Annotated in this window: 184 protein-coding genes and 9 pseudogenes (1 of these 193 cut by a window edge); 107 read left to right on the top strand and 86 right to left on the bottom strand. The window is 56.7% G+C overall.

Going from position 1 to position 230,686, the window contains the following annotated elements:
• Positions 1-192: 192 nt before the first annotated feature.
• Complete coding sequence (locus tag ACR0IM_RS08145) at positions 193-438, top strand: hypothetical protein (protein WP_480681454.1); 246 nt, start codon at positions 193-195, stop codon at positions 436-438.
• 260 nt (positions 439-698) lie between these two features.
• Here the strand turns inward: ACR0IM_RS08145 and ACR0IM_RS08150 are convergent, their stop codons facing one another.
• On the bottom strand, positions 699-1,862 hold the full coding sequence (locus ACR0IM_RS08150) for an ATP-binding protein (protein WP_480643116.1): 1,164 nt from the start codon (positions 1,860-1,862) through the stop codon (positions 699-701).
• 786 nt (positions 1,863-2,648) lie between these two features.
• Here ACR0IM_RS08150 and ACR0IM_RS08155 point away from each other — a divergent pair.
• A complete protein-coding gene (locus tag ACR0IM_RS08155) occupies positions 2,649-4,955 on the top strand; it encodes a Tex family protein (protein ID WP_480681455.1) in 2,307 nt (768 codons plus the stop codon).
• A 38-nt stretch (positions 4,956-4,993) separates the two neighbouring features.
• Here the strand turns inward: ACR0IM_RS08155 and ACR0IM_RS08160 are convergent, their stop codons facing one another.
• Complete coding sequence (locus ACR0IM_RS08160) at positions 4,994-6,253, bottom strand: replication initiation protein (protein ID WP_480681456.1); 1,260 nt, start codon at positions 6,251-6,253, stop codon at positions 4,994-4,996.
• 581 nt (positions 6,254-6,834) lie between these two features.
• Between ACR0IM_RS08160 and ACR0IM_RS08165 the strand changes: the two genes are divergently transcribed.
• From ACR0IM_RS08165 to ACR0IM_RS08175, 3 genes and pseudogenes are all read left to right on the top strand, one after another.
• Positions 6,835-8,220: an AAA family ATPase gene (locus tag ACR0IM_RS08165; RefSeq protein ID WP_480681457.1), complete on the top strand. Its 1,386-nt coding sequence runs from the start codon at positions 6,835-6,837 to the stop codon at positions 8,218-8,220.
• Entirely contained in the window at positions 8,213-9,298 is a 1,086-nt protein-coding gene (locus tag ACR0IM_RS08170; RefSeq protein ID WP_480681458.1) for a ParB/RepB/Spo0J family partition protein, read from the top strand. Before ACR0IM_RS08165 ends, ACR0IM_RS08170 begins: the two co-directional genes overlap by 8 nt.
• 265 nt (positions 9,299-9,563) lie before the next feature.
• A pseudogene (locus ACR0IM_RS08175) lies at positions 9,564-9,728 on the top strand (IS6 family transposase); the annotation flags it as partial.
• Between the two features lie 56 nt (positions 9,729-9,784).
• Here ACR0IM_RS08175 and ACR0IM_RS08180 read toward each other — a convergent pair.
• From ACR0IM_RS08180 to ACR0IM_RS08205, 6 genes and pseudogenes are all read right to left on the bottom strand, one after another.
• Positions 9,785-9,934, bottom strand: a pseudogene (locus ACR0IM_RS08180) (NAD(P)H-dependent oxidoreductase); the annotation flags it as partial.
• 228 nt (positions 9,935-10,162) lie between these two features.
• On the bottom strand, positions 10,163-11,014 hold the full coding sequence (locus ACR0IM_RS08185; RefSeq protein WP_480681459.1) for a 2OG-Fe(II) oxygenase family protein: 852 nt from the start codon (positions 11,012-11,014) through the stop codon (positions 10,163-10,165).
• Between the two features lie 202 nt (positions 11,015-11,216).
• Positions 11,217-11,624, bottom strand: coding sequence for a nuclear transport factor 2 family protein (locus tag ACR0IM_RS08190; RefSeq protein ID WP_480595470.1), 408 nt, complete (start codon positions 11,622-11,624; stop codon positions 11,217-11,219).
• On the bottom strand, positions 11,624-12,469 hold the full coding sequence (locus tag ACR0IM_RS08195; RefSeq protein ID WP_480681461.1) for an enoyl-CoA hydratase/isomerase family protein: 846 nt from the start codon (positions 12,467-12,469) through the stop codon (positions 11,624-11,626). Before ACR0IM_RS08195 ends, ACR0IM_RS08190 begins: the two co-directional genes overlap by 1 nt.
• Positions 12,470-12,674: 205 nt before the next feature.
• Positions 12,675-13,976, bottom strand: a complete 1,302-nt coding sequence (locus ACR0IM_RS08200) for an adenylate/guanylate cyclase domain-containing protein (RefSeq protein ID WP_480681462.1) — start codon at positions 13,974-13,976, stop codon at positions 12,675-12,677.
• A gap of 106 nt (positions 13,977-14,082) precedes the next feature.
• Positions 14,083-15,069, bottom strand: coding sequence for a zinc-dependent alcohol dehydrogenase family protein (locus tag ACR0IM_RS08205; protein WP_480681463.1), 987 nt, complete (start codon positions 15,067-15,069; stop codon positions 14,083-14,085).
• 324 nt (positions 15,070-15,393) lie between these two features.
• Here ACR0IM_RS08205 and ACR0IM_RS08210 point away from each other — a divergent pair, with 324 nt between their 5' ends.
• From ACR0IM_RS08210 to lpdA, 11 genes are all read left to right on the top strand, one after another.
• On the top strand, positions 15,394-16,380 hold the full coding sequence (locus ACR0IM_RS08210; protein ID WP_480595465.1) for a thiamine pyrophosphate-dependent dehydrogenase E1 component subunit alpha: 987 nt from the start codon (positions 15,394-15,396) through the stop codon (positions 16,378-16,380).
• A 16-nt stretch (positions 16,381-16,396) separates the two neighbouring features.
• Positions 16,397-17,416, top strand: coding sequence for an alpha-ketoacid dehydrogenase subunit beta (locus ACR0IM_RS08215; RefSeq protein ID WP_480681464.1), 1,020 nt, complete (start codon positions 16,397-16,399; stop codon positions 17,414-17,416).
• Between the two features lie 71 nt (positions 17,417-17,487).
• Positions 17,488-17,721 carry a biotin/lipoyl-containing protein gene (locus ACR0IM_RS08220; RefSeq protein ID WP_480595463.1) on the top strand — a complete coding sequence of 78 codons (234 nt, stop codon included), beginning with the start codon at positions 17,488-17,490 and terminating at the stop codon, positions 17,719-17,721.
• On the top strand, positions 17,718-18,398 hold the full coding sequence (locus ACR0IM_RS08225) for a 2-oxo acid dehydrogenase subunit E2 (protein ID WP_480643102.1): 681 nt from the start codon (positions 17,718-17,720) through the stop codon (positions 18,396-18,398). The genes ACR0IM_RS08220 and ACR0IM_RS08225 overlap by 4 nt, the downstream gene beginning before the upstream one ends.
• The gene (locus tag ACR0IM_RS08230) at positions 18,395-19,105 is read left to right on the top strand and encodes a lipoyl protein ligase domain-containing protein (RefSeq protein ID WP_480681465.1); all 711 of its coding nucleotides are present in this window, start codon (positions 18,395-18,397) and stop codon (positions 19,103-19,105) included. Before ACR0IM_RS08225 ends, ACR0IM_RS08230 begins: the two co-directional genes overlap by 4 nt.
• A gap of 52 nt (positions 19,106-19,157) precedes the next feature.
• On the top strand, positions 19,158-19,520 hold the full coding sequence (locus tag ACR0IM_RS08235; protein WP_480595459.1) for a putative quinol monooxygenase: 363 nt from the start codon (positions 19,158-19,160) through the stop codon (positions 19,518-19,520).
• Between the two features lie 97 nt (positions 19,521-19,617).
• The gene (locus ACR0IM_RS08240) at positions 19,618-20,211 is read left to right on the top strand and encodes a hypothetical protein (protein WP_480681466.1); all 594 of its coding nucleotides are present in this window, start codon (positions 19,618-19,620) and stop codon (positions 20,209-20,211) included.
• Positions 20,212-20,230: 19 nt separating this feature from the next.
• Positions 20,231-21,811, top strand: coding sequence for a GMC family oxidoreductase (locus ACR0IM_RS08245; RefSeq protein ID WP_480681467.1), 1,581 nt, complete (start codon positions 20,231-20,233; stop codon positions 21,809-21,811).
• A gap of 123 nt (positions 21,812-21,934) precedes the next feature.
• Complete coding sequence (locus ACR0IM_RS08250) at positions 21,935-22,528, top strand: VOC family protein (RefSeq protein ID WP_480595456.1); 594 nt, start codon at positions 21,935-21,937, stop codon at positions 22,526-22,528.
• Between the two features lie 135 nt (positions 22,529-22,663).
• Positions 22,664-23,872 carry a HupE/UreJ family protein gene (locus tag ACR0IM_RS08255; RefSeq protein ID WP_480681468.1) on the top strand — a complete coding sequence of 403 codons (1,209 nt, stop codon included), beginning with the start codon at positions 22,664-22,666 and terminating at the stop codon, positions 23,870-23,872.
• A gap of 23 nt (positions 23,873-23,895) precedes the next feature.
• The gene (gene lpdA, locus ACR0IM_RS08260; RefSeq protein ID WP_480681470.1) at positions 23,896-25,290 is read left to right on the top strand and encodes a dihydrolipoyl dehydrogenase; all 1,395 of its coding nucleotides are present in this window, start codon (positions 23,896-23,898) and stop codon (positions 25,288-25,290) included.
• A 51-nt stretch (positions 25,291-25,341) separates the two neighbouring features.
• Here the strand turns inward: lpdA and ACR0IM_RS08265 are convergent, their stop codons facing one another.
• From ACR0IM_RS08265 to ACR0IM_RS08275, 3 genes are all read right to left on the bottom strand, one after another.
• On the bottom strand, positions 25,342-27,225 hold the full coding sequence (locus ACR0IM_RS08265; RefSeq protein ID WP_480681471.1) for a sigma-54-dependent Fis family transcriptional regulator: 1,884 nt from the start codon (positions 27,223-27,225) through the stop codon (positions 25,342-25,344).
• 91 nt (positions 27,226-27,316) lie between these two features.
• Positions 27,317-28,105, bottom strand: a complete 789-nt coding sequence (locus ACR0IM_RS08270) for an SDR family NAD(P)-dependent oxidoreductase (RefSeq protein WP_480681472.1) — start codon at positions 28,103-28,105, stop codon at positions 27,317-27,319.
• A gap of 139 nt (positions 28,106-28,244) precedes the next feature.
• Positions 28,245-29,024, bottom strand: coding sequence for a CmcJ/NvfI family oxidoreductase (locus tag ACR0IM_RS08275; RefSeq protein ID WP_480681474.1), 780 nt, complete (start codon positions 29,022-29,024; stop codon positions 28,245-28,247).
• Between the two features lie 158 nt (positions 29,025-29,182).
• Here ACR0IM_RS08275 and ACR0IM_RS08280 point away from each other — a divergent pair, with 158 nt between their 5' ends.
• Complete coding sequence (locus ACR0IM_RS08280; RefSeq protein ID WP_480595447.1) at positions 29,183-30,091, top strand: LysR family transcriptional regulator; 909 nt, start codon at positions 29,183-29,185, stop codon at positions 30,089-30,091.
• Between the two features lie 206 nt (positions 30,092-30,297).
• The gene (locus ACR0IM_RS08285) at positions 30,298-32,184 is read left to right on the top strand and encodes an NAD-dependent malic enzyme (RefSeq protein WP_480681475.1); all 1,887 of its coding nucleotides are present in this window, start codon (positions 30,298-30,300) and stop codon (positions 32,182-32,184) included.
• Positions 32,185-32,295: 111 nt separating this feature from the next.
• Here the strand turns inward: ACR0IM_RS08285 and ACR0IM_RS08290 are convergent, their stop codons facing one another.
• Positions 32,296-33,537 (bottom strand): YbfB/YjiJ family MFS transporter, encoded by a 1,242-nt coding sequence (locus ACR0IM_RS08290; RefSeq protein ID WP_480643086.1) that lies wholly within the window; start codon positions 33,535-33,537, stop codon positions 32,296-32,298.
• Between the two features lie 371 nt (positions 33,538-33,908).
• Entirely contained in the window at positions 33,909-35,468 is a 1,560-nt protein-coding gene (locus ACR0IM_RS08295) for a class I adenylate-forming enzyme family protein (protein WP_480681476.1), read from the bottom strand.
• A gap of 337 nt (positions 35,469-35,805) precedes the next feature.
• Here ACR0IM_RS08295 and ACR0IM_RS08300 point away from each other — a divergent pair, with 337 nt between their 5' ends.
• On the top strand, positions 35,806-36,057 hold the full coding sequence (locus tag ACR0IM_RS08300; protein ID WP_480656776.1) for a WGR domain-containing protein: 252 nt from the start codon (positions 35,806-35,808) through the stop codon (positions 36,055-36,057).
• Positions 36,058-36,083: 26 nt separating this feature from the next.
• Here the strand turns inward: ACR0IM_RS08300 and ACR0IM_RS08305 are convergent, their stop codons facing one another.
• From ACR0IM_RS08305 to ACR0IM_RS08315, 3 genes are all read right to left on the bottom strand, one after another.
• The gene (locus ACR0IM_RS08305) at positions 36,084-36,776 is read right to left on the bottom strand and encodes a glutathione S-transferase (RefSeq protein ID WP_480681809.1); all 693 of its coding nucleotides are present in this window, start codon (positions 36,774-36,776) and stop codon (positions 36,084-36,086) included.
• Between the two features lie 50 nt (positions 36,777-36,826).
• Positions 36,827-37,255 carry an HAD hydrolase-like protein gene (locus tag ACR0IM_RS08310; protein ID WP_480681477.1) on the bottom strand — a complete coding sequence of 143 codons (429 nt, stop codon included), beginning with the start codon at positions 37,253-37,255 and terminating at the stop codon, positions 36,827-36,829.
• Positions 37,256-37,439: 184 nt separating this feature from the next.
• Positions 37,440-37,637, bottom strand: coding sequence for a hypothetical protein (locus ACR0IM_RS08315; RefSeq protein WP_480595441.1), 198 nt, complete (start codon positions 37,635-37,637; stop codon positions 37,440-37,442).
• Between the two features lie 523 nt (positions 37,638-38,160).
• Here ACR0IM_RS08315 and ACR0IM_RS08320 point away from each other — a divergent pair.
• Complete coding sequence (locus ACR0IM_RS08320) at positions 38,161-38,364, top strand: hypothetical protein (RefSeq protein WP_480681478.1); 204 nt, start codon at positions 38,161-38,163, stop codon at positions 38,362-38,364.
• A gap of 201 nt (positions 38,365-38,565) precedes the next feature.
• On the opposite strand, the gene ACR0IM_RS08325 is transcribed toward ACR0IM_RS08320, so the two are convergent.
• Entirely contained in the window at positions 38,566-39,678 is a 1,113-nt protein-coding gene (locus ACR0IM_RS08325; RefSeq protein WP_480643080.1) for a hypothetical protein, read from the bottom strand.
• 198 nt (positions 39,679-39,876) lie between these two features.
• Here ACR0IM_RS08325 and ACR0IM_RS08330 point away from each other — a divergent pair, with 198 nt between their 5' ends.
• From ACR0IM_RS08330 to ACR0IM_RS08340, 3 genes are all read left to right on the top strand, one after another.
• On the top strand, positions 39,877-40,506 hold the full coding sequence (locus ACR0IM_RS08330; protein ID WP_480643079.1) for a PepSY domain-containing protein: 630 nt from the start codon (positions 39,877-39,879) through the stop codon (positions 40,504-40,506).
• Positions 40,507-40,543: 37 nt separating this feature from the next.
• The gene (locus ACR0IM_RS08335) at positions 40,544-41,203 is read left to right on the top strand and encodes a response regulator transcription factor (protein WP_480681479.1); all 660 of its coding nucleotides are present in this window, start codon (positions 40,544-40,546) and stop codon (positions 41,201-41,203) included.
• Between the two features lie 188 nt (positions 41,204-41,391).
• Positions 41,392-42,531, top strand: coding sequence for an ATP-binding protein (locus ACR0IM_RS08340; RefSeq protein ID WP_480681480.1), 1,140 nt, complete (start codon positions 41,392-41,394; stop codon positions 42,529-42,531).
• Positions 42,532-43,042: 511 nt separating this feature from the next.
• Here ACR0IM_RS08340 and ACR0IM_RS08345 read toward each other — a convergent pair.
• Entirely contained in the window at positions 43,043-45,070 is a 2,028-nt protein-coding gene (locus tag ACR0IM_RS08345) for an oxidoreductase (RefSeq protein WP_480681482.1), read from the bottom strand.
• A gap of 265 nt (positions 45,071-45,335) precedes the next feature.
• Positions 45,336-46,283, bottom strand: coding sequence for a DMT family transporter (locus tag ACR0IM_RS08350; protein ID WP_480681483.1), 948 nt, complete (start codon positions 46,281-46,283; stop codon positions 45,336-45,338).
• Positions 46,284-46,828: 545 nt separating this feature from the next.
• On the opposite strand from ACR0IM_RS08350, the pseudogene ACR0IM_RS08355 reads away from it, so the two are divergent.
• Positions 46,829-47,151, top strand: a pseudogene (locus ACR0IM_RS08355) (transposase); the annotation flags it as partial.
• 264 nt (positions 47,152-47,415) lie between these two features.
• Positions 47,416-48,261, top strand: a complete 846-nt coding sequence (locus tag ACR0IM_RS08360) for an MBL fold metallo-hydrolase (protein WP_480681484.1) — start codon at positions 47,416-47,418, stop codon at positions 48,259-48,261.
• A 135-nt stretch (positions 48,262-48,396) separates the two neighbouring features.
• Here the strand turns inward: ACR0IM_RS08360 and ACR0IM_RS08365 are convergent, their stop codons facing one another.
• The 3 genes from ACR0IM_RS08365 to ACR0IM_RS08375 form a co-directional block, all read right to left on the bottom strand.
• Entirely contained in the window at positions 48,397-50,121 is a 1,725-nt protein-coding gene (locus ACR0IM_RS08365; protein ID WP_480681485.1) for a caspase family protein, read from the bottom strand.
• Between the two features lie 440 nt (positions 50,122-50,561).
• Positions 50,562-50,825 carry a YdeI/OmpD-associated family protein gene (locus ACR0IM_RS08370; protein WP_480681486.1) on the bottom strand — a complete coding sequence of 88 codons (264 nt, stop codon included), beginning with the start codon at positions 50,823-50,825 and terminating at the stop codon, positions 50,562-50,564.
• A gap of 299 nt (positions 50,826-51,124) precedes the next feature.
• Positions 51,125-51,355 (bottom strand): winged helix-turn-helix transcriptional regulator, encoded by a 231-nt coding sequence (locus tag ACR0IM_RS08375; protein ID WP_480681487.1) that lies wholly within the window; start codon positions 51,353-51,355, stop codon positions 51,125-51,127.
• A gap of 48 nt (positions 51,356-51,403) precedes the next feature.
• Between ACR0IM_RS08375 and ACR0IM_RS08380 the strand changes: the two genes are divergently transcribed.
• The 7 genes from ACR0IM_RS08380 (at position 51,404) to ACR0IM_RS08410 (ending at position 60,142) form a co-directional block, all read left to right on the top strand.
• Entirely contained in the window at positions 51,404-51,541 is a 138-nt protein-coding gene (locus ACR0IM_RS08380; protein ID WP_480643072.1) for a hypothetical protein, read from the top strand.
• Between the two features lie 39 nt (positions 51,542-51,580).
• Complete coding sequence (locus ACR0IM_RS08385; protein ID WP_480681489.1) at positions 51,581-53,296, top strand: adenylate/guanylate cyclase domain-containing protein; 1,716 nt, start codon at positions 51,581-51,583, stop codon at positions 53,294-53,296.
• A 529-nt stretch (positions 53,297-53,825) separates the two neighbouring features.
• The gene (locus tag ACR0IM_RS08390) at positions 53,826-55,556 is read left to right on the top strand and encodes a sensor histidine kinase (RefSeq protein WP_480681490.1); all 1,731 of its coding nucleotides are present in this window, start codon (positions 53,826-53,828) and stop codon (positions 55,554-55,556) included.
• Positions 55,553-56,893, top strand: a complete 1,341-nt coding sequence (locus ACR0IM_RS08395) for a sigma-54-dependent transcriptional regulator (protein WP_480595429.1) — start codon at positions 55,553-55,555, stop codon at positions 56,891-56,893. The genes ACR0IM_RS08390 and ACR0IM_RS08395 overlap by 4 nt, the downstream gene beginning before the upstream one ends.
• A gap of 125 nt (positions 56,894-57,018) precedes the next feature.
• Entirely contained in the window at positions 57,019-58,029 is a 1,011-nt protein-coding gene (gene dctP, locus ACR0IM_RS08400; RefSeq protein WP_480681492.1) for a TRAP transporter substrate-binding protein DctP, read from the top strand.
• A gap of 68 nt (positions 58,030-58,097) precedes the next feature.
• Positions 58,098-58,730: a TRAP transporter small permease subunit gene (locus tag ACR0IM_RS08405; protein WP_480643067.1), complete on the top strand. Its 633-nt coding sequence runs from the start codon at positions 58,098-58,100 to the stop codon at positions 58,728-58,730.
• An 11-nt stretch (positions 58,731-58,741) separates the two neighbouring features.
• On the top strand, positions 58,742-60,142 hold the full coding sequence (locus tag ACR0IM_RS08410; RefSeq protein WP_480595426.1) for a TRAP transporter large permease: 1,401 nt from the start codon (positions 58,742-58,744) through the stop codon (positions 60,140-60,142).
• Between the two features lie 420 nt (positions 60,143-60,562).
• On the opposite strand, the gene ACR0IM_RS08415 is transcribed toward ACR0IM_RS08410, so the two are convergent.
• From ACR0IM_RS08415 to rsgA, 6 genes are all read right to left on the bottom strand, one after another.
• Positions 60,563-61,320 (bottom strand): IS5 family transposase gene (locus ACR0IM_RS08415; protein ID WP_480681493.1). Its coding sequence is split into 2 segments (ribosomal slippage): positions 60,563-60,999 and positions 60,999-61,320, totalling 759 coding nucleotides; the frame shifts between segments, so codons are not numbered across the junction.
• A 226-nt stretch (positions 61,321-61,546) separates the two neighbouring features.
• Positions 61,547-61,789 carry a hypothetical protein gene (locus ACR0IM_RS08420; RefSeq protein ID WP_480681495.1) on the bottom strand — a complete coding sequence of 81 codons (243 nt, stop codon included), beginning with the start codon at positions 61,787-61,789 and terminating at the stop codon, positions 61,547-61,549.
• Positions 61,790-61,839: 50 nt separating this feature from the next.
• Entirely contained in the window at positions 61,840-61,980 is a 141-nt protein-coding gene (locus ACR0IM_RS08425) for a hypothetical protein (protein ID WP_480595424.1), read from the bottom strand.
• A gap of 204 nt (positions 61,981-62,184) precedes the next feature.
• Entirely contained in the window at positions 62,185-62,379 is a 195-nt protein-coding gene (locus ACR0IM_RS08430) for a hypothetical protein (RefSeq protein WP_480681496.1), read from the bottom strand.
• A gap of 467 nt (positions 62,380-62,846) precedes the next feature.
• On the bottom strand, positions 62,847-63,614 hold the full coding sequence (locus ACR0IM_RS08435; RefSeq protein WP_480595422.1) for a VOC family protein: 768 nt from the start codon (positions 63,612-63,614) through the stop codon (positions 62,847-62,849).
• Positions 63,615-63,618: 4 nt separating this feature from the next.
• Positions 63,619-64,701, bottom strand: coding sequence for a ribosome small subunit-dependent GTPase A (rsgA, locus tag ACR0IM_RS08440; protein WP_480595421.1), 1,083 nt, complete (start codon positions 64,699-64,701; stop codon positions 63,619-63,621).
• Positions 64,702-65,450: 749 nt separating this feature from the next.
• Here rsgA and ACR0IM_RS08445 point away from each other — a divergent pair.
• Positions 65,451-66,680 carry an adenylate/guanylate cyclase domain-containing protein gene (locus ACR0IM_RS08445; RefSeq protein ID WP_480643059.1) on the top strand — a complete coding sequence of 410 codons (1,230 nt, stop codon included), beginning with the start codon at positions 65,451-65,453 and terminating at the stop codon, positions 66,678-66,680.
• Positions 66,681-67,108: 428 nt separating this feature from the next.
• Here the strand turns inward: ACR0IM_RS08445 and ACR0IM_RS08450 are convergent, their stop codons facing one another.
• Positions 67,109-68,476, bottom strand: coding sequence for a hypothetical protein (locus tag ACR0IM_RS08450; RefSeq protein WP_480681498.1), 1,368 nt, complete (start codon positions 68,474-68,476; stop codon positions 67,109-67,111).
• Between the two features lie 296 nt (positions 68,477-68,772).
• On the opposite strand from ACR0IM_RS08450, the gene ACR0IM_RS08455 reads away from it, so the two are divergent.
• Complete coding sequence (locus ACR0IM_RS08455) at positions 68,773-68,946, top strand: hypothetical protein (RefSeq protein WP_480597105.1); 174 nt, start codon at positions 68,773-68,775, stop codon at positions 68,944-68,946.
• A 26-nt stretch (positions 68,947-68,972) separates the two neighbouring features.
• Here ACR0IM_RS08455 and ACR0IM_RS08460 read toward each other — a convergent pair.
• A pseudogene (locus ACR0IM_RS08460) lies at positions 68,973-69,431 on the bottom strand (IS6 family transposase); the annotation flags it as partial.
• A 484-nt stretch (positions 69,432-69,915) separates the two neighbouring features.
• On the opposite strand from ACR0IM_RS08460, the gene ACR0IM_RS08465 reads away from it, so the two are divergent.
• Complete coding sequence (locus tag ACR0IM_RS08465) at positions 69,916-71,454, top strand: TrkH family potassium uptake protein (protein ID WP_480681500.1); 1,539 nt, start codon at positions 69,916-69,918, stop codon at positions 71,452-71,454.
• 383 nt (positions 71,455-71,837) lie between these two features.
• Here ACR0IM_RS08465 and ACR0IM_RS08470 read toward each other — a convergent pair whose 3' ends face one another.
• The 7 genes from ACR0IM_RS08470 to ACR0IM_RS08500 form a co-directional block, all read right to left on the bottom strand.
• On the bottom strand, positions 71,838-72,158 hold the full coding sequence (locus ACR0IM_RS08470) for a hypothetical protein (RefSeq protein WP_480681501.1): 321 nt from the start codon (positions 72,156-72,158) through the stop codon (positions 71,838-71,840).
• 102 nt (positions 72,159-72,260) lie between these two features.
• Positions 72,261-73,631 carry a sensor histidine kinase gene (locus tag ACR0IM_RS08475; RefSeq protein WP_480681503.1) on the bottom strand — a complete coding sequence of 457 codons (1,371 nt, stop codon included), beginning with the start codon at positions 73,629-73,631 and terminating at the stop codon, positions 72,261-72,263.
• Positions 73,618-74,295: a response regulator gene (locus ACR0IM_RS08480; protein WP_480597115.1), complete on the bottom strand. Its 678-nt coding sequence runs from the start codon at positions 74,293-74,295 to the stop codon at positions 73,618-73,620. The genes ACR0IM_RS08475 and ACR0IM_RS08480 overlap by 14 nt, the downstream gene beginning before the upstream one ends.
• Positions 74,296-74,408: 113 nt before the next feature.
• A complete protein-coding gene (locus ACR0IM_RS08485; protein WP_480681504.1) occupies positions 74,409-74,936 on the bottom strand; it encodes a roadblock/LC7 domain-containing protein in 528 nt (175 codons plus the stop codon).
• Positions 74,937-75,773: 837 nt separating this feature from the next.
• Positions 75,774-77,276, bottom strand: coding sequence for an ABC transporter transmembrane domain-containing protein (locus tag ACR0IM_RS08490; RefSeq protein ID WP_480681505.1), 1,503 nt, complete (start codon positions 77,274-77,276; stop codon positions 75,774-75,776).
• Positions 77,273-78,319, bottom strand: coding sequence for a P-loop NTPase family protein (locus ACR0IM_RS08495; RefSeq protein ID WP_480641716.1), 1,047 nt, complete (start codon positions 78,317-78,319; stop codon positions 77,273-77,275). Before ACR0IM_RS08495 ends, ACR0IM_RS08490 begins: the two co-directional genes overlap by 4 nt.
• Positions 78,320-78,345: 26 nt before the next feature.
• Complete coding sequence (locus tag ACR0IM_RS08500) at positions 78,346-79,161, bottom strand: alpha/beta fold hydrolase (RefSeq protein WP_480641715.1); 816 nt, start codon at positions 79,159-79,161, stop codon at positions 78,346-78,348.
• 207 nt (positions 79,162-79,368) lie between these two features.
• On the opposite strand from ACR0IM_RS08500, the gene ACR0IM_RS08505 reads away from it, so the two are divergent.
• Positions 79,369-79,875, top strand: coding sequence for an RNA polymerase sigma factor (locus tag ACR0IM_RS08505; RefSeq protein ID WP_480641714.1), 507 nt, complete (start codon positions 79,369-79,371; stop codon positions 79,873-79,875).
• Positions 79,872-80,615 carry an anti-sigma factor family protein gene (locus tag ACR0IM_RS08510; protein WP_480681507.1) on the top strand — a complete coding sequence of 248 codons (744 nt, stop codon included), beginning with the start codon at positions 79,872-79,874 and terminating at the stop codon, positions 80,613-80,615. Before ACR0IM_RS08505 ends, ACR0IM_RS08510 begins: the two co-directional genes overlap by 4 nt.
• Here ACR0IM_RS08510 and ACR0IM_RS08515 read toward each other — a convergent pair.
• Positions 80,612-82,072 (bottom strand): S8 family serine peptidase, encoded by a 1,461-nt coding sequence (locus ACR0IM_RS08515; protein WP_480681508.1) that lies wholly within the window; start codon positions 82,070-82,072, stop codon positions 80,612-80,614. The genes ACR0IM_RS08510 and ACR0IM_RS08515 overlap by 4 nt on opposite strands.
• A gap of 181 nt (positions 82,073-82,253) precedes the next feature.
• On the opposite strand from ACR0IM_RS08515, the pseudogene ACR0IM_RS08520 reads away from it, so the two are divergent.
• From ACR0IM_RS08520 to ACR0IM_RS08530, 3 pseudogenes are all read left to right on the top strand, one after another.
• Positions 82,254-82,367 (top strand): annotated as a pseudogene (locus ACR0IM_RS08520) (IS6 family transposase); the annotation flags it as partial.
• Between the two features lie 164 nt (positions 82,368-82,531).
• A pseudogene (locus tag ACR0IM_RS08525) lies at positions 82,532-83,208 on the top strand (IS6 family transposase).
• Positions 83,209-83,397: 189 nt separating this feature from the next.
• Positions 83,398-84,078 (top strand): annotated as a pseudogene (locus ACR0IM_RS08530) (IS6 family transposase).
• A 46-nt stretch (positions 84,079-84,124) separates the two neighbouring features.
• Here ACR0IM_RS08530 and ACR0IM_RS08535 read toward each other — a convergent pair.
• Positions 84,125-84,835, bottom strand: coding sequence for a GntR family transcriptional regulator (locus ACR0IM_RS08535; RefSeq protein WP_480681509.1), 711 nt, complete (start codon positions 84,833-84,835; stop codon positions 84,125-84,127).
• Positions 84,836-85,063: 228 nt separating this feature from the next.
• Here ACR0IM_RS08535 and ACR0IM_RS08540 point away from each other — a divergent pair, with 228 nt between their 5' ends.
• The 7 genes from ACR0IM_RS08540 (at position 85,064) to ACR0IM_RS08570 (ending at position 91,126) form a co-directional block, all read left to right on the top strand.
• Positions 85,064-86,251, top strand: coding sequence for an ABC transporter substrate-binding protein (locus tag ACR0IM_RS08540; RefSeq protein ID WP_480681510.1), 1,188 nt, complete (start codon positions 85,064-85,066; stop codon positions 86,249-86,251).
• Positions 86,252-86,349: 98 nt separating this feature from the next.
• Complete coding sequence (locus ACR0IM_RS08545) at positions 86,350-87,219, top strand: branched-chain amino acid ABC transporter permease (RefSeq protein ID WP_209599121.1); 870 nt, start codon at positions 86,350-86,352, stop codon at positions 87,217-87,219.
• 19 nt (positions 87,220-87,238) lie between these two features.
• Positions 87,239-88,210, top strand: coding sequence for a branched-chain amino acid ABC transporter permease (locus ACR0IM_RS08550; RefSeq protein ID WP_480681810.1), 972 nt, complete (start codon positions 87,239-87,241; stop codon positions 88,208-88,210).
• Entirely contained in the window at positions 88,207-88,989 is a 783-nt protein-coding gene (locus tag ACR0IM_RS08555) for an ABC transporter ATP-binding protein (protein WP_480681511.1), read from the top strand. The genes ACR0IM_RS08550 and ACR0IM_RS08555 overlap by 4 nt, the downstream gene beginning before the upstream one ends.
• 3 nt (positions 88,990-88,992) lie before the next feature.
• Positions 88,993-89,715 (top strand): ABC transporter ATP-binding protein, encoded by a 723-nt coding sequence (locus tag ACR0IM_RS08560; protein WP_480681513.1) that lies wholly within the window; start codon positions 88,993-88,995, stop codon positions 89,713-89,715.
• Positions 89,716-89,722: 7 nt separating this feature from the next.
• Positions 89,723-90,400: an aspartate/glutamate racemase family protein gene (locus tag ACR0IM_RS08565; protein WP_480681515.1), complete on the top strand. Its 678-nt coding sequence runs from the start codon at positions 89,723-89,725 to the stop codon at positions 90,398-90,400.
• 405 nt (positions 90,401-90,805) lie between these two features.
• Positions 90,806-91,126 carry a hypothetical protein gene (locus ACR0IM_RS08570; protein WP_480681516.1) on the top strand — a complete coding sequence of 107 codons (321 nt, stop codon included), beginning with the start codon at positions 90,806-90,808 and terminating at the stop codon, positions 91,124-91,126.
• Positions 91,127-91,362: 236 nt separating this feature from the next.
• Here the strand turns inward: ACR0IM_RS08570 and ACR0IM_RS08575 are convergent, their stop codons facing one another.
• The 7 genes from ACR0IM_RS08575 to ACR0IM_RS08605 form a co-directional block, all read right to left on the bottom strand.
• Positions 91,363-91,887, bottom strand: coding sequence for a flavodoxin domain-containing protein (locus tag ACR0IM_RS08575; protein ID WP_480681518.1), 525 nt, complete (start codon positions 91,885-91,887; stop codon positions 91,363-91,365).
• 570 nt (positions 91,888-92,457) lie between these two features.
• The gene (locus ACR0IM_RS08580) at positions 92,458-92,778 is read right to left on the bottom strand and encodes an FAD-binding protein (RefSeq protein WP_480641703.1); all 321 of its coding nucleotides are present in this window, start codon (positions 92,776-92,778) and stop codon (positions 92,458-92,460) included.
• 19 nt (positions 92,779-92,797) lie between these two features.
• Positions 92,798-94,468, bottom strand: coding sequence for a thiamine pyrophosphate-binding protein (locus ACR0IM_RS08585; protein WP_480641702.1), 1,671 nt, complete (start codon positions 94,466-94,468; stop codon positions 92,798-92,800).
• A 4-nt stretch (positions 94,469-94,472) separates the two neighbouring features.
• Positions 94,473-96,884, bottom strand: a complete 2,412-nt coding sequence (locus ACR0IM_RS08590; protein ID WP_480681519.1) for a GcvT family protein — start codon at positions 96,882-96,884, stop codon at positions 94,473-94,475.
• Positions 96,881-99,280 (bottom strand): GcvT family protein, encoded by a 2,400-nt coding sequence (locus tag ACR0IM_RS08595; protein ID WP_480681520.1) that lies wholly within the window; start codon positions 99,278-99,280, stop codon positions 96,881-96,883. The genes ACR0IM_RS08590 and ACR0IM_RS08595 overlap by 4 nt, the downstream gene beginning before the upstream one ends.
• Entirely contained in the window at positions 99,277-100,566 is a 1,290-nt protein-coding gene (locus ACR0IM_RS08600) for an aspartate aminotransferase family protein (protein WP_480681521.1), read from the bottom strand. The genes ACR0IM_RS08595 and ACR0IM_RS08600 overlap by 4 nt, the downstream gene beginning before the upstream one ends.
• The gene (locus ACR0IM_RS08605; RefSeq protein ID WP_480681522.1) at positions 100,563-102,107 is read right to left on the bottom strand and encodes a trimethylamine methyltransferase family protein; all 1,545 of its coding nucleotides are present in this window, start codon (positions 102,105-102,107) and stop codon (positions 100,563-100,565) included. Before ACR0IM_RS08605 ends, ACR0IM_RS08600 begins: the two co-directional genes overlap by 4 nt.
• Positions 102,108-102,215: 108 nt before the next feature.
• Here ACR0IM_RS08605 and ACR0IM_RS08610 point away from each other — a divergent pair, with 108 nt between their 5' ends.
• The 3 genes from ACR0IM_RS08610 to ACR0IM_RS08620 all read left to right on the top strand — a co-directional run bounded on the left by ACR0IM_RS08610 (position 102,216) and on the right by ACR0IM_RS08620 (position 104,780).
• A complete protein-coding gene (locus tag ACR0IM_RS08610) occupies positions 102,216-103,106 on the top strand; it encodes a LysR family transcriptional regulator (RefSeq protein ID WP_480641697.1) in 891 nt (296 codons plus the stop codon).
• A gap of 367 nt (positions 103,107-103,473) precedes the next feature.
• Entirely contained in the window at positions 103,474-103,647 is a 174-nt protein-coding gene (locus ACR0IM_RS08615) for a hypothetical protein (protein WP_480641696.1), read from the top strand.
• Between the two features lie 434 nt (positions 103,648-104,081).
• The gene (locus ACR0IM_RS08620; RefSeq protein WP_480596890.1) at positions 104,082-104,780 is read left to right on the top strand and encodes a hypothetical protein; all 699 of its coding nucleotides are present in this window, start codon (positions 104,082-104,084) and stop codon (positions 104,778-104,780) included.
• Between the two features lie 173 nt (positions 104,781-104,953).
• Here ACR0IM_RS08620 and ACR0IM_RS08625 read toward each other — a convergent pair whose 3' ends face one another.
• The gene (locus tag ACR0IM_RS08625; protein WP_480681523.1) at positions 104,954-105,292 is read right to left on the bottom strand and encodes a DDE-type integrase/transposase/recombinase; all 339 of its coding nucleotides are present in this window, start codon (positions 105,290-105,292) and stop codon (positions 104,954-104,956) included.
• Positions 105,293-105,752: 460 nt separating this feature from the next.
• Positions 105,753-106,640, bottom strand: coding sequence for a LysR substrate-binding domain-containing protein (locus ACR0IM_RS08630; protein ID WP_480641694.1), 888 nt, complete (start codon positions 106,638-106,640; stop codon positions 105,753-105,755).
• Between the two features lie 101 nt (positions 106,641-106,741).
• On the opposite strand from ACR0IM_RS08630, the gene ACR0IM_RS08635 reads away from it, so the two are divergent.
• The 5 genes from ACR0IM_RS08635 (at position 106,742) to ACR0IM_RS08655 (ending at position 113,912) form a co-directional block, all read left to right on the top strand.
• Positions 106,742-108,310 (top strand): trimethylamine methyltransferase family protein, encoded by a 1,569-nt coding sequence (locus ACR0IM_RS08635; RefSeq protein ID WP_480681524.1) that lies wholly within the window; start codon positions 106,742-106,744, stop codon positions 108,308-108,310.
• A 12-nt stretch (positions 108,311-108,322) separates the two neighbouring features.
• Complete coding sequence (locus ACR0IM_RS08640; RefSeq protein ID WP_480681525.1) at positions 108,323-109,414, top strand: aminomethyl transferase family protein; 1,092 nt, start codon at positions 108,323-108,325, stop codon at positions 109,412-109,414.
• A 598-nt stretch (positions 109,415-110,012) separates the two neighbouring features.
• Positions 110,013-111,935: a DUF3604 domain-containing protein gene (locus ACR0IM_RS08645; RefSeq protein WP_480681526.1), complete on the top strand. Its 1,923-nt coding sequence runs from the start codon at positions 110,013-110,015 to the stop codon at positions 111,933-111,935.
• A gap of 169 nt (positions 111,936-112,104) precedes the next feature.
• A complete protein-coding gene (locus tag ACR0IM_RS08650; protein WP_480681527.1) occupies positions 112,105-112,926 on the top strand; it encodes a peptidyl-prolyl cis-trans isomerase in 822 nt (273 codons plus the stop codon).
• Positions 112,923-113,912, top strand: a complete 990-nt coding sequence (locus ACR0IM_RS08655; RefSeq protein WP_480681528.1) for a HupE/UreJ family protein — start codon at positions 112,923-112,925, stop codon at positions 113,910-113,912. Before ACR0IM_RS08650 ends, ACR0IM_RS08655 begins: the two co-directional genes overlap by 4 nt.
• Positions 113,913-114,549: 637 nt before the next feature.
• On the opposite strand, the gene ACR0IM_RS08660 is transcribed toward ACR0IM_RS08655, so the two are convergent.
• From ACR0IM_RS08660 to ACR0IM_RS08680, 5 genes are all read right to left on the bottom strand, one after another.
• Positions 114,550-116,010: a hypothetical protein gene (locus tag ACR0IM_RS08660; protein WP_480681529.1), complete on the bottom strand. Its 1,461-nt coding sequence runs from the start codon at positions 116,008-116,010 to the stop codon at positions 114,550-114,552.
• Positions 116,011-116,017: 7 nt separating this feature from the next.
• Complete coding sequence (locus ACR0IM_RS08665; RefSeq protein WP_480681530.1) at positions 116,018-117,064, bottom strand: caspase family protein; 1,047 nt, start codon at positions 117,062-117,064, stop codon at positions 116,018-116,020.
• A gap of 14 nt (positions 117,065-117,078) precedes the next feature.
• Positions 117,079-119,328, bottom strand: a complete 2,250-nt coding sequence (locus ACR0IM_RS08670) for a GDSL-type esterase/lipase family protein (protein WP_480681532.1) — start codon at positions 119,326-119,328, stop codon at positions 117,079-117,081.
• Between the two features lie 9 nt (positions 119,329-119,337).
• Complete coding sequence (locus ACR0IM_RS08675; protein WP_480681533.1) at positions 119,338-120,879, bottom strand: peroxidase family protein; 1,542 nt, start codon at positions 120,877-120,879, stop codon at positions 119,338-119,340.
• Between the two features lie 299 nt (positions 120,880-121,178).
• Complete coding sequence (locus tag ACR0IM_RS08680; protein ID WP_480596765.1) at positions 121,179-122,198, bottom strand: hypothetical protein; 1,020 nt, start codon at positions 122,196-122,198, stop codon at positions 121,179-121,181.
• A gap of 428 nt (positions 122,199-122,626) precedes the next feature.
• On the opposite strand from ACR0IM_RS08680, the gene ACR0IM_RS08685 reads away from it, so the two are divergent.
• The 10 genes and pseudogenes from ACR0IM_RS08685 (at position 122,627) to ACR0IM_RS08730 (ending at position 148,180) form a co-directional block, all read left to right on the top strand.
• Complete coding sequence (locus ACR0IM_RS08685; RefSeq protein WP_480681534.1) at positions 122,627-122,968, top strand: hypothetical protein; 342 nt, start codon at positions 122,627-122,629, stop codon at positions 122,966-122,968.
• 396 nt (positions 122,969-123,364) lie between these two features.
• Complete coding sequence (locus ACR0IM_RS08690; protein ID WP_480681535.1) at positions 123,365-123,895, top strand: hypothetical protein; 531 nt, start codon at positions 123,365-123,367, stop codon at positions 123,893-123,895.
• A 941-nt stretch (positions 123,896-124,836) separates the two neighbouring features.
• Positions 124,837-126,567: a thiamine pyrophosphate-binding protein gene (locus tag ACR0IM_RS08695; RefSeq protein WP_480681536.1), complete on the top strand. Its 1,731-nt coding sequence runs from the start codon at positions 124,837-124,839 to the stop codon at positions 126,565-126,567.
• 14 nt (positions 126,568-126,581) lie between these two features.
• The gene (locus ACR0IM_RS08700) at positions 126,582-129,407 is read left to right on the top strand and encodes a peroxidase family protein (RefSeq protein ID WP_480681537.1); all 2,826 of its coding nucleotides are present in this window, start codon (positions 126,582-126,584) and stop codon (positions 129,405-129,407) included.
• A 3-nt stretch (positions 129,408-129,410) separates the two neighbouring features.
• Positions 129,411-130,787: a hypothetical protein gene (locus ACR0IM_RS08705; protein ID WP_480681538.1), complete on the top strand. Its 1,377-nt coding sequence runs from the start codon at positions 129,411-129,413 to the stop codon at positions 130,785-130,787.
• Between the two features lie 424 nt (positions 130,788-131,211).
• Complete coding sequence (locus tag ACR0IM_RS08710; RefSeq protein WP_480681539.1) at positions 131,212-132,612, top strand: selenium-binding protein SBP56-related protein; 1,401 nt, start codon at positions 131,212-131,214, stop codon at positions 132,610-132,612.
• Between the two features lie 3 nt (positions 132,613-132,615).
• Entirely contained in the window at positions 132,616-133,275 is a 660-nt protein-coding gene (locus ACR0IM_RS08715; protein WP_480596750.1) for a hypothetical protein, read from the top strand.
• A gap of 449 nt (positions 133,276-133,724) precedes the next feature.
• Positions 133,725-133,832 (top strand): annotated as a pseudogene (locus tag ACR0IM_RS08720) (IS6 family transposase); the annotation flags it as partial.
• 536 nt (positions 133,833-134,368) lie between these two features.
• Positions 134,369-147,682, top strand: coding sequence for a hypothetical protein (locus ACR0IM_RS08725; RefSeq protein WP_480681540.1), 13,314 nt, complete (start codon positions 134,369-134,371; stop codon positions 147,680-147,682).
• Positions 147,683-147,700: 18 nt separating this feature from the next.
• The gene (locus ACR0IM_RS08730; protein WP_480681541.1) at positions 147,701-148,180 is read left to right on the top strand and encodes an invasion associated locus B family protein; all 480 of its coding nucleotides are present in this window, start codon (positions 147,701-147,703) and stop codon (positions 148,178-148,180) included.
• Between the two features lie 256 nt (positions 148,181-148,436).
• On the opposite strand, the gene ACR0IM_RS08735 is transcribed toward ACR0IM_RS08730, so the two are convergent.
• The gene (locus ACR0IM_RS08735) at positions 148,437-149,213 is read right to left on the bottom strand and encodes a FadR/GntR family transcriptional regulator (RefSeq protein WP_480681542.1); all 777 of its coding nucleotides are present in this window, start codon (positions 149,211-149,213) and stop codon (positions 148,437-148,439) included.
• 334 nt (positions 149,214-149,547) lie between these two features.
• Between ACR0IM_RS08735 and ACR0IM_RS08740 the strand changes: the two genes are divergently transcribed.
• The 4 genes from ACR0IM_RS08740 (at position 149,548) to dld (ending at position 155,655) form a co-directional block, all read left to right on the top strand.
• Positions 149,548-150,597 (top strand): TRAP transporter substrate-binding protein, encoded by a 1,050-nt coding sequence (locus tag ACR0IM_RS08740; RefSeq protein ID WP_480591591.1) that lies wholly within the window; start codon positions 149,548-149,550, stop codon positions 150,595-150,597.
• Positions 150,598-150,708: 111 nt separating this feature from the next.
• Positions 150,709-152,778 (top strand): TRAP transporter large permease subunit, encoded by a 2,070-nt coding sequence (locus ACR0IM_RS08745; protein ID WP_480681544.1) that lies wholly within the window; start codon positions 150,709-150,711, stop codon positions 152,776-152,778.
• 12 nt (positions 152,779-152,790) lie between these two features.
• A complete protein-coding gene (locus ACR0IM_RS08750; protein WP_480681545.1) occupies positions 152,791-153,942 on the top strand; it encodes an alpha-hydroxy acid oxidase in 1,152 nt (383 codons plus the stop codon).
• 18 nt (positions 153,943-153,960) lie between these two features.
• Positions 153,961-155,655, top strand: a complete 1,695-nt coding sequence (gene dld, locus ACR0IM_RS08755) for a D-lactate dehydrogenase (protein WP_480681546.1) — start codon at positions 153,961-153,963, stop codon at positions 155,653-155,655.
• Here dld and ACR0IM_RS08760 read toward each other — a convergent pair.
• Entirely contained in the window at positions 155,652-156,674 is a 1,023-nt protein-coding gene (locus ACR0IM_RS08760) for a LacI family DNA-binding transcriptional regulator (protein ID WP_480641671.1), read from the bottom strand. The two genes, dld and ACR0IM_RS08760, sit on opposite strands and share 4 nt — an antisense overlap.
• Positions 156,675-156,778: 104 nt before the next feature.
• Here ACR0IM_RS08760 and ACR0IM_RS08765 point away from each other — a divergent pair, with 104 nt between their 5' ends.
• From ACR0IM_RS08765 to ACR0IM_RS08780, 4 genes are all read left to right on the top strand, one after another.
• Entirely contained in the window at positions 156,779-159,100 is a 2,322-nt protein-coding gene (locus tag ACR0IM_RS08765) for a DUF1989 domain-containing protein (protein WP_480681547.1), read from the top strand.
• Between the two features lie 34 nt (positions 159,101-159,134).
• On the top strand, positions 159,135-160,103 hold the full coding sequence (locus ACR0IM_RS08770; RefSeq protein ID WP_480591574.1) for an ABC transporter substrate-binding protein: 969 nt from the start codon (positions 159,135-159,137) through the stop codon (positions 160,101-160,103).
• Positions 160,104-160,166: 63 nt separating this feature from the next.
• Positions 160,167-161,216 carry a quaternary amine ABC transporter ATP-binding protein gene (locus ACR0IM_RS08775; RefSeq protein ID WP_480591571.1) on the top strand — a complete coding sequence of 350 codons (1,050 nt, stop codon included), beginning with the start codon at positions 160,167-160,169 and terminating at the stop codon, positions 161,214-161,216.
• A gap of 10 nt (positions 161,217-161,226) precedes the next feature.
• On the top strand, positions 161,227-162,744 hold the full coding sequence (locus ACR0IM_RS08780; protein WP_480681548.1) for an ABC transporter permease: 1,518 nt from the start codon (positions 161,227-161,229) through the stop codon (positions 162,742-162,744).
• Between the two features lie 75 nt (positions 162,745-162,819).
• Here the strand turns inward: ACR0IM_RS08780 and ACR0IM_RS08785 are convergent, their stop codons facing one another.
• From ACR0IM_RS08785 to ACR0IM_RS08800, 4 genes and pseudogenes are all read right to left on the bottom strand, one after another.
• Complete coding sequence (locus ACR0IM_RS08785) at positions 162,820-163,119, bottom strand: hypothetical protein (protein WP_480641668.1); 300 nt, start codon at positions 163,117-163,119, stop codon at positions 162,820-162,822.
• Between the two features lie 6 nt (positions 163,120-163,125).
• Complete coding sequence (locus ACR0IM_RS08790) at positions 163,126-163,317, bottom strand: hypothetical protein (protein ID WP_480591562.1); 192 nt, start codon at positions 163,315-163,317, stop codon at positions 163,126-163,128.
• A 36-nt stretch (positions 163,318-163,353) separates the two neighbouring features.
• A pseudogene (locus ACR0IM_RS08795) lies at positions 163,354-164,078 on the bottom strand (cupin domain-containing protein).
• 152 nt (positions 164,079-164,230) lie between these two features.
• Positions 164,231-165,118, bottom strand: coding sequence for a LysR family transcriptional regulator (locus ACR0IM_RS08800; RefSeq protein ID WP_480681549.1), 888 nt, complete (start codon positions 165,116-165,118; stop codon positions 164,231-164,233).
• A gap of 126 nt (positions 165,119-165,244) precedes the next feature.
• Here ACR0IM_RS08800 and ACR0IM_RS08805 point away from each other — a divergent pair, with 126 nt between their 5' ends.
• The 14 genes from ACR0IM_RS08805 (at position 165,245) to ACR0IM_RS08870 (ending at position 179,236) form a co-directional block, all read left to right on the top strand.
• The gene (locus ACR0IM_RS08805) at positions 165,245-165,868 is read left to right on the top strand and encodes a glutathione S-transferase family protein (protein WP_480681551.1); all 624 of its coding nucleotides are present in this window, start codon (positions 165,245-165,247) and stop codon (positions 165,866-165,868) included.
• A gap of 60 nt (positions 165,869-165,928) precedes the next feature.
• Positions 165,929-167,986 (top strand): FAD-binding oxidoreductase, encoded by a 2,058-nt coding sequence (locus ACR0IM_RS08810; RefSeq protein ID WP_480681552.1) that lies wholly within the window; start codon positions 165,929-165,931, stop codon positions 167,984-167,986.
• A gap of 87 nt (positions 167,987-168,073) precedes the next feature.
• Positions 168,074-169,153, top strand: a complete 1,080-nt coding sequence (cysK, locus tag ACR0IM_RS08815) for a cysteine synthase A (protein WP_480681554.1) — start codon at positions 168,074-168,076, stop codon at positions 169,151-169,153.
• Between the two features lie 112 nt (positions 169,154-169,265).
• A complete protein-coding gene (locus ACR0IM_RS08820) occupies positions 169,266-171,572 on the top strand; it encodes a fatty acid cis/trans isomerase (protein WP_480681556.1) in 2,307 nt (768 codons plus the stop codon).
• 92 nt (positions 171,573-171,664) lie between these two features.
• Entirely contained in the window at positions 171,665-172,333 is a 669-nt protein-coding gene (gene trhA, locus ACR0IM_RS08825) for a PAQR family membrane homeostasis protein TrhA (protein ID WP_480681557.1), read from the top strand.
• Positions 172,334-172,657: 324 nt separating this feature from the next.
• A complete protein-coding gene (locus ACR0IM_RS08830; protein ID WP_480681558.1) occupies positions 172,658-172,858 on the top strand; it encodes a hypothetical protein in 201 nt (66 codons plus the stop codon).
• A 61-nt stretch (positions 172,859-172,919) separates the two neighbouring features.
• Positions 172,920-173,207 carry a hypothetical protein gene (locus tag ACR0IM_RS08835; protein WP_480681559.1) on the top strand — a complete coding sequence of 96 codons (288 nt, stop codon included), beginning with the start codon at positions 172,920-172,922 and terminating at the stop codon, positions 173,205-173,207.
• 296 nt (positions 173,208-173,503) lie between these two features.
• Positions 173,504-173,917: a hypothetical protein gene (locus ACR0IM_RS08840; RefSeq protein WP_480681560.1), complete on the top strand. Its 414-nt coding sequence runs from the start codon at positions 173,504-173,506 to the stop codon at positions 173,915-173,917.
• Positions 173,854-174,834, top strand: coding sequence for a biotin synthase BioB (bioB, locus tag ACR0IM_RS08845; RefSeq protein WP_480641661.1), 981 nt, complete (start codon positions 173,854-173,856; stop codon positions 174,832-174,834). Before ACR0IM_RS08840 ends, bioB begins: the two co-directional genes overlap by 64 nt.
• Positions 174,831-175,964 carry an 8-amino-7-oxononanoate synthase gene (locus tag ACR0IM_RS08850; RefSeq protein ID WP_480591527.1) on the top strand — a complete coding sequence of 378 codons (1,134 nt, stop codon included), beginning with the start codon at positions 174,831-174,833 and terminating at the stop codon, positions 175,962-175,964. The genes bioB and ACR0IM_RS08850 overlap by 4 nt, the downstream gene beginning before the upstream one ends.
• Complete coding sequence (bioD, locus tag ACR0IM_RS08855) at positions 175,961-176,581, top strand: dethiobiotin synthase (protein ID WP_480641659.1); 621 nt, start codon at positions 175,961-175,963, stop codon at positions 176,579-176,581. Before ACR0IM_RS08850 ends, bioD begins: the two co-directional genes overlap by 4 nt.
• Complete coding sequence (gene bioA, locus ACR0IM_RS08860) at positions 176,578-177,864, top strand: adenosylmethionine--8-amino-7-oxononanoate transaminase (protein ID WP_480681561.1); 1,287 nt, start codon at positions 176,578-176,580, stop codon at positions 177,862-177,864. Before bioD ends, bioA begins: the two co-directional genes overlap by 4 nt.
• Positions 177,861-178,481, top strand: a complete 621-nt coding sequence (locus ACR0IM_RS08865; RefSeq protein WP_480681563.1) for a pimeloyl-ACP methyl esterase BioG family protein — start codon at positions 177,861-177,863, stop codon at positions 178,479-178,481. Before bioA ends, ACR0IM_RS08865 begins: the two co-directional genes overlap by 4 nt.
• Positions 178,478-179,236: a methyltransferase domain-containing protein gene (locus ACR0IM_RS08870; RefSeq protein ID WP_480681564.1), complete on the top strand. Its 759-nt coding sequence runs from the start codon at positions 178,478-178,480 to the stop codon at positions 179,234-179,236. The genes ACR0IM_RS08865 and ACR0IM_RS08870 overlap by 4 nt, the downstream gene beginning before the upstream one ends.
• A 6-nt stretch (positions 179,237-179,242) precedes the next feature.
• On the opposite strand, the gene ACR0IM_RS08875 is transcribed toward ACR0IM_RS08870, so the two are convergent.
• Positions 179,243-179,851, bottom strand: a complete 609-nt coding sequence (locus tag ACR0IM_RS08875; protein WP_480681565.1) for a GntR family transcriptional regulator — start codon at positions 179,849-179,851, stop codon at positions 179,243-179,245.
• A 210-nt stretch (positions 179,852-180,061) separates the two neighbouring features.
• Here ACR0IM_RS08875 and ACR0IM_RS08880 point away from each other — a divergent pair, with 210 nt between their 5' ends.
• Positions 180,062-181,303: an acyl-CoA dehydrogenase family protein gene (locus ACR0IM_RS08880; RefSeq protein ID WP_480681566.1), complete on the top strand. Its 1,242-nt coding sequence runs from the start codon at positions 180,062-180,064 to the stop codon at positions 181,301-181,303.
• Positions 181,304-181,307: 4 nt separating this feature from the next.
• On the opposite strand, the gene ACR0IM_RS08885 is transcribed toward ACR0IM_RS08880, so the two are convergent.
• From ACR0IM_RS08885 to ACR0IM_RS08895, 3 genes are all read right to left on the bottom strand, one after another.
• A complete protein-coding gene (locus ACR0IM_RS08885) occupies positions 181,308-182,087 on the bottom strand; it encodes a carnitinyl-CoA dehydratase (protein WP_480681567.1) in 780 nt (259 codons plus the stop codon).
• Between the two features lie 3 nt (positions 182,088-182,090).
• Complete coding sequence (locus ACR0IM_RS08890) at positions 182,091-184,106, bottom strand: acetate--CoA ligase family protein (protein ID WP_480641652.1); 2,016 nt, start codon at positions 184,104-184,106, stop codon at positions 182,091-182,093.
• A gap of 103 nt (positions 184,107-184,209) precedes the next feature.
• The gene (locus tag ACR0IM_RS08895) at positions 184,210-185,370 is read right to left on the bottom strand and encodes an acyl-CoA dehydrogenase family protein (protein WP_480681568.1); all 1,161 of its coding nucleotides are present in this window, start codon (positions 185,368-185,370) and stop codon (positions 184,210-184,212) included.
• A gap of 98 nt (positions 185,371-185,468) precedes the next feature.
• Between ACR0IM_RS08895 and ACR0IM_RS08900 the strand changes: the two genes are divergently transcribed.
• Together ACR0IM_RS08900 and ACR0IM_RS08905 are read left to right on the top strand one after the other, a co-directional pair.
• Positions 185,469-186,386: a GlxA family transcriptional regulator gene (locus ACR0IM_RS08900; RefSeq protein WP_480681569.1), complete on the top strand. Its 918-nt coding sequence runs from the start codon at positions 185,469-185,471 to the stop codon at positions 186,384-186,386.
• A 100-nt stretch (positions 186,387-186,486) separates the two neighbouring features.
• A complete protein-coding gene (locus tag ACR0IM_RS08905) occupies positions 186,487-187,521 on the top strand; it encodes an NADP-dependent oxidoreductase (RefSeq protein WP_480641649.1) in 1,035 nt (344 codons plus the stop codon).
• A gap of 67 nt (positions 187,522-187,588) precedes the next feature.
• Here ACR0IM_RS08905 and ACR0IM_RS08910 read toward each other — a convergent pair whose 3' ends face one another.
• The 8 genes from ACR0IM_RS08910 to napF are packed head-to-tail and all read right to left on the bottom strand — an operon-like array spanning position 187,589 to position 194,094.
• Positions 187,589-187,846 (bottom strand): hypothetical protein, encoded by a 258-nt coding sequence (locus tag ACR0IM_RS08910; RefSeq protein ID WP_480591488.1) that lies wholly within the window; start codon positions 187,844-187,846, stop codon positions 187,589-187,591.
• A gap of 12 nt (positions 187,847-187,858) precedes the next feature.
• The gene (locus tag ACR0IM_RS08915; protein ID WP_480591485.1) at positions 187,859-188,560 is read right to left on the bottom strand and encodes a NapC/NirT family cytochrome c; all 702 of its coding nucleotides are present in this window, start codon (positions 188,558-188,560) and stop codon (positions 187,859-187,861) included.
• Positions 188,561-188,589: 29 nt separating this feature from the next.
• Entirely contained in the window at positions 188,590-189,027 is a 438-nt protein-coding gene (locus tag ACR0IM_RS08920; RefSeq protein ID WP_480591483.1) for a nitrate reductase cytochrome c-type subunit, read from the bottom strand.
• Between the two features lie 12 nt (positions 189,028-189,039).
• The gene (gene napH / locus ACR0IM_RS08925) at positions 189,040-189,957 is read right to left on the bottom strand and encodes a quinol dehydrogenase ferredoxin subunit NapH (RefSeq protein WP_480681570.1); all 918 of its coding nucleotides are present in this window, start codon (positions 189,955-189,957) and stop codon (positions 189,040-189,042) included.
• Positions 189,954-190,772, bottom strand: a complete 819-nt coding sequence (gene napG / locus ACR0IM_RS08930; RefSeq protein ID WP_480681572.1) for a ferredoxin-type protein NapG — start codon at positions 190,770-190,772, stop codon at positions 189,954-189,956. The genes napH and napG overlap by 4 nt, the downstream gene beginning before the upstream one ends.
• Positions 190,773-190,799: 27 nt before the next feature.
• Positions 190,800-193,292 (bottom strand): nitrate reductase catalytic subunit NapA, encoded by a 2,493-nt coding sequence (gene napA / locus ACR0IM_RS08935; protein ID WP_480681573.1) that lies wholly within the window; start codon positions 193,290-193,292, stop codon positions 190,800-190,802.
• The gene (locus ACR0IM_RS08940) at positions 193,289-193,582 is read right to left on the bottom strand and encodes a chaperone NapD (protein WP_170326570.1); all 294 of its coding nucleotides are present in this window, start codon (positions 193,580-193,582) and stop codon (positions 193,289-193,291) included. Before ACR0IM_RS08940 ends, napA begins: the two co-directional genes overlap by 4 nt.
• Complete coding sequence (gene napF, locus ACR0IM_RS08945; RefSeq protein ID WP_480641645.1) at positions 193,579-194,094, bottom strand: ferredoxin-type protein NapF; 516 nt, start codon at positions 194,092-194,094, stop codon at positions 193,579-193,581. Before napF ends, ACR0IM_RS08940 begins: the two co-directional genes overlap by 4 nt.
• A gap of 436 nt (positions 194,095-194,530) precedes the next feature.
• Here napF and ACR0IM_RS08950 point away from each other — a divergent pair, with 436 nt between their 5' ends.
• The 3 genes from ACR0IM_RS08950 to ACR0IM_RS08960 are packed head-to-tail and all read left to right on the top strand — an operon-like array spanning position 194,531 to position 199,507.
• On the top strand, positions 194,531-196,954 hold the full coding sequence (locus ACR0IM_RS08950; RefSeq protein WP_480681575.1) for a DUF3141 domain-containing protein: 2,424 nt from the start codon (positions 194,531-194,533) through the stop codon (positions 196,952-196,954).
• Positions 196,951-198,345 (top strand): bifunctional enoyl-CoA hydratase/phosphate acetyltransferase, encoded by a 1,395-nt coding sequence (locus tag ACR0IM_RS08955; RefSeq protein ID WP_480681576.1) that lies wholly within the window; start codon positions 196,951-196,953, stop codon positions 198,343-198,345. Before ACR0IM_RS08950 ends, ACR0IM_RS08955 begins: the two co-directional genes overlap by 4 nt.
• Positions 198,338-199,507, top strand: coding sequence for an acetate/propionate family kinase (locus ACR0IM_RS08960; RefSeq protein ID WP_480641642.1), 1,170 nt, complete (start codon positions 198,338-198,340; stop codon positions 199,505-199,507). Before ACR0IM_RS08955 ends, ACR0IM_RS08960 begins: the two co-directional genes overlap by 8 nt.
• 5 nt (positions 199,508-199,512) lie before the next feature.
• Here the strand turns inward: ACR0IM_RS08960 and ACR0IM_RS08965 are convergent, their stop codons facing one another.
• The 5 genes from ACR0IM_RS08965 to ACR0IM_RS08985 all read right to left on the bottom strand — a co-directional run bounded on the left by ACR0IM_RS08965 (position 199,513) and on the right by ACR0IM_RS08985 (position 204,100).
• A complete protein-coding gene (locus tag ACR0IM_RS08965; RefSeq protein WP_480681577.1) occupies positions 199,513-199,986 on the bottom strand; it encodes a hypothetical protein in 474 nt (157 codons plus the stop codon).
• A 10-nt stretch (positions 199,987-199,996) separates the two neighbouring features.
• Positions 199,997-200,254: a hypothetical protein gene (locus tag ACR0IM_RS08970; protein WP_480591456.1), complete on the bottom strand. Its 258-nt coding sequence runs from the start codon at positions 200,252-200,254 to the stop codon at positions 199,997-199,999.
• A 114-nt stretch (positions 200,255-200,368) separates the two neighbouring features.
• Positions 200,369-201,040, bottom strand: a complete 672-nt coding sequence (locus ACR0IM_RS08975; RefSeq protein ID WP_480681578.1) for a D-lyxose/D-mannose family sugar isomerase — start codon at positions 201,038-201,040, stop codon at positions 200,369-200,371.
• A gap of 16 nt (positions 201,041-201,056) precedes the next feature.
• A complete protein-coding gene (locus ACR0IM_RS08980) occupies positions 201,057-201,983 on the bottom strand; it encodes a carbohydrate kinase family protein (protein ID WP_480681579.1) in 927 nt (308 codons plus the stop codon).
• A gap of 38 nt (positions 201,984-202,021) precedes the next feature.
• Positions 202,022-204,100: a family 1 glycosylhydrolase gene (locus tag ACR0IM_RS08985; RefSeq protein WP_480681580.1), complete on the bottom strand. Its 2,079-nt coding sequence runs from the start codon at positions 204,098-204,100 to the stop codon at positions 202,022-202,024.
• 207 nt (positions 204,101-204,307) lie between these two features.
• On the opposite strand from ACR0IM_RS08985, the gene ACR0IM_RS08990 reads away from it, so the two are divergent.
• The 9 genes from ACR0IM_RS08990 (at position 204,308) to ACR0IM_RS09030 (ending at position 215,288) form a co-directional block, all read left to right on the top strand.
• On the top strand, positions 204,308-205,060 hold the full coding sequence (locus ACR0IM_RS08990) for a sugar phosphate isomerase/epimerase family protein (RefSeq protein ID WP_480641637.1): 753 nt from the start codon (positions 204,308-204,310) through the stop codon (positions 205,058-205,060).
• The gene (locus tag ACR0IM_RS08995; RefSeq protein ID WP_480681582.1) at positions 205,060-206,106 is read left to right on the top strand and encodes a LacI family DNA-binding transcriptional regulator; all 1,047 of its coding nucleotides are present in this window, start codon (positions 205,060-205,062) and stop codon (positions 206,104-206,106) included. Before ACR0IM_RS08990 ends, ACR0IM_RS08995 begins: the two co-directional genes overlap by 1 nt.
• 22 nt (positions 206,107-206,128) lie before the next feature.
• Complete coding sequence (locus ACR0IM_RS09000) at positions 206,129-206,878, top strand: basic amino acid ABC transporter substrate-binding protein (RefSeq protein WP_480681584.1); 750 nt, start codon at positions 206,129-206,131, stop codon at positions 206,876-206,878.
• Between the two features lie 65 nt (positions 206,879-206,943).
• Positions 206,944-208,587: an amino acid ABC transporter permease gene (locus tag ACR0IM_RS09005; RefSeq protein ID WP_480681585.1), complete on the top strand. Its 1,644-nt coding sequence runs from the start codon at positions 206,944-206,946 to the stop codon at positions 208,585-208,587.
• Positions 208,584-210,548, top strand: a complete 1,965-nt coding sequence (locus ACR0IM_RS09010) for a beta-galactosidase (protein ID WP_480681586.1) — start codon at positions 208,584-208,586, stop codon at positions 210,546-210,548. Before ACR0IM_RS09005 ends, ACR0IM_RS09010 begins: the two co-directional genes overlap by 4 nt.
• 148 nt (positions 210,549-210,696) lie before the next feature.
• The gene (locus ACR0IM_RS09015; protein WP_480681587.1) at positions 210,697-211,821 is read left to right on the top strand and encodes an extracellular solute-binding protein; all 1,125 of its coding nucleotides are present in this window, start codon (positions 210,697-210,699) and stop codon (positions 211,819-211,821) included.
• 117 nt (positions 211,822-211,938) lie between these two features.
• The gene (locus ACR0IM_RS09020) at positions 211,939-213,051 is read left to right on the top strand and encodes an ABC transporter ATP-binding protein (protein ID WP_480641633.1); all 1,113 of its coding nucleotides are present in this window, start codon (positions 211,939-211,941) and stop codon (positions 213,049-213,051) included.
• A 12-nt stretch (positions 213,052-213,063) separates the two neighbouring features.
• On the top strand, positions 213,064-213,984 hold the full coding sequence (locus ACR0IM_RS09025) for an ABC transporter permease (protein ID WP_480591420.1): 921 nt from the start codon (positions 213,064-213,066) through the stop codon (positions 213,982-213,984).
• Positions 213,981-215,288 carry an ABC transporter permease gene (locus tag ACR0IM_RS09030; protein ID WP_480591417.1) on the top strand — a complete coding sequence of 436 codons (1,308 nt, stop codon included), beginning with the start codon at positions 213,981-213,983 and terminating at the stop codon, positions 215,286-215,288. The genes ACR0IM_RS09025 and ACR0IM_RS09030 overlap by 4 nt, the downstream gene beginning before the upstream one ends.
• A 36-nt stretch (positions 215,289-215,324) precedes the next feature.
• On the opposite strand, the gene ACR0IM_RS09035 is transcribed toward ACR0IM_RS09030, so the two are convergent.
• The 10 genes from ACR0IM_RS09035 to ACR0IM_RS09080 all read right to left on the bottom strand — a co-directional run bounded on the left by ACR0IM_RS09035 (position 215,325) and on the right by ACR0IM_RS09080 (position 226,571).
• Positions 215,325-217,235, bottom strand: a complete 1,911-nt coding sequence (locus ACR0IM_RS09035; RefSeq protein WP_480681588.1) for a beta-galactosidase — start codon at positions 217,233-217,235, stop codon at positions 215,325-215,327.
• Positions 217,232-218,092: an SMP-30/gluconolactonase/LRE family protein gene (locus ACR0IM_RS09040; RefSeq protein ID WP_480681589.1), complete on the bottom strand. Its 861-nt coding sequence runs from the start codon at positions 218,090-218,092 to the stop codon at positions 217,232-217,234. Before ACR0IM_RS09040 ends, ACR0IM_RS09035 begins: the two co-directional genes overlap by 4 nt.
• Positions 218,089-218,694: a 2-dehydro-3-deoxy-6-phosphogalactonate aldolase gene (locus ACR0IM_RS09045; protein ID WP_480681590.1), complete on the bottom strand. Its 606-nt coding sequence runs from the start codon at positions 218,692-218,694 to the stop codon at positions 218,089-218,091. Before ACR0IM_RS09045 ends, ACR0IM_RS09040 begins: the two co-directional genes overlap by 4 nt.
• Positions 218,691-219,584 (bottom strand): 2-dehydro-3-deoxygalactonokinase, encoded by an 894-nt coding sequence (locus tag ACR0IM_RS09050; RefSeq protein WP_480681591.1) that lies wholly within the window; start codon positions 219,582-219,584, stop codon positions 218,691-218,693. The genes ACR0IM_RS09045 and ACR0IM_RS09050 overlap by 4 nt, the downstream gene beginning before the upstream one ends.
• Positions 219,585-219,588: 4 nt before the next feature.
• A complete protein-coding gene (locus ACR0IM_RS09055; RefSeq protein ID WP_480591402.1) occupies positions 219,589-220,356 on the bottom strand; it encodes an SDR family NAD(P)-dependent oxidoreductase in 768 nt (255 codons plus the stop codon).
• Positions 220,356-222,065, bottom strand: a complete 1,710-nt coding sequence (locus tag ACR0IM_RS09060) for an IlvD/Edd family dehydratase (protein WP_480641628.1) — start codon at positions 222,063-222,065, stop codon at positions 220,356-220,358. Before ACR0IM_RS09060 ends, ACR0IM_RS09055 begins: the two co-directional genes overlap by 1 nt.
• 13 nt (positions 222,066-222,078) lie before the next feature.
• Positions 222,079-223,419 (bottom strand): alpha-galactosidase, encoded by a 1,341-nt coding sequence (gene melA, locus ACR0IM_RS09065; RefSeq protein ID WP_480681592.1) that lies wholly within the window; start codon positions 223,417-223,419, stop codon positions 222,079-222,081.
• Positions 223,420-223,442: 23 nt separating this feature from the next.
• Positions 223,443-224,291, bottom strand: a complete 849-nt coding sequence (locus tag ACR0IM_RS09070; RefSeq protein WP_170389207.1) for a carbohydrate ABC transporter permease — start codon at positions 224,289-224,291, stop codon at positions 223,443-223,445.
• Between the two features lies 1 nt (position 224,292).
• Positions 224,293-225,216, bottom strand: a complete 924-nt coding sequence (locus ACR0IM_RS09075) for a carbohydrate ABC transporter permease (protein WP_480591393.1) — start codon at positions 225,214-225,216, stop codon at positions 224,293-224,295.
• Between the two features lie 95 nt (positions 225,217-225,311).
• A complete protein-coding gene (locus tag ACR0IM_RS09080) occupies positions 225,312-226,571 on the bottom strand; it encodes an ABC transporter substrate-binding protein (RefSeq protein ID WP_480591390.1) in 1,260 nt (419 codons plus the stop codon).
• Between the two features lie 140 nt (positions 226,572-226,711).
• Between ACR0IM_RS09080 and ACR0IM_RS09085 the strand changes: the two genes are divergently transcribed.
• The 5 genes from ACR0IM_RS09085 to ACR0IM_RS09105 all read left to right on the top strand — a co-directional run.
• On the top strand, positions 226,712-227,518 hold the full coding sequence (locus ACR0IM_RS09085; RefSeq protein WP_480681594.1) for an IclR family transcriptional regulator: 807 nt from the start codon (positions 226,712-226,714) through the stop codon (positions 227,516-227,518).
• Entirely contained in the window at positions 227,515-228,573 is a 1,059-nt protein-coding gene (locus tag ACR0IM_RS09090; RefSeq protein ID WP_480681595.1) for an ABC transporter ATP-binding protein, read from the top strand. The genes ACR0IM_RS09085 and ACR0IM_RS09090 overlap by 4 nt, the downstream gene beginning before the upstream one ends.
• A gap of 158 nt (positions 228,574-228,731) precedes the next feature.
• On the top strand, positions 228,732-229,691 hold the full coding sequence (locus tag ACR0IM_RS09095; protein WP_480681597.1) for a dihydrodipicolinate synthase family protein: 960 nt from the start codon (positions 228,732-228,734) through the stop codon (positions 229,689-229,691).
• A complete protein-coding gene (locus tag ACR0IM_RS09100) occupies positions 229,682-230,614 on the top strand; it encodes a 4-hydroxyproline epimerase (protein WP_480681598.1) in 933 nt (310 codons plus the stop codon). The genes ACR0IM_RS09095 and ACR0IM_RS09100 overlap by 10 nt, the downstream gene beginning before the upstream one ends.
• Positions 230,611-230,686 carry the start of an NAD(P)/FAD-dependent oxidoreductase gene (locus ACR0IM_RS09105; protein WP_480641622.1) on the top strand. The gene runs 1,163 nt beyond the window's last position, so 76 of the gene's 1,239 nt are visible here — the first part of the coding sequence; its start codon is at positions 230,611-230,613; its stop codon lies beyond the right edge, outside the window. Before ACR0IM_RS09100 ends, ACR0IM_RS09105 begins: the two co-directional genes overlap by 4 nt.

A 230,686-nucleotide genomic window follows, 5' to 3' on the forward strand; every position in this document is an offset into this window, starting at 1 on the left:
ATACCGTGTCGCGCTGAAAGACAAAGGCCAGCAGAACCGAACTTTGGTAGTAATGGTTTTTGAGAACCACAAGTGAAAAGCCTTGTTGTAACAAGGATTCTGTCACTCTGACCGCGGGTCTGACAGAGCGCATTTTAACAGAGCGGTGATGTTGCACGTAGTTTGGCATGGCTCTGTTACGGTTTTTTGAACATGACGCGCGTTATCAGCAACCGCATCGTACTTAAGCCGCCCTTTCCGGGAAATGACGAAATGGACCAACTCAGCCCCGAATTGACCATTGCGGATATTGTTGGCCACTTCGATACTTTCCAGTGTGGAAGCGATGGAGGTGAAGATTCTGTCGCAAAACTCTCTGAGGGCAGGATGGATGGCGAAGGCGGGTCGATTCTCCTGCCAATTGCGCGAACAGCTGAAACGGACGTAGTCCAAGCGTAAATTGACCTTTAGAGCCCAAGCCCACTCAAGTTGTACAACTGCTGAGTCACTATCCCACTCTACAGAACTGCGAGATTGATCTGACTGGATAAGAGTTCTGTTGTTCGACCCACTCTCTCCAATATTTCACGCGGCTCATGCAGCGAATTCACATTTCCCACCCTTCGTGACAGTTTTTCTTATTACAGCAAGGCTCTGCCTGAGGTAGACTGCTACCTCCAGTTTCAAACCTGCTACCATCGGTCCGGTCCCTCTCACGTCTATGCAGACGCCAGCCGCTCCATAGCGCTCATGAGAGGCATTGCCCGCACCCCTCCCCGCCCCGGCACCTCCTTGTCGTCTGCATAGACAAGGATACGTTCTGAGACGTCCAATTCTTCTGTCGCGATGTGAAACCCACGCGTTACCTTCGCCGATGTCGTCCGCTTGATCTCTAAAGCCCAGAGGGCGCCTCTGGGAAATTTCAACATCAGATCCACTTCAGCCCCTGCGGACGAGCGGTAGAAGCTTGCTTCTGTTCCGCGTGGTGCCGCTGCGATCAGGTTTTCGATGCAGAACCCCTCCCAACTTCCGCCGACAACCGGATGCCCAAGCAGGTCTTCCTGATTTTCGATCCCAAGTAGCGCATGGGCCAGCCCGGAATCGCGAATATAGACTTTGGGAGACTTGACCAAACGTTTTCCGGCATTGGAATGCCAGGGCGGTAAGCGACGCACCAGCATCAGGTCGACCAGCAAGTCGAGATAACGCGCAACGCTCTGGCCGGAGACACCCAGGTTTCCAGCGAGTTTTGCTGCATTGAGCAACCCACCTTGCTCATGGGCCAGCATTGTCCAGAACCGGCGCAATGTCTCCGCCGGAATGCGCAACCCAAAAGCCGGAACATCGCGTTCCAGATAGGTGCGGATGAAATCCTTGCGCCATGCCAGGCTGGTCCGGTCGTTCTTCGTCAGGAAGCTATCTGGAAACCCACCCCGTAACCAGAGCGCGGAGATTGCATCCGCTCCGGTTTCCGACAAGTTGAAAGGCGTCAGCTCGTGATAACTGACCCGTCCCGCCAGGGATTCTGCACTTTGGTGCAGAAGTGTGTTCGAGGCCGACCCAAGCAGCAGGAACTGTCCAGTCCGATGCCCTTGTCTCCGCCGCCGGTCGATTTGGCCGCGCAGGGCCTTGAACAGGCCGGGCATAAGTTGAACCTCATCGATCACCACCAGGCGTCCAACTTGTTCGTCGAGATAAAGGTCGGGCTCTTCGAGCACTTGGCGATCGGCAGATCTCTCCATATCAAGATAGACTGCATCGCGGCTTTCAGCTATGTCCTGCGCGAGCGTTGTCTTCCCAACTTGCCGCGGCCCAAGCAGGACTACGCCCGCCTGGTTCTCCAAAGAATCTTCAACTGATTTCCTGTCACCACGCTCGATCATACCTTGCATTTATTCCATACGATGGAAGATTTACAAGGATAATTTTGGAGAATATTGCGCTGCTTAACCCAGCGGCAGAAGCATCGTATCGCCTCGACCCGCTGGGCAATATAGCCAGGGACCATGAAACGTAATGCTGAGCCATGGGTGGATTTCATAGCATACCAAGTCTCGCCAAGTTGTAGTTGGTCTGCCATGGAGTCCATAAGTCGATCACAATGCGCCTGGTCCTTCGCAAAGCGCAATTCTGAGCACAATCGTGGAAAGCTACGTTCCATTTGATCAGGACAAACTTGAATCTGAAAGTGTTCTTCTTTCTTAACTATTGGTCTCAAAGAATCCTCTTTGTGCCCCTCAAATTTCTCGTACCGCCTCCTGTTATCTCGGAGATTTCCACAGAGATTTCAGACAAAGGTTCGCCGAATACGTTTGCGTCCGGTTTGCGGCGCAGCGCATTACGCACAGTGACCATCAAGTCTGAGATCGCGCTGTCGTCTGCAACGAGTTCCTTGAGGTGACCCGGAGCCGCCGAAACCTTGCCCCGGAGTACAGTAAGCTCGAGAACTCGATCCGCGTGTTTCTGAGCTTCCTGGACGAACTCAGCTTACCTTTCAGACAGTGGAAATAATGACTGCCCAGTTGGGGTGACCACCCTGCCCTGCCGATCCCGACAAGGATGCTCTAATTGGAGCCAATGAATCAAATTCGCTCCGGCGGCCTCCTTTCCCTTTTCCTCGCAAGCACTGCTGGCTAAGAAGGTCCGCCAGACATTTTCAGGAGGCCCCCTTGGACCGCATTGCCCGCACCATCGCCACCGAGATCAACGCCCGCCCCGAACAGGTGGGCGCAGCGGTGAAACTGCTGGACGAAGGAGCCACCGTCCCCTTTGTCGCCCGCTACCGCAAAGAGGCGACCGGCGGGCTAGACGATACCCAACTACGCACCTTGTCCGACCGCTTGACCTACCTGCGAGAGCTTGAAGCACGGCGCGAAACGATCCTTGGCTCGATCAAGGATCAAGGTAAGCTGACCGACGATCTGGCAAAATCCATCGCACGAGCCGATACCAAGGCGCAACTGGAAGACATCTATCTGCCTTACAAACCCAAGCGCCGCACCAAGGCGATGATTGCACGGGAAAACGGGCTGGAGCCGTTGGCCGATGCCATTCTGGCCGACCGGTCCTCCGACCCCGAAATTCTGGCCCAGGGCTACGTGACCGAGGCGGTGCCGACCACCAAAGACGCCCTGAACGGCGCGCGGGACATCATCACCGAGCGGCTGACCGAAAACGCCACCCTTCTGGGCGACCTGCGCGATTTCATGCAGCGCGAGGCCTTGCTGACCTCGAAAGTGATCGACGGTAAGGAGCAAGAAGGCGCCAAGTTCAGCGACTATTTCGGCCACACAGAGCTTTGGGCCAAAACTCCGTCGCACCGTGCGCTGGCGATGCTGCGGGCCTCGAAAGAAGGGATCGTGACGCTGGATATCGCGCCCGAACCCGAAGCGGGTGCGGCCCGCGCCGAATCCATCGTTGCCGCCCATCTGCATACACGCGGCGATGGCCCCGCCGATGTGTGGCTGCGCAAAGTGGCCGGATGGACTTGGCGGGTGAAATTGTCCCTATCGATGATGGTCGAGCTTATGGCGGACCTGCGCAGCCGCGCTCAGGACGATGCCATTCAGGTTTTCTCATGCAATCTCAAAGACTTGCTTTTTGCTGCACCGGCCGGAGCGCGGGCGACGCTGGGTCTGGACCCTGGCATCCGGACCGGCGTCAAGGCCGCCGTGGTGGATGCCACGGGCAAGGTGGTAGCGACCGACACGCTTTACCCGTTCCAGCCCAAAAACGATATGCGCGGCGCGCTGGGGACCATCCTGAACCTGATAGCGGTCCACAAGATTGAACTGGTCGCCATTGGCAACGGCACCGCCAGCCGCGAAACCGAGAAGTTGGTGGCCGACGCACTGAAGCTGTTGCCCAAAACCGTTAAAGCCCCCACCAAGGTAATTGTGTCCGAAGCCGGTGCGTCGGTCTATTCCGCCTCGGAACTGGCTGCACGCGAGTTTCCCGATCTCGACGTATCCTTACGCGGTGCCGTGTCCATTGCCCGAAGGTTACAGGACCCGCTGGCAGAGTTGGTCAAGATCGAACCCAAGTCGATTGGGGTCGGCCAATATCAACACGACGTGGACCAGCATCGGCTGTCACAATCCCTGGCCTCGGTGATCGAGGACGTGGTGAACGCGGTAGGTGTAGATCTAAATACAGCTTCGGCGCCCCTACTCTCTCATGTTTCAGGCCTGGGACCTGGCCTGGCCGAAGCGATTGTGCTTCACCGTGACCTGAATGGTGCGTTTCAATCCCGCAAGGAACTGCTAAAAGTGGCGCGTCTCGGCCCTCGCGCTTATGAGCAATGTGCGGGCTTTTTGCGCATCCGCGACGGCTCGGAACCGTTGGATGCCTCCTCGGTGCACCCCGAAGCCTACGACGTGGCACGCCGGGTTGTGTCGGCCTGCGGGCGCGACATTCGTCAGATCATGGGCCATGACGGCGCTTTGAAAGGTTTGCGGGCCGAGCAATTCGTCAACGATACTTTTGGTCTGCCAACCGTGCGGGACATCTTTACGGAACTTGAAAAACCCGGCCGCGATCCGCGCCCAAGTTTTGTCACCGCCTCGTTCACCGATGGCGTTGAAGACATCACTGATCTGAAACCGGGGATGGTATTGGAAGGTACCGTTACCAATGTCGCCGCCTTTGGCGCCTTCGTGGATATCGGCGTGCATCAGGACGGGTTGGTGCATGTCAGCCAACTGGCCGACAGGTTCGTCAAGGACCCGCATGAAGTGGTCAAAACCGGGCAGGTCGTCAAAGTCACCGTGGTCGAAGTGGATGTTCCCCGCAAACGGATCGGCCTGACGATGCGGAAGGATGGCGGTGCCTCGGCGCGCGAGGATCGGGCTAACCGTGGCCCGAAAAAGAGCCCTACCCGCACAGAAGCCAAAGGATCGCAACGCGCAAAGTATGAAGAAAATGCGCATAACAATGCGTTTGCAGATGCACTTAAGTCTGCGATGAAGAACCGTTGATAATCTGAGGGTCTGTGCGCAGTCCCACATCCTGACATTTAGGCGAATGCGTCCGGCTCAAGCTCTTCCCAGAAATCGAAGATGGCGTTGGCGTTCAATCCCGAACGCCAACCATGAGCGCGAAAATGTTCCCGGTCCAAGTCATTATCGAGCCCGGCCAGGAACAGCCGCTTATCCGCGTCCCTCTGTGTGGGGTTTCGCCGCGAAACCAGTTCTTCGACAATGGACAACTTGCGCGACCTCTCGGTCCGTTCCGCGGCGCGCGCCGCATAGGCTTGATCCTCCAGCGCCTTCTCGGCCTCGCGCGCACGCGCGGCTTCAACGGCTTCGGGGCTGGGTTCAACCGGAACTTCTTTTTCCGTTGGCTGGTAATCGTCACGCAAAGCCGCAGACAAATACCCCACCGTGGACTTCACATCGCCCTGTCCACTGACATAATCCAACTTCTGCTGCACGTAGTCCTCGCCATGTTCAGAGATCCATTGACGTGCAAGCCGGTCCGACACACCCTGCTTGCGCAGGGTCTTATAAACCTGCAGATTCCGGACACCATCGCTGTCGTCGATTTCGAACATCGCCTTTTGCGGGTTTCCTTTTATCAAAAACCGGATATCGGTGACCGTGCGCCCCTTTTTCTGAAACTCAGGCTCGATAAGAATGTCCGAGCTCTTGTTCACCTCCGCAACTGCAGGCTTGATGATCTTCGCATTGAGGTGCTTGAAGCTGCTGTAGTAGTCGCTGTTATCCACCCCCATAAGCTTGCGGAAAACATCCAGCGCCCACCACCCGGTCGACCCGGTTCGAACGAAACGATAGCAGTTCTCATATAGCGCCAGACCATGGCCCGAACTGAAATTTCTTTGGATCTGGACATTGATCAGCGCATAGATTTTAGGGTCGTACAATTTCTGAGCCAAAGCTGGCGAATAAGCATATTCGCATATCCCGTTTTTCAGCTTGGCGAAACTGAGCAGCGAGGACACTCCCCATTCCTGCCGCCCCTGTTCGTCCAGCATATCCCACTCGGCAACGGTCTCTGCCAGCGCCCGTAAACTGGCGCGCAGCGTATCGAAATCATTGGAATTGTAACCGACCATCATCGCTAGGGTTCGTGCGTCAATCGTATGCGTCGGCGCGGAGGTCAGAGCGTCATAGGCGTTCAACAATAGGACATTGGACAGCTTACGCTGCAGCAGCGTAAGCTTGCCGCTGATATGAATTGCGGCGACGTTTTTCTTGACCGTCTCCCGGCGTAAGGCACCGGAAAGCTGATCCATATCCAATTGTGTTTCCGGCATGATTCTGCCCGGCTGCTCGTTTTGATATTTCTGGCATGAAAAGTACCTGCGGATCAATTCATTTTGGGTACCCATATACAGGAGGAGAGGAATCCCGTATTCGGGTACCTTATGCCAATTTCACCCAAGTTATCCACAAAACTGGTATGCGCAATCTCTTCAAATGTTCTCTATCACTAAAATCGCAACAACAAGAAGACCGGGTTTAGTGTCTAAACTGGCTTAAATTTCAGGACCCTGCGAATCGGGTCTCTTCCTCCCGAGAACCGGCACCTTTCACCCTGTATATGGGTTCCTTTGAAACCGGAAGCGGGTACCTTTGGTCCTGTATTTAGGCACTCAAACTACCTTTACTATTTGTTTTATTTGGTGTTTTTTCTCACAAAGAATCTAAAACTTCTAAAAATAATAAACTCTTTGTTGGTCTTGTGTGCTCTTTTTTCATCTAGTTTCGCAACGAAACCGAGCATTGAGCTCGTATTCTGTGGAAAACCCGCTTTCAAAGGATAGCCTCGCCGCTAAATGTTCGCTATGTTGGGCAATATACGCCGGTAAGGCGAACATTATCTGAGGCATCGACAGTGAATAAAACTACGCAACCTCCTCTGCCGCCCTATTTGAATCTGGATCCCGAGCTTGCAGCGGAAAGGCTACCTGATCCTATCGGGACCTCACGATTCGCAAAAGCCGCTACATTTTGTACCAAAGGGCGCGAAGATTTGGCCCGTCGTGGATACGCCCCGGATGGCGAGAAACGGCTGCGCCGATTTTCGATTTGGGAGATCACCAAATATCTCATCCCGGTGGCTCCGGCCCATTTGCGCCGGGTTCTAAAAGCCAACCCGGACTTGCCCCAGGGAGAAGGCGAAGCCGGTTCGAAGTGGTTCACTCTTGAAGAAGTGCTTGCGCTGCGAAAACACTTCGCCGCAGAGGGGGTCAGTACCAAAGAATACTTGCCGTATCGGCCAGAAGGGCTACCGGCAAAAGTAGTTGCAGTTGCCAACTTCAAAGGAGGCGTTGGAAAGACTTCGACTGCCGCGCATCTGGCCATGTCTGCCGCGTTGGACGGGTACAAAGTGCTAGTTGTTGATCTGGATAGCCAGGGGTCGATGACCTCCATTCTGGGTGGGAAGATTGCGGATGAATGGCAAACTGTATTTCCTCTGATTGCCAAGGATTACGCGCGGGCCGTGCAGGAAGAAAACCGAGTACGGAATGCTGCAGGTCAGCCTGAAATACCTCTGGATGAGACCTTGCAGGAAGCATTGAACACCCTGCCCCGGGACGTAATTCAAAAGACGCATTGGCCCAACATCGATCTGATAGGCGCCCAGTTGAACCTCTACTGGGCTGAATTTCAGATCCCAGTGTGGCGTATGGGCCTGCGCAGTTGGCCGCTTTGGGACGGTTTGACCAACTTCCTAAATGACGAAGGCGTCTTGAACGATTATGACATCGTATTCCTCGATACGCCTCCTGCACTTGGGTACCTAACGATAAATGCCCTGGCCGCAGCTGACATTCTTTTGGTCCCCCTGGGAGCGTCATTCCTGGAATTTGATTCGACGGGCCGGTTCTTCGACATGCTCTATACGACCTTTGCAAGCATTGAGGATGGCGAAAACGCGGCCCAGAGGGCGGCAGGCTTGCCCGAACTCAAGTTCGAATGGGACGTGGTCAGGGCAATCATCACTCGGTTCGATGCCAGCCAACAGACCGACATGGCAAACGTGATTCAGGCGTATTTCGGTGATTTTATGAACGCCTACCGGCAGGACTATACAGCATTGGTTGGGCAAGCCGGAGAGCAGGTCAACGGCATATATGAAGCCGACTACAGGGATTTCAACCGGGACACCTACGTACGGGGTCGAGAGACCTTCGATCGCACATATGCCGAATTCAAGCAGGTTTTGATCGGCTGCTGGTGGCGCGATGCTCAGATGGGAGGAGAAGCAGATGGCTAAACGCAGAAGATTGACCGCTCCGGACACTTCGGAACTGGAGCAGCTTGAGGCCGGTTTCGCGGCGAAACCCTCTATCAGCCCGTTTGAGACAAAATCATCCACTCCTCCGATTGCGCAGGTTGCGGCTGAGGCCGCGACTTTGAACGGCATGACCGCCGTCACGGATCGCTTGGCGCTCGCGCAGGATCAAGGAGATGCAGCCCGTTGGCGAGACGCACAGGGTGCGGGTTTGGTTGCCGAACGGTTGCCGTTGGATCAGATTGACGCGGACTTCATTCGCCGAGACCGCATGGTCGAAGACGAAGATGCCATGGGCGAATTGTTGGAGTCGCTGCGAGTTCACGGTTTGCGCACTCCGATTGAAGTGACAAAGGATGGGGAAGGTTATGGACTGATTTCGGGGTTCCGACGTCTGAACGCTTTTCGACGCCTTTCTAAAACGGATCCGCGTTTTAACGACATTCCAGCATTTATCCGCGAGGCGGGTTCTGGTCAGAGCTCCTACGTGTCCATGGTTGAAGAGAACGAGCTCAGGGCAAATCTCAGCCCTTATGAGCGCGGCCGCATCGCGGTACTGGCTTCGGGGCAGGGGGTATTTGCGTCGACCGAAGCCGCCGTCGATGTCCTGTTTGCAGCAGCGTCCAAGGCAAAGCGATCCAAGGTTCGCAGCTTTGCGATGGTGCATGAAGCGTTGGGTGACCTGTTGCAACATCCGGTTGCTTTGTCTGAGAAGTCTGGCTTGAAACTGGCCTCGGCGTTGCGGGACGGGGCGCAAACCAAACTGCGTCAGGCATTGGCCGGGGCAGGGGATCTGGATCCGAAATCGGAATGGGCCTTACTGGAAGCCGCCCTGAAAACATCACCCGCTCAGGCCAAGGACAAGGCACGTGGGGGGCGTCCACAACAGGTACAGCGGCTGTCGCCTGTTGCCCTGCCTGGGGGAGGCGATGTCCTGGCTGAGGTTTCCATTGATGAGCTGCGCATTCGCATTCGCGGGAAGGATGTCTCAGCTGAAGACGCACAGGTCATCGTGGGTCAGCTTGTCGAATACCTCGAGGTGTTTAGCGGAGAAACCTGAGTTTAGATAAAAGTGACCGGAATTACAGCTGGGTACTCACTGATGCGCAAAATGCGCTAATTTAGCTCATAAAACCGAATTTGCGTTAAATAGCTGGTTTTGGGATTCGTCGTTTATGTGCTGGAGTGCATCCTAGATGGGGGTTCTGTTACAAAGTTATGGCTGTTGACGCGCTGGGGTTTAGCGCGTGGATGGCTTTCGGTCCCAACTAGTCGAAAGTCAGTTCGTGATCTCCTTCAAAGGCGCGTAATATCCCAAGGATGCGATCCTCTTTGCTGTGTTCTTCTACGTCCGATACGGTGTGTCGTACTGCGATCTTGAAGATACCATGTCCGAGCGTGACGCTGCGGTAGATCTCACGACGCTGAACCGTTGGGTGAAAAAACACGCTAGTGTGATCGCCGACGTAGCGCGAAGGCGTAAGGGACCGTATGCAAACCCGTGTTGCAGAACGAGTTCCCGCCACTCTTTCAGAAGGCTCGGCGTTGAGTGCCAATACAGTGGAAACTGAAACAGGATCACATCGTGATCCGGCAGGCGACGCTGCTCCTTCTCGAGATCTATGTCGTGGCGGGGGTATTCGGCGTACAGATCAACGAAGGTAATACCCGTGACGGCCTTTGCCGCTTTTGCCATGACCTAATTTGCCCGGCTATGGCGCTGCCCAGGATGGCCGAAGTACACGATCGTTCTGGACATCTTAGCCCCTTTTTCAGTTGTGGTTTCTGCAGGTGACACGATGTTAAGTCTGGATGTCGCGGCTCGTCAGTCGCACCGCAACCAAGCACAATTTTGTAACCTGGTGACGCTGTGCAGACTGGCGAGGCGCTTTTCTGCACCGGTGAAATTGATTCAACGGCTCTGTTAAAACGGTGCAAAACTGTCGGCTGAGGGCGCTGGCACAGTCCACCGCTGACGCGCGTCTATTTCCTTGTGCTCTGCCCATTGAGGTGGAATCCGACCGTTTTCACCGTACAGCCAGAGCACAAAGTTGTAGCGCTCGCCACTGGTGATCGGTTCGGACGCATGAGGGACACTACCGTGGTGTATCAAAGCAGTCCCCGGCTCAAATGTAAGCTTGCTGACTTGACGCGTTTGATTGTCAAAAAAGCTGACAGCTGACCCTGAAAAATCCTCGCCCGGCAGGTTCAGATTGATGTTCAGCGTCACAGCGGACGCATCAGTATGCGGGCGCAGCGAGGTATCTTTGTTTTCTTGCCAGCGAATGGAGAAACCAAAGGTCTGCGTGTCATAGCCGACAACGTCGGGGAACAGCAGGCGAGAAACAGGCCTCATATAACCGTCCATCAGCTCTTGATAAAACGCTTGGAAACTAGGGGCCGCAAGATACCCTTCCGAGCGCGGATCAAGAAGCGCACCGCCCCGGTTCAGCACGATCCCATAGGGAGGACGCAGCGGAATATCCGCGCGGGATACCTTTTCCAAGTAGTCCCTTAGAACAGCAAGTCGTTGTGGGTCGAAGAACTGTGTCGCGTAAACACCTGGAAAAACTTCTTTCCACAGGTCCCGAACTGCCGCCTCTTTGGTCGGGTCGTCCCATGCTTGCTCAACAGCTTCGCGCAATTGTGGATCAAAAAGGGACGGGTCAAGCACGTGCTTTCCTCCCTCTGCATTTTCCCAATCAGTCCAGGCGTCTTTGAATAAGTCACGGTTCTTAGTCCAGAATTGTTGAACAGAGGGTGCGCGTTGAAGCATCTCTTCTCGCGTAGGTCGCTCAATTGTACGAGCGCGGTCCAGTGAAGTGACTGACATAATTACATTAGTCTCCGTTTGTGGGAGGCTGCGCCGCCTTCAGCGCCGCAGCGTCAAGTGAAGCTATCCAAAAATCGCGGGCACCGGGTCCGCTGCCTAACGACGACTGGATATAGAAAGCGCCCGTCAGATGTGCTGACTTTGGTCAGACGTCGTCGATCAGGACCTGCTTCAGGTGCAGCGTGTCCATGTATTCGCGGATTGCAGTGATCTTTCCGTCCTTCAACGTCACCAAGAAATGGTAGAAGTTGTTGTAGACAGTTCCGTTCACTTTGGTCCCGTAGGACTCCATTTCCATCGCGACCCGATCACCCTCGACAGTCCAGCCTGTTGGCGTAAGCTGAAGGCCACTGGGCATTCTTTCACGCATCTTTTTGATAAGCTCGGCTATTCCTTCTCGATCCATCCGTGTATCCACAGGTGGGTTGCTTTTGAGGCCCATCGCTTGCCAAACGACTTCTGCGTCCAGCAAGGCCAGTGCCCCCTCCACATCGGTTTCAGAAAACCGCTCAAAAAAGCATTGAACGGTTTCTTTGTTCTGGGTGGCGGACATCAGTTGATGTCCTGAACCTTCATCACCAGTTCGCCCCAGTTGCGCTGGTTTTCGATGTCATGCTCCAGTCCCTGTTCATCTGCGATAGCAAAGCGTTTGACCGCAGGGGTTTTGCTGGTTGCCTGATACAGCCAATAGGCTTCGGCTTTCAGAGCTTCATCAATTGGCTTGTCGATGGATTCATAGACCATCTGTTTGCAGGCATTGATCGACTCCGCTGGGAATTGTGCAATGCGTTTGGCCAGCGCGTCGACAAATGGTCCAATCTCGTCAGGATCAAGCGCCTTGTTGATTGTGCCGAACCGTTCCGCGTCGTCCGCATCATAGTCCTGCGCACTGAGGATGATTTCCAGCGCCCGACCCAGACCGGTTTGACGGGCCATGCGTGATGCACCTCCGCCGCAGGGCAGGATGCCCATGCCGACCTCCATCTGCATAAACTTGAACTTACCGCGCGCAGCAAAGCGCATGTCCAGCGCCAGTGCCAGCTCGTGTCCGCCGCCTCGGGCGAAACCCTCCAGTTTTGCGATCGTCGCCTGCGGTACGCGGCTGATCCTTTCGCAGACGGCTTGCAGGTCCAGCAACTGGGCTTCATTGCGCGACACGGCCTCGGTCGACATGTCTTTCAAAAGTTCAGTGTCGTAGTGGCAGACCCAGATTTCCGGATTGGCGGATTCAAAGACCACAACCTTGACGTTGCGGTCCCTCTCCAGCCGCATCGCGAGGCTGTTCAGATCAGCCAGCATTTCCTGACCCTGGACATTTACGGAGCCGAAATCAAACGTGACGGTGGCGATCGCGTTCTCAACCTTCACGTTGAACGTGGTGAAGTTCTCATACTTCATTTGGGTTCCTCATTTCCTGTTTCGAACCGTTCGGACAAGAACGGTTTTGGAGGTTGGCGTTTCCTTAAGGGCGAAGCGGTTCTTGAGGAGCACCTCACCCGAAGCGCAATCTATTCGCTGGAACTGTTTTATAAATACGCCTAAATAGATTTCAGTTTTTAGTTTTCTTATATATTCAACTTGAAAATATGGTCATCACCAAGCTTCAAACCATTGAAGGCAATGAAAACAGTTGCTCTGGTTTGTTCATTCCTTTGAGGCATTGCGTACCCAGAGACTCAACCTCACCATCGAGAAGGCATGCGACCTCTGAAGAGAACAGCAGGTTCCGTTTCAGTATTTTACAGCACCCCTCAATTCGGCTTGCCACATTTACGGCCTCGCCAATGACGGTAAAATCCAATCGCTGCGCCGCACCGATGTTTCCAAAGAAGGTTTCACCCAAGTGCAAACCAATGCCCGCATGTAGCGGAGTCCAAGCCGTTTCACTACGCATGCGCTCGTTCAGTAAATCCAGCTCGGATAGCGCTTGTCGCGCGGCTTCAACAGCCGCTTGGGCGGCGCTTTGAGACGTTTCAAAAGAAGCAATTGGAAACACGGCGAGCATACCGTCACCAATAAATTTCAAGATGTCGCCGCCATGCTGATTTACAGCGTTTGCCATGGCTGTGAAGTAGTGATCGAGCACCTTTGCGACGGATTGGTTGTCCATGTTTTCCGAGAGCGTAGAAAAACCACGCATATCAGAGCTCCATACAACTGCCCTGATCGGAACGCCCGTTCCCCGCCGGATCGTCCCGCTTGCAACGCGCTCGCCTGCTTCCCATCCAAGATAGGTATGTGAGATGTTCTTCGTAATCCGCTCTGCGACGTGTCGATCTACATGCAAACCGAACAGCTTGATCAGGAGGGTCAAACTTTCCAGTTGTTCCCTTTCGAACCCGCCTCGCTGTCGCGTGGCCAGTGTGATGGCATTAAATCTGCCGCAGCTCGCAGACATCGGAAGCGCCACATATTCCAAGAAGCCCTCTTTAACGAGACTTTTCATGAGGGGGCTTGCCGCTTCGCCTTCATCGTTTTCAAGAGCCACCCGAACCATTCGGCCGTACTCCATCACGTTGAAAAGAGGGTTTTTTCTGTAACCGTCAGAAAAAAGGGCTTCCTCACCAATTTGGATCTCATCGCAAAACCCGTCGGTCGTGCTCCAGTTCCACGCATATCCAAAGGCTTGCGGGTGCAATGTTCCAACATTGAGACTCAGACGACCAACCCCCAACCCTGCCTGCGCCAACCGTTCCGCAAACTCTTTTGTGAGGTCGATGGTGTCCTTAGTCAGAACTGCTGCGTTCAACAGCCAATCCCTGACGTCTTCCGGGGTGCATTGTTGATTCAGGTTCAGGTCGAACCGGCTGCGCCTGAGCAGACTTACACCAGAAGCATATGTCCGCGGTGCAGGATCCAGAACCTTGAACCGAGCGTCAGCATTTTTTCGGCTCGCCGCATGCATCGCAAATTTGTTCCTTGGGTTCTCAAGCAGGGTTCAGAGAAAGAAAATCGAGCAGCGACGCATATCGAATGCGCGCTGCCCGACAGGGTGGTTTTGGTGCAGTGTTTTAGAGTTCGACAACGACCTTGCCGATGGCTTGTCCACTGGTCAGGCGATCATAGGCATCACCAACCTGTTCAAACTCGAAACGCTGGTCATCAAGCAGCGGCCTCAATGCGCCTGCGTCTACAATTTCGGCCAACTTGGCCAGGATCGCGCCATGCTCTTCGCGCTTGTGATCGTGGATCATCGGGATCAGCATGAAGATGATGTGCAGTGACAGACCTTTGAAATGTGCTGGAGTAAGGTCCAGTTCAACCATAGCAACGGTTGAGGCGATGTTGCCGTTCAGCGCTGCGGCCTCGAAGGAGTTGGTCATGTTTGGGCCGCCAACCGAGTCAAAGATGGTCTCGAAACCCGAACCGGCAGTGTGTTCCTCGACATAGTCTGCGATCTTCTCGTTCATGAAATCGATAGCCGTCGCGCCATAGCTTTCAATCACTTTGAGTTGCGACTCTCCGGTCCCCGTTGCAAAAACGTCTGCACCGAAATGCCTGGCAAGTTGCACGGCCAAATGACCGACCCCACCGGCGCCACCTTGCACCAGAACCTTCTGACCGGCCTGAGTGCCCGCGCGTGTCAGGCCCTCATAGGCAGTAATGCCGACCAGCGGGATCGCAGCAGCTTCTCGCATCGAAACTGACTTGGGTTTGTGTGCAATAAGGCGCGCATCAGCGACCATGTATTCCGCCAAGGCACCCTGCAGCTCTAGTAGGCCGCCAGCACATCCGTAAACCTCGTCGCCAACCTCGAAGCCAATCACGTCGTCCCCAACAGCCTCTACAGTTCCGGCAAAGTCCATACCCAGAACAGCGGGTAGTTCGGGCGAGAGTGGGAGATCCGTGCCCATTGCGCGGATCATAGTATCTACAGTGTTCACGCTGGTGGCAGCGACGCGCACGACAACATGGCCGGGTTTGGCAGTAGGCGTCTCAATCTCGGCGAGTTCGAACTTTGCGTTGTCGCCGTATTCAACAAGGGTCATTGCTTTCATTGGGCATCTCCGGATGGGTGTTTGACGGCTCATACGTAGATTGAACACCCATTGGGATAAATTGGCCCAAATCGGAGTTCAGTTTTCCGATTCTGAAAATAATCTGGAAGAATCTCCAATATCGGTTTTGGTAAGCAACCACATGCTGTGGTCGCGATAGCTTGAGGGCCATTGTCTCAAACTGTCTCAAACTGTCTCGCGGTGAGACAGTTAAGCAGTTGGGAGGGCTTAGAGCTAACGAGGTCCTTGCCGCATTCAGCGCTTCTCGCCAGCTTTCCCAACGAAACATGAGCGACAGCACGATCGCATGCTTGGGAGGAGCGCATGACACCAACTCGCGAAGAACAGCATTGGATGTATCGCAATATGGTCACGAGCCGCCGGTTCGAAGAAACCATTGCAGGCATCTATTTCGAAGGCAAAACGCCCGTATTTAATATGGCTAATGGGCCGATTCCTGGAGAAATGCATCTAAGTGACGGTCAGGAACCGGTCGCCGTCGGAGTATGTGCGCATCTCAATCCTGATGACGTCGTGACAGCGACGCATCGCCCCCACCATCAAGCGATCGCCAAGGGTGTCGACCTCGACAAAATGGCAGCGGAAATTTTTGGGAAAAAGACAGGCCTGTCCGGTGGACGCGGCGGCCACATGCACATCTTTGATGCCGACGTGAACTTTGCCTGCTCGGGGATCATCGCCCAAGGCATGGGGCCAGCTGTAGGCGCGGCTCTTTCCCGAAAGATGCAAAACAAACCGGGAGTTGCGGTCGCGTTTGTTGGAGAGGGTGCAGTTAACCAGGGTGGCTGGCATGAAGCCATGAACTTGGCCGCCGTTTGGAACCTGCCCTTTGTCTGCGTAATCGAGGACAACGCATGGGGCATCTCGGTTTCCAAAGAAGCCTCAACAGCGGTTACAAACAATGCGGACCGCGCTGCGGCTTACGGCATCCCCGGAAAACGCATCGAGGGGAATGATCCTTACGCGATCTATGAGGCAGCCGGAGAGGCCATAACGCGTGCACGGGCTGGCGAAGGCCCGACCCTTCTGGAAATTGAGACATATCGTCTGGCGGGACACTTCATGGGTGATGCCGAAGGGTATCGGCCAGAGGGCGAAAAGGACGCGCTTTTCGAAAAGGATCCTATTCCGAAGATGCGAGCCAAAATGCTTGCCGATGGAACAGCCACCGAAGCTGAGCTCGACGCAATCGAAGCCGAAAGCGCGGCACGCGTAGAGGCTGCAATCAAATTCGCCCGGGAAAGCGAAGAACCAGCACCTGAAGATGCGCTGATAGCGGTCTTTGCCTGAGCTGGAGGGAGGAAAAATGAACAAACCGAACGAAAGAAAGCTGACCATCGCCCGAGCTATGGCCGAGGCGATGCAGCAGGAAATGCAGATTGATCCCTCGGTCTTCGTGATGGGTGAAGACATCGGTGCGCTGGGTGGAGTTTACGGAAACACCCGAGGCCTCCTGGACGAGTTTGGCGCCGAACGGGTTCGTGATACTCCGATCTCAGAAACGGCCTTTATTGGCGCAGCAGTTGGTGCCGCACAAGACGGGATGCGACCGGTCGTAGAATTGATGTTCGTGGACTTCTTCGGCGTCTGCTTCGACGCGATCTACAATCTAATGGCCAAGAACATCTACTTCTCGGGCGGTAATTTCAAAGTGCCGATGGTGCTGATGACTTCGACCGGCGGCGGTTACTCGGACGCAGGTCAGCACTCGCAATGTGTCTACGGCACCTTTGCCCACTTACCTGGCATGAAAGTCGTGGCCCCTTCCAACGCCTATGACGCCAAAGGGCTGATGACGGCAGCAATGCGCGATGACAGCCCCGTGGTCTACATGTACCACAAGAGCCTTCAAGGCATGGGCTGGTTGGGCACTGAAGCCGGTGCAACCGTTCATGTTCCCGAAGAAAGCTACACCGTAGAAATCGGAAAGGCCAAAGTGGTCCGCGAGGGATCAGATGTCACTATTGTCAGCCTTGGCATGGGCGTTCACAACGCGTTGAAGGCCGCTGCCAAGCTGGAAGGGCAGGGCGTCAGCGCCGAAGTTGTGGATCTCGTCAGCCTTGTGCCGCTGGACCGCGAAACGATCCGCGCCTCGGTGGCCAAAACCGGCCGGCTGATCGTCGTTGACGAAGACTACATGAGTTATGGCGTCTCCGGTGAAATCATCGCGACAGTTACAGAGCATGACATCTCGGTGCTGAAAGCCGCACCCAGGCGGATCGCTTTCCCGGATGTGCCGATCCCGTTCTCTCGGGTCATGGAGCAACACTGTTTGCCGAACCCGGACAAGATCGTCGCAGCCTGGAACGACATGAAAGCCGCCTGATCCACACACCAGTGAAAAACATCAAGCACGGGGCAGCACATTGCGGCCCCGAACAAGGAAGGAGTGCCTAAATGGCAACTGATATCACTATCCCTTCGGATCTATGGGAAGAGGACGAGGAAACTGTCATCACAAGTTGGCTGGTCGATAATGGATCGACCGTCGAAGAAGGTGCCCTGATTGCCGAAATTATGACGGCCAAGGTTCAGTATGAAATCCTTGCCCCGGCATCCGGGACCGTAAGCATCAAAGAAGAGGCCGATGCTGTCGTCGCCAAAGGCGCCGTGATCGGATCGATAGAATGAGCGGCGAAGTGAAAACTGTCCCTCTCAAGGGTGTGCGCGGGATGATCGCTGATGCGATGGTGAAAAGCCTGCAGACAGCCGCCCAGCTGACGCATCAGGGCAGCGCCGACGCGACCGCTCTTTTGGCGGAAAAGACCCGATTGGCCGAGGCAGGAACGAAGGCTTCGGTCGAGGATCTTCTGATGTCAGCGGTTATCCGCGCTTTGAAAAAGAACCCGGACGCCAATGGCAGAGTAGAGGGAAAAGACGTCAAGCTTTCCAGCGCAGTTGATCTGTCGGTTGCGATTGCCTTGCCGGGCAATTTGTTGGTCGCACCAGCGATCTTTGGTGCGGGTGAGATGGATGTTTCTGAACTGAGGGCGGCACGACAAGACCTTGCCGTTCGGGCGAAGACCAACAAGCTCAGCGTTACAGAAATGACTGGCGGCACATTCACTGTCAGCAATCTTGGATTGACCAGGGTCGAGCACTTCACACCCATCATCAATGCCCCGCAAATCTGCATTCTGGGTATAGGGCGCCTTACTGACAGGGCGGTTCGAAGTGAAGATGGCGGTATCGAATTGCGTCCGCATGTAGGTCTGTCGTTAACTTTCGATCATCGCGCCCTCGACGGGGCCCCGGCGGGCGACCTTCTGACTTCGATCTGCGAAGAAATCGAAGGAATGGGCAAATGACCAGCCTTCTACGGCAGTTTTCAAGCCCGGCCGAGGGGTTGGCTTTTGAAGTCGAGCTTTTTGCCGCTCGGGAGTCTGCCGTGGGTCTATGGACCTGCCAGAACGATGCGCTGGTCTGTCCGGCCTCATTTCGCAACATCCCCGGTTTCAACAATGCCTTATCGCATTCGCTGACACGTGGTTGGCCCGTCTTCACTCGTCCAACCGGAGGGGGCGCTGTTCCGCAAGGGTCGGGGATCGTCAATTTGGCAATCGCTTTCACCGCACCGCGCGGTTTTGCGATCAATGATGGCTATAGGTTGATTACCGGCATCATTCGAGACGGGCTAGGTTCCACGGGGGTAAGGCTGGCCACAGGTCCCACGCCTGCAAGCTTCTGCGACGGCGATTGGAATCTTTCCCTTGGCGGCAAGAAGGTCGTGGGTACAGCGCAGCGCTGGAAGCCGCTTGGTGAAACCAGCATCCGAGTTTTGGCGCATGCTTTGATCCTGGCCACGGGCTCAGTTGAACCCGGCGCTCGAGCAGTGGGCGCCTTTAATGCCGACCTGGGGTTTGGCGCAGTCTCTTCTGCGGCTCACACAAGTCTCGAGCTTGCTACCGACAAGCCCGTTCGCCCCCCCAATACCATCGTTCAGGACCTGCACGCAGCTTCGGTGTCAGCGCTTCGGTCCATTCACAGCAAAGCGCATGCCTTTGTTGCGGCATGAGCAAAAACATGAGCCGCCAGCGGAAGGCGGTTTGCAAAAAAGGGAGGAAACAATGTCCAACGAAACGATCCACGTTCACCTGAAAGTTGGTGTGCCCTCAAAGAACGCCAGCAGTTTCGAAGACCTCATGGCCGAGCTCGTTGCGAGAACCCAAAACGAGCCGGGTACGCTGGTTTACGAATGGTATCGAACTGACGACGGTAACACCTGGCATATCATCGAAAGATATGCGGATGCCGCGAATGGCGATCTGCATGTGAAAGGGTTTGCCGAGAATTATGCAGGCCGGTTCTTCGAGTTGATCGACGGGTGCGAAGCCATCGTGTCGAATAATGCGACGCCATACATTCGCGGTATCCTGGAGGGCATCACGCCTCTCTACGTTTCTCAGAAAGGCGGGTTTCACCGCTTCTGATCCGCGCAGGATCAACTCGATGGAACCTCATCCAAACATCGTCAGGCCTCTTAGCAGGTCCGAAAGGGCGGGCTCAAAATCCAATATGGAGGAGAATATGGATTTCGAAACCAAGAATCCTGAAACACCAAAGGCGCAAAAAGATCGGCTTAATCGCCGAAGCTTTCTGGTCAAATCAATCTTGGCCGGGGCAAGTGCAACGGCGATTGTGGGGGCCGCGGGGAACGCCTTTGCCGCAACGCTGAACGAAGATCAGGCCATCACATTGCTGCAGATTGTTCAAGATATCTTCCCTCACCCGGATTTTCTACCGCTGAGCGTCTATCAGGATGTATTGACGGGTGTTCTGACCGAGGCGGATTCTTCGGAAGAAACCGCGAAACTTCTGTCTGACGGGTTGCAGGATCTCAATGCGCGATCTGCTGATCTCCATGGCGTGGCCTATGCAGATGTGGATGCCTACGTAAAACGCGAAGCGCTTCTGCGTATCATCCAGGACAGCGATTTTTTCCAGAAACTCCGATGGGCCACCTGGAGCGGTATCTACATCAATCCCGAAGCATGGCCGCAATTCGGCTATGAGGGCTCCTCCTGGGAACAAGGCGGCTATATCGGCCGTGGTTTCAGCGATGCGACCTGGATTCCGCCCGGCCCGACGCTTGAAGAGCGTTTGAAGGCTGTCGGCAGGTAAGAAAGCAGGAGGAAGCATAATGGCTACCCAATTTGACTTGGACGACGACAGCGTTGTCGTCATCATTGGTTCGGGTGCTGGCGGCGGAACGCTAGCCAATGAACTTGCGCAAAAAGGTATCTCTTCGGTTGTTCTGGAGGCCGGCGGCGTTTTCGGATTTGACGACATCGAAAACGATGAATGGGGCATGTTCCTCAAGCTGACCGATTTCGACAAACGATATTCGGGCGGCGGCTGGCACGGGGCTCAAAACCACCCGACATTGCCGAACTGGCTGGTTAAGGGTCTTGGCGGCTCGACGGTTCATTGGGCGGGTGTTTCGCTGCGCTTTTATGAGCACGAGTTCAAAATGCGCACCGTGAACGGCGATATTCAGAACGCCAATGTAGAAGACTGGCCAATCACATTGGAAGAGCTGGAGCCGTACTACGACCGCGCCGAAATCAAGATGGGCGTGACAGGCAAGGCGACCGGCATGCCGCATCTTCCCTGGAACAACGACTTCCGTGTTCTTGCCGAAGGGGCACGCCGTGTTGGCTATACGAAAATCCAGTCCGGACCGATGGCGATCAACTCAGAGGACTATGATGGTCGACCCGCTTGTCAACAAATCGGGTTCTGTATGCAGGGCTGCAAGATCGGTGCGAAATGGTCGACGGACATCACGGAAATTCCGGCCGCCGAGGAAACGGGCAAATGTGAAGTTCGCACCAATTGTATGGTGTTGAAGATCGAGCACGACGACGCCGGCAAAGCCACAGGTGTGGTTTATGCCGATAAAGACGGCAACCACCATGTTCAAAAGGCCCGTATCGTCGCGGTCGCCGGCAACTCGATTGAGACCCCGCGCCTGCTTTTGAACTCGGCATCGTCGATGTTCCCGGACGGGTTGGCCAACTCTTCCGGCCAGGTCGGCAAGAACTACATGGTCCACGTCAATGGTGGCGTCTACAGCGAAATGCCGGAACGTGTGCATATCCACCGTGGGACCCAGGTGGCCGGTATCGTTGCCGACGAAGTCCCCAACAATCCCGATCGTGGTTTCATTGGAGGGTACCACCTCGAGAAACTGACTCTTGGTCTTCCGGTTATGTCGCTCTTTCTGAAACGCGGGAACGGAGCCTGGGGCAAGGATCTGGCTGAAGCACTGGAGAAATATGACTATCTGTCCGGTGTGTACATTGTGGGTGAAGATCTGGCGCAAGAGCAGAACCGTATCACGCTGCATGACACTGAAAAAGATCAGCATGGTCTTCCGGTGCCTATCGTAAACCGCACGCCACATAACAACGACGAACGTATGCTGAAGCATGCTTATGGAGTGATGGATAAAATCCATGATGCCGTCGGCGCGAAGGTGACACACCATTTGGCCAAATACCCGGCAAGCCACAACATGGGCACAGCACGGATGCATGAGGACCCAGACAAGGGTGTCGTGAACAAATGGGGTCAGACCCACGATGTTCCGAACCTGTTCATATCTGACGGCAGTGTGTTCACCTCATCCGGCGCGGCCAACCCCACATTGACCATCGTCGCACTGGTCATTCGCCAGGCAGAGTACATCGCGCAAGAGATGAACGCTCAAAATATCTGACGCCACACGCGCCTCTCCCCGGTGCGGTCAGGCCATTGGGCCTGGCTGCATTGGGGGCAGTCGGTCTTGCGCAATAGCGGGGTTTGCTCGCCCTGAAACAGCATCAATCCATAGGAGGAGAATATGTTCAAGAAACTCAGTAAAATCGCCTGCGCCTCAACACTGGCACTTGGCCTGCCGCCAGTCGCGCTTGCCGAACTTCCAGGCATGCGCGGAACTCAACACATCGGGATCACCGTTCCGGACGTGGACGATGCCGTTGAATTCCTCGTCGATGTCCTTGGATGCGAGTCCTTTTTTTCCTTCGGTCCGTTTGGTCCGTTCGAAGATGACTGGATGACAGAAAACCTGAACGTCAATCCGCGCGCGGTCATCGATGTCATCACAATGGTACGCTGCGGCAACGGCCCAGCCTACGAAGTGTTCCAATACACCTCGCCGGATCAGAATCCCAACCCGCCAAAGAACAGCGACATCGGCGGCTATCACCTGGCGTTTTATGTCGACGACATGCAGGCTGCTGTACAGCACTTGCGTGACAACGGTGTGCGTGTACTTGCGGAACCCCACGACCTGCCCGGCATACCGTTGGAAGGCGAACAATGGGTGTACTTCATGTCGCCTTGGGGTGCGCAAATGGAACTCGTCAGTTTCCCCGACGATATAGCCTTCCACAAGGACCAGACAGCTCAGCGCTTCTGGGATCCGCGCGATTGACTTTCTGACCGACAATCCAAGGGTTCCGTTGCTTTACGTATCGGAGCCCCATTTTGAAGGCGATCAGCCATGGACAACCCCGTACGCACAGCGCGAAGCTATCTCGCAGCCTGGACACTCAGCTCCGTGGTCGCTTTGCTGACGCTGTTTGGTCTGCCGCAGGGCGCGAATGCGCATTTCAGCTATTCCGATCCGCGAATTATTCATATTGCTGGAGACGGCAGGGACCAGGTAATCGTGCTCATTCGGATGCCCGCTCCGTTGGCTCTGCTTCCGAACGACTGGCAAGGACAGAACGACACACGATTGCCTCCGTTTGGTGTCAGAAAAGGCGCTGATATCTATCTGGACACAGATGCGGTTGAGCGCGGCAAGTCAGAGCTCGAAGAAATACTCAGCCGGTCGTTGTCCATCTGGACTGATGGCCGTGAATCAGCGGTTCAGATTGAACAATTCCGGTTCTGGACAGATACCGCGCGGCCGTCATTTGGAACTCTCAAATCTGCAAAAGCAGCCTTTGAAGAGGCGGTTGAAATGGATCAGACTACTCTTCCGTATCTTGATCTCACCTTGGACGTCGCGATTTCTGTACCAGCAGGATCTCTCAACCAGGACCTGCGTCTTGTTTCAGAGCTTGGGGAAAACTTTCAGGTTATCGACAAGTTTGGCACCGTCGTAAAATTGCACCGCAATGATGGGACTGAAACCCAAGCAATGATCGGTGTTCTGGACACCTCATTCCCAGCAATATCAAACAAGTGGATCGTTATGCGTGATGCAGCCTTGATCGGCGCAGAACACATTTACTTTGGGCTTGATCATCTGGCCATTATCATCCTGATCGCCATCGCTGCACAAAGCTGGCGTCAAGCACTTGGGCTGGCTTCGGCCTTCACCATTGGACATATGATCACTCTTGCGGCTGGCCTCTATGGAATCGCGCCCGCAACAGTCTGGTTCATACCACTGGTGGAGTTTAGCATTGCGCTCTCGATTGTTGTCGCTGGCGCATTTATTTGCTTTCAGATCCGGCATCCGCTGGGTTGGTTGGCGCTGTTCGTCATTGGACTGGTCCATGGCTACGGGTTTGCCGCCTCTGCCTCTCAGGCGATGTTCGCGGGTCAGTTTGATTTCCTCGACCTGTTAGCATTCGCCTTTGGGTTGGAGGCCTGTCAATTCGCGATCTATGCCATGATCCTACCGGTCATCCTTCTGGCAGATCGCCTGTTCCCAATGGTGCACGACACGTGGCGCAGAGGTGTTGCTCTGCTCATCGCGGTGTTTGCCGCGTCGGCTACGTTCACTCGCTTTACCGAAACAGCAGATGCTTTTGGCCTGGTTTAGGCCGTTCATCACGGAGATCCAAAATGACTGATACCAAATTCGATATGGTCGTAATCGGAGCAGGACCAGGTGGTTATGTTGCTGCAATCCGTGCAGCCCAACTGGGGTTGGATGTCGTTTGTATCGAGCGTGAACACCTTGGTGGTATTTGTCTGAACTGGGGATGCATTCCCACAAAGGCACTTCTCCGCTCAAGCGAAGTGTTTCAGCTGGCGCAGAATGCAAAAGACTTCGGTTTGAAGATTGAAGACCCACAACACGATCTCGAAGCAATTGTCGCGCGGTCGCGGAGAGTTGCCAAACAACTTTCAAGTGGCGTTGGCTATTTGTTCAAGAAGAACAAGGTTCCGTTTATTATGGGTGAAGCGCGCCTGACCGGGAATGGCGAAGTTATTGTGAAATCCAGCGATGGAGAGCAGAAACTGCAATCGGACAATATCGTTCTGGCAACGGGCGCACGCGCAAGGGACCTTCCTGGGCTTGAAGCTGATGGGAAGCGCGTTTGGTCTTACAAACATGCTCTGCAGCCGCCGCATGAACCGAACAAGCTGCTGGTCATCGGTTCAGGCGCGATCGGTATCGAATTTGCCAGTTTTTACAACGCGATCGGAGCAGAAACGACCGTCGTAGAAGTAATGGAGCGTATTTTGCCTGCTGAAGACGCCGAGATTTCGACCTATGCCAGGAAGAGCTTCAGCAAACAGGGCATGGAATTCTTCGAGGGTTCGAAAGTTACGCAGCTTGAACGTCTCAGCGACCGAGTTGTCGCTCATATCGAAAAGGACGGCGAGGTCACGGTTCAGGAGTTTGACGCCGTGATTTCTGCTGTTGGCATCACTGGTAACGTTGAGAACCTTGGTCTCGAAGAGTTGGGTGTTGAGATCGATCGAAATCACATCGTCACAGACGAGTATTGCCGCACCAACATACCCGGGCTCTACGCTATTGGAGATGTCGCAGGGGCGCCCTGGCTTGCTCACAAGGCAAGTCACGAGGGTGTTATGGTCGCGGAACTCATCGCTGGACTTGAAGGTCACCCTGTAAAACCGGAGAGTATTGCAGGTTGTACGTATTGCCACCCTCAGATCGCGAGTGTTGGTATGACCGAAGCGCAAGCAATCGAAGCCGGTTTTGACATAAAAGTCGGGCGGTTTCCTTATCAGGGCAATGGCAAAGCTATTGCCTTGGGCGACGCGCAGGGGATGGTTAAAACCGTGTTTGATGCCAAGACCGAGCGACTTCTTGGCGCGCATATGGTCGGGGCCGAAGTGACAGAACTTATCCAAGGGTACGTTGTCGGGCAAAAGCTCAATGCAACAGGGTCAGATTTGATGGAAACTGTATTTCCGCACCCAACGCTTAGCGAAATGATGCATGAAAGCGCGCTCGACGCTTTCGGTAAAGTCATCCACAAATAGTTTCGCTCGACCGTTTGTCGGCAACATTATTTGTTGCCGACTATGCTCATGCTAACGGGGTCGCGCGATGCCATATTGTTTCATCTTTCGATGAATGGTTGCGCGACCCATGCCTATTTTACGCGCTGCTCTTGAGACGTTCCATCGAGCACCAATCAGCGCATCCTGAATGAGTGTCTGCTCATCATAGGTCGAATTTGACTGGTCGCAATAACTCTGTCTTGTCTCTATGACCCTGTGTGTTTCGGACACTGGTATAGTGCGTTCCAGCAAGTCCAGTCGTGAGATACGCCGACCGTCCCCTTCCATAAGCGCTTGCTGCAGGGCGTTTCTTAGCTCTCGGACATTGCCCGGCCAATCAGAACGGGAAATCGCACTTTTTGCTTCTTCTGTTATTTGAACTGCCTCTCCTGCCAGCTGTCGAGCAATCTCGCCAGCCAAGGCATCAACCCGTTCACGCTGTCGAAGAGGAGGAAGTTGAACAATCGTATTTGCCAGCAGGAAATAGAGATCATCACGGAATAACCCATCCTGGACGGCAGCGCGAAGCGGCTGACGGCATGTCGCGAAAATTCTGGGAGTCAGCTCTGAAATCTGCTCTTCAAGCAGGAACCCATCAGCTTCAAATTCACCCATCAGCACCCTGAGGCGAGCCTGCGCAAATTCTGGCAGCTCGTCGACGTTCTCAAAGACAAGTACGATATGTTCTTGGTCTGCAGCTCCAATTGAACCCGCAATACGCGTTTGTTCAAGCAACGTCTGGAAAAAAAGCTTGTCCTGCTCAGTTTCTCCCAGCGATGCGCAATCCACTGTCGTTACCCGGGTCGAATTGGACTTGTCGGCTTCAAGGATCGAAGCAATGAGGGCAGTTTTTCCGGTTCCGGATTCTCCTTCGATCAGGAACGGCAATCCCTTTCTGTAATATGCCAACGCCCTCGTACAAAGCGCTGCCATTCGATCGCTTCCAATTGAAAGCTGGCGCAACGAAGTGGCCATTCGGATGCGTTTCGGTCCTTGCGAAGCTATAGCCTTAGGGTTTCTCCATGAAACTGGAGAAATGCGCTTATCTCTCTTGGTCCGCGCCGAGAAATTTAGAACTGGCCCGTGCTTGGACCGAACACTCAATACTCTTTCGGGGACGGTTTCCATAGCCTTTGAATCAGTACCGAACACCAACTCAAAAGCCTTCCCTTTCAACGTCGCGGGCGTCTTGTCACCTACGAGGCGATGCGCTCCAGCAGTGGTGCCCAAGATGATGCCAGCTTCGTTCAAGGCAACAAGTTCATCCCGCTTCAGCAAGTCGCGCCCATCAGCTGAGGAAACAGAAATGATCAAATCATCTGCAAACTGCTTTTCGAATAGTATGCGCTGGATTCTGTCTGCTGCGGTGCCCAAAAGCTGAGACGCGAAGAGGTAATCTGATGAGTTATTGCGATCCAGCATAGCCAAGCTGATTGCACCGAGTGTGTGGTTTTCTGCGTCAAATAGAGGGGCAGCTGTGCAAGCGAATGGACGCAATGAAGAAAAGTAGTGGTTTCCTCCGTTAACAGTGAAGGCATCTCTCTCAGATAACGCCATGCTAACACCATTAGTTCCTGCAATGCGCTCATCCCAACAGGAGCCGACGGCGATGCCGTTTTCTTCAAAAACGGACCGGCCCTGGTCGGCGCCTTCCAGACGAACCGAAACTCCGTCGGTATCCGTGACAACAAGGCAATGACCAGCATTGGCAGCTATTTGAGCGAGTTGGCTGATTATCCCTTGGCGACCGCCGGAACGTTCTACCAATTCCTCTAACCGCGGAGCCACTTCAGATGATTGCAGGCGAAGGATAGGACGAGCTGCATCCCGAACAAGCTTGTATTTAAGCTCACAGCGCTCCCAAGACTCACTGATGGCATTCCCAAAGTGCAAGGAATTATCGGTTTTCACCATACGTCCTCCCCGTTCCACCAGCTTACAGCATTGAGCGCCAATTCAGCAAATAAAGGTCAATACTCTCGCAGTTTCCCACCCGCGCGAGAGCTTAATGCATGGCGGCGGCAACCTCGCGGATAGTTTTCATCACAGATTTTCTATGATCTTCATCCAATGCCGCTGCATGCGGTCGCGCCAACTGACCTGAATCGTTGTCGAAGTATTTGCCGGAAGCATCGGCAAACTCAGAATCCAGTGCGGCACGGCACAGGATGTCCGCGCCTATCCTCATATCATTTCCTGCGACGCCAAATCCCTCTTTCACCATCTTGGAAGCAAGCAGCGAGCCGGGGTTCACCGCGATGACAGACGGACCATTTGGTAGCGCTCTTGCCAGTTCCTGAGACCAGATGGTGATCGCCAGTTTGCTTTGGGCATAGGCCCCAAAGTCGTCCAGCGAACCATAACCAGCCATCGCCTTTGCATCGACCGGAGCTTGTGCCGCAGACGACAGGTTAACTATGCGGCCATCCTGCGGGATGATCGGCAGCAGTCGTTGCGTCAACACCCATGGCGCGAACGTATTGACCACAAAGCGAACGTCGAAGCCATCCGGCGTTCGCGTATTGGCTGTCTTGTAGACACCAGCATTGTTGATCAGGACATCTATGCGGTCGTGTCGGTCAAGAATCTCTGCCGATAACGCTTCGACATCACTTAGCTTTGAAAAGTCGGCGACAAAGCATTCAGTCTGTCCACCGACTTCCGTGGCCGCCACCTCAAGCTTAGCTCGGTTTCGGCCATGTAGCAGAATTCTATGTCCCAGTGCCGAGAGGGTTTTGGCAGTCAAAAGACCGAGGCCGTCGGTTGATCCGGTGATGAGAATTGTCTTGGACATGGTTCATTCCTTTGCTCACAAGTCAGGCTTCGGATGGTTGAGGACGGACTGCCCTTTGAAGTTAGTATTCATCTGACCTTTAATGGCCGAGCGAGTTTTAAGCTCGCATTAGGTGTTTGCCTGGCTTTTCGCTAACTTTTCAGAAGCGAACAACTGTTCTGCTCTCAAGGCTCTTTCGAATAGAATGGACACTTGGATCCTCAACCAAATCGACTGCACTGTGACCCACTGAAGGCAATCCTTGGTTGTCGTAGATATTGAACAGGACAATCTCATCCGGGATCATGCGTGATTGATAAACCCATTCATGTGCGTCACTCGCCGCCAGTCCCATGATGAGGCCACGCCGGTCTGGGTAAATCAGGTCAATCAGAATCCAATCTTCATTTGTGACGCTGGATGGGCGAACAAAACCAAGCGGTGCGCTATTGATCGGGTTTTCGACAGGGCGCCAGATATTGATGAAGGCATAATGCCCCGTGACCCATTCTGCAGCTTTGTCTGACCCGAGAATGTCTACCAGCCGCTTTTCCGCCCCTTCAGTGCTGTAGTCGCTATGAACATTCCGGGCAGGTTTGCGATCAGAGTCAGGGTCATCGACTCTTAATGTGTGGTCGAAAACAACGACCTCTTTGGCACCCAAATGCTGGGAAAGCACCTCGGTTAATTCGCGGTCATAAAGCTGTTGCCAATCGTTTCCATCTTCAAACGAAGTTACATTGCTAGGTGATGTGACAAACAAGACACCGTCTGTTTCGAAAGAAATTGTATCCTCGGACCCCCGAAGGTCTCGGAGTGGAATTTCCGTCGCAACAAGTTCTGGTGAGATCAGATTTCCCGCGACACCTCCGGCATCGATATGAAACGCCTGCCTCGACGTACTGTGGACGTGGTAATTGACGGTTGCAGTACCCGGCATAGTTTCCTCCTTATTTGCTTCAATTTCGGACCTCGATTTCGGAATCGAATTGCGTTCGCATCTCGCTCCGCTTTTGGCTTGCTTTAAAGATACGCATTGAAGAATGAATAAAAATAAGCCATCCAAAGATTGATAATTCGGATTTTGGATATAATGTGATGGATACAGAAAGCCTTCGCCTGTTTGTTCTTGCAGCTGAGAAACTCAACATTAGCGCAGCGGGGCGCGAACTCGGTTTTGCACCGGCTGTAGCAAGCGCCCGGCTTGCCAAGCTTGAACACACATTGCGTGCTGACTTGTTGCACCGTTCGACCCGAAAAGTTTCGTTATCATTGGAAGGCGCTGAATTTCTGCCCTACGCCCGGGAAATTCTGGCGCAGGAGAGTGCTGGCCGCGCCGCCTTGGGTCAGGGACAAACTCAGCCCACAGGAACACTGCGCTTTACCGCGCCCAGCACTTTTGCCCAGCTCTACATCGCGCCAATCCTGCCAGAATTCGTCCTGCAATACCCTGGGGTTAATCTCGACCTTCGTCTGTCCGACAGCCAATTCAACCTGATTGAGGGCAGCTATGATTTGGCCATTCGGAACTCAGCGCTCGAAGATACAAGCCTCAAAGGCCGCAAGCTCGCTGACGACAGTCGCGTACTCTGTGCCTCTCCTCGATATTTGGCCGAGCGTGGGACACCGACAGTGCCATCCGATCTGATGGACCATGACTTGATCGCATTCAGAGATCAGGAGCCGCGTCCTCTCACCAGTTCAGACGGTTCATCCGGAGAATTTGATCCCCGCGCGGCCCGCTGTCAGCTAACCTTTGACGATGGCCACAGCCAGAAAATCGCCACGGTTGCCGGAGCAGGTATTTCTATGAATTCGCTCTGGAGCGTCCACCGTGAACTGTCAGAAGGCAGTCTTGTTCAGGTCTTGCCAGATTATCGGGTGACCGACGCATCTGTGTTGTGGCTTGTCTATCCGAAAGCAAACGTCTTGTCCGCTAAGGTTCGTGTTTTCATGGATTTCCTGTTGGAACAGATTGGAAGGATGCCAAGTTGGGAAACGTCCTGAGTTTAGGCTTAATGTAGAAGTCCCTATTGATTGTCATGCTTTCGAAGATCATCAGAAAGTCTTCAACCTCGATTCCGAAGGAAGTTCTGAGAAACTGTTGCTTCTACATCTTTCGAACCGAAAGCCCCCAGAATGGCCGTGAAACAGATGTGGCGATGAAAAGAACACGACGAGTTCTTTGTGTGTATCTTGAGTTGGATTGACCCTTGGTTTTTGCCACGCGGCGAATGGCAACATCGGCGGGCGACGCCGCAGCATCTTTTGCATTAGGTCAATGGCAGCTTTGGGCCGAACACTTGAGCCAACCGTCGCGCAAGCATGCCTATCCAATACGGAAGGAAGCGTTCACGTGGCAAGCTCGTTGCATTTGTTCCCGTATAATGCTGACCTTGCCGAACAGATGCGTGCAACCTGTGTGCGCCGATCCGAAAGGACAGCCTATGGTCGATCCCGGTCCGGTAAATCTACAATACTTAACCAACCCGCTTTTGAACAAAGGTACTGCATTTTCTTTGGCGGAACGAGAAGAGCTTGGATTGTTGGGCCTTCTTCCACCGCACATCGAAACACTCGAAACCCAGGTAGACCGCGTCTATGCCGCCTTTAAACGTGAGGAGACATCGCTGGACAAGCATGTCTATCTGCGCGGTCTTCAGGATGACAACGAAGTTCTGTTTTACGCTCTTTTGGTGCGGCATCTGTCCGAGATGATGCCGATAATTTACACACCTGTTGTAGGTGACGCCTGCAAGCGTTTCAGTGAAATCTACGATCACCCACGCGGATTGATCATTTCGTACTCTGAGCGTGACCGGATTGATGGCATATTAGACAACGCCATTCTGCCATCCGTCGAAGCTATAGTCGTCACCGATGGAGAACGAATTTTGGGTTTGGGCGATCAAGGCGCGGGCGGCATGGGAATTCCGATTGGTAAACTCTCGCTTTATACTGCTGCTGGCGGAATTAGCCCGTCTGTGACACTCCCGGTGGTTTTGGATGCAGGCACCAACAATCAGGAGCGGTTGGAAGATCCCCTTTATATCGGCTGGCGGAATGAGCGCGTCAGTGGGGATGACTATTTCGATTTTGTCGATCTCTTCGTACAGGCTGTAAAGCGCAAATGGCCGGATGTGTTGCTGCAGTTCGAGGACTTTGCACAACAACATGCCGCACCATTGCTTGCGCGGTATCGAGATCAACTCTGTACATTCAATGATGATATTCAGGGCACGGCGGCGGTAACGGCAGGCACTTTGCTGGCTGCCTCAGATGTCACTGGCATTCAGCTAAAGGACGCCACTATTGCGTTTCTCGGCGCGGGTTCTGCAGGAGTGGGCATCGCTGAGCAACTGGTCCAACTCATGGTCCGTCAAGGATTACCCGAGACCGAAGCCCGCGAGCGCATATTCATGGTGGACCGGAACGGGCTGCTAACCGATGCGATGACAGGCCTTCTGCCGTTCCAAAAACAAATTGTCCAACCTCTTGCTAAAGTGGGGAGCTGGTCCGACGGTGAAATTTCACTTCTGGACGTGATAAATCGGGCCAAACCCAACATTTTGGTTGGTGTCAGTGGTCAGGCGGGCTTGTTTTCAGAGGAGATCATTCGTGCAATGGCAGCCCAGACTGATCATCCTGTCGTGTTGCCCCTTTCGAACCCGACATCGCGAATTGAAGCTGTGCCTGCGGATATTATCCACTGGTCAGATGGCCGTGCAATGGTCGCCACCGGCAGCCCGTTTGATCCCGTTGTCTGCAACGGTAAGACGCACCATGTCGCGCAGTGCAACAACTCGTACATTTTCCCAGGTATGGGGCTGGGTGTGCTGGCGGTGGGCGCGCGCCGCGTAACTGACGGGATGTTCATGGCCGCCGCCGAGGCTCTGGCCACATTATCGCCCGCAAAGTCCGATCGCACCGCCAGCTTGTTGCCGGACGTGGGGAACATTCGTCAGGTCAGCAAAGCAATCGCCTTTGCCGTTGGTCGACAGGCGCAGTTGGATGGGGTTGCGCCCGAAACCACAGAGGATGACTTGAAGGCGGCGATAGATGCGAAGTTCTGGATCCCGCACTATGGGGAGATTGCGTGAAGCCGAACCGCGTTGGAGTGGCCGGGGGGCTTCTGTTTGTTCATTCAGAATCCAATGAGGCTTTTGTTGGGAATGAAACGCAGCATCTGCGCGTGGTCCAGATTGCGACGGCTAAGCCGCCTCACGGCTGAGCGGCTTTTGCATCGCAGCACAAAGGGCACCTACCAGCAGGATCGCAGAGGCTACGATCAAACTGTCCCCTATTTCTCCGGTTATGTCCCCAATGACGCCGGCCCCGATCGGCCCCAGTGCCTGCGAGATTGCAAACATCACGGTAAAGAAGCTTATGGTTGCACCCCAATCCGGTTGTCCAACATTCTTGCGGACAAAGCTGGTTACAGCAGTAGGCGGCATAAACACTGACAGTCCGAACACTAGTGCCGACAAAATCAATCCATATCCGGTTGGAACCAGGATCGGCAGGGCTGAACCTAATGCGACTCCGCTTAGGATCAGCGCCAAAGGTACTCCGGATGAAAAGCGAGCCAGCACCCCGCGCCATACAAATGGAGACCCCATGATACTGAACCCAAGAACCATCCACGTTGCGGTGGTCAACAGGACACTGGATTGCTGCTCCTTCATCCAGACAGAGATAAAAGTGACGTAGACAATGTAACCCAGTCCAAACAACGCATACCCGCCGAGTTCACCCAGCATTCTGCGCACCGGTGGGATGGAAGGTAGTGCGGCGTCGTGTTCGGTTTCGTTCAATCTGGTTGCAGCCCAAATCGAGAGTGGGCAAATGACCAGGGCTGCCAACCCTACCCCGATCCATGCCCAGTCCCAATACTGTGGCCCGAATGCGTCCAACATACCGGGAAGGATTGCGCCACACAACGCGATACCCAATCCACCGCCACCGCCAAAATATAAGGCGATAGCCAATGCATTCCTTCGGGCGCTGTTCTGGAACAGCGATGCTGCCAGGACGCCGCCTGATACAAAAGAAAGAGCACCAAACAATCCCACCAATGTTCGGCAAGCAGTTTGAAACACGAGGTTCTCATCAAACCCGGTCGCCAAAAGACATAGTGCGGTCGCTAAAGTGCCGCTTGCAAACAACCGCGAAGGCGAAATATGCCGGATTAACAGAAGTGTTAGAATCGAACCTACTATGTAGCCAATCGAATTGGCCGTATTTAGCCAACCAGACTGAGTGAGACTCCAGCCAAGGCTACTTTTCATTGATGGCAGAATAAGGCCGTATGCAAAGCGACCAAAGGCGTTGGAAATGCTGACCCCGAGCGCGAGGCCCAGCAATATGAGCCATGGGTTGGTAGGTTTTCCCGCGGACATGGGTACCCTTTCCAGTTGAATGAACACCGTGCCCCAATGTGCTTTGTCGTGCAATCCTAGCCGATCCGCCCAGGCCCTTTGCTGTTCAAATCGGACAATCTGAGATTGAAATATGTTGTGGTGCAACTTCCGACCAATCTGTCCACGCGTCGTGGTTCCAATTGACTGGCACCTGTGCCAACACGGAAGGCGGCGCAAAAACGCTCCACACTTCGGGTCTGTGACAAAGAGCAGTTTTGAACGCTCTCAACGCTCACGCGAGCGGAGATCAGGGAGATACTGCATCGCACTCCAGATCGGCAAAGAGCCCGCAAGGAACGTACACAGTCGGACAGAATGGGCGACTCCCTCTGCTTGCCGCCTGTGGCCATCGCTTGAATCCCCATGGCAAGCCGTCCGACTCCTTGAGCCAACCGCCAAGCGCGTCACAGCACATGCGCAGCACCACTTTCTTCCGCCGCCAAGCGCTTCAACGCCATTCGGTCAAGCTTGCCGCCCATGGTCAACGGCAGAGCTTCCACTACCCGAACCACGTCCGGCGCCTTGTATCCAATCTGTTCTCTCGCAAAGTCGATAATCTCACCTGAGCGCACCAGCTTGGCGCCTTCGGTCAGGCTCACAAACCCCCAGACGTCTTCCCCGTGCATTTCGTCTCGCACTCCAACCACAACTGCTGCGGCAACGGCTGGATGTGCTGTCAACGCATCCTCCACTTCAGTCGGGCTGATATTCGATCCGTCATGTACGATGATCTGCTTTCGTCGCCCCCGGAACCAGAAATAACCGTCTTCGTCCCGCCGCATCAAATCGCCGGTGTCGAGCCAGCCATCCCGAAAAGCCGCCGCAGTAGCTTCCGGATTCTCCCAATACTCCGTCATCATGGTCGGGCTCTTTACCCAATGCCGCCCGTCTATACCCACGGGCACTTCCTCATCAGCTTCGTCGCGAAGCGCCGAGACATAGCCCGGATTATTCAACCCAACTGCACCGAGCTTTTCAGCGCCCCCGTGGGTGTTGGAATGCGACGTCCCCATTTCGGTCATCCCGTAAAACGCCCCAATCGGTACACCGGCTAATGCGCCGAACGCGTCGGCCAGCTTCTGAGAGGGCTTGTCTCCACCGGCCATCATCGTTTGTAGTGAGCGAAAGTCTTCGCGCTTCGCCCCGTGTCCTGTGAGTAGCGCCGCCAAAGGCGCAGGTAGGATCTGTGCCACCGTCGGCCGCGTCTGCCGCAAGAGCGCCAAGAGCTCGTCGGGTGTGAACCGCTGTGCAACATTCGTTGTAGCACCGGCCCAAAGCCCTGCAAACGTCAGTCGCAATCCTGCGGTATGCGAAATCCACGAGGCTGGTAGCACTACGTCCTCGGGACCTAGGCCCAGCCCTTGTGCATTGCTCGCTACCATATATCCCATACTGGCTTGGCTATGTGTCACGCCTTTGGGTTTTCCGGTGGTCCCAGAGGTAAAAAATATGAACGCTGGAACCTCGGCTCCAACTGTCGGCAGCGTCCCTTCGCCTTCTCCTGCCAGCAAATCCTCGAAGGCGAGCGCTCCGGTCAATTTGCCGCCATAGGAAATCACTCCAACAGGCAATTGCGCTACGCCAGGAACTACGGCCACATCCTCGGCCCGTTCGGCATGGGCGAATAGCGCCACCGGTTTCGCCAATCTTAATGCATAGTCAATTTCCGCGGCCGTGTAACGATAGTTGAGCGGCATCGCCACGAGACCCGCCCGCATACAAGCCAGGTAATGGATCACAAGTGCTGCCCGGTTCGGCATGATCGACGCCACTCTGTCTCCCGGGTTTAAGCCCAGGCTCAGATACCTCAGCGCAAGCCGTGTACAGGCGGTATCCAACTCGCGCCAGTTGAATTTCTCGTCCAATGCGTAAAGTGCAGTCGCCTCGGGATCCGCTGACAATCCCTGTCGAAACAGGTCCGTCAAATTCGCTGGTGCGGTCAGCGGTGGTCCGGATACCGGCATGTCCTTCTCCCAAAAATCCAAGCCGTTCTAAAGTCTACACCACGTCGCCTAGGCTAATAAGCCCCAGCCAATCGGCCCGATCCACCGGCACCATAGTGTGTCCTGATCATTTTAATGATTGGTCGCGCAATGAACGCAATCATAAACCTAGCGCCTGATCAAATAGTCTTACCGACACCGGTAGTTATTGGTGACCGACGGAAATGCGTGTTGAGCGAAAATTATCTCATCGGCAGGTAGAGTTGGTATTAGACTCCGGCAAAGCTCAGAATCCTTGCCTGCTAACCGATCTCCTAGGGTCACTAGACCGAAAGGCTGAATCAAAATACAAAAAGGTATGCATCTGACAGAAGCCACACCTGTCCATCTGATTCATGTGGACCCGGACGTCAACATGGCCCGGTTCTATGGAATAGAGTTGCAGCCGACGCTATTCGGAGAAGTTTCCGTTCTTCGCAGCTGGGGTCGTATTGGAACGAATGGGCAAGCCATGATGGTGACCTACAACGACGAAGGTCAGGCCGCTGAAGCGCTCCGTAAACTCGAAAAGCAGAAACGTCGTCGAGGATACGTTTCAGTGAGTGAGTAATTCCAGGCAACTCTGGGAAAAGTGGATTAGAAACTTCTGGAAGATAGTGGTTGTTGGCAAGGGACCGGCTCGCCATGTTGAACAGGGCCGCTAAACCAAAGTGGTGCGTCGCCTTCTACCCATGGCGAGTACTTGTTCATTACGTGCGAGAAAGCTTCGCTTATTAAGAAGCGATCCAGCCATGCGATCAAATTCGGCCATTCCTGTGCGTCAAACCACTGCCTGTCTATATGAGCGAACTGGCGGACAAAGGGCAGGAGTGCCAGATCCGCGAGGGTTGGGCGATTTCCGAACAGCCAAGTCCGCCCGGTCAACTGTTTGTCGAGGTTGATCAAGTAGCTTGCAGCTTCCTTTCGCTCTGCTGCATGGTCGATTTCCGGAAAGCGTGTGGCGTACTTAGTGTGATCCAATGCAGCCTTGAACGGGCCATCATTTTCCTTGATCAGATCCCACCCTTCCTGTGGCATGTCCAAAAGCCGCTGCGGGTCATTTTGTTCAAGAGCCCAGATCATGATATCCAAGCTTTCGTCAAAAACCTTATCCGGAAGGCGAAGTGCAGGAACGGTACCGGTTGCAGAGGTCTGCAAGAAGGCTTGCGGCTTGTCCCTTAGAAGAATTTCACGCAGCTCAACTTTGACACCCGAACTTGCCAACGCGAGGCGGGCCCTCATTGCATAAGGGCAGCGGCGAAAGGTCCATAAGATTGGGTGATGAGGCATAAGAGGATTTACCTGCAATCTGCCAGCTCGGTCAAACCCTTCCTCGACTGTCAGGTTGAAGCTTCCGCTTTCATGCCACCAGGTCCGACCAAGCGTTCCACCGTTTCGCAAATATCGGCCACCGTGGCCGTCGGTTTCGGTATAAACCGGGTCTCGTCGCCAATACGGAGTTTTCCTTTGCGCACCTGATACGCTTCTGCCAGTCCCGCAGCCAAGGCCCCAGCAATATCGCTTTCAGCATCGTCGTCGATCATAGCTGCCTGCGCAGGAGAGAATCCGGTAGTGGCAATCGCGGCTCTGAAGAACCCGGGATCTGGATTGCCCGGCAACTGAGCCCGGATGCAGGTAGCGTGTTCAAACGCTAAAACATAGCAGCCAGCATCAAGGTTCAGTTGCCCATCCTGATCCATAAAAATGCGGTTGTTAGCGAGGGCGACCAAGAGCGCTCCCTTCTGCAGCAATTGGTGTAAACTGTTCATATCTCCGCAGGAATATTCTTGAGCGGCATCGCCAACAATAACGGCGGGCCGCGCGAGCCGTTCGCCATTCCGGACCGGACCTACGTTCGCGCAGCAGCGGTGGTTCGGATTAGCCCATTCTTCCGATCTTTGCGGGACGGCCGAATGGCGGCAACTCGAGCTGGTCAACCTTGAGAGACGACACTTAGTTCAGAATGTCGGCTATTGCCCCTATCAGGTTCAGCACTTCGTGCGTCTCCCGGTTTACTTCGTAAACGTAGTCTCCGGCGCGCACATAGTATCCGTTTCGCCTCAGACCATATCGGACGGGGTTGTTGATACGCGCATATCCATCATAGATGTAGTCCCCAACCCGGTATCGTTTGACTTGGCCGGGTGGCACGCATGGGACTGCTTTCTTAGCCAAGCCGGGCGGGCACTGTCCGGTTTTGGATTTTGCGAGAACAGGCTGCAGTGTTGTATGCGCTGCGGCACTTTGTTTGGGCCCAAGAGGCTGCGAGACGAAACTGGCACTCGCAACCGATGCGGCTTGAATAGCGAATAACGTTGCCACAATTCCCAAGGTTGATTTCATCTCTGGTGCCTCGCTTAGCTTTGTGTCTTGATAATGCTTCTCGTCGGGAATTGACCAATCCCTGGGCAGAGACCTGCCTGCCGCTGACCAATTCTCTTGCGGCGCAGTGGATCACTCGGCACGGTGCTCTCAATAATCGACCTGCCAATCCGCCAAAGTTGATGGGTGCAAAACAAGAGGTGTTCGGCCAAAACCCTTTGTTTTTATTTCGTGAACAACATTAACCGAACGTGAACAGTGTATTCTCAATGTGTTCAACCATGCTGGGGCATAGTGGCCTGGTTATATTGAACGGAACGCAAGTTGTTTGGTTGACAACAAGGGGATTAGCATGATCAAGCCTACCTTTGTGACTGAAGACCGCAGCACGAACGCTGCGAAGCAGACCTCTGGCAAAAGTACCGAAGAGCGTCAGGCAACCAAGATGAATTCGAGCATTGGTCGCTTCCCTCCTATCGAAAATGCACTAACACAAATCATAAAAAACAAGCGGCTATCCGAGGCTCACCAAAACGTCAGTAGGCTTATCAGTTGACCCCCCCGGAACAATTCTCGATATTCGTCCTAAACATCGGAATTGTAACCTGAATCCCGTCCCAAACCTGGGGCGGGATTTCGTTTTGTCCAACATCGCGATCAGCGGATACCAATGCCGACACTTAAACACCCATGATGCCTCTGGCCCGACCGGGCGTCCGTAGGTGTGAAAGACCAAGAGCGGTCTAAACCCTTTCGGCTACAGTCCCAGAAGCGATTTGACCTGTTCTTCAACAGCGTCGGTGACAGGTTTGTTGGCCGCTGCTTCCAAGGCTTCACGCTCGGCCAAGTCTTGCTCTTCAACAAGTTCCGTCAGTTCCTCCACCTCTTCGACAGTTTCACTATAGTCGATGGTGGCCTGTCTCTCGTCGTTCAGATCCTGAGCTTCTTCGATCGAGTCGTCCAAAGCGGCTTGGGCCTCTTCAAGTTGCGCTTCGATCTCTGGATCTGTGCCGCCGGCGTCTTCCAGCGCCTGCTCGAGATCCTCAACGCGCTTCTGGTTTTCATGGACTTCGTTCAGGGCAACCTCCAGGTCTTCCTCGATCTCAGAAACGGTCCGTTCCGGTGGCTCCAGTCCGGTGAGTTCTTCCAACTGTTCCGCAAGTTCCTCGCGCAGCGGCTCGCCTGCCAACACGGTATCGCGATAATTTGCAATTCGACCGACGCGCGAATTGGGGGCTGCGTTTGCCAGTGCAGTCTCGCTGGCGTTGGCCGCGTTCAAGGCGCCCAGTTCAGACGGGTGAGCACCTAGCAGCGCAGCCATAGTGTTGCCTTTGGTCCGGACGGCGGGACGAATGGACTCCTCCAAAATCACGGTTTTCGACGGCTTGTGGTAGGTCCTCTGCTTTTGCCTGACACCATTCGTGGTCGCGCCTTTCTTGGAGGTGGCAACGGTTCTCGATTTACCTTTACCGCCGAAGATGTCCTTCAAGGAAAAACGGCCACCCTTACCCGAAGCAGAGCGTGAGGACTTGGACTTCGATTTGCCGGCATTTCGGTCACCACGGCTCTTGTCAGAACCGTTCTTTCCGCCTTTGTTGCCAACAGCGCTATGGTCGCCACGATCTCCTTTGGCAGAATTCCCTTTGCCGCCGCCGTTACCCTTTCCGCCGCCGTTGCCGTTGCTATCACCATTTCCGTTGTCGCCACCCTTGCCGTTTCCGCCACCGTTACCTTTTCCGCCGCCATTGCCATTGCCTTCCTTTGCAAAGGCAACGTCCGGCGCGGCGACGGTGGCTACGAAGGCTGTTGATCCCAGCAAGGCAATCGCGATTGTTGAGGCTTTTAGCAGTCCGCAGTTGGTGGTTTTCATATCAATCTCCCCAAGCCACACAGCAACACCCATCAGCACATTGATTTTGGTCGCTATGGTCGGCAGTTGGATTCGGGCTCGAATCATTGAAGGTCGTCACCATTTAGTCCTAGGTCGCTTGAACGCAGGGCTAACTGCCTGTTCATCATCGGTTCATGTCCGGCCATATAGTTTTGATCAAAGGTGTGTGAGGGTACTATGCAGACCAAAGCGCTTTTGCTGGTTGCAGCTTTGCTGACTGCCTTGTCCGGAGGGCAAGCGGCCGCAGGCGCACGTGAACTCAAACAGTCTGAACTGCGCAAGGCGACGCTGTCGGGCAGCGCGATCCGGTTGAAGCGCGTCATCAAAGGCGTGGAAAAGGCATTCGGTGGAACCCCTGTCGACGCCCGTGCATTCAAAACGGACACGGTCTACTACCGTATTCTGGTTAAAAAGCAGGGTGGTAAGATCATAAGCGTGATCGTGAATGCCGAAACCGGAACAGTGGTTCCGAACCGTTCAAGTGTCGGGCGCGAGATTTCCGAGGCCGCACGCTCCACTACAGCCAATTCCAACAGCAATAACGGTCAGAACGCCTCTGCTACCCGTGGGAACAGCGCAAGCGGAAGCAATGCAGGCGGCAACGGAAACGGCAATGGCGGTGGTAACGGCAACGGTGGTGGAAATGGCGGCGGTAACGGTGGTGGAAATGGCGGCGGTAACGGTGGTGGAAACGGCGGCGGCAATGGTGGCGGAAACGGCGGCGGAAACGGCGGCGGCAATGGTGGCGGAAACGGCGGCGGTAACGGCGGCGGTAACAGTGGTGGAAACGGTGGCGGCAAAAAATAGAGTGAAGCTGATGCCGGTTTGATTGTAGTCTCTGGATATGCGAATACTTCTTGCTGAAGACGAACCCCAGCTCTGCGAACAAATCAAGAAATTGCTGGGTGCCGAGGGTCGCGTTGTGGATGTGGCGAACAACGGTACCGATGCTCTGCATCTCGGGGCGACTGAGCCTTACGACATGATCATACTCGATATTGGTCTTCCCGAGCGTGACGGGATTTCTGTGTTGCGCGAATGGCGTAATGCGGGCGTCAAAACACCCGTGTTGATCTTGACCGCCAGAGATGGTTGGAGCGAACGTGTCGACGGCCTGGATGCGGGTGCGGATGACTACATGGCCAAGCCATTTCACATGCCCGAACTGGCCGCGCGGGTACGTGCGATCCTGCGGCGACAAAGTGGGCAAATGAATCCGGTGATAGAAATGGGCGATGTCTCGCTGGATACGCGGAACGGTCGGGTCAGTGTCAGGGGCATTCCGGTTGACCTGACGGCGCAAGAAATCGCGGTTCTTACCTATCTGGCGCACAACATCGGTCGCATGGTGTCACGGACAGAGTTGTCCGAACACATCTACGAATACGACGGTGACAGGGATTCCAACACGATTGCCGTATTCGTCACGCGTCTGCGCAAGAAACTGGGTTCCGATTTGATCACGACGGTCAGAGGACGCGGCTACATGATTGATCCTACCTGATGCTATCGCTGCGCCAGCGGGCCTTACTCGGTGGCATCGCCTCGGCTGCGTTGTCCGTGGGCGTAGGTACGCTGGTGGTATTTTCGTACATTAACACGCGCGTCCTGGATCAGTTCGACGGAGCGTTGCGGGACCGTCACACCCAGCTTGTCGTTGGCCTCAGCGCCACTACGGATGACCCCGAAACCTTGCGCGAGTTGTTGTTCGACCCGGCCTATAGCACGCCCTATTCAGGACGGTATTGGCAAGTATCGGACAGCAACGGGGTCGTCTATACCTCTGCCTCGCTTTTTGATGAAACGATTGCAGAACCTGCACGCGCCAGTGATGAGGCAGCCATTTGGAACACAACAGGCCCGGATAGTGAGGCCGTTCGCGGTGTCTTTCAGAAAATCACGTTCGAAGATGGAACAGAATGGGGCGTAACCGTCGCCGAAAGCAGGCTGGAATTGATCAGTGAACGCAGGGAGGCGCAAAGCAACTTGCTTCCGGTTTTTGGATTAGTCGGTTTGATTGGGGTGGCCAGTTCGCTTCTGCTTATGTCGGCCATTGTCGGCCCTCTCAGAAAGTTGCGCGCCGATGTGGCCCATCGCTGGGATCAGGGCGACGATCTGACGCCCGAAGATTATCCGGATGAGGTTTCCCCACTCGTTGAAGACCTTAATCAGTTGCTGCACAGAAATCGCGAGATTGTCTCCAGCTCCCGAAGGCAGGCAGCGGATCTGGCGCATGCCCTGAAAACACCGACGGCCATTCTACGCAACGAATTGACAGACCTGTCTCGAACCGGAGCACAAACAGAGCCAGCAGAAGAAGCCCTCAGCCGAATTGACGCCCAGCTTGGCCGTTCCCTCGCACGCATGCGCGCATCAATCACCGGAGAGTTGACGCATTCCCGAACAGACCTTTCGAATTCGGTCGAACGGTTGTGCAGATTGTTTTCCTCCATGGCAGAACGTGAAGGAAAAACGCTGACTTCGGATTGCGAGTCTGGATTGCGCGTTCGAATGGATCCCCAGGACATCGAAGAAGTGATCGGAAATCTTCTCGACAACGCCCTCAAGTGGAGCAGCACAAGATTTCAAATCACTTCACGACGTACCGACAGCGGTATCGAACTATGCGTTGAAGATGACGGGCCAGGAATCCCAGAAGACGCCCGACGAGAGGTTATGCGTTCCGGCCGTCGGCTGGATACCTCTGTAGAAGGAACAGGATTGGGGTTGTCTATTTCCGTTGATTTATTGAACGTCTATGGCGGCAAGCTGGAACTGAAAACATCGAAACGCTTGGGCGGTTTGGCGTGCCAAATCAAGATTGGCACATGAGAAAACCGCACTGTTCAGCACTGTCGGCGACCCAAGCGAAGCCCATTCTAAGTTCGCAACTCGGTGCCTGGATAGGCACCGGACTGCCACAAAGCGGTCGTGGCGGCCTGCACGGTGAAGCCTCGCTCCGTCCCGCGCCCACGTTGTCGGGTCAAGCTACGGCGGAAGTACGGTTTCTGTCGGAGCCAAATCGACGCCCTCGAACGGCAGGTTCGGTGACATACGCTGCATCGCAACGATAGGCGTGCGGCATGTGCGAAAAGTTGCTGCGGCAGCAAAGGCTGGAATTCGAAATACGGCAAAGTCCGCTCTGCGTGAGTTCAGCTGACCGCCCAATTCGTTCGCGCATCGAACGGCAGGTTTGACGGGTCGCGTCGCATCATCGGTTGACGAAACTCAATGATTGGTTGGGCCGCTCGAAACCTATGAGGGTCGGTGCTATCCTGTCATTTGCTGCACCAGAACTGCTAGTCAACTCCCTTGTTTTATCGGCGGAGGAGCATGGTTTCTTTCAGACCGGAGCACATACCCGCAAGGCATCGAGAATTGCAGCGTGCATATTCCGGCTTGTAACCGCATCACCAATGCGGGCCAGATAGAATTGACCGCTCGGATTGGTGTCAACGTATGGAAACGTCCCCCCAATGAGCGCCTTGTGTTCGATCTGTCCAAGGTTGCGCGAACTTGGCTTGAGGTCGAAATAAAGCTCGGCCATCGGGGACAGGCCATGTTCAACAACCACGTAATCAACGAGACATTCAGTGACATCCCCCGTCAACACGTGCCGCAAGCTGGCGCGAACCAAGTCACCTTCACGCGTCAGAGAGGTAAGTTCTTGCAGACAGGTGAAGGTAACTCCGTTGGAGACCAGATCGCGCAATGCAACGGCAGAGGTTGTTGGACCGAGGTCATGCAGAAGGGTCCGATCCGGGGTAACGAGATTGACGCTACACCCGGTGCTTGCCAGCATGTCGGCCGTGATGGCCGCAGGGTGGTCGCCGACCTCGTCGAACAACAGCACTTGGCCCGAGACGCGTGCTTCACCGGACAACACCTCCCAACTGGAGACCGCTAGGTCACCGCCGGGGATGGCTACGGTTTCGGGCCAGCCGCCTGTCGCGACCACCACAACATCGGGAGCTTCGGACAGCACGTCAACGGCTTCGGCATAGGTGTTCAAGCGGATATCGACCCCGAGCGTGCTCACTTCGGAAACCAACCAGTCAGCGACGCCCCAGACTTGTCTGCGCGTCATCCCCTTGGCGGCTAAAACCAACTGGCCGCCCAGCCGATCCGACGCCTCAAACAGCACGACTTCGTGACCGCGTAGGGCGCAGACCCGCGCGGCCTCCAGCCCGCCGGGCCCACCGCCAATGACAACCACTTTGTTGCGAGTGTCGCTGAGGGTGATGATATGAGGCAAGGTCCGCTCTCGCCCCGTGGCGGCATTGTGCCCACACACGGCAGGTTTTCCTTGATTGACCCGGTCCACGCAGTAACCCAGGCCAACACAGGGTCGGATGCGCTCTTCCTCCCCACGCGCGAGTTTATCCACCAAATAGGGATCGGCCATTTGTGCGCGGGTCATGCCCACCAGATCAACATAGCCGCCAGCGACAGCGTGGCGGGCCGTGGCAATATCCGCAATCCCCCCGGCGTGCAGGATCGGCAGATCAACAGCATCACGGATGCTGCCGGCCACGTTGACATGCGGGGCCGCAGGCAGGCCCATTGGGCGCACCCATTCAGCCAAGCCCAGATCATCAAAGGGTGCCCCGGCAAGGATGTTGAGAAGATCGACATGGCCGGAACGTTCCAACATCCGAGCGGCAGCTATGCAATCTTTGGTGCTCAGCCCTCCTTCGGTCAGTTCATCGCCGGTGATGCGCATCGACAGGATGAAATCGGGGCCGACTTTTGCGCGCACCGCGTCTAGCACTTGCAGGGTCAGGCGCATACGGTTCTCCAACGTCCCGCCATAGTTGTCTTCGCGCTGGTTGGTCAGTGGGGACAGGAACTGCCCCAGAAGGTGTGAGTGGGATAAAATTTCGATCCCGTCGAACCCGCCTTGCTGACAACGTTGCGCAGCAGCAGCGAAATCGCTGATCACGCGATCGACGTCTTCTTGTTCCATTGTTTTGGGAAAGGAGCGGTGAGCGCGTTCGCGGATACCAGACGGAGCCATAACCGGAAGCCAATGCCCATCATCCCAGGCTGTGCGTCGCCCCATATGAGTAATCTGGCACATGATAGCGGCGCCATGTTCGTGAACACCATCCGTCAGTTTCCGGAACCATGGGATGATACTGTCATCACCGGCATAAAGCTGGCCAAACACCGATGGGCTATCAGGGGCGATATTGGTCGACCCACCGACCATGGTCAGAGCAACCCCGCCTTTCGCCTTTTCCTCGTGATACAACCTGTAACGGTCCCGTGGATGGCCGTCTTCGGCAAAACTCGGTGCATGGGATGTGCTAACGATACGGTTGCGCAAAGCCAAGTGTTTCAATTTAAACGGATCAAGTAAGTTTGCCACTTTCGTATCCCTTCGGCCAAAGCTACTGTTTGAAAACCGCGCAAGGTCGGGCGCGCGGGTCAGATTCCAGGCATGATGAGGTTCGTTGTCGAAAGTATTTACTTGGGATGCAACGCGTGAGAAATCGCAGCTTCCGACATAGCTGCATGAAAAGACGACCCGACCACGAATCTCAAATGCGGAAAAATCGTTGAGCAGAGACCGAGACTTGGTAGGTGCCGCTGGATCCACGAAGGTCAGTTAAGAGGGGCGAGCGCGTGTAGTCTTAGATTGGAGGTGCTGCGCGCGCTGTGACCAACTGTCTGGCTGTGACCCTTTCGCGATGTATCATGTACAGTCCTGCACCGATGATGATGGCAATTCCAATTAGGCTGAGCGTGTTGGGGAAATCATTGAAAACAAGGTAACCAAACAGGGTCGCTACCGGTAGCTCAAAGTACTGCAATGGAGCCAATGTGGCGGAAGGCGCAAAGGAAAGTGCGTAGGTCATCATCAGGTGACTCACCGTCGCAAAAAAACCAGCGCCTAGAAGCCACAACAACGCGATGTCTGTCGGCCAAACGGGATCGAACAACTCGGAGCCAGAACCTTGCGCAACCACTAAGATTGGAATGCAAAACAGACTGGCAACCAGGCCAGTGTGGAATTGCAGAGCCACAGGATGCATTCGACGCGACAATCCCCGCGTTACAAGAATGTAGAAAGCAAAGGCAACTGCCGTACCAAGCGGGACTATTGCAACGGCACCGAAAGCCGCGAAACTGGGTTGGATGACGAACAATACACCAACAAACCCCACAAGAGCAGACCCGACACGACGAGGACCTACATCTTCCCCAAGATAAAACTTGCCGACCAACAAGACTATGAACGGGGCCACAAACACGATTGCCAGAGCGTCGGCAAGCGGCATCACCCGGATTGCCGCGATGAAACAAAAGGTCGCGAACAGCAAAAGTAGTGAACGGAATACGAGTGCCATCAATTCGCCTCGCGCCACTCGTAACGACAGTCCCATTATCCAGATAAACGGTGCCATCAACGCGCACTGAACTACAAAGCGAGCAGCCGTTATCTGCCCAACTGGAACACTGGCTGATGCGAGCTTCGCAGCTACATCCAACAAAGGAGCGGTCAGGCAAAATCCAAGCATCAGCGTAACGCCTGCAAGGATGCGATCCGTGGATTGAGGTGTGGAATCAGCAGGGGTCATGTCACCATATAGAAATGTCGCCAAATGTGTGTCTGTTCTCAATGCGACGCCAGGCAAAAGTTCCGAAATTCGCGAGTTTGGGTTGGGTTGGAAAGTGCCGCAGCAATGGGCAGGTGCGACGCGCCACACAGCAGCATCAGCTGCCTTGGTTCAAGGTCCGCTATGGGCCGTCTCAACCTGACGAAAAGTCAAATCCCCGCTGGTTTGAAGGTTGGCTGAGGGCTGGTACTAGCTGTAAGACAGTGTCTCTGAACGTCTACTTCAAGTTGTATCACTTTAACCAAAAAGTGGGAGCGTTCCATCTTTTCTGCAGGCCCAGTCTTTCAATTTTGGCCTTAGTCATCGCGACGGAGCTCAAGTGTCTATTTGAATTTCCTATTGTGCTCAGTTTGTGTGCAAGCTTTCCACCAGCGAACCCTGAACCAGCTCCTACCAACGCGCCCGGGTTACCGGAGAAAAATGTGCCAAGCGTAGGACCAGCGAACATAGAGAGCCTCCCCAACTGAACTGGTCCACCATTATGTTCAGGAAACGGAGGACCAAGGATGGCAAGCAAGCGACCAAAGCCCGCAGAGATTACCTCGAAGTTGCTGCAGGCTGAGGTTTTGATGGGGCAAGGTATGTCCCGTCTCGATGCGATCAGTCAGATCGGCGTTGTGGAACAGATCTGTTATCGCTGGCGAAAGAAATATGGCGGAATGGGCGTGGATCAGTTGAAAGAAATGAAGCGGCTTCAGAAAGAGATCGAACGATTGCGGCGAGCGGTTTCTGATCTGACGTTGGACAAACTGATCCTGACGGAAGCTGCAAAGGGAAACTACTGAACCCCGCTCGTCGTCGTGCCTGCATCGACCACATTCGCAGCGAAAGCCCGGTCTGACAGGCCGCAACGCAGCACCGAGATGACGTGGCCAACGGCTGGTATCGGCCGCTCTTGCGCCATTTCCGGCGGGGTTGCTCTCTGATGCTGCGATACGCACTACGTCCATCAGGTTGCACACATCCTCCGTTTGTTCGGAACAGTATTGTGTTCTTTTTAATGCTACCGATGCGATAGCCTTTGAGAATCTGATATGCAGAGCACCAAGTCAAAGGCGCGTGGCGTTCAGCAAAGTAAGAAAGGGTACCGGCCATGCTGTGTAAAGTGGGTGATGTTGAAGTCTGGCGTATTCTGGAAATCCATGCTCCATTTCTGACCACGGAAGAGCTGTTTCCCTCTGCGGGACCAGATGTTCGGGCCATTGTCGAAGCGCATGTACCCGGTGGCGTTTGCGCGCAATCCGGGCGTTTGATCTTGCCGATTCAGGGTTTTCTGCTGAAAACACCCGCACATAACATTCTGGTCGACGCTTGCGTCGGCAATGACAAAACACTCTCGCGGCGGCCCGACTGGCACAAGCGTTCAAGCCAGCGGTTTGTCGCAAGCCTCACGGCGGCGGGGCTGGATGTGGGGGATATCGACTACGTCCTGTGCACCCATCTGCACGCTGATCATGTGGGCTGGAACACACGGCTCGAGGACGGGCGCTGGGTTCCAACCTTTCCGAACGCGCGCTATCTGATGCCTGCGGCGGACGAGGCGTATCAGCGCAAGGACAACAGCGACCTTTATATCGAAAGCGTTCTGCCCGTCATCGAAGCCGGGCAGGCGGAACTGGTAGAGACCGGGCATATGCTGGGCGATCATGTCACCTTGATGCCCACGCCGGGTCATACACCTGGCCATGTCTCAGTCGAGATCACCAGCGGAGACAGGCGTGCCCTGATTACCGGCGATGCGATCCATACAACCGCCCAGTGCTGGCACCCGGAGTGGTACTTCAAATTTGACTCCGATGCTGAGATGGCCGTCACATCCCGTCGGAAACTGTTGGAAAGCGCCTCGGAAACAGGGTGCCTAGTGCTAGGGAACCATTTCGCATTGCCGTCTTTGGGTCGGGTGAAGGCGGACAAGGACGCGTTTCGCTGGGAGGACTAGCCCAGATTGTATTGCAATGTGCACGGATCCGTCGTCGGATGGAGGGTTTCGTGAAGTTTGATGCGCTGCGCCGCGGAGTCGCCTCATCTGACTGGAGGCCAGACGGCCAGTTACTAAGACGAATATGCGGTATCTTCACATGCCCGACGCTACGATGAACAACAACACAAATAGAACGACAAACAACAGACCAATATAACTACAGACGCGCATGAACTTGTCCCATGCTCTTAGTGACTTCCATGGTCTTTTTTTCGGCGTCTCGGAGGTTTGAGTTTCTGAAATGGACGTTTTGTTTTGGAAGGTGTCCTTTGTTTCACTTGCGCGCTGTTTTGCCGAGGAAATTACTTCGTTTGCACCAGACTTGAAATGTGCCCATTTCTTGCCGAATTTCACCGCATTTGAAGTTTCAGGCGGTGGCTGCTTCGCCTGCGTTCGCGGCGTAGAAGGTTTGTTCGCACTCAACCGTTCCCATTCATCGAAAAACAGTCCTGGTTTGAAATCGCCTTTTAAATGAGTTTCCAGTAGTCGAAAACGACGACGCTGCACCAGGTCCATTTGGTCGAGATTCAACTTCAACAACCCGGTCAGCCGGTCCGACTGGCTCACCGACAGAAGTCCTTCATGTTGCAAGTCGTTGACCTGCTTGCGAAGACGCCGAGCGAGATCACGATGTGGTTGCAACCCGGTTTTTCGCAGGGTGACGGCGCCACTGCCTGAAAAGTTGAATTTCTGCGGGCGCTGAAGGTGTTCGACCTGCATCATCTCTTCGAGGTAATCAAAAAGCTCGCGAGTATCGACTGTACCATCACCGTTTCGGTCAGCCGCACCTTTCAATCCGTCCAAGAGGTGCTTGGTGAACACACCATGGCTATAGCTTTTTGCTTCCCGAGCTACTTGCGTGCTGGTGGCCGAAGTCATCACCAAAGTGCGGCTGTTCGCTCCAAGCTCTATTTTAAGTTGTTCACTCAGCGCTGAGCGAGAAGCATCCTCTCCAGCTGCACCCGCGTAGCAGCAATCGAGTATTACCAATCGGAAACGAGCCGTTGCTTGCTCAACAACATCAAGCAGGTTGCTGTATTTCAAAGCTGTTGAATGGACAAGATCTGAGCGCGTATTAGCAAATGCCAAATGTAATTTCTGATTTCTTACTAAACCGTGACCTGCGTAATAAATCAGTAAAAGATCGCTACGCTGTGTTTCAGTGGTTATCCGTTCAATTGTCGTCAGCGCATCGGAATGGTTGCCTTGGGTTATCAGTTCGACATGATCAAATTGTTCGCCAGTCTCACCCTGTAGCAGATTGTGAAGCGCCGTAGCGTCGTTACGTGCGTAGCTCAGATCGTCCAACTCAGGGTCTTCGAAATTGTCCATTCCTACGACAATCGCAGTCTTTCGCGTTGTTTGATTGGAATCAGTTTGCTTCTGAGGGGGCTCGAAAAGTTCGATCGTCACGTCTGATTGATCAGTTTTTGCAACACCTTGAGATGAAGTCTGCGTGGTATCCGGGGCAAGTCTGGATAGAACGTCAAAAACCTCTTCCTCGCTGAAGTTTTTGGCGTCAAATACGATCTCTGTGCCGTCATCTGTACTCAATGCGAATGAAATTGATTTTTCTCGAACAATGTAAGCTTTCAAGATTTGGATTAACGACGACACCGCAGCAGACTGCGAAACTTCGATCCAGAGCTGCGGGTCAAGCAATAACTCAAATGCGCGCTCTCCTGGTGCGGGCTTGTGCTTCGCACGAGCAGATCTAATTCCGGCCGAATTGTTCAAGTCACGATCAAGCAGCGCCACAATTGTCGACAGCGCTTTATCGTCCAGTTCAGATGATTGTATATCCAGCTTAATAGCCATTGATAAATTACCCGACACAGCAAAAAATAGAGAACGATTGCCGTAACAGACTTAGGAATGATAACAGAAGTCTTGTTAGGTGTCCAAATAGCGACTGCGTGCAAAATTCCCGTCACAGCAAACAAAATGACGGCGCTATCCATTATGAGGCGCCTCTTCCGCTCGAAGAGCGGGTTCAGTCCTAACTTTCACACCCACGAGCTACAAAACAGTTCAAACAAACTGGAGCGCCAAATTCAGGCCTTGAATGGTGGATTTACAGCGCGACGTGTGAATGAGTACTGGTCTTGGTCTTACGATCGCAGCGAATAGTCGGAATGCCGACGCACCTGCAATGCCGTGGATAAATGCTTAATGACCGGAACAGGCCGCAACTTTGAGTGATCCTTGCAGACGCCCGGTATCTTCAGAAGTGATGCTGACGCTAGTTGCTGGCCCGGCTAGCGGTGATGGAGCTCAGATAGCGGATATCCGTTTAACGACCGCGGGCGCCATGCCATCTTCACATAGACGTCACCGGATTTCAGTTCATCCAGCATCTGATTGAGGCGTCTAAGTTTGGCATCGTCGCGCTTGGCTCGGTCGATCCAGCCGAGATAGTCATTGCGCTGGGACCATGGACGTTCGTTGTAGCGGTCCCGTAGATCGTGAGCTTCCATAGCTGCGCGGACAACCTCCAGAACTGGATTTGCTGAACGTTTCATCTTGTTCCTCACCTGAGTTTAATGAGCAGCTTATCTTAAGCTGATCGCGTTGGCCCGCAGGTTGAAAATCGTCCGCGGTGCAGGCATCAAAGCTGATTGGTTGCCGCGCCGTCGACCAAAGTCGGCTTTGGTGAAGCCGCATTGTGGCATTGGACAACGTGATCAATGACCGATCTGGGCCGTCCCTGTTGGCGCAACACCGTCCACCAAGTGAACTGCTGCGAACAATCTAACGTCTACAACGAGCCCTCAGTACCGGGTGCTGCACCAAGTTTGAATGGCCGGTAATGCGACCTAACTCATGCTTCTGCATCGAAGGTATCCCTTGAATGCTGAATCTGTTCATGGTTATCCCCAGCCCAATCAGCTAACGCCATCAACGATGGCAACAGGTCTTTCCCAAGGGCAGTGAGATCATATTGGACTTCGACTGGTGGACACGGCTCAACACCCAAGATCGAACAACCGTGTTTGGCTACCGCAACGAAATCGGCCGCTTTTGCACAATTCCGCTTTCCGATGATGTACAAAAATACGGGATCAATGGTAAATTCTGTCCCTGAGCTATGGAGTTTGATGTGGACCGCAAGCTCACCACCATTCTTGCCGCTGATGTAGTCAGTTACTCCCGACTGATGGGAGGGAACGAAGTTGGCACGCTTGAGGCTCTAAAGGCTCACCGGGCGGAGTTGATCGACCCAAAAACCGCGCAATAGGGCGGACGCATTATTAAGCTCATGGGGGATGGGATCCTGATGGAATTCCCCAGCGTGGTTGAGGCCGCCAAATGCGCCATCGAGGTGCGATGTGGGATGAATGCGCGCAATGCCGCCGTGGCCGAAGACAGAAGGATCTTGTTCCGCATCGGCATCAATATCGGCGACGTCATTGTCGAAGGCGATGACATCTACGGCGAAGGTGTCAATGTCGCGGCCCGGCTGGAAAGCCTTGCTGACCTCGGTGGCATTTGCGTGGGCCGCAACGTGCGCAATGAATTGCGGGGCAAGTTGGACGTCGATTTTGCCGATCTCGGCGAGGTTAAGGTCAAAAACATCACCCGTCCGATCAATGCGTTCAGCGTCACCTTCAACAAGAAGGCTGACGCGCTGGTTACCCCGGTTTTATCCGCCTCAGCTTCTACGAAACTGCATACCAGGTTCGTCGCAATGACGGTGGTGCTTGCTGTGGTTCTGTCGCTTGTCCTCGGGCTCGCCTATTGGCAAACTCTTCCGCCGGCAGAGGAGCAAATCGCCACCGTGCCCGGTGATGCGCAATCCCTGCCTTCGGTCATCGTGCTTCCTTTTGACGATCTGTCACTCGATGGCAGCCTCGGCTATTTCGCGGATGGCATGACCGAGGACATCACCACCGAGTTGGCCCGCTGGAAAGAACTGCGGGTGATCGCCCGCATTTTTGCGTTCCTCTACAAAGACAAGGCAGTCGATGTCCGAGAAATTGCTCAGGAAATGAACGTACGCTATGTGCTGGAAGGTAGCATTCGCCGCGCCGGGGACAAAATCCGCATTAATGCCCAACTCATCGACGGGAGGACCGGCAATCACGTCTGGGCCGATAAGTTCGACCAAAGCGGCACCGACGTGCTGGCGCTCCAGGATCAGATCACCAGTAAGCTTGCAGAATCACTTAGCGGCCATCATGGCACGATAAGAGCAGCGGAATATCTAGCGGCATGGGACAAATCCTCCGCCCATCTAGAGGAGTACGATTACTATCTGCGTGGCCACGATTTGTTCTTCAAGTACACGCCTCAATCGCATGCAAGAGCGCTTGAGATTTTTCAAGAAGGTCTGGTGAAGTTTCCGGACTCCGGCCTACTCAAGGTCATAATCGGTTGGATCCATATGATTGCGGGTCTGTTCGGCTGGGCAGACGATATCCCCGCCGAGTTCAAAAAAGCGGCGGCCTTGGCTGATGAGGGTCTTGCGGATGAGGCTCTGCCGCCCCAAGGTTTACGGTCCGGTCTCTGGTTGAAAGCATATGCAGATATCCATCACAGGTGGGACTGCGACGCGGCCCTACGCACAGCGAAAACGGTGGTCGACAAGTACCCGTTTGATCCCGAAAGCCTTATTTGGATGGGTGATGTTATCACGAATTGCGGCGAATTTGATCTGGCAAACAAATGGATTGAAGCAGGTTTCGACCGAAGCCCGCATCCCTTGCCAAACTATTACACCGTCCTGGGAATTTTGCGTTACCGGCAGGAGCGGTACGAAGAGGCGATTGCCGCTTTGAAAAACGCGTTGGATTTCGAGGTGGAGGTCTATTTTCTGGCCGCCTCCTACGCAGCACTGGGACAACTGGTCGAAGCGCACATCTATACTGCCAAACTTTCAGACAAATTTCCCCACGTCACGCCGGATTTCATCCGCGCGATGAATCCGGACATTGATCCAAACGTTGCGGAGTCCGTTATCGCCAATCTTGCCAAAGCCGGTTGGCCGGAATGAAGTCCCGCGAACGAACCTTCACATTTAAACCCCTTCAAGTCTCGATGAATGGAGAGCGGGCATTGTTGTCGATAAGGTTTATGACGGCTTTGTCTGCATCAGAGTTATCAGCGACCTACGGCTCGAATGACAGGTTTCGCAGCAATGGGGCCGGCGCACGAACGCCGCTGTGAATTCTATTTTCCACCGAGCGACAAACCAAAGCTATAGTCTGTTGCATGATCTGGTAGAAAGCGAGCAGATCAAAGATTTTGTGCTACCTTACCTTGGGTTGCAAGACCAAGGTCTTCTTCATAGGCCGTCTGGTCTCAATTCCCGCGATCAAGTGAATGACTACCCGACAGGTTTTGGGCCGACGTCTACTTGCGAAAAGCGAAAAGTTGTTTTGGCAGGTTCGTTCATTGCTTAGCTTCTCAAATTATTCGGTCATTCTTGTTTGGCCTGAACATCAAAATGTCGGATTAGAAGTCATGGGATGGACGGCTAAATCCTACTGTGATCCTATGTTGTCGCGGTTTATGGGCATTCAATGCGGTCAACTTCGTATATTGTAGGTATTTTGGTAGCCAGTGTCGCCAGCATTGGCCTTTATTTGGTTTCTTACCAATACTTCGTTTCGGCGGAACTTTCGAAAGCTCAGGGCCGACTCTCTCTCTACCAAAGCTCGGTGAACAGCGAACTAGAACGATTTTCCCACCTCACATATGTGCTGTCACAGGATTCCTTTGTAATTGGTACAGCCGAAGGAGACAGCACCGGAACTTTAAACCGGCGCCTCGAGGATTTTGCGGAGCAGGCGGGGCTGGATGCGATCTACCTGATGGACGAAGACGGGATCACGATTTCCGCATCGAACTACCGCGACACTGGGAGCTTTGTTGGCCAGAACTACGCTTTCCGCCCGTATTTCCAAAATGCCGTTTCTGGTAAACAGGGCCGCTTTTATGCCATCGGGGCAACGACTGGTCTGCCAGGATACTTCATCGCCAACGCAGTGCTTGACGACCAGGGAGCTTCAACTGGCGTCATAGCGATAAAGATCGATTTCTCTGATCTTCAGGATAGTTGGAAAAACTCGGGTGAACAGGTTCTTTTGGCCAATGAAGACGGTGTCGTTTTGCTTTCGTCGAATTTGGACTGGCAATATCGCGCGTTGACGCCGTTGTCAGAACCACAGCGAGAACGGATTCGGGATGCCAGGCAGTTTCCGGGGCAAGACTTAGATGCGTTGGATTGGGTTGAGTTACCGGGGGATCAGGCCAGAATTGCGGGGACGAAGCGCTTGCATCTTGCAGCTACGGATTTGCCACATGGCTGGTCGCTTCACTATTTTGCAAGTGACGATCAGGCCGTAGCGCGCAGTTGGCTTGTAACTGCAGTTTTTGTCCTTTTGGCGGGGCTCGCATTCGTCTTCTTCCAGATACAACGCGCAAGACGCGTAAGCGCGGCCTTGGCGCGGTCCGAACAGGAAGAAGCAAAGCTGCGCGAGGCGAATGAAAGGCTCGCCATTGAAATTGACGACCGCAAGACAGCCGAGCGGAGCCTCAAGCGCACCCAAGGCGAGTTGGAGCGCGCAAGCCGGCTGGCGGCTTTGGGGCAACTATCTGCGTCGGTCACGCATGAACTGGGCCAGCCCATCGCTGCGATGCGCAATCACCTGGTGGCAGAAGAGATCTCATCTTCCGGTGAGTCCAAGCTGCCGCAAAAAATCGGAAGCTTGGTTGACAGGATGGAAGGGATCACGCGCCAATTGCGGTTTTTTGCACGGTCAGAGAGTGAGGCGTTCGACGACGTAGACTTATGTACCTCGGTCAACGCCGCTTTGGCTCTGGTTGCGCCAAACATCGAGCAGGGTAAGGTGAAAACCTCAGTTGATGCGCCGACCGGTCCGGTCATTATCCGGGGCAGTGCCCTGCGGATCGAACAGGTCATCACTAATCTTTTACGCAATGCCATAGATGCAACGGACGGAGCGGATGCGCCTGAAATCCATATCGCTGTCATGGCTTCTGATGATGAGGCAGTGTTGGAAATTCAGGACAACGGTCATGGGTTGGGCGAGGCAACGCTGGCTGAATTGCAGGAGCCGTTTGTAACCACAAGGGAGAGCGGACGAGGTATGGGCTTGGGACTGGCCATTTCCACCAGCATTGTCAAAGATCACGATGGCACAATGACGGCCCGAGATCGTGATGGCGGTGGAACAATATTCCGTGTCACCTTCCCAATGGCCTCAATTACTGAAGAAACGAACGAATGACCCAACAGCAACCCTTCAAAGTTTTGGTCGTTGATGATGACAAGTCGATGCGACAGTCTCTTGTCGAGTTGCTCGAAGCTGCCGACTGGATTGTCAGCGCCTTGCCACGCGCGACCCAGGTGACGGAACATCTGACTAACGCCTCGCCCGATGTTATTCTGTCCGATGTGCGTATGCCCGGCATGTCGGGACTTGAATTGCTGGCCAGCCTGGACAGGCATGTGGCGCCTCCGGTGGTATTGATTTCGGCACATGGTGACATCCCGATGGCGGTTCAGGCCATACAGGACGGGGCGTATGGGTTCATCGAAAAGCCATATGAACCACGGCGATTGCTGACGGTGCTGAGGCACGCGGCTGAACAAAACCGAATGCGAAAAAGCAATGCCCGCCTTAAAGACCGGCTTTTCAAGCTGTCCGGGCTTGACCGCATCCTGCTGGGTCAAACAGACGCCATTACAGACTTGCGACAAGAAGTACTTGATCTTGCCGATACATGGGTTGCGGTTTTATTGCAGGGAGACACGGGCACCGGGAAGGAACTGGTTGCCCATGCTTTACATGATTTGGGCCGCTCGCCGGAGGCACCGTTTCTGGCGCTGAATTGCGCCGCGTTGTCGGCCGATACGTTTGAAGCGGAAATGTTCGGCGTCGCGGGTGAATCCGATGGAAGGCTTGTGGCGGCATCGGGCGGGACCTTGTTTCTGGACGAAATCTGTTCGTGCCCACCAGCGGCGCAGGCCAAGCTACTAAGGGTCATCGAAGATCAGCAGGTGCTGCCGGTGGGGGCTGTGTCGCCGGTGCCGGTAAGCTTCAGGGTCGTGTCAGCAACCAACGAAGACGTTGTGCAGGCGGCCGAGGAAGGCCGCCTGCGTCAGGACCTGTTGTTTCGATTGAATACTGTCGTCCTGTCCTTACCTCCGCTGCGACAAAGGCGGGATGATCTGGTTCTGTTGGCAACGCATTTCTTGAACGAATACGCGCAGGTTTATGAGATTGACGCGCCAGAACTCGATCAGGACGATTTGGCCGCTCTGCTTGCACATGACTGGCCCGGCAATGTGCGTGAATTGCGCCATGTCTGCGAGCGACGCATATTGGCCGCCCGGCGCGGGGGCGGTTCTCTTACTAAGGCGATCCAAAGTGATCATCACATCGACGATGTGCCAGATACGCTACGCGAAGCGGTTGCTGCTTTTGAACGCGAGCTTATTGGCAAAGCTATAAAGGCGCATAAAGGCCGAATGGATGCCGCAGCTGAGGCACTTGGAATTGGTCGCCGTACGCTCAATGAAAAGATCGTCAAACTTGGTCTGGATAAAGAGGCCTTGTTGTAAGCCAGAAACGTCCTGCGGAAATCCGCAGAGGACCCGAAGGATCGCCCGCGTTTTCCTTCATAGTCAGCCCTCTACGCATACTGAATACTCAGCACAAACAAATTGCGTGACTGGGAGGAGCCACTATGCGCAAACATCTGAACCGGGCGGCCATTGCTGCCCTCTCGCTAACCTTTGCATCCGAAGCACTGGCCGTTGAGTGGAACGTTTCCCTGTGGGGCAAGCGTCGCGCCTTTACCGAGCACGTCGAAAAACTGGCCGAATTGGTAAACGAAAAGACCAACGGTGAATTTACCCTGAATATCAGCTATGGCGGCCTGTCGAAGAACAAGGAAAACCTTGATGGTATTTCGATTGGCGCGTTTGAAATGGCCCAGTTCTGCGCTGGCTACCACCGCGACAAGAACCCCTCGATCACTGTCTTGGAACTGCCGTTTCTGGGCGTGACATCCCTTGAACAGGAAGTCGACCTGTCGATGGCCGTTTATCAACATCCGGCCGTTGTCGAGGATCTGGCCCGCTGGGACGCGACTCTGCTGATGCCTTCACCGCTGCCGCAGTACAACCTTGTTGGAGTAGGCGAAGCGCCAAAATCCCTAACCGATTTTGAAGGTCTGAGCGTACGGGCGACAGGTGGCATCGGCAAGGCGATGGAGACGGTTGGGGCAGTTCCGACCTCGATGTCTGCGTCAGAAGTGCGTCAGGCAATGGACAGCGGCATCGTCAAAGCGGTCAGCTTTGCGCCACACGCCCATATGTCCTTCGGCACCATTGAAAATGGCACGTGGTGGACGACAAACCTCAACCCCGGCACCGTCAACTGCCCTGTCGTGGTGAACACGCTGGCACTGGAAGATCTATCTGACGAACACCGCGAGGCTCTGCTGGGATCGGTGGAAGAGGCGCTGGATCACTACGTGAGCCATTACCAGACCAAAACGATGGAAGCGTGGGGCCCTGAGCTGGATAAACGCGGCATCGAACGGGTCACTTTCAGCGATGAAGAAATCGCAGCGTTCAAAAAAGCCGCTGCCGCACCCGCAGCCGAGGCCTGGATTACAGAAAACACCGAGCGTGGCCTGCCAGCACAAGAGCTCTATGACCTTGTGACTGGCAAGATCGCAAGCGGCAGCTAATCCACTCACTGCCCGGCGTCAGCTTAGCTGGCGTCGGGTTCTTTCTTCCCTGACAGCGGAGTAAAACGATGGCCGGGTCATCCCTGGTGCTGTCCGACGACAGCCGTCTCAGCATTCTCGATCAACGCCTCTACAAACTGGAAAGTATTCTGGCTCTGATCAGTGGTCTTGCGGTTTTCTCGCTGATGGTCATGGCCGTGGTCTCCGTCGGTGGCCGGAATATCGCCAATGCACCACTTCCTGGTTATGTGGACTGGATCGAGCAAGCCATGCCGCTGATCGCCTTTATGGGGATTTCTTATTCGCAGCGTGATGGCGGTCATATCCGAATGGACATGGTTGTTGGCGCGCTGAAAGGCCGGACGCTCTATATCGTTGAGTTCGTCACAACCGCTCTCATTCTGGCGCTGATCGTCTTGTTGATCTGGGGGAGCTGGGCACATTTCGCGCGCAGTTTTGACTTTGGTGCTCCACTCTGGAGCCGCGACAGCTCCATCGACATAGGTATCCCGCTGTGGCCTGCAAAGCTGTTGGCCCCCGTCGCCTTTAGCGTGCTTTGCCTAAGGCTTGTTCTGCAGCTCTGGGCCTACGGTCGCGCGATCTGTCATCCCGACCAGCCGCCTATTGCCGTCCCCTTAATAGCCGATGCCGCCACGCAGGCTGCAATGGAAGCCGAGCATGTCTCGGGCCACGACAACTGAGGTTAAATCTGATGGAACCCATTGATATTGGTTTGATCGTCTCGGGCGGAATGCTTGTTCTTGTGGTGTTGGGGATGCGCGTGGCCTTTGCCGCCGCGACCGCCGGCATGGTTGGTCTGATATGGATTTTTTGGGCCAAATTTGGGTACGATCCGGCGCGTTTCGGCAAGGCAGTGACCGTGGCCGTCAAAACAGCGGGGCAGGTGCCTCATTCAAAGATCTCAAGCCAGGCGCTGAGCCTTATCCCGACCTTCATCCTGATCGGCTATCTTGCCTACTACGCGGGCCTGACCAAGGCGCTATTCGAGGCTGCCAAGAGATGGCTCGCATGGGTTCCGGGCGGGCTGGCGGTTTCGACAGTCTTTGCGACTGCCGGGTTCGCCGCGGTATCCGGGGCCTCAGTTGCCACATCGGCTGTTTTCGCTCGCATCGCCATCCCAGAGATGCTGAAGATCGGTTACGACAAGCGCTTTGCTGCCGGTGTCGTCGCTGCAGGCGGTACGTTGGCCTCGCTCATCCCGCCTTCGGCCATTCTGGTCATCTACGCGATCATTGTGGAACAGGATGTTGGCAAACTGCTGTTGGCCGGATTCATCCCGGGCATGTTCTCAGCCGTGATCTACGGCTTGCTGATCATTGGCATGGCCGTTGTGATCAAAGGTTTCGGTCCCGCGGTCACAGGCTTTACGTGGAAAGAACGTTTCCTGTCGCTGCCGCCCGCACTGCCCATCGTGGTTGTCGTGGTGACCATCATCTTCTTTGTCTACAACCCGTTTGGAGGTGATGCGTGGGGCACACCGACCGAGGGCGGTGCCATCGGAGCCTTCGTGGTATTCCTGATGGCGTTGTACCAAGGCATGCGCTGGTCCGAACTCAAAGACGCGCTGTTGGAAACCGCCAAGCTGAGCGTCATGATCTTCACCATCATCTGGGGTGTTCTGGTCTATGTTCGCTTTCTGGGTTTTGCCGAACTGCCCAACGCGTTCTCCGACTGGATCACCTCGCTTGAAATGTCGCCGATGCTGATCCTGATCTGTATCCTTCTGGCTTATGCTGTTCTGGGCATGTTCATGGATGCGATCGGGATGTTGTTGCTGACCTTACCGGTTGTTTACCCTGCGGTCATGGCGTTGAACGGCGGCGAAGCCGTAAGTGCAGCAGAAAGCACCTTTGGGATGTCCGGCCCGATGTGCGCCATCTGGTTCGGAATTCTGGTCGTAAAAATGGCCGAGTTCTGTCTGATTACGCCACCGATCGGGTTGAATTGCTTTGTCGTGGCTGGTGTGCGCGATGACCTAAGCGTTCAGGATGTTTTTAAAGGTGTAACACCTTTCTTTCTGGCGGATGCTGCGACTATCGCGATGCTTGTTGCCTTCCCGGCAATCGTTCTATGGCTTCCCGGACAGGTTTGAACCATGTGGGATGGTTTTGGAGTGCGGTTTGCCGGTGCAGCTAAAGCCTGGATCAGTCAGCCGCGCTGCAGAATACGTGACACTTGTTCAATATCCGGTTTGGCCCGTTACGGTCGGGATGCCCGTTGGCGGTGTGTCCTCTGGGTCGGCAGGCAAAATCAAAGGTCCTGATCTTCGGTGTCATTTGGTCAAGAACTGACTTTCTTAGGCCGGGCGGCGGAAGATGGTCACAATCTGATATGACTGCAATTGGCGCGCAACCCTGATGGACGCGTCGCGCGGCACTGACTATCTTTCCCAGCCAGCCCGCAGTTTCACCCAACCGGTGCCTGTGCGGGTATGTTGCATTGCCTGCAAAACGTCGGAGAACGGGGTCGGTACGGAATAGGTCAACTCATCAACTCTTCCTAGGGTCGGGACTCATAGCCAGTAAATGACGAGGGCCGCGAGTGCGATGGCGGACAGGAAGGCCTTCGGATACCTGTCGTATCGCGTGGCCACACGCCGCCAGTCTTTGAGCCGTCCGAACATGATCTCGATGCGGTTTCGGCGTTTGTAGCGGCGCTTGTCGTATTTGACAGTTGTCTTGCGCTGCTTCCGACCTGGGATGCAGGCGCGTATCCCTTTGTCTTTCAACGCTTCTATGAACCAGTCGGCGTCATATCCTCGGTCGCCGAGCAACCAATCTACCTTTGGCACGCTGCAAAGCAGTGCCCGTGCGCCGATGTAATCGCTGAGCTGACCGGCGGTGACAAACAGGTTCAGCGGACGGCCTCTGCTTTCGCAGATGGCATGAAGCTTTGTGTTCATACCGCTCTTCGTTCGGCCGATCAGGCGTCCACGTCCCCCTTTTTCACCGCAAGACTGGACGCTGCGCGATGGGCTTTGAGATACGTGGCATCGATCATGACGGTCTTTTCCTCACCATGATCAGTGTCCAAGCCGGTGAGCATCGCGGCGAAGATGCCCTTATCGCTCCACCGCTTCCAACGATTGTAGAGCGTCTTGTGCGGGCCATACTCTTTGGGTGCATCACGCCATCGTAAGCCATTACGATTGATGAAGATAATGCCGCTCAACACGCGCTTGTCATCAACACGCGGTTTGCCGTGCGACTTGGGAAAGAAAGGTTCCAGACGCGCCATCTGCGCGTCACTCAACCAGAAAAGATCAGACATGTTCACCGCTCGTTTTCGAGCCGTGAATCATGCCGTCGCTCGGAAAACAATGGATCCTGAGCCTAGTCATGGCGATCCAGTGGTCAAGATTGTCTTTTTCCAGAAGCTGTTTTTGGCGCTTGTGACCTCTACCCAACCCGGCACGTCACGGATCGCAAATGTCGTTTGCGACGGGTCCGAAGCGCCTAGTGTTGGCAGCATCAATGGTAGGATAAAATACAGTGTTCTAAACATCATAGGTTCCTGAAAACCTGGCGCGGAGACATAAAAAACGGAACCAAAAGCCCGATTGTTGAAAATACAAAGGAAAGGGTTTGCCCCTTAAAAAAAGGGCATGTTCCAGGCAGACCACCCGCCCTGTGGCATAAGCCGCCGAGATCTCGGTCGAGACGTGGTGTTCAAGGATCACAAAATAGGCGAGCAACACGAAACAGAATGACAGGATCAGCCCCGCCCCGGCGTATTTCATTGGAAACGACGTGGCGTTTTCCCCTTTGCGCAGGACGCCCCGCGCACAGATCAGGAAAACGCGCTTATGATCGCGAAAACCGGGTTCAGCCGCAGGGTCAGGTTGCGGATGGCGCCCGGCCCCTGTTCACGGAATTCCCTGCTGACCGCCGTGGCGAAAGCTGAAAATTCCTTGATGCGTTGTTCATCCATGGGGATATCGATATCGGGATCGCGTAGCGGCAGGGGATTGCCCTCGATTATGTCCGTGATGCGTACTTCGAAAAATTGGTCATCCCAATTGCAGTAAGAGATCAACGTGCGATGGACGTCAAACTCGGTCGTATTGTGATCGGCGTTATAGGTGGCGAGCCCGCGTTTATCATCGAGATACTGGATTGAGTCTAGGCGCAGGATTCAAACCCCGGCAATGACGAATTGCATGGTCAGGATCATGTAAAACGATTTCGCCGGAAGCCGCCCACCACTGATAACGTCCCAAATGGTCGTTTTGTCCAGGTCACGTTTTTTCAGCGCCGCGATTGACGGGTGCGATTGCAATGCCATGTGCAGGATAGCCAATGCAGCTGCGACGATCAAAAACACGCCCATCGATATCGCTAATACCGTGAGTTTTGGAACCGTCGGTGAGACCAATTCAAAATCCCGGATCCAACCCCGGTTGGCAAAAAAACACCCATATGTGATTTAGATCACCAGTAAGCGGTTTTCGGTCATCCCAGGCGATAATTTGTCCGTTTCGATGATGGATGAAGATTTCAATATTTCTGACTATGAATTCAGCCTGCGATTGTTGCTGCCAAGTAGAAAGGTCAGCGAGCTGTGAGTTCAACCAACCCTAGATCTCGCACCCGCAGCGAACGGCCGGTTTGACCGGCCGCACTGCAGCATCCAGCAGTTCGGCTGAAGGTCCGAAATGGGCCGTACCCATCCGTACCAGTCGAATTTACTGATCAAATGACGCATTTGCTCCGATTGCGGCAGTGAGCACATAGTCACCGATCCTGCAGAGCGGGCAAATGCCCACTCTGAAGTTCTGATGAGGCCGGAGCATGTAGCTATGACGGGCTTGTCCGCTCGACGCTGAAAACGAACGCTGCGCCGTTTGGATCACGAAGGATGATGCTCCGGGATTGAGCGGCTCTGTTGTCATTTTCAAGTACAGGGTGCGCTCCATTGACTTCGGCCACACGGCAGGCATCTGAAATTGAAGCAACCTTGATACTCGGTACCCAAATTGAGTTTGAGCCTGTATGCCAAGCCGCGGCATGTTGGACGGCGACGGGATTGCCCGAAGGCTCGAGGATGCTGAGGCTCTCAATGTCTCTCTCTGGACGGACCTGCCATCCGAAGAGCTCGGCATAGAACGCTTCGGGGAAGTCACCCTTTTTGCTGACGTAGACTTCGGGGCCGAACTGTCGGAGTGGCACCGGGAATGCGTGCCGTGACAGCGAAACTCCCAGCAGCGCGCCGAGCGGATCGCGAACCAGTGCGCTGCGCCCGACGCCCGGCACGTCGAACGGATGTCGTACGATCTTTCCTCCTAGCTTGTTGGCGTTCGCCACCGCCGCATCCACGTCGGGGACTTCGATGTAAGCGATCCAGCCGCTTTGCTGCTTCGGCGGCGTCTCGGCAAATCCGGCACCGGCTTCGTCACCGGACAGGGCAAGGACGAAATCCTTCTCGCCGCCGCCCCATGCGAAGTCCGTCGCCCGCTCGACCTGGTAGGTCCAGTTGGCGATACGCTGGTAGAAGTCCATCGACCGTTTCCTGTCGGAAGTGAAGAGATCATGCCACACGATCTGACCGGCTTTTGACTGTGTCATCGCTCTATCTCCTGACATCTTTGAGTTTCTTGACGTCACGGACTATCTTGCCGAACGCTTTGTCCCGCGATCTGCGTTCGGCAAGGCTGGCGGAGTTGAAGGCGTTTTCCGCCAAGAGCTTGCGCCACCGGCCGAGGCGCATTGAATCGATGGTGCCGTTTTCTATGGCTTCCAAAACAGCGCAGCCTGGTTCCGTCTCGTGCCGACAGTCATTGAATCGGCAGCGCGCTGCCAGCTTGTGAATATCTGCAAATAGGTCATTGATCCCATCCGCCGCGTCGGTGAGCTGCAACTCCCGCATTCCGGGGGTGTCGAGGATCAAGCAGCCATTCGGCATTGAGTGAAGATGGCGTCGCGTCGTGGTGTGCCGACCCTTCGCGTCGTCCTCTCGAATGGACTGGGTCTCTATGGATTGGCCCTCGAGCAACGCATTGGTCAATGTCGATTTCCCAACGCCCGACGAGCCCAGGAATGCAACGGTTTTGCCGGGCAAGCACCACGGAGACAGACCTGTCCGAGGTGCGCTTCCGCGGGCGTCAAGTGCGATCACGTCGATCATGTCCGACACAGCGCGGGCCGAGTCGATATAGCCTTGCGGGTCCGTCACGAGGTCTGTCTTTGTCACGACGATGACGGGCGTGATCCGAGCCTCAAATGCAAGCGCGACGTAGCGTTCGAGCCGGGCCACATTGAAGTCCTGATTGCAGGACGTGACGATGAAGGCCGTGTCGATGTTGGCAGCAATGAGCTGTTCCTGCCGGTTCGTGCCGGGCGCGCGTCGCTTGATCAGGCTGGTGCGCTCAAGGGCTCGGCTGGATCGCGGGTGCACCGTATCCAGCATCAGCCAGTCCCCAACAGTTACATCGGGTCTGGGAGGAAGTGTCGTATCAACGGTGTCGCCGATGACGTGCAGCCCATTGCGATGCACTTCGACGACGCGAACGGGAGGAGCCGCGGTCAAATCGTCCACACCGATTTGTTGGGCGAAGAAGGGTTGCCAGCCGAGGGCCTGAATACGGCTGAGTTTGACGGGTGATCCGGCGTCGTGCGCGCGCGGTGGGAGGAAACTGGAATAATCCCGTGTCATAGGATGTCTGCTTTCATGTCTCTGGCACAAGCAGGGCTTGGGTGCCGATGGTTAGGAAAAGCATGCAAATCAACGTTCACCGTCAAAACAGTATGACGGAGCTGTTCTCAAACGTAGGATTTGCACCGAGAGGCACGCTGCCTCCCTTCCTTACCGGGACATGAAATCTCCATTTCGGACGCTCGTAATGTAGGGTGTGGTGACGCCCGATACAACCGCTCGGAACATATATACCGATCATTCTTACTATTGCCAAAGCAGCTACTACACGGGATGGGATTTTGGTCCGCTTTGTCCGCGATCAAAACATCTGCCACCGCCGCGTACGAGCGGTTGCAGCGAACGATGCCTATGCGGGTTGCAACCGCGGCATTGCAGCAGTGCGCTGGATGTCTCCTTTGGGTCGGCCTTGTAGTGCCGTCCAGACCTTAGTCAGGCAAAAGCAGCTGCATCCAGAATCTCGAATGAGCCCATTTCGACCGATGCTGCTGTGCGTGCGCACCGTGGCAATATCGGTGATCCTTACGTTTAGTTCGCGTACGCCTTGCGTATTCTAGACCCAATTGAGATGTCCCCGACGACGTGACCAAGTGGAAGGTTTGCCAGTGAGGCTTATCCTCGGCGACGCAAGTTTCGCGCAACGGCGACGGCATTCATTCATGCTGTCGCGCACGTTCACACTGTCTGCAAGCTTGACGTTCGTCTCATTCCGACACCCAATTATGATCGAAGGCATTGGAGGGGTCCGTATGAAATGGCGCCGAGTTCTTCCAACCATCCGCTTTGGCACCGAACGCTATCCAGAGAAGGTCGCGCGGCGGCTCCGCGTGGTGAACGCGACCGCATTTGCGCTCGTGGCGATTTCTTTGGGATTTGTCGTCGCCCATATGATTAACCCCAATCCCGGCCTGTGGCCGCCATCGCTCGTCCATCTCGGCGCCGCGCTCGGTTTTAGCGCTGTCCCGTTAATGCATCGGTGGGGGCCGTCGCTGGGAGCGTCCTTGCTTATCGCGGTCGGGTTGGCGGACATTTCCGGACTATGTCTGATCTTTGGAACTGGTTCGGGTTTGCACTTCTGGGCCCTGCTGGTTCCGGCGCTTCTCATTCCGTTTTACGGAGAGATACGCCTCCCAGTTGCAGTCGCACTGGTCGCGTTGGCCGCTACGGTCACGATCTTTCTGGAGGCCGTGGCGCCGGTGAACACAGGGCTGCGGCCACCGCACCAGGTTTTCGTTGCGAATTTCATTCCCTCTGTCGTACTGAGCTTTGCGATCCTGTTTGCGATCGTACTCTATGCGATGCGTCAGATCGCGCACGCCGAGGCGGCGGCTGAGCATGAGTTCGAGCGTTCCGAGGCATTGATCGCGAACATCCTACCTGTCAGTGTGACTGCACGTCTCAAGGAGAGTGGCGGCGAAGTAATTGCCGACCGATACGATCAGGCCTCTGTCCTTTTTGCCGACATGGGGGGCTTTACCGCGCGGGCAAGCGATACGGATCCGGAGGATCTCGTTCGATTCCTCAACGACGTCTTCAGCGATCTTGACACGCTCGTCGAGAAGCATGGCCTCGAGAAGATCAAAACCACCGGCGATGCTTACATGGTTGTGAGTGGCGTGCCCGAGCCGCGGCCAGACCAAGTTGAGGCACTCTCAGATCTCGCACTGGAGATGCGCGAAACGCTCGCTGACCTCGTTGATCCAAAAGGACGTGCGGTGCCGATTCGCATCGGTATCGCCAGCGGTCCGGTCGTCGCCGGAGTCGTAGGCAGGCAAAAGTTCTTCTACGACGTTTGGGGCGACGCAGTTAACATGGCGGCGCGAATGGAGCAAACCGGCGAGCCTGGGCAAATCCAGGTGACATCGGACGTTCATGAACGCCTCATGAACCGATACATCTTCGTCGAACGCGGTTTGATAGAAGTTCGAGGCAAAGGCATGATACGCACCTGGTTGCTGAGCGGGAGGAAGGGTGGATGAAAGGACAGGACGGGCGAACTACTCCAGCATCGGTTTTTGTCTAAAAGACCAAACTGTCTTTGTGTCCGTTCCAGGCACGGGGCCAAGTTAGCCCTAAGGACAACAATAGAGCTCTGGACCGGACTTTCGGGATATTGTGCTAACGGCTGGTTTTAACCCGCAAGCTGTAAGTTAGACCTTATCTCGATTTTGCGCGTGCAGCGAATGCCTTCTCTGACGGGCCGCACCGCAGCGAAATTGACCAGGATCGAAGGGCAGGAATGGGCCGTCCGCGTCGGCGTGCGATACCCATGGCTCAAAATCCTGCGTTCGCTGCGACGACGGCCCTTAGCCCAACAACGACATCCATTCACTGCACTAAAGGCACGGCTTTCGCTAAGCGGCAGCTTCGTCTGCCAAAGCGGTCATGCAACTGTCCTTGGTAGAAGTTAATCACCTTTCTCCGATTCCTTGATTTCCTTTGCAAATCTACCCGGCCATGGAACTGTGAATGAATCCCAGATATCCGCTTTGTTTTTCTGTTCCTTCATCTGTGCCATGACGAGCGTATCGCCATTGCTGCGTAGATTGATCAATCCATAGTGCGTGTCGGTGCTGGATACGGCACGGGCGAGCTCAGTGGAAAACAACAGTGGATGTGATCCTCTCGTATGTTTTGCAATAGCGCCGACAGCGTCAGCCATAGGGTGATCAAAAGACTTGTTATCTCCGGAAGAAAAGACATTTGCTTGAGGTATCGTTTTCTTCAGAAACTCGACGTGGAAATCTGAAGATCCATGATGGCATGCTTTGGCAACATCCACCCGAAACGGGTTGCTGCTGCCATAGTGTTTCATCAGATGTTGTTGAGCTGGGATGTTCAGATCGCCACCAAGAAGAATGGTGTGTTTGCCAAACTTGAGCTTTAGAACGATGGAATGACCATTCCGCGTGTGTGATGAGCTTGGCGCTGGATCGTCATCGGCGATGTCGTGGGCATCCGGGAATGCGACATACTCAACACTTCCCGACTTTCTCGTCGGTACTGGTCCCAGAACCTCAACGTAAAGCTTGTCGTCGTCGTTCCGGGTATAGCCTGGCAACTCCTCGTTTCTGATCGTGATGCGCTTTGCGTTTCCAAGACGACCGTCGTCTTTAGCGTCCAGAGCAGCCTGCCAGAACTTCCGGAAAGACGACATGAGATGACCGCCGTCGACAAGGTTTTTTGCCTGAGTAAGTGTGTCGAATGACTCTGTAACCGTAAGTCGGCACTCTCCATCTATGGTTCGATTTTTTAGCTTGCCGAGATCAAAATCCGTGCCAACCGGTAGATTGTCGTCATCATAGCGAATGATGCCATTGTGATAGATCGTTCCGACTTCAAATCTTTCATCCTTGAGAATTGGAGTCAGACCGTTGAAGTGATCGTAGTCGGGATGACTAACAACCATGGCTTTAATCAGTACCTTATCACCTGCCTTCAAGATGCGGCGGTAACGGTGTTTCATGAATTTGAAGAAATTGGCGTTGGGACCTCCATCCACCAACATGATCCCTTCGGGAGATTCAATGATAGCCCCATCGCCTTGGCCTACGTCCACAAAGAATGTTTTTAGTATCGGGGTATCACGTACATCTTTCTTGCGAACCCAGCCTCCGGGCCCCTTTCCAAGGGAGTCTACTTCAAGCCAATCACCGTCTGTGTCTGTAACTTCCAGAATCGATCCCATCAGCACATGGTTGACCTTTTTGGCGTTGCTCCTTGCCGATTTTCTTATGATGGTTTCCGGCTGATCCCCATAGACAAATGTAGGCATTATAATTTCCTCCCGAAGTATGCCATTGATTACTGCATGTTTTGCATCCCAAAATTATTTTCGCTCCGGTTTCCAATATACTACGGCTATGACAACTTGTCTTTTTATGCCCTTTATGGCGCATTGCGGCGCCGGTAGAGCAGAAACCACCCGCTCCATTTTCTGAGGGCTCGGATCAGCGGTTGCGCAGATGTGCCGGGTGGGTAGGGTGCGTCCAGCGAAGGAGGGACATTCAAGCCAACTAATGAACGAACAGGTGGCCAAGTGCCGCAAGAAACTTAACTAAGGAAATAATTATGAAGAGGCCAACGGGCATTCACCGTACAAAGCGCCCATTCGGTGTCGAAGATGACGTCTGGGTCGATGACAGCGGTATGGGGTACGACATTCCGGAATCTCGCTACCGGGCAAATCGTTATGAGCCACCAATTGAGAGTTTACCCTGGCATCCAGCAGAAGACGTCGAATGAACTTCAATTCATGCGCGGGTATTGCCAAATTGTAGGTTGATTTGACCATGGGCGAATAGAAACTTCTGAGCGTTTCGGGGCGACTTGAAACGCCCGGCAATCGTCTCCCGTTTTCGGGTCGGCCTGTGCGACACTTCGATGGCGTTGTTGAGGACTTTGTGCGCCCGTTGGTCCGAGTCCGGGGTCAAGACCTTTAACGGTCTGATTTAACTGCATAATTTGTCGGTTATTACAACGCGAGGTTGACCGTACTGAACAATCAGCCGGTTCAGAAATTGCTTTGCCGCTCTGGCACTTCGCTTGGGTTGCACAAGAATGTCCAAAACGTTGCCGTCCGCATCGATAGCCCGCCAAAACCAGTGCTTCACGCTGCGCTCGGCAAGCAGATCTTTGTCATCAGCTGTGCTCATGATGAACCGGTGATAGATCCAGACAGTGTAGGCAATAATTTCACGCGGGACGCGAAAGCCTTTTAGGTGAGGCATGGAAGCCGGTACGATCGCAACTTTCGGAACGTGTGCACCCTTGAATGAGATCGTCACGATTGGCTCCGGTCAAAACACGGGACGCCACTAGCACGAGATACTCGTCTCAGACAGAGATGCCGAAAGTTTGTGACAAAGCCCTGCGGTGGTCGCCATCACCGTCGCCATTGAAAGGTCCGGCCCGCGCACCAAAATGACCATAGCCTGGCCCATCGCCACGGTGCCCATTGGGTAGCTGCCATGTTTTGAATGCTGAGGGTCGTAAACATGGCAGCAACCACAACCGCAAAAACCAACAACAAACCGACCACGACACCGGAAACCATCGTCCCGGTGGATTACAGGCAGATGACGTACTAAAAATCAATTTGGACCAGTTAGATGAGGCCGCTCACAAGGGGCACTTGCTTTTCAGATTTTTGATGTTCGTGAAAAGCGCGAGAAAACTTGGCTCTTGCACACTCAGGTTACCCAAGTGCGGAGCGTGAACAGCGAACTGGTTTTCTGCCACCAATATAGCCAAACGTTTGAGATCAATACTGGTGCCGCATCAATATTGAACAAATCCTACATGTCGAAAGTCACACCAATTATCCACATTACCGCGCTTCTCGCCAGCTGCATGGGGTGCCTGATGATCATTTGCGGGCTCGTGGACCAACATTTTGAATTCTCGCCAATCAGTGCGCTGACCAAAAGCGGTCTGGCAATTGCGTCCACGGCATTGCTCCTCGCTATGACCACGTCGCGACCTGAAATTACCACTATAAACCGCAACCAAGCCTACGCGTTGACTGTAGTGGTTTGGGTCGCGCTTCCGATGTTTGGTGCAGTTCCCTTATTACTTGGCATACAGCAAGCTGGAATTACGGAAGCCTATTTCGAAGCGGTTTCCGGTATGACCACAACTGGTTCAACGGTGTTTCATAATCTTGAAGTCCTGCCACCCGGGATTTTGCTGTGGAGAGGTGTACTTCAATGGCTGGGCGGGCTTGGTATCGTCATCGTTGCAATGATATTCTTGCCGATTATGCGTGTCGGTGGCATGCAGTTTTTTTTGACGGAAGGGTTTGATACTCAGGGCAAATTGCTCCCACGTACGCTGGATATAGCTAGGTCGCTGCTGGCGATTTATGTCTGTTTCACTGCGACTTGTGCGGCTGTTTACGCCGCAATGGGAATGTCGGCACTGGACGCTGTCGTTCATGCCATGACAACGATTTCAACAGGCGGGTTCTCGACGACTGATCAATCCTTCATACGGTTTGAAGGAGCGCTGGAATATGTCTGCATCATTTTCATGGTTGCCGCCAGCTTACCGCTTATACGTTTCGTTCAATTGGCGAGGGGGAGCGCCCAACCTTTATTGAATGACCCTCAAGTTAGGGGTTACCTTCTGGCAATACTTGTCCTGGTCACAGTCTTAGTAGCTTTTCGGATGGCGACGAGTGACGAGCCGTTTTCTGTGATCGTTCGTGAGTCGCTGTTTAACGTAGTTTCGGTGATATCAGGCACTGGGTACGCTAGCGAGGATATCTCTCAATGGGGTAGTTTCGCTCTATCGCTCGTATTGGTCGCTGGATTTTTGGGAGGTTGTACCGGCTCTACAGCTTGCTCGGTCAAGATATTCCGGTGGCAGGTAAGCTTGGCGGCGATTGCGATCCGGATCAAGCGAGTGCGCTATCCGAACGTTGTTAGCCAGCCAATGTATGGCAGGAAGAAGCTCTCAAAAGATGTAGTCGAGTCTGTCGGGGCATTTATGACCCTCTTCGCGGCAACAGTGTGGTTCGTAGCCACTGCGCTTTCGTTAACCGGCCTGACAATCGAGACCTCCTTCACCTCTGCCTGGACCGCAGTGGCTAATATTGGTCCTGCTTTTGGTCCAAAGGTGGAAAGCTCAGGCTCACTCGAACACTTTAGTCGAGCCGCCAAGTGGATCATGATTTTCGGAATGATCGCAGGGCGTCTGGAATTGCTTTCATTGTATGTGCTTTTCACTCGACGATTTTGGGATCAATGGTAACGGGTTGATACATCAACCCGCGTCGCATTTGCTCACAGACCAATACAATGCATCGAAAGCCCAGTTTATCTGAGGTTTTGGTACAGCAGTAGGTAAATTCTGGTGGAATCGTAGCGCCCCCCTTTAGTGGGCTTTGACGTTTTAAGGGGGGCGCTACTTTGGCCGAGGAAGGCTTGCTTACGAGTGAGTGGCCCGCGTCTTCACGGAACCGATGACACCCTTTCGGAGGGGTACGAATGCTTCCTTGACCAAGTGTTTTGAGTTCTCTCGAACGATGTTTGCATTGTGAGCGGTTGAATTTTCACAGTGTTTTCACCCAGCTTACATTTTAGAAATTTTTCAACCTGTCTATCTCTCAATCCACGAGCAAGCCAATGTTGCGTCTAACTTTTTTCACAGTGTCCGTGATCTTCAGTGGCAGTCGCTCCATGGGTGGATAATTCATAGGTCATGGTTGGAAAATGGAGGGCCAACGTCCAGACTTCGTCGGGTTTGATATGGATGAAAGTCACCCCGTCAAGGCCGTGTGCAACGGAGGCCGGGCCTTCTGCGCCCTGAACAATCATGCGCGCTTCCGAGAGGTCTCCGTTCTGAAACACCTGAATCTCCTCTCCAGATACATCCGATGTGCATCTGAATTCAGTTTCTTCGGCAGTGGCCGCGGATGCCGACATGATCGCTGCCAAGATTACGGCTTTATTCATCTTTGTATTTCCTCATTTTCTGGAATTGGCTTTTTTGGGTTTGAGTGATCCCGCAAGCGGATGGACCCAAAAGGTGGTATGGAGTGTTTTTCTTAATTGTACTCAAGCGGCCGCGAGGGTTCTTCCAAAGCTCACGCAAACCCTCAAACCCGGTTCGTTGTCCTCCGCAACGACCATTGCTCCATGCCGCACAGCAACAGCCTTTACGAGGGATAAGCCAAGCCCGTTTCCCGCTTCGTTTCTGGCACCGTCTGCCCTGAAGAATGCGTCAAAAACCTTGCTGATTTGAGACGGGGGAACTCCCGGTCCATTGTCTTCCACAACAAGCTCGACGCAATCGGATTTGGCCATCAGGGAGATCTTGATCCAAGAGCCTGAAGGGCAATACCGGAGTGAGTTGTTTACAAGATTGACGAGCAACTGCTTCAGCATGTTTTCATCGCCTCGGATCAGTACCGTATCGGCGTTATACTCTGCCGAGATGTGTTTTTCCTCGTCTATCGCAACTGGATAGAAAGTTTCGACAATGTCTTCGACGATTGCGCTCAGGTTCACTGTCGCAAAGTGGTCCTTGTACCCGCCAGTCTCAATACGAGAAATTCTAAGGATCGTGTCGAAGACAGCGCTGAGACGTTTCAGTTCGCTTTCCAATTCGTAAAGCGTTGGGCGCGGGTCGCCGCCATACTCGACTTCGCTATAGACCCGCTGCAATGCCAAAAACCCATGGGATAAAGGCGTCCTCAGGTCATGAGCTATCGTGACCGCGGTTGTTTGCGTGCTGATGAGCAGACTCGACAGCCGGTCGAGATGCCGGTTTATCAAACGGGAAACCCGATCAATCTGATCGTTTGCTTCTGAAATGGGCAGGCGAATGTCTGTGTCCCCTTGTGAGACAAGATCGAGGGTTCGCTCAATCCGCTGGAGTTTGCGATAGCTTTGCGAACTGACGTAGTATCCCAGCCCCATAACGGTGGCTGTCGTCGCGAGCGTCAGTAACAACAATCCTTCCCAAAGCGTCGTCAAAGCATGATTGAGTGATGTCAGGCTGCGGGCGACCACCGTGCGATAGCCAAGATAGTCGGAGACGTGAAGCAGGTAGACAGGAGCAGCCCCACCGATCGCCACGAAATCCGGATCCACCTCATGCCAGCCATTTTTGTCGGGTACCTTCGCGACAGATCCAGCAAGTGCCGAATTGTGTTTGTCAAACAGCGCGATCATGTGAAGCCCGGACCGATTGGGACTGTTCAGGTGTTCAATCGCCCGCTGAACTGCGGCTGCGCCACCGTCCAAGAGTATCTCCTGAAGCAGAAGTTCTTCTTCAAGGATTTGTTGTTCGAGGTTAAGGCGGAGCCTATCTTCTAGCGCCAAGTAAGCCGCGTATCCGAAAATGGCAGTGATAATCCAGACCACCAGCGCAGCGTAACAAGCTGTCCGGAAAGGGGCACCTGAGAAAATGCTAGCGCGGTCCATGAAGACTATATCCGACATTTCGAGACGTATGCAGAAGAGGCGTGTCAAAGGGCTTGTCAATCTTTGACCTCAGCCGGCTGATATAGGTTTCGATTACGGTCGAATTCGGGTCGAAATTGTAGTCCCAGACTTGTTCCAGAAGCATGGTGCGGGTCACGATCCGTCCTGAGTTTCGCATTAGAACTTCAAGAAGCGCGAACTCACGCGGCAACAATTCTATTGTCTCATTTTGTCGCTTGACGACCCTGCTGAGCAAATTCATCGAAAGGTCGTGGACGTGAAGTTCGGTCGTTGTGACCCCGGCAGAGTGGCGTTTGATAATGCTATACAATCGCGCAAGTAGTTCGGAGAAATGAAAGGGCTTCACCAGATAATCATCGGCTCCCTCAGTCAAACCCTCGACTCTATCCTGAACATCTCCGATCGATGTGAGGAACAGAACAGGGGTCTGCTTCTTGGCCGCCCGCAGAGCTTTCAGAACGGAAAGACCGTCCATTCCCGGCAACATTCGATCAAGGATGATGGCATCACAGTCATTATACAGGCAGTAGGATAGGGCATCGCGACCGTCTTCGTACCACTCCACACTGAATCCGTTGGCTTGCAGGCCTGAATAGACGAAATCAGCGGTTTTTTTGTCGTCTTCTGCTACGAGTATTTTCATTCTGTTCGCCTCCCAGACAGTCGGTGCCTGTTCCAAGAAACGTGACCGATTCAACCGTAGACAAGACCCAGCCATATCAAGATGGCCGAGTCCATTTGGCAAATGGTTGCAGACTAGAGGCTCAACGTTTCTTCGACCGCTTTGACCTGCAGTCTTGCTAGTCCCAGGTTTGCCGATTTCTTGTCCAATGCGACATACACAAAAATATTGGGATTTTTTTCCAGCGGGCGGACAAGGTGAAACTGCTTACCCAGCGTGATCAGAATGTCTTCGATGGAATCGTTGAGCTTTAGAGCTTCGATAGCCTGCAGTTTTGCGCGAACCACTTCAACATTAGCCGCGCCGGCTGTTTCGAGATCAATCTTGGAGCCGCCCTCTGTGCCGAGTATGAGGCCGGTGTCACTGTCGACGAGACATGCTCCTAACAGACCTTTTATTTCACCGAGTTTCGAAATGTCTAACGACATGATTGGCTCCTTTTTTACCTTGGAATTGTTTGCCTGACCCATACGCGGCTTCCGAGGGGCCGGGCGGTTCAGATCGTTTGCGGGTGGAATGGTGATGGTGTATTTTTGAACCAGGCCAGCCTTTTCACCGAACCTGGAAATCACAGAGGCTAAGTTGCCCTTGGGCTTTGGCATTAGTTATCCAATCACTGTGATTGTGGGAGTGGCATACCCAAGCGCAGCTTCACCATTTCGGACTGCGTGAGCGCGGAGGAACAATCGGTCGAACAGTCCGTCGTCTAAGCAAGGAAGAGTTCTTGCTTGCAGCGTGTTGTGACACCTCGAACCCAACGTGACTTTTGAATTGGGTGTGCCTGGATTTTGGGAGCGCTTTTGGGCTTTTCCCAGAATACTCAATGCGGAAACTGTGGCGAGGGACAAGTATTGGGCGTGGCTGGCCGAGGCAGCAACCGCACCTTCAGAACTTATGAGGAACGCGGACCACAGATGCCCGATTTCGAAGACCACGCTGGCCAATGTGGATATTATTAGGCTCAGCATTGCATCCCCGCCTCATTACTCAACAATCAAGCGGTGACCAGAACATTGGGGGTATTAACTGACCTTTCGGTAAACTTAAAAATCTGAAAGATTTAGGGTTTTGAAAACTGGCCTATTGATCTTTATCGATCACAACGCAAAAGGGGACGGAGCTCGCATTGGTCGCTGTAGTTCGCCTTCGAGAACGGCTCATCGCGGGTGCCCGGCTTTAGGGTTGGGTGGCCGACCGCCTTGTTTGTATGGTGATGCATCCGAGTGCCGGATAAATGCAATTCACCACATTAGCGACACGTACAAAAAAGACCTCAGAGTAGGCCTCCGTTTTCCTAAACATAACGGCGGACAACTTCAGTGGGGGAGGATCAAGTCAGGGGCCAGGATCGCGTTAAGAGGTTTTCTGCCCCGTAGGCACGGCTCATCTCGGCAACGGTGAGGTAGGGCTCAATTGCCCACTTCGGTGTTGAGCCCAAATTATGTGGCAAGGAATTCACGATAAGTTGCTATTTTTGTGGCGAGTTGCCACGTCCGCGATGACCTCATTGCTTTGCACGGTGCACTGCGAACAAGGATTATGTCTGGCTTCTGGAGGACAAGGCGAAGGCAAGAAATGCGAAGCTTTTGATCAACAGTTAGATTGGCGCCACGCTCCGCTAGTTTGAATTCTAAGCCGCCTATTTCATGAATGATGTATTGCAGGGAAACGCTCTCAGCTGCCCTCGTGATTTCTTCATCTGACGGTCGTTGGCGCAGACCCAGCGTTAACGCGCGTCGCAGGCTTCCTTTCAGGATTAGTGGCTGGTCAGTGAGAACGCCGACAGATCGGCGCAGGCTTCCGGGTGTTAATCGTGCAACATCTTTGCCATCAAGTTTCAATGAGATGTCCCCAGGCGTTGCGTTTCCCAACAATGCGACTTCGATCTGGTCCATCATTGAATTGGAGATGATCGCTTGTTTCCCTGGCAGCACCTTGATCTTTGGGCCATGCATTGGCTTGATCTCAATCGAAAACGGTTTCCGTCGCAGACGGGTTTCGGAATTGCGGGCTGGGGCCAACGGGCGACCAAGCGCGCGGGACAGATTGAAATGGGCCACCCGATACTTCGCCGCATGGTCGCTTGATGTCATTGCATTGCGAAGCGGCCGGACCATCAGCCCAAGCGCCGCCAATGCGGCTGCAATTGTTCCTGAAGACAAACCGCCATACCCGCCAATGGACAAGACTATACCGGCGGCGACAGCGGCTGACAGATCGGGAACAGCCTTTCTATATTCGCTGAGGCTGCGGAGGGTGCGGGCCGCATCTGCAACCTGCTCTGCCCGGCGATTCAGTGATTTCATCTCGATGCGTCGCCGTCCCAATGCCGAAAGCCTCGGTGCAATTGGCAGGCGTTCCGTTACATCTGCGGCTAGCAAAGAACGGCGTTTTCGCAAATTTCGATGCGCTTCCAAAAGTTTGCTCTGTGTTAGAGGAGCACAAATCGCCGAGGGGAGAACCGCGCACATCGCCACCCAGGCAAACCGATGGTCAAGATAGATCAGCACGGCCGTCGCCGCTGGCAGCAGGACAGCAGCTTGGACCAGCCTCGGCAAACCAAGACCGGGCCAGTCTTTTAACGCCGCCAGATCGCCAGTAAAGCGCAAGACGTGGTAACCCATGCGCCGTTGGTCCAGTTCAATCTGATCGCTACGGCTTGCGTGGTCGAACAGCCTCAGACGCACGTCCTTGGCATAGTCCTGGCCCAAACGTTCCGCGAGCGTCCGGAAAGCCAATTGCAGCAGCGCGCTGCACATCCCGGCGCCTCCGACGACTGCAATGGGAAGAACGGGCAGGTCCGATCCATCATGGAACGCGACAAAGGCGGTCCGCGTTGCAATGGCCACCGCTGAAAGAGCGGCGGCCTGCAAAATGGTCGCGCATAGGATCCAACCAAAAAGGCAGCGTCTAGGACCGTCAAAAAGCCCCGGAGGGGTCATGCTGCGTACCGTGTACGATCGACCCCGGCACGCACAGCCAATGTGTTTGCATATGCTGGATCGAGAAGTTGGCCTCGGGTCAGAACCTGAACACCCGTTGCGGTATGCGCTTCTTCCACTGCCATAGGGGAGCATGACAGCATCCCTGTCAGTGCGATGGGTCGAATGCCGTTTCGGCCCAACTCAGTTACACCCCCTGCGGCTGCAACCGCATCGGCACAGGCAAAAAGATACTTTGAAAACCGGTCTCGGACTGACGGATCAGCCAGAAGTGCAGCTGTTTCCCGCTGAAATATGCCATCCGCCAGTTCCATCACCGCGATGTCGCAGCCGAGGGACTCCGACTCGCCCAATAGCGTATCGATACCCGCAACGATGCGCGGCAAAGGCGCAAGATAGGTGGTGACCATACCTGCGTCTGTAAAATCGGCGACGAAGGATGCACCGGCATCAACAAAGGAATTGTAGTCCCCGAACGCGCCAGTACCCGTGCCTTTGAGCACCGCCACCTTCCATCCAGCCTTTGTCAGGCCGTGGGCCAGGGCAGCCGTTGCGGTTGTTTTGCCCGAGTTCATCGCGGTACCGACCACGCAAATCACCGGAATCTGTGCGGGATCTAAACGCTCTGGCAAGGCGAAGTCGCCTGTATTCAGAACGGCCCCGTCTTTTGACGTGATACGCCCTAGCGGTTGAATGCGTGTCGGAGGTTTGATGCGCTCATTGCGATGCACCATGCGCCCAAGGCATCCTCCGCCCGCCAGCATATCGCTGCCCTTCTCATCAATCTCGGCCAGTCCTTCAAACTGGTCAGGCGCGTACCGTGCGCCGCAGGGCAGCACAACAAGATCACCTGGATATAGTGTTGAGGGACGACCGGCTGGCAACTGAATACGTTGGTGGTTGCCGATCGACGTCACTCGGCCAAGGATCAGGTCCCCCGGTTTTGAATGCTGGAAATCCTGGCGCAACCCGCTTGCCAGCGCCTTATCAATGCGTCTGGTTGCAAAGCACCATTTTGCGCCTTTAAAGATATGATTTTCCATAATTAATCTCCTGTACTTCAATGATTTCAAGATTCACAAACGAGTTCCGTTAAACCAGCTTTTGCGCAGTCGGCGAAACTGTGGACGCAGTTGGGAAGTTCAGTCAGCGACAGATCGGGTGTAATCCCCCGTGCTTCGGACGCGGCACGGAATGCTTTGCAATAGTGCCGCGCGCGGGCCAGTCGGTGACGGCCTTGGACATCGTCGATGCCCGGTCCTTTGCGAAGGGCGGGATCCCGGTGGCTATCCTCGGCGCCGACATAAACCCGAAGCTTTAGACTCAGATACTGTCGCAACTGGTTGTGAGCCAAAGCGGGAACGTTCACTTTCAAGGCCTCTTTCGTTGGAGCCAAACCCATCGGAAAGGGCTGCGTCAAATCCGGCAGGCAGTACCAGCCGGCGGCAGCGATATGCAGGCTAGCAACCCGCTGCGGATAAAGCATGGCAAAACGGTGCGCGAGTTGTGCTCCACCAGAATAGCCGAACATCTCGACTTGACCTGTTTTTGCAATGCCCATCTGTTCAACCAGGGCGAGTAGTGCAAGGAGTGATTGATCCGGGCGAACGTTGCCAATCCTTTGAAAATGACGCCAGTGCTTTTTGGAATAACGTGGGGAAATCAGAACTTGGCCTTTCCTCTCGCAAGGCCCGGAAAATGCCTCGGCCAATCCTGCCGCGTTCCGCGAAATTCCGTGCAACGTCAATAATGGCGGGACATCTGGTGCTGTAACGCTTGGAATGTGAATGTCGGCGGAAAGCGTGCGTCGATCTACCCTTACTGAAAGTTTGGTGACCGACATCAGTCCGGTCACTGGTGTTACGTCCATTGCGGTATCGAACATCGTTTCAGCTCCTGATTGTTTGCTGTCTTGCTGGGACAACGGAGCCGGCGGCTATCTATTCCAACTTTTTGAGACTTTTTTCGCTGCAGGCCAAAACACGTCGCCTCGGGTTTTGCCGCGGCAGTTATTCGTTTTTTCTTGGATCATATGGAATACCACCTCTGACGATCCGTTGTTATTGAAGAGAAGCGAAACAGGAGTGACCGCATGACGAACCGGTTCCAAAGAGACTTGGTTGCATTGGTGCCGAAAATGCGCCGGTTTGCGCTGTCACTTGCGGGTAATAAACCAGACGCCGATGATTTGGTGCAGTCAGCCTGTGTAAAAGCGTTGAAAAACGCGGCGCAGTTTCGCGAAGGGACGCGCATGGACAGTTGGATGTACCGAATTATCCAAAACCTGTGGATCGATGACCGTAGGCGCGCCAAAACGCGGGGGGCTTCGGTTGATCCCGAGCTTGCCGGTCTTTGTGACAAAGGCCTTGCCGCGCGCCAGCCTGAGGATCGAATGATGCTGGACGTGGCCCGGACTGCCATGGCTGCGCTGCCTGAAAAGCAGCGCATTGTTCTGTCCCTCGTCGCGATTGAGGGTTTGAGCTACAAAGAGGCCGCAGACGTTCTGGAAGTGCCCGTTGGCACCGTCATGAGCCGCTTATCGAGGGCCAGAGAAGCATTGCTACCACTATTGGGGATGACGAAAGGGTCGATACAATGACTGCAAATCCATTAATTGACCAATCCCTCCTCGCTGCGTTTGTTGACGGAGAACTGTCGCCTGAAGAGGCTGCAGCCATTGTGATCCATCTGGCTGACCACCCTCAAGATCAGGCCTATGTCGACGATCTAATGGCCGCAAACGAAGCGCTGTCGCGGGCCTTCAGCGATCCTCTGGATGAACTGGTGCCGCAAGTGATCAAGGACACCATTCTGGGCACGACACAGACGGCGAAGGTCCTCCCCTTTTCTAAGCGACCCGTTGTGTGGATGAGCACGGCCGTAGCGGCGATGGTGGCACTCGCGGTTTTTGTAGCCCCCAATTTATTTGCCCCAATCGATACGACAAACGTGACCGTGGGACCAGTCGTCAATGGGTCGGAACTGGCGTCGGCGCTGAACCGTCTGCCATCGGGTATTCCCGAGACAACCGCCACAGGTCAGGACTTTATGGTCCTTGCTACGCTTCCGATCTCAGACGGCTATTGCCGGGAATTTGAATTCATCAACCGTGCAGACCAGCGTATCGACCTTGGCATTGCATGTATCACCTCCGGCACGTGGGTGGTTGAGGTGACGATGTCAGAACCGCTGTCCGCATCAGGCACCGAGGATGGATTTGTGACTGCAAGTGGCGCAGAAATGCAGGGGTTGATGCCGTTTCTGGATCGGTTGGGGGCAGGCGATTCACTTGCTCCCGCTCTAGAGGCGGACTTGATTACGGGTGGCTGGGCACCTTAGCACAATGAGGCGGCATTCAGCAGGCCATGGCCAAACACCTCGTCATATCCGGGCGCGCCGAGGTCCTGCGCGGCGTTTTCCAGACGCTCCCGGATTTGTTTCGGTGACAGAGTGTTGTCCTGTGAGAGCATGATTGCGACCGCCGCGGTGACGAAGGGAACCGCAAAGGATGTCCCCGACTTTAGGCGCGCGCCACGAATTGATGTGGCAGATAACATGTTTACGCCCGGCGCGGTTATGTCGATTTGCGGCCCGCGCTGCGCTTTTCGATAGATGCGAGCCCGCGCATCCACAGCTGTCACGGCGATCACGGTATCAAATGCCGCGGGAAACATCGGTTCGCCAGACGGTCCTTCATTACCTGCCGCTGCGACCAGAACGATCTCGTCTTCCTGCACCATCTGATTGACAAAATCTTCAAGTAGGCTGTTTCTGGGCCCCGCCAGTGACAGGTTTATCACGCGTACATCACGCGCCTTCAACACATCTAACCCGCGCAGAAGAGAGATCACATCCGCGCGTTCATCCGAGCCTTTACGCGCAAATGCATCCACCGCGATGACTTTCGCCCCATGGATCAACCCAGGCACACGGCTGTCCGGATCGCCGACCATAAGGGATGCCACCGCAGTGCCGTGAACTGCTTTTGAAGGGGCAAATGTTTGGTCCGCCAATTGAATCAATTCCAGCTGCGCACCAGCCATGATTTCGTGTTCAGAATTTATCCCAGTATCAATCATTCCCACCGGGACTTGCACGGGACAAGTCGCTTCGGCGTGCCTTGTGTTTGGCCAATTAACCATCTCCCAGGCAGGGCAGTTTTCATGCAAACACGGGCCCGATGAAGCCACTCGTGTTTCGCTTTGCTCAAAGCGATAAAAGTGATTGAAATCCGCAATACCGCCCGAAGGCAGGGCGCGGACCCGATCCCGGGCGGCTTCCAGTTCTAGCCCGCTCGGTGAAGTCAGCCGTGTCAAAACACGATTAGACGCCAGAAGAGTTTCTGTTGCGGCGATTGTAAATCCTTCGGACAGAAGTTGTTCCAGATCCTCAGTCGATGCATCCGCAACAACTATTTCGAACGGCGCGCGCGTTGGCAGCGCGATGGGCGTTCGAGCTGGGGTTGGCGCCTGTGCTGGTCGAGGTGTTGGCGGTCGATTGGTCAGCCGTCTGATAAGGTTGTCGAACGGGTTTTCCCCAGAGGATTTTTGGCCGTTTACTGCTCCACCGCCACTTCGACTATCCCGCTTGCTGCCATCACCCCGATCATCGTCCCGATCATCACCTCCGTCGTCGTCCCGATCATCGCCTCTGTCGTCGTCCCGGTCATCTTCATCGTCTGCCCATGCGACAGAAACAAAGGACACTTGCCATTCTACTGGAATTACAATTTGCGCCGACCATGATAAGCTGAATACTAGGCAGGCCTTGAAAAACTTCATTGCTATTTTTTTCATTTGTGCATCCAACTCAGTTAAACTTGTTCCGAAACAACAACGTTTCTTGTCAGTTTCTGTTCCAAATATTGTTTTCGAGACCAAATAACGGACGTCGCGAGTTTGAGTTCGCAAAGGAAACCACGAAACGTTCGGGAGAAAAAGAGAAGCTAGACATCGGCTCGCTTGATCAGCGACCCACTCAACCATCCGCAATTGCTTCAGCGTTCCCGCTCGCCGCCGCTTCGCCTTAACGATTCGTTACCACCGTCTCGAGGCATTTGACGCCTGGAGAGCCGCCAACCAGGCAGCTTGAAGATTCAGCATCATACTGCAAGTAGCCAAAGTCGTTTTTTTGGTCTGCTGCTAGTGATCCAGCACCAGGACATGAGGGGGGGTCTGTTACAAAGTTATGGCTGTTGACGCGCTGGGGTTTAGCGCGTGGATGGCTTTCGGTCCCAACTGGTCGAAAGTCGATTCATGATCTCTTTCAAAGGTGCACATTATCCAAATGACGTGATCATGTGCGGTCTTCTTTTATGTTCGATATGGCGTGTCGTACGGTAATATTGAGGAAACCATGTCCGAGCGTGGCGTTGCGGTAGATCACACGACGCTGAACCGTTGGGTGACAAAACACGCTAGTGCAATCGCCGACGTAGCGCCGGCGTAAGGGACCGTGTGACCGGTTCTGGCGGATGGACAAAACTTACATCTAGGTGAAAGGTGCGCGGGTCTATCTCTACCCAGCGATCGAAAAACACGGCAGGACATTGGACTTCATGCTTTCAGGTCATCGGAACAAACCTGCCGCTACGAAATTCTTCGCTCAAATGCTTGAATGCACTGGTCATCCACGAAAGATCGTAATCGACAAATGCGGTGCGAACACAGCCGACATTTAAACCATCAACAAGTCGCTTAAGGGCTTTGGCTACCCGATCCCAATTGAGATGGTGAGGCGGAAATACTTGAACAATATCGTGGAACAGGACCACCGTTTCATCAAGAGACGCACACGGCCAATGCTGGGGTTCAAGGCCTTTGCTTCAGCGGCGGCAACACTGGACGGAATCGAAGTGGCGCACATGATCCGCAGAGGTCGACTCTCACCCGGAACCTGTCCGTTTCGTCGATTTGCAGAACTGGTGGCATAAGCCGCGGGTTCGCTGTAAACTCTTCGTTCAGTCAGAAGCTTCGCAACAGATCCGGTCAATGGTCAAAACTTTGCAACAGAACCTCAGATGAGGGTTCTGGGACGTGTCGCAACCTACGAGACCCAATTGACCAACATGCGTGTCTGATGTTTGTTCCCGTCGAATAGATTTCGAACAAACCTCAAATAGATCGCATTGAAAGGCTTCCATTTCCCCAAGGATGCGGTTTCGTACGCTGTGTACTTCTATAAGCGGCACACGGTGTCATATCGGGATTTGGAAAAGATCATGGCTGAACGCGGTGTGCTGGTTGACCAAGCTAATACTCAACAGATGGGTTGCAAAATTTTTGCACATTGTCGCCGCGCGGGCGCAATCGAAGAAACGCCCAACACAGAAGTTCCGGAGAATGGACGAGACCTACATACGTGTTCGCGGCAAATGGGTGTATCTTTATTCAGCAGTCGAAAAAGCAGGAAACATCCTTGATTTCGTGCTGTCCGAGCGAAGGAACCGTCTAGCAGCTGCCGGGTTCTTTGACATAACGCTGCCGTCAAATGGAATCCCGAGCAAGGTCGTCATCGACATACGCTGCGCTAACGCGGTCGGTATTCCAGAAGTGAACTGAATTCTGAGGCGAATTGGATGCCCAGCCAAAGTACTGGCAATCAGGTCCAAGTATCTGAACAATATGATCGAACAGGATCGTCGGTTCATAAAGCGGCGTGTTCGGCACTTGCGTGGGTTTGAGTCGTTCGACCCGCCTCAGCCACATTGGATGGCATTGAGGTGGCCGACATGATCCGAAATCTGCAATTCTCTAGCGCTACGACCTCTGGCATTCGGATGCTTGCTGAGATTGCAGGATAGATGTTTCCAGTAGCTGGCTGGGTAGAGGTATTGTGTAGAAACAAAACTACATGCGCCCGGTGAGAATCTTGGCAAGATCTGGTTCAACCTTTTGGATTTGCTTCAGATCCAGGCTGTTTTTGACGTGAAGTAGGTGGTGTTGGATGCTGTCTTCTGCAGACTGCGGGTCACCACTCGCGATTGCGTCAATGATCGATGCGTGCTCATCATCGGGGCAGGATGTATCTTTATTGGTTCCGAACAGTGCCACTATTAGAGAAGACCGGGTCACCAGTTCCCTAACGACGCGGGTGAGTACTACGTTGTTGTGGCATTTAGCTAACTCAACATGAAATTCACCAGAGAGTCTGATAATTTCAGTTTGGTCGTTCCTTGCCCGAGCCGCATCTTCCTTTTTGATATGTGTCCGTAGTGCATTGATGCCTGAGCGGCTAATCTCACGCGTCAGCTCACGTACGATACCCGCTTCGATCATCAGGCGGGCTTCAAAAACCTCTCGGGCTTCGTCAGGGCTTGGGCAGGCAATGAATGCGCCGCGGTTGGAACGCAGTTCAACAATGCCTTGGCTGCTCAACAACAACAATGCTCGGCGGACGCGCATGCGACCAACGCCAAAGGTCTCACATAAGGTTTGTTCACTCAACTTTGTTCGGGGAGCCAGTTTCTGTTCCATGACCGCGGAATAAATTCGGTCAACGATCAATTGTTCATCCGGGTCGGATTGGACGGTGTCGAGTTTTTGTTGGGCGTCTGTCATCTCGTTCCGATTTGGCTGGAATACATGTCTGTTGTACTTAGCGGTACAATTTCTAACTGACAATATATTGGATTTCCGTTCACAATATCAATGATCGTATTAACGATAAATGTTGACAGAGATTGTTAACAATGCAGTATCCTAGGTGCATTCCGGGATTCGACCGGTCGCAATATACACTTCGCCAAGCGCCCAAGAGAGGCGCCGAGACCTCATAGGGAGGAAAGAATGAAACGTAGAAACCTGATGAAATCCTCAGTCGCATTAGCCGTGACCGCATCCGTCCTTGGATCCGTGGCTTGGGCCGAAAACCCAGTGCTGAAGATTGGCTTTGTAGGTGTCACTTCGGGGCCAGCCGCAGCTTGGGGTATCTCTAACCAGCGATCAATGGAGGCCCGTGCTGCATGGATAAACGAAGCTGGAGGATACAAAATCGGCGACACAACCTATGACGTTGAAATTGTATCCTTCGACGACCAGAAAGACCCCAAGCGTGCGATCGCTGGCATGGAAAAGATGGCTCAGGAAGGGATTCACTATGTCGTAGGGCCTAATGTTGACGATGGTGCCGCAGCGGTTCGTCCTGTCGCCGAAGCACAGGGGATCATGTACTTTCCCTATGCGTTCCCCAAAGAGCTCTATACCGCTCCGGCATCAAATGCCGTTCTGGGTATGGTCGCGAACTATCAGTCTGGCCCGGCAATCTACAAATACCTAAAGGACGAAAAAGGCGTGACTTCCGTTGCCTTCGTCGCCGCGAACGAATCCGATCCGTTAAGCCAGCGAGACGGTGGTGTCGAAGCCGCGAAGGCACTGGGACTTGAAGTTGTTTCCGACAATGTCACCTACCAGGTGGACACAACAGATTTTACTCCGGTGCTGACGCCTGTCATGCGAACGCAACCTGATCTGCTGGTTCTGTCGGGTGTCTCCCCAGCCAATGCACCTCAATTGATCCGGTCAGCGCGTGAACTTGGGTTTCAGGGCATTATCTCGACCGAAACTGCACAGGACGCGACGGTACTACGGGAAGGGGCAGGGGAATTGGCCAATGGCTTCATTTCCGTCGGTGGCGCCTCAACACCCGAGATCGCATCGGACGATATGAAAGAGTTCGTGAAGCGATACACAGATATGTTCGGCGAATATAACGACGAGTCGAACACCAAAGTCTACGCGCTTGAATATATTCTGGCGACTTTGAATGCGAACCCGGCGGGCATCGACGATGTGAAGGCGTTCCAGACCACAATGGACACGTTCGAAGCACCGAACCCCTTTATGAAAGGTGATGCAAAAATGCGGTATGTCGGCACGACATCTTTCGGGCAAAAACGTCAGATTGCCGTACCGCTGGTGGTGAATGTCTATCAGGATGGAGGGTTTGAAACGCTCTTTGTCGCTGAAGTCGACTGAGGCACACTTCCTCAACAAGGTAAAAGCCTAACGAGCCCCCCCCCTCACTCCCGGGCTGATGATCAGCCTGGGATACCCGAACCATATGCGGGATACTCATGGAACAGATACTAGCAAATGGCATCTATCTGGGCGCGCAATATGCGATGATCGCCTTGGGATTGACGCTGATCTTTGCCCTGATGAACGTACTGAATTTTGCTCACGGACAGATGTACGTTCTCGGCGGTTTTGTCACTTATACTTTCTACGGACAACTCGGCTGGCCTTTCGTCCTTGCGCTGCTAGCGTCCTGTATCACCCTGGCCGTGCTCGGAGCGTTGATAGAACGATTTCTGTTTGCGCCGGTCATACGACGATCCTCACGCGAAGAAAGCACAATGCTGCTGGCGGCAGGGCTGGCCTTTCTGTTCGATGCGGTGATCCTGTTGGTGTTCGGAGAAAAACAGCGCGGGGTTCCAAAGATCGTCAATGGCGTCCTCAATTGGGATTTCAAGCTGATCATGCCCTATGACCGCATCCTGATTTGTGTGCTGGCCATTCTGTCCATCGTGACCTTCATCCTGTTCATGCAATACTCCAAAACCGGCCGAGCTTTGCGCGCGCTGGCGCAAGACAGAACCGCAGCCCAGCTGATGGGCGTGAATGTTGCCCGGTACTCCATGATTGGTTTTGCATTGGGCGCGATGCTGGCCGGTTTGGTTGGCGGCCTGCTGGTGACCATCACTGGTGTCAATCTGGGCATGGGAGGACCGACCTCGATCAAGGCCTTCATGATGGTGATGATTGGCGGTGCGGGCGTGATATCCGGTGCGATTGCTGGCGGGATCATCCTTGGCTTCATGGAAGCCATCGGTCTGGCTGTCCTGTCGCAATATGGCGACATCACCTATCTGCTGATCTTCGTCTCGCTGATGATTTTCCTGGCCATCCGCCCGCAGGGCCTGATGGGCAAACCGTGGGGATAACGTAGTGCCGAAATTTTCAATGATCCAATGGGCCGGTTTGGCAGTATTCCTGATGGCCATCTTCATCGCGGTCCCCGGCTTTGTTGCGGCTTCAGGGCGGTCAGACCTTTACTACACGCTGACATCAGTTGCACTGCTGTCCATCGCCAGTGCCGGTGTCTGGCTGACCTTTTATATCGGTCGCATTAATATCGGTCAGGGTGCCTTCGCTCTGATCGGGGCCTATGTTTCGGCCATTCTGGTGACCAAGGCAGGCATGTCTTTTTGGCTTTCACTCCCACTGGCGGGCTTGTTTGCGGCCGGAGTGGCGGTGCTGATAGGCCTGCCAATCCTGCGGCTGCGCGGCGTCTATTTTGCGATGATCTCGCTTGTGCTGACGCAAGTCGTCACCCTAACCGCACTTGCACTTCCAATCACCAACGGGGCCAAGGGGATCACTTCGATCCCGCTTCCGGGCGGGGTGTCAGTCTTGGGCATTCCGCTGATCCCGGATTTTGGAACGCTGGAGAACCCACGGCTGGCTTTCTACTACACGGCCTGTGTGTTGATGGTCCTGACCTTTGCCGCCATGTATCGGTTGGTGAACTCCCGTCTTGGCCACCTGTGTCGATCAATGCAGCAGAATGAAGAACTGGCCAGCTCAATCGGTGTGAACATCTCGTATGTCCGGATCATCATTTTTGCCATTTCGTCCTTTTTGGGCGGTATTGGCGGCGCAATGTTCGGGTCGATCGCGCAGTCGGTCTATCCTTCCAGCTTTCAGGTCGCGGACAGTGTAAACTTCATGTTGAACTGCTTCCTTGGCGGGTTGGGTTACGTGTTTGGACCGATGCTTGGCACGTTGGTTCTATATTTTGGCTGGGACCTGCTGTTCGAACTCGGTCGCTTCCAGTTGCTCGCCTATTCCAGCTTGCTGATCATCCTGATGTTGTTCCTGCCCAACGGGCTGCTCAGCTTGCGTCTGTCTGGCAAGACAGGAGGTGACAAATGAGCCATCTTCTGGAAGTCCGCCACGTCACCAAAAAGTTCGGTGGCCTGACCGCCAACAGCGATATCTCGTTCAACGTGAATGAAAATGAGATCCTATCGGTGATTGGTCCAAACGGCGCAGGTAAGAGCACGCTGTTTAAGATGATCTCATCTTTCTTGCCAACGACGACGGGCGAGGTGCTGTTCGAGGGAGAAAGGATATCCAACCTGAAGCCGCATGTCGTGGCGCGCAAAGGTGTTGTTCGCACCTTTCAGGAAACGACGATATTCAAGTCTATGACCGTGCGAGAAAGCGTTATAGTCGCCCAGCACCTGCGGGCGCGCGCCTCGCTGGCCGGTTACTTTTGGGGTACCAAGACAGCCCACGAGGATGTCGACAGCTTCGGGCAATATGCCGACGATCTGATCGAATTCTTGGGTCTGACCGATATCGCCAATGAACAGGCGTCAAACCTGCCACAGGGCAATTTGCGCGCGTTGGGTATCGCGATTGGTCTGGCCACTGATCCCAAGGTGCTGCTGCTGGATGAACCCTTTGCCGGGATGAACCACGACGAGACAATGAAAATGGTCAATCTGGTGCGCAAGGTGCGCGATGACCGTGGTGTGACCGTTCTGCTGGTGGAACATGACATGCCTGCGGTGATGAATATCTCGGACCGGATCGTTGTGCTGAACTTTGGCGAGATGATTGCCGAAGGCACACCGGAGGAAATCCAGAACAACGAAAAGGTCATCGAAGCCTATCTGGGCAGTGCCGATGACGAGATCGGGATCTAAGCCATGACCAAGATGTTGGACTTCAAAGATGTCGAGCTCTACTACGATCACGTCTATGCCCTGAAAGGTGTGTCGATTGACCTTGAGCAAGGTGAAACCGTTGCCCTGATCGGTGCCAATGGCGCGGGCAAAAGCTCGATCCTGCGGGCGATCACCGGGCTGGCGAAGATCAAATCCGGATCTGTCGCGTTCGAGAGCGAACAAATCGACGGGACAAATCCAGCAGAGATCGTCTCGAAAGGCATTGCGATGGTGCCAGAGGGAAGGCGCGTCTTTCCCTATATGTCGGTCAAAGACAATCTGCTGATGGGGGCATTCACCCGTTCGGATAAAGCGGATGTGCAGCGCACGCTGGATTCCGTACTGGAGCGGTTTCCACGTTTGAAAGAGCGTTTTAGCCAATCTGCGGGTACCCTGTCGGGCGGTGAACAGCAGATGATGGTGATCGGGCGCGCATTGATGGCCAAGCCACGACTTCTGCTGTTGGACGAACCTTCGCTGGGCATCGCGCCCAAGCTGGTTCAGGACATTGCCCGCTCGATCGTGGCGATCAACCGAGATGAAGGTGTTTCAGTTCTGTTGGTCGAACAGAACTCGCGAATGGCGCTATCGATTTCGCATCGTGCCTATGCGCTGACCACCGGAAACGTCGTGATCTCGGGCAATTCAAAAGAGCTTTTGACGGATCCCCGTATCAAGGCCGCCTATCTGGGCGGGGAAGTGTGAGGACGTTGTGAAATTGCTTGTCGTCAATCCAAACACTACAAGTTCCATGACCCGAAAGATCGAAGAGGCCGCGCGGGCTGCTGCGCATCCCGAAACCACGATCCTTGCTGCCAGTTCACAACACGGTCCCGCCAGCATTCAGGGTTATCTGGATGTCTCTACCTGCATTCCCGGACTGCTGGAGGTCGTGAACGCGCATCCGGACGCGGATGCGATTGTTGTGGCTTGTTTCGATGACACCGGAGTTGACGCCGTTCGCTGTGTCACATCGGCGCCGGTCATTGGCGTTGGAGAAGCCGCCTATCATGCGGCATCCATGATCAGCCCAAAATTCAGCGTCATCACCACTTTGTCTCGTTCTCTGGCAGGGCTGGAGGCAAATCTGCTGCGATACGGGCTGGATCGCAGGTGCGTTCGGGTACGGGCATCGGATGTGCCGGTTCTGAAGCTCGAGGAAAACGATCCGGAGACCATCGACAAGATACGGGCCGAAATTCGCGCCGCGATTGATGAGGATAGGGCCGAAGCAATCGTTCTGGGTTGTGCCGGAATGACAGATTTGATGTCACAGTTATCCGAGGAATTCGGTTTACCGGTCGTTGATGGTGTTGCCTGTGCTGTCACCTTTGCCGAGGCCTTGGTCAAAGCCAAGCTCTCGACCTCGAAACTTTGTTCCTATTCCTAAGAGTTTGATCCCAGAGTTTGATGGTTCGACCCGTTCTTTGGAATGGGGCAGGCACTTTGGAACATCTTCGTCACCGAAGCGCCACGACCACGCACGCCGTCGGAACAGCTGCGTGGTGATCGCAAGCTTCCTGCGCGAAAAGGAGCTGGGAGCTTGAAACTAACCCAATGACGGTCGCGAATTAGAGCAAGCGGCAGACGGTTGACGACAGGAAGAGCGGCCCGAAAAGCTGCGTTCAATAATTCTTATATTGAAGGAGGAAGCGATTTTCGTTGCCTTACAACGGCACTCGCTCTTGCCTTTGGATGGCAGGCGCGATCAGCTTCGCTCACGTTTGCAAAAGCCGTTCCACCAGATACTTGGTAGCCCGGCATTATCGAAGCCGGACAGGATCCTTTAGACCTGATGCAGATAACAGACTGGTTCATGACGATGGCACGCCTAACAGATGCAGAGGATCACATTCCAAGGCACCGGGTTATCGATGTTGTGGATCAGAGTGGGTTTTTGCTTTTTGGAGAAGGTACCGGACGTGGGGATTTCATTTTCCACTATAACCGCGGTCGGCTTGAAGCCGTGCGCAAGGATCAGGTCAAAAGGAACCTGAAACCAAACAACCCGGATTTCCATTTCTACGAAATGTACAACAATTACCACGATCCGGCAGAACGCTTTCCAAACGAGATTCAAAATGGTCTCTGGGCAGGACCGGTCTCACCAAGATGATCCACGAGCATTACGCGTTGATCCAACAATTTCCTCATAGGGGGTTGCAGGGTCATTATCGGGAATTCGACCGGTCCTTCGACCCCGAACTGACACCTGTCTACACCGCACAGAAAACCGTAGATTGGTAACCGGAATAGTAGCTCTGAACTTCTGGCCGCGTGCACAAAGACTACCAGTACCCGCGGTCAGAATTTGCTGTTGTCTGCTTTACTTGCTTCAGAATACCGGTCGCATTACTCGTCCAGAAAAGCTGTTACGGTCGTTTTCAACGCGTCCCAATCAGTGAATTCTCTTACGCAATCTCGAGGATCAAGCTTCCGGCCTAGCAAGACAACGTGTTGAACGATCTCTTTTTCAAAATACCCGTAATTATCAGGCCGTACGGCACCAGCGACCAAGGCGGTAGCGTCTGGTTCGAAATTTGTTCGCATCAGCATCTCGGTGAGATAGTCCCGCGCGTCCTCCTGACCTTTCTGAAAAGCTGCTTTTAGACTGACTGAAAGCACAAGTGATCTTCGCGCGGTTAATGCAACGTTTTGGTTTTCCAAAAACGCCTCAAACGACTCGGGGTGTCGGCGTTCATGTACGGGAGCCGCCAGGATGACGTGATCCACATCTTCCAAAGGCACTGGGGCTGCCAGTTGACCTATATCTATCAGCCTTGTTTCGTATCCGGCTTCTTTTGAGACTTCGCTAATGAATCTCGCGATCTTGGCCGTCTGACCTTCAATTGTTCCGTAGGCAATAAGTACTGCCATTATGACACTCCCGAATACCGGCTAAACAGCGAACTTACTATGCCGAAACTCTTCGCCACGGCCCTTGATTTCAATCAAAGGTGTCGGCCTCGCTAAGCACTGTAGGTAAAGGCGCGACGTCGATTTGGTCGGCTCATATTGTTCTGGAAAGCACAAAAGCTGTGGCTAGCCAAAATCCATTGCGCGTTAGTTGACCTAAGCGCGTGTCTTGGTTCTTTTGCTTTGAAATCAAATTCGAGCAGGTTTCATTATGGTCGCTTTGAAAGGCTGTCATTTCCCTAGGATGTGGTTTTGGACGCCGTGTTTCTATATTTGCGTTACACGGCCTCCTATCGCGACCTTGAAGAAATCATGGCTAATCATCGCGCGGAAGATGAGTGACTTTGACCTCGAAAATTTGGCAGGCAAACTGATCCGACAGATCTAGGATCACGCGGCCGTATTTGGCCTAGGTATCGTTGCGAAAATCCGCACCTTCATCGACAGATCACCGACCAGTAGCGTTGACCATGATCCCCCCAGGGATGTGAAGGTTTCTGGAACCCGTCACCGACATCCAGATCGCCGAATTCAGGAGCGTTGTAATCCCAGCCGTTCACTTAGTGCCGGGTCGGTGCAGTAACGGGTGACACGAAACATGTTGTCAAAGTTTTGATCGGTGGTGTAGGTGCCAAAATCGGTTATCGCTATCTGTTCTCCGGGCAACTCCGGGCACAGCGCCCTGATATCCTTGACCCCGTCATTGGCAAATCGGATTGCCCCAGCGGTGTAGCGTGAGTTGCCGCCATTTTCCTCTTCGCTGGAGCATTCCAGTATCAACACGATGGCCCCGTTCTTCCGTGCCGTATGGGCCGCGCAATACGCGGCATTGCCCGCCCCTATGATGATCACATCCTAGTTTGTCATCCGGTCAATCCTTGTGTTGGGCCTTGAACAGATCCTTGCGCAGCGTCATCAGCGCTCCGGGATCTATTCTGGCTTGAATAACGGTTGTCTCGTTCGAGGCGATGGCCTGTTGCAGGGCAGGGTTCATACCACCGGGGCCATCGACCCAGATGCCTTTGCCCCCGCAGAGCTCGGCAAATTTGTCATAGCGTGGTGACTGGATTTCTGCGCCCAGCAAGCGCCCACCGTAGAACTCTTGTTGATAGGCCTTTTCGGCACCCCAGGCCTGGTTATCCAGCACGATGATAGTGATCGGCAGATCATGCTGAATGGCTGTCTGAATCTCGATCATTGTGTATCCCGCGGCCCCGTCGCCCATGATCGCCACAACGGGCCGATCGGGTGCGGCAGCTTTGGCGCCGATGGCCGCTGCCAGGCCAAAGCCGACAAGGCCAAAGTCCAGCGGCGTGATCAGGCTCATCGGTGCGTAATGCGCTAGCCGATCTGCGGCTTGCAAACAGGTGTTGCCGGTGTCCAGCGTCACTATGGCGTCTTCCGGCAGGGTTTCGCGGATTTCCGCCAGCGCGCGGCGCGGGTGCATCGGCAGCGTGTCCAGTGCCGCCTCTTGGGCACGCTCGGCAGCAAGGCTTTCCATGTCGGCTCGGAACGTGTCGCGCCAATCCTCGCAGGCCGGGCGGGTAGCGGCCCTTGACAGCGCCTCAGCGGTCAGGCGGGCATCGCCCTGTGCGGCGATCTCGGCTGGGAAGTAGCGGCCTACAGCGGATCCTTCGACATCCACATGGGCAATTCTGGTGTCCTTCCCGACATAATCGTGGCTATGGAATGTGGAGTTGAAGCCAAGCCGCGCGCCCAGCACCACCATCACATCGGCTTCCTTGGTCAACCGGCTTGCGACGCGGTTGCCACGCGGCCCTGCCTGACCGGCAAACCACTGGTGGCCATGTCGCATTACGTCCGCATGCCCGGTCGAGGCGACCACGGGCACTTCCAGCTTTTCAGCAAGCGCTGTCAGGGCGTTGCGCCCGGCGCCCCATTTGAAACCGCCCCCGGCAAAGATCACCGGGCGCGTGGCCTGCGAAAGCAACCTGGAAATCGCGGTGATATCTGCCGGAGCTGCCGGACCCGGACGGGCAATGTTCACCGGATTGGGCGTGACTTCTGGCACGTCAGCGGCAAAAAGATCGCGCGGGACATGCAGCACTACTGGCCCGCGCCGCCCGGTGTTGGCCAGCCGGATTGCATCCTCCAGCATCGGGGCAAGCCGTGAAGGATCGGTGACCATGACGGAACGTTTGCAGATCGGCGCAAACAAGGCCACCTGGTCAATTTCCTGGAACGTATCTTTGCACTGATCAGCGCGGGTGATCGCACCGGCAATCACCACAAGTGGGGAATAGGCCAGCTGTGCCTCCGCAACCGCAGTCACGATATTGACGACGCCGGGCCCGGCTTGCGCCCCCAACACCACGCCGGGCTTACCCGTCATCCGTGCCCAGGCATCGGCCATGTGCCCTGCAGCCCGCTCATCTCGGCCACCGACATAGGCGATCTCGCCGCCCTTATACATCGCATCATAAAGTTCCAGCATTGATCCACCCAGCAACCCGAACACGGTGTCAATGCCGTTGGCTTTCAAAACGCGGTAAACGGCTTCTCCGCCGTTGATGGTTGTCATCGGCTCAATCCTCGGATCTTGGGCGTAGGTTTTGCGGGTCAAACAGGGCGTCTGAATGGACAGTTACGGGGATGGCGCGGTTCAGGATCTGCACGCTCAGGCCATCCTTCGACGTACCCTTGCGCACGAACAGCCAGCCCAGCGATTTACCGACCGTATAGCCGTAACCGCCGGATGTGGTCAGGCCGACGGGTTTGCCGTTCAGGAGCACCGGCTCGCCGCCGTGAATGTCGACGTCTTCGGCGTGCAACTCGCCATAAAACAACTCCCAGTCCGGTGTGCGGCTGAGCAGCGCATTGCGGCCAATGAAACCCCTCCCTTTACTGACGACAAAGCGATCGAGGCCAACATCCTGAGGGCCGACATCTGCGGTTAACTCGCTGCTGGCACGAAAAGCTTTTTCCATACGCATCCCGTTGAAGGCGTAAGAACCGATATCGGTCAGGCCATGGGGCTCACCTGCCTTGAACAAGGCGTCGTAGAGCAGGCCGATATGTTCCAACGGAGCGTGCAATTCCCAGCCCAGCTCGCCGACAAACGATACCCTGAGCGCATAACAAGCGATGCCTGCCACAGTAATCTCCTGACCTGACAGCCAAGGGAAGGCTTTGTTCGACAGGTCAATGTCAGTAAGACTTGACAAGATGCGCCGGGAGGCGGGGCCGGACATGGCCAACATGCCCCAATCAACTGAACGATTAATCATCTGCACATCCTCGCCGGGGCGAATGTGCGACTTGATCCAGTCGAAGTCGGGTGTGGCCCGGGCGATAGGGGAGCCGGTGAAAAACCGATCTTCGGACATCCGCCAGATGGTGATTTCAGTCTCAAAACGGCCTTGCGGTGTCAGCAGATGATTGAGACTCATCCTGCCGTCTTTCGTCGGAACGCGGTTGGCGGAAAGCCGGTCCAGAAGCGCGTGAGCGTCCTTGCCGGAAATCTCGAATTGGGCAAAGGCACAGAGGTCGATCACCCCAGCAGCCCTGCGCGTGGCTTTGGCCTCGGTCATGGCGTTATTATGCCAATTCTGGTGGCCCCAACCAAACTGTTCGACCTCGCCGACCTCGCCAAAATACCGGGGTCGTTCCCACCCGGCGATCTCGCCAAAGACGGCGCCCCTTGCGGCCAGCCGGTCATATAACGGATGCCGGTTCAGCGGCCGCAGGCTATTGAACTGCTTACCCGGGCAAGGCGTGTCATGGCGGCGCATGAATTCGTCTTTGGTGCGTTCGATGATGAAATGATCCGTGGTGAAATCACCGAAACGACGTGGATCAAATCCGCGTGTGTTGATCTCGGTTTCTCCATGCACCATCCAGTCGGCCAAAACCTTGCCCGCGCCCCCACCCCATGCCAAGCCGATGGACGACCCACAAGATAGCCAGACATTTGGCGCGCCCGACGGCCCAACCAACATCCCGCCGTCCGGGGTGTGCGTGATCGCCCCTCGCACGGTGCGCTTGATGCCAAGATCGGCCAGGATCGGCATCTTGTCGAAGGCCACCATCAGGAAGTCGCCAATCGAATCGTAATCTGCCTGAAACAACTCGTTCTCGGCGGCCCATGGCGCACCTTCGGGCATTTCCCATACGGTGGGACAGACATGGCCCTCGTAGATGCCGATCAGCCCTGATTTCTGTTCCTGCCGGATATAGCCGCCAAAGGCGTTGTCGCGCATCACCGGCAATTCCGGGCGATCTGCGAATTCAGGCACCGTATCGGTGACCAGATAATGGTGCAGGCAGGATACGCTGGGGATTTTCAACCCGAACCATTCACCAACCTGATTGGCGTAAGAACCAGCAGCGATAACGATGTGTTCGGCCAACACATCTCCCTTTTCGGTCCTGAGAAGCCACATATCGCCCTTGCGTGATGCACCTGTCACACGGTTATTGCGCTCAATTACCGCGCCGCGTTTCCGGGTTGCTGCGGCCAGCGCCATGGTCACGCCCGAAGGGTCGATATGCCCGTCCTCATAGGTGCGAACGGCCGCCTTAACATCGTCGACCCTGTAGAACGGGTTGATAGCGTTGACCTCATCCGGTCCGATCAGGTCCATCGGCAGGTCGAGCAGTTTGCCCACCCCCATGATCGACTTCATCCAGTCGACTTCGGCATCACTCGTGGCAATCCGAATGCCGCCAACCTCATGCCAGCCGATGCTTTGCCCGGTTTCCTTTTCGATCCGTTTGTAGGTCTCGATCGAGGTTTTGTTGATCCAGCCCATCAGGCGGTTACCGACGGCGTGGGCAATTTGTCCCGCCGCATGCCATGTGGAGCCGCTGGTGAGTTCCGCCTTTTCAAACAGAATGCTGTCGGTCCAGCCATTTTCGGCCAGCTGAAACTGGGCTGCCACGCCCATGATGCCGCCGCCGATGATGGCAACCCGGGTGGTTCGCATCGTGTCGCTCATGCGAAGGCCTCCTTGGCGGGTTTAAGAGAGGCTTTGGCCGAGAACCTGGCGCAGGCGATTTCCACCTCAAAACCATCTAACACGGTTTGCGTTTCGAGCCCGCTCAAAGGTGCGCTGACCATCCCAAGCGCCACGGAGCGTTCGAACCGATAGCTCCACGCTGTCGAGGTGATCTGCCCGACAACCTGCCCGTCGAAATAGATTGGCTCGTCATGAATCGGGATGGCATCGGGAGTGTCAAAAAGGAACGAAGCAATGCGCCTATTGGCTTGTTGAGTTTTCAAAACCTCTTCACCGACAAATCCGGTACCGATCGCGCAAAACGCGCCCAAGCCTGCCTCGAACGGCGTGGTGCCGGGCGTTAACTCGTGGCCAAAGGCGCGAAAGCCACTTTCAATCCGCAAGCTGCCGCTGGCATAAAGCCCGGCGTGGGACGCGCCCGCCGCGACCAGAGCCTCATGCGCGGCCATGGCCATGTCTGAGGGGATATAGAGTTCGAACCCTTCCTCCCCGGTAAAGGAAAGCCGGCCCGCCCAGCCCCGTGCAAGGCCGATTTCTACAGAGCCAAAGTGGAATCGCTTGAGTTCAGGAACAGGCATGTTGGTGGTCGCTTGTAGCACGGAACGCGCCTGTGCCCCGGCCAACCCGAGGATGGCGTAGCCGCTCGTCACGTCCGTGAATTCGACACGGTATGCGTCGCGTGTATAACGCATCCGCTTCATGACGCGCACAACCTCACCAGTGCCGACGATCAGCAAGTAGACGTCCGGCCCGTGGCGTTGCACCGTAAGGTCACTTTCGACGCCGCCACGCGCGTTCAGGATTTGGGAATACACGATGCGTCCCTCCGGTACTTGCATCTGCGCCGCGCAGAGTCGGTTGAGAAAGGCACAGGCATCCGGTCCTTGCACCATGATCTTGCCGAACGCACTTTGGTCCAGTATGGCCGCGCCCGAGCGGCAGGCTTCGACCTCGCGCCCTACCTGTTCGCGCCAGGTCGGCACACCAAAGCTCAGTGGTAAATGCGCAGTGTCACCGCCAAAATGCACGGCCCGCTCCCAACCGCCTCGAGCCTCGAAGCGCGCACCTGCTGCGATCAGCCCTGCGTGAACAGGCGAACGACGTTGCCCTCGGGCGGTCTCCATCGAACGCCCCGGATAGGGGTTGTCGTAGTGACGACCTAAGACCTCGGGGATGCGGGCCTCCAACGCGCCTAGCACATTCATTTCCGGGCTGAACCGGCGGATGTCGGCCTCGTTCAATTCCATTGTCGGCTCACCTGCGATGATCCACTCGGCCATGGCTTTGCCGGCTCCACCCGCCAGCGTGATGCCCGTCGAGTTCATTCCCCCCGTCAGGAACAGCCCCGGCACTTCGGGGCTTTCACCCAGCATGAACTGGCTGTCGAGCGTAAAGCTCTCGGGTCCATTGAGCAGCATCCGCACTTCGGCCCGTTCCAATGCAGGAATCCGGCGCAGGGCATTTTCCATCATTGGCATGAAATGATCCCAATCCTCATCCAGCAGATCGAACGAGAAATCGGCGGGCAGTCGGTCAAGTGGCAGGCCCTTGGCATGGGGCTCGAAGGAGCCGACCAGCAGCCCCTCGACATCATCACGGGCATAAAGGAAGGCATCCTGATCGTTCAGCGTCGGAAGATGCGCACCTTTGCCAAGTGCCTGCACTTCGGGTAAAGGCTTGGTCAGGATGTAAAAATGCTCGCAGGCATAAAGCGGCATATGTGCGCCCGCCATCGCCGCCACTTCCCGAGACCACAGTCCGCAGGCAATCACCACTTCGTCAGCCTCGATCACGTGATCACCAACCTCGACCCCCGACACACGTCCGCCCTTCTTTTTCAGTCCGGTCACGGGTGTGTCCTCATAAATCTCCACCCCGCGCGTCCTGGCGCCTTTCGACAATGCGAGCGCCACATCGGACGGATTGACCCTGCCATCAGAGGGTGACCAGACCGCGCCGATCACGTCGCCGACTTCGATCAGCGGCCACAGCTCTTTTGCCCGGGCCGCGTCGACCACTTCGGCTTCAAGCCCGAAGGCGCGGCCCAGCGAGACCTGACGCTTGATGTTGGTGAGCCGATCCGAATTGGTGGCCAGTGTCAGAGATCCGGTCTGCATCCAACCGGTGGCCTGACCGGTTTCACGTTCCAGCTCGCCATAAAGGTCGATGGAATAGTTGATCAGCTTGGTCAGCGTGGCCGAAGGGCGCAACCGCCGGACCAGCCCCGCCGCATGCCAGGTGGTGCCGCTGGTCAGTTTCGAGCGTTCGAGAACGACGATATTCCGCCGCCCCTCGCGGGCAAGGTGATAGGCGATAGAGCAGCCAATGACGCCGCCGCCAATGATGACCGTCCGGGCGTGGGTAGGCAGGGTCATGACAGCACTCCGCCGCCGATCATGTCGGAAAGGGTGGCGCGGAAAGCATCGATTGCCTCATCAATCAGTTCAGGCGTATGGGCAGCAGAAGTCAGACCTGACGTATAGGTCATCATGTCCACCCCACGATCCAGCATCCCGTCGCGGTAAGCCTTGACCTGCGCCTTGGGCAGGCCGCGGATTTGCGCCGGGGAGAGACCCGTCAAACTGTCACGGCCAAAATGCACATGAAAGATCGAGCTGTCGCCATAGGCCAAGCCGGTCACTCCAAGGGTGTGCATGGTGTTGTTCATGCCGTCGCGCATCCGTGCGGCCATTTCGTCCGCCCAGGCTTGTGCCTCGCCGGTTGCAAGTAGGGGCATTGCAGCGCAAGCGGCCGCTGCGATCAGGGGCGAGCCGTTAAAGGTTCCCTTGTGGCTGACCGCCGGGGCCAGCCCGTCGCGCGAGGTCGCGTTGTTCATCAACTCCATGATGTCGGCCCGGCCACAGACGGCCCCGCCAGGCAACCCTCCTGTGACGGATTTGGCCAGTGTGGTCAGGTCTGGCACGACCCCGTCTCGTGCCTGCCGTCCTCCGGGAGACCAGCGGAATCCGGTAATGATTTCGTCGAAGATCAGCACGACGCCGGCGGCGCGGGCGACATCATGCAGGTCGCGTAAAGTCTCGGTTCCCAGAGGTACGCAGCCGTAATTGGCTCCGGATACCTCGACAATGACTGTTCCGATACGGTCATCCTGAAGTGCGGCCTGCATCGCCTGCGGTTCAGCAGCGCACACTTGAATCAGATCGTTTACCGCATCTGGAATGCCAAGCGACGACGCCCTGTCACTGCCCGGCTTTGCGCCTTTCAGCGCATGATCGTGCCAGCCGTGAAAATGCCCGTCGAGGCGCAGCACGTGATCCTTGCCAGACCAGGCCCGCGCCAGACGCAACGCCAGCATGGTCGCTTCGGTCCCTGAAGCAGCGAACCGGGTGCGGTCAGCCGAAGGGTAAAGCCGGTTGATCCATTCAGCCCAAGTGATCTCGGCCTCATGGCAATCCGCCGAGAATATCGACCTTTCGGCCTGTTTCCGGATCGCTTCGGTGATGACGGGATGGCAATGGCCCAGCATCTGGCTGGCCGAGCCCATCTTGAAATCGATAAAGCGCCGACCGTCCACATCCCACTTTTCTGCACCTTTGGCGCGGTTGATAAAGACGGGATACGGTTCACGATAGCGCAGCTCGTGACTCACGCCGCCGGGCAAGACGGTACGGGCACGGGTACTGAGATCGCTGCTACTCATGTTGGCCTGCCGATCTGGTCGCGGGTAAGACGGATGTCGAAGCGGGTGCGCAATGTTTGGTCAACTTCGTCCGGGATGTGGCTCGGGAAGTGGCTGGCCAGTATGTCACGCGCCCTTTGCCGGGCCCGTTCACCGACCGGATGTGAACCGTCATCCTGCCATTCACGGGGCGTGCGGCGGTCGCCGACATCCGGATAAAAATAGTCCGACTTCATACGGTTGAACGTATGTGTCTCACCCAGATAGTGACCTTCACCTCGACAAACCTCGGCAATCACATCCGCCGCAATATTCTCGTGCGTGGCCTCAACGCCCCTCAGGGTACGGAGGATGTTGCCCAATAGATCGTTGTCGCTGATATAGGCCGCATGACTGACCCCCAGCAGGCTGGACATCATGCCTGCCGCTTGCGTGACGATGTTGGACCCCGCATGGGCCGCCATGGCAACGGCCAGTGATTTCTCAGCGCCATATTGCGCATCAAGACACTTGGAATCGGTAATGCCCGCAATGGACGAGGTAGGTAGGTCGAAATGCCGTCCCATCTGTGCCGCACCCGCCATCAGAATCGCCTGTTCACCGCCGCCGCCACTCATTGAGCCAGTGCGCAGATCGGCCACCAGCGGCTTCGGGGCAAAGATCGCTTTGACCTCCGGGTCGACTAGTTGTGCAAACACCAGCCCCGCCAGTGTTTCTGCCACCGCCTGAACCAAAGAGCCGGCAATGGTCGCCGGGCTGGTCGCCCCGGCCTGACCGGCGCTGATCAGCTGAACTGGGAAACCCGCATTGATCGCCGCCTCCAGCACCTCGCAGGCCTCTTCAGCAAAACGCATTGGTGGCACCACATGGCAAACCATCACCGTTATGAAAGGACGAGCGCGAAATGCGGCCTCGCCCCCGGCAATGCGATAGCAAAGCTCGGCGATGGCGGGCACGTTCGCAGGTTCACTGATTGAGATCGACACATGCTTAGACGTGCCCATCAGGCAGGCATAGGCGGTGTTAAGGTCCATTACTTCGTTGTCGTCGATATCACGCGCTACTACCGAGCGGCTGAAATGATGAATGTTGTCCATCCGGTCAACGATCCGCGCCGCATCATAAAGATCGCAAAGGGTCGAGTCCCGGTAGCCCCCGGTATCCATGTCAAAGACACCTGGCGCCGCACCTCCGGTCGACATGTGGACGCGGGCATCTTCGATATGCAGATCGTGGTTCGGAGTTTGCCCACACAGGGTAAACCCTCTCTGCGCTTGCTCGATTGTCCGCTGCACCAGAGCGCGCGGAAACAACAATCGGCCGTCATCAGTCAACCGGCCACCCGCCTTGGTGACCCTATCAATCATCGAAGGGATGGCCTGGCTCAGACCCAGCGTCTCCAGCAGAGACAGTACGGCTTCTTCAACCAAAGCAACCTCTTGCGAGGAAAGTGGTTTCAGTCGCGCGCCCTCAAGCCCTGGCCAAACCGGCGGGTTTGCATCGGGTTCATCCGTCTGTTTAAGGCGTTCCTTCCGGCCGCGCCTTCGGGATTCTGAGATCATCGCTACATGAGTCCAGGTTTACGCCTCTACACGTTTTGTTTATGCCGGCAGCATTTACAAATGGTCATTCCTCAGCAAGAAGTGAGAAAAACTCATCTATGAGGTCGCATGCTGCCTTCCCTTTCCGCCCTTCGTGCCTTTGATGCCGCCGCCAGGCAGGGCAGCTTTCGCGCCGCTGCCGACCATCTGTCGATTACACCAACAGCGATCAGTCACCATATTCGGGGTCTCGAGGACACACTTGGGATCAAGCTGTTCGTGCGTGCCGGGCGCGAAGTCAGGTTGACCGAAGACGGTAAACGGCTTGCTGAGACAACGGCGCAGGCGTTCGGCATGCTCGAGCACACGGTTCATGGTCTGCGACGGACAACGCGCAAGGTGGTGCGTCTTTCAGCGGGCCCGATTTTCACCGCGCGCTGGCTGATGCCCCGGATCAGCGACCTCTGGGGGCTACATCCAGAAATCGAACTGGAGGTCGTGCCGTCCTATCGACCGCGTGCAGAAAGCAACGCCCACGCTGATATCGTGATTAGTTGGGAGCGCCTGGCAGATATGCCAGGCAGCGCCATAAAGCTTCTCGAACTGCATCCCGTCGCGATTGCCAGCAAGGGGTATATTGACCAACATGGGCCAGTTCGAGCGCCTGGGGATTTGTTGACCTTACCTATTCTGCACCAAAGGAACCACTGGGGATGGCTCGATTGGTTTGCCGCCATGAATGTGCAGCCAGAAGTTCCTTTACGGGGGGCCGTGTTCGAAGACGCAAATGTTCTTTTACGAGGTGCGGCCGAGGGTCAGGGGGCAGTTGTTGGCTGGCTACCTTTGATTGACCAGGACCTTCGGGAAGGGCGGGTTGTTCGTTTGTTCGATGAACAAATTACTCCGACCCACGGATACTTTGTTGAGGGTCGGGATGGTGCTCGAAACCGGACAGAGGCGCAAAACGTGATAGGTTGGCTGATGTCTCAGAACGACGCGCCGGACTTCCCCGGAGCCTGAATGCGATTTTAGCGATGATTCGCCGACCAGACATTGGTTGATATTGCAGAAACCTTAATCATTTCGTTCGTGGTGCGTTTCGCAACGAACGCGATATGTACAAAGCGGACCTTAGGACGCAGAAATCGAACTACAGGTTCGTCCCGCTTCCTACGAGTTCGACAACCGAAACTCGAAGGTCTTCAATCAGCCTCAATCCTGACGAATGCACCCGCAGCAATCAACTGACACGGTAATGGTGGCTCTAGGGCTCATTATCCAATGGGCACAAAATCGCGCTGACTAACCCCCACTGTCGAAGCAACTAGAGGAATCGCGCGTTTTCAGGTATGAGTTTCGGCATTGATTTGTTTTTTGAGGAATTGCCATGACCAATGTCCGCACTCCGACCGAATACCGTGCTGCACTCCGGGAGATTGAGTACCTTTGGGGATCTGAACCGGATACGGATGAGGGCAAACGGTTGAAAGAGTACCTGTCTGCGGTTGATCGATACGAGCAGCTTTCCAACGTGGCACTGGACAAGCAATCCACTGCTTAAATCCGTGGAACCTGTCGCCAATTGTGCCGCTCTCTGTTCGAGGAGAATGGATGTGAACAGAAATTACATCATTATCGCTGCAGTGTTGGTTGTTCTAGTTCTAGGCCTCACAATGATGAGATCAGTTGAAGAGGGCGCGGTAAGTGAAGATGCCGCGCCGCCAGCATCGACAGAATAATTGTGCTTTGGCCACTAAGCTAGAAGGCTACCGCGACAGTTTTTCGCTGCTCCTGCGACTTAATCGGTTCCAAATGTCAATTCTGCGCAGAGAACGGCGAGGAGAGCCTGCTACTACTTGAGTGCCGATCAATAATCCTTCACACAAACTTCTTCAGCTTTGCTGCTGTGTTCTCCAACTCGTAAGCTCCATACCATAGACCCAATCAGCGCATGCGTTTAGCATCGATCATCACATACCACGAAGGGAGATAATCATGTCGAGTTTTACCAACAGAACAGCCTTTCATGGGGTTGCGATGCTTGTGATCTGTTGTTTTGCGGCGAGCGCACAGGCGCAATCGGGAAACGAGGAGATGTCGTTCTTCATCACTAGTGTCGGCAAAGGAGACGGCGCCAATCTGGGCGGGCTCGATGGCGCCGACGCTCATTGCAATATGCTTGCTTCTGAGGCCGGTTCTTCCAAAACTTTTGCCGCCTATCTGAGCACCTCCATGTCTATTGATCGCAGCACCGACCCGATGACTATCACCAATGGTATTTCTGCACGTGACCGGATCGGATCGGGCCCATGGTTCAATGCCAAGGGAGAACTCATCGCTAACAACGTCGAAGATCTGCACGATGACAGCGTAAACATTAGTCTTCAGACCGCACTTGACGAGAATGGCAACCCTGTCAACGGGCGTGGCAGCAAGCCGAACAAACATGACATTCTGACCGGTTCCGATTCCGCGGGATACTTCTCGACAGCAGGCGGCGATACGACATGCAGCAATTGGACTTCAAATAGCGAAAACGGGTCTGCGATTGTCGGGCACCATGACCGTGTAGGTCTAAACGATGCACGCAACATGGTGTCTTGGAACTCATCGCACGGCTCGCGCGGCTGCGGCGAGGAGCATTTGCCGCGTTCGGGCGGGGCGGGCCTTTTTTACTGCTTTGCAACGGACTGATCGGGCAGCCTTGATTTGCGCGTCCCTTATATGGTTCGGCCGCAAATCTCTGAAACGACCAGAGTCAGCGATTTGCTGGGCACATTTTTCCTGCGGTCTCAGCAAATACTCAAAAGCCCGAAACCATGGCGTTTGAGAATTGCTGCTTTCGCATCGTATTGGCGACTTCAATGCTACCCTTCGATCCGGTCGCGGATGCGAAGGGTTTGAACCCATGCATGTGTCGAACACGCCGTTCTCTGCAACTTAGCTTGGCATCCAAACCGCTTCAGTATCCTGTTCACATCTCGAATACCTGCTGCATTGGCTCTACTCTCATCAATCACGACTTTGTCTGGAATACCGTTTGAAGACAGCGCTTTAGCCAGGAACTTAGTTGCTGTAGGGCCGTTCCGTTGTTTAGACAGCATGAAATCGAGGGTGTTCCCTACCTTGTCGACAGCTCGGTAGAGGTACGCCCACTTGCTGCGAACACGAAAATAAGTCTCGTCCATTCCCCAGACGTTCAGCATGGGGCGCTTCTTCGATTGTGTCCTTACCGCGATCGCCGGCGAATGTTTGGTAACCGCACAGGTGCCGCTGCGTACGCTTTTCCAAGGTATGAAAGTACGCACTGGCCGCACCATTACCAATGCGGGTTTTGTTGAAAGGTTCTGAACGTGCCTAACCATCACTGCGGCGTGACTTGCAGCGATGTAAGTCCGGATTAGGGTATCCTCCACCGTGAGATATGAGTCTGGCGGAAGGATGCAGCGCTGCGCATAAGGTCAACACCGAGTCCATTTAGCCAAGCGAACAGTGGCTGCTTTTAGCAGCCGCAGCGAAATCGCGCGAGAAAGGTCGATCCATTTTCTACCTCTCAGCACTTTGCTCGAATGCTGCGCTCGCAGCCCGCTTTCCGGAAATTCGCTGCTAGCCCAAAGTTGAATGCTATTTGATCGAAATGCGGGAAAAAGTTTCCGTTCACCAAAACTAATTGAGAGATCGCTTGGATTGACTTTGCAGCCAATCAGAAAACACTTGGGCAGGCTCTGATGCGACTGCCCGATGCGACCGGAAAATGAAGTAGCCATACTCTGGTAGTTCAACATCTGACAAACGGTACAGCTTCGTGTTCTCCAATTCGTCTTTTACAAGATCATCCATCAAGGCGATTCCCTGACCGTTGATCACGGCTTGCACCCGAACATTCGGGTCGGGGATGATCAACACGTCTCGTCGTGTCTGCGGAGGAAGCGCTGCGGTGCTCAGCCATTCCGACCAAGCGTTGCTGTCATCGCGATCCCGAAGCAGCGTGAAGTCTGAAATCGCCTCATTCATCCCGGACGACTCCACATGACGTGCAGCGTCCGCGTTGCCGACGGGAAAGGAACGAATGGGCATGAAAGGTGTCACGACACCGTCGTCCCAATCCCCGTTGCCCCACCTGATCGCTAAATCAATGTCCCGCATTTCATGGCTGGAAAACTGGATCATCGGCTGGATACGCAGTTGCACGCCTTGGTGCCGCTGCATGAAGGTCATCAACCGCGGTGATAGCCAACGGGCGGCAAAATAGGTCGAAACTCCAACCGTCAAGGTTTGGGATGACATCTCCTTGAGTGCGTGAAGATCCGCTTCGATCTCCTCATACCGTGCCTGACAGGCCGCCAGTACCTTTGTTCCTTCAACGGTCAATGAAACGCCGCGTGTTGTGCGCTGGAACAAGGATACGCCCAGATCGGTTTCGAGCGTCTTTATCTGATAACTGATCGCGCCTTTAGTCATGTTCAGCGCTTCAGCCGCCATCGAAAAGCTCGGGTGGCGGGCGATCTCTGCGAAAAGCCTAAGCAAGTCATGGTGGTGAAAATGCGCACGCATAATTCAAGCGTATAAAATTATTGAACGCAAAGAAAAGAAAATTTCGATTTTTCGATCTGCGTCCATGTGCTCACTGGGTCATGAGCGAATGACGCGGAGGAATGACGTTGGCCAGATTGAACACGACGCCGAAATCCGCTTTGCGGCAGGCATACCAGGGCAGAGCACGCCGTGGCCGCTTGTCGCGCCACAACGCACTGCGCGAACCCCTCCCCTTCACAGGGCGCAGGATACCGGCTTATGAACTCTTGAATGCGGTCGCGCTTACCCGGATCGAGGTTCAGGCGGACTGGATACTGGACAAAATTGGGGTCGAGTTCCGGGGCGACCAGGAGGCTCTGGATCTGTTCGGACAGGCGGGTGCGCGGGTCGATGGGGAGCGGGTGCGTTTTGAGCCAGGGCACGTGAGGGAACTTTGCGCCACAGCTCCCGAATCCTTCAAACTGCACGGGCGCGACCCGAGGAATACTGTAACGCTAGGCGGCGACAACGTCGTGTTGATGCCCGGGTACGGCTCGCCCTTCGTGAGCGATCTGGAGCAGGGTCGACGTTATGCCACGCTGGACGATTTCCGAAACTTCGTAAAGCTCACCTACAGCGCACAGGCCTTACATCATTCTGGCGGGACAGTTGTCGAGCCGACTGACGTACCCGTGAACAAACGGCATCTGGATATGACGCTGGCGCACCTGACTCTTTCGACCAAACCCTTCATGGGATCGGTCACTGCGCCCGAGCGAGCCAAGGACAGTATCGAGATGGCAGAGCTAGTCTTCGGATGTGACTATATGGATGGCCACGCAGTGATGCAGGCCAATATCAACGTCAACTCGCCGCTGGTCTATGACGACACCATGTCCGGTGCGCTGCGAGTCTATGCCGAGGCGAACCAATGCGTCTGCATATCTCCAGCCATCTTCGCCGGGGCCATGGGTCCGCTTTCACCCGCCGCTGTGGCGGCACAAACTCTGGCAGAGGCGATGGTTGGGATCGCGCTGGTACAACTGGTACGGCCCGGTTGTCCGGTCGTTTTCGGCAGCTTCCATTCCACTATTAATTTGCGCAGCGGTGCGCTGACCTTCGGTTCACCTGAGGCGAACATGACGACGATGGCCCTGACCCAGTTGGGTCGCAGATTGGGCGTGCCCGTGCGTTCGGGAGGTGGTCAAATCACTGCTTCGAACGCGGCTGATGGACAGGCCATGCAGGACAGCGCTGGCGCCATGTGGTCCACGCTTCTGTCTGGTGCTCATCAAGTGTGGCATGCGGCAGGTTGGCTCGAAGGCGGGCTGGTCATGTCCTATGAAAAGTTCGTCATGGATCTCGACCATTGCGGCGCGATGCTGAAACTCTTGCAGGGCTTTGACACCGAAGACGAATCCTTTGGTCGCGATGCCTATCTCGAAACCGGGCCGGGCGAGAACTTTCTGTCGACCAGCCACACGCTGCGCCACTACACGTCAGCTAACTTTGAGCCGCAAATCCCCGACGCCGGACCATACGAGGCTTGGGTCGAGAACGGATCGCTCACAGCCGACCAACGTGCCTCGCTGCGGTGGCGGCAGATGCTGGCCGACTATCAACAACCCGAAATCAATTCCGGTATCCTGACTGCTCTCACAGACTTTGTCTCTGAACGCAAATCGGCCATGCCGGACGAATGGCATTAGAAAGGGACACAGATGACCGAAGAACTCAGCCGCACTTCCGCGCTTGCTTCCCGCCACATCGCTCTGGGCTCAGGGCTCGAGGATTGGAACGGAATGGGTACTGCCTGGACCTATAACACCGACCCGAACGACGAACATGATGCTGTGCGCGAACGGGCGGGTATGTTCGACATGTCTCCGCTGAAAAAGGTGATGGTGCGCGGCGCTGACGCGCAAGCAGTCCTAGACCACCTGACCACGCGCGATCTGTCAAAAGTAACGCCGGGCAAGGCGGCTTATTTATGTGTGCTGACGGATTCCGGAGGGATTGCGGATGATGCGATCGTGTCGAACAACGGCGGCGATGAATGGATGATCGTGCACGGCTCCGGGCGCACTATGGCGCTGCTGCAAGCATCGGCCGAAGGCCGTGATGTTGACGTGCAGTTTACCGACGACCTGCACGACTTGTCAGTTCAGGGACCAGCAGCATTGGATATCCTCAACGCCCAAACGGATATTGACCTTGGAACGCTGGCCTATTTCGAACACGCACCCGCTACGATTTTTGGCCATACCTGCCGCATCTCACGAACTGGATATTCAGGTGAACGCGGTTACGAGATCTTTGCCGAAGGTAGTGTCGTTACCGATATCTGGGACAGGTTGGTGGAAGCAGGCGTGATGCCCTGCTCCTTCACTGCGCTCGACAAGGTGCGGATCGAGGCGGGACTGTTATTCTACGGATACGATATGACCGAGGACAACACCCCATGGGAGGTTGGCCTGGACTTTACCGTCAGCAAGTCCAAGGGGGATTTCCGCGGCAAATCGGCGGTCATGGCCGCGAAAGGGGGCGAAAAGGTCAATAACGTCTGCCTCGACATTGATCACCCGGACATGGTCGAAGGTGGAGAAACACTTTCGATAAATGGTGAAGAAGTCGGCGTGATCAACAGCCCCTGCCATTCGCACCGCATGGGCAAATCTCTGGCTCTGGCCCATGTGCTACCAGGGCTGCCCATCGGTACGTCTTTGTCGGTAACTGGCGACGGCTTGGACACGACAGCGACAATCGTTTCCAGCCCTGTTTACGATCCGGAGAAATCGCGGACCCATAGCTGAAGACGTGTATTTGGATGGCGAATGGGCGATCCTCGTGATCGCCCTTTGCGCCCCGGTGACAATCTTTAATCAAAGGAAATCACTCGAATATCCGCCTTTCGGTCGCTCCGCTGAACCGTAAAAAGTGGGCTCGGAGCAGACCTTCGAAGCTGCGCAGCATCCGATGGCGAAACGCTTTCTACTCGTATGAGGAACAGCTCATTCCGGGCGTTGGCCATGTGTAATTTTGCTGTGGTCGCAGTCCACCTTCCAGCATTCGCTGCAACGGCAAAGGCGAGTTTCAGGTTAATTCACAATGTACCGGAGGAAACTGCAATCGGTGTTTCGAAAGAGATAACCCCACGATCCTCTTGGGAAATTTGGTTTCAAGCATACTAAGTCAAATATTTAGTCAGAAGATTTTATGCTTAGCGCCTATAGAGCAATGATAGGATAAGGCTTTTAGGCCTGAATTGCTTCTTGCGCCACTACAACAGAACCATGCGCCAAGAATTTTCCCAATGAGAAAACGCATCATGATATAGATAAATACGAATATTAGGTTGTTGCGATGCAATTCATCGACAACACTAGGCATAAGTTGATTTGGGAGGTCACAATGCTTCGTATGTTGCTAAGCTTTATCGCACTGGGATTGGCGCCGATGGATGCCTTCGCCGACGCTGTCCCAAGTGAAGAGGCTGCTGAGGGCTTGTTCTCGGACCAACCTTACTCTCCCTATGCCAACCGATCCTTTCCTGAACGCCCGCTTTGGGGGGATACCCACCTTCACACAGGACTTTCACTGGACGCGGGTGCGTTTGGGAACACCCTGCTGCCCGATGACGCCTGGCGTTTCGCTAAGGGCGAGCAGGTCGTTTCTTCGACTGGACAGCCGGTCAGGCTGGCCCGGCCTTTGGATTGGATGGTTCTCACCGACCATACTGACTTGATGGGTTTTGCCCCGGACCTGCAGGCAGGCAAACCCGGTGTTCTTGCCGACCCAAAAGGTTTGGAGTGGTACGAAGGTTACAAAGCGGGCGGAGAAGAGGCAGGTAAGACCGCATTCGACATTATTACCAACTTCTCGCAAATGACTCTGCCGGAAGTTCTTCTTGAATCTTACAGTCCGGGTGCCGATGCCTTTGCCTTTACGTGGGAGAATATTGTTCTAGCGGCAGAACGGCACAACGACCCCGGCAATTTTACCGCTTTCATCGGCTTTGAGTGGACCTCGGTACCGAAAGGTTTCAACTTGCACCGGAACGTAATGCTGCGCGATGGGCCGATCAGGGCGCTTCAAATGGTACCTCCGGTCACGCAACCTCCCTACGGTGATACCGATCCAAAGGCGCTTTATGCCTGGCTTGAAGAGTATCAGGAGAAAACTGGCGGGCGCGCAGTTGCGTTTGCTCATAACGGCAACCTGTCCAACGGTTGGATGTTCCCAACCGAAGACACGTATCACGGCGGTAAGGTAGACGAGGATTACGTCGCGGCCCGTGCGAAATGGGAGCCCCACTATGAGGTCACACAGATCAAGGGCGACGGCGAAGCGCACCCCTACCTTAGCCCCGATGATGAATTCGCGGATTACGAAAACTGGGACGTTGGCAACCTCGATATCACTGAACTCAAAACCGAGGATATGCTGGCTGGCGAATACGCCAGAGAGGCATTGAAGCGCGGCTTGGTGCTGGAAGAAAAATTCGGTGTGAACCCTTACAAGTTCGGCATGGGCGGCGCGACGGACAGCCATACGTCTCTGGCGACGGCCGAAGAAGACAACTTCTTTGGAAAATCCGTAAGTGTTGAACCTTCGGCCACAAGGATCAAGCATCCTTTCATCGCCAATGATCTAGGCGAAATTCCTGGCGACCTTCTTGTCGCGTCTGGTTACACGGCGGTATGGGCGACTGAAAACACACGTGCCGCGATTTTCGATGCGTTCAAGCGGCGCGAAACCTACGCAACCACAGGACCACGGATCGGTCTGCGGTTCTTTGGTGGATGGGATTTCAATGACGCTGATGTTGAAACCCGCTTCCTTGCAAATGTTGGTTACACGAAGGGTGTTCCAATGGGTTCCGACATGCGTCCTCGCGAGGGCGATGGTGCACCCTCGTTCCTGATCGCTGCACTGCGCGACCCGGTTGGTGCCAACCTGGATCGCGTGCAGGTGATAAAGGGATGGCTCGATTCCGAAGGTGCTTTGCAGGAAAAGGTCTATGACGTCGCCTGGTCGGACGACCGTATTGCTGATCAAACCGGCAAGATCCCTGCTGTTGGAAACACCGTGGATCTGGAAACCGCCAGCTGGACCAACACAATCGGAACCGCCGAACTGGTCACCGTTTGGTCTGATCCTGATTTCGATCCAAATGCGCGGGCATTTTATTATGTGCGTGCGCTCGAAATTCCGACCCCACGTTGGGTTCTGTACGACAAACTGAGGTTTGGTGCCGAGCTGCCAGAAGATGCGGTGCTTACGCATCAGGAACGCGCGTATTCCTCTCCGATTTGGTACACCCCGGCAGAGTGACCCTCTCTTCGTAGGGATTTGGAGACCGAGGTGAGGACCTTTGCCTCGGCACTCTCCACAGACGTGCGAAACACCCTGAGTTACAATTCCTTGCAAATTTAAGCTGGCTGATGCCAGCATCAATACTTAAATCCGGATCGCGTTTCACGCAGGAGCCCTCATGCGAATAGTGAAAGAACCTCTGTTCCATTTCTTCTTGATAGGAGCTGCCATATTCACTTGGTTCCACATTATTTCTCCGGATAACGACACCGTCGCAGATCCAGAGACGATAGCGATAAGAGCAAGCGATGCCGCGCTGCTTGCTGCACAATTCGAAGCCAGGTGGAAACGTCAGCCAAGCGATGCCGAGCTGCAGGCTTTGGTCGATGCCTCCATTCGCGAAGAGGTTCTGGTCAGGGAAGCGAGAAAGCTTGGCCTGGATCGCGGAGATAGCGTAATCAGATCGCGGTTGAGCCAAAAAATGGATTTTCTGACTGAATCTATAGCCACGTCAGTTGTTCCGGAAGACGAAGATCTGAAAGCTTTCCTACAACAAAACCCGGACCGCTACGCGACACCCAATAAGGTTGCGTTCACTCAGGTTTTTCTTGGTGAGAAGCCAAGTGCGGCCGAAATTGAACGGGCACTGACCGCCCTGCGCGCGGAACAAGAGATTTCCGGCTTGGAAAGTCCGACACTGCTGCCCGCATCAATGCCCCTGACCGCGACACGGATTGTCGACTCGGTCTTTGGAACTGGGTTCTCCGAGGGTCTCGCCAATCTTGAAGAAGGTCAGTGGATGGGGCCGGTCCAGTCAGGTTACGGGGTCCATCTGGTGCAAGTGCTGGCCGTGGAACCAAGCCGGATACCTCCCTTGCCGGAGGTACACGATGAGGTGCTGCGGGATTGGCGTCACGCAATGAGCGAAGATTTGGCACGGGCGCAATACAAGGCTCTTGCCGATAATTATGAGATCATAGCACCCGATCTTGCAGGTCAAGCCAAATGAAATTCATGCGCTGCTTGTTGTGTGCTCTGCTGTTTGCTTGGTCCGCGGGTAACGCCGCTGCACATGCGCTTGATCCGGGATACCTGGAAATTCGGCAAATCACTTCGGACACCTGGGGCGTTCATTGGCGAAAACCCGATGTGAATGGTCAACCGATGGCTATTGACGCGGTGTTACCGGATGGCTGTACACCCGCGCGCGGCCCTGACCCAATTTCCGATGGCCGAGCGTGGGTTTCTTCCTGGGTTGTCGAGTGCCGCGCGGATATCGCGGGTCAATACATTGCGATTGAAGGTCTGGAGGCCCAAAAGAACGATGTATTGGTCCGTTTGCATTCCCTGAAGGCTGAGCCTGCAACGCTTCGTTTCACCCCAGATGAAGCCATCCAGATTATACCTTCCGAACAGACCACATGGTCTGTTTTCATTGCGTATTTCCAGTTGGGCTTTGAACACATACTGGAAGGTTGGGACCATCTTCTGTTCGTTTTCGCGCTGTTTATTCTGGTCCGCGAGCCCTGGAGGCTTGTGGGAGCCGTAACGGCGTTCACGCTTGCCCATTCGATTACACTGGCACTAGCAACGTTGGGCGTTTTGAATGTTCCCGGTCCGCCGGTCGAGGCTGTCATTGCGCTTTCCATCGTTTTTCTGGCGATGGAGATCGTCAAGGGCAGCGAAGATCGGTTCCGGCTTTCAGAACAGAAACCCTGGATCGTTTGTTTCGGGTTTGGGCTTTTGCATGGTCTTGGTTTTGCAGGTGCTTTGGCTGAGATAGGACTTCCCCCTGACGATATTCCAGCAGCTTTGCTTGCATTCAACCTTGGTGTCGAGGCCGGACAACTGAGTTTTGTCGGAGCATTGGCTGTTCTGGTCATGGTCTGGCGACTTATTGCGCTTCCTGTCAGTCAAATGGCAACACTGGTTACAGCCTATGGCATCGGTTCGGTGTCGATGTACTGGCTCATAGAACGGGTCAGCAGTTTTTAATCGTGGTGACGTTCCTAAGCTCTCTGTCTACGGCTTTGATTTCAAGGTTGGACTTAAGTCGCATCGGACTCATGGTTCTCTCCGGAGTAGAGCGAGCCGCCCCTCAACGGAGTCGGTGACCGGATGCCTTCCAAAAGTCCGCTGCGAAGTCGCCTTGTACGGCGCATCGACTTTGCATCACGATGTCATCCTGCCTCCGTCCCGATAGGACCAGTTTCCACGGTTTGCGGAATTCTGTGTTTCAAATCATGTGGCAAGGCCTCCTTTGTCCAGGCAAACTCAGTTCCATCTCGCCAAAGACGCGTCAGAAAGACCGCGCTTGGAGATGCGACCGGACCGATCGGTCTCGCCCGATTGGTATCGCCTTGGTGTGAATGCAAGGTAATCGCCCGTTTTTTCAAGGGTGGGCCGAATGGGTTCAAAGGGGGATTGAGTGCTGAGAATTGTTTTGCGATCACCGGAACGTGGCGCGCCACTGCAACGCGAGATCGACGGTATTTGGTGGAAAAGAGGGCTCTGACTTGAACAGGTGAGCTTCGGTGCACACGCTATTGGCTAGATTTGGGACGGAACGTGTAAGGGGATGAAGCTACGGCATTAGCTGCCCTCATCAGGACACGAATGGGCGTACTGGTTGCTAAAGGATCATGTTGATCACCGAGCGTGGGGCCTCAAATCGTTTAGTGCATTCTAGAATAAACTGGTCACGAACCGCGGGATCTGCGTTGCGACTCCGCAATCCCTTTGCAGCTTCATCATACCGCTCGCGTTCTGCCGCCGCATCTAAAATGGAGCGGACGAGTTCAATTTCACGGTGCATGATGCGGTCTCCACCATATTGCGGTGTTCGCCAGACAAAAAACGGTTGCGATTGTGACCTAAGTACTGTTCGCCGCCATAGGCTTGGAGGGACCAGGTTGGATTCTTGGGCGGATTCTGCGAGCAGCTTCGACCAGCTGCGCGAAAGCATGGGTGGAAAACGCAAAGGCTTTGTGTCTGCGTTAACCCCACGTAGTGCCACGATATCGGGATACTGATCGCCAAAGATCCTTTCGGTGTTTTCTAACACTTCTTGAAACAGGGCTTCATCGAAATCCACCGGTCGCGCGATGCTCGCTGCACTACGTTTTTCCTTCAAAAGCAACAGCAGATGAGCACCGTAAAGACCCAACATCGGGTTTTCGAATTTTCCGCTTACGAATTTCAGCAGCTCGCTCGTTGCAGTCGATCTTTCGTCAGCCAGTGCAAATCTTGCTGCGTCCGTCAGTCTTGCGCTTTCATCATACATAGACAGGCTTCCACGCGTGATGTGGATAGAAACATCGACCAACCGTTTTTTTGCTCCTTTTTCTATTTCTGTCGTGTCATCCACCGGCGGTTCGTAAAGGGCAAAAACATGTGTTCGCCAACCTGGCAGTATCGTAACTGTTTGCTCCGTCTTTCCGTCGCCATCAGATAAGCCCAGCGTGTAAGTTCCAGGTTCGGCATGCAAGGAGACGCCCGAGAACCTGTCTTGTGAAAGGTCGCCTGAGAACCAGGTCGCCTCCGGAGCGATATGTGGCCCTGCGTCCGTTGGTCTGGTCTGGTTTCCGACTTCGCCGGACTGGTCGAGGGACAGCAAACGCACACCACCGCCAGTTCCAAGAGTTGCCCCTTTTGCCGGGTTTTCAAGGTTCTTGGGTCCAATGTCCCGCCACGGCGTCCACCATCGTGCCATAAAGACGAAAGACCCATCATGTGTCGGTTGAGGACCGCGACCCAGATGCATCGCGCCGGCTGGCGCTGCAGGACCTTCGGTCTGCGCAGGTGGGACTGCCTGTTCTACGGCAGCCATATGCGATTCATGGGTGCGGTTTGTGCTGGCGAGCGGCGCGGCGGATCCGAACTCGATCTTCGGAACGCGGATTTCGGTGTTGTCACGCAACACGACTACACGTTGCCACTCGCGCCGACCTGACACGGCTCGGACTTTGTAGATGCCGGGTGTGAGGTCCTGCTCCAGATACCTGGCACCGCGTGCACATAACGCGAAATCTGCTGCAACCACAAAAATCTCGGTAGTTTCGTCTTCAGCACGTACCGTCAGTTTTGGCATCATCAACCACCTATTGCCTGAGGTCTATCTGGGTTTCTGCACCAGTGTATTCGAACGCACCTTCCCAGCCGCCATTTTCAGAAAGCACATAATATCCAGGTGTGAGCTTTAGTGCGACGCGCCCTGACACAGCATTCACCTGACCAAGATCGTTGAAGACTGCGTTTTCCAGCGAAAGCGTGGCATTCGACACCTGGGCTGGAACGAAGACACTTACATTTCCCTGAAATACAGGTGGGTTTTCAACAAGAGTGACAGTGTCGAACGGACCGAAGTCGGGTTCGGTGGAAACCAGCGGGTGCTGGCGTTGAGCGTCTGTCATAAGTTTCTGCATGGTGGCGATCAGATAGTCTCGCAGACTTTCGCTTGTGATGACACGATTGCCGTGGCCATCGACAACGGCGGCTGCACCGGCAAGCGCTAACTTCAGGGCATATGAAAAAGCGCCATGTGCCTGCCCGTTTGCCATTGTGCGTTCGACAGCGCGCCCCGCGAACCGCGCCGCATAGGCCCCGATTGCCTTCGTGTTCTGACCATTCGGGCGAATCTCGCGTCTCCAATGAACAGGTGCCGGAGAGGCAAGCCTGCCCTGATCCATACATGCGTCGCAAAACAGAATGCATTCCTTGAAATGCGCTGCATCCATGAACCAATTGAAGTAATCGGTGACAAAGAGGTTTGTCAGATTGTCTGGGGCCGCGTCTGCAAGATAAAGCCCGCCTTCGGTCCGTCTCCTGCCATAGCCGTGACCGCTGACGTAAATATAGAGCCGCCGTTTTTTGGGTGGCTTTTTCGCGAGATCTATCAAAGCGTCAAGCTCGTCAGTCAAGTGCGCTTCGACCGGACCAATTGGGCCGCCATCTGGAAACTCGTCTGATGTCACGGAAAAAATATTTTCGTCGGGCACGTCACCCCCACCCGGAGCCTTCAGCCATTTTATGAACTCTTCCGCGTCATTGACCGGGCCATGAAGGTCCTGGGAACCAGATGAGGCATTACCGCCAAAGCTTGGATATCGCCTTATCGCGACGACCAATGCCATGTCATTTTGCGCCATCGTTCCTCAGGTCCTTAGATCGGGGGGTACGCGCGACGAATGAGTTCGCGATCTGCCGGGCTGAAATCTGTATTGAAACCCGTTTCGAATTCGCCAATCGTCCATTTGTTCGGGATCGGATACATCATGATCGATTTTGGATCGATTTCCGTCAACATCAGCGTACCGGGGTCATAATGATTCAACACGTTGCGTTTAATGGTGTCTTCATCCCAGAAGTTTGGTGCGCCCGACAGATCGGCTTTTACCGCCTCATCGTTCCATTCGATCCCACCGTCGGGATTCTGGTGCTCGTGAATCAATCCCAGTGCATGGCCAAACTCGTGCAGGACAACCTCGCGAATGTCCTCTTCGCTGGATTGTTCGGTCAACCATCCAAAATTCATTGTTGGTTTGGTTTGGTCTGGTTCGTTCAGGCACTCTGTTCCCAGCAACGACCATGAACCGGCACCTTGTTGAAAAGCCACCCGGATTTCCGCATCACCGTCTTCCACAAAATCGAACGTCAATGCTGCCATGTCCTGTGCAACCCACTGTCGGGCATAGTGCTCGACACGTTCTTTCAGATGGCTTGAACCTTCCAGGAACCGAATTCTGATAACGGAATTGAACGGCCATTTTGCACTGTTCAACAAGGCCGCCTTCGATCCGGCAAGTGTTTCGATTTCGCCGGGTTCCGGGTTTTTCTTGAACGAGACGCAGAACCGGTCAGGGTTCTTTTTGACCGCCTGAATTCCCCGTTGCGCGATGTTGAGGCTTGCGTGTGCTGTCCCACTATCATCCAGTTTCTCTGCCCACAGGGTACAGGTCTCAGCCCAACTGGGTGCAAGAAAGCGCCTTACGATGATGGCGGCGACGGGTGCAGCCACAAAAGCCGTAAGGCCGAGCGGGCCACTGACAAGCAATCCCGCAATCGCTGCTGCCAGTGCGCCTTGACCAATGTTGAACGCGGCGCGCAACGCTTCGCGATCGGCTTTGTCGGCGTCGTCAGAGCCGCATAATAGCCCGTACAATTCGCGATGTGCACGGTTTAGAATTCGGGCACCGAGGCGCTTTAAGGTCGGATATCCCCCTGACAGGCTTGAATCCGGTACACCTGCCGTGTCACGTCCAATCCCCATCATCGCACCAGCCGGTCCGATGCGTTCAAGAGAAGCCCGACGACCGATCTCGGACAACAAGATCGTTTCATCGAAGCGATCGGCGAGGTTCAAAACTGTTTCGGCAAGTTCGGTTTCCTCTGGTTCCGGCCTTCTTAAGGTGCCCATGGCGCCTAACGCATGGGCCGGTTGTGAACCAGCGGTCACGCTTTGGATTATGGCTTCGAATTTGTGTGCCGCTTTACCAAAAGACTTTGAGTCTGGATGAAGCTCATCCTCCCATCCGTTATCCGGAATGGTGTTGCGGCAATTGACGATATGAAGTTTGCCAGACAATCCGGGTTCGCTTGCGAGCCGGGCCAAGGCATCGGCCCATCGGTCAATCAGAATGTGTACGATCTCGCGCTGCAGTCCTTTGTCCTCGATACCTCGGGATCGAAGCGGGCGACCAAGCCACCGACCGTTATCAGGGATCGCATGGTCGTACGTATGGGTTAGAACCGGCGTTCCCGGTACCGCCGCCGCAACTCCGGCGGCAATGTTGCGCAGCTTTCTGATAACTTCGGCTAGGATGGCGTCGAAAGCGGTCGTGATATGACCCGCTGCATCCAGGCCGGGTGTGAACGGCCGGACGATGGTGGCAAGGTTGCCGCCACCCAATAAATCGTTGCCTCCGCCGCTCAGAAGCACCACATCCGGGCGCTCGGCAAGGGCGGCGGTCACGACTTCATTCTGCGCGAACACATCGTCCAATGTGTCTCCTGCCGCACCGAGACTTAGGATGGCGTGTTTTCTGGAAAGATGATCGATGACATCTTGTAACAGGAACGGATACTGAAACCAGCTATCCCCTTCTGATACGATCTTCAGCCCAGACCAACCGCTAGCGATTTTCGCCAGATAGGCCTGCTTTCTCCGAGCCCGCGAGATGTCGTTCAATCCACCCAAGGCAAGGGCGCCTTGTAGCGCGCTGTTTAGGCCGCTATCTGCGGTTGGCGGCAAAATGAGGGCTGGGTTGACCCGCACCTTGGGCGCGAAAGGGCGACTTTCGCCGGGGTCGAGCAGCATGTAGGCCGCCAGTTCCTCATCCGGAATGGACGTATCAAACAGCATTCTACGGAGTTCGTCGCTCGGAAGCGGTGTTGGGTGGGTATCATCGACCATCAGTTGCTCCTACATCCAGAGTGTGGCGCGGATCATCGCCGGTATATCATCGACAACTATGCCATCTGGCTGCATGCCATCCTGAGGATGCCACCGCCCATTGTCGGATCCTGATTGATGCCAGTAAGATGTCTGATCGCAGTTGGTCAGACGCAGCAGCGTTCCGTCTATGATCTGGTTGCCCAATTGGCCCAGATGCGCCCCCTGCGCCTGTACCTCGGCTTCCCGCAGGATGTAGAACCATAACGGCGTTTCTTGCGCGAGCCCGCCATCTGCCACCGCTTGACCAGTCTCTCCGGACGTCAATTCTGCTGCGGTAAGAGGCGCGATGCCGCCATAACTTTCGGTGTTGAAACCATCAATGCAGGCCTGCGCGGAGGGAATGTTCAGGCGATGTCCACGGCGCATATTGTGAGGGGGGAGTTGGTTGAAGACGCCAGCCGCTTCTTTCGCCATGTTCGACAATGGTGGAGCGAGCTGTGTATCGATATACCGCGCCACATGGTTAGATTCCGTTGGAGTGTCGAACGTAAAGCGATCCCATTCGATGACCCGGTTTGTCGGCAGGGCCGGGTGGTTTCCCGGGCGGCCGCCACCAGTGAACCCGAACAGAAAATCAAATCCTGCTCGCGGCATGATGGGTGCAGATACACGGTTGAAGGCGCGGTTGTGTTCGTATGTGCCGCGAAGCGGGGAATGACCAAAGCGAATGGCCGCAACCAAAAACTCCAATGACATTAGCAGATCTTCGTCTGGTAGAGACCTTCCGTTTCCGACCTTCACACGATCCAAGAAGGAAGCGTAACTCACCGCGCCGTTTGCGACTACATCGGCGACGATCGCCGAGCCACATACTTTGTTCAGATAGATGTCCATTACCAACCATTGGTAGTGCCAGCGGGTCAGTCTTTCGGCATCGCCCGCAGGTCTGGAAGGTCTACCACTCAAGTCGGTCGGCACACTAAGCCGCATCATACCTGCAGAACTAGGTAAGCGAAGGGCTTCCTTTAATTTCGTTGCTGCCTGCTCGTCACTAGGCCCATCGCTAAAAAGACCGTCCAGCCCGAGTAATCCCTTGCGCAGATTTAGCAGCGGAGCTGTAACGTCACTCTTGGGAAGCGGATCAAGGGTTTGGCCTGCCGGAGGCTCGATGATCAATTGCGTGCCTTTCCGGCTTGTACCGGCCTTTATGTCATGATCAATGTCCTGATCAAAACCGCTATGAACCGGCGGATTGGCATTGACTGCCTGCGGCGGGTCATTCGCGGCTTCCCGCATTGCATCATCCAGCGCATCAAGTTTGGTCAGCGTGATGCCGTCCGTTGTACTGATGGGGGCATTTGGGAACAAAGACTCAAATGAACCGCCGAGCGTCGCACCACGTTGGAACATCCCCACTGCACCAGCGGGTACCGTACTTGTAGCTTTGGCAGTTGCCTGACCATAATTTATCGCATCGGTTCGCGCCGAGGGTGCCAGACCGGACAATGCACCCGGTGCTGTGTCTGTCGAAAGAACATTTTTTTGGCCATGGCCAAGAGTAAAAAGCACTTCGGGATACCTCGCGTAATTGCAAAGCCATCCGATCGCTTCAGAGCATTTATCTGAATTTAGTCATCGATATTTGCGATGAAATGTAGCTAATCGAATAGCTCCCCGTAGAAAAAAAGACCAAACCACAATTTTTCGATCTGTGCGGACCATAGCAGAATCGGGAGCAAATAAAAAGTTGAGGCCCCATTACTGGCAGTTTACCGCCCCGGAGCGTCAAAGTTCGCGGCACCAGTAAAGCAGGTTAAATTAGACTGAGGTGATTTCAGTTAAAGGCAAATTTGCTTGGTAAATGGCAGCTAAACTGTAAGTGGTGTGATACCCCCGGCGAAGGATGCCAGGATGGGCGCGGTAAGTGCAAAGCCGGCGCGCAACACCTCTCCAATGCCTTCTTTCAATCCATGAGATGCCTTCCAGTCTTCGACATCAAATCCATCCTCTGTCGTTTCGCTCTGATGGGCCTTGCGGGCAAGATCTTTGATGCGACCGTCCAATATCAAAGCAACTGGAAGATAGAAACTCAGCATCAACAAGCAAAAATAGGTTCCGGTAAACAATGCCGATGCGGTTACCAGTGAGCTATAGGCGGCTTTTCCCGTTTCATTGATCAAGGGCAGAGGCCAATACATCCAACTGGATGCAAAAAACATGCCAAATGTCAGGATAAGGCTGGACAGATACAGCTGCTGCCGCATTTGATGCATGTTTTTCCTCAGTTCCTCTGCAGTTTCTTCGATTTCCTTGGTTGGAGCAGAGGCCAGGCACAGGATCATACCAACAATCAGTGCGCCAACCGCAAGCCCGGCCAGAGCATTGATAATGTCCAACACCTTTCTGAACATTGAAAACACCGGAGTATCACCACAACGGCCCAACAGCCAATAATCGTCAGCTTGCAGGCATCCGGGTAGCGTGCCGCGTGATAGTGCGGTTTCAAAAACGGCCTTGCCAACCTGATGATAGATCCGTGGAGTTGTCGACGCTGTGTATTGCTGAATCGTCGGAGCAATCGCCAGCACAAATACCGCAAGTGTTGTTATGGATGCAGCTATCCTCGTTTCCTTCGACAATGGACGCCAAAGATTGCGAACCAGCAGAGCCACGGCGAGAATTGCAAGTGCAGCAAAGAACCAGGATGCGGCAAGGAACCGAAAACGACCCACCGCTTCCAACCACGAGTTGTCATCACGCAGAATTTCGACAGGCACATCCAAATCCGTTGCAATCAGATGGTGTTGGATAAGCTCATGTATCCCGAAAACGAAAATCGGTAATAAAACGATCGCAAAGTAACGCAGTTCTACTCGACGGATTGACACGTCCGGCCTCTTGCGTTGCTAAATTCTTAAAGGAACTCATAGCACAGAAAGCAGTTTTCGGCATCGTTCGTGATTCCGTTCGCTAGTGATGTCTCCGTATTGAACTTTGGCGTGCAAGCAAAAGATCAGGCATTTTGCGCACCTGAAGTGCTGCAAATCTTGAGCATTCCACACCCTCACGCCGTCCGGGTTTATCACCAGAATATCTCAGGATTCGGTCCCATCACGATTGGTTTCCCCGAGCTTCAAGAAAGCAAACTTTGTATCCGAATGGTTAAGAGTGGCACCAGAAACTCACACAATGAAGGCCCTGAAAACCAGAAGCTCTCATTTGGTACGCCCATAGAATAGTGGATTAGACGCGACCCGAACCAGTGCAAACCGAACGAAAACCCGGTCGCGTCTGTTCCTGGTTCGCTGTGCTTTTGATGACACTGATCAAGAATGCGGTCGCTTTCTTTCTTGGTTACCTCTTGGTTCAAAGCGTTGAGCTTGATCTGAACAGCGGCGAGCCGATGAACGACCCGCGATCAAAAGCGACCGCGCTCGCCCTTGGAGGGGTTGCTAGCGTCGGTGTGCCCGGTGGGGAACAGGCAACAAACTTCGAGCGCGTTCTGCTGGAGGTAGGAGCCCGCGTCAGCGGTGGTGACATCATTCTGGCCTACATTTGGCCTATGTCGTCGTACCAATTCGTCACTTTGAGTTTTTTAATGCTCAACCGCCGCGTATGCCGGGGTATCACGAGGCCCTTTACGAGCAGGCACAAATAGAGACCAGGTAGGCCGAACTGTTTCGTGGAAATGCTGAACTACGTTTGCTTGAGGAACTTGCGCTAGGCCTCAGGTGCGGGAAATCTCAGAGTCAGGTCTTCCTGCGGACGAAAGAAAACCCATGTGGCTGTGGTCCAGGGCGTTTTATCGCTATGCCATAGGCGCGCTTGATGATGCGCGGTCATGGCCAAACTTTTTGGGATTTGAACAGGCCGAGTGGTAAAAACTTGGCAAATTTGTCCGTGAATGTGCGGTGCATTTTTTTTAACAAACAATCTCTTATTCTGGCGAACAAAGTACCTCGCCCACTATCCTGGAAATACGGGGCGACAACGCAGCAGACAGCGGTGTTTGCGCTGATCCGCTTCTCGCGCAATCAGGAGGTGTTGGAAACCAATGAGCATGCGTTTGAGCAACGCTCTAAAGAAGATTTCGCAAGCGCACATCGCCGCAGTCGCCTTGGCGCTTGTGCAGGACGTAACTATTGGCGTTCGATCAGAGTCGGCAGGCGCGTTCATCGCCTGTGGTGCTCTGTTCTTATTCGATGGGCCTGCTGCGAACATCGTTCCGCCGGAATACGTCGCGACTTTGATCGATTCATCCTCGGCCGAGGACGACTGGCAGGCAAGATTGCAGGAAACGGCACAGCGGCTTTCCTCGCTGCTAAAACTGGATAGCTGGCATCAGCTAACCTTTGGCAGGCTTGGGGTGGTCGCGCATATTTTCCTCGGGCGGATTTCTGATCTGGACGAGTTTCATGGGATGCTATTAGCCAGGGGTGCATCAGCCCTTATGCGCAAATTGCAGATTCTGGTTTTCCTGCAGGGCGGGACCCTTCTCGAAGATGATCAGTTTCGATATCAATGCCAATGCTGGACACCACCTTTGTACCGCGCGTTCTTTCAGAGAGTCTTTTCAATCTATTGATGAGGCATTCGTGGTCGCCAACCGAGTTTTTACGGAACCGAATGAGAACGCATCGAGTGACGAATTGAGTTTTATCCTGGATAAGCAAGGGCGTTCGTCGTCAGGATCGGGAACGAACCAGGCTGGATTGAAGTTGAGGATAGGCTGGGTGGCCATCCAAGCGGTAGAATTATCCGAATGAACCCCGAAGCGTCTCTGTTGTTCTCTCTCAGCTTGCCCGAACTCGATTTCCTGAACGGAATACCGGGTTTTCTCAGACTTCGGCAGGTTCGTGCATCCTCAGATTTTTCGAACGTACCCTGAACAGCTCCGCTTCAGGTAAAGGTTGCGTTTAAGCGTTATCTGGAAAATGAGCTTACCAATAATGAGCCCGAGACGTGCGCGCTTGTGCAAACGTCGATCGGATTTATCCGGGCATCCGAATTGGAAGACTGATCGGCCGCACGTATTTCTTTCCTACGCGCGGCAGAGCTTGAACCGACCGGCACTTATTACCGAAACGCACTTGGTGTGACGGATGCTATGCTGGTTTGTGCACGGGAAAGTTCATCACCTTATCGCGACCCCTCAAGATGCTATGCCGGTGCTGTTTCCGTGGACCCTGAAAACGGAGATGCGTCAGGCAAACGGCTTCATTTCTTGGAGTTATTGGCGTCGATTGGTGAACCCCTGACGGCTTCGACAAGACCAATCCACCGAAGACACTTGAAGTGGTTCGCAAGGTCGTTGAACAAAGCCCAGACCTGTTTCCAAAAAATCTACAACAGGAAACTGGCCCACCGTTTTCGCGCTCCGGTACCGATGTCTGACGGAGTTTCCTGCAGGTCAGTTTACTGACGAATTGCTACTTAAAGGCGAGCCAGATCCCGAACTGTTTCTTAAATCGGCGATTTCTGATATATATAGACAGTATTGTTGAGACATTTATTGGAATGCATTAGATGCGCGTTTATGAAGCGGTGGTTGCCGCACTCGAATCTATTGGAGTCGACGCCGCCTATGGCGGGGCTGGCGAAAATGCCGCTGGTCTTATGCTTGCGCTTGACGCTTCGGACAAAATCAGACCGGTTCTCGCGAAGAATGAGCAGGGCGCATCCTTCATGGCCTGTGGGCATGGCATGTTCAGCGGTAAGCTCGGAGTATGTTTCGCCACAGCCGGCCCCGGTGCGTTCAATCTGATTTCGGGCATGTGCGTGGCGCTGACCGACAGTTACCCGTTGCTGGCTATCAGCGGATATTCAACAGTAGCGTGGCAGGGGCGCGGTGGATTGAACGAGACATCCGGTCTGGCGCGCACGCCGGATTCCCGAATGATGTTCCGTGCTGCCACCAAGAAAGATCCGGCCACCGGCGAACCCGCAGACTTTTTGGTGACCGACCCTGACGATTTAATCGATACGCTCCAAAGGGCAATTGATATCGCGTTCGAGGGTCGGCCAGGTCCCGTGCATGTCGCTGTGGCCGAAGACATCACCGATCCGAAGATCGAAGTAACCAACTTCAAACCATTGCAAAAACCTCAGACGGGTATCGTGCCGAAACATGAGGCGATGGATAAGGTTTCCAGCGTATTGGAAGAGGCGATCAGGGCTGAAAAAACCGTGGTCATGTTGGCCGGTTTTGGCGCAATCCTTTCTGGTGCCAACAGTATTACAAAAACGTTCATTGAGCGGTTTCAGATCCCGTTGCTAACAACGATGGATGGAAAAGGGGTCGTCGCTGAAGAAAACCCTCTGGCAATCGGGCTCTACTGCGATTCAGGGCATAAGGCGGCCTGGGATCTTTTCTCGGAGGCGGACGTGGTATTGGCGGTTGGCAATTCTTTTGCCCAGCACGCAACCTTTGATTTCTTCGAGGGTTTGTTCGACGAAAAAATCCTTATCCATATAAACATTGATGCTGGTGAGTTTGATAAGTTCTACAAAGCAAATCACGTTATACTAGGCGATGCGCGACAGGCTCTGCAAGGGTTGTATGATCGCCTGGATACCGTCGTTGGCCCGGTTCCAAAGCGTGACTACCGACCCAAAGATTATGACGAACGCTTTATCATCTCGCCCCAGAAGCAGTTGCATCCGGGTGAGATGGTTCAAAAAATCTCTCAGTTGTTGCCGCCGGGTGGAATTGTCTTGGCCGACGCGGGGGCACATGCCGCTTGGGCTGGCTACTATCTGGAACTCAAGGAGGGGCAGAATTTCCGCAAACCCGGCACCTATGGCCCAATGGGTATCGGTGTTTGCGGTGTAATCGGCGCAAAATACGCAGAGATGCATCGGCCTGTGGTGGCTGCGGTTGGTGACGGTTCCTACTTGATGACCGGTTTTGAGCTGATGACTGCGGTGCAATACAACATTCCAGTCGTTTGGGTAATTTTTAACGATCGTGAATTCAAACTGATCAAGCTCTATCAGCTATCAGCCTTCTACAAGACTGGGTTGGTTGAGTTCGATAACCCTGACTATGCCGCATACGCCCGTGCCTGTGGCGCGGAAGGATTTACCGTCAACAAGCTGGATGAATTCGAGCAGGCGTTTGGCGCGGCTCTGGCCAGCGGGAAACCAACGCTCATTGATGCCCGAATTACACGTTTGGCTTTGCCGAACTACTCGCCCCATCCCGAAGGTGTGCTGGCGGCGATTTGGAACGGCATCCGCACGCGATTTGGATTGTAGAGAGGAGGCCCCCGATGGATGCCAGCTCGGAATCCCTGCAGAAATGGCGCGAGGAGTATGTGGGCGGCTCGCCTGAAGAGGAGTTGAAGGAAACCAAAGCGCTGGCCGAGATGATGATGGCCGCGCAGTTGAAATCGATGGCGGCTGGTGGCGCACGCCGCGTGGATCGGGCGTTTCACAAAAAAGCGATTGCCGCCTTCAAAGGCGCAGAGCTGCGGTTTGGTGACGATCTGCCCAGTGATTTACAGTTTGGCTTTGCACAGCCCAAAGCGCGGTATCCAGCGACTGTGCGGTTTTCGAATGCATCTTCGCAAACTCAATCTGATGAAGACAAGGATTTACGCGGCTTGGCAGTACGTGTCAGCGAAGCTGAAGGTATCGATCATGATCTGCTTGCGACCAATTTCCCTGTGCCACACGCCCGAAATGCACGTCAGTTTGTGGTATTTGCCCATGCTGTGTCTGGTGGCCGGGTTTCGAAGTTGATCGGACTTGTACGCCTGTGCTTTGTTTTGGGATTCTCGGAGACACGCCGGATGCTGGGCAATGTGCGCGAGGCACTACGAACTTGCGAAAGCGTTGCACTGGAAAGCTATTGGAGCCGGGGCGCGATTGCCTGGGGCAATGAAGCGGTGCGCTACACGTTCAAACCAACAAAGGACGCTGCTGCTATCGAGGGTGCATTTACAGGTGCCTCTCGTCTCTCGTCTGAATACGCCGCGCGGCAAGCGCACGGAGAGATTAAGTTCGATCTGCTCGTGCAAAGGTTCGTATCCGAAGAACAAACGCCGATCGAGGATGCGGCCCATGAATGGGATGAATTGGTTAGCCCGCCGATAAAGGTCGCCGAACTGATCCTGCCACAGCGCGATCTGACAACGCCCGAGGCATTGGCAGAGGCACTGGAAATTGAGCGCATGGGCTTCAACCCCTGGAACACGACAGAGGAATTTCGTCCACTTGGCAATCTGAATCGTGCACGCAAAGCTGCCTATGACGCATCCGCATCACATCGGCAGGGTAAACGGTTCAAGGCTCCGCCGCCGCCCTTCCAGAACCGCGTCTTAGGCACGGCAGCTCGATCAATCCTGAGGGCAGTGAACCGGCGCGTTCCGTGGCACCGCATTCCGTTTTTGCTTGTCCAACTGCTAAATCTGGACGCACTCAGGTATGATCTGAGGCAAAAAAGTCTGATCGACACAGACCCGGAAGAGGTTGTCCCCAGCGCACGCGCGGTGCCACCGGAACCGAAACCAAGCCACTATACGTACCGCACCCATGACGGCAGCTATAATGACCTGTCCGACCCCAGAATGGGTGCCGCCGGTGCCACCTTCGGCCGGAATATGCCGCCGCAGGTGCAGCCTGATGACAGCCCAAACCCGATTGAGGTCGCGCGCAAATTGATGGATCGTCAGGCTTTCATTCCTGCCAAAATCCTCAACATCCTGGCGGCATCGTGGATTCAGTTCCAGGTTCACGACTGGGTTTCGCATGAACGTCGCAAACTGGATGAAGACGATGATATCGTACCGATCCCCGACGGCTATCCTGACTGGAAGAACCGACCCAATGGCGAACCTGAACGTAATATGCGCATCGCGGGCAACATACCGAAGGAAGGCGCGGATGACCCCTTCCTCTTTGCCAACGAGAACTCCCATTGGTGGGACGGATCGCAAGTTTATGGTGTGAATTCCGATGCTGCCAAGAAACTGCGGGACGGCCCAAAAATCAAGCTTACTAAGGACGGATACCTGCCTCTGAACGTACACGGGTTCGAGCTCACGGGTTTCAACGAAAGCTGGTGGCTTGGCCTGTCTTCACTGCACACGCTGTTCGCGCGCGAACACAATGTTCTGTGCGATGAATTGCAAGGCGCTTATCCGCAGATGGGCGAGGAACGCGTCTACCAGACGGCGCGCTTGATCGTGTCCGCGCTGATCGCCAAGATTCACACGGTCGAATGGACCCCGGCCATATTGGGAACCGAGGCGCTGGATATCGGCATGAAGACCAACTGGTACGGGCCGCCAAAATCCTGGCTGACGCGGTTGGGCATCTGGTTGACAGATGTTCACGCGCTAAAGGGTATTCCTGAAACCGAACCGGATCACCACACCGCGCGGTACGCGCTGACCGAAGAGTTCGCGACGGTCTACCGAATGCACCCTCTGATCCCTGATGACTACATCTTTTATGACTACAAAACAGGTAATGAGAAGGCACGACGCGGATTTCTTGAGATTCAGGGGGAACAGACGGATGAACAACTGCGCGAACTGGGATTGCGCGATTGTTTGTATTCTCAAGGTATTGCACATCCCGGGGCGATCACGCTCCATAATTTTCCAAAGTCCCTGCAGAATCTCGAACGATTTGATGAGCTGATCGACCTCTCGGTGGTCGATATTGTGCGTACCCGCGCACGCCGCGTGCCGCGATACAATGAATTTCGCAAAGGCCTGCACATGCCGCCCGTGACTGAGTGGGATGACCTGACTGCCAGCCCGAAGACAAACCAAATTCTCAAAGACCTCTACGGTGACATCGACAAGGTTGATACGGTCATTGGCCTTTTGGGTGAAACACCACCAGATGGGTTTGGCTTTTCAGATACCGCATTTCGGGTTTTCATCCTGATGGCATCGCGCCGCCTGCAGTCCGATCGCTTCCTAACCACCGATTTTCGGCCGGAATTCTATACGCAGCTTGGGATGGACTGGATTGCACGGAACGGGATGAAATCACTCATTCTGCGCCATTTCCCTGAATTTGCGCCGGTGCTACCAAAAAATGCTACGGCCTTTGCACCGTGGCGAACCGTGCAGGAGGGTTGAGAAATGCCAAAAGACAAAGGCCAGAGCGGGCTGGGTTCTTTCCTGGAAGCCCCGCTAGCACGTACGCTTTGGAACCGTCGTACCAAGAGGGTTAGCAGAGGTTCAAATGTGGTTGCGGGTTCGCTGAGTTGGGACTCCAGGAACGACCGGTCCCCTTTGTCACCACTGCAGGAGGCAATTCTGATTGCCGCGACTGGCGCGACCGGTTTGACCATGCCGGATCGACCGTTTTTTGATGACGAAAGCGGCGATCCGATCATGTCCAAGCCAAATCTGGTGATGGAAGGCCGTACTGCGGGAAGCCCGGACAACGCTCAGGGCACGCATTTTTTCATGATCAACGACAGCGGCACTTATTTCCTGCGCCGCCTTGACCCGCTTGAAGGCGGCATCGAGCACTGGACGCCCGAAATACTCATCGATCGCGCCGAGCAATCGAAAGTGCAGATCCTCGACCGTCGCATTGATGTGCCTGCCGGCATGCGAGATTTTCCGGCCTATCTGGATTCAAACCGGTTTTTGTCGAACACGCCCGGATCTACGATTTTCTTTCCCGTCGTCGACCTCTCCTACCAATATATCAACGCGTTAATGTATATACTGACTCAGCCAGACAAAGCGCGGCCAGTGATCGTGGACGACCGAAATTTCTATCGACCGGCGGGTGTCAAAAAGTGGATAGACAAGGGCTTCTTGAATCCTGAAATCAAGATTCCGCTCGGTGTTCTCGGCCAGATGCGTACCCAGATCGAGGCCGACCTTTTGATACAAAACCTGTTTCTTGTAACGGAGGCTATGGGCCTTGGTGGTTGGATTCACGCCGCTATTTCTCCACCGGTTCTGATGGGTGATCCAAAGTTCAGCGACCGCTACGGTTCGATGATGGGATTTGATTATGTGACCCCGAAATGGCGGCTGATGGACTTGTTCCGCTGGCATACTCTTCCAATTGCGGCGATGAAACATGTACGAGCACATGCGGTAGGTCTTCGCCATCACGGCGAACATTTGATCAAAGGGAAATGCCCACCGTATTATCCGTCGATGTCAGAGGCGGTTGATGCAGTTGTCGCCGGAAAATTCGGTCCCGACGGCATCTACAAGAACGAAAAGTTATTCGGGCGGATTTACAAAGGCGACTTTGGGAACAAATATCTGGATGAGGCGGGCGAATACGAGCAGGATATCATCGACTGCGCGCGCGACATCTGTACCTATATCTACGAAACCCATGATCGTTTCCCCGCACACTGCGAAGCGGTCCATGCGCCCGGAATTTGGTTGCAGACCCATCGTGTGGAAAACGAGTATTACGACGCCTTCTTCCAAAACGGACTGACCTCTGCACAGCGCGAGCATGACTCGGTTTGGAATGATTAACAGACCCTTCTAGATTTGGTCATCTGGAATGGAAGGTGTGGCGAATATCTCATACGTTACAGTGGGTTGGATACTTCTTCGGCTGGAAAGTCAGCATATGTGAGCGCGCAGACGTTGAGGTGTTGCGCCATCGGTGAGAGTCTGAAAAGCGGGGTTTCGACGGCTGTATCTTGAAGGTCGGGTGAAGGTCTGGAATGGGCCGATGGCCAGATCGTGGAAACAGGGTAAGGGGCCTATACTGTGTCAGCTCCGAGGTCTGTACCGAGCCCAACGCGGTTGTTGGATTTGCCGCTTCCAAGGGCGCACGCAGGACACAAAAATGAACCATTTCTACGAATCTTGAATATGTGGCAGTCTCAGTTCCGGGTGCCATCAAACAAACTCAGATTTATTTCTGGTGCCTGTGGCCTGGGAGGAGCCAGTTATGAACCTGAGACCTGACCCTACTTTTCACGCAACTCCGAAACTTGCTATGGAAGCGCCTGCGGAAACGCTCGCTTTCACTTTGATGCTCAGCCCGGACGGTTCTGAGCCTGATGGCTTGGCCATTGTAGATGTTGACCCGAAATCGCAAACCTACGGCCAGATTGTCCATACGCTCATGATGCCCAACAAGGGCGATGAATTTCATCATTTTGGCTGGAACGCTTGTTCTTCTGCACTCTCGCCGTTGACTGGACACGCATTTTTGGAACGGAGGTATCTCATCGTTCCGGGCATCCGATCCTCGCGCATCTACGTGATCGACGTGAAAGAACCCCTGAAGGCGAAGATTCACAAGATCATCGAACCGGAAGAGGTTTTCGCTAAAACGGGTTATTCGCGTCCGCACACAATCCACTGCGGCCCCGAAGGAATTTATGTCTCAACGCTTGGTGGCGGCGGTCCCGATGGCACGGATGGTCCGCCGGGCATCTTTATTATGGATTGCGAAACCTTTGATATTCTCGGCCGTTACGAAATGGATCGAGGCGAGCAGGACAAACACTACGATTTCTGGTGGAACCTCCCGCGCGATTACATGGTTAGTTCGGAATGGGGGCTGCCACCACAGTTCGAGAACGGGATTGTGGCCGAGGATTTGCTGTCCAACAAATATGGCCACAAAATCCATTTCTGGAACCTGCGCGAGCGCCGAAATGTCCAAACCATTGACCTGGGTGAAAACCACCAGATGGCCTTGGAAATCCGGCCCGCCCATGATCCGGCAAAAGACTATGGCTTCTGCGGTGTCGTCGTGGATACCACAAACCTGCAGGGTGCGATTTTCACATGGTGGCAGAAGGATGACGGAACCTTCGAGGCGAAAAAGACGATCACGATTGATCCGCGGCCAGAAAAGGCCGATAACCTTCCACCTCTGTTGCAGGGATTTGAGGCCGTACCTCCATTGGTCACCGACATTGACCTGAGCCTGGACGACAAGTACCTGTACGTCGCTTGCTGGGGGCAGGGTGAAATGCATCAGTATGATGTGTCCGACCCGATGAACCCCAAGCTGACTGGAAAAGTCGAGCTTGGCGGGATTGCACGCGGGGCGAAACATCCGAACGGCAAAGGATTCTCTTACGGTCCCCAGATGGTTGAGATCAGCCGGGACGGCAAGCGGGTTTATTGGACCAACTCGCTGTATTCGACGTGGGATGATCAGTTCTACCCTGATGATGAGGGTGGGCAAATGGTTATGGCCAATGTTGGGGAAAACGGTGGCCTGGACCTGGACAAAGACTTCTATGTCGAGTTTCCAAAGGGCTATCGCAGCCACCAGATCCGCTTGGAAGGCGGAGACTGCTCGACCGATAGCTTCTGCTACCCGTCTGTCTGACACGTGGACGGATTAGACACGGCAACAGCCCTTTGGTGGGCTGTTGTCGCCTCTGGCATATATCACGGGGTCAATCCGGGCATGGGTTGGCCCCTGGCAGTGTCTGCGGCGCTGATGGACAAGAGACGCAACAGCCTTTTCAAGGCGTTGATCGCTCTGGCAGCCGGGCATCTTGTTGCGATGGGCGCAATACTGTTTCCCTTTACCGCGCTGCTCTTTCTGGCCGAATGGCAGCGCGAAATTCAGATTTTCGCATCCTGCCTCGTGATCGGATTGGGCGTTTATTTGTTGTTTAACCGCCGCCATCCACGGCTTCTTGCGCGAGTACCCCCGTCACGGCTTGCGCTCTGGTCTTTCTTAGCGGCAATGGCACACGGAGCGGGCTTGATGTTGGTTCCAATCTATCTTGGTATTTGTCGCACGATCGCCACGGACGCAGGGCATGCGGCAGCTGCCAATCTGATGACCGGCAATGCTAAAATCGCTATTGGAGTCGCCTTGGCCCACACCTTGGCCATGACAGTCTCGGGCGGTCTGCTTGCGTTCGGTGTTTACCATTGGCTGGGCCTGAGATTTCTCTCAAAAAGTTGGTTCAACCTGGATATTGTTTGGGCTCTGAGCTTGATCCTTGTGGGATCGATTGCGTTGCTGTTCGTTCACTAACTCGTCAATCTGGAATCCAGGGGCCGAACGGTCTGAGATGCAGTAACTAATGATATTCAACCAATGACCACCACGCGCTCAAGTTGCAAAACTCTGCTGTGTCCATCAAAGCCCGCTTCGTAATAGAGTCGGAGCCGTCAACATGACTGGTGCACTTTGTTCCGCTGCTCGGAGCAATCTGAAACACGCCTTTGCGGAGTCTTGATCGGCTGGTGAAACACTATGGCCGCTAGGTTAAAGTTTTCGCCAAGCTCGATCACTTGAACAGCGGGTTCTCCAAAAAACACCGCGCCACGCTTGGCGCAATTGCGGTAGCTGTGGCCAATGGCATGTTAGAGCAGGGGTAGACGGTCGTTGAGCTGACGAGCGGCAATATGAGCCTCACAATGGCCAAACCATTTCAGTGATCTTTTGCGACTCCGGATTGAAGTATCTTTCTACTGATCTTTTCAGCTGCATCTGCCCTTGCCGGTATCGAACTGGTCAGCATGATCCGCAATGGTCAATTTAAGTGTGGACTCTCGACATTTCAGCAGTTTGCGCAACTGCCGGGCTAAACTGCCAATAGTTCTGTCTATTTTGCTCTGAAAAGACTTTGCGACAGAACCGTTCTGGACGCGGCGCGTCGTTGCTACCATCTGGCCTGACTTAGTCGGCCCGGTCAGAGAATTATGTGAATGGGCAGAAACCAGGTGAGAGTTGCACCTCGCGCATGACCTCTTCCAAATCGCGGTACGAAACAGTGTAAGGGACATAAAAGAAGACTGCGCACCCTAAGAAAAAGCAGCTACGATTTGCCAGCCAAACATAGGTTCCTGTCTGACTTCAAACTGACTTGGCAGGCACGTGCCCGCCATCGCGGCTGAACCCGAGCGAAATCCCAATGTTTGACAATAGCTGCACTAAAGATGTTGCTTTTGAGCAATAATGGTTACGAAACTGTTAACGGGAGAAATTTTAGAACTGATCTCCTTAAGCTTGCGAATACCTTGTACCAAATGGTGATGGGTTTTATCGGGCAGATTGCTGTTCTTCGGGATTGTGCGATTGCCATGTGTTCTGGGTGGAACCGGTGCGAGGTTCGAAGGTGACAATGAGATCAATACTGCTGTTCGCGATTTCACTTTATATCGTGATTTCAACACCGTTGCTTGCCGCGCCTACATCTGCCTCGAAAGTCGGTGATACGGTTACCAACCCAGTAACCGGCTTGGATACCACCGTAAGTGCATTGATCGTGGACCCGGCATCGACGCCAACAGCGGGGACAACTGCCTTTGTCGAAACGGCGGACGGTTACGTTTTTCTGGTTAAGGGTGCGGGCGATACGATCTACAATACCGACAATCCCCCATTGGCTTTTAATATTGTTTCCATTACGGGGACAACAGCACAAATCAGCAATTCTGGCGCAACCGGCACGGCCAGTTTGTCGACGCAGCTGACCCTTTCCCAGTACAACAGCAACTTCAACAGTTCCGGCACCCCAGGCACAGTGACCCCACCCGAGGATGTCTCGGGGCCCAACGGTGTGAACCAGGTTGTTTACGGGCAGAATGGTAGTAACGGACGTGATGGCGCGTTGGTTGTGCCGCCAAGCTCTGGCGGTAATGGGTCCAATGGCCCAACACAGACAAAGACCCTGACAAGCGACGTCAATGCCACCAGCAACATCGGCTGGCAAGTTGGCAGTGTCGGTGGGAACGGGGGTAGTGGCGGAGATTCATACCTGAGTTTCTGGAGCGGTCGCGACGGAGGTGATGGCGGCAAGGGCGGAACGGTCAACGCAACTCAGGCCGCCAGCAGTACGATTCAGACATCGGGCGAAGGCAATGACGGGATCTTTGCATTCAGCCGCAGCGGTAAGGCAGGTAATGGCGGCAGCGGCTTTGCGGCGCCGGGCGGAGGCACCGGTGGGCATTCGGCCGACGGCGGCAATGTGACGGTCACCCAGCGCGGTACGATTTCGACAAGCGGAGATTCGGCAGATGGAATCTATGCGCTGAGTGTTTCCAACAATGGCGGCAATGGCGGATCGCAATGGGGATTGGTGGGGTCTTCCGGTGATGGTGGCTATGGTGGAAACGGTGGCAAGGTGACGGTCAACACGACGTCAACTGGCAGCATCCTGACGACCGGAGACTTCGCAAATGGTATCTACGCCCAGTCCATAGGCGGTTCGGGCGGGTCCGCGGGGACCAGCGGCAACCTTCTGGTCTCATTGATCGGCGGCGCGGACAATGGCGGCAATGGCGGTCAGGTTTCGGTTTCGCATAGCGGTGCAATTGAAACGCAGGGAGATTTCGCACGTGGTATCGTCGCGCAGTCCATCGGCGGTGGCGGCGGTTCAGGCGGAACAGCGGGCGGTCTGGTGTCCCTGTCTTTGGGTGGTGTTGGCTCGAACGGTGGTAGCGGTAATACAGTAAGCGTCACGGTACAGGGCAGCGGCAGTGTTTTGACCTCGGGTACAGGTGCCGACGGTGTCATGGCGCAATCCATTGGCGGCAGCGGCGGTACGGGAGCGAACTCTTTCGGTCTGGTCGCCATCGGCGGCACCGGGTCCAGGGGTGGCACGGGTGCCGCGGTCAGTGTCAGCAACTACGGGCGTATCGTGACTGGCGGAGACGGCGCCCGCGGCATCATCGCGCAGTCAATCGGCGGCGGCGGTGGTGATGGCGGCTCGTCCGGAGGCATGGTGTCTGTCGGCGGCAACGGCAGCGGCGGCGGCAGCGGTTCGACTGTGACCATCGTGAATGACGGCATCATCACCACGTCCGGAGACGATGCGATGGGCGTTCTGGCCCAGTCCATCGGTGGCGGCGGTGGTAATGGCGGTTCGTCCGGTTCGGTTGGGGCATTTGTCGGCGTGGCCATTGGCGGTAAGGGCGGTGCTGGCGGAACCGGCGGAAATGTCAACGTCACCTTGTCCAACACCGACGGCAGCCAGCCTTCGGCGATTCAAACCTCGGGTGATCGTTCGGCAGGTGTGTTCGCGCAATCTGTTGGTGGTGGCGGAGGCAATGGCGGCGGTGCCGTGTCAGTTGCTGTAGGGGCCTTTGGTGCGGCATCGGTATCGGTCGGCGGCTCGGCAGGTAACGGCGGAGATGGCGGAGCGGTCACGCTTAGTGGAAGCGGCGCGGCTTCGGTGCAGACCGGGGGGGACGATTCCATCGGCGTCATGCTGCAATCGGTCGGCGGCGGTGGCGGCAATGGCGGCTACGCCGTGTCGGTCGCCGTGTCCGGTGGTCCGGTGTCCGGTTCACTGGCCGTTGGCGTCGGCGGCGACGGCAGTTCCGGCGGCAAGGGCGGTCCGGTTACGGTTGGCCAGTTCAACAGCAGTGGTGTTGCGACGGCGGCTGGGTTCGAGGGCACGGTGGTCACCACTGGCAACCGCTCGACCGGTATGTTGTTCCAGTCCGTTGGCGGCGGCGGCGGCAATGGCGGTCTGGCCGTTGCTGCGACCGGAGGAGCTTCGGCTCTGTTCTCGGGCAATGTCTCGGTAGGGATCGGCGGCCAGGCGGGTAGTGCCGGGAATGGTGGTCTTGTGCGGGTTTATACCAAGGCGGACGTTACCACGACGGGGACGAATTCCAGTGGGATCATCGCGCAGTCGGTCGGCGGCGGTGGTGGCAATGGCGGCGGCAGCATCGCGGCCGGGATCAGCGCAAGCGGCGGTGCGGCCGTTGGAATCAACGTTGGCGTTGGCGGTGACGGTGGCGGTGCCGGAACCGGGGGCAACGTTACTCTGGTCGCAGGCGGTACGTCGATCGAGACCAGTGGCGCGTTTTCCAGCGGAGTTGTAGCGCAGTCTGTCGGCGGCGGTGGCGGCAACGGCGGCTATGCCGTCGGAGCCAGCGCCGATATCGGCGGCGCGGCGGCCGGATCGGTCAGCGTGGGCCTTGGCGGTAAAGCTGGCGGAGGCGGGGCTGGGGGAACCGTTACTGCGCAGGTCGATGCGGATGTCACCACACGCGGCGATGATTCCGGAGCAGTCGTCGTGCAATCCATTGGCGGCGGTGGCGGCAACGGTGGCTTTAGTGTCGCGGCGGGTCTCGCGGCAGGAGGCGCGGGTGCTGGGACTGTGGATGTGGGCCTTGGTGGTGACGGCGGCAGCGGCGGCATTGGTGGAACCGTCACGGGCGTACGCATCAATGGCGATATCCGGACCGAGGGTGCGCGTTCGACCGGAGTTGTGATCCAATCCATTGGCGGTGGCGGCGGCAACGGCGGTTTCAACGTCACGGCAGGTGTTGCGGCAGGCGGGGCCGGAGCCGGGTCCATCGGTGTCGGGCTAGGTGGCAACGGAGCCACCGGCGGTAATGGCGGTATCGTCGAAGGTCAGGTTGCGGGCAATGTCACAACGCTGTCCGACAGTTCAAGCGGCGTGGTGTTCCAGTCCATTGGCGGCGGCGGCGGCAACGGTGGCTTCAACGTAACGGCCGGGATCGCAGGGGCCGGTGCAGGCGGCGGAGCTGTCACTGTTGGTCTTGGTGGGGACGCCTCGGGCGGCGGTATCGGAAGAACCGTAACCGGTCGCGTGACCGGAACCGTCTCGACAGGCGGAGCGGATTCCACTGCAGTTCTGGCGCAGTCTGTTGGCGGCGGTGGCGGTAATGGCGGTTTCAATGTCAGCGCCTCTTTGGCGGGTGCGGGCGTGGCCAGCGGCGCGGTCTCGGTCGGGCTTGGCGGTGACGGTGGTACCGGCGCGACAGGCGGATCTGTCAATCTGACCACAACGAAATCCATTGTGACGGTCGGAGACCGTTCCTCGGGCGTGGTTGCTCAATCCATAGGTGGCGGCGGCGGCAATGGCGGCTTCAACGTCTCGGGCACCGGGGCAGGCGCAGGCACGGCCAGCGGCGCAGTCAGCGTTGGGCTGGGCGGTACCGGTCTAGGGGGCGGCAATGGCGGCGCAGTCACTCTGACCTCGGGCGGCATGATCCTGACGCAGGGCGACTCGGCCACCGCGTTCCTGGCGCAATCCATTGGTGGTGGCGGAGGCAATGGCGGCTTCAACGTCAGTGCCTCGGTTCAGGGATCGGGTACAGCCGGCGGTGGCGTTTCAGTTGGCCTTGGCGGAAACGGTGGCGGCGGCGGCAGCGGCAGCACCGTGATCGCCACATCGAACAACGCGGTTGAAACACGTGGTGACAGCTCCTCAGGCGTCGTGGCGCAATCCATCGGCGGTGGAGGCGGTAATGGTGGCTTCAACGTGGCCCCGGTCCTGTCAGGCGCCGGTACGGCCAGCGGTGCCGTCAGCGTCGGGTTGGGCGGATCCGGCGACACGGGCGGCAATGGCGGCAATGTCACGCTGACTTCGAACGGAACCATCCTGACCGATGGTTTCGCGTCTAGTGGTTTTGTCGCGCAGTCCCTCGGTGGTGGCGGAGGCAACGGAGGTTTCAACGTTTCGCCGACCGTATCGGGTGCGGGAACCGGCGCGGGTTCGGTGTCTGTCGGGCTGGGAGGTTCGGGCGATGGCGGTGGTGACGGCAGTCTGGTCACGGCCAGCACTACGGCGAATGTCGTGACCAAGGGCGATGCTTCGGTGGGCATTCTGGCGCAGTCCGTTGGCGGCGGCGGCGGCAATGGCGGCTTTAATGTTTCGCCCGCACTGGCCGGGGCTGGTACGGGTTCAGGCGCAATCAGCGTTGGTCTGGGCGGGTCCGGCGGCGGTGGCGGCACGGGCGGTGTTGTCGATCTGACCGTTGCCAACAGCGTGCAAACCGAAGGCGCACAATCCAGTGCAGTCGTCGCGCAATCCATCGGTGGCGGCGGCGGCAACGGTGGCTTCAACGTTTCTGCCTCAGTCGGCGGCGCGGGTACGGGATCCGGCGCGGCTGCCGTGGGTCTGGGGGGCCGCGGAACCGGTGGTGGCGATGCTTCGGCAGTCACCGCAGATGTCACCGGCAACCTTGTGACACTGGGCGAAACCTCGACCGGCTTGCTGGCGCAGTCTGTCGGAGGTGGCGGTGGTAATGGCGGTATGAATATCTCGGTCGCCGTTGCTGCAGCGGGCACTGGCTCGGGCGGCGCGTCGGTGGGTCTGGGCGGCGCATCCGGCACCGGCGGCAACGGCGGTACGGCTGAGGCCACTCTGACCGGCAATGTCTCGACGCAGGGTGACGAATCCAGCGGTGTCGTCGTGCAGAGCCTCGGTGGTGGCGGCGGCAATGGTGGCATGAACGTTTCGGCCACGGTGACGGTTGCCGGAAAAGGCAGTGGCGGTGCTTCTGTCGGCCTTGGTGGCAGCGGCGGCAACGGAGGCAACGCGAGCACGGCCACCGGTACGGTTGTGGGCAATGTCACCACAGCGGGCGACAATTCGGGCGGTGTTCTGGTGCAATCCGCGGCCGGCGGTGGTGGTAACGGAGGGCTGAATGTTTCGGCCGCCGTGAACATCTCGGGCACCGGTGGCGGCGCAATTGGCGTTGGTATCGGCGGGTCCGGTGGCGACGGTGGCAATGCGAGTACGGCAACGGGCTCGGTCACCGGAGATGTCACCACGAGCGGCGACAACTCAACCGGTGTTCTGGTTCAGTCCGTCGGTGGCGGTGGCGGCAATGGTGGCGTCAATATTTCGGGCGCGCTGAGCATTGCGCGCACCGGGTCGGGCGCAGCGGGCATCGGTGTGGGTGGCTTTGGTGGCGATGGCGGTACCAGTGGCGTGGTCGACAGTACTTTCGACGGCAATGTCAGCACCTCTGGCACACGTTCGGCCGGGATCGTCGCGCAGAGTCTCGGCGGCGGTGGTGGCAATGGTGCCACGAATGTCTCCGGTGCGATTTCAGTCGCCAGCAACTATTCGGGTGGCCTGGGGATAGGTGTTGGCGGTTTCGGAGGCGATGGCGGTGCGGCCGAAAACGTCACGCAGCAGGTCACGGGCAATGTCACGACGACCGGCGACGACTCGGTCGGCGTTCTGACCCAGAGCCTTGGCGGCGGTGGCGGTAATGGTGGCACCAACATTTCGGCGGCCTTGTCCCTGTCCCGGTCGGCCAACGCGGCTGTGGCTATCGGAGTCGGCGGATTCGGCGGCGGCGGTGCAGATGCCGGGGCGCTGGTGCAATCGACCGTCACAGGTGGTGTCTCCACCGGCGGTGATCGCAGTACGGCCATTCTGACGCAGAGCCTTGGTGGCGGTGGCGGCAATGGCGGCACGAATATCTCGGCCTCGTTGGGCATCAGCCAGGAAAATGGCGGCTCGGTCAGCCTGGGCGTTGGTGGTTTCGGCGGCGGCGCGGGCAATGCGGGTGATGTGATCAGCACTTTGCGGTCTGCCACAGATAGCAGCGGCACAACCTCGGTGGTTACGACGGGCGCGGACAGTATCGGTGTCATGGCGCAATCGGTTGGCGGTGGCGGCGGCAATGGCGGTCTGAACGTTTCGGGTGCGGTGAATCTGACGGGCAAATCCGGCGCAGCAGTTGCTTTGGGCCTTGGCGGCTTTGGCGGCGGCGGAGGCAATGCCGGGGCGGTGACACTAGATGTTCAAAGTGACGTTGTGACGGCGGGTAACGGGTCGCATGGTCTATTCGCACAGAGCCTTGGCGGCGGCGGTGGCACCGGTGGCGTGAATATCTCGGGTTCGTTGGCGCTGACCAAGCCCTCTGGTTCGGACACTATCTTCTCGGTCGCGGCGGGTGTTGGCGGCTTTGGCGGGTCGGGCGGTGACGCCAGTGATGTTGATCTGGATTACACCGGCAACCTGCAGGCGGTGCCGATGGTGCAGCAATCCGACGGCTCGTTCGCCGTGGATGAAAACAAAGGCGCCAGCGGTATTATAGCGCAATCGCTGGGAGGCGGCGGCGGCAATGGCGGCACCAATGTGTCCGGCGGCATCGCGATCAGCGGCAAACCCGGGGCAGGTCAGACAGACAGCAGCAAGTCTTATGCCGTGGTTGTGGGCGTCGGCGGTTTTGGCGGCGGTGGCGGTGATGCCGGGAATGTCGATGTAAACATCGGTGCGGGCAGCACGATCATGGCGCATGGCACCGGTCAATCCGGTCTGCTGGCGCAATCACTTGGCGGCGGCGGCGGCAATGGCGGCCTGAACGTTTCCGGCGGGATCGTGTCCGACAGTTCTCTGATTGTCGGTGTCGGTGGGTTCGCGGGCGATGGCGGCAAGGCGGGCAATGTCACCGTGACATCGCAGGCGAATATCACCGTGACGACGAACCCGGATGATATCTCGATCCCCAATACCACCACCTTTGAAGACAAGCTGCGCGACTTCCTGGGCGACACAATAGTGGATGAGACCGAGGAACTTGCCTCAAGCTTCGGATTGGAGCGACTGTTCATCGACATGGGTGTCTTCAACGAAGACAAACCCGATACTGATGGCTCGGCCGGTCTGATGGCGCAGTCCATCGGCGGCGGTGGCGGCAATGGCGGCTTGAACGTGTCGGGCGGTATCGCGCTGAGCAAGGACGGCAAGATCCCCTCGGTCACCTTCGGTGTTGGCGGTTTCGGTGGTGACGGTAACGTCTCGGGCGATGTAACCGTTAACCATGCCGGCACTGTTTCCGTCGCCGGTAACTGGAAGCACGGCGTTCTGGCACAATCCATCGCGGGTGGCGGCGGTAACGGCGCATTGAACGTAACCGGGCAGTTGAACTACGGGGACTCCAACAATTCTGACGGCAAGACCGACCTGAGCATTGTCGGTGGTCTTGGTGGTCACGGTGGCACTGGGGCGGATGCAGGGAACGTGTCGGTCACGCAAACCGGTGATATTGCAACCAACGGTTACCACGCCCGCGGTATCTTTGCCCAAAGCATCGGCGGCGGTGGTGGCACCGGCGGGATCAATGCGACGTTTGTCGGCACCAAGGACAGTTCACCCATTGCCATGGGCATCGGCGGCTTTGGCGGCGGTGGCGGAGACGCAGGCGACGTGACCGTTGCGCGCGGTACTGCCGCCATAGCGGCGGGCACCATCGTCACAGATGGCGTCGGTTCACACGGGATCGAAGCCTCAAGCATCGGTGGCGGCGGCGGAGACGCCGGAATCAACGCAGTGGTGGGCATCAGCAAGACCACCGGCAGCCAGAGCAATGGCGGCACCGGCGATTCAACCGACCGCAAGACACCGACCAATTCGGGCGTCGATGATTCGGTGATCGCCAACTACAACAAGGTGCTGGACGAGCTGGAAGGCAAAACCAACCCGGCGGATTCCTCTGGCAACAAAACGGGCGTTTCGGCTGTGGTCGCAATTGGTGGTGACGCCGGAACCGCCGGGGATGGCGGCACGGTGGATATCGACCACTACGGCGATATCCTCACCAAGCAGGACGGCAGCCACGGCGTCTTTGGTCAGTCCATCGGCGGTGGTGGTGGCAACGCGGCCCTGAATCTCGGCATGACCTATGAGCTGGCCTCTGATGCGACCAACAAGGGCTTTGGTCTGGCCATTGGTGGCGGTACGGGTGAGGGCGGAATCGGCGGTTCGGTTGACGTGCGAAACACCGGCAATATTTCCACACTCGGAGCGGATTCCCATGGCCTGTTCGCCCAATCCGTTGGCGGCGGCGGCGGTAATGCGGGCTACAATTCGGCCTCGACTTCGGTGGATGGCGGAAACGTCAACATTCAGATCGGCCGGACCGGAGGCACCGGCGGCAGCGGTGGTGACGTATATGCCAGTTCGAACGGGATCATCAGTACTGCGGGCAAGGGGTCCTATGGGTTCTTCGCGCAATCCATCGGCAACGGCGGTGGCAACTCGTCTTCGACTTCTGTCAGCATCGGCACACCAAAAACCGGAGACAGCAAAGGCAACAAAGCCAGCCTGTCGGTAGGTCTTGAAGGCGGCACTGGCGGCGCAGCGGGAGACGTTACTTCGGTGGTTGCAGGTACGGTGGTCACGCAAGGTACGGATGCACATGGTGTGTTTGCGCAATCCGTTGGCGGCGGTGGCGGAACGGGTGGCAAGGCCAGCAACTCGGCCGGTAAGGGTATCTCGGTTGCGCTTTCAATCGGTGGTACCGGTGGCAGCGGTGGCGTGGGTGGCAAGGTCGATGTGACCAACACGGCGCGAATCGCCACATTAGGAGACCGCTCGGTCGGCCTGATGGCGCAATCCATCGGCGGGGCAGGTGGCACTGGTGGGATGGTGCAGGCCGGTCAGTCGAACCTGGACACGATCAAAGCCGTGGTCAATCCGTCAACGGTGGGCACTACCGCGTCGATCAATATTGGCGGCACCGGAGGTGATGGCATGACCTCGGACACTGTGACCGTGGTCAGTGACGGGATCATCACCACCGAAGGCAGCATGTCGCACGGAATTTACGCACAGTCGGTCGGTGGCGGCGGCGGCATGGGTGGTGTGGTTGAAAACCGCATCATCAGCCTGCGCAAGGAGATCGGCAACACGGCGACCCTGTCCATCGGCGGCAATGGTGGCACGGGCGCGATGTCGGCGGCAGTTTCCGTAACCAACCGTGACCTGATCCAGACCACGGGCGACAAATCGATTGGTATCTATGCGCAGTCGGTCGGCGGCGGCGGTGGTGACGCGCAACAGGTGCGCAACATCATTCTGGGTCGGTCTTCGGACGGGGCAACAACGAATGCCATCTTGATCGGTGGCACTGGTGGCACCGGCGGGGCTGGCAGCACGGTTACCGTTGTCAACGAAACCGATGGAACGATCCTGACCACCGGCAAGGAAAGCCACGGCATCTTTGCGCAATCGATCGGTGGCGGCGGCGGCAATGGCGGTTCGACGATCTCGGTGGATGGCCGCTATGGCGGTGCCGAGGCCAGCACACGGCGGGCATTGCAATTCGGTCTGGGCGGCTCGGGCGGCACCGGCGGAATTAGCGGCACCGTTTCGGTGACCAATGCCGGGACGATCGTGACCACTGGCGCCGGAGCCCACGGCATCTTTGCGCAATCCATTGGCGGCGGCGGCGGTAACGGCGGCAGCTCGATCACGGGCACGGTGCGGCTCAAGACCGGGGACAACAGCTCTCCGACCGCGCAGCTGAACATCGGCGGTTCGGGCGGCAGTGGCAATGTTGCGGGCAACGTGGTGGTCACCAACAGCGGCGACATCCGGGTGGACGGCGCCGGAGCCTATGGCATCATGGCGCAATCAGTTGGTGGCGGCGGTGGCAATGGCGGTCTGGCCGTTGCCATGGATGTGAATGACCTCAAAAACACCATGACAGGCAAGTCCTATTCCAAGATCGCCATTGGCGGGTCCGGAGGAGATGGTGCAGATGGCGGAGACGTCACGGTAAACCACACAGGCTCCATAGTCGTGAATGCCGCAAACGGGTTCGGCATCTATGCGCAATCCGTTGGCGGCGGCGGTGGCAATGCCGGATATTCGGTATCTTCCCCGCTGGTCTCGGCGCTGGACTACACGATTTCGCAGGCACTTGGCGCGCGCGAAGGGTCCACTGGTTCGGTGGGCACCGTGACGGTCAATTCGACCGGCGACATCCTTGTAAACGGTGAAGGTAGCGAAGCGGTGTTTGCCCAGTCCGTGAACGGCGGCGGTGGTAATGTCGATACAACCGTCGATTTCACCACCACGACGAGTGGCGCGACCGGCTCTGTCGTCAGCAGCGATATCGCCCTGGGCGGTGATGACGTTTCCGGTATGGCGGGCAGTCAGCTTGCGCAATCGCATACCGGCAATATCGCTACGACCAGCGACAGATCAACAGCCCTGATGCTGCAGAGCGTCGGTGGCGGCGGCGGCACCGCGGCAACCGACGTTGTTGTGCAGGACGGCGACGGTATCGATATCACCGCCCGTCTGGGTGCGATTGACACCGATGACGCCAGTGGCGGTGGCGTGAATGGCAGCCGCACGGGCGATGTGGGTACCGATGGTGCGTTCTCGTCCGCGGGATCGGCGCAATCCATTGGCGGGGGCGGCGGCAAGCTGGTGCTGAACAGTACCGGAACGGTCGATACGAACAAGGCCGCGTCGGTGATCCTGGGATCTGACCCCAGCTTTAACAATGATGGCGGCGGTATTACCCTGACGCTGGACGGCAACGTTTTCACCAGCGGTAATCGCTCCTTTGGCCAGAGCATCCAGAGCATCGGCGCGGGTGGCGGCGAGGTCGTCATCTCGGGTCTGGGGCAGGCTGCCGTGACGCTGGGCGCGCAGGACGGTTCGACCGGCGATGGCGGCGATGTTGATTTCGCCAATACTGGTGACGTGACCACCAGCGGCAACGGATCGCACGGGTTCGTCATTCAGAGCATCGGCGGCGGTGGTGGCCTCGTCTCGACCGACATGGAGGCCAGCCGGGTTACCGTGGACCTGTCGGCCAACAATGGCGGTGACGGCGGCGATATCGGGTTTACCCAGGCCGGAAATATCGTGACGACCGGAGAGAACGCGATTGGCGTTGTCGCGCAGTCGCTGGGCGGCGGTGGCGGCATGGTGGACTCGGTCTTCCGTGGGTCCGCGGGCGGTGCTGGGATTGGTGGTGCTATCGACATGGCACTGACTGGCAACATCCTGTCGGTCGGTGAAGGCGGTATCGGCATTCTGGCGCAATCCGAAGGGCGCGACGGGGCGGGTGCCATTGCACTGGGGTTCGATGGCGTCGTCATGGGCGGTACAGGGCAGGTGGACGCGGTCGCTTCGATCATTGTGGACGGCGGTGCAAACAATGCGCTGACTCTGTCGGAGAACACGGTTCTGCTCGCCGGGAACAACCAGTTGATGAATGGCGGTGACGGAAATGAACAGGTCTCGCTTGCGGGCGCAGCGCTTGGCAACTTAAACCTTGGCGCAGGCACCAACAGCCTGACTGTCGAGGACGGAGGCGCCTTCTATGCGCTGGATACGATCAATCTGGGCGCAGCCGGGATGATGCAGGTGAACGGCGATTTCGTTCTGGGCGCGAACTGGGGTCTGAATACCGACTTCTCATCGAATGTTCAGGCAGGGGATTTTGTCTTTGCCGGAAACGTCAGCCAGACCACAAACCTGACCGGCAGCCTGGCCTTTGGTGCAACGGCAAGCTCAACCTTCGATGTGTACTTTCTGACCTCGGGGGCATCGGGCGGTGACAGCGACCTGGTCAATGTCACGGGCGACGCCACGATAGGCGGTACCTTGTTGCCTCAGTTGAACAGGCTGGAACGGGCGTTGCCTCTGGTCATCATCAACCCGGACGGCACGGCGGCGGACGCAGGCACGACGATTCAAGACACTGTGGTGCTGGATTACTCGATTGGCCTGAACGGTTCGACTTCGGACGGAAGCTCGATTGATCTGGTGATCACGCCGGATTACTCGACCGCTAATATGAACGCGAACCAAGCGGCCGTTGGGGATTACATCAACCAGGTCCTGAACGGGCAGGGGTCGGCCGCGCAAGGCGAATTGTTTGCGCTGATCGGGAACATGATGTCTGAGGCTGACGTCATCGCCGCGATCGATGGGCTGACCGTGGGGGATTACGCCTCGGATGCGGTGGACGCCTACTACGGTACCCGGGTGTTCGCGGATACTCTGCACAATTGCGAACGCTTTACCGACTATCAGGCGGGTGACGATCCGCGCAGTTGTGTCTGGTTCTCCGGAGGAAGGTCTTTCTACGACCGTGACCAGACTGGCATTTACGATGAGCTGGACATCAACAACACCAACCTGTCCGCGGGTGTCCGTCTGCCGGTCGGGGATGAACTCTATGCCGGGTTTGCAGTGGGCCATGACCGGATAAGCCTGCGCAACGGATCGCAGTATAATGCGACGGGTGACCGGTTCAATCTGGGCGCGTCACTGACCAAATACACCGGTGCATGGGAGTTTGCCGCCATGCTGTCCGCCGGTTGGTCGGACTATGACACGCTCAGGGCCGGTGGGATCAGTGGCGTGCTGCCGAACGGAAACGTTGTAGACACTGTTGGCGTTAGCTCGATCAAGCACAAAATGAACCACCAGAATCTGCGGCTGAGCTTTGCCTATGACCACAGGTTTGCCGGTGGCAGCTCTTACCTGCGACCCGAGATCGCCGTAGATGCCACGCGCCTGGCGACCGAAAGCAACGGTGACGCAACCCTTTCGGGGGTTGTCCTGCAAGACAACAGCGAGATGATCTATTCACTGACACCATCGCTGGAGATCGGCACCGAACAGGTCCTGAGCGCCTCACAGAAACTGCGCGCAAGTTTGCGGGCCGGTGCCATCATTTCGTCGGACGACACCGTATCGGTCAGCGCCGGGTTCGCGGGCGCCAGCGCCGCCGACGGCGGGTTCTCGAATACCAGCTATATCGGCGATACACACGGACTGGTTTCAGCCCGGCTGGGACTGTTCGCACTGGACGACAGCAGCTTTATCAACCTGAGCCTCGACCATATGTTCGGGGACTCGACCGAGGCCCTGCAGGTTGGTCTTGGTCTTGGGGTACAATTCTAATTAATAAGGGACAGCAGTATGAAAACTTGGATTTGCGCTTTGGCGGTCTCATTGGGATTTGCGCTTCCTCTTGCCGCACAGGAGAACGACGCGCCATTGTGGTCCGTCAATTGCAGCAATTTGGTCAACGGCACCGAACTGATCTGCGAAATGACCCAAAGCATCGTTTTGACGGAGAATAACCAGAGGCTTACCTCTATTGCGTTTGTGAAGCCCGCAGGCAAGGATGAGACCGAGACCGTGCTGACCCTGCCGTTTGGCCTGCTGTTCTCCGAAGGGTTGGTCGCCAAGGTCGATGGCGCGGAAGTTGCGCGTCTGGATTTTCTGACCTGCGAAGCGCAGGGCTGCTTTGCGCGTTCGCCCGTCTCACTGGACTGGATGTCAGCGATGCGGGCCGGCAATCAGTTGACGGTCGAAGGCAAAAACAGGATCGGAGACCCGATCTCATTCGGGTTCGACCTGGCAGGTTTCAGTAAGGTGTCCGATCTCTTGCCCTGACAGGCTGGGCATTGGTGAGAGCGCTCGCGCCTCGGCTATCACGTTTTTCTGTTTGGGTGTTGTCGATGTAACGATAGCAGGTACCCAACTTGCTAAACTCGTGGTTGGTTTCCGACGAAAGGAGATTGGGTTAAGAAACCTTGATTATCTCGCGCTATTGCCGCGCACTGATGGAATTGGGGCAGGGGATTGCGGAATTTCGCGTCTCACCGCATTCCGGTTAACGACTACACATGATTCCATACAGGTGTGGTCGTTACCGTTCAGACAGCATCCGGCGTTTTTCAGCCATCGCTTCGCGACGATTGCGTTCAATCCCCAGTCTGAACGACTCTTCGACGAAATCGATATGATCGACTGCGGCTTTTGCCGCGCGCGCCTCGTCGCCGTCGATTACCGACTTGCCCAATTCCAGATGCTGGGCCAGCAATTGCTCGCCAGTCCCGTCAATCGTCTTCAGGAAATCGCGATTGTAGAATACGCCCTTGCGGGTGAGTTCGTAGATCGAGGCCATAATGTGGATCAGGGTCGCATTCTGACTGGCATCCACGATTGCCGTGTGCAGCGCGAAATCGGCTTCCTGTGCAGCTCTGGTGTCATTCTCCTGCCAGGCCCGCTCATTTTCAGCCAGAATTTCTGCGATCCGCTCCTTGTCCGCCTTGGTCGCCCGCTGCGCGGCAAGGCGGGCGGCAAAGCTCTCTTGCTCGCGCCGATATTCCAGATAATCAAAAAAAGCGGGTTCGTGCCGTTCGTATAGCGCCAACAGAGCGGGCATCATCGCCTGGCCGGTCAGTGCGGCGACAAAAGTCCCCTCGCCATGTTGTGTGGTGACCAGTCCGCGTTCTTCCAGAACCGCCAAGGCCTCGCGCAGTTTGGGGCGTGACACGCGCAGCATTTCGGCAAGATCACGTTCCGAGGGCAGTTTGCGACCCTGCTTCAGGATGCCGGATGCGATCAGATCCTCGACCTGGGCGACGACGGCCTCGGCCAGCGATTCGTGTCCGACCGGTTCAAAAATCGCTGTGGGGCTCATGGTGCCGTGCCTCCGTTTTGTGTCAGAATTAGGATTGTTGGTAAATAAATATAACCATGTTTGGCAAAAACTCAAGCAAACCGCGCCGGTCCTGACAGTGAATCTAGCATTATGAAAAAGAACAAAAAACAGGCAGCTTCGGCTTTCAATTGCTAAAAAATGGCATTTGCCAACACTGATCCTAATGCTCGGTCACTCAAAAAGGTAAAGGCCAGTGGTAAACAAAATTGTTGACTGGTTATTACTGGTAAAGTTAGTTTACCACCGGAGAGGCGCTGGAAGAGCCTGCGCCGCTGATTGGGGTGGAAGCCCTGACCAACCTGGAGGAGAATTCATGAAGAAGACCCTGACGAGCCTCGCCGTCGCCGCCAGCCTGCTGGCCGCACCCGCGGTCGCCGCTGACAAGCTATTGCTGAAAACCCCGATCGCATTCTCGACTGAACTGCCGGGCCTTGGCTCGCCGATCCCGCGGGTGGCCGAGCAACTGGACCTGATGTCGGGTGGGACGCTGAAGATGAAAGTGTATGAGCCGGGCAAACTGGTTCCGCCGTTCGAAATCCTTGACGCCGTTTCCACCGGCAAGATCAATTCGGGCTACACCACTGCCGGTTACTGGGCAGGTAAAATCCCGTCTGCGCCGCTGTTCTCGGCCGTTCCGTTCGGCCCCGAGGCTGGCGAATACATGGCGTGGATGTACTATGGTAACGGTCTGAAACTGTACCAAGAGATGTACGATCAGGCAGGTTACAACGTTCACGTTCTGCCTTGCGCCATCATTGCCCCGGAAACCTCAGGCTGGTTCGCGACTGAAATCAACTCGCCTGAAGACCTGAATGGCCTGAAGATGCGTTTCTTCGGTCTGGGCGGAAAGGTGATGCAGAAACTGGGCGTGGCGACCTCGCTGCTGCCGGGTGGTGAGATCTTCCCTGCGCTGGAAAAAGGTGCGATCGACGCGACCGAGTTCTCGATGCCTGCCATTGACGCGCGTCTGGGCTTCCACAAGCTGGTGAAATACAACTACTTCCCCGGCTGGCATCAGCAGGCGACTGTGTTCGAACTGTTGATCAACAAGGACGTCTGGAACGAATCCAGCGACCAGCATAAAGCCATCATCGAAAGCGCTTGTAAGGCGTCTATGGCGGACAGCTTTGCCGAAGGCGAAGCCATTCAGCACGCGGCTCTGATCGACAACGTTGAAAACAACGGTGTCACCATCAAGCAATGGTCGCCCGAGATGCTGGATACGTTCCGTGCGACCTGGGAAGAGGTTGCCGCTGAAGAAGCCGCCAATGACGCCTTCTTTGCACAGGTTCTGGCCGATATGAACGAGTTCCGTGACGGCTATGACCTTTGGAAAACGAACGCTTTCCTCCCTCGTCAGTAACCTCCCGCACTGACGATGCCGGGGCGGTCGAAACCGCCGCTCCGGCCCATTTCCTTCTTATTCGGAATTTCTAACCAATCACTGCCCGCACGTCGGGCTGCTGAGCGAGGAATGACCATGGACAGCCAAAAGAACCTCAACGATCCGGTCGAAGCCTATGAAGGCATCCTGGAGCACCCCGAGACAGACCGTCAGAAGATCGCTGTCGCCATCGACACTGGCGTCAAGGCGGTAGGCCATGTGGTCATGTGGGCAAATGTGCTGCTGATGGGGGCGATTTTCGCTCAGGTCTCGCTGCGCTACCTGTTCAGCCAGAACTATCCCAAGCTGGATGAGGTCCAGTGGCATTTCTACGGCATCGTCACGATGATCGGTATTTCCTATGCCTTGATCACGGACAGCCATGTGCGCGTTGACGTGCTGCATATGCAACTGTCGCGCCGCGCGCAGCGGGTGATAGAGGTGATCGGCATCCTGACCCTGCTGACACCGTTCATCTATCTGATGGTCGATCAGGGATACGATTATTTCTACGAGAGCTTACGCGTCAACGAACGGTCGGACAGCCCCACGGGTCTGCCAGCACGTTGGGCGTTCAAGGCGGTTATTCCCATTAGTTTTGTTCTTTTGGCTCTGGCTGCTTTGGCGCGGCTGATCCATGACGGGCACGCGTTGCTGTACGGGCCGGAGACCGAGCGCGAAGGTGCGTCGCTGCGCCGAATCCTGCTGGTGCTGGCTGTCTTTGCTGCGGTTTGCGTCGGCCTGACTTTCCTGGTCGAAACGACCGAGGAGAAGCTGGTCATCGCGATGTTCCTGACCTTTATCGCCCTTTTGTTCACCGGCTACCCGGTGGCTTGGGTTCTGGCCGGTGTGGGTGTCGCCTATTGCGGTCTGGCCTATCTGTTCGACAATGATCTGATGTTGTGGACAGGTCTGGAAGGAACACTTACCGGGCTGGATTACCTGACCCTCGGCGCGGTTGTGAACCGGGTCTATGCGACCATGTCCAACGCGGTTCTGGTCGCGCTGCCAATGTTCATCTTCATGGGCCTTATGCTGGACGAATCCGGTGTGGCCGAGCGTCTGATGTCCTCGATGCAGCGTCTGTTCGGCACTGTTCGCGGTGGTCTGGCGATCACGGTGACCCTGATCGGGATCATTCTGGCGGCCTCGACCGGCATCATCGGTGCGTCCGTGGTGCTGCTGGGTGTGCTGTCGCTGCCCTCGATGATGCAGCAGAAGTATCAACCGACATTGGCGGCTGGCGTAGTTTCGGCATCCGGTACGCTGGGCATTCTGATCCCGCCGTCGATCATGCTGGTGATCATGGCCGACCAGATGGCCCTTTCGGTAGGCGACCTATTCATGGCAGCAGTTTTCCCCGGTGTGATCATTGGCGGCCTGTACCTGACCTATATCTTTATCCTCGCTCTGGTGAAGCGCGATGCGGCACCCGTTCCTGAAGGTGCCAAGGCGCCGGATTGGGCTGCGGTCAAAGACGTGTTGATTGCCGTCATCCCGACCCTGATGTTGATCCTGGCCGTGTTGGGTTCGATTTTTGCTGGTCTGACTACACCGACCGAAGCTTCGGGCATTGGTGCGCTGGGTGCGACGCTGCTGGCACTGGGTTACCGCAAGCTGACCTTTGCGAAACTGTGGAACGTGTTGGTTTCGACTTTCAACACCACAGCCTACATCTTTGCCATCTTCCTGGGCGCGACAGTCTTCTCGTATGTGCTGCGCGAACTGGGTGGAGACGAACTGATCGAGCATGTGGTGCAATCCACCGGCTTCGGAGCCAACGGAACGATCCTCTTCATCCTGCTCATCGTCTTTCTGCTGGGTTTCGTGCTGGACTGGATCGAGATCACGCTGATCGTGCTGCCTCTGATGCGCCCCATCGTAAACGGGCTGGGCATCGATATCCCCGGCTTTGGCGTACTGGATGAACCGGCTCTGGTCTGGTTCGTGATTCTGGTCGCGGTGACGCTGCAAACCAGCTTCCTGACACCTCCGGTGGGCTTCGCCCTGTTCTATCTGAAAGGCGTCTGCCCGCCCGAGATCAAGCTGACGCATATCTATAAGGGCATCATCCCGTTCGTGCTGCTGCAGCTGACCGGTCTGGCGATGGTCTTCCTGTGGCCGACCCTTGCCACCTGGTTGCCTTCGGTCGCCTATTAAGGAGCCGTTCCGATGCGTCTGAACCAATGCCATAACTTCCACGACTTCCGGCGGCTGGCCAAGCAACGGCTGCCGGGGCCGATCTTCAACTACATCGACGGGGGTGCTGATGATGAGGTGACGTATCGGGAAAACACCAATGCGTTTGACCGCTGCGACCTGCTGCCCTCGGTTCTGCGTGGTGTGTCTGACGTGGATTTGTCCGTCACGGTAATGGGGCAGAAACTGGACATGCCGGTCTACTGCTCGCCCACCGCTTTGCAGCGTCTGTTTCACCATCAGGGTGAACGCGCCGTCGCGGCGGCGGCCGAGAAATTTGGCACCATGTTCGGTGTGTCCTCGTTGGGCACCGTGTCCTTGGAAGAGCTGCGCAAAAAACACAAAAACCCGCAGGTCTATCAGTTCTACTTCCATAAGGATCGCGGCCTGAACACAGCGATGATGCAGCGCGCCAAAGAGGCGGGTGTCGAGGTGATGATGCTGACCGTCGACAGCATTACCGGCGGCAATCGGGAACGTGATCTGCGCACCGGCTTTTCGATCCCGTTCCGGTTGACGCTGGGCGGCATGATCCAGTTTGCGATCAAGCCGATGTGGGGCATCAATTATGTCACACACGAGAAATTCCGCCTGCCGCAGTTGGAGGAACATGTGGATATGGGCGGCGGTGCCAGCTCTATCGGTGGTTACTTCACTGACATGCTTGACCCGTCTATGAACTGGGACGACGTGGCGCAGATGGTGCGCGACTGGGACGGGCAGTTCTGCCTCAAGGGCATTATGACCGTTGATGATGCCAAACGCGCCGCCGAGATCGGCTGCACCGGTATCATCTTGTCGAACCACGGTGGCCGCCAGTTGGACGGCTCGCGCACGCCTTTCGACCAATTGTCCGAAATTGTGGACGCGGTTGGCGACAAGCTGGACGTTATGATGGACAGCGGTATTCAGCGTGGCACCCATGTTCTGAAAGCGCTGTCGCTGGGCGCCAAGGCGGTTGGTGTCGGTCGGCATTACCTGTATCCGCTGGCCGCAGCAGGGCAGGCGGGTGTCGAACGTGCTCTGGGCCTGATGCGGGCCGAGATCGAGCGCGACATGAAACTGATGGGCGTCACTAGCATCGACCAACTGAACCGCGGGAATATACGCTTCCGCACCACCTAAACCGGAAAGAAGGCTGCCATGACCAATGATGAACTGATCCGGCATTTTCGTTCCATCGTTGGGGCGCGCCACGTCCTGACCGGAAAACGCGCGACAGAGCGGTTCCGTCGCGGTTTCCGCTCGGGTGAGGGCGAGGCGTTGTGTGTCCTTCAGCCTGGCAGCCTGCTGGAACAATGGAAAGTGCTGCAGGCCTGCGTGGCCGCTGACAAGATCGTCATCATGCAGGCCGCCAATACGGGTCTGACCGAAGGCTCGACCCCTTCTGGTAGCTATGACCGCGACGTGGTGCTGATCAACACCCGCCGCATGGATGCACTGGTGTCGCTGAACAATGGTGAACAGATCGTCAGCTTTCCCGGTGCCACGCTTTTTGCATTGGAAAAAATGCTTGCCCCGCTGGGGCGAGAGCCGCATTCGGTGATTGGGTCGTCTTGTATCGGCGCGTCGATTGTCGGTGGTGTGTGCAACAACTCGGGCGGGTCGCTGGTTGAGCGCGGGCCGGTTTATACCGAACTTTCGGTTTACGCGCAGATCACTGAAGCAGGCGAGTTGGAACTGGTGAACCACCTGGGCATTGATCTGGGCAACACGCCCGAAGAAATATTGACCAGCCTGGATGCCGGTAAGTTTGACCGCAACCCGGGGGCAACGAACAAACGCGCCTCGGCCAGTGATTACGCGCAGATCGTGCGGGACGTGGATGCCGAAACTCCGGCGCGGTTCAATGCGGACAAGGCCAAGTTGTTCGAATCCGCCGGGTCGGCTGGAAAGATGGCGGTCTTTGCCGTGCGCCTCGACACCTTCCCAAAGAACGAAGCCGAAAAGGTCTTTTACATCGGCAGTAACAGTTCCGACGATCTGGCTGCGTTACGTCGGCATATCCTGTCCGAGTTCAACTCGCTGCCGGTATCCGCCGAATACATGCAGCGCGAGGTATTCGACATCACCGCGCGTTATGGCAAGGACACGGTTGTCATGATCGACAAGCTGGGCACTGACCGGTTGCCAATGTTCTTTGCCATGAAGGGCGCCGTCGATGCGCGGTTGCGGCGTATCCCGTTCCTACGCAATTTTACCGACCGGTTCATGCAGGCGGCTGTCTCAATCTGGCCGCGGGTTCTGCCGAAACGGATGATAGAGTTCCGTGACCGCTACGAGCATCACCTGATCCTGAAAATGAAGGATGACGGCATCGCAGAGGCCGGGGATTGGCTGCCCGTACTCCTGAAGGGCCGTGATGCGGATTTCTTCGAATGCACGGTGCGTGAAGCCAAGATTGCAGGTCTGCACCGCTTTGCCGCCGCTGGTGCCGCCGTGCGCTATATGGCGATCCACGCGAATGAAGTCGAAGATATTATCGCGCTGGACGTCGCGCTGCGCCGCAACGATCAGGATTGGCTGGAGAAATTGCCGCCCGAGATTGAAGGCAAACTGGTTCACAAGCTGTATTACGGCCATTTCATGTGCCATGTGATGCATCAGGACTACGTGGTTAAAAAGGGTGCCGACCCAAAGGCGCTGAAAGCGGCGATGCTGGAACTCTTCGATCAGCGCGGCGCGGAATACCCGGCCGAGCACAATGTTGGGCACCTTTACAAAGCCAAGCCTGATCTGGCGGCGCACTACAAGTGCTGTGATCCGACCAACTCGTTCAACCCAGGCATCGGCAAGATGTCCAAGGCCCGGAACTACGGCGAAGGCAGTGCCACCTAGCTGGTTTTGCGAGAAATGGCCGATTGCCGTTCGATCAATCGCGCCTCAAGCTGTTCCGACCCCGGCCTTTTCTGTTCCGATATCCAGTTTGCCAGAGCGACCGCCGCGCGTTCGCCCATTTGGGTCACGGGTAGGTGCACCGTTGTGATGGAGGGTACTGCTGCGGCGGAGCTGGGCAAATCGTCAATCCCGACCAGTGAAACATCGCCGGGCACGGAAAGGCCTTCGGACTGAAGCCCAAACAAGACACCAAGCGCGACGACGTCCGACAGGCTTAGAATGGCGTCCGGCTTCTGGGGCAGGGCGCATATCTGTCTGGCGATCTCAGCCCCTCCCCGGTGGCTGATACCTGTCTCGAACGTTGTCAGCTCACCGGCCATGGGCAAGGCACGCAAACCGGACAGGCGTGCCCGGGTCCGGTCATTGTCATGTGTGGGGCCATGCACAACCGCGATGTGTTGGTGACCCAGATCAATCAGATGCTGCAAGGCAAGTTGCGCTGCGCCTGCGTTGTCATATCCGATGGTCGGCAGCGGGTTTTCTGCATCGTAGAAAGAGGTGATGATGGTCGGCAGCATTGTCCGCTCGATCAGATCATGAAACGCGGCGCTGTGGGTGGCACCGGTGATGATCAGGCCTTCGGCCCCGATATCCACCAGGCTTTTCGCTTTTTCAGCCTCGATATCCGGGTCCGAGTCGGTTGTGGCCACAACAAGAGACAGCTGGTTTTCAGACAAGGTGCGTTCGAGTGCTGCAAGGAAGCGGGCAAAGATCGCGTTGTCCAGAGTGGGCACCAACGCTCCGACAAACCGGGTTCGTCCGGAATTGATCGCCCGCGCGGCAGCGCTGGGAACGAATTTAAGCCGGGCAATTGCGGCCTGAACCTTTTCCAGCGTGTCTTTCTTTACCACGCCGGGCTCATTCAGGACCCGGGACACCGTGGCGACCGATACGCCCGCGACTTTTGCTACATCTCTGAGATTTGCGCGTTTTTTGGGCTCAGGGGCTTTTTGCGTCACCGGTTTTTGCATCCGTTTTGCTGATCATTAAGGAAAGAGTTGACATATGTAACTAGTTTCAGCAAGCTCTGTAACTAGTTACATAGCAAGAATCTGAAACCACTATGCAGGAATCTTCGGTCTTACATGCGTTCACGAATACCGGGCTGGACAGCCCCGGCCGTCGGTTTCCGGGGTTCCCAAAGGCCTCGGGCACGCGGACGCACAAGCTGGCCCCGCGAGAGACGGTTCGGCTGACAATGATGCCTGGGGATTTGCTGTCGCTGCAAGGCCTCGGCTCGGGTCAACCGCTGGAACTGGCAGTGTTCACCGAGGACGGGCAGGCCACCCACGAAGCTTTGGGGTTGGTGGCGAACACACAGATCAATTGCGCTGATTTTGACAGCGCCGGTTTTACTGGCTGGATCGAGGCGCAGGGCGGAGGGCTACCCGTTTCCGGTCACCAACTGTGTCAGACCGCCGAGCCGTTGATCCTGCGAACGGATCAGAAGGTGACCGTCTGGGCCATCCGGCCCGTGGCGGCTTCGGCTTTGATCAAGGGCGCAAATACTGATTGTGTCACGGTCCGACATAAACCCACAGCTTCGAGAGGTCCGCATTTGCCCCCCCTGCTGGGAGACACGCGGGATGAATTCACCGTGCCGCGGGGCAGCGCCTTCGCCTATGAGCTTAAGGCGGGGGAATTCGTTCAGATCATTGATGTCGAGGGGCAGCAATGCTCCGATTTCATGGCGCTGCGGTCCGATGGTTTGGACCGGGGGGCCGAGTGGATGATCGACTCGACCGCCACCCGGTCGATGGTGCGACGCGCCTACCCCGGCCCCGGTTTGCTGGACAAGTTTTTCGACCGTGAGATGCGGCCCTTGCTGAACGTCGTACAGGATACCTGCGGGCGGCATGACACATTTGGTCTGGCCTGCACCGCGCGTGGTTATGAGGAGCGGGGCTTCCCCGGTCATCTGAATTGTTCTGACAACATGTCGAACGCACTGGCACCTTATGGCGTAGCACGGCGCTCGGCGTGGCCTGCGATCAACTTCTTCTGGAACACATGGATCGACCCGGCAACGCATCACATTCTGACCGAGGAATCCTACTCGCGGCCCGGAGACTATGTGACCATGCGCGCGCTTGAGGATCTGGTCTGCGTCTCGACCGCCTGTCCCGATGATATCGATCCGATCAACGGTTGGAACCCGACCGATGTGCATGTGCGCATCTACCGCGCCAAAACACCTATCCGCCGCGCGGTTGCCTATCGTGAAAAGGAAGATGCCCCCATGTCGATCAGTCAGGAGTCCGCCTTTCACGACCGTCTTGCCCCGCTGACCCAGCATTTTGCCCCGGCGCGCGATCTGTGGGCTCCCGTCAGCTACCCTGCCCATGGTACTTTGGGTGAATACTGGGCCTGCCGTGAAGCTGTGACCGTGCAGGATATGAGCGGCCTGCGCAAGTTCGACATCGTCGGCCCGGATGCCGAGGCGCTGATGCAACTGGCCACGACTCGCAACGTGGCAAAACTGCCGGTCTGGCGCGGGTCTTATACCTTGATGTGCGACGAAAGTGGCTCGGTCATCGATGATGGCACCTTGTTCCGCCTTGCGCCAGAGATTTTCCGTTGGTGTTGCGGGGCCGAAGAAAGTGGGCGGACGTTGCGGGAACTGGCCGACGCGCGCGGCCTGCAAGTGCGTGTCCACGCGTTGCGTGGCGCGATGCCGAACCTAGCCATCCAAGGGCCTAAATCGCGCGAGTTGTTGCGCAAAATTGCCTTTACGCAACCGCACGTGCCATCGCTGGACCATCTGAAATGGTTTGGTGTCACGGTCGCGCGGCTGAACGACCGCGAGGGCGCGCCTTTCATGTTGTCCCGCTCGGGTTATACCGGGGAATTGGGGTACGAGATTTTCTGCTCCAAATCCGACGCTGTTGCGATCTGGGACGCGGTGATGGCCGCCGGTGAAGAATTCGGGATCACCCCGATGGGCTTGGCCGCGCTGGACATCATCCGGATTGAGGCCGGTTTGGCCGCGGCCAACGCTGAGTTCGCGCCGGGCGTGGATGCGTTTGAGGCCGGGTTGGGCTTTGCCGTTGACCTGAATAAATCCGATTTCACCGGAAAGGCCGCGCTGGAACGCAATGCGCGCGAGCCGCGCCGGGTACTCAAAGGGCTGTTGATAGGCTGCGATGATCTGCCCCGACATGGTGCCCCGATTTTTGCGGGTGAGCGACAGGTGGGTGTGGTCACCTCGGCCACTCGCTCACCGATGCTGGAACACGCGATTGCAATGGCAAGGCTGTCGGTCGAACACGCGGATAACGGAACCCAACTGGAGATCGGCCAGCTCGACGGGCGGATGAAACGCCTGAAAGCCTCCGTCTCTGACATTCCATTCATAGACCCGCAACGCAAGCGGGCGCGCGCCTGATGCGCATGTAACTCAACGCTATGGGAGAAGACCTATGAAGAAACTCACATTGACCGCAACTCTGGCCCTGACTTTGGGCGCAACAACGGCGATGGCACAAGAAAAGGTCATGGTGGGTGAGCCCAGCTGGCCCGGCGCCAAGATCATGAGCCGGGTGATTGGTCAGGTCATCGAAACCCGTCTTGGCGGTGAGGTCGGTTATGCCCCCGGCGCCAATGCGGTGATCTTTGCGGCCATGGATGGCGGGCGCGGGGATATTGACGTGCACCCGGATGTCTGGCTGCCGAACCAGTCCTCGTTCACGGATGAATATGTCGATCAGAAAGGTACCGTGGCACTGTCCTCTGGCAGTTATGAGGGCCGTGCCGGGATTTGCGTGCCGAACTACATGGTAGATGATCACAACATCAAATCCATCTACGATCTGGCCACGCCAATGGCGCAGGAACTGTTCGATTCGGATGGTGACGGCCTGGGAGAAGTGTGGGTTGGTGCATCCGGCTGGGCCTCAACCAACACGTTCAAGGTACGGGTGCGCGACTACGGGATAGAGACCTTTCTGACGCCGACTACCGAAGATGAAACCGTGTTCTATTCGCGGCTGAAGGATCAGATCGACCAGCAGAAAGGCGCGGCCTTCTACTGCTATGCGCCGCATTACGTCCATGCGTTATATGACGTGACTATTCTGGAAGAGCCCGAGCATGACGCGGCTACCTACAAAATGGTGCAGCCGGATCAGGACGCGGACTGGTACAACAAATCGCATGTCAGCACTGGCGAGCCGGTCAAAACCGTGACAGTTGCGCATTCGAAATCGCTGGAGCAGCGCAACCCGGCGGCGGCTTCGTTCTTAGCCAATATCGACATGGATGCGGGTGAGCTGAGCGGTTTGACCTACGAGGTTGTGGTCAAGGGCCGTGACACCGATGAGGTCGTGGCCGAATGGATCGCCGCCAATGGCGACACGATCGACGGCTGGCTGGGCCTGACCACCAACTAAAGCCAATTTGCCCCCGGGTCTCCGGGGGCACCACTCAACACAATCAACAGCGGTGGGGCCGATATGACAGCGGAAATCGCAATCGATGCAAAAGGCGTTTGGAAAGTATTCGGCGCACGGTCGCAAGAGGCTTTGAACGCCATCCACAGTGAAGGACTGAGCAAGGCCGAGGTGCTGGATCGCTTCAACTGCGTTGTTGGAGTGGCCGATGCAAGTTTCGAGATCGAACGGGGTGAGCTGTTCTGTGTCATGGGCCTGTCAGGTTCGGGCAAATCGACCCTTGTACGCCATGTGAACCGTCTGCTGGAGCCGACCGATGGTCATATCTATCTGGACGGTGATGATGTGATGGGCCTGAATGATGAGGGCCTGCGCGACCTGCGTAACCGCCGTGTCGCAATGGTGTTCCAAAACTTCGGCCTGATGCCCCACCGTACTGTGCGTGACAACGTTGCGATGCCGCTGGAAATACGTGGCACAGGCAAAGCCCGTCGTTGGGAAGAAGCCGACCGGGTGTTGGAACTGGTCGAGCTAAATGGCTGGGAGGATAAATACGCCCATGAGCTGTCGGGCGGGATGCAGCAGCGCGTGGGTCTGGCCCGGGCCATCGCTGCCGACCCGGAGATTTTGCTGATGGATGAGCCGTTCTCGGCGCTCGACCCACTGATCCGCAAGCAGTTGCAGGATCAGTTCATGGATCTGAGCCACAAGCTGAACAAGACCACAATGTTCATCACCCATGACCTCGACGAAGCGATCCGCATCGGCCATCGCATTGCGATCATGAAGGACGGGCGCATCGTGCAGATCGGCACACCGGAAGAGATCATCCTCAATCCCGCTGACGATTATGTGGCGGATTTCGTGGCGGGGATCTCCAAGCTCAACATGATCTTCGCTCATGCAGTGATGAAACCGGTCGACGAGTTCGAAGCGCATCACGGCGAAGTGCCCGACGACGCGAAAGAGGCCCATCCGGATATGGATCTGTCAGATCTGATGAACCTTTGTGTGGACGGCCACGGAGTCGTGGCGGTGACGCAGGACGGCAAGACCGTGGGTGTGATCAACCGTGCGGGCCTAATCCGTGCGATTCAAGACAGCCAGGCATAAGGGGACCGCTATGAAACATGTTGATATGCAACAGATCCAACCGGAAACCGCCGACCGCCTAAATGGCCTGATCGGAGATTTCGTGGGGCAGGGGCAATCCTACTACCAGAAAACTTTTGCCTATATGATGCAGGCGCCAGGCTATCGCTTCACTCTGAACAAGGCGGCAGCGCTCCTGGGGCCAATCTGGTTCGGGGCCAGGGGGCTCTGGTCGTGGTTTCTGGGGTTCTTGCTGCTGGAAACGTTGGCCTACATCCAGATCGGACTTGGCCTGTTTGGCGATCTGGGACGTGAGTTCCGCGAACGGGCAGAGCAGATTGAGCAGACACTTGAGTTGCGGCGTCAACAGATCGCGGCGGCAGAACAATCCGGGGCCGCGTCGCTGGAGTCCCTGAAACGTGCGGCAGAGTCGCTGGAGGGTGCCCTGGCCGGTGCGCAGGACGCAGCCAAAAGCGCGGACTCAACCGGCCTGACATATCTCGCGATCGGGATCGTCCTGCTGCTAGCAGTCAAGTTTCTCGCGGCTTCGCTGGCCAACTGGACGCTCGAGGGGCAGTTCGCACGCTGGCGCTCGGACCCGAGCGTTGCGCATGGATGGTCGTTTCCCCGACTGATCGTTGCCTCGGCCTTGACCGGAGTGGTCGTGATCCTGTCGATGATCAAGTTTGCGCAACCTGATGCCCTGGCAGTGCTGAAGACCTTTCCGACCAACCGCGACTGGCGTCTAAACGTAGGCGACGGCGTGCAGGCAGTGTTCGAATGGACCAAAACTGCCGGTCGTGGCTTTTTCGACGGGCTGACCTATGGAATGCGCACCCTTCTGGATTGGATCGAGGTGGTTCTTGTCGATACCCCCTGGCCAGTCGTGGCGCTGGTGATCATCATGCTGGCCTACCTGTCCGCCGGAGCGCGCGTAGCGATCTTCACCGGGGCGGCGCTGGCCTATCTGGGTTTGCTGGATTTCTGGGAAAAGGCGATGACCACGATTGCGCTGCTGGGGGCGGCGGCGCTGATCTCGATTACATTAGGCATTCCGCTGGGAATCTATTGTGCCCGTCGTCCGCGTGCCTTTGCCATCGTGCGGCCCATTCTGGATTTTATGCAGTCGATGCCGTCCTTCGTCTATCTGATCCCGGTGGTGGCATTCATCGGGTCGGGCAAACCGGCGGGCGTGGTTGCCACCATGATTTTCGGCAGCCCTCCGGTAATCCGTTTCACCGTTCTGGGCCTGCAACAGGTGCCCGAAACCGTGCGTGAGGCTGCGATGGCATTCGGCGCTACACCACGATACCTGTTGTGGCGCGTGGATCTGCCGCTGGCGCACAAGACCATCATGGCGGGTGTGAACCAGACCATTCTGATGTCGCTGGCCATGGTCGTCGTTGCCTCGCTGATCGGAGCCAAGGGGCTGGGCGAAGATGTTTTGGAGGCGCTGCAATACGCGGCGGCGGGGCAGGGCATTCTGGCTGGTCTGGCGATCCTGTTCTGTGCGCTTATTCTTGATCGGATCGTGGCCGGTAAGAAATAGCGCTTAACGCGGAAGCGGCATCAACAGCGGGATTTCAGCACGACCACGGCCTCGTCAAAGGTCTGCACACTCTCTTCAGCGCGGGCGGACAGGTGCGCCCCTTCCAGCAGCGCTAGCTTCCGAGGTCGGATGTGCGACGCCTGAGATCGACTTGTCTGTAGTTCCGAGTGCAAAGACCGCCTCGATCCGCCCCGCCATCATGGCACGGAAACTTTTGGTCTTTTCGATGACCTCGTCCGACAGACTTTCGCGACTGCTGATCAGCGACACACACAGGCACAGGGTTTTGCCGTCGTTCAGGCATCTCGATATAGCCGGATCAGCGCTCGCAAGCGTTCGGCCCCGGTGTCGTGGGTGGCTTCGGTTTCCCGGCATTCTGCCTCAGGCTTCGCATGGTATCTGTTTATCAGCGCGGCGGTCAGCGTGGCCTTGGTGGGAAAATGATAAGTAGAGCGACGCTTTGCGGATGCTGATGGCCTCGGCCAGATCAGCGTAGCTGAACCCGTCAAACCCGCACGCGCGGGCGGCGCGTTCCGCAACGTCCAGCAAAGCGGTTTTGGTGTCGGTGACCATGCGGCTTCATGCCTTTTCCGTTTCGATGCGAGCCTTTTAGTCTGTCAGACTGCAGCCCGGTTTTGTATTTCCCGAGCAAGTGAATGCAATCACCTGGATCTGCAGTGCGCGGGCATAGCGTAGGTACCCGGTTTTCATCCAGACCTTCGCCCCATCTGGGCCTGCTATGGCCGACAGGGCTTGGCCTTGGGGAAGAGGTAACAAGCCGTTCTTTTTCAGTTGGTCGCCTTCGGTGGTGATTGACCCGTCGATAACCAGCAATTCAATTCCACCAGGTGCGTTGGAAGTCAGGGCCGCGCCCGCGCCCAGGTGGCTTTAGGTGACCTCGTCGCGTGTGTCCTTGTGAAGGATCGTAGCGGCTACGCCATTCACTGCGGCGGCCAACTCATCCTCCATTTTTTTGTGAAACTAGGTGCGGTCGTCCATGTCGAACTGCCAGAGTTTGACGAAGATGGTGCAGTCGGGTTTCGAGCCCGGCGTATGCTGGTTGGTCGGCGGGTTGCATACATAGGTCCCGGCAGGGAAATTCCGTGTTCGTCCTGAAATACGCCGTCCAGCACGATGAACTCCTCACCTCCCGTATTAGTGTGGGCCGAGAACTGACTGCCTGGCGCGAAGCGCACAATAGTGGTAGCGCGGGCGACCTCGCCCCCGATCCTGTCCAACATGCGCCGATCCACGCCCGTCATGGGCGAGGCCTGCCACTCAAGCTGATCAGAGTGAACAACGACGCGGGAAGAGAAGTCCGAGTTGAGTTCCATGGAAACGATCCTTTCAGCTGAGAAGTACAGGGGTTAAAACTCCTGGACAGAAACACTGATTGCGTCATCTATCAATTGATAGGTAGGTGATTTGGCAACCATAGCAAATGTATTGATTTAAGTGCCTCACTGGGATTTGAGATAAGCGAGCTTCAAGCTCCTCGCATCTCTGCCGCCAGAAAGTCGATCAACGCCCGTATCCTGGCGGTTAGATGGCGATTTTGCGGATAGGCGGCATAAAGGCCAAGCGAAACCGCTTCTTGCGCTTCGAAAATAAGTTGCAGTTTTCCCGCGTTCAGGAACGGCTGTGCAGTGTACAGGGGAATGCGTCCGATCCCCAGCCCATCGGCAGCCATATGGGCCACGGCGCGCGGCGAGTTTGCGCGGAAATTGCCGGACACCGGAACCGAATACTCCCCGTCCGAACCCTTGAAGGTCCAGTGGTCGATGTTGCTGCCGGTGGTTTGCAACAGGCAATTGTGCGAAGCCAGTGCCGCGGGGTCTTTCGGGGTTCCGTAATCTGCCAGATAGCTCGGCGACACACAGCATACGATCCGCATATTCATGAGTTTACGGGCTACAAGGTTCGAGTCTTTCAGGACGCCAAACCGAATAGCCAGATCATAGCCTTCCTCGACCATCGGGACATGGTGATCCGACAGGTGCAGTTCGATCGAGACCTTTGCATGTTCGGTCTGAAAGGGTTTCAACATATGGATCAGTTCCGCCGACCCGAACCCGGTTGGTGCGGTGATCCGGATACGGCCAGCCAGTTCGGATTGGCGTTGCTGGACAAGGCCTTCCAGTTCATCGAACTGCTCCAACAGCGGCAAGCAGCGTTCGTAATAGGCGCGTCCAGTATCGGTCAGGGTGACGCTGCGGGTGGTGCGGTTGAACAGCTGGGCGTTCAGGCGGTCCTCGAGTTGGCCGACATACTTGCTGGCCAGCTTGGTGCTAATGCCAATCTGCCGCGCGCCTTCGGTGAAGGACGAATGCGCTGCCACGGCCGCAAAGGCCCTCATGCCCTGGATTGTATCCATTATCTACGCCGTGTTCATAGTAATTCATCAGATAGGTATATTATCGCCTTGAAGAAATCAATTTATGTCTGGTGCTCAGATGCTGATCCTCAGCCGAACCCCTTCAGTCAGAGAAAGAGCTACCAGATGTCCAATACCATCCGAATTCACAGTTTCCCGTTATCCGGCCATGCTCATCGCGCACTTCTGTTCGCCAGCCTTGCCGGTATCAAGCACGACGTCATCGATGTTGATCTGGTCGGAGGTGAACACAAGGGCGATGCGTTTTTGGCGTTGAACCCCGCGGGGCAGGTGCCGGTACTGGAAGACGGTGACGTGGTTGTCAGCGACAGCAATGCCATCTTGGTCTATCTGGCCCGGAAATATGCACCATCTTATCTGCCAACAGATCCGGTGCTTGAAGCCGAGGTGCAGAAATTCCTGACCCTCGCGGCAGGCGAGATCGCCTTCGGCCCTGCTGCCGCGCGGCTTATCACCGTGTTCAACGCGCCGCTGGACGTGGATTTCACACATGCCACCGCCGCCAAGGTTCTGGGCAAGCTGGACGCGCATCTGGAAGGGCGGGATTGGTTGGTCGGCGACGCGCCTACCATCGCGGATGTCGCGATCTACAGCTACACCGCGCACGCGCCGGAAGGCGGTGTTTCACTGGAGCCTTACGCAAATGTGCGCCGCCTGCTGGCTAATATCGAGGCGCTGGACGGCTTTGTTCCGATGCCCCGCACGGCGGTTGGTCTGCACGCCGCCTGACACCAAACCTGTCCGGTTGCGCCTCGGCGCAACCGGCCCCTTCGACACATGAGGTCCGTCATGAATGTTCCGGTCACCATCGATAGATCACCCTTTCACACAGGCGAACAAACCATGCAGGCCCGTGTTGGGAAGCGGGAGAAGGTCGAAAAAATTGGCCGCGACTTTATCCGCACCTACATGCCCGATCAGCATCGGGAGTTCTTTGGCAAACTGCCGTTCATCGTTCTGGGTAGCGTGGATTCAGACGGGTGGCCCTGGGCGTCGATGATCTCGGGCAGACCGGGGTTTGTCAGCTCGCCCAATGTCCGGCGGCTGGACGTTGCGATCCGGCCGTTGGAAGACGACCCACTGGGCGCTGCATTGCAAGCCGGTGCCCCTATCGGTGTGGTGGGGGTGGAACTGTCCACACGGCGCCGAAACCGGATGAATGCGACCTTAGGCCGTGCCGATGAATGCGGCTTTTCACTGGATGTGGTGCAGTCCTTTGGAAACTGCCCGCAGTATATACAAACCCATGATGTGACCTTTGTCCGAGAGCCTGAGGCCGATGTCGCGCGCGCCCGCAGTGACCGGTTCTCGGAACTGGATGCGCAGGCACGTGAAATGATTGCGACCGCCAATTCCTTTTACGTAGCCAGTTCTGTGAATACCTCTGACCACACGGGCGTAGATGTGTCGCACAGGGGCGGGCGCTCGGGTTTCGTCAAGGTCGACGGCAACAGCCTGCTGGTGCCTGACTTTTCTGGCAACAACTTCTTCAACACGCTGGGCAATTTCCTTGTGAATCCCCGGTCGGGTCTGTTGTTTCCGGATTACCGGACCGGAGATCTGTTGATGCTGACCGGAACGGTAGAGGTTCTGGACGAAGATCATCCCGATATCGCCGCGTTCCAAGGTGCGAACCGCGGCTGGCTGTTTCATCTGCATCATGGGCTGCGCATCCATGACGCCTTGCCGTTTCGGGCTGAATTTCTGGAATTCTCGCCCAACAGCCTGATGGGGGATGACTGGAAAACGGTTGAGGCCCGACAAAAGGCTGAAAAGCAACGTCGCCAGTGGCGGACCCTGCGGGTCGCCTCGGTGCGCGATGAAAGCGAGGTGATCCGGTCCTTTACCTTTGAGCCGACGGACGAGTTGCCCTTGCTGCCCTTTGAGGCGGGTCAGTTTCTGACGCTTCGCGTCCAGCCCGAAGGCAGGACGCCAGTGACCCGGACCTACACTGTCTCTTCTGCCCCGGCGGATGCCAGTTACAGAATATCGGTCAAGCGTGAGCCCGGCGGCGCGGTGTCGAACCATCTGCATGACAAGCTTGCGGTCGGGGACCTTGTTGAGGTCCAGGCCCCCAAAGGCCGGTTCTTCCTGAACCCGGCCGAGACCCGCCCCGCGGTTCTGTTTGCCGGAGGGGTCGGTATCACGCCGATAATGTCGATGATGCGCCACGTCCTGAACGAAGGTGTGCGCACCCGACACACCCGCAGGCTAACCGTATTCCACGCAGCGCAGACCGTGGCGCAGCGGGCCTTTCATACGGATTTGCGCCGGGCCGAGGCGACAAGCGATGGCAAGATCCGCTATGTGTCGGTCATCTCGCGGCCCGAAAAGGGCAAGCAGGCAGGGGTGGATTTTGATACCGCAGGCTACATCACACCCGCGCTGATCCGCGACACGCTGCCCTTGGACGACTACGATTTCTTTCTCTGCGGCCCGCCGTCCTTCATGCAAGCCGTCTACGACATGCTTCGCGAACTGGGTGCAAGGGATGATCGGATATTCGCCGAAAGCTTTGGCCCTGCGGCGTTGAAACGGCGTCCTGGTGATGGTGCCATACCCAAACCACAGCCCGAGGCCGAGGCGGCCCAGGTTACCTTCAAGGCCAGCGGGCACAGGGCAAATTGGGTGAAAGGCGGGCCGACGCTGTTGGAAACGGCTGAGGCTGAGGGGTTGGCGCCATCTTTCTCTTGTCGCTCGGGGTCTTGCGGCAGCTGCCTGACGCGCAAAATCGCCGGTAAAATCGCCTATCGCACTGAGCCAACGGCGGATCATTCCGAAGACGAGGTGCTGATCTGTTGCGCCGTACCCGCTGAAGGAACAAACGAGGTGATTTTAGATCTTTAGCCCGAGCTTACAGAAAGGGTTCGGGACATTGACCCGGACGCAGGTTAGAAAGATGGGATTGCACCTGTGATCAAGTGAGGATTTCCGATGACCAACTCAAAGCTCAGAACCACCTCGGGCAATGGCCGTATTTATGACAGCGTGCTCGACACGATCGGCAACACGCCCACGATCCGCATCAATAATCTGGGGCCCGAAGGCGTCAATCTGTTCGTGAAGTGCGAGGCCTTCAACCCCGCCGGTTCGGTCAAGGATCGCCTTGCGGTCAACATCATCGAGGCCGCCGAGCGCAGCGGGGCCCTGAAGCCCGGTCAAACCGTGGTCGAGGCGACCAGTGGCAATACCGGCATCGGTCTGGCTATGGTCTGTGCGCAAAAGGGTTACCCTCTGGTCGTCACAATGGCCGAGAGCTTTTCCACCGAACGCCGTCAATTGATGCGGATGCTGGGGGCCAAGGTCGTGCTGACACCCAAGGAAGAAAAAGGCTTTGGCATGTATCGCAAGGCCGCCGAACTGGCCGAAAAACACGGCTGGTTCCTGGCGCGCCAGTTCGAAACACCGGCCAATGCCGAGATTCACGCCGCCACGACCGCGCGGGAAATTTTGGGCGATTTCAACGGGGAGCCGCTGGATTACTTCGTGACCGGCTATGGGACCGGCGGCACGATCACCGGTGTCTCGCGTGTTCTGCGTGCCGAGTGGCCCGATACGAAGATCATCCTGTCCGAGCCTGCCAACGCGCAGCTGGTGGGCAGTGGTATTGCGACCGAGCGGGGCAAGGACAACGATCCCGTTGCCAGCCACCCGGCGTTTGAACCGCATGTGATTCAAGGCTGGACGCCGGATTTCATCCCCTCGGTCCTTCAGGAATCCATCGACAACAGTTACTTCGATCAGCTGATCCCGGTGCCCGGCCCGGCGGGTGTTGAATGGGCGCAGAAACTGGCCAGCCAAGAGGGGATTCTGACCGGTATTTCCGGCGGTGCGACATTTGCCGTGGCCATGGAAATCGCCGAACAGGCCAAACCCGGCGCTTCTGTCCTGTGTATGCTGCCTGACACGGGTGAGCGGTACCTGAGCACGCCTTTGTTCGGCGACATTTCGGTGGGCATGACCGATGAGGAAGCCGAAATCGCACAATCAACACCGGGTTATCACATCGGCTGACGCCAAGTTGTGTAGGTCTGCCCGGTCGCGTTTCTTGCCTAAAGCCCCCCGTAACTGCAAAGATATTGGCTACGGGGGATGAAGTCCGAAGTCGCGCAGGGGAGGGACGCAGATGCACAAAGTTCGACTGCTGTTGCAGACGACGCTGCTGATGTGCCTGCTTTGCACTTACCCGTTTGCGGCTCGGGCGCAGAACCAGACATGGGCCGAGGTGAAATCGATCATGGATCGCCGCTGTGTCGTTTGCCACAGTTGTTATGACGCGCCATGTCAGTTGAAACTGACGTCACCGGCGGGGATGTTGCGGGGGGCCAGCAAAGAGGCCGTATATCACACCGAGCGTTTGGAGGATGCCCAACCCACCCGACTGGGGATCGACGCACAGACCGTTCCGGAATGGCGGGCGCTGGGGTTTCATACCGTCCTTCGCGGGCAGAAACCGGGTTTGCTTGAGCGGTATCTGGAGTTGGGTCGCCAGAACCCTCTGCCGGCTGACGCCCCCCTTCCTGCGCAGGTTGGTTTGGCAATCGACCGCCCTCTGGTCTGCCCCACCTCGGATGAGTTTGACGCGTTCAGCAAGGCCCACCCGCTTGCGGGTATGCCCTATGGAACAGCACCACTAGCAGAGGCCGAGTTTCAGTCGCTCATGGGCTGGGCACGTGGCGGTGTGGCCCCGCCATCCAACCCGCCCGCCATTCCCGACGCGATCCAGGCTCAGATCGCTGGTTGGGAAGGGTTCCTGAACACAAGCGACCCCCGCAACCAGTTGATGAGCCGGTATCTGTACGAGCATCTGTTTCTCGCCCGGCTCCATTTCCAAGGCGATGATCCGCGGCGGTTCTTCCAACTGGTACGCTCGACCAGGCCGCCGGGCGATGAGATCGACGTAATAGCAACGCGGAGACCGTTCGATGATCCGGGCGCGGCGCCGTTTTACTATCGGTTGCAGCAGGTCACGGAAACGATCGTACACAAGGAACATCTGGTCTATACGCTTGGGCCGGAGCGCATGGCGCGTTATCAACAGCTGTTTCTCGACACCGATTGGACGTTGGCCGAACTGCCCCCGTTTGGGGACGCGGAAGGCGGCAGCCCGTTCAGCACTTTCATAGAGATGCCAGCGCGCAGCCGTTATCAGTTCCTGCTGGATGACGCGCTGTTCTTTGTCCGCAGCTTCATTCGCGGCCCCGTCTGCCATGGCGAAACTGCCGTTGACGTGATCGAGGACCGGTTCTGGGTCAGCTTTCTTGATCCGGATGCGGATTTATCGGTCACCGACCCGAGCTATCTGCAGGAAGGTGCCGCCTATCTGGAACTGCCCGTGTCCGAGGCCGATGCCGGAGTGCTGGGTATGTTGCAGGAGTTCTCGCACAAAAACCAGGTCTCGTACCTTGAGTTTCGGGATGCGCGATACCGGGCTGCGCCGGTGTATCAGACCGGGTTCGACTATGGTTCGATCTGGGATGGCGATGGAACCAATCCCAACGCGCTGATCACGGTGTTTCGGCATTTCGACAATGCCTCGGCCATGACCGGGTTTCACGGCGGTATCCCCGAAACCGCTTGGGTCACCGACTTTCCGATTTTTGAGCGCATCTACTATGACCTCGTGGCGGGCTATGACGTGTTCGGTCGGGTCGAACATCAACTGGCCACGCGGCTTTACATGGACGAGTTGCGGATGGAGAGCGAGGATACCTTTCTTGCCTTTATGCCACGGGACGTCCGGCCGCAGATGCACGAGAGTTGGTACCAAGGCGTTCTGGCCGAATTGCACACCTATTGGCACCGCCGCCGGGTCGATGACAGTTTCCCTACCGGTATTTCCTTTCAAACGGATCAGCCGAAACAGGAATTCCTTCTGACTTTGTTGGAGCACGGCAACGGGCTGTGGCCGGTCACGGACCCGATCAACAGATGCGCGACAGAAAAGTGCCAACCGGGGCAGCCAGTCGACGCACTGCGCGATCTGGCCAATCAAACCGGCGATTGGGTGAAATATCTGCCGGACCTGACGGTTCTGGTGGTCGAGCAAAGCGACGGGGAGACCGCATTATTCACCCTCGTGCATGACAAGGCGCATTACAACGTGGCCTTTCTGTTCGATGAAAAAGCGCGTCGGAACCCCGAGGCGGATGCCCTGACAATTCTTCCGGACCTGATCGGCAGCTATCCGAATTTCTATTTCCACGTCCGACAGGATCAGTTGGAGCCTCTTGTCGGGGCGCTGAAAGGTATTCAGTCGCAAAGCGACTACATGGCCGTGGTGGCGCAATTTGGTGTGCGTCGGACCAGCCCAGAATTCTGGCCATTGAGCGACCGGATTCACGATCTGTTTCAAAAGCAGAAACCGATTCACGCGGGCATTTTCGATCTGAACCGATACAAGGATCCGAAGCCGGGGGATGACCCCACTTAGGTGCGGCGCACTCGTTGGTCTGACACATAGCATTGATCGACCGCGAGGGGCGTTTACTTGCCCGAAATCCCCATGACGCTTAAGTTAAGTCTATGTGGTCTTTTGCAGATATCCGTCCAGCCTATAGCCGCGCCGAGCGTGTGAGCGACGGGGTTGTGCACGTGTTGGGTGTCGCTTCGGCCCTTGTTGCAGTGCCCCTGCTGATCACGGTCACCACTTTTCACCGGTCGGAACCCGAGGCCATTCTGGGGGTCTCGGTCTATGGCGTCACGCTGTTGCTGATGCTGACATTTTCCGCGCTCTACAACATGATTGAAAGCGACAAGTGGTCCGAGCTGCTGCGCCGTCTGGATCACTCTGGCATCTATGTGAAAATTGCTGGCACCTACACGCCGTTCCTTCTGTTGTCGGGCGGGCAGGGGCCGGGGCTTTTGATTGGGTTGTGGTCGTCGGCAACGCTGGGCTCGGTACTGAAGCTGATTGACCCGGTCCGTTTTCGCGGGTTCGGGCTTGTCCTTTATCTGATGATGGGCTGGGCTGTAGTCTGGGCCGGACCTGACATGTTGGGCGAACTGCCATCGGTTGTTGTCTGGCTGATGATTGCAGGTGGTGTGGTCTATACCGTCGGCGTTGCCTTTTATCTGCTGGACCAACTTCCTTTTCACAACACTATTTGGCATGTGTTTGTTCTGACCGGCACGGTTTTGTTTTTCATCGCAATCTCGGTCCGAGTTCTTCTGGGGTCACATCCGGTTGCCTGATTGGATTTCGCGATGACAACCCTTCTGTCACAGATGCTGTGGTGAGAACAGGTGGGTGTGGGCAGTAACTCAAACCGTATTGCGATTGAGGCATATCACGGGTCATTCTGCCCCTGCAGCGGGTGTTTTCCACTGTATCAAGCTGCAGGTTTTTCTCCAACACGCAGTTATTAAATTGAAAAATTGGGGGGTTACTCGCCTTGATAATAATCAATTAAAAGGGTCAGGAAAAATAACTGATGAAAAGAGTCGGATAGAACGAGAACTCTCGATGCTCAAACTTACTTCAGGCTTGTTGCTGCGGACCTGATCAGCGGTGCTGCTATGACCGATCAGGCCTATGGCCCGTTTCCGGTCACTGTAAAAGGCTATGAAGGCGACAAGATCAATTCCGTTTCGTATTCCGGTCAGGTCGCGCGCCACGTGCTGCATGGCAGCCTGAAAAAAAGCGGCAGCCAAAGGCGATGGCGGCAACAATGCGGCCGAAGTCGAGGCACTGATGTTGGCCTATTTCAACGGGTCTGAAGTAGATCTGGAAAATTCAGCGCGCGCGTCCATAGACGGCTTTCCGATCAAGCAGTCAACTGTGAGCGAAATCTCCAAAGGTAAGAACATCTCGGACAAGTTCTACAATGGCGCATTGCCCGCATGGCCGGGCAACCTATTGGGCGTCAACACTGCGCTGCAGATGGTCAAGATGGCTGTGGCGTCCGAGCAAAGCTATGACCCGGTGAACGGAATGGACTGGAGGCAGCTGATCTCCGAATTCACGCTGGGCGCGATGCCCTATATCAGGCGGTCGACAATTTTCTGGACGAGCAGCTGTGCGCCAACGACAAACCTTACAATGAAGGCAGGCAGTACACCGGAATAGATCACATCTGGGATGAGGCGTTCGGCTATTTCAGCACGGTTGCGCATTCGTCGACACTCTCGCCCGAGCAGAACTATGCCGGTATTGTCGAAACCAACTGGGAGAAAACACTGGCCGAGGCCACCTTCAATTATGCCGGTTCGGTCTACAGGGGCATCGACAAGATCAAATCTGGCGAGAACACCGGCAAGGCGCTGTGCAACTATTCCAAGCATTGGGGTGAGCTGAAGGGCTTCTTGATGGCGCTGCATTCGGGCAAGAACAACCTTGGGGCCACCGCGATTGACCTGAACTAGTTGATCGGTTTCGACCCGGCTATGCCCGAGGGCAAAACGGTTTCGGGCATTGATGCCGACGGTAACTTTGTTCGCGGCCGCGAGATGTCTCTGGATGACTATCAGGTCAACATGTTGAAAGTTCAGCAGCTTCTGATCGAAATATTCGGCATCGAAAACCGCACCAATGATGCAACCGCTAATCTGGCTGGACAGGGCGGAACAAGAGCGCGACCCCTTAGCCTAAACACCCTGCAACAGCCTTTGTCGTCGGGCGGTTCCGCGCCGACCAGGCAGTTAGCAGTTGAATTTTTCAGGTTTATCGATATTAGACAAGGCAGGCATGGAGTTTTGGACGAATTATCGATAAAATGGAAAACACCCCTCCCACATGGACCCGCGAGGCGGCGCAGGCCGTATATGATCTTCCTCTGATGGACCTGCTCTTTCGCGCGCAGACCGTGCATCGCGAGAATTTCGACCCCAACAAAATTCAGACCTCCAAGCTGCTGTCGATCAAGACGGGTGGCTGTGCCGAGGATTGTTCCTATTGTTCGCAATCGGCCCGGAACGGATCGAAGCTGTCGGCTTCGAAGCTGATCGAGGTTCAGCGCGTCCTGACCGAGGCCCGCAAGGCGAAAGATGGCGGCGCGACCCGGTTCTGTATGGGTGCGGCCTGGCGCGAGCCGAAAGACCGCGACATGGACGCGCTGGTGGCCATGGTCGAAGGGGTCCGCGAGATGGGCATGGAGACCTGCATGACGCTGGGCATGCTGGACGACAATCAGGTGTTTCGCCTGCGCGACGCAGGGCTGGACTATTACAACCACAACATCGACACGTCTGAGCGCTATTACCCCGAGGTCATCACCACCCGCACTTTTGCAGACCGCATCGACACGATGAACCGCGTCCAGGAAGCGGGGATCAAAGTGTGCTCAGGTGGTATCCTGGGAATGGGTGAAGAGATCGGCGACCGCGTCGATATGCTGGTCACCCTGGCCAATATGGGACCAGCGCCCGAATCCGTGCCGATCAACATGCTGATGCCACAGGAAGACACGCCGCTGGCCGATGCCATGCCGATCGACCCGATCGATTTTGTGCGTGTGATCGCAACCGCCCGAATCATGATGCCGAAATCCTATGTGCGCCTGTCCGCTGGCCGCAGCGACATGACCGAAGAGTTGCAGGCGATGTGCTTCTTCGCCGGTGCGAACTCGATTTTTGTTGGGGAAACGCTGCTGACCGCCGAGAACCCCGAAGAAGACACCGACGCAATCCTCTTTGCCAAGTTGGGGCTGCAGGCCGAAACCGTTGCCGGGCAAAGCTGTGCGGAAGCGGCTGAATGAAAGCATTGAGTCGCCTGAACTCGATGCTTGAAACGCTGGACGCCCGGCATCGACGCCGGTCGCTGGCCCCGAGGCGTGGGCTGGACTTCGCCTCGAACGACTATCTGGGTCTGGCGGACTCGCCGCTGCTGCACCGCGCTGCGCAAAAGGCGCTTGAGGGAGGTGTTCCGCTTGGATCAGGCGGATCGCGGTTGTTGCGCGGCAATCATCCTGAACATGAGGCGCTGGAGGAAGAGGCCGCAGCTTTTTTTGGTGCTGAGGCCGCCTTGTTCATGGGCGGTGGGTTTCAGGCCAATCAGGCGATATTCTCGACCTTGCCCGCGGCGGGGGATCTGATCCTGTATGACGATCTGGTCCATGCCAGCGCCCATGAAGGGCTTCGGACGGGTCGGGCCGAAACCCGGTCCTTTGCCCATAACAACGTGGTGGATGCCCGCCGCGTGCTGGCGGATTGGCAGGTCAGCGGCGGATCGGGGCAGGTCTGGATCGCTGTGGAAAGCGTCTACTCGATGGAGGGCGACATCGCGCCCTTGACCGCACTGTCCGACCTGGCCGCCGAACACGGGGCCATTCTGGTCGTGGATGAGGCCCATGCCACTGGCGTTTTTGGTCCGAACGGAAAAGGTCTGGCACATGGTCTGACGGCCGATGTTTTGACCTTGCACACATGTGGCAAAGGTCTGGGTGTTGCGGGCGGTCTGATCTGTGGGCCGCGGGTGATGATCGACGCGCTGATCAACCGTGCGCGGCCGTTCATCTTTGCAACCGCACCGTCGCCTTTCAACGCGGCCCTCGTGCGGGCGGTGCTGGGTCATCTGCAAGCCGATACCCGCCTGACCAACGCGGCAACCGCCCGGATGCACCACGCTCATGCCGAAGCGCGCCGGACGGGCGTGCCGCAGGACGTGCTGAACAGCCAGATCATTCCCGTCATTCTGGGCGATGAGGCTCGGACAATGCAGATGGCCGCAACCCTGCAGGCGCAGGGCTTTGACGTCCGGGGTATCCGCCCGCCGACAGTGCCGCGCGGCACCTCGCGGCTTCGTGTCTCGGTCACTGGCAATGTGACCAATGCCGATATCAGCGCCCTGTTCGAAGCGCTTGCCCAGCACCAAAGCGAGGCCGCATGAGCACCGTAATTGTTGTCGGCACAGATACCGGAATTGGCAAAACCGTCTTTGCGGCAGGTCTGACCGCCACCCTTGGTGCACGGTATTGGAAGCCGGTGCAATCGGGACTGGAGGATGCAACGGATTCGGAAACCGTCAAGGCTGTGACTGGGGCCGAGGTGTTGTCCGAGGCCTATCGCCTGAACATGCCCGCTTCGCCGCATTTGTCGGCTGAGGACATGGGGATCGAGATCGACCCGGACCGACTGACCTTGCCGCAGGTGTCCGGCCCTCTGGTGGTTGAAGGCGCGGGCGGGCTGATGGTTCCGCTGAACCGTCAGGTCTTTTTTCTCGACGTGATCGCGCAATGGCAGGCCCCGGTCATACTGGTGGCGCGCACTGCTCTGGGCACGATCAACCATACGATTCTGTCTCTGATGGCGCTGCGCAACGCCGGTTGCGATGTGATCGGCGTGGCATTTGTCGGCAACGCCGAGCCGGATGTCGAACAAACTATCGCCCAGATGGGCAATACCCGCCATCTGGGCCGATTGCCTTTTATCGACACCTTGTCCCGCGACACGCTGACTAACGCTTTCACCGCCATCGACGTCGACACAATCCGGAGCGCCCTGTGACCCCGCTTGAGTTTGACGCCCGCCACCTGTGGCACCCCTACACAAACGTGCTGAAGCCCGGCCCGATGCACCTGATCACCGGGGCCGAGGGTGTTTGGCTGACCGCTGAGGACGGGACGCAGATGATTGACGCGATGTCCTCGTGGTGGTGCGCGGTGCACGGGCACCGTCACCCGGCCATCATCGGGGCGATGCAGGCACAACTGGATCAGATGCCGCATGTGATGTTCGGTGGGTTGACTCATTCCCCTGCGATTGAGTTGGGGCGCAGGCTGATCGAACTTTTGCCCGACGGGCTAGACCGTATCTTCTACAGTGATAGCGGCTCGGTGGCCATCGAAGTGGCGCTGAAAATGGCGGTGCAATACCAGATGGCGCAGGACCGCAAGGGCCGCACGCAATTCGCGACCATTCGCGGCGGCTATCACGGCGACACCTGGAAAGCGATGAGTGTCTGCGACCCGGTCAACGGGATGCACGGGTTGTTCGCGGGGGCTTTGTCCGTCCAGCATTTCCTGCCCCGCCCGCAGATCGCCTTTGGTCAGGACTGGTCCGAGGATGGCGACCTGAACGGGTTGAATGCACTGGAAGACTTGCTGGAAACCAAGGCCGACCAAATCGCCGGACTGATCCTTGAGCCTGTCGTTCAGGGCGCGGGCGGGATGTATTTCTATCACCCGACATGGCTGCAGCGGGCGCATGAGCTATGCAAGGCGCATGACGTGCTGGTCATCTTCGATGAGATCGCCACTGGCTTTGGCCGCACCGGAGAGCTGTTTGCACTGCACCACGCCGGTGTCGTGCCGGATATCCTGTGTCTGGGCAAGGCGCTGACTGGCGGACATATAACGCTGGCCGCGACCGTCACGACCGAAACCGTCGCGCGCCGGATCGGGGAAAGTGAGGCCAGCGTCATGATGCACGGCCCGACATATATGGCCAACCCGCTGGCCTGCGCGGCGGCTGTCGCAAGTTTGGAGCAACTATCCATCCGGGATTGGCGGTCTGAAGTTGCCGGTATCGCCGACCAGATGGAACACGAACTGGCCCCTGCGTGCGGGTTGCCCGGGGTCTCGGATGTGCGTGTCTTGGGTGCCATTGGCGTCATCGAAATGGAGGGCTGGGTTGATCCGTCCCTTGCACACGGGCTGGCACCGGAAACCGGCGTCTGGCTGCGCCCCTTCGCGCGCAACATCTATTGCATGCCGCCCTTTATCATCTCTCCGGACGAGTTGAGCCGTGTGACATCGGCCATGGTGTCTCTGGCGAAGGGCGCGTCATGAAACAGCAATGGTTGTCCCGTTCAGGTACTCAAGAGGTGCTGTTGATCTTCGGGGGCTGGGCCCTCGGGCCCGGGCTCTTTCAGAACCTTTCAACCGATGCGGATGTCCTGTTCGTAGACGATTATGCCCGGTTGGACAGCCCGCTGAACGAGCTTGCGCAATATGATTGGGTTACCCTGATCGCCTTTTCTTTTGGTGTGGCGTCGGCGGTGCATTGGCTGACGCAGGCAGGACTTCAACCCGATCGATCGGTTGCGGTCAGTGGCACTCTGTCCCCAGCCGATACCGAGAACGGCATCGCGCCGGATATGATCCGTGCCACGGCGGATCAGCTGAACACCGCCAGTTTCGCCAAGTTCTGCCGCCGCGCAGGGCTCAAGTCTCCGGCGCCCGAGATCGATATCGTCACAGCGCAAGCCGAGCTTTATGCGGTAATCAAACGCGGCAATGCGCCGGACCACAGATTTGACCGGATCTGGATACCACAGCGGGATCGGATCATCCCCACCGGTGCGCAACACGCTGCATGGGCCGGGCAGCAGGATGTGGTTCGAACCGTTTCCGCGCCGCATGTCCCTTTTGCCGCTGGTCAAAGCTGGAAGGAGTGGATCGCATGAACGCCCAGTTGACCGAGCGTGTCCAGCGCAGTTTCAGCCGCAGTTTCCTGACCTATCATGACTCGGCGGGTCAGCAGGCTAAGATCGCGGATCGACTGGCGCAGGATTTGCGTGACGGTGGCGCACCGCAGTACTTCCCCTCGGCGTTGGAGTTTGGTTGCGGCACCGGTCACCTGACACAGCGGCTTTGTGAGCATTTCGCGTTCGATACGCTCACGGTCAACGACCTTTCGCCCGAGGCCAATGAGACGGCAGCCACCTTTGCGGCCGAGTTTTTGTGTGGGGATGCCGAAACCGTCGCATGGCCCGCACAGCCCAATCTGATCGCGTCGGCCTCTATGATCCAGTGGCTTCCAAATCCCACCCTGTTCCTGCGCCGCGCAGCGACGGCGCTGGCCCCCGGTGGTTGGCTGGCCATTTCGGGGTTTGGCCCGCAGCAATACCGCGAGTTGGTACAGGTCGGGTCGGCGGCGAAAGCGCCGGGTCTGTGCACACCGGGCACTCTGATCGCTGCTGTTGAGGGCATTTTGGATGTAGTCTCTGCGGGGGAAGTGGAACGGCAGATGCAGTTTTCTTCGCCGCGAAAAGTATTGGAACACCTGCGCCGAACCGGTGTAAACGGGCGGGCGCAGAAAACCTGGACCAAGTCCAGCCTGATGGCGTTCACCAATGACTATGTCCGGCAGTTCGAGGGTGAGTTCGGCGTTTCGCTGACCTATCACCCAACCTGGATCATTGCGCGCAAACCCGACTGAGCCAGCCTAGGCCAATCGTGTCAGGTGGCGCTGCATTACCGAATGGGCCTTGGCCGCGTCGCGATCCTTGATGGCGGCCAGAATGGCCGCATGATCCGGGTCTGAGCGCTGACGCCATTTGGCGGTGTGCAGATTGTTGAAATGCCACGTATACAGCACTTGCAGATTTCTGATCTCGGCGATCATGCGCGGCATGTTGCAGGCGGCGATGACGGCCATGTGAAAGCGCTGATTGGCGTCCTCCCAGTCATCGGCGGTGGTGGCACTGTCGCATTCTTCGTGAACCTGTTCAATCTGCGCGATCTGGTTGGTTGTCAGGTTGGGGACGGAATGCAGCAACGCGACCGGTTCCAGAGCGCGCCGCATCACCCGAAGCTCTTGTATGGCGTTCTGATCCATTGGCGCCACACACATCCCCCGGCGCGGTACGGCAACCGTCAACCCCTTTGAGGCAAGGTTCAAAAGAGCTTCGCGCACGGTTACCTGGCTGACCCCGAACTCTCGGGCAATCAGGTCCTGCCGCAGCTTTTCACCGGGCTTCAGTGCCCCCTGGACAATCCGCGTCGACAGCTTGTCGGCGATGTCGTCCGATTTCTTGATCTGCTGATCCGACACCTGACCTCCGGTTCGTTTTCGTACCCTCACAGACGCTTACCGTCATGCAGAGGGTTGAGCAACAGAGCTGTGAACGGGTGCGTTTTCGCGGAAACCGACGTGACCTCGCGGCACTTGCGGCTGAGGTCCTGCAAGCAGGTTTCACAATCGCCAATCGCACGGCTAGGGTACGAGGAACGGTCTGCCGCAACAGTCTGAAAAGGGAACACCATGGATTTTGCCCCATCGCCTCGTGCTGTGGAATTCCGCGACCAGCTGAAACGCTTTATGGAGGCGCATATTTATCCGCGCATCCGCGACCACAAGGAAGAGATCGAGGCAGGCGATTTCCCAGTCTCATTCATGGAGGATCTTAAGGCGCTTGCCCAGGCCGAAGGGTTGTGGAACCTGTTCCTGCCCTCCTTGCGCGACGACGAACCTGGCACACGGCTGACCAATCTGGAATACGCCCCTCTGGCCGAGTTGATGGGGCAGGTGACGTGGTCGTCCGAAGTGTTCAACTGTAGCGCGCCGGACACCGGCAACATGGAATTGCTGCACATGTTTGCCACGCCCGAACAGCGCGAGGAATGGCTGGTGCCGTTGCTCAATGGTGAAATCCGGTCGTCCTTTGCGATGACCGAGCCGGATGTAGCCAGCTCTGACGCGACCAATATCACCACCTCGATCCGGCGTGAGGGTGATGAGTATGTCATCAACGGCCGTAAGTGGTTCATCACCAATGCCTGTCATCCGAATACCAGAATGTTCATCGTCATGGGCAAGACCGATCCGAACGCGGACCGGCACAAGCAGCAGAGTATGGTGATCGTGCCCAAGGACACGCCCGGTCTTGAGATCGTGCGCAACCCCACGATCCTGAACATGCACGATCCCGAGGGCCATGCGGAACTGGTCTTCAAGGACGTTCGAGTACCCGCCAGCAATCTGCTGGGGGAAGAGGGCAGTGGTTTTGCTCTGGCGCAGGCGCGGCTGGGGCCGGGACGTATCCACCACTGTATGCGCTCGGTCGGCGCGGCCGAAATGGCTCTGTCGCTGATGGTCGAACGCGCGCAGGAGCGGAAGACCTTCGGCAAGCAGCTGTCAGAGCAGGGTGTGATCCGGGAATGGATCGCTAAATCGCGGCTTGAGATCGATCAGGCGCGGTTGCTGACCTTGCAGGCGGCGTGGAAGATTGATCAGGTCGGCGCCAAGGCCGCCCGGCGCGAGATTTCGCTGATCAAGGTGGTGGCGCCCAATGTACACGCCACGGTGACGGACCGTGCGATGCAGGTTTTCGGTGCCATGGGTATGACGCCGGATACGCCGCTGGCCGACAGCTTTACCTGGGCGCGGGCGCTGCGCTATGCGGATGGCCCGGATGAGGTGCATCTGCAGGCCATCGCAAAGCAAGAGCTGAAAGAGTCGAACTTCGGCATGTCCGCTCAGTGGCTGACACCGCCGAAGCGCTGACCTCTTACTTGCCCTTCCAGACCGGGTCGCGTTTTTCCGCAAAGGCGCGGGCGCCTTCCAGCTGGTCGTCGCTGGCGTAAAGCACGTCCACCGTGCGCAACTGGCGCTTGGTGATGCGGTTCATCGCGTCCTGAAACTTGCTGTCTTCTGCGTCGCGCACGACCTCTTTGATCGCGGCATAGACCAGCGGCGGTCCCGAGGCCAGCAGGCGGGCCAGTTCCCACGCGCGGTCCATCAGCTGATCGGCGGCGACAATTTCGTTCACCAGACCCCAGTGGTTTGCTTCCTCGGCATCAAACCAGCGGCCGGTCAGCAGCAGCTCCATCGCAATATGATAAGGGATGCGCTTAGGCAGCTTGACGCTGGCCGCATCTGCCACGGTGCCCGAGCGGATTTCCGGCAGGGCGAAAGTGGCATGTTCTGCGGCCAGGATCATGTCCGCCGAGATCGCCAGTTCCAGCCCGCCTCCGCAGGCGATGCCGTTGACCGCCGCAATCACCGGCTTGTTCAGATCGCGCAATTCCTGCAAGCCGCCGAAACCGCCGACGCCATAGTCGCCATCAACCGCGTCACCGTCTGCCGCGGCTTTCAGGTCCCAGCCGGGGCAAAAGAATTTCTCGCCCGCGCCGGTAAGGATGGCCACGCGCAGGTCAGGATCGTCGCGAAATTCGGCAAAGACTTCGCCCATTCTGCGGCTGGTGACCAGGTCAATGGCGTTGGCCTTGGGCCGGTCCAGCGTCACCTCAAGGATCGCCCCTTTGCGGCGGGTTTTGATCGGGTCCATATCTCAGGCCTTTCTGATGAGGGCATCCACCGCAACGGCCTTGTCGGGCGTGCAGAGGAGCGGGTTAATCTCGACCTCGCCAAGCGTGTCGGCGTTTTGCATGACATAGGCCTGAACGGCCTCTACGGCAGTGATGATCGCATCCATATCAGCCGCCGGTTGGCCGCGATAGCCTGCCAGCAGCGGTGCGATTTTCAGCTTGCCAAGGGCGGTGCGGATGTCATCGGGTATGCTGGGCACCAACAACGACGCGGTATCGCGCAGAACCTCAGTCAGCACACCGCCTGCACCCAGGGTGAGCACAAAACCGTGGGCCGGGTCGCGGACCACGCCGACCAGCAGCTCGGCAACGGTTCCGGTGATCATCTCTTCGACCAGAATCTCGTTGGTTCCTATATCGGCGGCAACATTTGCCACGTCGTCGGCCTGAACGCCCAGACGAACAGCAGAATGCTCGGATTTATGCGCAAGACCAACGCCTTTGACGGCGAAGGGCGCGTCCATTTCCTGTGCTGCGGTTTGGGCTTCCTCTGGGCTGCGCACCGTACGGTTTTGAGGGATGCGCAGGCCGCAATCGGCCAAAGCCTGTTTGGATTCGCCCTCGGTCAGGGTCCGGTTGGCCTCAGCAGTGCCCGGCAGCCAGACCGGATGCGTGGAGGGTGCCGCGACCTGAGCCGCAGCGCGGGTGGCGGCCAGAGCTTCGCGCAGGCCCATGAAGGGCACAACGCCCCCAGCCGTCAGCTCCTGCGCGAGGTCTTCGGGCAGCAGTTCCGGCAATGTCGCGGCAATCGCGAACCGCGCGCCGGTGTCGGCGCGGACTTTTAAGGCCGCACGCGAGGCGCAGGTCCAGTCGGTCGCGTCAGTTGTCGGATAGTCGACGATTGAGAAGGTCAGGTCGATATCGTCGCCGGTCATACCGGACCACGCTTTGGCCATCGCCTCTTCGTCACGCCAGATATAGGTGTGGTAATCCAGCGGGTTATTCAGCGCGACCATCGGCCCGAGCGCATCGCGCAGGCGGGCTTTCTTGTCGTCGGTCAGACGCGGGAAGGTCAGGCCGGTGCCTACGGCCATATCCGCGATCAGGCTGGCCTCGCCCCCCGAACAGCTGATCGAGGCGATGTTGCCGCCCGGCAGCGGCCCATAGCAATGCAACAGTTTCAGCGTTTCCAAGAAATCTGGCAGGGCCGACAGGCGCGGGATACCCAGACGTTCCAACAAGGCCTGCGCCCCGGCATCGCTGCCGGCCAGAGAGGCAGTATGCGATACGGTGGCGGCCTGCGCCTGTTCGGATGCGCCGACTTTGAGCGCCACCAGCGGGATGCCTTTGCCATGCGCCTTGGCGGCCAGCGCTTCCCATTCGCGAATGTCCTTGAAGCCTTCGATATGCAGACCCACGGCGGTTACACGCGGATCGTCGATCAGGGCCGAGGCGATCTCGGCCTGGCTGGTCTGCGCCATGTTCCCGCAGGTCACCATATAGGCAATCGGCAGGCCACGTTTCTGCATGGTCAGGTTGATCGAGATGTTCGAGCTTTGCGTCAGGATCGCAACGCCCTTGTCCACCGGGGTTGCCCCATGCTGGTCCGGCCACAGCAGCGCGCCGTCCAGCGCGTTGATGAAACCATAGCAGTTTGGTCCCAGAATGGGCATGTCACCGGCCGCCGCGATCAGTTGGTCTTGCAGGTCTCCGCCCGTGTCATCTTCGGCCACCGCCTCGGAAAAACCCGAGGCGAAACACACCGCGCCGCCCGCGCCCATGCTAGACAGGATATGAACGGCCTCGATCGTGGCTTGGCGGTTAATGCCGATGAACACGGCGTCGGGGGCTTCGGGCAGGTCTTCGAGGTGCCCATAGACCGAATGACCCGCGATTTCCGTGGCCTTGGGGTGCACCGGCCAGATTTGACCTGCGTAACCCATGCGTTCCGATTGCAGAATAACCTGTTGGCACCACGCGCCGCCCCCAACGACGGCAATGGTTTTCGGGCGCAGAAGCCGGGTAAGATCTTTGTTCATCGACAATCCTGATCGAGTCGTTGGAAATGCCCCCGGCGGCAAGCGGGTCAGGACAGGATGAGAGCGTAACCTGCCAGAACCCACTCGCCGCCGGGACGTGGACTTATGCGCCGAGGGGACGCAGAAGATCGCGGCTGATGATGTGACGCTGAATCTCGCTGGTGCCGTCCCAGATGCGCTCGACACGGGCATCGCGCCAGAAACGCTCGATCGGGAAGTCATCCATCAGGCCCATGCCACCATAGATCTGCAGCGTGGTATCGGTGACCCGCGCCAGCGTCTCGGAGGCGTACAGCTTGGCCGAGGCAATCTCGCGGTTCGAGGGCAGGTTCTGGTCCAGACGCCACGCGGCGGCCAGGGTCAGCCAATCGGCGGCGTCAATCTCGGTGATCATGTCGGCGATCTGAAAGCCGATGCCCTGGAATTTGCCGATGGGCTGACCGAACTGTTTGCGCTCGGCGGCATAGTGCAGAGCGTAGTCAAAGCAGCGGCGCGCACGACCGACCGAGAAGGCCGCAACCGTCAGACGGGTGGCATAGAGCCATTCGTTCATCACGGCAAAGCCGCCATCAACTTCACCCAAAACCTGTGCGTCGGGCAGGCGGCAATTGTCGAAATACAGGATATAGTTCTTGTAGCCCTTGTGGCTGACCGAGTTATAGCCCTCGCGCACTTCGAACCCCGGTGTTCCACGATCCACCAGAAAGGTGGTGATCCGTTTCTTTGGCCCTTTCGGGGTCTCATCAACGCCGGTGGCGATGAAGACGATGAAGAAATCCGCGTGCTCCGCGCCCGAGATGAAGTGTTTGGAGCCATTGACGACCCAGTCCCCGCCATCGCGCACGGCCTGACATTTCATGCCGCGCACATCCGAGCCCGCATCCGGCTCGGTCATCGCCAGCGCGTCCATTTTCTCGCCACGTACGGCGGGCAGCAGATAGCGTTCACGCTGCTCGTCGTTACAGGCCATCAGGATGTTCTGCGGACGGCCAAAGAAGTGCGTTAACGCCATCGATCCTCGGCCCAGTTCACGCTCGACCAGCGTGAAGTCGAGATGCGACAGACCGGCGCCGCCAACCTCTTCGGGGAAGTTGCAGGCGTAGAAGCCAAGGTCGATACACTTCTGCTTGATCTGTTCGCCCAACTCATGCGGGACGTGACCGGTGCGTTCAACCTCGGCTTCGTGCGGGTAGATTTCGTTTTCGACGAAGCTGCGAACAGTCGAAACGATCATTTCCTGTTCTTCTGACAGACCAAACTGCATGGCGCGTTTCCTTAGATAGGTGATTGACGCAGGAAACGGCATTGCGCTTTTATGCGGCATGCAGACTTAGCCCTGAATTGTGCAGAGTTGGAAAAAATTTGACCCGCCAGTATAACATTCTGCTGTTCGATGGGTTCTCGAACCACTGCTTGGCCAACATGGTCGAGCCGTTACGCGCCGCAAATACATTGGCGCGGCAGAGGCTGTATGCGTGGCACTTCTGCTCGATTGATAGAAGGCCGGTTGAAAGCTCCAGCGGTCTTGCCGTCACGCCGAATGGGGCATTGAGTGATCAGCGCGGAGACGTCTTGGTAGTCATGCCATCTTATGGTTTTCTCAAGTTGGAAACGCGTGACACCATTCGCGCAGTGCTGTCGGCTGCGGGAAAACACAAGCAGCTGGCGGGCCTGGACACCGGCAGCTGGCTGTTGGCCCGGGCGGGGTTGCTGAACGATCACAGGGCGACGATTCACTGGGATGAACTGGCCCGGTTCGAAGAGACCTTTCCCGCGGTCAACGCGGTCCAGGAGCGGTATGTCATCGACGGCAACCGGCTGACATGTTCCGGGGCGATGGCGGCGTTTGATCTCGCCTCGGCCCTAATTCGTCGAGATCACGGGCCGCTGTTGTCGATGGAGGTCGCGCATCTGCTGATGAGCCGGGGTGGTGCGGATCATTACACGCTGCCGCTCAAATCCGAGGACACTCTGGTCAACCGGGCGCTGACCTTGATGCAGGCAAACTTGGAAACACCTTTGACGATCAAGGACATTGCCCGCAAAAGCGGCTGCTCGCAAAAGCGGCTTGAAGGGCGGATTCAGGCCGAACTGAAGACCACGCCACAGGCGCTGTACCGGCGTCTGCGCCTGAATCTTGCACGTAAACTGGCGGAAGAAACGGAACAGTCCATCGCGGAAATCGCCGGTCGCTGCGGGTATGAGAACGCCAGCGCCATGACCCGGGCGTTCAAGGCGGAATTCGGTCAGACGCCAACAGCTTTCCGTAGCGGAGGTTGAGTCAGGGACAGGGTGTATTGCATTGCGAGCCCGAGAGCTTTCTGCACAGTGTCTAAGCAAACCCTGGTCGCAGGGCGAGACCAAACAAAGGAGACATGAAATGGCGCAATCCCCAGACGTCAACCGTCAGATCGTTTTGAACGAACGCCCCAGCGGCCAGCCGGACGAAAACACGCTGCGCATGGCCACGACCGAGGTTCCGAGCCCCGGACCGAATGAAATGCTGGTGCGCACTGTGTACCTGTCTCTGGACCCCTATATGCGTGGGCGTATGAACGATGCGAAATCATATGCAGAACCTGTTGCCATTGGCGGCGTCATGACCGCTCAGGTCGTGGGGCAGGTCGTGATTTCGAAATTGGATGGGTTTGAGGCCGGGGATTACGTCCTGTCCGGTAGCGGATGGCAGGATTATGCGATTTCTGACGGGACCGAAGTAATGAACCTTGGCAAATCTCCGCAAAACCCGTCCTGGGCTTTGGGTATCCTCGGGATGCCCGGCTACACCGCCTATGCTGGACTGTTGAAAATCGGTGAGCCGAAGCCGGGAGAAACTGTGGTGGTTGCAGCTGCTGCGGGTCCGGTCGGGGCGACTGTCGGGCAAATCGCAAAGCTCAAAGGATGCCGGGTTGTAGGTGTCGCGGGTGGTGCGGAAAAATGCGCGCATGTCGTTGAGAATTTGGGGTTTGACGCCTGTGTCGATCACAAGGCGCCGGATTTCGCCGAGCAGTTGCAACAGACCTGCCCGGACGGAATTGACGTCTATTTTGAAAATGTCGGCGGTAAGGTCTTGTATGGGGTGCTGCCGCTGCTGAACCCCTTTGCTCGGGTGCCGGTCTGCGGTGTCGTCGCCTGGTACAACCTGCCGGGATTGCCCGATGGGCCGGACATGGGCCCGGCAATCATGGGCACGCTGCTACGCATGAAGGTAAAAATGCAAGGCTTCATTATTTTCGACAGCTTCACACGAGCAGTTTATGAGGAATTCCGCCGTGACATGACCAGTTGGATCGCCGATGGATCGATCCAGTACAAAGAACACATGGTCGATGGCCTAGAAAATGCGCCGGATGCGCTGAACCAACTGCTCAGCGGCGGGAATTTCGGTAAAATGGTGGTCAATGTAGGGGCGTGACATCCACCCCCAGAAATATGTTCACCCGACGCCAAGCGCCGGGTGAACATTGAACAGGTCCGAAATTTTACGCTGTTGTGCCCTTGATGCGGATGGCTGAGCCCAGCGAACCCGCGCACAGACCGACGACAACCGCAATCAAAAGCTCAATCGTCTCGACATTGGCAAAGTTCCAATGGGCAAAGACAAGCGTTTCCATTACGCCGACTGCGCCACCCATCAGGCCGCCCAGCCACACACGCCGTGTCATCATTCCCAGCGCAAGGCCCAGAATACCTGGCAGGCTGATAATGTTGGCCCCGATAGTTCCCAGAAGTTCCAGCATATCTTGCCCCTCTTATTCCGCCTGATTGGTCAAGAATGACCGGATTTCAGCGCTGCCATCCGCCACCTGGTGCTGAAGCTTGCCCGAGGGCGCGCCGGCCAGTTCCTCGGTGATCTGCTGATAGGTCTCAAGGTAGTTCGGCGGCAGTGTGTGTGCGATGCCCTGGTGACAGTCGATGCAGGTCATGTTGTTGTCGATTGCGCGCTGGTGTTCAGACGCGGCACGGGTTTCCTGGATGGTAAAGTCCATGTAGTCGAAATTGTGACAGTTGCGGCATTCGCGGCTGTCTGACGCCTTCATCTTTTTCCAGACGGCCGAGGCCATGCTCAGCCGGTGCTCTTCGTATTTTTCAGGCGTGCTGATAGTGCCTGCCAGCTCGTGGTAGACGTCCTTGACGGCCATGATCTTGGCCTTGATCTTGTGGTTCCACTCATGCGGCACGTGGCAGTCGGAACAGATCGCGCGCACGCCCGAGTGGTTATTGTAATGGATCGTCTCGCGATACTCGCCCAGGTTGGTTTCCATCGTGTGGCACGAGGTACAGAATTCCTCAGTATTGGTCAGTTCCAGCGTCCAGTGGAACCCGCCCCAGAACAGGATACCGGCCAGAAATCCTGCCAAGATCAAAAAGCCCGAGCTGAACATGACAGCCGGTGTCCAGATTGCGTTCCAGATGCGGCCTATCCATCCGCGTTTTTCGGGGGAGTCTGCCATGTTGGTGCTCCTTTCAGACTTGCGTTGGATTAGTTGCCGGACGAGGGTTCAAAAACGTTGTCGACCAACGCAGGAGCATCCGCCTGAGGCACGTGGCACTGGTTGCAGAAATACCGGGTGCCTGCGACTTGGTCCAACTCGTTGCCGTCGCGATCCAGATAATGGGTCATCGACAGAGTCGGCGCGTTGCGGTCGCCGGCTTTGGTCCAGTCATGGCAGGAAAGGCATTGATTGGTGCGCACGTCGATCTGGTACTGCTCGACCGAATGCGGGATCAGTGGCGGTTGTTGACGATAGTTGCGCTGCATCCGCCCTTCGACATCCTTGTGGATCTGGTGCAGGGGGATGGGTTCATCCACCTCCGCCCCGCGCAGGGTTTCTACCTGGGCTGACTGGGCAAGGGCGAACCCGCTCAGGAGCAAAACGGGGATCAGGGTAATTCCGCCTGTCACGATTGATTTTTTCATCTTGGCACTCCCTTAGATAGGTCTGGCTTCGCGCGGCTCAGGCGCGGGAACTGGATCGGAAGGTGCGACGACGTGGTCGTCGAACCGGTGAGTAAATTTGAAGACATCGACGGCGCATACATCGATACAGCGACCGCAATTGGTGCAGTCCGGCGACAGGATCAGCGGTGTCGTGCTGGGCTTGCCCTTCAATGCGGGCGAAATGATCTGGTTTTCGGGGCAAACCGCATAGCAATCCATGCAGTCATCGCAGGCCGTCCGATTGGCGGCGCTGACACGCAGCAGGCTTTTGCTGCCGATCAGGCCATAGAAGGCGCCGACCGGGCAGATATGGCCGCACCAGCCGTGGCGCGCGACGACCAGGTCAAATACGAAGATCGCAGCAATCAGCGCCCAGACAAATCCGGCGCCGAAGATCAGCCCGCGGTGCAGCATGGTGATCGGGTTAACCAACTCCCACGCGATCACGCCGGTCAGGCCCGAGACGATCAGAACTGTCGCCAAAATCCAAAGACGGGTGTTGCGTTTTGGTTGCCAGCCTTTCGGCAAATCCAGCCGGCGGTGCAGCCAGTTTGCCGCGTCGGTCACCGGGTTGATCGGGCAGACCCAGGAACAATAGACGCGGCCGCCGATCAGCGCATAGGCGACCAGTACGATCACTCCACCAATCAGCGCTGTCAGTTCGGGCCAATGCCCGGCCACGATGCTCTGCAACAGAACCAGAGGATCGGTCAGAGGCAGCACGCCAAGGGTCAGCGATCCCGCAAGTGTGCCCTGTACGACCCAGATGCCGAACCAGGGGCCCAGCAGGAACAGGGCCAGAAAGAACAGCTGACTTGTTCGGCGTAGCAGCAAATAACGGTGCGCGCCGATCCAACCTTTGGTGGCCTTGGCCTCCTGTCCGACCGGCAGGTGGGTGCGGGCGCTCATTGTCCTACCCCCGGAAGATCATAGGTGGGAGCGAAACCACCCGGTGTGGCCAGATTGTCCGTGCCCGGCCCCGGCAGGCGGTCGGGCAGGTCGATGAGGCCGTCCACAAGCGGGCCGCCATGGGTCTCTTTTTCTTCCCAGCCTTTGCGGTAGTGGTCCGCACTGCTGCCGCGCGCCAGTCTTGTGGGCAGAACCTTGATCGCAGCTTCGGGCAGAACGCAGCTTTTTTCGCACATGCCGCAACCAGTACAACGATCTGCATGGACAGTCGGAATGAACATCGCATGGTGACCAGAGCGGTCATTGTGTGCGGTTTCCAACGTAATCGCCTCATCAATGACAGGGCAAACACGATAACAGACGTCGCAGCGCAGCCCGAGGAAGTTCAGGCAGTTCTCCTGGTCGACCAGAACCGCCACGCCCATTTCTGCGTCATCGATATTGTCCAGCCCCGGGTCCAGCGCACCGGTGGGGCAGGCGGCGACGCAAGGTATGTCGTCGCACATTTCACACGGCACGTCGCGCGCCGTGAAATAGGGCGTGCCAGTTGCAACGGCATCGGCCCCAAGTTCGGCCAGTTTCAAGGTGTCGTAAGGGCAGTCCCGCACGCATAGCCCACAGCGGATGCAGGCCGACAGGAACTCCTGTTCCGCCAACGCGCCGGGCGGGCGCAATGCCTCGGCCGGCAGCGCGCGGGCATCGCGGGCCAACCAGGCCAGCAACGACCCGGCGACCACGCAGCCGCCTGCCGCGCGTGCCGAATCCTGCAGGAATCGGCGCCGTTGCGGCGAGAGAGGAGTACCGGTCAGGGACATGGGGACTACCTTTGCGATCCTTCCCGGTTACGCGCGTTCGACTTTACACGCGCATTTCTTGAAGTCGGTTTCTTTCGACAGCGGGCAGGTTGCGTCCAGCGTCAGCTTGTTGGTCAGCTGATGCTCGTCGAACCACGGCATGAAGACCAGACCGCGCGGTGCCTTGTTGCGCCCGCGGGTCTCGACCCGGCTGGTGACCTCGCCGCGACGCGTCGACAGAACAATTTCCTGACCGCGCCGCAGACCCCGATCCTTGGCGTCCTGCGGGTGCATATAGACGACTGCGTTCGGGTAGGCGCGGTGCAGTTCCGGTACCCGGCGCGTCATCGAGCCTGAATGCCAGTGTTCCAGCACGCGACCGGTACACAGCCACAGATCGAATTCCTCATCCGGTTCTTCGGCGGCGGGCTCGTAGGGGGCAAAGATAATATTGGCTTTGCCGTCCTTCTTGCCATAGAACTTCACGCCTGCGCCTTCGGGCACATAGGGGTCATAGCCTTCGCGGAAGCGATAGAGCGTCTCTTTCCCGTCCACGACCGGCCAGCGCAGGCCGCGGGCTTCGTGATAGGTTTCGAACGGCGCCAGATCGTGCGCATGGCCGCGGCCGAACTCGGCATATTCCTCGAACAGGCCCTTCTGAACGTAATAGCCGAAATGCTCGGATTCGTCGTTGTCAAAGCCTTCGGCGGTCTCGGACAGGGGGTATTTGTCGATCGCACCATTGGCGAACAGCACCTCATACATGGTCTTGCCGCGGTGTTCTGGCATGGTGGCCAACAGTTCTTCGCCCCAGACTTCTTCTACGGTAAAGCGTTTCGAGAATTCCATGACCTGCCACAGGTCCGACTTGGCCTCGCCCGGTGCTTTGACCTGCTGCCGCCAGAACTGGGTGCGGCGTTCGGCGTTGCCATAGGCGCCTTCCTTTTCGACCCACATTGCGGTGGGCAGGATCAGGTCGGCGGAAACGGCTGTGACTGTCGGATAGGGGTCGGATACGGCGATGAAGTTTTCCGGGTTGCGATAGCCGGGATAGCCTTCTTCGTTGATGTTGGGCGCGGCCTGCATGTTGTTGGTGCACTGCACCCAATAGGCATTCAGGTCGCCATCTTTCAGTTTGCGGTGCTGCAGCACGGCGTGGAAGCCGGGCTTGGCCGGGATGGTGCCAGCGGGTACGTTCCAGGCGGTTTCGCAGATTTCACGGTGTTTGTCGTTCATCACGACCATGTCGGCGGGCAGACGGTGGGCAAAGGTGCCAACCTCACGCGCGGTGCCGCAGGCCGAGGGCTGACCGGTCAGCGAGAAGGGTGAGTTGCCCGGTTCCGAAATCTTACCGACAAGCAGGTGCACGTTGTACATCAGCGAGTTCACCCACGACCCGCGGGTGTGCTGGTTGAAGCCCATGGTCCACAGGCTCATGACCTTGCGGTTCGGGTCGGCATATTGCTTGGCCAGTTTTTCCAGCCGGTCGGCGGGCACGCCCGAAAGTTCTGCGGTGTATTCCAGTGTGTATGGCGCGACCGCTTCGGCATATTCTTCAAAGCTGATCGGTTCCATCTTGCCGACATTGGGGTTGGCGGCCTCTTGCTGCAGCGGGTGGCTGTCGCGCAGGCCATAACCGATATCGGTAGCGGTTTTGGTGATGTTGACGTGGTTATTGACGAACTCTTCGTTCACCGCGCCGGTCTGGATGATGTAGTTGGCGATATAGTTCAGGATCGCCAGGTCGGTCTGCGGGTTGAAGACCATGCCGTTGTCGGCCAACTCGAACGAGCGGTGTTCAAAGGTCGACAGTACATGCACCTCACATCCCGGTTTGGTCAGGCGGGTGTCTGTCAGGCGCGACCACAGGATCGGGTGCATCTCGGCCATGTTAGAGCCCCAGAGCACGAAGGTGTCCGCGTGCTCGAGGTCGTCATAGCAGCCCATCGGCTCGTCGATGCCGAAGGTGCGGATAAAGCCGACAACGGCCGAAGCCATGCAGTGGCGTGCGTTGGGGTCAATGTTGTTCGACCGGAACCCGGCCTTCATCATCTTGGCGGCGGCATAACCTTCCCAGACCGTCCATTGGCCAGAGCCGAACATGCCGACGCTGGTCGGGCCTTTCTTGGCCAGAGCCTCTTTCCATTTTGCGGCCATGACGTCGAAGGCTTCGTCCCAGCTGACTGGCTCGAATTCACCGTTCTTGTCGTAGACGCCGTTCGATTTACGCAGCAGCGGCGTCGTCAGGCGGTCCTTGCCGTACATGATTTTAGACAGGAAATAGCCCTTGATGCAGTTCAGGCCGCGGTTGACCGGCGCGTCCGGGTCGCCTTGGGTGGCCACAACACGGCCGTCCTTTGTGCCGACCAGAACCGAGCAACCTGTGCCGCAAAAGCGGCAGGCCGCCTTGTCCCAGCGGATATCGGGGGCCCCGGTTTGCGCATTGGCCTGACCGGTGGCCAGAGGGATGCCTGCGGCTGACGCAGTGGCAGCGGCCGCTGAGGCCTTGAGAAATGTCCGGCGAGATTCTGAAGTAGTCATAGCGTGAGCCTCCGGCTGGTGGTTTGGCTTGGGGCCTCGGGATGCGGAGCGCTTTCCGCGAGATCCTCGAAATGATGATAAGTCAGCGTCAGTGAAATCACTCCGGGGATCTGATGCAGATCCATGATGATCTCGGACGCAAGGCGGTCGGGTGTGTCTTCGACAACGATGACGAAACGGCCATCTTCTGCCTGGGCATGAACTTCGACGCCCGGCGTGTCCCGCATCGTTTGCGCGGCGGCGTCAGTCTGTTCTTGTGCGACATGTGCAAGGCAACCGCAGATATTCATTGAACCGTTTCCGTTTGAGTTATGGGCCGACGTTCAAACGCGACAGCATCGACAGGGCAGAGCGCCACGCAGGCACCGCATCCATTGCAGGTCTCAGCATCCAGTGCGGGTTCCGCCCGTCCGCCCAGTTGCAGCCTGAACCGGATGGCATTCTGCTCGCAATTGTCCTGACAGATGCGGCAGCTGACGCCGTTCATGGACAAGCACGAGGCATCCTGAATGGCTGCGCGCCAAGACCAGTCGGCCAGGCGTTCGATTTGCAGGGCATCCGTCGGACAGGCCTTGGCGCAATCGCCACAGAACGTACAGGGATCGCCGCCGGGCTGAAACACCGGAAAACCATCCTGGCCAATCGCAATCACGTTCTCGGGGCAGGCCTCGGCGCAGTCTCCGCATTTGGAGCACTGATCCACAAAGCCCGGCGCGGCCGAACCCGGCGGTCGAACAGTATTACTGTCCTCCCGGAACATGCTGGCGCTTAGAAACGCCCGGCGGCTCGTCATCTGGCTCATTCGGCTGGACTGTTCGCGTTTGATTCTTTTTCTACGGTACCTCAATAGCGTTTCTAAAGGTGATGAATTTTGATCCAGATCATAAACGAGAGCTTTATTTTTCATCGCTTTGTATACCTCTGATTGTTCCGGATTGCCGCTGCGGTTGCGAGGGGAAGAATGGGTCAACGGTTCGCAGCGGTTCTAGCGAAGAATCCGCCTAAACTCCCCTGCCGAGGGCAAAACACCATTGTCAATTTTTCTTGCTATGCGGCATTGCGGCATTGAGTTTGAGTCCCATATCGAAACTCAGTATGCTGCATTGCAGAATGCACGGAAGGGCGGGCTGAATGTTCAGACTGGACGGAACCAGAGCGGTTGTCCTCGGCCTCGCCTATCACCTGCCATTGGCGAAAGGTGTCAACGCCTGAAACCGGACTGGGAAAGGAAGAGGCTCATGTTTTCGAATGTCCAGAAGACCTCGCTGAAACTAGGTTCAGAGATGGCGCAGGATGCGGCAGCGGTACAGGACCGGACGTTTGATATTGTGACCCGTGCGCTGGATCAGTCGGGGGTGCAGTGGCACCTGCTGGCCAAATCTGTGCGGTTGCAGTCGACAAAGATCGCCGAAACTCACTCGGAACGCACCCGTGACCTGATACAGGGATTTGCCGATGTGTCGCAGCACCTTGTGGGTTCGCAATCCGTGGCAAAAGACTGGGCGGCCTATCTGAAGGACGCCTCGCAGCGGGTGGTGTTGACCATGGACGCGCTGCGCGAACGTGGCGATGTGTTTCTGGAGCATGAGGCTGCAGGCTGCCCCCCGGTACTGGTTTATGACTACGAGATCATAGTCGACGGAAAGTCCCTGAAACGCGCCTGCAATTACCAATTGCTGCGCATCCTGCCGCCCAAGGGTGTGACAGTTGTGGATACGAAACGCCCCTATATCATCATTGATCCGCGCGCGGGTCATGGTGGTGGGATCGGGGGTTTCAAGCCGGACAGTCAGGTGGGCGTTGCCCTGTCGAAAGGCCATCCGGTGTATTTCGTTAGTTTTGGGCGTGATCCGGTGCCCGGCCAGACCCTTGCCGATATCATGCACACCGAGGCCGGTTTTGTCCGCACCGTGCGGGCGCGCCACCCGGACAGCCCTCAGCCCGTGGTGACGGGGAACTGTCAGGGCGGGTGGGCGACCTTGCTGATGGCCGCCTGCAATCCGGACCTGACCGGGCCGTTGATCCTGAACGGTGCGCCGGTTGCGCCATGGTCAGGCGAGGTGGGCGAGAACCCCATGCGCTACAACGCCGGCGTTCTGGGGGGCACGTGGCAACCGATGCTGTGGTCCGACCTGGGTGCGGGCACGTTCGACGGTGCTAATCTTGTGATGAACTTCGAACAGTTGAACCCCAGCCGGAACTATTTCGGCAAGTATTTCGACCTCTATCGCGACCCCGAAGCGGGCTGGAAACGCTTCATCGACTTTGAACGCTGGTGGGGTGGCTATTTTACCCTGAACGAGGCAGAAATCCACTGGATTGTCGAGCAGCTGTTTGTCGGAAACCGGTTGGTCAAGAACACCGCGCAGTTGGAGCCAGGTGTTCCGGTGGACATCAAGGAGATAAAGGGCCCGATCTTTGTCTTCGCCAGCCAGGGCGATAACATCACTCCACCGCAGCAGGCGCTGAACTGGATTGCCGCCACTTATGCCGACGAAGAGGAAATTCGTCTGCGCGGGCAGCGGATCATCTACATGCTGCATGACGAGGTCGGCCATCTGGGCATTTTTGTTTCGTCCAAAGTGGCGCGCAAGGAGCATACCGAGCTGGCCTCGACTCTGGAAACGGTCGAAGCGATGGCGCCAGGTCTCTATGAGATGGTGATCGAGAACATAGAAGGAGAAGGTCAGGACAAACGGTTTGAGGTTCGGTTCTATGACCGTACTTTGGAAGATGTGGCCGCGCTGGACGATGGGCAGGAGGACGAAGCCAGCTTTGCCGCCGTGGCCCATATGTCCGAGGTACAGGCCAACGTCTATGAAACCTTCGGGCGTCCTGCTGTGCGGTCGCTGTCAATGCCGATGGGGGCGAAAGCCCTGCGCGAGCTGCATCCTTTACGGGTGCAGCGGGCCGCCATGTCCTCTGCGAACCCTGTGATGAAGGGCGTGGAGCATCTGGCCGATACAGTGCGCGAGCAGCGCGAACCTGCCGCGCCGGACAATCCTTTCCTTGAGCTTGAGAAACTGACCGCTGACTGGATCGAACAAGTCATGGACCTGAACCGGGACCTGCGCGATGCGTGGTATGAGGCCGCGTTCTTTACGCTCTGGGGTGGGCCACTGGCGACCTGGTTCGGTAAGAAATACGCGGCGCACCGCACCTTGCCAGACCCTGAATCCCTCCGCTCGTTGCCGCAGGTCGAGGCTGCGCTGGCGCATATGAAACAGGGCGGCCTGCCCGAGGCTGTGATCCGCCTGCTGATCCTGCTGGGTGCCAGCAATCAGAGCTTCCGGGCCGAGATTCTGCACCGATGGGCACATGTGTTCAGGAATGAAGCACCCTTCAAGAATCTGACTGTCGAACAACGTCAGCGGATGCTGCACGAACAGACCGTGATCGTGACCTTTGACGAACAGGGCGCGATGGACTCGTTGCCCGATCTGCTGCCGCGTGCGTCTGAAAGAAAACAGGCTGTGGATCTGATCAAGCGTGTTCTGGGCGATATCCCGGACCCGTCGCCCGAACTTGTAGGGATGGCGCAGGCGCTGTACGAGACACTCGATCTTGCTGAGGTTGAAAAGAAATCCGATGCCACGACCAAGCCTGCCCCCAAATCCCGGGCGCGCAAGGCTGCTGCAGTGAACAAGGCCAAACAGCAATGAAGATAGAAGAAAACCGCACTTACGCGCAGGTGGAAGTAGGCGACGAAGCGCAGGTGACGCGCCTGTGTACGATCGACGACCTTTACGCTTTTGCTTCGGCATCGGGCGATCACAATCCGCTGCATCTGGCGGGATATGATGGCGATGGTGACGGCCGCCCCGAGGCAGTGGCCCCGGCCCTGTGGCCTGCAGGCCTGATAGCGGCAGTTCTGGGCAATATCCTTCCGGGTGCGGGAACGCAGACCCGTTGGGCGAACCTGTCTTTCCACCTTCCCGTCGTGGCGGGCGACGAAGTTACCGCTTTTGTCACCGTGACTGAAAAGCGCGAGGATGGTGATTTGCTGTGTGCCGCCGAAGTGCGCCGCGTCGGCGATAATGCTCTGGTTCTCAGCGGCGAGGTTCAGGTGACGCCGCCAGCCAAGCACATGACCTTCGACTCGGTGGAAGTGCCCGGCCTGATCGTTCAGCGCCACCGTCACTTCGACGCGCTGATCGCACAGGCCGAGCCGATGGACCCGATGCCCACCGCAGTGGTTGCCCCGGAAGAGCCGAACTCGCTGGGGGGTGCGCTGCTGGGCAAGGCCAAGGGCATCATCACGCCGATCCTGTTGGGTGACCCGGACAAGATCGCCGCTGCTGCGGCCGAACTGGGTGCCAGTCTGTCGGGGATCGAAATCATCGAGGCCAACAGCCATGAAATCGCTGCTCATCGCGCGGTTGACCTTGTGGTCGAAGGCAAGGCGCAGACCTTGATGAAGGGGCATTTGCATACGGATGTGCTGCTGCGCGCGGTGTTGCGTCGGGACAGGGGGCTGCGGACAGGGCGGCGCCTGTCACATGTGTTCGTAATGGATGTGCCTGGCATGTCACGGCCTATTATGGTGACGGATGCGGCAGTCAACATCGCCCCCGACCTGGAAACCAAGGCCGATATCGTACAGAACGCTATCCACTTGGCGCATTCCATCGGGATCGAAACGCCGAAGGTTGGCGTTTTGTCGGCGGTTGAGACGATCAACCCGCATATGCCCTCGTCTGTGGATGCTGCGCTGCTGTCGAAAATGGCCGAGCGCGGGCAGATCACAGGCGGTCTGGTCGATGGCCCTCTGGCGATGGACAACGCGATTGATCTGAACGCGGCGCGCACCAAGGGCATTACCTCCGAGGTCGCCGGAGCCGCAGATATTCTGGTGGCTCCGAATATCGAGGCGGGGAATATGGTGGCGAAACAGCTGACCTATATCTCGCACGCTGAGGCGGCGGGGATCGTTGTTGGTGCCGCTGTGCCAATCATTTTGACATCACGGGCAGATGATGACGCGTCGCGGCTGGCTTCTTGCGCTGTTGCTGCGCTACATGCACGGACGAACAAAGGTAAAATCCATGGCTGACCATGTTCTGGCGTTGAACGCCGGATCTTCTTCGTTGAAATTTGGGCTGTATGAACTGGGCGAGGGCAACCGTCCCAGAATGCGGTGGCATGGCCAGATTGAACGCTTGGGGGATGCTCCTCGACTGCTGGCGGAATCCTCCGGAGGGCGGTCAGTCGACCAGCCGCTTACCGACGCCAAAGGGCATGATGGTGCCATTCAGGCCTTTCTGGATATGGCACAGGAGTATCTTCCGGACATTCACATCCGCGCTATTGGTCACCGGGTCGTTCATGGTGGAACCGTTTATTCCGAGCCCGTGCAGATCGACGAAAAAGTTGTTGAAACACTGGCCGAGTTTGTTCCTTTTGCCCCGCTGCACCAACCCTATAGCCTTGCCGGAATTCAGGCGGCCAGCGCCGCCTTTCCCGACACGGTTCAGGTTGCCTGTTTCGACACTGCCTTTCACCGGACACACCCGTGGGTCAACGACACTTTCGCGTTGCCGCAAAGCTATTATGACAAGGGTGTGCGCCGTTACGGGTTTCATGGCCTGAGCTATGATTACATCACGCAGAAACTGAAGGAAATTGCCCCGAGCCTGTATGACGGCCGCGTGGTTATCGCCCATCTGGGAAACGGGGCATCTATGTGCGCGGTCTCTGGTGGACGGGCGCTTGCCTCGACCATGGGCTTTTCTGCGCTGGACGGATTGCCGATGGGCACCCGCAGCGGACAGCTGGACCCAGGTGTCGTGCTTTACATGATGCAGCAGGAGGGCATGAGTGCAGATGAAATCGCCGAAATGCTCTATCGCAAGTCTGGCCTGCTTGGCCTGTCGGGAATGTCGTCCGATATGCGCACTCTTTTGGCTGCGGAAACGCCCGAAGCGCGTCGCGCGATCGACTACTACGTTTTCCGTATACGCCGTGAACTTGGGGCGTTGTCCGCCGCGCTGGAAGGGCTGGATGCCTTGGTTTTTACAGGCGGGATAGGCGAGAACGCGGCTCAGATCCGACAAAGGGTTTGCGAGGGAATGCGCTGGATCGGGATCGAGATGGATCCCAACAGAAACGCCGATGGCGGCACGGTTCTGTCGACTGACTTCAGCCGTGTTCGAATCCTTACGATCCCAACGAACGAAGAGATGGTGATTGCCCGCGCCGCAGCGCGAATGATGTAAACGCTCTATTGGTCCGGCTTGTTTTTTCGCCGCCGGGCGTATCTGACCAACATCCCCAGGATCGTGCTGATGACATCGGGCGTCAGCGCGCCCAGCGGGTCGCGCCTGAGGCCTGCTACGGTGCCGCGCGCCTCGGACAGGGTGTCTTTGATCTCGGTCTCGATGTCCTGCAAGGCCATGTCGCGCAGCTCCACCGCCGCTGTTGTATCGGCCTGCGCGTTCTGCGTATTGGCCACCAGCGCAAGGATCAGCGCCAGCAGCAGGTTGGCCCCGGCCATAATCAGGGCCGCCAGCGGTTTTGACAGGATTGCAGACAGCCAGAAAAACCCGGCCACATTCATCATGATGACCGCCAGCCCTACGGCCAGCCCCGCTGCGGCATAGAAACCGGTGCGACGTGCGGCCACCGCCACATGGCGTTGCGCGATCAGCCGTTCGGCACGCAGAATGATCGAGATATTGCGGGAAATGCGGCTCATGATCGGGCTCCTACCGGGACCGGCCTAGCAAATAGCCAAGCGTGAAAATACCAAGCGCAAACAGGATCGGTCGTTTTTGCGGCAAGTCTTCCAATTCGGTCAGGGCTTCTTCCAACTGACCGGACCAGTTGTCGAAGTTTTCGGCAATTCTGTCGGCCACTGTGTCATGCGGCTCTGGTTCAGGTGCCTGTTGGCTGGCCGCCTTTTGCTCGTCCAATTGGCGGCGCAGATCGGCGACCTGGGCTTCAAGCTCGGCTTTCGTGACCATGGGACCGGTCCTCTTGCAATGGGCGCGCGCGGGTTGAGGCTAACACCCTCAACCCCGGCTTCAAGGACCATGTTAATGCGCTTTTCCGGTTTAGGAAAAGGGACTTATCTTTTTTCAGGAATAGTAGTCCGCGACCAGAAGGAAATCGGGCGCGGCGTCTTCTTCGATGGTGGCGAAACGAGGGATCGGATCTTCGAACACGTTATCGGTGCGGTCGTCATTGACGGTCGAGACTTCACCGATCAGACAATCGCCCTTTTCGGCCCAGAACGCGTGCCAGATGCCAGGCATCAGGGTGACGCTTTCGCCAGGTTTCAGGCGTAGCAGCTCGCCGGGTTTGATAGTGACCGGGCAGCCATCGCTGGGCACGATAACGGGGTTATCGCGGTCAATGCCACCTTCGGCGTCCGAGGCATAGATTTCCATCACCAGATCGCCGCCGCCCCGGTTGATGATATCCTCGGCCTTGATGATGTGGCGGTGCATCGGCGACAGCTGTTTGTCGCGTGAGACCAACAGTTTTTCCGCATAGAGCATCCCCCGGCCGTTATTCAGATCGCCCACTTCGCCGTTGCGCAAAGTGAATAGGAACAGGCCAAGTTCGTCAAAGCGGCCCTGCCCGTAATCGGTAATATCCCAACCCAACCCGCGCTCGCGAATGCCGGCGGCCTTGTCGCTGCGCATCTGTTCCGGAGGCCAGTTGGCAAAGGGCGGTAGAACCGCACCGAATGAGCGTATAAAGGCCTCGGCCTCGGTCTTGATGGCATTGATGTCGGATCGTTTCATGTCGGTCTCACAAGGGTCAAAGCTCGTGCACCCAAGGCGGATTTGCCCCAGGGCGGGATACGGTGACGGCGGCGACTTTCGCACCCTTTAAGAGGGCTGCACGCAGTTGGTCGGGAGTTAGGGCGTGTAGGGCGAGTTTGTTTAGGTGGCCCGCACGTTCGAGTTCAGCCAGAACGCCAGCGTTGAATGTGTCGCCTGCACCGACCGTGTCCACCACCTCGACCGGTGGAACGGGGACCGAGATTTCGGACCCATCCGCCAGATAGCCAGACGCTCCGTCGCTGCCCCGGGTGACAATCACAACGGCCGGTCCTGCCTGCAGCAGCAGAGGCACTTTCTCGGCGATGCTTTCGGGGCCAGGGACGATCCAGTCCAGATCCTCATCCGAGACCTTCACGATATCCGCCTGCGCGATCATCCGGTTGAGCCGGGTGCGATAACGGGTCTGGTCCTTGATGAAGTCCGGACGGATATTCGGATCAATCATCACCGCCCGATCCGCCCCGTGTTTGTCCAAAAGCGCGGCATAAGCATCCGCGCAGGGTTCGCAGGCCAGGCTGATCCCGCCGAAGTACAGTGCGGATACCGCTGGTAACTGGTTTGGCATGTCCTCGGGCAAAAGCATCCGCCCGGCCGAGTTTTCATCTATGAAGCTGTAGGTTGCGTGCCCGTCTTTCAACTGCACAAAGGCCATCGTCGTTGGGCGGTCCGAGCGGATCACATGGTTGTCGTCCACATGGCTGGCCTGCAGGGCCGAGGCGAGCTGTTGCCCGAACATATCCGAAGACAAGCCTGTCAGCAGCCCGGCTGGTGCCCCCAGTCGTCCCAATGCAACAGCCGTATTGAAAACGGCACCGCCCGAATGGGGCACAAACCCCTCATCACCCGAAGCGGTCAAGGTAGGGATCATGTCGATCAGGGCTTCACCGCAGCACAAGATCATGCCGGGTCCTTTCTAATTCATGGGATCGGGCGGTCAGTCTACCGCGCGAGCGCACTTTTGCAGAAATTGTTAGCGCCAACAATGCCAAATTCGTCCTGTTCTGACACATAGAGGTTGAATGTGCGCCGCAGATCGCTGAACCGGCCACCCGCGTTGAACGCGTCGCGGAATGCTTGTTGGAACAGCCAGCGGTTTTTTTTGGCAACGCCGCCGACAAGGAAAATGCCACCGGTGGGCATGAGCACGACGGCCAAATCGCCCATGACCGCGCCCAAGTGAGCAGTGAACATATCGGCGGTTCTCACCGCGATCGAGTCTGTTTGCGCTCGGGCGTCATCCAGAATGTCTCTGGCGCTGCGCACTGGTGTATCGGCCTGACCGGCTGCCATGCCAGCGGCTTGGTACAGGATCGGCAGACCGGTGCCGCTAAGGAACATTTCGGCCTCTAACACCAGAGTATCGTCAAAGAAGCAATCCGGAGCGATCTGGCGGGCCGCGCGGAAAATCTCGACCTCATCGACGTGGCGGGGCGATAGGCCGATATGGCCTCCTTCTCCCGATGCTGTGTGGTAACGCCCTTCCGAAAAAAGCAGGGCGCCGACGCCAAGTCCGGTGCCCGACCCAACCACCAGCCTTGTGCCGGGGGGTGGTGTCGTGGCTCCTTGCAGAACTTCGACATCGTCGCCGGTGACTTCGGCAACGGACCATGCGGCAGCGGTGAAATCATTGATCACAAAGGTATGCTGCGCGCCGGTGGCCCTGCCGATATCACTCTCGGACAGATCGAGGTTTGCGTTGGTCAGGCGGATGGTTCCGTCCTTCACCGGCCCGGCCCCTGCGGCGACGACGGCGCGCGGATCTGTGCCGATCTCGTCGCGCAGGCTGTGAAACGCCTCGAGCAATTCGGGCAGGGCACCTGTGGGGTACTTGCGGAGGTCGGTCAGCTTGCCGTCCGAGATCACGCCCAGTCGCGTATTGGTGCCGCCAATATCGGCGACCAGGTTCCAGTGTTCATGCATGACACCGGTGGGCTGCGCGAGAGGCAGCGACACCGCGCCGCCTTCCAACGTTGGCCGCAAAGTATGCACGTCCGTCGACGTTGTGCGGAAGAAACAGCCTTTTACCGGCAGGCTTTGCTCCAGAGCGTTCTGCACGGTTTGTAGATGCTGGAAAATCCCGGAAGAACCCTGTTGGCGTTCCGAACTGCCCGTTTCGATGAGATAGATGGGCAGGTCTTTCGTGTATTTTTTCTGGATCCGGGTCAGGGCCAAGGGGTCGATCTGCCCGTAGGCGTCACAATTCAGCCCGCACCAATCGATGGGGGTGCTGATAGTGTCGAAATCGCTTTGCCAGCCCTCCGGCAGGTACTGCTCCAAATCCGTCAACGTACTTTTGGGGTAGGCGTTGTTGAAAATGCCGCTTAACAGGTCGAAGGTTTGACAACGGTTTTTGGTCGAGGCTAGGGGGATTTCCACTCCCAGATTGGTCATGCCCAGCCCGCGCATTGCCTCAATTGAGCGGCCATGCGCAAGCAGCATGTGATGCATCCTGCGCGCGGCGGTGCGGGCGTCGCACGAGCCCGTGGTATCAAGGTACAGATCGCCAAGAAACGCAGGCGCGTCTATTGGCGCAACACTGAACATGCGATCACCGATGCGGCTCATGACGGTCTCGGTATAGTCGGCAAGCCAGCCCGTACTATCGCGGTTTCGCCAGCCCCCCAGATCGGCCAGTGCCAAAGGAAGCTCCTTGCCGCACAACGTCGCACAGGGCCGAATGCCGTGTTCCAGCAGGGTATCGATCAGGCGATCGTAGTCGTCCAACCCAGCCTGTTTCACCGATCCTTGGCCGTCGGGCAGAACATGTGCCCAAATGATCGAAAAGCGATAGCAGTCAAATCCGGCCTTAAGCACAGGGTCAAGGGCTTGCGGCTCGGATTTTTTGTAACCGCCAGAGGTCGCAAAGCCAAAGAGGAAGTCCTTGGGGAAATCAGCGCGGGTGTTTTGCATGATCAGTACCTGTTGGGCGGGACCGGTAGGGGTGCCACCTATCAGCTTGACCTCCGGCATTCCAGTTTCACGTGGGGCATTCACTGCTGCGGCCCGTTTATTTGGCATTCTGGTTCTGTTTCATGAAGTCGGCGATATCAAAAAATGGTAGCGCTAACAATACCTGAATCGTTATCCCCGTCAGATAAGGTAAACATCATTGCGAAAAATCATCTGGCTCAGGCGAAGAATGCACCGCTGAACCCTTGTCTTGACAAGTGTGGTCAAGCTGTTTCAACCTAATTGAAACGTTTCAATTCAGGATAAGCCCGGGAAATGCGTATAGCAGCGCAACTATATACTGTCCGGCAGGTTGGGGATCTGGCGTCCCAGCTTAACCTGGTTGGTGCCTGCGGGTTCACAGATATCGAAACGATCGGGTTTCATGATCTGGCCCCTCGGGACATGGTGCGGCAGGTCGTACGTTCTGGTTTAACCGTGCGCTCGGCCCATTTCGACTGGGAAGAGTTTGAAACGCGGTTTGACGAGATTCTCGATCTGTTGAGCCTATTGAAATGCCAGGTGGCTGTCATGCCTTGGCTGTCACCCGAGGCGCGGCCCGACACGTCCGAGGGATGGATGGACGTGTCGGGCCGGTTGGCGGATTGGGCTACCCGGCTGGTGGCGCATGGGGCGTGCCTCGCTTACCATAATCACGATTTTGACCTGACCGGACGCCCCGGGGAAACGCCTCTGGACCTTATTTTGTCGCATGAAAACCTTTACTGGCAGCCCGATATCGGGTGGCTGGCGGTTTCGCAGCAAGATCCGGCAATACTGTTGCAGCGTTATTCCGACCGGATTGTTTCGGTCCATGCCAAGGATGCAGAACCGTCGGCAGGTCAGGGGGACGAGCGTTGGCGCAATCCGGGGCAGGGCGTCGTGGATTGGCCCCGTGTGCTGCGCATTCTCGCAAGCAGCCCGTGCTCTGATCTGTTCGTTGAACATGACGAAACGCTAAACCACGCGGAAACCTTGCGAACGGGGCGAACCTTCCTGATGCGACAGCTTGCAGCGGAGGTCGGGTAGTGGCGCGCGCGACGATCAAATCCATCGCGAAAGAAACGGGATATTCCGTAGGCACCGTCTCGAACGCGCTGCGCGGGGCAGCGTCGGTCCGGGAAAAAACACGGCAGGAGATTGAGCTCGCCGCCACCCGGCTTGGCTATCGCGTCAACATGGACGGGTTAAAACTGCGCACCAACAAGTCTTACCGCGTTGCCGTTTTGGTCAGCGTGTCGCCGGACGCGGCCGATGAATGGGAAGGGGTGGAGTTCACTCGCATTCTGGCCGGGATCTCTGCGGCGCTGCAGGGCTCGCGGTATGAAATGAGCGTGTTCAACGTGGCAGATATCCCGGACGCGATGACAGTACTGGCGCGGGTCGTTCAGGATGGGCTGGCTGATGGGGTCATATTCTCAGGCACGTTGCGCGGTGATCCACGCATCGCGTATCTGCAACAAAACGCGTTTCCCTTTGTGACCATGGGGATGAGTGACAGCAAAACACCCCATGCCTATGTCGATTTCGACAGTCAGGTCGCTGCCTTCGATGCCACTACGCGGCTGGTACAGCTCGGTCACCGGCGTATTGCGTTGGTCAACCCTCCGGCCGAGCTGATCTATGCGAGTCAACGGCAAGCCGGATATGAACAGGCCCTGACCAACGGCGGGATCGCGCCGGACAAGGCCCTGGTCTTCAACGGACCCACCACGGCGCGCACCGGGCAGCACAGTTTTGACGCGCTGATGCGGCTGTCCAACCGCCCCACAGCCTGTATTTGCGCCAACGAAGCGATGACGCTGGGCGTGTTGTCCGCCGCCCATGCCGCCGGGATTCGGGTTGGCCGGGACCTGGTGGTGATTTCGACCGACGATCTGCAGCTTAGCCGCTATTTCGTACCGCCGCCCAGCACCTATTATGTGCCGATCGAAGAAACGAGCCGCTTGCTGGGCGAGTACATGTTGAGAGCTTTGGACGGGGCTGACCCGTCCGAAACCCAGAAAAAGATCAGGGCCACACTTATCAAGCGGCAACCTGACACCCCCACGCCGAAAACGGCGTCTGTCAAATAGACCAACAGAAGGAGTAATGAAGATGTTCAAGAAACTACTGGCCGCAGCCGCTTTGACAGCACTGGCCACCCCGGCGGTCTTCGCCGCCGATCTGGAGGGGCGCGTGCTGAAAATCGGCACCGATGCCACCTATCCGCCGATGGAAACCGTCGATGAATCGACCGGTGAGATAGTAGGGTTTGACGTGGATGTGATGAATGCGATCTGCGAGAAAGTGAATTGCGTTCCGAACTTCGTCAACACTGCCTGGGACGGTATCTTTGCCGGGCTTCAGCAGGGGGAGTTTGATCTGGTGATCTCGGGCGTTTCGATCACGCCGGAACGCGAAGAGTCGATGGATTTTTCGGAGCCCTACATCGTGGTTAGCCAGGCCATTTTGTTGCAGGTCGACAATGGCGACATGACATTGGACGACTTCAAGGCCGGTGGTCAGAAACTGGCAGCGCAGACCGGCACCACCAACGCGCAGCTGGCCGAGGAACTGGTGGGGCGCGAGAATGTCAGCCTTTATGATAACTTCTCGGCCGCGATTCTGGCGTTGCAGAATGCGGATGTGCAGGGCGTCATCATCGACGGCACCTCGGCCGCAGCGTACGAACAAGAGTTCGCGGGTGAATTGACTGTGGGTATCACCGGCCTGAAATCCGATCCGCTGGGTATCGTGTTCCAGGAAGGTGACGCAACGGTTGATGCCATCAACGAAGGACTGGCGGCGATCAAGACCGACGGTACTTTGGATGCGTTAATCGGAAAATACTGGGGCACCGAATAACCCGGTCTGGCCCGTAACGGCCCGGTACCACCGGTGGCTGGGCCGCATATCAGCAGAGAGGTCTCATGTCGCGCTTAAGCTCGGTCCGCCCGAGCAACCTTGTGTTGCTCGCTGCTGCCCCGTTCATCATCTATTTGTTTGCCACCTCTTCGAAATACCTGCGGTCGCTGGTTGCAATTTTGGGGATTGGCAATGATGCCGGGCCGATTTTCGTCGGGTTTCTGGTCATTCTGGCGGTGACTGTTCTGGGCTATCTCTGTGCTCGCAACGCTCGGTTTCCGGAGGCGCCGGGATGGTTGCGTTTCACGGCGCTGGCCGCGTTGCTAGCAGCTGTGGCGTTGGCAATTCTGGGGTTTGCCGCACCGCAAGTGCTGATGCCCTTTGCAGAGTCCGTCTTCTTTCACGCGCTCAGCGAGAACACATCGACTCTGATCGACAGGTCTTCGCAAACCTGGGTGCTGTTTCCAAAGGTGGTCGACAAGGTTCAGGCCGGTCTGCAGATCATGCTGGTGATCTACGCAATTGTTATTGCCGCAATCCTTTTGAGTTCCTACCTGCCCGACGGGTTGCGGGGTTATGTGCAACTGGGGTTTGAAATCCTGACCGGCGCGGTGCTGTTCTACCTGATGTTCATGGCGCATTGGCAATTCGCTACCGGTGTGGCGATCACGTTCCGCGCGGCCATCTTCGCCTACATCTTCGCCGCTATTCTGGGCCTGATCTGGGTTGGGTTGCAATCGTTCAAACCCAAGGCCCGCACGACCGTCACTTATGGCTGCATCAGCCTGGCCCTGCTGGCGATTTCCGCATTTTTCTTCATGCAGCCACAAGTGAAATACGAACTCATCGGTACGCTGGATGCCCGTATCGCCATCGTGCGCGGTACCCCGCAAGCTCAGGCGGACATGATCCGCTTTGGTGAGTTTCAGGAGGGCGAGAACCAGCAATACCGTATTCGCAGTGCACCCGACGCGGCCACTGCGCTGGAGCAGATCGAAACCGTGGACAGCGTATCCGGCGCTTTTGTCCCCGTCGGAACAAACACAAAAGGGTATCCGGTGATCTGGCAGACCAGTTTCCTGCCCGACAAATACCGAAATCCGGCGCTGGCCTTTGCAGTCTTTGGCTTTTTGCTGTTGACCCTGACCGTTGGCGGAGCCCAGCACAAGCTGCACCCGCTGGCGGTGGGGGCCGAGTTTTTCGTCGATACGATCCGCGGCATTCCGATGCTGGTGATCATACTTTATATCGGCTTGCCTTTGGCTGGGGCCGTAAAGGATGCCACCGGTGGCGGCATCGACATGACCAACATGACGCGCGGGATCATTGCGATTTCCGTGGGCTACTCCGCTTACATGGCCGAGATTTTCCGATCCGGCATAGAAGCCATCCCCCGCGGGCAGATTGAGGCGGGCGGCTCGCTCGGCTTGTCGCGCTGGCAAACCGCGCGACTGATCATCCTACCGCAGGCGCTGCGCATTGTGACGCCGCCCTTGGGCAATGAATTCATTGCAATGATCAAAGATACCTCGTTGCTGTCGATCCTCTCGGTCCGCGACATGACCCAACGGATGCGCGAGTTTCAGGCGGCCAGTTTCCTGCCCTTTGCACCGTTCAACACAGCGGCCGTCCTTTACGTGGTGATCACCTTGGGTTGCGCCAGCTTCCTGAAATGGATCGAACGCCGCACGGCAAGGGAAGACCGATGAGCAAACTGGAACTGGGGGTTTGCTATTACCCCGAGCAATGGGATAGGTCGCTTTGGCACGAGGATGCAAGGCTGATGGTCGAGATGGGCCTCGACTGGGTGCGCATTGCCGAATTCACCTGGGGTTTGATCGAACCCGAGCGCGACCGGTTCCAATGGGACTGGCTGGATGAGGTGATTGAACTTCTCGGGGGCGCCGGTCTTCGCGTGATGATGTCCACGCCGACGGCTGCGCCGCCGAAATGGCTGATTGATGAGTATCCAGAAATTTTGCCGGTTGGCCCGGATGGGCGGGTTAGAGGATTCGGGTCCCGTAAGCATTATTGCTTCTCGAGTAATGTTTATCTGGCCGAGTCCTGCCGGATCGCCACCGAGTATGCGCGCCGTTATGGTGAAAACCCTCATGTCTGCGCTTGGCAGATAGACAATGAATATAATGACCACGACACGGTACTCAGCTACTCGGACGCGGCCCGCGACGGGTTCCGGCGTTGGCTGGCGGAGCGTTACGGCACCATTGAAAACCTGAACCGGATATGGGGCACCGTGTTCTGGGCCTCTGTTTATTCCAGCTTTGACCAGATTGAGTTGCCCAACGGCCTGGTGGCGAGCCCCAACCCGACACACGCGCTGGATTTCGCGCGCTACTCCTCGGACCGGGTGCGATTGTTCAACCGCGCACAGGTGGACATCCTCCGGCAGTACTCTCCGGGCCGGGATATCACCCATAACTTCATGGCTGGCAGTTTTGAGTTTGACCACCACGCAGTGGCTGCTGATCTGGATATTGTCGGCTTCGACAGCTATCCGCTGGGCAATCTGCTGGGGTCGACCCTGTCAGATGAGGATAAGCGTCGAAACCTGCGCACCGGTGCGCCGGACTATCAGGGGTTTCATTGTGACCTCTACCGATCACAGGGCAAAGGGCGCATGTGGGTACTGGAACAGCAACCTGGTCCGGTGGACTGGGCCAAAAAGAACCCTTCCCCCGCCGATGGCATGGTTCGCTTGTGGACATGGGCGGCCTACGCGCACGGCGCGCAGGCTGTGATGTTCTTCCGCTGGCGACAGGCCAGATTAGCGCAAGAACAGTTTCATACGGCACTGCTGCGCTCGGACGGAAGCCTGGATCAGGCCGCTCTGGAACTGGCGCAGGTGGTTCAGGAGCGTGATGCACTACCATCGACCACGCGCCAACGGGCACCGGTGGCCATCTTGCTGGACTACGCGTCCATCTGGGCAGCAGATATTCTGCCCCATGATGACGCGTTCCCGAATGCTCAGATCATTCGTGAATGGTATGCCGGGCTGCGCGCCCAAGGGGTTGATCTGGATTTTGTTGGTCCTGAAGACGACCTGACGGGCTATGCGTTGATCGTGCTACCGCAAAGCATGATCGTCTTGCCAGACCTGGCGAAACGGCTGCGGGACAGTTTGGCTAAACTGTTGATCGGCGCCCGTGCCGGCAGCAAGACGGATGACATGCACACGCCCCAGAACCTTGCCCCCGGAGAGTTGGCCGATCTGGCTGGCGTCCGGATTCTGAGAGTCGAATCACTGCCGGATCTGGCCCGCGAATCGGTGCGCCTGGAGGACGGCACGCAGCATGAGTTCACTGGCTGGCGCGAAATCATCGAAACCGCGAATAAGGTAACAGCCCGTTTTTCAAGCGTTTACCGCGACGGCAGCCCGGCGATTGTGCAGTCGGATCGGTCGATGTACCTGGCGATGATCCCGCGCGGACCGTTGTTGCAGGCTGTTCTGGCCGAGGCTCTGAGATGGGCAGACATCCCCGTGACAGAAAACTACCGGGATGTGCGCATCACGCGTCGGGGTGAGCTGTGGTTTGCCTTCAACTTCAGTGCAACTGCGCAGGTCTTGCCCGGTTCCGAGGATCGTCAATATCTGGTTGGTACTTCTGAAATCCCGCCCTATGGTGTCTCAGTCTGGACAGAGCCGTGACCTGATCCTGGTTCTGACGGGCGTGAATGCAAACTGGACTTAAGAAAACTGGTAACTGTCACTTTTGGACTGACAGCTCTGCATCAAAGGTCTAGCCTGCACTTACATAACAAAAAGAATACAAAGTCCAACAACGGGAGAAACGAAAATGGCTGAACGGAAAACGCTTTCCAGACGCTCTGTCCTGAAAGGCGCAGGTGCTGCTGCGCTGGCGGCACCGCTGTACAGCAAAAGCGCGCTGGCGTCCTCGGGTGAGATCAACATTCTGATGTGGTCGGATTACCTGCCGCCCAGCTTCATTCAGAAGTTCGAGACCCTGACCGGGATCAAGGTGAACTACACCGGTATCGGGTCAAACGAAGAAATCATCAACAAGATGAAGGCGACCAAGGGTCAGGGTTTTGACATCGTGTCGCCGACCAACAACCGCTCGCTGCAGTGGGAGCCGCTGGAACTGCTGCAACCCTTCGACATGAGCAAGGTGCCGATCGATCTGGTGAACCCGGCGATGGCCTCGATTGGTACGGATGCATGGAACTTTGGTGACAGCGGCGTCCACTGGCTGCCGCATATCTGGGGCACCGAAGGCATCGCCTACCGTACTGACCTGTGGCTGCCGGAAGGCGACGCGCCGTCTTATGGTGATGTCTGGTCGGAAGAAAACGCAGGCAAGACCATGGGCCGCGCGCATTCGATGATGCTGGGTGCGGGTCTTTACATGGAACGCGCGGGTGAGATGGAGCCGGGCTCGGTCTGGGCCGCCTACGGCGACGAAGAGACCATGCGCAAGGTCTGGGGTCAGATCACCGACTGGTGCATCGAACGCAAGAACCGAATCAAGTTGATCTGGAACGACGCGGACACCCAGAAAAATGGCCTGTTGAACGAAGGCGTAGTTGTCGGTCAGACTTGGGACGGCCCGCCGCTGGCGCTGAAATCGGCGGGTGAGCCGGTGCACTATCAAGCCCCAATCGAAGGTGCGATGGCATGGGTTGATGGTATGTCCATGCCGACAGGCGCGGCCAATATCGATCAGGTTTATGCCTTCATTGACTTCGCCTATCAGGCGAAACCAGCCGGTGTGGCGATTGACAGCCACGGTTACAACTCGCCGGTTCTAGGTGCCGACCAATACTCGGGCGACACCTACAAGAAGAACTTTGCCGAGGCCTATCCGGGTGACTCGCTGGCCAACCTCAACCCGTGGCCGGCCGAGGCGCCGTGGTATGCGGAAACCCGCACTGAGTTCGTCAACAAGTTCAAAAGCGCCTGATTGCTGTGTAACGCCGCCCTCCGCCAATGTGCGGGGGGCCATTCACCCGCGCGCCGTTCGGCGTGACGGATACTATTATGGTGCGGTCTGCAACCGTACCTGACGGAGATACCAACAATGAGTGCAGGGGTCGGTGTAGATCTTGAAAACCTGTGGATCCGTTTCGGTGACTTTGTCGCCGTGCGGGACGCCAATGTGAACATCAACGGGGGTGACTTCTTTTCGTTCCTTGGCCCCTCGGGCTGCGGTAAGACGACCATCCTGCGCGCGGTCTCGGGCTTTCTGGACCCAAGCGAGGGCCGGGTTCTGATCGGCGGCAATGACATGCAGGGTATCGGCCCGAACAAGCGTCCGACTGCCCTGATCTTTCAGAACCTGGCGTTGTTCCCGCTGATGAAAGTGTGGGAAAACATCACCTTTTCCATGGAGATCAAAGGCGCCAGCGCCACCGAACGCCGCAAGCGTGCTGACGAGTTGCTGGATATGATCGCTCTGCCCGGGCAAGGTGATAAGCTGCCCAGCGAATTGTCCGGTGGTCAGCGCCAGCGTGTTGCGATTGCCCGCGCCTTGTGTGCCGAGCCGGATGTGCTGTTGCTGGACGAACCGCTCTCCGCTTTGGATCTTAAACTGCGCCAGCACATGCGCACAGAATTGCGCGAAATTCAGCAGCGTGTCGGCATCACCTTCATCTATATCACCCACGATCAGGGCGAGGCGCTGACCATGTCGGACAACATCGCCGTCATGCGGGCCGGGGTGATCGACCAGATTGCGGATGGCAAAACCATTTACAACGACCCCAATACCGCATTTGCGGCCTCGTTCGTGGGTGAAAACAACGTATTCCGCGGCAAAATCAAGCAGGTCATGGGGAGCGAGGCACTGATCCGGACGAACCGCTCGGGCGATCTGGTCGCGCGGATTTCAACGGCCAATCAGGGCAAGATGAAAGAAGGCGACGATGCCATGCTGTTCATTCGCCCCGAAGCCCTTGCCATCGCGCCCGACGGCGCTACCGGCGATCACTTTGTTACTGCGCGGGTGAACCATGAAGAGTTTGAAGGCAACGTCTTCAACATTTTCACCGAAGGCGAAGGCGGCAAGGAGATCAAGGTATCGATCCCGAACCATGGTCAGTCCTTTAAGGATCACACAGGACAGAACATCACGCTGGAATACGAAACCCACAACGCGGTTCTGGTTCCGGCGGGTGAGCTGGCCGCGGAATAGGGGGACGAACACATGCCCCGCTTTCTGAAAGAGTTTTTCAATCGCAATGGTACCGGAATGGGTCTGGCCATATTGGGTCTGGTTCTTTTCTGGACTGTCGGTCTGATCATCCTGCCGCAATTGTCGATGTTGGACTTCTCATTCCGCCCGAACTTGCCGCCGCCAGAAATTGGCGGGCCAAAGGACGTCTATACGCTGGAGAACTACAAGTACCTGATCTACGGCCCGGAAGGCGGCAGTCAGGACTATAACGCGGTCGACCTGAGGGTCTTTTTCCGCACATTGCTTGCAGCGGTCTGCGTTACAATCTTCAATCTGATCCTCTGCTATCCAATTGCCTACTATCTGGGCCAATCAAAAGGCAGTCATATCCGCATCTTCGCGATCATGCTGATCATCCCTTACTGGATCAACGAGATCCTGCGGGCCTTTGCGTTGCGGATCATCTTTGGCGAAACCGGTGTTCTGAATACCCTGTTCATGGGGCTTGGCATCTGGGATACGCCGTTTGACTTCATCCGCAATGACATCGCGCTTTATGCCGGTCTGGGCTATGCCTACATCCTTCTGATGATCTTCCCGATGTATAACGTTATAGAAAGCCTGGATAAAAACCAGATCGAGGCCGCGCGCGACCTTGGTGCGCCTTGGTGGAGGATTCACTGGCGAGTGGTCATACCCTACGCCAAGCCGGGCATCAGTTCGGGCTGCACCATGGTCTTCATGCTGTCCGCAGGAGCGCTGGCCGCACCGCAGATTCTGGGCGGGCCGTCCAGCTTGTGGTTCACGCAGCTGATCTATCAACAGTTCAACGACAACAATGACTGGCCGCAGGGGGCCGCCTACGCCATCGTGCTGCTGGTGACCTGTATCCTGTTCGTGCTGGCGATGATGCGTCTGTTCAAGGTGAACATGGGGGATATCGGGAAATGAACAATTCCTTCCTCCGCATAAGCATCTGGGTCTATCTGGTCATCTTCTTCCTGTACCTGCTGGGCCCGCTGGTGATCATGTCGGTTACGGCGTTCAACTCTTCGGTTTTCCCGAGAATGACACCGTGGGAATGCCTGACCTTCCAGTGGTTCGGAGAGCTGTTTCAGGACCAGCGTATCCTGAACGGCATCAAGAACTCACTAATCATCGGCGCTGGGACGGTTGTTTTGTCGGTGGCGATGGGTCTGGCGGGAGCGCTGATGCTGACGCAGATCTGGCCCAAGCTGCGCGCGACCTATTACACGGTCATCATCGCGCCGATCCTGATCCCGGGCGTGGTTCTGGGTATCTCGACCCTAGTGTTCTGGGACCGGATCAACCGGATGCTGGGACTGGGTGCGGACAGCGTATTGTCGAACGGGATTTTCCTGACGGTGATCGGGCAGTCCACCTTTATCGCCAGCTACTGCATGCTGGTGCTGGTGGCGCGGCTGCAGCGTTATGATATCGCCTTGACCGAGGCGGCGCTGGATCTGGGTGCCAGCCATGCGCAGGCGTTTCGTAAGATACTGTTACCTTTCATGCGCCCGGCCATTGCCTCGGCGGCGGTATTGGCGTTCCTCGCCTCGTTCGAGAACTACAACACCACCACTTTCACTTTTGGCGAGTATCCGACGCTGACCATCGAACTGGCGCAAAAGGTGCGGTATGGTATCACGCCGTCGATCTCGGCGTTGGCCTTCATCATCGTGGCGCTGACCGTGTTCTTTGCCCTGTTGAACGAGGCCAAGCTGAAACGACAGGAACTGGTTGCTGCCGCGCGCAAGAATGCCACGGTCGAGGAGTTGGCGGGCAAAATCAAACTGCCCAGCTTCTTTTCCGGCAACACGGCCGCGGTTCTGGTGGTTGTTTTTGCCGTTGCCACGATCACCCTGATCGGTACCGCGACGGCTTACAACCCGGCGCAGTGCATCGCCGACGTGCGAGAGCAGAAGCAACTGGAAGCCCAGCAGCGCATCGAGGAGTTGCGTAAGCAGCGTGAAGAACAGCGCAGACAGCTTGAGGAAGAACGCAAACAGCGCTTTGAAGGCGTGTTTGAGCCCGGTGATCTACAGCCCGGAACAACGGAAGAGGAAGCAGAGCCAGACACCGGCACCAATAACTCTGGTTTCGGTAACGTGTTTGCACCGAACACCTTGGGTGGTGATGGTGAGGAGGGCGAACCGGACCCAGAAACGCCGCCTGCCAGCAATGGCGGCTTCGGCGGGGCTTTTGACCCCAACAGCCTGCAAAACGATCAGTAAGCTTCGCGCCTGACTGAAACCCGCGCGCCCGGAGAGCTACCCCTCTTCGGGCGCGTCCTTTTTCAAGATCAGCACATCGCAGGCACCAATCTCAAACCCGTTCCACGATACGGGGACAGTGGTGTAGTTGATCAGGAAAATGTGCTGTTCAGTCTCACGCTGCCGCAACCCTGCAGGCAGCGGTTTCAAGGTCAGCCCAACCTCTTGCGCAGCCATGGAGATCACCCGATCCCAAAGAACCTCATCCGGGAAGCCGGACAAATACCAAATGCCGTTCTCACCCTTCAGGGCGGATGTCCCGTCGGCATAGGTCAGCAGGTCCGGGGCGTTGCCGGACAGACGATCAATCCAGTGCCGGGCCGCGCCGCCGCCAACGACCTCGCGGCGTGTGTTTGGGGGCAGTGTTTCGACCAGTTCAACTTCGCAGTTCAGTTCGGTCAGGCCGGGGCGCCCCGTTTCGGGAATTTGGAAGTCGTGCGTGATGGCACCACTGCGGGGGCCATAGAGCGTCAGATCGCCCGGGTGCTGATCGACCCGACCGTCCAAGGTGGCCAGCCCGGGGGCGAGGATCAGTTTGTACCTTGCCTCAGGTGTTTCGGACGAGGACAGGATATCCACTGATAGCCCGGCACGCCGCAGTGCGCGATAAGCCGAGAACACCAGCCGGAAATAGCTGAACCCGGCCCCGTGTGGCTGGGTTGTCCATGCCCAGTCCGAGGCGTAGTCGAACAGAATGGCCACATCTGCCTGAGTCTGCGTGACAGTACCCAGCTGTGCCAGATCATCGGCTGTCTGACGGGCTTCGGCCAATGCCGGAGCGGGTGCGTTGTTCGGGGTCAACAGGCCCGCGTGCATTTGTTCCTGCGCGAATGGGGCCTGTCGCCAACGGAAGTAACTGACCACTTCAGCGCCATGCGCCACTGCCTCGAGCGACCACAGGCGTACCATGCCGGGCAGGGGAGCGGGATTATACGGTGCCCAGTTCACCGGGCCAGGCTGCTGTTCCATCACCCACCAGCGACCCCGGCCGACAGCGCGATACAGGTCATGGTGAAAGGCCTGCATGTCGGGGTCGCCCTGTTGCAGGAATGCGGTTTTATGTGCCTCGTCAGCCTCAAGCCGGTCGGACAGAAAGCCGATCGGATAACTGTCCCATGTCGCGATATCCAGATGGGCGCCCAGCTTGAAATGGTCGAAGTCCAGAATCCGGCCCATATAGTTATGCAGCAGCGGCGCATCGGTCAGCGGGCGCATGACGTCGACCTGCGCCTTGTTGAACACCGCCACCTGATCCGAGCTGAAGCGGCGAAAGGCCAGAACGTGGGCGGGGTTGGGCTCGGTCACGGTCAGGTTGGGCAGGTCGATCTGATCAAAGCTGTCGTACTCCATCGACCAAAAAATATTACCCCAAGCGGTATTCAGAGATTCGATGGACTCATACTGCTCGGCCAACCACCGCCGAAACGCCTGCAAGGCCGGTTGGCTGTAGCTGACGGTCGTTTCGTGGCAGCCATATTCGTTGTCGATCTGCCATGCCGCTATATGCGAGTTGCGCCCGTAACGTTCCCCCATGATCCGGGCAATCCGTTCACACTCGGCGATATAACCCCGGTGGCTAAAGCAATAATGCCTGCGCGAGCCGAATTTGCGCGGCTGCCCCTGTGCATCCACGGCCAGCATGTCGAGGTGTTTTTCCAGCATCCAACGCGGTGGCGTCGCCGTGGGTGTTCCCAGCACCACCTTCAACCCCGCTGCCCCCAGCACCTCAATCGCTTGATCCAGCCAGTCTAAACGCAGATCACCCGGTGCGGGCTCCATCCTGCTCCAGGCAAACTCACCGATCCGCACCCAGCTCAGACCGGTTTCCACCATGCGCGCGGCATCCTCGGCCCACATCTCTTCGGGCCAGTGTTCGGGGTAGTAGCAGACGCCAAGTTCGGGCTTCATAGAAGGACTCTGTGTTCGGCCTGCCCTTTGCCCGCGCCAGGGGCGGCAAAGGTCATGCCGTTGGTTGGGTGTTTGGCCAAAGTCTCTGCATCCAGCCCGTCGCGGGCGGTGGTGCAGAACAAGGTTGTCAGGTCATCACCTCCGAACGCGGGACAGGAAGTATGAGCTGCCTCAAAGGCGATCGCAGTCAGGAACCGGCCCGCAGGGGTATAGGCCGCCACGCGGCTCGCACCCCATTGGGCGATCCAGATGTTGCCATCGGCGTCGACCACCGCCCCATCCGGGTTCAGCCCATCGACGCGGTGGTCTAGAAAAACCGTACTCTCGCCCTCGGGCCAGCCGGTTTCCGGGTTCAAAGGCAAGCGCATGACCTGTTTCCGCACTGTATCCGCGCAATAGGCGCAGGTCCGGTCCGGGGCGAAGCAGATCGCGTTCGAGATCGTGACATCTGGCACCAGTTGCTGCAGTTCGCCCTGCCAATAACGATAGATCGCACCTGCACCGGGTTCTGCGTCTTTGCCCATCGTCCCGATCCAGAACCCGCCCCAAGGATCAGCGCGCCCGTCATTGGACCGGGTGATCGGATTGTCCGCCTCAAGCGGAGTGATCAGCCCTTTTTGCTTGGTCATCAGGCCGAACCGCCATAGCCCTGTTTCAGAGGCGATCAACAGCGTCTCTGAGTCGACCCAGCCCGCGGCAGAAACATGTTCGTCGAACTGCCAACTGTGCGGTTCACCGTTTTTCCGCGTCATTAGCTTCTTGCCCACAATATCGAACCAGAAAAGTTGCCGCCGCTCGGGGTGCCAAAGCGGACCCTCGCCCAGTTCACAAGGGCGGTCGTCGTAAATGACGCTCATCCGGCGGCTTCTTCGTAGGCAGCTACGATCCGCGCGGCCCGGCCCGCGACCTCTGCGGCCGTCATGTCGGGTTTGAACAACGCCGACCCGATGCCGAATCCGTTGGCGCCAGCCTTGATCCACTGATCGAAATTCTCAGGTCCCGCGCCGCCGACGGCATATACCAGCGTGCCCTTGGGCAACACCGCGCGCAGCGCGGATAGCCCCGCCGGACCGGCGAGAGTGCCGGGAAAGAGTTTCAGGCCGGAGGCTCCGGCCTTGAGGGCCGTAAAGGCCTCAGTCGGGGTGAAGATGCCGGGCCAGCTTTCCAGTCCCAGTTGGTGCGTGTGCGAGATCACCTGCGCGTCGCAGTTCGGTGATACGATCAGCCTGCCGCCAACCTTGGCCACCGCGTCCACCTGATCCGTCGTCAGTACGGTGCCCGCCCCGATCAGGGCACGGTCCCCGAACTGTTCGGCCAGAATACCGATCGACTCCAGCGGATCGGGTGAGTTCAGCGGGACCTCGATATTGTCGATCCCGGCGTCGATCAGGGCCTGCCCGGTGGCAACGGCATCGGATGGGCGCAGGCCGCGCAGAATGGCGATGATGGGTCGGCTCATGCGGTTTGCCTCGTCAGGTTGCGGGCCTGCAATAGGCCGGCCAGTGTGCATTGCGTGCTGTTGGCGGTTTCGACAAACGCGCCCTGTTGCTGCAGGGCCTTGGCGTAGATGTCCGAGAGTCTCTTGGCCCCGATGATCGCGAGTTGCTGTCCCAGCCAATACGGGCGGGTCGCGGCCAATTCCGCGCCGATCAGAAAGCCCGAAAGCTGCGCTCTTGTGATACCGCGATCCTGACCCTGTAACAGATCAGCGGCGCGCAAGCCAAACAGCCGCGCGGCCAGTTGTTCGGGCCTGGACAACGTGTCCGCCGCAGCCTCGGCAAAGGCGGCATCGTCCCATCCCTGGCCGACCGAATGTTTCAGCACCGATTGCCCGGCCAGCAGGTCAAACATTTCTCCGGTCATGAAGGTGCGGAAGCTGACGACCTCTCCGGCGCTGACCTGCACCCATTTGGTGTGGGTGCCGGGCAAACAGATCACCCCGTCCCAGTTCTGATGAGAGGCCAGAAACCCCGCGATCTGGGTTTCTTCACCGCGCATGACATCTGGTGGCGCGTTTTGTTTCAGACCGGGCACCACGAAGGCCCGGATGCGGGAATCTGTGCCCGGAACACGGAACGGGGCAACCGGCGTTGGTTCACATGGGACGGCGGAGTAGGGGGCCTCGACCCAACCTTGTCGCGCGCCGACCATGCCGCAGGCGACCACATCTGTGGGGCCGCTGCCCAGCCAGCCTTCGATGAGTTCGAACAACGCGGGCTGGAACCCGCTTTTGTCCACCCGCGCCATGCCTTTGTCCGAATATGCCTGATCCAGCACCGTTTCGCCCTGCATCGCCCAGGCTCGCAAATGAGAGGTTCCCCAATCGACAGCAATCCATTCTGTATTCATGGCTCTACCCCGTTACGACGACGCCGCCATCGACGGCCATGCATTGCCCGGTCATCGCCCGGCTAGCGTTTGAGGCTAGGAACAAGGTCGGTGCGATCATGTCCTCGGGCGTCAGGTGTTCTTTCAGGCATTGGCGGTCGAGATGTGCGGCCAGATCCTCGGGCGTGGCCCACATATCCAGCTGTTTCTGCGTCAGAACCCAACCGGGGGCCAGCGCGTTGACACGGATGTTCTGCGGCCCCAACTCGCGCGCCAAAGACCGCGTCATGCCGGTGATTCCGGCATTCGAGGTCGTGTAGATCGGATAGCCTGCATTGCCCATCATGTAGCTGATCGAACTGAAATTCACGATCGCACCGCCTTTGCCCTGCATCTGGCGGGCGGCCTCCTGACAGGCGAAGTAGTAGGCCTTGAGGTTTACCTCGATCATCCAGTCCCAGAACTCGGTCGTCGTTTCTTCAAGCGAGTGGCGTTTATCGTTGGCCGCGTTGTTGATCAGCACGTTCAGCGGGCCATGCGCCTCGGCCGCCTTTTTCATGGTAGTGTGCAGCAACTCGGTATCTGTCATGTCGCCTTGCATGAACAGCGGCGCGCGCCCGTGTTTGTCGTGCATTTCATCGACAAACCCGCTGGCATCGGACCGCCCGATGAAGGCGACATTGGCGCCTTGCGCGAGGAACCCGTCGGTCAGAGCAGCGCCAACGCCCGAGCCACCGCCGGTAATATAGACCGAAGCCCCGTTGAGATCGTGGAAAGTGGCTGGTTGATCCATTAGTGGCTCTCTCTGGTGACAAGGCGGGTGTCTTTGCCGACGAGAAAATCAAGGTCCGCGCCCTGATCGGCCTGCAACACGTGGTCGATATAAAGTCTGGCGTAACCGCGGCTGTAATGCGGATCGTCCGCTTGCCACGCGGCGCGGCGGGCGTCCAGTTCCTTTTCGTCGACCAACAACTCCAACTCCCCTTTGCTGGCCGACACCCGGATGCGATCACCGGTTTTGACCAGCGCCAGCGGGCCACCCGCCTGTGCCTCGGGGCTGACATGCAGGATGACGGTGCCAAAGGCGGTGCCAGACATACGAGCGTCCGAGATACGGATCATGTCGCGAACCCCGTCCTTCACCAGCTTAGCCGGGATCGGCATATTGCCGACCTCCGGCATCCCCGGATAGCCCTTCGGGCCGCAGCCTTTAAGCACCAGAATGGTCTCGGGCGACACCGGCAGGTCGTCGCGGTCGATATTGGCTTTCAGGTCTTCGATGCTTTCAAAGACAAAAGCCTCGGCCTCGGTTTCCAGCAGTTCATCCGTTGCCGCCGAGGGCTTTACGATGGCGCCGTTCGGTGCCAGATTGCCGCGCAGGACACGCAGCCCCGCCGCGGGTTTCACCGGATCGTTGAAGGGGCGGATGACATCGGCGTTGAAGCACTCGGCCCCTTCATAATGGGCTGAGATGTCCTTGTTAAGGACGGTTTTGGACGGGCGCAGGAAGGATTTGAGTTCATTCAGAACGACCGGCACGCCGCCTGCATAGCAGAAATCCTCCATCAGGTATTTGCCCGAAGGCATACAGTTCACCAGCAGCGGGATTTCCGAGCCGATCTCGAAATCCTTGAGCGTCAGGTCCACACCTACACGGCCCGCCAGCGCCAGAAGGTGAACTACCGCATTGGTCGACCCGCCCACGGCGGCGTTGGTCAGGATGGCATTTTCAAACGCCCCTTTGGTCAGGATGTCCGAGGGTTTGAGGTCTTCGTCCACCATCTCGACAATCCGCTTGCCGGTCAGATGCGCCAACGCCATGCGGCGGGCGTCAACGGCAGGCAAAGCGGCGTTGGTGGGCAGGCTCATGCCCATTGCTTCGACCAGCGAGGCCATCGTGCTGGCTGTGCCCATCGTCATGCACACACCGGCGCTGCGCGACATGCCGGATTCAGCGTTCATGAAGTCCTGCAGGGTCATTTCGCCTGCGCGGACGGCCTCGGAGAATTTCCACACATCCGTGCCCGAACCGATATCCTGACCGCGATACTTGCCGTTCAGCATCGGGCCGGAGCTAACGACAATCGACGGCAGATCGACCGAGGCCGCACCCATCAACTGCCCCGGCGTGGTCTTGTCGCAGCCGCCCAGCAGGACGACGCCGTCGATGCCATAGGCGCGGATCGACTCTTCGACATCCATGGCCAGAAGGTTACGGAACAGCATGGCGGTGGGCTTCATCTGGGTCTCGCCCAGTGACATGACGGGGAATTCGACGGGGAAGCCTCCGGCCTCCCACACACCGCGTTTGACGCCTTCGGCCAGATCACGCAGACCCGAGTTGCAGGGGGTAAGCTCCGACCACGTGTTACAGATGCCGATGATGGGGCGTCCGTCAAAAGCGTGATCGGGGAAGCCTTGGTTTTTCATCCACGAGCGGTGGATGAACCCGTCTTTGTCGAGCTTTCCATACCAATGCTGGGAACGGCGTTTCTTAGTCATTCGCTGAGCCCTTTCAAGCGGCTTTGGCGGGTTGGCACCAGTCAGGTAACCAGTCTGAATGTGCAGTTAGAAGGTCTGTCACCAAATTGCGGATTTGGCGCAAGTCCAACTCGGCGGCGGTGTGCGGGTCCATCATGGCGGCGTGATAGATGTATTCCGGGTTCTGGTCGACCAGCGCCCGAACGGTCAGTTCCTGCACGTTGATTTGCGTTCGCATCAGGGCGATCAACTGCGGTGGAATGTCGGTGACGACCGAAGGCTGTACACCATTGCTGTCCACCAGGCACGGCGTTTCCACTACAGCACCCAAAGGAAGCTGCGGAATCTGGCCGGTGTTCGGCAGGTTGCCATAGGCCACATAGGGCGTGTCGGTGACGATTGCGTTCATCAGGTCGGCGGCGAATTCGTGGCTTCGGATCACCTCGATATCGCGCCCGTCGGTCAGGGTTTTGGCCTGCTCCTTCCAACTGGCCACCTGTTCGACGCATCGGGTTGGGTACTCATCCAAAGGGATGCTGAACTGCTCGATCAGGTCTTCGCGCCCGTCCTTGATGAACCATGGAACGTATTCGGCAAAATGCTCGGAACTCTCGGTGCAGAAATAGCCCAGATGGTCCATCACCTCGTATCGCACCTTGTTCGGGCAGCGCGGCATCAGCAACGGTGCCTTGGGGATCTGGCCGCTGGCATACCCTTGCCGCAGCGTAGGGTAGAGATCGCGACCTCGATGTTCGAGTTTCAGGAAGAAGGCGACGTGATTGACGCCAGCAACCTTGTAACGGAAGTCGCCCTTGGGCAGGTCCAGATCATGCGCCAGTTCCTCGACCGTATTCTGGACCGAGTGGCAAAGGCCTACATGTTTCAGCACAGGGAACTGCTCGGCCAGCGCCCAGGTGTTGATGGCCATCGGGTTGACGTATTGGAGCAGCGTCGCATTGGGGCAGAGTTGCATCATGTCGCGCGCTACATCCCACAGAACGGGAACCGTACGCAGACCGCGCATGATGCCTCCGACCCCCATTGTATCGGCGATGGTCTGGCGCAGGCCGTATTGTTTGGGGATTTCGAAATCGGTGATCGTGCAAGGATCGTACCCACCGACCTGAAAGGCAGTGATCACGAAATCGGCACCATCCAACGCTGCGCGGCGGTCGGCGTGAGTGGTGACAGTTGCCCCGGTTCCAACAGAACGGATCATTGCCTTGGCCACAGCTTCGCTTTCGGCCAGACGTTCGGCGTCGATATCCATCAGGGCAAAGTGGCTGTTTGCCAGTGCTGGGGTCAGCAGAGCGTCGCCCACGATGTTCTGCATGAAGATCGTGGAGCCCGCTCCGATAAAGGTGATCTTTGTCATTGAGGCAAACCTCTGGTTTGACGTTATTTTACGGCACCGAGGGTCAGGCCCGCGATGAAGTGTTTCTGCATGAGGAAGAACATGGCCACCGGCGGCAAGGCCGCGACGATGGAGCCGGCGCTCATCAACTGATAGGCCGCCCGGAATTGGGCGTTGAAGCTGGTGATCCCCGCGGTGACAGGTTGGCTTTCAGCACCTTGCGTAAGGACGACGGCCCAGAAATAGTCGTTCCAGATGAAAGTAAAGATCAACACGCTGAGCGCAGCAATGGCAGGCTTCATCAGTGGCAAGACCACGTACCAGAAGATGCGCCATTCGCTGATGCCTTCGACGCGTGCGGCCTCGATCAGTTCAAAGGGCAGCGCGCGGATGAAGTTGCGCATGAACAGCGTGCAGAACCCGGTCTGAAAGGCGATGTGGAATAGGACAAGGCCGGTTTTGGTGTTGTAGAGGCCAAGTTGCAGGGTCAGGTCGCGTACCGGAACCATCAGGATCTGAAATGGCACGAAGTTGCCCGCGACAAACATGAAGAATATCCAGAGGTTTGAACGGAACTTGTAAATACCCAGCGCAAAGCCGGTCATGCAGCTGAGCGCGACGGCTCCGATTACTGTCGGGATGGTGATCAGAAAAGAGTTCAGCAGGTAACGCGGCATGTCCGAGTTGAAGAATACCTGCCCATAGTTGAACGCGCCCTCGAAGCTGGACGGCATGCCCCAGTAGTTTGCATTGGTGAAATCCGCCGCCGGTTTGACCGAGAACAGGGCGACCGCCAGCAAGGGTCCGAGCCAGAGCAGCAAGGCCAGCGGCAACATGGCCTGATAGCTTATTTGCGCCGCGCGCGATTGTTTTTCGATGGGTTTGGGAAACATCTCAGTGCCCCCTTTCTTCGCGATACATCGACCACAGGAAATAAGCGATGAAGCAGAGCATGATCAGGAACAGGATCACCGCGATGGCGGCACCGTATCCCATGCGGAAGCCGTATTCGGACAGGGCAACTTCAAACATGTAATAGGCCAGCACGCGGGACGAGCCAAAGGGGCCACCCTGCGTCATGATCGAGATCAGGTCGAAGCTGCGCAGGGCGCCAATGATTGTCACGACAAAGGCGATGAAGGTTGCCGGGCGCAGTTGCGGCAGGATAATGTGCCACAGCATACGAAGACCCTTTGCACCGTCCAGCCGCCCGGCTTCGATCTGTTCCGGGTCAACGGCATTTAGGCCGGTGAGGTAGAGGATCATGCAATAGGCCGTCTGCGGCCAGAGACCGGCGAAGATGATTCCATAGGTCACGAAGCGTTCGTCACCGAGGACATTCAGCGGCCCGAGGCCGAAGAGGCCGAGGAGTTCATTCAACAGGCCGAAGGTCGGGTCATAGAACCAGGTGAACACGAGGCCCACAACAACCTGAGAGATGACGAAGGGAAAGAAGAACAGTGACTTGTACAGGCGAATTCCCCAAACCGTCTGGTTCAGGAGCAGCGCAATGAAAAGACCCGCCGGGATCGCGGCAAGATACAAGATCAGCCAGATCAGGTTGTTTTTCAGCGAGATGTAAAACGCATCCCGGTCCACCCATTCCCAATAAAGGTCTTCGTAGTTGCGGAACCCCACATATTCGGCTGCTCCCAGACCGTCCCATTCGTAGAGCGAGAGATTGAAAGACTGGAAAACTGGGATGATTACATAGACCATGAAGAACAGCAGCCCGGGGGCCAGAAACAGCCATGGTGCGATGCGCTGTTGGTTTCTGTGGAACCAGCTTTCCTGTTCGGGGGCTTCAACGGCTGACATGCGGATACTCGGGGGTTAGGAAAAAGGAGTAAGACGGGATATCACCGCCTTACGCAGATGAGGAGCAGGCCGGACTTGTGCCCGGCCTGACCGGATTAGTTGTCGTAGATACGCTGACGAGCGCGTTCCAGTTTGGCCAGGATACGGTCGGCGTTGTCCGGTTTGACCATGAATTCCTGGAAGCCTTCCATCGAAACTTTGGCCATTTCAGCAGGTGCGTCACGGTCCCAAAACTGAGCTACACCGCCGGGGCTGTTCGATGACAGCATTGCAAAACCCTGTTGCAGGAACTTGTCGTCATCGACTGTGGATTGCGCATTAACGGGCAGCTGGCCGAGATTTGCGCCATTGTTGATCTCGGACTGTTCATCGGCGGAGACAACAAAACGCAGGAATTCACGCGCGGCTTCTTTGTTTGATGCGTTGGCAGGGATGTGGAACGTGTCGGTCGGGGCGTCTTCGGCCAGTTCGACATCGGGGTTGATGGCAACGAACTGATAGAAATCCAGTTGATCGTCGGACAATCCAGCCTCACGCAGGGGTGCCACGGCGAAGTTACCCATGAGGTAAGCTGCGGCCTCACCGTTGACCATGAAGGGCAGGGCCTCCTGCCAGCTGTAGGTCTGGTGATTGTCGATGAACGCGCCCATGTCGATCAGCTGTTTCCAGTTGGCGAAGGTTTGCTTGACCCGGTCGTCCTCCCAGCTGATTTCGCCGTTAGCGAGCTGGTTGTGAAAGTCGAAGCCGTTGGTGCGCATGTTCAGGTAGTCGAACCAGCCACCGGCGGTCCACAGGAACTTGGTGCCGATGGTATAGCAGGCACGGCCCGAGTCGATGATCTTCTGGCAATTGGCCAGTTCTTCTTCCCATGTGGTAGGTTCGGTCAGGCCCAGCTCATCAAAGATGTCTTTGCGGTAGTAAACACCCCATTGATAATAGGTGTAGGGCACGCCCCATTGCTTGCCGTCGATGGTCATCGCGCCCTTGGTCGATGCAAGATTGTCCGCAATTTCGGGTTCTGCCCAAAGATCGGATACGTCCTCGAACAAACCGGCCTCGACATACGGCTTCATCCGGTTAGCCGCATACCATGTGGCGACGTCCGGCGTGTCCGCAGTCAGGAAGTTGCGGATTTGAGTCTTGTACGCTTCACGGTCGATCACCGTGGTTTCGACTTCCAGCCCCGGATGCTGTGCCGCGAACCGGTCGATCATCGCTTCCATCGTCGCGCGGGGCGCCGGGTTCGATGTGTCGAGGAAGATTCTCAGCTCGCCGGTCAGTTCGGCTGCAACGGGCGCAGCAAGCGCCACACTTGCCGCCAATGCCACCGCAGAACGCTTGAACATGGAATGCATGATTTCCTCCCTTAGCTTCCATTTTAGTTCCAAATAATGAAACTATGTTTTATATATTGAAAACTACACATCATATCGGTTAGTCTTGTCAAGACCCTCGTGAGGATGGTGTTGGGTCATAGGGAGGAGAACAGGCGCCCGTGGCTGGTGACGGTACAATAGGAAAAGCATGTGACGTGCTGGATCAGGTGGCGGCTTTTGCCCGCCCGGTCCGATTCGCGGAACTGTTGGAGAGCAGCGATTTTCCCAAGGCAACGCTGTATCGGTTTCTGCAGACGCTGACCAATCAGGGGATGCTGTCGTATGACTCTGATCGACAGACCTATACGCCCGGTCTGAGGCTGGTGCGGCTGGCCCATTCGGCGTGGACGCAAAGCTCACTGGCACCGATTGCGCGGCCGTTTCTGGATTCGCTCAGTCGGGAAACCGGGGAAACGGTGCATCTGGCACAGCTAGATTCCAGTCAGGTGCTGTATGTGGACAAGCGCAACGCTGCCCAGCCAATCGAGATGTACTCGCAGGCCGGCAAGGTCGGTCCGGCCTACTGTACCGGTGTTGGAAAGGCGATGATGGCGTTTCTGGACGAGGCGGCGCTTGATCGCGCTGTGTCGCAGCAAAGCTACCACCGTTTTACCGATAAGACACTGACCACTGAGGCCGCGCTGCGCGCTGACCTCGAATTGATCCGCAGCCGGGGCTACGCCATTGATGATGAAGAGCATGAGCCTGGTATCATCTGCATTGCCTGTCCGATCCTGACTTCGGGTGGACGGATGCTGGGCGCGATTTCCGTCACCGGATCGACCGAACGAATGGATTTCAATCAGTTGGAAACCTGGGTTCCCCGTGTTCGCCGTGTGGCCGAACAGATCGGGGCCGAAGCACAGGCCTGGCGGTTCCCCGAGACCCGCCGCAGCGCCGACAATGACAGGATACAAGCGACATGACGGGTGTGACTCTGAACCAAGCGATCAAGCGATATGGCGAAACGCAGGTTATTCACGGCATTGATCTGGATATCGAGGATGGTGAGTTTTGCGTGTTCGTTGGTCCTTCGGGCTGCGGTAAATCCACCTTGTTGCGGATGATCGCGGGGCTTGAGGAAACCACCGAAGGGCAGATTCATATCGGCGCGCGCGAGGTGACCCATGTGGACCCTGCGAAACGTGGTGTGGCCATGGTATTCCAGACCTATGCGCTGTACCCGCATATGACAGTGGCCGAAAACATGGGCTTTGGCCTGCGCATGAACGGCGTTGCCAAATCCGAGATCGACCAGAAAGTGCAGCAGGCCTCGAATATCCTGAAACTGGATCAGTACCTCAAGCGTAAGCCCAAGGCGCTGTCCGGCGGACAGCGTCAGCGGGTGGCCATCGGGCGCGCGATTGTGCGGGGCCCCGAGGTGTTTCTGTTCGACGAACCTCTGTCCAATCTCGACGCCGAATTGCGCGTCGAGATGCGGGTCGAGATCGCGCGGCTGCACAACGAGATCGGCGCGACAATGATCTATGTTACCCACGATCAGGTTGAGGCGATGACGATGGCTGATAAGATCGTGGTGCTTCGGGATGGCCGGATCGAACAAGTCGGCGCTCCGATGGACCTGTACCGCGATCCGGACAACCGGTTTGTAGCCGGCTTCATCGGCTCTCCGGCGATGAATTTCCTTGAATGCGACTATGCGGATGGCAAGGTTTCGCATCCGGCTCTTGGCGCGCCGCTGGAAGTGGCGGCCAATGTGCCTGCGGGCCTGAACAAGGTCACGCTGGGTATCCGCCCGGAACATATCGAAGTCGACCGCGCAGGAGGCACTTGCACCGTTGATCTTACCGAGGCGCTAGGTGGAGTGAGCTACTCGTACCTGCTGACGCCAAATGGCGACAAACTGATCGTCGAAGAGCGTGACGACCAGCGCAGCAAGCAAGGGGAACGGATCGGTCTTATCGTTCGACCGGAACGCGCGATGCTGTTCGATTCGGAGACCGGCCAGCGGTTCCGATAACCGACAAAAAGCAACCCAAATCAAGCGCGCCGATCCTCCGATCCGGCGCGTTTTTTCTGGGTTTCAATTTTTCTGGATTTTGTATCCAATATCCGTTATGGCGAATTGAAAGGGCTAACCTGCCCGCCCTGACCCTGCATTTTCAAAGGATAGCTCCGATGTCGAACAACGTTTTCACCGGCACCATGCCGGCGCTCATGACCCCTTGTAAGGCGGATCGCACCCCGGATTTCGATGCATTGGTGCGCAAAGGGCAGCAGATGATTGATGCGGGCATGTCGGCGGTGGTCTATTGCGGGTCGATGGGCGACTGGCCGCTGCTGACTGACAAACAACGAATGGAAGGCGTTGAACGCCTGGTCGCTGCAGGGCTGCCCGTGGTGGTCGGTACCGGGGCCATCAACACCAAGTCCGCCCTGGCCCATGCTGCACATGCGCAGAAAGTAGGGGCTGTTGGGCTTATGGTGATCCCGCGGGTGTTGTCCCGCGGCACGTCTCCGGCCGCGCAAAAGAACCATTTCAAGGCGATCCTGTCTGCCGCGCCGGGTGTGCCTGCGATCATTTACAACAGCCCGTATTACGGTTTTGCCACGCGCGCCGATCTATTCTTCTCTCTGCGTGCCGAGCATCCCAACCTGATCGGATTCAAGGAGTTCGGCGGCAAGGATGACCTGCGCTACGCGGCTGAGAACATCACTAGCCAGGACAATCAGGTGACCCTGATGGTGGGCGTGGATACCGAGGTTTACCACGGCTTCGTCAACTGCGGCGCGACCGGGTCGATCACCGGAATTGGCACAGCTTTACCGCGCGAGGCCCTGTTGTTGGCGACTCTGTCCCAAAAGGCAGCACAAGGCCATGCCGAGGCACGCCAGCGGGCGCAGGAACTGACCGAGGCAATCCAAGTGCTTTCCAGCTTTGACGAAGGCCCCGATCTGGTGCTGTACTACAAACATCTTTTGGTGCTGAACGGCGAACAGGAGTATCGTCTGCACTTCAACGAAACGGACGAGTTGAGCGATGCGCAGCGCAACTATTGTGAACAGCAATACGACCTGTTCCGCGCTTGGTTTGCCGATTGGTCTAAACAGGGTGGGGTGATCGCTGAATGCATGTGATCGACAGCCATACCGGGGGTGAGCCGACGCGGGTCATCCTCGACGGCGCGCCGGATCTGGGTTCTGGACCGCTGGCCGAACGCGCCCGCAGGCTGGCGACGGAACATGAAGGGTTTTACCGGTCGATCATGCTGGAACCACGTGGCCAACCCGCCATGGTCGGCGCGCTGCTGGTCGAGCCGGTCGATCCGTCCTGCGTGACCGGAGTGATCTATTTCGACGTGGACGCCGTGCTGGGTATGTGCGGCCACGGCACCATCGGCCTTGCGGTTACACTGGCGCATCTGGGGCGGATTGATGTTGGACGACACAAGATCGAAACGCCTGCGGGTGTCGTGACGGTAGAGCTGCACAATGCCAACACCGTCACCGTCATGAATATCGAAAGCCGCCGTGTCCACCGTGATGTGGTATTGGATGTGCCGGGCTATGGCGCGGTGACCGGGGATGTTGCCTATGGCGGCAACTGGTTTTTCATCGTTGATCCCAGCCCAATCCCGGTTGAGACCGGCAATATCCGGCAGTTGACCGATATGACGATTGCGATCCGCAAGGCCTCAATCGCGCAAGGCATAGGAGGAGAGCTGGGCGAGCCAATCGACCACGTGATCTTTCAGGACACCTCTCCCGGTCCGGACGTCCACAGCCGCAACTTTGTGCTATGCCCCGATGACAACTACGACCGCTCACCCTGTGGTACCGGCAGTTCGGCGCGGCTGGCCTGTCTGGCTGCGGACGGTGCATTGGCTCCCGGAGAGGAAATCGTCCAGCACAGCGTTATCGGCAGCGTCTATCACCTGTCTTATCAATTGGGTGTGAACGGTGGGGTCATCCCCTCAATCACGGGGCAGGCTCATGTCATGGCCGAGGCGACATTGATGTTTGATGAAAACGATCCGTTCAAGGCGGGCATAGAGCTATGACGAAGCAGGTCGTTGTGATCGGGGCCGGTGTCATCGGAATCACAACGGCGCTGGAGCTGCAGCGCCGGGGCC

This window comes from Ruegeria sp. BF6, assembly GCF_056538665.1.

Excerpts from the sequence above, each read along its gene's own strand:
- ACR0IM_RS09005 (WP_480681585.1), top strand. The coding sequence starts at position 206,944 with ATGTCGCGCTTAAGCTCGGTCCGCCCGAGCAACCTTGTGTTGCTCGCT.
- ACR0IM_RS08785 (WP_480641668.1), bottom strand. The coding sequence starts at position 163,119 with ATGCCGGGAAACCGAAGCCACCCACGACACCGGGGCCGAACGCTTGCG.
- ACR0IM_RS08670 (WP_480681532.1), bottom strand. The coding sequence starts at position 119,328 with ATGGTCGATGATACCCACCCAACACCGCTTCCGAGCGACGAACTCCGT.
- ACR0IM_RS08205 (WP_480681463.1), bottom strand. The coding sequence starts at position 15,069 with ATGAAAGCAATGACCCTTGTTGAATACGGCGACAACGCAAAGTTCGAA.
- ACR0IM_RS08790 (WP_480591562.1), bottom strand. The coding sequence starts at position 163,317 with ATGGTCACCGACACCAAAACCGCTTTGCTGGACGTTGCGGAACGCGCC.
- ACR0IM_RS08915 (WP_480591485.1), bottom strand. The coding sequence starts at position 188,560 with ATGGCAGACTCCCCCGAAAAACGCGGATGGATAGGCCGCATCTGGAAC.
- ACR0IM_RS08770 (WP_480591574.1), top strand. The coding sequence starts at position 159,135 with ATGAAGAAACTCACATTGACCGCAACTCTGGCCCTGACTTTGGGCGCA.
- ACR0IM_RS08570 (WP_480681516.1), top strand. The coding sequence starts at position 90,806 with ATGCAGATAACAGACTGGTTCATGACGATGGCACGCCTAACAGATGCA.
- ACR0IM_RS08965 (WP_480681577.1), bottom strand. The coding sequence starts at position 199,986 with ATGAGCCGCATTTCCCGCAATATCTCGATCATTCTGCGTGCCGAACGG.
- ACR0IM_RS08990 (WP_480641637.1), top strand. The coding sequence starts at position 204,308 with ATGCGTATAGCAGCGCAACTATATACTGTCCGGCAGGTTGGGGATCTG.
- ACR0IM_RS08640 (WP_480681525.1), top strand. The coding sequence starts at position 108,323 with ATGACCGAAGAACTCAGCCGCACTTCCGCGCTTGCTTCCCGCCACATC.
- ACR0IM_RS08975 (WP_480681578.1), bottom strand. The coding sequence starts at position 201,040 with ATGAAACGATCCGACATCAATGCCATCAAGACCGAGGCCGAGGCCTTT.
- bioD (WP_480641659.1), top strand. The coding sequence starts at position 175,961 with ATGAGCACCGTAATTGTTGTCGGCACAGATACCGGAATTGGCAAAACC.
- ACR0IM_RS08500 (WP_480641715.1), bottom strand. The coding sequence starts at position 79,161 with ATGTTCGATACCGCAATGGACGTAACACCAGTGACCGGACTGATGTCG.
- ACR0IM_RS08535 (WP_480681509.1), bottom strand. The coding sequence starts at position 84,835 with ATGACAGACGCCCAACAAAAACTCGACACCGTCCAATCCGACCCGGAT.
- ACR0IM_RS09010 (WP_480681586.1), top strand. The coding sequence starts at position 208,584 with ATGAGCAAACTGGAACTGGGGGTTTGCTATTACCCCGAGCAATGGGAT.
- ACR0IM_RS09025 (WP_480591420.1), top strand. The coding sequence starts at position 213,064 with ATGCCCCGCTTTCTGAAAGAGTTTTTCAATCGCAATGGTACCGGAATG.
- ACR0IM_RS09100 (WP_480681598.1), top strand. The coding sequence starts at position 229,682 with ATGCATGTGATCGACAGCCATACCGGGGGTGAGCCGACGCGGGTCATC.
- ACR0IM_RS08870 (WP_480681564.1), top strand. The coding sequence starts at position 178,478 with ATGAACGCCCAGTTGACCGAGCGTGTCCAGCGCAGTTTCAGCCGCAGT.
- ACR0IM_RS08540 (WP_480681510.1), top strand. The coding sequence starts at position 85,064 with ATGAAACGTAGAAACCTGATGAAATCCTCAGTCGCATTAGCCGTGACC.
- ACR0IM_RS08810 (WP_480681552.1), top strand. The coding sequence starts at position 165,929 with ATGAATGTTCCGGTCACCATCGATAGATCACCCTTTCACACAGGCGAA.
- ACR0IM_RS08710 (WP_480681539.1), top strand. The coding sequence starts at position 131,212 with ATGAACCTGAGACCTGACCCTACTTTTCACGCAACTCCGAAACTTGCT.
- ACR0IM_RS09075 (WP_480591393.1), bottom strand. The coding sequence starts at position 225,216 with ATGTCAGCCGTTGAAGCCCCCGAACAGGAAAGCTGGTTCCACAGAAAC.
- ACR0IM_RS08170 (WP_480681458.1), top strand. The coding sequence starts at position 8,213 with ATGGCTAAACGCAGAAGATTGACCGCTCCGGACACTTCGGAACTGGAG.
- ACR0IM_RS08780 (WP_480681548.1), top strand. The coding sequence starts at position 161,227 with ATGAAACATGTTGATATGCAACAGATCCAACCGGAAACCGCCGACCGC.
- ACR0IM_RS08665 (WP_480681530.1), bottom strand. The coding sequence starts at position 117,064 with ATGGCGCAAAATGACATGGCATTGGTCGTCGCGATAAGGCGATATCCA.
- ACR0IM_RS08495 (WP_480641716.1), bottom strand. The coding sequence starts at position 78,319 with ATGGAAAATCATATCTTTAAAGGCGCAAAATGGTGCTTTGCAACCAGA.
- ACR0IM_RS08610 (WP_480641697.1), top strand. The coding sequence starts at position 102,216 with ATGCTGCCTTCCCTTTCCGCCCTTCGTGCCTTTGATGCCGCCGCCAGG.
- ACR0IM_RS08435 (WP_480595422.1), bottom strand. The coding sequence starts at position 63,614 with ATGACACAGTCAAAAGCCGGTCAGATCGTGTGGCATGATCTCTTCACT.
- ACR0IM_RS08215 (WP_480681464.1), top strand. The coding sequence starts at position 16,397 with ATGAACAAACCGAACGAAAGAAAGCTGACCATCGCCCGAGCTATGGCC.
- ACR0IM_RS08750 (WP_480681545.1), top strand. The coding sequence starts at position 152,791 with ATGCGTCTGAACCAATGCCATAACTTCCACGACTTCCGGCGGCTGGCC.
- ACR0IM_RS08630 (WP_480641694.1), bottom strand. The coding sequence starts at position 106,640 with ATGCGTGCGCATTTTCACCACCATGACTTGCTTAGGCTTTTCGCAGAG.
- ACR0IM_RS08320 (WP_480681478.1), top strand. The coding sequence starts at position 38,161 with ATGATCAAGCCTACCTTTGTGACTGAAGACCGCAGCACGAACGCTGCG.
- ACR0IM_RS08390 (WP_480681490.1), top strand. The coding sequence starts at position 53,826 with ATGCGGTCAACTTCGTATATTGTAGGTATTTTGGTAGCCAGTGTCGCC.
- dld (WP_480681546.1), top strand. The coding sequence starts at position 153,961 with ATGACCAATGATGAACTGATCCGGCATTTTCGTTCCATCGTTGGGGCG.
- ACR0IM_RS08410 (WP_480595426.1), top strand. The coding sequence starts at position 58,742 with ATGGAACCCATTGATATTGGTTTGATCGTCTCGGGCGGAATGCTTGTT.
- ACR0IM_RS08745 (WP_480681544.1), top strand. The coding sequence starts at position 150,709 with ATGACCATGGACAGCCAAAAGAACCTCAACGATCCGGTCGAAGCCTAT.
- ACR0IM_RS08305 (WP_480681809.1), bottom strand. The coding sequence starts at position 36,776 with ATGCCTCATCACCCAATCTTATGGACCTTTCGCCGCTGCCCTTATGCA.
- ACR0IM_RS08865 (WP_480681563.1), top strand. The coding sequence starts at position 177,861 with ATGAAACAGCAATGGTTGTCCCGTTCAGGTACTCAAGAGGTGCTGTTG.
- ACR0IM_RS08820 (WP_480681556.1), top strand. The coding sequence starts at position 169,266 with ATGCACAAAGTTCGACTGCTGTTGCAGACGACGCTGCTGATGTGCCTG.
- dctP (WP_480681492.1), top strand. The coding sequence starts at position 57,019 with ATGCGCAAACATCTGAACCGGGCGGCCATTGCTGCCCTCTCGCTAACC.
- ACR0IM_RS09095 (WP_480681597.1), top strand. The coding sequence starts at position 228,732 with ATGTCGAACAACGTTTTCACCGGCACCATGCCGGCGCTCATGACCCCT.
- ACR0IM_RS08575 (WP_480681518.1), bottom strand. The coding sequence starts at position 91,887 with ATGGCAGTACTTATTGCCTACGGAACAATTGAAGGTCAGACGGCCAAG.
- ACR0IM_RS08950 (WP_480681575.1), top strand. The coding sequence starts at position 194,531 with ATGTTTTCGAATGTCCAGAAGACCTCGCTGAAACTAGGTTCAGAGATG.
- ACR0IM_RS08230 (WP_480681465.1), top strand. The coding sequence starts at position 18,395 with ATGACCAGCCTTCTACGGCAGTTTTCAAGCCCGGCCGAGGGGTTGGCT.
- napG (WP_480681572.1), bottom strand. The coding sequence starts at position 190,772 with ATGTCCCTGACCGGTACTCCTCTCTCGCCGCAACGGCGCCGATTCCTG.
- ACR0IM_RS08615 (WP_480641696.1), top strand. The coding sequence starts at position 103,474 with ATGACCAATGTCCGCACTCCGACCGAATACCGTGCTGCACTCCGGGAG.
- ACR0IM_RS08740 (WP_480591591.1), top strand. The coding sequence starts at position 149,548 with ATGAAGAAGACCCTGACGAGCCTCGCCGTCGCCGCCAGCCTGCTGGCC.
- ACR0IM_RS08310 (WP_480681477.1), bottom strand. The coding sequence starts at position 37,255 with ATGAACAGTTTACACCAATTGCTGCAGAAGGGAGCGCTCTTGGTCGCC.
- ACR0IM_RS08455 (WP_480597105.1), top strand. The coding sequence starts at position 68,773 with ATGAAGAGGCCAACGGGCATTCACCGTACAAAGCGCCCATTCGGTGTC.
- ACR0IM_RS08940 (WP_170326570.1), bottom strand. The coding sequence starts at position 193,582 with ATGAATATCTGCGGTTGCCTTGCACATGTCGCACAAGAACAGACTGAC.
- ACR0IM_RS08660 (WP_480681529.1), bottom strand. The coding sequence starts at position 116,010 with ATGATGCCAAAACTGACGGTACGTGCTGAAGACGAAACTACCGAGATT.
- ACR0IM_RS08955 (WP_480681576.1), top strand. The coding sequence starts at position 196,951 with ATGAAGATAGAAGAAAACCGCACTTACGCGCAGGTGGAAGTAGGCGAC.
- ACR0IM_RS09090 (WP_480681595.1), top strand. The coding sequence starts at position 227,515 with ATGACGGGTGTGACTCTGAACCAAGCGATCAAGCGATATGGCGAAACG.
- ACR0IM_RS08235 (WP_480595459.1), top strand. The coding sequence starts at position 19,158 with ATGTCCAACGAAACGATCCACGTTCACCTGAAAGTTGGTGTGCCCTCA.
- ACR0IM_RS08275 (WP_480681474.1), bottom strand. The coding sequence starts at position 29,024 with ATGCCGGGTACTGCAACCGTCAATTACCACGTCCACAGTACGTCGAGG.
- ACR0IM_RS08885 (WP_480681567.1), bottom strand. The coding sequence starts at position 182,087 with ATGGACCCGATCAAAACCCGCCGCAAAGGGGCGATCCTTGAGGTGACG.
- ACR0IM_RS08210 (WP_480595465.1), top strand. The coding sequence starts at position 15,394 with ATGACACCAACTCGCGAAGAACAGCATTGGATGTATCGCAATATGGTC.
- ACR0IM_RS08360 (WP_480681484.1), top strand. The coding sequence starts at position 47,416 with ATGCTGTGTAAAGTGGGTGATGTTGAAGTCTGGCGTATTCTGGAAATC.
- ACR0IM_RS08970 (WP_480591456.1), bottom strand. The coding sequence starts at position 200,254 with ATGGTCACGAAAGCCGAGCTTGAAGCCCAGGTCGCCGATCTGCGCCGC.
- ACR0IM_RS08190 (WP_480595470.1), bottom strand. The coding sequence starts at position 11,624 with ATGTCCGCCACCCAGAACAAAGAAACCGTTCAATGCTTTTTTGAGCGG.
- ACR0IM_RS09070 (WP_170389207.1), bottom strand. The coding sequence starts at position 224,291 with ATGTTTCCCAAACCCATCGAAAAACAATCGCGCGCGGCGCAAATAAGC.
- ACR0IM_RS08295 (WP_480681476.1), bottom strand. The coding sequence starts at position 35,468 with ATGCCGGTATCCGGACCACCGCTGACCGCACCAGCGAATTTGACGGAC.
- ACR0IM_RS09080 (WP_480591390.1), bottom strand. The coding sequence starts at position 226,571 with ATGCATTCCATGTTCAAGCGTTCTGCGGTGGCATTGGCGGCAAGTGTG.
- ACR0IM_RS08470 (WP_480681501.1), bottom strand. The coding sequence starts at position 72,158 with ATGAATAAAGCCGTAATCTTGGCAGCGATCATGTCGGCATCCGCGGCC.
- ACR0IM_RS08430 (WP_480681496.1), bottom strand. The coding sequence starts at position 62,379 with ATGGGCGTGTTTTTGATCGTCGCAGCTGCATTGGCTATCCTGCACATG.
- ACR0IM_RS09035 (WP_480681588.1), bottom strand. The coding sequence starts at position 217,235 with ATGAAGCCCGAACTTGGCGTCTGCTACTACCCCGAACACTGGCCCGAA.
- ACR0IM_RS08800 (WP_480681549.1), bottom strand. The coding sequence starts at position 165,118 with ATGGATACAATCCAGGGCATGAGGGCCTTTGCGGCCGTGGCAGCGCAT.
- ACR0IM_RS08585 (WP_480641702.1), bottom strand. The coding sequence starts at position 94,468 with ATGACAACCATCAACGGCGGAGAAGCCGTTTACCGCGTTTTGAAAGCC.
- ACR0IM_RS08145 (WP_480681454.1), top strand. The coding sequence starts at position 193 with ATGACGCGCGTTATCAGCAACCGCATCGTACTTAAGCCGCCCTTTCCG.
- ACR0IM_RS08280 (WP_480595447.1), top strand. The coding sequence starts at position 29,183 with ATGGATACAGAAAGCCTTCGCCTGTTTGTTCTTGCAGCTGAGAAACTC.
- ACR0IM_RS08645 (WP_480681526.1), top strand. The coding sequence starts at position 110,013 with ATGCTTCGTATGTTGCTAAGCTTTATCGCACTGGGATTGGCGCCGATG.
- napF (WP_480641645.1), bottom strand. The coding sequence starts at position 194,094 with ATGAGCCAGATGACGAGCCGCCGGGCGTTTCTAAGCGCCAGCATGTTC.
- lpdA (WP_480681470.1), top strand. The coding sequence starts at position 23,896 with ATGACTGATACCAAATTCGATATGGTCGTAATCGGAGCAGGACCAGGT.
- ACR0IM_RS08775 (WP_480591571.1), top strand. The coding sequence starts at position 160,167 with ATGACAGCGGAAATCGCAATCGATGCAAAAGGCGTTTGGAAAGTATTC.
- ACR0IM_RS08270 (WP_480681472.1), bottom strand. The coding sequence starts at position 28,105 with ATGTCCAAGACAATTCTCATCACCGGATCAACCGACGGCCTCGGTCTT.
- ACR0IM_RS08245 (WP_480681467.1), top strand. The coding sequence starts at position 20,231 with ATGGCTACCCAATTTGACTTGGACGACGACAGCGTTGTCGTCATCATT.
- ACR0IM_RS09030 (WP_480591417.1), top strand. The coding sequence starts at position 213,981 with ATGAACAATTCCTTCCTCCGCATAAGCATCTGGGTCTATCTGGTCATC.
- ACR0IM_RS08550 (WP_480681810.1), top strand. The coding sequence starts at position 87,239 with ATGATCCAATGGGCCGGTTTGGCAGTATTCCTGATGGCCATCTTCATC.
- ACR0IM_RS08695 (WP_480681536.1), top strand. The coding sequence starts at position 124,837 with ATGCGCGTTTATGAAGCGGTGGTTGCCGCACTCGAATCTATTGGAGTC.
- ACR0IM_RS08335 (WP_480681479.1), top strand. The coding sequence starts at position 40,544 with ATGCGAATACTTCTTGCTGAAGACGAACCCCAGCTCTGCGAACAAATC.
- ACR0IM_RS09040 (WP_480681589.1), bottom strand. The coding sequence starts at position 218,092 with ATGAGCGTCATTTACGACGACCGCCCTTGTGAACTGGGCGAGGGTCCG.
- ACR0IM_RS09000 (WP_480681584.1), top strand. The coding sequence starts at position 206,129 with ATGTTCAAGAAACTACTGGCCGCAGCCGCTTTGACAGCACTGGCCACC.
- ACR0IM_RS08150 (WP_480643116.1), bottom strand. The coding sequence starts at position 1,862 with ATGATCGAGCGTGGTGACAGGAAATCAGTTGAAGATTCTTTGGAGAAC.
- ACR0IM_RS08450 (WP_480681498.1), bottom strand. The coding sequence starts at position 68,476 with ATGCCTACATTTGTCTATGGGGATCAGCCGGAAACCATCATAAGAAAA.
- ACR0IM_RS08690 (WP_480681535.1), top strand. The coding sequence starts at position 123,365 with ATGAGCATGCGTTTGAGCAACGCTCTAAAGAAGATTTCGCAAGCGCAC.
- ACR0IM_RS08725 (WP_480681540.1), top strand. The coding sequence starts at position 134,369 with ATGAGATCAATACTGCTGTTCGCGATTTCACTTTATATCGTGATTTCA.
- ACR0IM_RS08510 (WP_480681507.1), top strand. The coding sequence starts at position 79,872 with ATGACTGCAAATCCATTAATTGACCAATCCCTCCTCGCTGCGTTTGTT.
- ACR0IM_RS08300 (WP_480656776.1), top strand. The coding sequence starts at position 35,806 with ATGCATCTGACAGAAGCCACACCTGTCCATCTGATTCATGTGGACCCG.
- ACR0IM_RS08350 (WP_480681483.1), bottom strand. The coding sequence starts at position 46,283 with ATGACCCCTGCTGATTCCACACCTCAATCCACGGATCGCATCCTTGCA.
- ACR0IM_RS09015 (WP_480681587.1), top strand. The coding sequence starts at position 210,697 with ATGGCTGAACGGAAAACGCTTTCCAGACGCTCTGTCCTGAAAGGCGCA.
- ACR0IM_RS08395 (WP_480595429.1), top strand. The coding sequence starts at position 55,553 with ATGACCCAACAGCAACCCTTCAAAGTTTTGGTCGTTGATGATGACAAG.
- ACR0IM_RS08600 (WP_480681521.1), bottom strand. The coding sequence starts at position 100,566 with ATGAGTAGCAGCGATCTCAGTACCCGTGCCCGTACCGTCTTGCCCGGC.
- ACR0IM_RS08920 (WP_480591483.1), bottom strand. The coding sequence starts at position 189,027 with ATGAAAAAATCAATCGTGACAGGCGGAATTACCCTGATCCCCGTTTTG.
- ACR0IM_RS08195 (WP_480681461.1), bottom strand. The coding sequence starts at position 12,469 with ATGAAGTATGAGAACTTCACCACGTTCAACGTGAAGGTTGAGAACGCG.
- ACR0IM_RS08880 (WP_480681566.1), top strand. The coding sequence starts at position 180,062 with ATGGATTTTGCCCCATCGCCTCGTGCTGTGGAATTCCGCGACCAGCTG.
- ACR0IM_RS08805 (WP_480681551.1), top strand. The coding sequence starts at position 165,245 with ATGTCCAATACCATCCGAATTCACAGTTTCCCGTTATCCGGCCATGCT.
- ACR0IM_RS08605 (WP_480681522.1), bottom strand. The coding sequence starts at position 102,107 with ATGATCTCAGAATCCCGAAGGCGCGGCCGGAAGGAACGCCTTAAACAG.
- ACR0IM_RS08595 (WP_480681520.1), bottom strand. The coding sequence starts at position 99,280 with ATGACCCTGCCTACCCACGCCCGGACGGTCATCATTGGCGGCGGCGTC.
- ACR0IM_RS08830 (WP_480681558.1), top strand. The coding sequence starts at position 172,658 with ATGACCGATCAGGCCTATGGCCCGTTTCCGGTCACTGTAAAAGGCTAT.
- ACR0IM_RS08330 (WP_480643079.1), top strand. The coding sequence starts at position 39,877 with ATGCAGACCAAAGCGCTTTTGCTGGTTGCAGCTTTGCTGACTGCCTTG.
- trhA (WP_480681557.1), top strand. The coding sequence starts at position 171,665 with ATGTGGTCTTTTGCAGATATCCGTCCAGCCTATAGCCGCGCCGAGCGT.
- ACR0IM_RS08240 (WP_480681466.1), top strand. The coding sequence starts at position 19,618 with ATGGATTTCGAAACCAAGAATCCTGAAACACCAAAGGCGCAAAAAGAT.
- ACR0IM_RS08635 (WP_480681524.1), top strand. The coding sequence starts at position 106,742 with ATGACGTTGGCCAGATTGAACACGACGCCGAAATCCGCTTTGCGGCAG.
- ACR0IM_RS08960 (WP_480641642.1), top strand. The coding sequence starts at position 198,338 with ATGGCTGACCATGTTCTGGCGTTGAACGCCGGATCTTCTTCGTTGAAA.
- ACR0IM_RS08625 (WP_480681523.1), bottom strand. The coding sequence starts at position 105,292 with ATGCTGAACGTCTGGGGAATGGACGAGACTTATTTTCGTGTTCGCAGC.
- ACR0IM_RS08685 (WP_480681534.1), top strand. The coding sequence starts at position 122,627 with ATGACACTGATCAAGAATGCGGTCGCTTTCTTTCTTGGTTACCTCTTG.
- ACR0IM_RS09020 (WP_480641633.1), top strand. The coding sequence starts at position 211,939 with ATGAGTGCAGGGGTCGGTGTAGATCTTGAAAACCTGTGGATCCGTTTC.
- ACR0IM_RS08405 (WP_480643067.1), top strand. The coding sequence starts at position 58,098 with ATGGCCGGGTCATCCCTGGTGCTGTCCGACGACAGCCGTCTCAGCATT.
- ACR0IM_RS08420 (WP_480681495.1), bottom strand. The coding sequence starts at position 61,789 with ATGAAATACGCCGGGGCGGGGCTGATCCTGTCATTCTGTTTCGTGTTG.
- rsgA (WP_480595421.1), bottom strand. The coding sequence starts at position 64,701 with ATGACACGGGATTATTCCAGTTTCCTCCCACCGCGCGCGCACGACGCC.
- ACR0IM_RS09060 (WP_480641628.1), bottom strand. The coding sequence starts at position 222,065 with ATGACTAAGAAACGCCGTTCCCAGCATTGGTATGGAAAGCTCGACAAA.
- bioB (WP_480641661.1), top strand. The coding sequence starts at position 173,854 with ATGGAAAACACCCCTCCCACATGGACCCGCGAGGCGGCGCAGGCCGTA.
- ACR0IM_RS08905 (WP_480641649.1), top strand. The coding sequence starts at position 186,487 with ATGGCGCAATCCCCAGACGTCAACCGTCAGATCGTTTTGAACGAACGC.
- ACR0IM_RS09050 (WP_480681591.1), bottom strand. The coding sequence starts at position 219,584 with ATGAATACAGAATGGATTGCTGTCGATTGGGGAACCTCTCATTTGCGA.
- napA (WP_480681573.1), bottom strand. The coding sequence starts at position 193,292 with ATGACTACTTCAGAATCTCGCCGGACATTTCTCAAGGCCTCAGCGGCC.
- ACR0IM_RS08385 (WP_480681489.1), top strand. The coding sequence starts at position 51,581 with ATGGAATTCCCCAGCGTGGTTGAGGCCGCCAAATGCGCCATCGAGGTG.
- ACR0IM_RS08730 (WP_480681541.1), top strand. The coding sequence starts at position 147,701 with ATGAAAACTTGGATTTGCGCTTTGGCGGTCTCATTGGGATTTGCGCTT.
- ACR0IM_RS08225 (WP_480643102.1), top strand. The coding sequence starts at position 17,718 with ATGAGCGGCGAAGTGAAAACTGTCCCTCTCAAGGGTGTGCGCGGGATG.
- ACR0IM_RS08485 (WP_480681504.1), bottom strand. The coding sequence starts at position 74,936 with ATGCCAAAGCCCAAGGGCAACTTAGCCTCTGTGATTTCCAGGTTCGGT.
- ACR0IM_RS08655 (WP_480681528.1), top strand. The coding sequence starts at position 112,923 with ATGAAATTCATGCGCTGCTTGTTGTGTGCTCTGCTGTTTGCTTGGTCC.
- ACR0IM_RS08220 (WP_480595463.1), top strand. The coding sequence starts at position 17,488 with ATGGCAACTGATATCACTATCCCTTCGGATCTATGGGAAGAGGACGAG.
- ACR0IM_RS08560 (WP_480681513.1), top strand. The coding sequence starts at position 88,993 with ATGACCAAGATGTTGGACTTCAAAGATGTCGAGCTCTACTACGATCAC.
- ACR0IM_RS08620 (WP_480596890.1), top strand. The coding sequence starts at position 104,082 with ATGTCGAGTTTTACCAACAGAACAGCCTTTCATGGGGTTGCGATGCTT.
- ACR0IM_RS08200 (WP_480681462.1), bottom strand. The coding sequence starts at position 13,976 with ATGCATGCGGCGAGCCGAAAAAATGCTGACGCTCGGTTCAAGGTTCTG.
- ACR0IM_RS08250 (WP_480595456.1), top strand. The coding sequence starts at position 21,935 with ATGTTCAAGAAACTCAGTAAAATCGCCTGCGCCTCAACACTGGCACTT.
- ACR0IM_RS09055 (WP_480591402.1), bottom strand. The coding sequence starts at position 220,356 with ATGGATCAACCAGCCACTTTCCACGATCTCAACGGGGCTTCGGTCTAT.
- ACR0IM_RS08505 (WP_480641714.1), top strand. The coding sequence starts at position 79,369 with ATGACGAACCGGTTCCAAAGAGACTTGGTTGCATTGGTGCCGAAAATG.
- ACR0IM_RS08265 (WP_480681471.1), bottom strand. The coding sequence starts at position 27,225 with ATGGTGAAAACCGATAATTCCTTGCACTTTGGGAATGCCATCAGTGAG.
- ACR0IM_RS08590 (WP_480681519.1), bottom strand. The coding sequence starts at position 96,884 with ATGAGCGACACGATGCGAACCACCCGGGTTGCCATCATCGGCGGCGGC.
- ACR0IM_RS09045 (WP_480681590.1), bottom strand. The coding sequence starts at position 218,694 with ATGAGCCGACCCATCATCGCCATTCTGCGCGGCCTGCGCCCATCCGAT.
- ACR0IM_RS08555 (WP_480681511.1), top strand. The coding sequence starts at position 88,207 with ATGAGCCATCTTCTGGAAGTCCGCCACGTCACCAAAAAGTTCGGTGGC.
- ACR0IM_RS08480 (WP_480597115.1), bottom strand. The coding sequence starts at position 74,295 with ATGAAAATACTCGTAGCAGAAGACGACAAAAAAACCGCTGATTTCGTC.
- ACR0IM_RS08545 (WP_209599121.1), top strand. The coding sequence starts at position 86,350 with ATGGAACAGATACTAGCAAATGGCATCTATCTGGGCGCGCAATATGCG.
- ACR0IM_RS08425 (WP_480595424.1), bottom strand. The coding sequence starts at position 61,980 with ATGGATGAACAACGCATCAAGGAATTTTCAGCTTTCGCCACGGCGGTC.
- ACR0IM_RS08475 (WP_480681503.1), bottom strand. The coding sequence starts at position 73,631 with ATGGACCGCGCTAGCATTTTCTCAGGTGCCCCTTTCCGGACAGCTTGT.
- ACR0IM_RS08980 (WP_480681579.1), bottom strand. The coding sequence starts at position 201,983 with ATGATCTTGTGCTGCGGTGAAGCCCTGATCGACATGATCCCTACCTTG.
- ACR0IM_RS08325 (WP_480643080.1), bottom strand. The coding sequence starts at position 39,678 with ATGAAAACCACCAACTGCGGACTGCTAAAAGCCTCAACAATCGCGATT.
- ACR0IM_RS08850 (WP_480591527.1), top strand. The coding sequence starts at position 174,831 with ATGAAAGCATTGAGTCGCCTGAACTCGATGCTTGAAACGCTGGACGCC.
- ACR0IM_RS08910 (WP_480591488.1), bottom strand. The coding sequence starts at position 187,846 with ATGCTGGAACTTCTGGGAACTATCGGGGCCAACATTATCAGCCTGCCA.
- ACR0IM_RS08735 (WP_480681542.1), bottom strand. The coding sequence starts at position 149,213 with ATGAGCCCCACAGCGATTTTTGAACCGGTCGGACACGAATCGCTGGCC.
- ACR0IM_RS08365 (WP_480681485.1), bottom strand. The coding sequence starts at position 50,121 with ATGGCTATTAAGCTGGATATACAATCATCTGAACTGGACGATAAAGCG.
- ACR0IM_RS08985 (WP_480681580.1), bottom strand. The coding sequence starts at position 204,100 with ATGCCAAATAAACGGGCCGCAGCAGTGAATGCCCCACGTGAAACTGGA.
- ACR0IM_RS08895 (WP_480681568.1), bottom strand. The coding sequence starts at position 185,370 with ATGCAGTTTGGTCTGTCAGAAGAACAGGAAATGATCGTTTCGACTGTT.
- cysK (WP_480681554.1), top strand. The coding sequence starts at position 168,074 with ATGACCAACTCAAAGCTCAGAACCACCTCGGGCAATGGCCGTATTTAT.
- ACR0IM_RS08765 (WP_480681547.1), top strand. The coding sequence starts at position 156,779 with ATGCAGGAATCTTCGGTCTTACATGCGTTCACGAATACCGGGCTGGAC.
- ACR0IM_RS08890 (WP_480641652.1), bottom strand. The coding sequence starts at position 184,106 with ATGAACAAAGATCTTACCCGGCTTCTGCGCCCGAAAACCATTGCCGTC.
- ACR0IM_RS08705 (WP_480681538.1), top strand. The coding sequence starts at position 129,411 with ATGCCAAAAGACAAAGGCCAGAGCGGGCTGGGTTCTTTCCTGGAAGCC.
- ACR0IM_RS08490 (WP_480681505.1), bottom strand. The coding sequence starts at position 77,276 with ATGACCCCTCCGGGGCTTTTTGACGGTCCTAGACGCTGCCTTTTTGGT.
- melA (WP_480681592.1), bottom strand. The coding sequence starts at position 223,419 with ATGACAAAGATCACCTTTATCGGAGCGGGCTCCACGATCTTCATGCAG.
- napH (WP_480681570.1), bottom strand. The coding sequence starts at position 189,957 with ATGAGCGCCCGCACCCACCTGCCGGTCGGACAGGAGGCCAAGGCCACC.
- ACR0IM_RS08370 (WP_480681486.1), bottom strand. The coding sequence starts at position 50,825 with ATGAAACGTTCAGCAAATCCAGTTCTGGAGGTTGTCCGCGCAGCTATG.
- ACR0IM_RS08160 (WP_480681456.1), bottom strand. The coding sequence starts at position 6,253 with ATGCCGGAAACACAATTGGATATGGATCAGCTTTCCGGTGCCTTACGC.
- ACR0IM_RS08445 (WP_480643059.1), top strand. The coding sequence starts at position 65,451 with ATGAAATGGCGCCGAGTTCTTCCAACCATCCGCTTTGGCACCGAACGC.
- ACR0IM_RS08700 (WP_480681537.1), top strand. The coding sequence starts at position 126,582 with ATGGATGCCAGCTCGGAATCCCTGCAGAAATGGCGCGAGGAGTATGTG.
- ACR0IM_RS08185 (WP_480681459.1), bottom strand. The coding sequence starts at position 11,014 with ATGCTTCAACGCGCACCCTCTGTTCAACAATTCTGGACTAAGAACCGT.
- ACR0IM_RS08515 (WP_480681508.1), bottom strand. The coding sequence starts at position 82,072 with ATGAAAAAAATAGCAATGAAGTTTTTCAAGGCCTGCCTAGTATTCAGC.